Genomic DNA, 226,643 nt, shown 5'->3' with positions numbered 1-226,643 from the left:
ACTGCATCGTGTGGTGTGCGACGGTCAGGAAAAACTGGTGGAAATCATCCGCAGCGGCGAGTCCTTCGCCGAAGCCCTGCTGTTCACCGGTACGCCCAACTACCCGGTCAGCGCCACGGCGCTCAAGGCCAGCCTGGTCGCCAGCCTGCACGGCTCGCACTACCGGCGCATGCTCGAAGAACATCCGAGCATCTGCCTGGACATCCTCGCCACCCTGAGCATTCGCCTGCACCAACGCCTCAACGAAATCGATACCCTGACGCTGGCCAACGCCAGTCACCGAGTGGTGCGCTTTCTATACCAGGCTCAGGAAGGCGAGAGCGGTGTGGTCACCCTCGACGTGCCCAAGCGCCTGATCGCTTCCAAACTCGGTATCCAGCCGGAGACCTTCTCACGCATCCTGCATCGGCTGATCGAATCAGGGATGATCAACGTCCAGCGTCGACGCATCGAGATCCTCGACAGCCAGGGTCTGGCCGCCTATCAGGAGTGAACGCGGCACATTGCCGCAGCGTTCTTGATAGCCGTCAAAGCAGGCAGGCGAGGTCAGCAACATACTGCCCTGGACTCGCACCCGAACAGGAGAACGCCATGACCAAGACTCCCCGCCTGCCTCTGGTGTATTCCTGCTCCGGCTGCTCCAACGTGGCGCAACTGGCCAACACCCTCGCGGTACGTCTCGACCGCGCCGGCATTGCGGAAATGTCCTGCATCGCCGGTGTCGGTGGCCGGGTCGGCTCGCTGGTCAACAAGGCCAACTCGGGACGCCCCATCCTCGCCATCGACGGTTGCCCGATGCATTGCGCACGCGCCTGCCTGGCGCAACATGACGTCATCGCCAACGTCCACATCACCCTCAGCAGCTACGGCCTGCGCAAGCGCTACCGCGAAGATTGCAGCGAGGAGGAAACCAACGCGCTGTTCGAGGACATGAAGAGCATCATCGCCAGCGACCGCATGCAGCCCACACATCGCCTGCATTCGGTCTGAGTGCCTGAATATTGATTCGCGGGCGTGGCCCGCTCCTACATGGGACGTGCACCTGCGTAGGAGCGGCCCATGGCCGCGAAAGGAACCGCGCAGACGGTCGCCTCAAAAAGCAGGTTCGTGCCAACACCTGAGGGGAACATAGCCGCGCTATACGGCTGCGGGCTGCGCTCGGCCTGCCTGCGCCACTTCCTCACCCGCCCCTTGCAGAATCTTCCACAGCCAGGGCGGCAGCATGTCCGGGTCGAGACTGTCGATCAGGTTCTTGATCGCCAGCCCCAGTTCGGTGTCGCCCTCGATCACCAGCCGGCGACGGAAGAACAGGGTGTCGGGGTCCTCCTGGCGGCTGGCGAGCAGCAGGAACTCGCGCCAGTTGCCACGGATGGTCACCTGCACCGGCGCCTGCTCGGCAATGCGCAGCTTCTGCCGGTCGCAGCTCAGGCACCAGCCCAGCCTGAGGTCGGCCACTTCCAGACGCATCCAGTTGCCTTCCAGCACCTCGAAGGCGCCATCGGCCAGCGGTTCGGCAAACACCTGATTCAGGCTGCGTTCGAGCGCGATGCGCTGCAACGTGAAGGGCGTGCGCGCCGCCAGCGGCAGCAGGTGCTCACCCAGCTTCAACAACTGTGCGCGTGGCTTCAGCATAGCCCGGCCTCCTCTGCGCGCAGCATGCCCGGCTGGCCGTGCCAGTAACCGTTGCAGCCTTCGACCGCGAGCGGCGGCAGGCCACCCTTGCGCACCGCATCGAATGCCGCGACCACTTCGCCCATGCCCGATGCGCGCGGGCTCAGGCGCAGCAGGTCGGCACCGCTGGCCACCAGCGCCGGGTAGTCGGCCAGCAGGTTGCTGACCGAAGCCGACATGGTCTGGATACCATTGATGGTGAACAATGCCTCGCCCTCCTGGCTGAGCAGCGGAATGCCTTCCGGGTAGTTCTGGCAGCAGAACTGGCAGTCGTCCTTGGGGCGGTTTTCCGCACGCGCGGTAAAGCAGCGCGCCGAATACGCCAGGGGCAGATGGCCGTAGGCGAATATCTCGATTTCCGGCGGCGTCACCTCGATGCTCGCCAACTGCTCGCGGGCGCTCCTGATCATCGCCCCGGACATCTCCACCGGCGGCACCCAGCGGTACATGCCGCTCTTCACCAGCTCGGCCAGCGCATGGCCGTTGTAGAGATTCAGTGCCGGGCCGCCGACGAAGGGCAGGCGCTTTTCCGACAGGTACTGCACCGCGCCCATGTCGTTGGCTTCGACCAGCAGCTCGCCGTTGTCGCACAGGCGCTTCAAGCCGGACAGCTCCGAGGCGGCTTCGATCAGGGTCAGCCCGGACAGCACGATCTGCGCCGACGATTCCTGGGTCAGCTCCCGGCCCAGCCCGATCCAGTCATCCAGACCCAGGTCGCGACGCTTGGAACAGACAGTCTCCCCCAGATAGATGACATCCAGCGGCAGGTTGGCCATGTCGGCATAGAAGTTCAGCGTCTGCTGACGATCCCAGTAGAACAGCACGGGGCCGAGACTGAGTTTCATGGTTGGCTCCTCGTTCATTGCCAGGCCCGGTGGTAAGCGCCCAGGGTGGTTTGCGAGCCTTCGGAGAGGCCGTCGAGCACCTCGCGCCAGCCCGGCTGCACGGCATAACGCTGCGGCGCCTGCAGGTAGGCATCCAGCGCGGCGCGCCAGACACGGGTGACCTGCTCGACATAGGCCGGGCTGCGCTGGCGCCCTTCGATCTTCATCGCCGTGACACCGATGGAGGCCAGTTCGGGAATCAGGTCCAGGGTATTGAGGCTGGTGGGCTCTTCCAGCGCATGGAAACGCTCGCCATTGACCATGAAACGGCCCTTGCACAGCGTCGGATAGCCAGCCGATTCGCCCTCGGCATAACGGTCGATCAGCACATTGTTCAGGCGCGAGGTCAGGCCTTCCGGCTCCTCGCTCCAGCGCACGGCCTTGGCCGGCGAGCAGACACCGCAGAGGTTCGGCGACTCGCCGGTGAGATAGGACGACAGATGGCAGCGGCCCTCGGCCATGATGCACAGGCTGCCGAAGGCGAACACCTCGATCGGCACCGGACTGCTCGCCGCAACCTGCTTGACCTGCTTGAGCGACAGCACCCTCGGCAACACGGCGCGCTTGATGTTGTAGCGCTGCTGATAGAAGGCCAGCGCCGCGGCATTGGTGGCCGAGCCCTGGACCGAAAGATGCAGGTTGAGCTGCGGGTGACGCTGGCTGGCGTAGCCCAGCACACCGGGGTCGGCGGCGATCAGCGCGTCCATGCCCATGTCCGCGGCCTGATCCACCGCGCGTTGCCAGCGCTTCCAGCCATCGGGCTGGGCGTAGGTATTGACGGCCACGTAGAGCTGCCGACCCTTCTCGCGGATCAGCTGCAGACCCTTGTCGAGCTGCTTGTCATCCATATTGAGCCCGGCGAAATGGCGGGCGTTGGTGTCGTCTCTGAAACCGACATAGATGGCATCGGCGCCCTGCTGGACGGCGGCCTTGAGCGCGGGCAGGCTTCCTGCCGGACAGACCAGGTGCATGGCAACTCCTAGACAATCGGATACATGCGCGTCACGCCACAGGCGACGGCGGCTTTCCGGGGCTGAAAGGAAACAGCCGGCAGTCTAGGTAGATGCCCTTCGGGCAACATTGACAAACATCAAGGAGGAGACCCGTGCAGGAAGCTGAAAGCCCGCCCACAGGCTGTGTGGTGCGCACGGGCCATCGTGGGAGGGGCCTTGGCCGCGAATGGGGCCGCGCGGATGATTCGGGCATCGCTTCGCGGACAAGTCCGCTCCCACAGGTCCGTGCGGTGCGCGCGGCTTTCGCTCATAGGCTGTCTGATCGTGCGTTCGTCGGGTCGGTGAAGCATGTCCCGACCTATGACCTGCTTCTCGTCCAGCCTCCAGCACTCTTATCGGCTCTTGTGCCTATACCCCCTCATCTCCCTGAAACTCTTCCGTCGCGCGGGCGACCATCTGCCGCCAACTGCCGGATTCCTCGGCCAGCAGGCGCATGGCTTTCAGGCTGGCCTCGAAGGCCGCCCGGTAATGCAGCGGCTGGTTCTCGCTGACCGCAAGGTCGGCGTGCGCCTGCGCCTGCGTCAGCAGCGCCTCGAATTCCTGTTGATCCAGAGCCATGAGCTGTCCTCTTCTTGTTATAGAGCTGAAGGATAGACCCTGGCGCAGTACCGACCATTCCCGACAAGCGACACACGGCGCGCAGCCGTCATCACTTCAACTTCAGCCGCCGCGCCAGCTTGTGCAGGTTGCTGGGGTCGACGTCCAGCAACCGTGCGGCCTGCGCCCAGTTTTCGCCGCTGGCCTCCAACGCCCGGATGATGGCCTGGCGCTGGCTGGCATCGACCGCTTCGCGCAGCGGGACAATCGCCATGTCATCGGGCAGCGGCGTCTCGACGGCCCGGGCCAGTGGCGTCAGGTGAGAGCTGTCCAGATCGAGCAGGTCAGGCTCCAGCGTGAGTATCTCGCTGCGCGAGGCACCACGGCTGAGCAGCCGCAGCGCGGCCCGGCTGATCACATGTTCCAGCTCGCGCACATTGCCCGGCCAGGCATAGGCCAGTAGCGCGCGTTCGGCAGCCGGTGACAGGCGCATGCTGCGCAAGCCCAGCCGTGCGCGGTTCAGTTCGAGAAAGTAGCCGGCGAGGATCAGCACGTCGTTGCCGCGCTCGCGCAGCGGCGGAATCGGTGCCGGATAGACCGACAGGCGATGATACAGGTCAGCGCGGAAATTCCCGTCGCGCACGCTTTCGCGCAGGTTGCGGTTGGTCGCGGCGATGATCCGCACATCCACCTGGCGCGGCTTGTCGGCGCCCAGTCGCTGGATTTCGCCATTCTGCAGGGTGCGCAACAGTTTCGCCTGCACCGTCAATGGCAGCTCGCCCACTTCATCAAGCACCAGGGTGCCGCCATTGGCCGCATCGAAACGCCCTGGACGATCCGTGGTGGCGCCGGAAAACGCGCCCTTCATATGGCCGAACAGCTCGCTTTCGGCCAGCGATTCGGGCAACGCCGCACAGTTGACCAGCACCAGCGGCTTGTTGCGTCGCCGTGAGTGACGGTGCAGCCAGCGCGCAAACAGCTCCTTGCCGACGCCGGTTTCACCCAGCAACAGTACCGGCAGCTCGGAGTCGGCCACCACTTCCAGCTCGCGCAGCAGCTCGGCAATCACCCGGCTCTGCCCCAGGATCTCGCCATCGGCAGGCATCCGGGTGGTTTCCAGCACATCGCTGCGCGCCAGCCGCAGGCCACGGTTTTCATGTTCCAGCCGGGTGATGCGGATCGCTGCTTCGATCACCAGCGTATAGCGTTGCAGATCGCGCCGGGCATCATCGTCGAAGGTTCCGGCATGCAAGGCATCGAGCGTCAGCGCGCCCCACAGCTTGCCCTCCACGTAGAGGCTGACGCCCATGCAGTCATGCACCGGCAGCGGCTCACCGACATGCTCGTCGAGCAGGCCGTCATAGGGATCGGGCAGCCGACTGTCGGGCTCGAACCAGGCCGGCTCACGCTGCGCGAGAATGGCGGCGAGGCGCGGATGCTGGGCGACGACGAAGCGCCGCCCCAGCGCCTCCTGCACCAGCCCGACAGCGGCCAGTGGCCGCAAGGTATCGTCATCGAGTCGCAGCAGCACCACAGCACCACAGCGAAAGCGCTCGTGCAGGGTATGCACCAGCCGTTGCAGGCGAACCGCGCTGGGCAACTCGGCGACAAGATCGGCAAGTAGCGCTTCTTCCATCATGGTTATCTATACCCTCAAGGTTTTTATAACCCTATATCGCTTCGGTATTTTCCACCATGCTTATTTTTATTTTCTTGTTTAACAACAAGTTGGCAATGGCATGCCGATTGCGATGATGAGGTAAAACTTCAACCCGGAAACGCCTCATGACCACTGCACTGACCGAGCAAACCCTGGGCAATCTGGCCTGTCTGATCCCTGGCGCTACCCGCGTATTTCGCCAGTACAAGCTGGATTTCTGCTGTGGCGGCAACACCAGCCTGCACGATGCCGCCCTGCAGCGTGATCTCGATGCCCAGGTGATCGCCGCCGAACTTGCCTTATTGAGCCGGACGTCCGACAACGAGCCGGACTGGCGCAACGAATCGGCAGGCACACTGATCGAACACATCCTCGAACGTTTCCATGAGCGTCACCGCGAACAGTTTCCCGAACTGATCCGCCTGGCCAGCCGCGTGGAACAGGTTCATGGCAACAAGCCCGGCTGCCCGCTCGGCCTCGCCGAGCACCTGTGGGACATGCAGCAGGAACTGGAAAGCCACATGCTCAAGGAAGAACAGATTCTCTTCCCGATGCTGCGACGCGGCATCGAAGTTCCGCAGACCCACGGCCCCATCGCGGTCATGCGCTACGAGCATGACCAGCATGGCGCCGCGCTGGCTCAACTGGCGACACTCACCAACGACATCACCCCGCCGGCCAATGCCTGCAATACCTGGCGCGCCCTGTATCGAGGGCTGGAAGAACTGCGCGACGACCTGATGCAGCACATCCATCTGGAGAACAACATCCTGTTTCTGAAGACCCCAGCACACTGAGACCCAGCGGGTCACACCGCTCGTGATTCGAAAAACCGGAGGCGATATGAAAGCAGTCATCCAACCTTTGGCCTGGGGCCTGGCGCTGGCTTCGATCCTGGCGCTGGCCAGCGGCGTCGCGCTGGATGTGGTCATCAGCACTGCGCACGCTACGCAAAGCCATCATGACCATGCCAGCCCAGCTGCCGCACCTGCGGCGACCGGCGAGCAATGGGCGACCGACGCGCCGTTGCGCGAAGGCATGACGCGCCTGCAACGCAGCGTCGAGGCGGCCCTGGCCGGTAATCCCGCGCAGCCCATTGGCGAAGCAGAAGCCATCCAGTTGCAAAAGGATGTCGAGACGCACGTCTCGTACCTGCTTGAGAACTGCCAATTACCCGAGCAGGCCGATGCCGCGCTTCACGTGCTGCTGATCGACCTGCTGAAGGGCGCCGAAGCACTGTCCGAGCCGGCGAAGCGCGAACAGGGTATCCAGCGCATCCTCGCCAGCCTGCATCAATACCCCGAGCTGTTCGCGGCGCCGCACTGGAGCGAGCCGGACAGCCACAGCCATTGAGCAATTTCTCAATCCGGTCCAGGCCAGATCGCTATCCAGCGCAACACTGGCCTGTATCAATAAGAAAGCCCGCATTGTTGGGCTAGTCTTCACTGAGTGCTGCCTTTCGGATTGCCCAAGACGATCCAAAGGCATACCGTTCGGGTACGAGCAATCTGCGCCTCACCGTTAATGAAGGTGTATGCGGGTTGCCAATTATTAGAAACAGGATGCCTTGCATGGTGCTTCATCGCGTACACAACCAGATCCTTCGCAGCCACCACCTCTTCGAGCCGCTCAATGACGAGCAGATGGATGAGTTGATGAGCTCCAGCCAACTGCTCAATCTGGACAAGGGCGACAACCTGTTCCACCAGGGCGAGCCGGCGCACTCCTTCTATTTCGTCATCTCCGGCGCCATCAAGATCTACCGGCTGACGCCTGACGGGCAGGAGAAAGTCTTCGAAGTCATCGGCAACCGCCAGACCTTTGCCGAAGCCATGATGCTGATGGACACACCCAACTATGTCGCCTCGGCGCAAGCCGTCTGCCCATCGCAGGTGTACCGCTTCTCCAACACCGCCTACATGCGCTTGCTGGAAGCCAACCAGCGACTGTCCTTCGCCCTGCTCGGCAAGCTGAGCGTGCGCCTGCACCAGCGCATCAACGAGATCGAAACACTGTCGCTGAAGAACGCCACCCACCGTGTGGTGCGCTACCTGATGACGCAACTGGCACGCACCCGCGATGGCAGCAACAGCTTCGAGTTGCCGATGGCCAAGCAGCTGATCGCCGGCCACCTGTCGATCCAGCCGGAAACCTTTTCGCGCATCATCCGCCGTCTGATCGATGAAGCCGTCATCACCCAGGACGGTCGCCAGATCACCATTCTCGATCCCCAGCGCCTCGAACTGTTCGAGTGACAGCCCGGCAGTCAGCCGGCGTTGCAACTGCGGTTGATTGCCGTCAACCGTGATTGCACGGTCGGCATGGCAAGCTCGCATTGATCGATGAGGACACCGCCATGCCCAAGTGCCTGTACTGCCAGCAAGACAACCCGCCCAGGGATACCGAATGCGGCACCTGCGGCATGCCCCTGCCCGAACATGCCGACAGCGCACCGGAACGCCGCCAGCGACGCTTCCTGTGGTTCTGCATCGGCCTGACGGTATTCTGCGGCGCGATGATCCTCTGGCTGCCGCGCGGCAGCATTGGCTAACAGCCGTCACGCCTTCCTAGCCACCGCTGGCGCACGGCTGCTCAGGCCTGAGACGAGATTATTTCGCTTAAACATTTTTCATGGCTTTATGAATAGTCATTTAAACTACTTTCATATCAATTTAATCAATACGAGCCGCTCATGGATATCGATCTCGCCCGCACCTTTCTCGAGATCATTCGCAGCGGCAGCTTCATCGCCACCGCCGAGCGCTTGCATATCACCCAGACAGCGGTCACCGCGCGCGTGCGCAGCCTGGAGCTGCAGCTCGGCTGCCGCCTGTTCACACGCAACCGTGCCGGCGCACGACTGACCAGCGATGGCGAGCGTTTCGTCGCCTATGCCACGCAACTGGTACAGACCTGGGAAACCGCAAAGCGCGACCTGCCGCTGCCACGCGGTTACGACAAGCTGCTGTCGCTCGGCGCCGAAGTAAGTCTGAGCAACCCCCTGATGCTTGCCTGGGTGCAGCGGCTGCGCCAGGCGCTGCCCGATCATGCCCTGCGCAGCGATGTGGCCAGTGATAACGAACTGCAGAAGAAACTCGAACTCGGCGCCCTGGACGCCGCGCTGGTCCATCAGCCAGCCTACTGGCCAGGCCTGCAGGTCGAGCAGGTGCTGGAAGAAAAGCTGATTCAGGTCGTGCAGTCGGTCAATCCCGAGCCTTACATCTATGTGGACTGGGGACCGGCCTTTCGTGAGCGGCATGACCTCGCCCTGCCGGGCAACATGCGCTCCGCACTGTCCTTCAGCCTGGGTCCGCTGGCGCTGCAATATCTGCTGCAATGCGGAGGGCGCGGCTACTTCCGTACCCGCGTGGTGCAGCGCTATCTGGATGAAGGCATTCTCAAGCGGGTCGAGCAGGCGCCGGAATTCAGCTACCCGATCTATCTGGTGTATGCGCGTGCGGCGCAATCGCCGGCCCTGTTCAGAGCCATCGAACTGCTGCGCGAAGTGGCCGAGGACGATTACGACTGGTCACGCTGGAACTACGAAATCTGAAACCCTCCGACAGATCACTGCAAAGGCTCTGTTGAGGATGGATGCGGCCCTGCAGGAGCGGGCCATGCCCGCGAACAGATCCCACGCCTCGCTGCGGAACCCTTCACGGGCACGGCCCGTTCCTACGGACTTTCAGGGTACATGGCCCTTGTGCCCCTGCAGCCGTCGATCAATCGGGCAGGTGCTTGAGCCAGTTCCGATAGAGCGCCGCGATCAGATCGGTCTGGGTGATCATGCCCACCAGTCGTTGCCGTTCATCCACCACCGGCAGGCAGTGCAGCCCCCGGTCGGAGAGCAGGAACACCAGATCGACCATGTGTGCATTTTCACGCACCGATACCACCGGGCTGCTCATGATCGCGCGCAGATGGACGCCGCGCAGAAACTTCAACTGACCGAACTTCAGCCGCGCCGACGCCGGCCTGAAATGCTTGAGCAGATCGACCAGAGTCACGATCCCGACCAGCGTGTGGCTGTCGCCCTCAAGCACCGGCAGGGCATGCAGGCGGTGCTCGCGCAGCGTCTGCCAGGCACGCTGGATGGTGCAGCCCGGCGTGCCCCAGTACAGGTCGCGGGACATGATGTCGGCGGCGGTGATCTCGCCCATGCTGCGCCGCAGCGCATGTTTCTCGGTCTGCTTGATCAGCTGCGCAAGGTCATCGCGGGTGATATCCACATACTCGCCGAAATCCTCCAGCGCCCGCTCGACATCATCCTCGCTGAAGCTCATGCGCTCGCTGGGCAGCGCATCCCGGGTGTGATGGGAATTGCCCTTCTGTGGCCTGGCCTTGGGATAGGGATGCCCGGTCAGGTTGTTGTAGATCAGCGCCACCGCAACCAGCAGAAACGAGTTGAACGCCACCGGATAGAGCAATGCATAGCCGGACGCCGCGATCTGCGGGCCGCCTACCACCGCCACCAGCGCCAACGCAGCCCCTGGCGGATGCAGGCAGCGCAGACCGAACAGACTGGCGATCACGAGCCCCGCGGCGATGCCGGCTGCGGCAACCACTGGCATGCCGCTGGCACCCAGCGCCACACCGATCAGCGTCGCGATCAGGTTGCCGGCGATAACCGCCCACGGCTGGGCAAAGGGACTCGACGGGGCAACGAACAGCAGTACAGCGGTCGCTGCCGCAGGCGCCGCCAGCGGCAGCATGGTGGCTGCGCCGAAAACCCAGGCGCTGAGCGACATCACCAATGCCAGCGCCACGCCGACACCCGCCGAGGCACGCAGCCATTCGGTTGGCCGGGCGATCTGGGGTTCGGGCACAAAGGATCGACACCAGTCGAAGAGGCGTTCTTGCATGAATTCAACTATGGGATTTGAACGGTAGAGGGCGTAGCTCGCGAAAAAATGTCCTTCCCTGGACCGCGTACTAGCAACGCTTCAAGACCTGACTGGCGCGAGGAGCAGACACGCCAGCCGAGGGATGCGTCGATTATCGGCATGCCTAACAATGAGCGCAAATGAATAGTCTTGCTTATTTATAGCAATATTTTTGTTGCAAACAGGGCAATTCCTGTTTTGCTCAGTGCACAGGGAGCCCGGGGCGAACGTATCGCCAAGCATGGCCGAATGATCCCGGCCCTACGAGTGGGACCGTGGCGGTTCGCCAAGTCACGTTTCAGGTGAATGCAGGCTCCGCCTGGGCGCTCGCCTCATGCTCGCGCACCACGGTGGCCACGATACGCATCACCTCCAGGTTGGCCTCCTCCATCCGACCGAGGCAGGCGAGGGTCTCGTCCAGCGCCTGGCGGCTGCAGGCCTGGATCGCCTGCTGTCCCTGAGCATGCACGGCAATGTGCGGGCGCTCGATCTGCCGGAAATGATCCTGCTTATGCATGCTGCGATTCGCCTCGCCGTAATACCAGCGACCGAAACGGCATTCGTGTTCGTCCGGCAGGGTCGGCGCGCTCTGCCGGGTGGAGTCCAGAACGTAGTTGTACACCACGAACTTGAGCGAAAGCTCGTCCAGGTTCGCCAGTTCGATACCGGCGCGAAACGACGAACTCTCGATGCCCTGACGCATGCTGCCAGCCAGCTGGTAGAGCCTCTCCATGGCATCGACCGCCATTTCCGTCGTGCGGCTGAAGCCCTTCGCCATGCCGCTTTGCGACTGGATATAGTCATGGACGTTGGCGGTTTCCGCCTGGATCTCGCCGATCTTGCGCACGATGTCGCCAGTGGCTAATGCCGTCTTTTCGGCCAGACTGCGGATTTCACCAGCCACCACCGCAAAACCACGCCCGGCCTCCCCAGCCCGCGCCGCCTCGATGGCCGCGTTCAGGGCCAGCAGGTTGGTCTGGCTGGCGATACCGCTGATGAGATCGACGATGCCATTGATCTCTTGCGAACGCCCGGCAAGGGTGTCGACCTTTGCCGAAGCCTGGTTGAGCCCGTCTTCCATCTCGGCGGCCCTGCCCTGCAACTCGCCGAAGTGCTTCTGATTGCTCAAGGCCGCGTCAGCGACCTGCTCCGCTCGCGCATGGTTCTCGCCAAGCTGCCCGGTGAGGTATTCGAACGAGTCCCCCAGGTGAGCGACGGAGGTGCTGAAGCGAATCAGATTGCCGGCAACGCCACGATAATAGTCGAGTTGCTGCTGGCTATCCCGGCTGCTCGTCCTGGCTGTTGCCAGTTGCTCCTGCAACACGGCGATACGGGCAGCCTGTTCGTCACAGGTCGCCTGCAGGGCGTCGCGTTCCTGCTGTAACTGCCTTGCGGTCTTCTTCCACTTGAACAGCATGCTCGCTCCTGGTTGGAGGGGGGATTAGTCAGCGGCTGGTTTCAACGCTGCCTGGTCGAGGGCAGTGATTGCAAACGCCCTTTCAGCTTAGGGTGTAGCCGTTATCCACCACCCAGTCCTGACCATAGACGCCACGCGCGCCCTGGGATAGCTGGAACACAATCACATTGGCCACCGCAGCCGATTCCAGAAAATGCCCCGGCAGCAGGCGCTTGCCCACGCCTTCGGCGACCTGCTCGAACTGCTCATCGCTCAACCCCAGGGTGCCCCAGATCGCCGTCGCGGTCGGGCCCGGCGAGACAATATTGATGCGCACATCCATCGGCGCGAACTCCACCGCCAGCGTGCGCGCCTGTGCAAGCAGCGCAGCCTTGCTGGCGATATAGGCGGCCAGCCCCGGGAAGGTGCTGCGTATCAGAAAGGTGCCGATGAATACCACCGAGGCCGGTTTCGCCAGCTCATTGCGCAACGCACCGAGGGTATTGAGTGCGCCCGCGCCGTTGACGGCCCACTGGCGGTCGAAAGCGCTCATGTCGAGGCTGTCACCCAGCTCGGCGATACCGGCATTCGGTACCAGATAGTCCACCGGACCAAGCTCGGCTGCGCGCCGGGCCAGTGCGTGCAGGTCATCCTTCGAGGTGACATCACCCGCCAGCCAGTGCAGCTGTTCGGCATAGGTTTCCAGCAACGGGCCCAGCCCGCCCAGGCTGCGCGACATCGCCAGCACGCGGGCGCCGCGCTGGAGCAACGCCGCACACAACGCCAGGCCGATGCCGGAACTGGCACCAGTGATCACCGCGAGGCGATCCTTGAATTCGTTTTTCATACTTCGTCTCCGATGCCGGCATTTTGCCGAGCCGCAGGCTGCCCTCCCGCGCTGGAAGGGCAGCAGTTTTTTCCGATAACGGCCATAGGCCAGGAATGATTTGCCTGATGATCAGCCCGGATGGCCATCGACGCGCGCCGACACCAGCATCGGTGCATAGCGCCAGACGTAGAGCGCCAGTGCCACGGCCCAGCATGCCGCTGCCAGCCAGAGCGAAGCCAGCGGCCAGAGGGTCGAGAAGAACACCCGCGACAATGCGCCCAGGTTGAACAGTACGAAGGCCCAGACGATACCGGGTGGCAGCTCCAGGGGCCGCCCGGTATGGCCAAGCGTGACACGTGCGATCATCGCCAGGATCAGCCCGCTCATGGCGCCTACACTCAGGGCATGCAGCGAGGGGCTGGGATTGCTCAGCAAAGCGAAGTTCCACAGCGCCAGCCCCACTGTCGCGACCACCAGCCACAACATCGCCAGATGCAGGGACCACAGCAACGGTACGCCCCAGATCCCCTTGTCATACCAGCGCAGCAGACGCAGCAGATGCCCGGCGCCGATAGCCAGGAACAGCAGGCCGGTCGCCGCGTTCTGTTGCAGGGCGATTCCACTCGCATACAGCACGGCGATCAGCGCGCTGCCCACCAACAAGCCGACATCCAGCCAGACCCTGGGCTTCACACCTTCGACACGACCCAGGCCACGCTGGGTGAAGAACGGAATGACGCGTCCGCCGATCAGCGTCATCAGCGCCGCGACCAGCCAGAGCGCAGCCAATACCCCCTGCCGCTGCAGGCCATCGTTGCCCAGCGCAATGCCGGAAAGCACCAGCACCTCGGCGCCGATCATCAGGCTCAGTACGGCCACGATGGGATAGTTGCGCTTCTGTCTGACCACCCAGAGCATGCGCGCCATCAACACCAGCACACCGAGCAGGAACAGCAGGTTGAGCGGAATCAGCAGAACCAGAGGCAAGCCCAACAGCCAGCTCAGGCGGGCAGCCAGCCAGACACCGGCAAGGACCGCCAGCCGGTTGCCGGAAACCCCTGGCTGGCCGGTCCAGGTCTGCCCGGCCGTGAGCAGAAAGCCTGCGACGATGGCCATGGCAAAACCGAACAGCATCTCGTGCCGGTGCCAGGCCAGCCAGCCGCTCGTAGGCTGAAAGCCCGGCCACAGGCCAGTCCAGGCAGCAATCCAGAGCGGAATGGCGAGCATCGCGAAAATGCTTCCGGCGAGAAAGAACGGGCGAAACGCGAGTCGCCACACAGGCGGAATACTCAAGGCTTTTCGCCGATCGAGAACTTGCACAAGGCCTCCTGAACACTTCTTCTGCATCGGGCAGCGAACACTGCGCCGCACCTGATAATGAAAGCTGCCACGATTACGACAGCCAGGTTTACTTTCTACAGCTTAGGGGGCTTCGACAGACTTGATTGCAATCAGATTTTTCAAGAGAGGGCGCGCCAACGACGAGCGGCCATGAAGCGCTCACCCTGGAGCCCTTGACCTGAACAAGAATACCGGAAGTCCATTCAGCCCCCCTTTTCCTCCCACGCGCCCGTGTGCGCCAAACCTTTTGCCAGGCAGGCAAATACCTTTGCCGCAAGGGAATTTCGCCACCTCTACCGACCCTTGGCATCACCGCTTACAGGCGCTGATGTCAAGATAATGTCAAGTAACCCTGATGGCGCCATGAACCGAACAGCGCCCACCACGCACAGCGGATACTTCCATTCATCGGACAGGTGCAGTACCCATGCGAATCAGAAACCAACTGGTGGGGGGCTTCGGTCTGCTGCTGGCGCTTATGGTCGGCGTTGCGGTAGTGGCCGACCGGGAAGTCAGACTCATCAATGCGACCATGAGCGAAATCACCGACATCAACGCGGTCAAGCAACGTCAGGCGATCAACTTTCGCGGCAGCGTTCACGACCGCGCCATCGCCTTCCGCGATCTGGTGTTGCTCGATGACGAAGACCAACTGCAACGCACCCTGACGCAGATCCAGCAACTGACCGCCATGTATGACGAAGCGGCCCGGGAGCTGGACGGCATTTTCACCGCTTCGAGCGGCCACCCGGAAGAACGGGCCTTGCTGGAAGCGATCAAGGCGGTCGAGCAAAAGACTCTGCCCATGCTGGCCAACATTCAGGCCGGTTACGACGCGGGCAGTCTGTCGACGGCTTCGCTGGTACTGACCCGCGACGCCAGCCCTGCCTTCAGCGAATGGCTGGCGGCCATCAATCGCTTCATCGACTGGCAGGAACGCAAGAGTCAGCTTGAAACCCGCAAGGTCCGCAGCGTCGCTGACAGCTTCACCGTGCTGATGGTGGCCTTCTGTCTCATCGGCCTGTTGATCGGCATCACGGTCGCCTATCTGATCACCCGTTACCTGCTACGCAGCCTCGGCGGCGAACCGGCTGAAGTGGCCGAAGTGGTGCATCTGATCGCCGACGGCAACCTGCACGTGAAGATGCACACCGATTACGACGAAAGCATTTCGGCAGCGGTCATCGACATGCAGACCAAGCTGCGCGAGATGGTCATGCAGATCGCCACGGCCAGCGCGGACATCAACTCTCAGATCGATCATCTGGGCGTTTCCTCCCGCCAGGTACTGGTGTCTGCACAGGATCAGGCCGCGCTCGCCAGCGCCTCTGCGCAAAGCCTTGAGCGGATGAGCCAGAGCATCGAAGAAGTGTCGCTGATCACCCGCCACACCGAAGAGAATTCCGAAAAGGCCACGCAGTTGGCGGCCAGTGGCGTCGAGCTGGTCCAGGCAGTGGCCAGCGAAATGGACCTGGTAGCCCGCACGGTGGCGGACTCTTCCGAACGTGTCGGCGCGCTGCAGCGCCGTTCCGAAGAAATCTCCGGAATTGCCGGCGCCATCCGCTCGATCGCCGACCAGACCAACCTGCTGGCACTCAACGCCGCCATCGAGGCCGCACGCGCCGGCGACAGTGGCCGCGGTTTCGCCGTGGTGGCCGACGAGGTGCGCCAGCTGGCTCAGCGCACCACCAGCGCGACCGAGGAAATCGCCGAGATGATCGTGCAGATCCAGAACGAGACGCGCGATGCCGTAGCCGCCATGCAAACGACCGGCCCGCAGGTATCGCACGGGCTGGAGCTGGCCAACCAGGCCGCCGAGCGCCTGGAAGACATCCGCAACCAGTCAAACGACTCGCTGAGCAACGTGCGCGACATCGTCCGGGTAACCGAGCAGCAGGTGGCGGCCATTACCGAAATCACCAGCCACGTCGAGCGCATTTCCAGAATGTCCCACGAAACCTCGGCAGCTACTCAAGGGAACGCCAGGGCCACTGAAACGCTGGATCGCACGACCAAGGGGCTGGAAGCGGAAATTCATCGCTTCCAGATCGACTGAGACCTGAGCATGCCGGATCACTGCCTGCTCTTTCACCTGCATGGCCTGCAGGCGCTGCGCGAAACCATGGGTGTAGCCGCCACCGAAGCGGCCACCGCGAAGCTGGACAGCGCCCTGCCGGCCATGCTCGACGCCTTGCTGCAGCATCATCGCATCGAGGCGCTGCCGCAAATCCCCGGCCTGGCGCCAGGCCAGTGGGCGCGCCCCTTTCGCTGCGCTGCGGGTGCCGGCTTGCTGAGCGATGATGATTTCGCACGGAGCATTCTGGCGGCGGCCAATGTCCAGGGCGCCGTATTGATGCGGAATATTTTCGGCACGGCCACGGCGCGCCTCGCCGGTCTCGAAGGCAGCCTGCTGCACGGCGCCGACGCCACGGCACTGCGCGCAGGCGAAGCATGCGACGCCCACGGACCGGAGCGTGAAGCCGTCTGCGCCGCCGACGAACGCTGCCTGCACGAACTGCTCGACGGCAGCGGCCCGCGCATCTTCCTGCAGCCCCTGGTGCGTCTGCGTGATCGCCGTCTGCTGGGCTTCGAGGCACTGGCGCGCGGCCCGGCGGGCTCCGGACTGGAACGCGCCGACCGACTGTTCGATACCGCCTACCGTTGCGGCCTCGGTCACGAACTCGAAAAGGCCTGTATCCGGGCCGCACTCGCCTGGCGCAAGCATATCGCCGCGGATCTGCTGCTCAGCATCAATGTCAGCGAACCGGTGCTGGCCGCGTCCGATGTGCAGACCCTGCTGGCACGTCCCGGCGTGCTCGTGGAACTGACTGAACACTTGCCGCTGGGCCAGGCGGCAAAACTGCTCCCGACCAGGGACCGGCTGCATGCCAAAGGCGCACAGGTGGCCCTGGACGATACCGGCTGCGGTTTCGCCGATCTGCAGGCCGCCCGCGAACTGCAGCCCGACTTCGTCAAGCTCTGCATCACCATCGTCAACAGCCTCGGCGAAAGCCCCGCGCTGCTCGCCGAACTGCGGGAGACGCTGGCGACCCTGCACGACCTGGGCTGCCGAATAATTGCCGAGGGCGTGGAACGGGAAGATACGACGAGGCTGCTGGCCGAACTGGGCATCGAGTATGTACAGGGCTGGCACTTCGGGCGCCCCGCCCCAGCCGCCGAGGCGCTTGAACGGTGGTCGGGCCTGGCATAGCCCGGCCCTATCGGAAGACGCTCCGGCTACCTGAGGAGCGGCAAGAACAATTATGAAAGCCAAAGGGTTGTAGTGCTCGAATGAACCTGCTCACACGCTTCACCATCAAGATCCGCCTGATCGTCCTCGTCGTCTTCGCCGCTTTGCTGCTGATCGCCACCGGCCTGCTGGGATTGACCGGCATGGGCAACTCGAACGACTCGCTCCGCCACATGTTCAGCCACAAGCTGGAGCCCACCGGCCAGATTGGCCAGATTCTGGAGATGATCCATGGCAACCGGGCGCAATTGCTGCTGGCCTTGCAGCATGACCCTTCCGGCCACTTCGAGAGTCTGCATGACCACCCGCTCGACATGCACTTCGAGATGATCGAGCGTAATATCGCGGCCATCAACGAACGCTGGCAGCACTTCATCACTAGCGACCTGAGCGCCGAGGAACGCAGGCTGGCCGAGGATTTCGCGGCCAAACGCCAGGTGTTTCTCGACGAAGGCCTCAGACCCGTCATCGCCGACATGAAGGCAGGCCGCTACACCATGGCCAACATCACCCTGCTGAAAGTCGCCAACCCCACCTTCGATGCAGTCTCCGCAGCCGGTGCGCGTCTGCTGCAACAGCAATTGCAGGATGCGCAGACGGAATACGAAGGCAGCCTGGTCGAGTACCAGACCACGCGCAATCTCGTCGTTGCCCTGATTCTGCTTGCCATCGCCCTTGCCGGTCTGTTGGCCTGCGCCACCATTGGCGGTATCGTCCGTGCCGTGGCAAGGATCAATGCCGCCAGCGCCAAGATGGCCGAAGGCGACCTCACCGCCCGTATCGACTACGACGGCAAGGATGAACTTGCTCGTGTCGCGACCGCCTTCAACCACATGGGCGAACGCTTTCAGGGCATGGTGCGCCAACTGGCCGACGCCACCGGCCAGTTGGCAGCCGCCGCCGAGGAAACCTCGACCATCAGTCGCCAGACCAGCGGCAACCTCCATCAGCAGCAACTGGAGACCGATCAGGTCGCGACCGCCATCAACGAGATGAGCGCCACGGTGCACGAGGTAGCGAGCAATACCTCCGGCGCGGCGCACAGGGCACACGAAGCGAGCCAGGAAGCGGACACCGGGCGCAACGTGGTGACCGGCACCATAGAGGTCATCGAGTCGCTGGCCGGGCAGATCGAGGGCGCCGCCAACATCATTCATCAGCTGGAGGAACACAGCGAACGCATCGGCTCGGTGCTGAGCGTGATTCGCGGCTTCGCCGAGCAGACCAACCTGCTGGCGCTCAACGCCGCCATCGAGGCCGCACGCGCCGGCGAACACGGTCGGGGGTTCGCCGTGGTTGCCGATGAGGTGCGCAAACTGGCGTCACACACCCATGACTCGGCGGTGGAGATTCGCGCAGTCATCGAACAATTGCAGAAAGCCGCCGACGAAGCGGTGGCGGCGATGGAGTCGAGCCGCGACATGGCCAGCTCCGGGGTCGAGCAGGTCACCCGAGCCGGCGCCGCGCTGGACAACATCACCCATGCGGTCACGGCCATCAGCGATCTCAACGCGCAGATCGCCACAGCCGTCGAGGAGCAGAGCGCGGTGACAGAAGAAATCAACCGCAACATCACCAACATCAGCCAGATGTCTGAACAGACCACCGAGGGCGCGCAGCAAACGGCTGGCGCCAGCGAAGAACTGGCGCGCCTGGCAGAACGCCTGCAGGGACTGGTAGGGCAGTTTCGTATCTGACTCCTCTGCTGCGCAGTCACATCCGGTCTGCGGCCAACCGAAAACGATACCGATAACGAACAGGCCCCAGCGCTTATCCATGGACGCTGGGGCCGTAACATATTCAACCTCAGGTGAATCATGAAACTATGCTGGAGTCGGGACACAACCTCGGAAAAGGAAATTCTGCGCCTGAAGCAGGCCCTGTCGGAGGCTACCGCCGCGCTTGAAGCCGCCAACCTTCATGTCGAAGAGGCAGAGCGCTCGGCTTCGCTGTGTCGGGCGGACAGGCAGAAAGTCGCCGATCTGGTCACTCATCTCGCAACCTTCTCCCAGACCCTGGAAAAGACCCAGGCTTCGCTTGCCGGCATGGCCTCCAGCATGAGCGAGGAGAAGCAGCGCGCCGTCAATGTCCAGAGCATTTCCCTGGTCAGCCGCCAGGCCATCGACTCGATCGCGGTCGATCTGAAGACGCTCGCCGGGACTTCGCATGAGGCCTCGCTCCAGGTCGGAGAGCTGGATATCCAGGCGCAGAAGGTCGGCGGCATCCTGCAGATCATTCGCGAGATCGCCGACCAGACCAACCTGCTGGCGCTGAATGCGGCCATCGAGGCGGCGCGTGCCGGCGATGCCGGGCGGGGTTTTGCCGTGGTCGCCGATGAGGTACGCAAGCTGGCTCAGCGCACGGCGGAAGCCACTGCGGAAATCACCACGCTGGTGGAAAAGATCCGCGGTGACAGCGCTCAAAGCCGCGACCAGATTTCCATCCTGGCCAAGCATTCGGCCACCTTCAGCCAGGACGGCCAGGCAGCGGCGGAAACCATGCGGCAATTGCTGGAGATGTCATCGGCCACCGAGCTGACGGTCTCCGCCTCGGCGTTGCGCAGCTTCTGCGAACTGGCCAAGATGGACCACCTCATCTACAAGTTTCGCGTCTACAAGGTGCTATTCGGCATCAGCCACGATGAGGAAGGCAGTTTCGCGCCCCACACCCATTGCCGCCTCGGCACCTGGTACTACCAGGGTGAAGGCAAGAACCTGTATGCCCATCTACCGGGCTATCGGGACATCGAGCAGCCCCACCGGATCATGCATGACGCCGCCCTCGCCGCGCTGCGCGCCAACGCCACGGGCGATAGCGCGGCGACGCTCAAGGCGGTCGAGAACATGGAAAGCGCCAGCCTTGAAGTGCTCGACGGGCTTGAACGCATGGCGATGAGTGGCGAAACCAACCCCGGCTTGCTGCACCATACCTGACAAACCCACATGGGAGCGGGCCACGCCCGTGAACCGGTGCCTGAACATCGGCGCGGTTCCGTTCGCGGCCAAGGCCGCTCCTACAAAAGCCGCGTGCATACCGATCCTGTGGGAGCGGGCCATGCCCGCGAAGCGATGCCGACCATCCGCGCGGCTCCATTCGCGGCCAAGGCCCCTCCAACAGCCCGTGCGCACCGCATACCCTGTGGGAGCGGACTTGTCCGCGAAGAGATGCCCGAACCATCCGCGCGGTTCCGTTCGCGGCTGAAGCCGCTCCCACAGGCCGCTTCCCGCAGGCCGCTCACAGATGCGTGGGCTATTTGACCTCGTGCTTGACCGGCTCGGGGGTGCTTTCTCCTTCGCTTACCGATTTGCGAAAGCCGCTTATGGCGCCGCCCAGGTCCGATCCCAGGCCACGCAGGCGCTTGGTGCCGAACAGCATGACCACGATCAGCAGGATGATCAGAAGCTGCCAGATGCTGATACCCATCATTTCATTCACCTCATCGAGTTGTCTGTAATCGCTCAGTGACCGGCATGGTCATGTTCGTGATCGGGCGCCTCGTGTCCCATCTGTTCCATCTGCTGCATGTGCTGCATGTGTTCCTCGTGGCTCATGTGCTCCATGCCCGAGGCTTCCTGCAATACCGTCTGGTCGATTTCCTCGAAGCGCAATACGCGCCCGCCGTGCTCGTCGGCCAGTTTCCGCGCGGCGGCCTCGTCGGCGAACGACACCAGCACCGCGCCCATGGCGCCCTTGAGCTGGGTGCCGGCGACATACCAGGCCGTCTTGGCGTCGATCAGATAATCATCATCGGGATGCTCCCAGCTGCCATGGGCCATGTCATGCACGTAAAGCCTGGCATCCAGCACACGGTTTTCCGGTTGCAGCCACCAGCCGATCATTTCTCCCGTGGAGCAGAAGTTCTTCACGCTGCCCTTCTCCACCGCCTGCCCCTTGGCGCCGGGGAAGTCGAGCACGACCATGCCGCAGACATGGCACTCGTCATCGGCGTGGAAGCCCACCGGCTCCAGCGACTGCGGGGCCTGCTCGTTCTCGCCGCAGCCCGCCAGGCCCAGCATCAACAGGGCGATCAGCACGCCAGCAGCCTTTCCATATATCGCTTTCATCATCGTTCAGTTTCCTTCAGCAGCTCACGGGATCAGGTCAGCCGACGGCGGAACACGCCATAGGCGGCCAGCAGCGAAACACCAACCCATACCAGCAGGCACAGCCAGAGCGCCGCCGCCGGCATCGGCAGGTCACTGCCCAGCGACAGCACGCCCATGGCGTTGCCGCCTTCGAAACCAGCCAGGTTGATCAGCCGGTAGATATCGGCGGGGTTGAGCAGCAGCAGCCAGGGCAGCAGTTCGGGGCTGAACTTGCCCTCGCTGAGCACCAGCAGCGCCAGCAGCACCAGGTCGAAGACCAGCACGAAAAGGAACCAGACGCCCAGTGCCAGGCCCGCGGCGCTGGATTTCTCGCTGACCTTGCTGCTGATCACGTAGGCCAGCGCCAGGAATACCCAGCCCAGCAGCGTCGAGGAGATCATGAAGCGACCGAAGGCCCAGACCAGCATGCCCAGCTCGATATCCTCGACCAGCAGCCCGATCGCCACGGCGGCGCAGCCGAAGCCGATCAGCACCGCCAGCGCCAGAATCAGGCCGTGGCCGACGAACTTGCCCAGCAGAATCTGTCCGCGCCCCAGCGGATAGGTCAGCAGCAGCATCAGGGTGCCGCCCTCATCCTCACCGACGATGGCGTCATAGGCCAGCAGCAGCGCGATCAGCGGCATGAGGAAAGTGGCCAGGCTCGCCAGGCTGGCGATGGTCGCCGGGATCGAGGTGAAGCCCAGTTGCCCCGACGCCGCCGCGCCCAGCCAGGCGATGCCGACTGCGAGCACGGCGAACAGCAGACTGATCGCCAGCAACCAGCGGTTGCGCAGGCCATCGCTGAGTTCCTTGCGGGCAATATTCCAGACCTGATTCATACAGTGCCCTCCGCAACCCGCACGTCACCGGCGCGTTCCATGTAAAAGCGATACAGGTCCTCCAGCGAAGGCTGGTGGATCTCCACATCATCAGGCTCGCTTTCGCCGAGCAGCTCACGCAGCAACGGCAGCTTGTGGCCATTGATGGCGATCACCTCGACGCCATCGGCGCCATGGCGCTGCGCCGCATGGCCGGCGGCGGTCCAGCGCTCCAGCCAGGCCTCGCTGTGGCTGACACCGCTGGCGCGGATGCGCGTCGGCAAACCGGCTTCGCTGCGCAACTGCCTGATGCTGCCAATGGCCTGCATGCGCCCCTTGGCGAGGATCGCCGCACGGTTGATGTGCGCTTCCACGCCGGGCAGTACATGGGAACAGAGAATCACGCTGGTGCCGCTCTGGCGCAGACGGTCGACCAACTGATAGAGGTCCTGAGTGGCTATGGGATCGAGGCCCACCGTGGGCTCGTCGAGCAGCAACAGTCGCGGCTCACCCAGCACGGCCTGGGCCAGCCCCAGGCGCTGGCGCATGCCCTTGGAATAGGTTTTGACCCGACGATCCGCCGCATGAGCAAGGCCGACCTGTTCGAGCAGATCATCGACCTGACCCAGCGGCGTGCTTTTCAGGCGGGCGAAATGACGCAGGGTTTCGCGCCCTGTCAGTTGTGGATAGAAGGTCACGTTCTCCGGCAGATAGCCCATCTGGCGGCGCACGTCGGTGGTGCGCGGATCGCGCCCCAGCACCTGCACCTGCCCCTCGCTGGCCTGCAACAGGCCGAGGATCAGCTTCATGGTGGTGGTCTTGCCGGCGCCGTTATGGCCGAACAGCCCCAGCACCTCGCCTTCACCCAGGCTCAGGTTCAGATCATGCAATACGGTCATGTCGCCATACCGCTGGCTGACGCCCTGAATCTCTACAGCACTCATGAGTTGGGCTCCTGCGTTGTGTTCATCAGTTTCTCGGTAGGCAGTTTCATCAACGGATGGCTGTCCTGCACCCCCGGCGACTTGATCACCGGAAAGGCGCGTTGCACCCAGCGCAGCACTTCGATGCTGGGGCTGTTCATCAGCAGGCGCACCTGCGGGTACATCCACAGCAGGCGGTCGACGTTGTCGTTGGGCTCGTAGGGAATATCGCCCAGCCCGTCTTCGTTACGATCCCAGCCCAGGTAGTCGCTCCAGTAGTTGCCGCGCCCGTCGACCGACCATTCCTGGGTGCGTATGGCGACATACTTGACCTGCTGGACATTGCCGACGAAGGCGTTGCCGGTGATGCGGTTGTCTTCGGAGCCTGCGGTCAGGTGGATACCCAGATCGCTGCGCTGGAAGTGATTGTTCTCGATGATGTTGAACAGCGAGTTGTAGATGAACAGCGCCTTGCCCTCGCCACCGCTGATCATGCTGTCGCCACCGGTGTCGCCACGCTCGACATCGGTGACGAAGTTGTCACGCAGCACCGAGTAGGTGATGTAGTTCATCAGGATGCCGTAGTTCTGATCCTGCTCGGAGCGATTACCGATCACCGTCAGCTTGCGGCTCTGCATCAGCGCGTAGCCGGTGCGGGTGCGGCGCGTGACGTTGCCGATCACCCGGTTGTCGTGGGAGAACATGTAGTGCACGCCGTAGCGCAGGTCCTCGAACAGGTTGCGCTCGATGCTGTTGCCGTTGGAGTTGTCGATGTAGATGCCGTCACGCGTATGCCAGACATGGTTGTCGAGCACGCGGGCGCCCTTCACCGAAAACAGGTGAATGCCGTTGCCGCGGTCCTGGGAGCGCAGGCTCAGCTCACCTTCGATGCGGTTGCCTTCGATCAGCACGTTCTGGTTGAGCTCGGCCCAGATGCCGAAGCCCGCGCCCTGCAGATAGTTGTTGCGAATCACCGCACCAGTGGCGGTGGGTTCCAGAAAAATCGCCGCATTCATGTGGGTCAGGTCGCGGCCCGACTCGCGCAACTCGCAGCCCTCGATGGTCACGTCCGGCGCACGCACGGTGAGGACATTGCCCCGGTCCTGTCCGCGAATCACGGCTCCCGGCGCACAGACGAGCGTCATTGGCTGGTCGAGCAGAAATTGTCCGCTGTATTCGCCGGCGGGCAGCATCCAGCGATTGTCACCCTCTGCCTGCAGCGGCAGAGCGGTAATGGGTTGCGGTTCCGCCAGAGCGGTGCCGCTGGAAAGTATCAGCGCCAAAAGCGCCAGGGGTAGGGTAGCCTGAAATCCGAGCACAGCTAATTACCTTCTTCAGCATCCAGGCGAATAATGCAGCACGGCGACCCTGCAAGAGTCGCCGTGCTGGAAATCGTGGGGCCGATTCGGCGCAAGAGCGTATCGCGCGCCAAACCATTCCCCACGAGTACGGCCCTTGCGTCAGGCCGGTTCGACCATCATGCGACCGACCATTTCCATGTGCAGTGCATGGCAGAACCAGCTGCAGTAGTACCAGTGCAGACCGGGTTTGTCAGCGACAAAGGTGATGGAAGAGGTCTGCTGCGGGCTGATCTCCATGCTCACGCCATGGTTGACCATGACGAAGCCGTGGGACACGTCCTCGATCTGGTCGATGTTGGTGATGACCACGGTGACTTCGTCGCCCTGCTTGACGGTGAACTCCTGCACGCCGAAGGCCGGTGCCATGGAAGTCATGTAAACCCGGACCTTGTTGCCGTCGCGGATGACCTTGTTGTCGGCAGTGAGGTTGATACCGTCTTTCTTGGCCATCTCGACAGTCGGGGCGAAGAACGGGTCGTTGCGGTCCCAGATCTTCTTGGTCTTGATCTGGTCGCGACGGGCCATGATGCAGTCGTGCGGCTCGGCATAGGTCGGGCCGTCATGCACCAGCTTCATTTCATCGCCGGAAATGTCGATCAGCTGGTCGTTTTCCGGGTGCAGCGGGCCGGTCGGCAGGAAACGGTCCTTGGAGAACTTGGACAGTGCTACCAGCCACTTGCCATCGGCTTCGCTGGTTTCACACAGCGAAGCGTGCAGGTGACCCGGCTGATAGTGCACGTCGAGTTTCTGCTTGATGTAGTTGACCTTCTCGCCCTTGTAGGCGCGCACGGCTTCTTCCATGTTCCACTTGACCACCTGGCTGTCGATGAACAGCGTGGTGTAGGCGTTGCCGCGACCGTCGAAGGTGGTGTGCAGCGGGCCGAGGCCCAGCTCCGGCTCACCGACGACCACGTCACGCTCGTCCTTCAGCTTGTCGGCGAACAGGTCGGGCAGCATGCTGATGGCGATCAGCGAGCAGGTTGGCGACAGCTTGCCGTTGGCGATGAAGTACTTGCCATCGGACGAGGTGTTGAGGCCGTGGGGGTTCTTCGGTACCGGCACGTAACGGGTGAACTTGCTGTTCTTGCCGTCTTTCTTGCGGCCATCGAGCACTGGCGTCTTGGAGTCGCCCAGTGTGATGAAGTCACCCGCCTTGACCGCAGCCTCGGCGGCGTGAATATCGAACACCACCACCCAGTCGCGCTCGTTGCGCATCATGCCGCCCAGGTCGAAGGCACGCTCCGAGTTGTAGCAGGTGGCAGCAGTGAAGCGACCGGTGTAGTCCATGTCGGTGTTGTCGAGGTTGCCATCGACGATGATCTGGAACGCCATCTCCATGCTTTCCGCATCGATGGCGTTGTACATGGTGTAGCTGTTCTCGTCCTGCAGATCGAAGACCTTGCCATCGTTCGGGTGCGGAATGATGAACTCGGCGTTGGCGAACACGTACTTGGTGTGCGGAACCTTCTGCAGGCGCAGACCATGGATCGCCTGCACGTTCGGCACGGTGATCATCTTGTCGCACTTCATGATGTCCAGACGGATACGCGCAACGCGGCTGTTGGCCTTGTCGTTGATGAACAGGTACTTGCCGTCGTACTTGCCGTCGGTCATGGAGATATGCGGGTGGTGGCAGTCGCCGTTGAGGAACTTGGCGCTGTCGCCCATGATGTGGCGGCTTTCGTTGGTCAGGCCCCAGCCGGTAGCCGAATCGACGTTGAACACCGGGATACGCATCAGCTCGCGCATCGACGGCACGCCCAGTACGCGCACTTCACCCTGGTGGCCACCGGACCAGAAACCGTAGTAGTCGTCCAGTTCGCCTGGGCCGACATGGATTTTCTGCTTGGACTCCTTGACCGCCTGTGCCCAGGACTCGCGGGTCATTACCGCGCCGCCGAGAGCCGTGGCAGCGACTGCCGCACCGGTTACCGCGCTGGCGCCGAGGAAGCCACGGCGGCTCAGGCCGAGCTTTTCGGGCGCTTGCGGAGTGTTCTTGGAATCTTTTTCGCTCATGGGGTTTCGCTCCTTTGGGACATCTTCAAATACAGGTCTAACAACCAGTTTCGAGCGGCTCGCAGAGGCGCGCTCAGGGTTCCACCACTTGCACGGGGATCAACTGCGGTGCAGCTGGGGCCTTCTTGTCACGCCGGGCGCGCTTGTTCTTCGCAATCAGCGGCGGACACTTGTTCTCGTTGTGATAGGTCATCTGGCAGTCCAGGCAGTAATGGCATTCGTTGTGGTTGATATGCCCATCCGGATGGATCGCCTGCACCTCGCATTCGTTGGCGCAGATCTGACAGGGGTTGCCGCACTCTTTACGCCGCTTGAGCCAGTCGAACAGGCGGAAGCGACCGGTGATCGCCAGCCCCGCGCCCAGCGGGCAGACGTAGCGGCAGTAGACCTTGCGGGTAAAGATATTGATCACCAGCAGGAACACCGCGTAGGCGACGAACCACCACTGGCGGTCGAACTTCAGCGTGATGGCGGTCTTGAACGGCTCCACTTCGGCGGCCTTCTCGGCCAGCATCATCGATTCCAGCGAGATGCCGAACAGCACCAGCAGCACGATGTACTTGATGGCCCAGAGCCGCTCGTGAACGCCGAAAGGCAGGTCGTACTGGGGAATCTTCAGCTTGCGCGCGGCTTCGTTGATCAGCTCCTGCAACGCACCGAAGGGGCACAGCCAGCCGCAGAACACGCCACGCCCCCAGAGCAGGATGCTCGCGGCGGTGAACACCCAGAGGATGAAGATCACCGGGTCGGTCAGGAACAGCTCCCAGCGGAAGTCCTGCACCAGCGCATGGACGAAGGTCAGCACGTTGACCACCGACAGCTGCCCCAGGGCATACCAGCCGATGAACACCACGGTGAAGATCAGGTAGCCATGGCGCAGCATCTTCAGGAAATTGGGGTGCTTGGCGAACTTGTCCTGCATGAAGAGGATGACGGTCAGCAGCGTCAGGGCGACCAGGATCACGCCGATCTGGAAGCTCTTCTGGTACCAGATGTTGACCCACAGCGGACGGTTGGCTTCCTCGATGGCGGCCAGTTCCTCGGCGGTCAGCGGCGGACGCTCGAAGTAGGCCTCGGGCAGCAGGTAGGGCATTTCGAAACTGGTGAAGATGCTCTCGATCGGACCGACCTGGCGGCGCACCAGCAGCTCCAGGTTCCAGGCCGAGCCTGGATCGAAGCGGTACTGCTCGCGGGCGATGAAGATCGCCATCTCGAAGAACCCCGGCATGCCCTCGGCGTAGACGTCGGACAGACGGATGAAGTCCAGGTCGCGGAAGCTGATGGTGTCGCCGAACTGGCGCAACTGCACCCGATCGAAGATGCCGCCACGCACATAGCCCGAGCCCTTGAATGAATATTCACCGTTGGCCAGCACCGCGAAGGCGTGCTCGCCCGGCTTGAGTTCCTTCATCAGTTCGCCGTACTGGCGCTCGCCCAGCAGGTTGCGACCGATAGTGGGCGGGTTCAGATGGGTGGCATAGAGGTCGATGAAGGTCTCGTCACGCTGCTCCGGCGCGGCCACGTCGATGCCTTCGGCCTCGGTGCCGATGAAGGCGTCGTCCACCTGGCCACGGGTCAGATGCATACGGCGAATGGCGCCGTTGCCGGTCAGTTCGGTCCAGCTGCTCGGCTGATAGAGGTCTTCGTTGACCAGGGCGATCTTCGGTCGCGCACTGGCGCCAGCTGCGACAAGGCCCAGGTCCACGGCTACCGTGTGCGCGGCGCGCATGACGATCTCGTTGATCACCATCACCGTCACGGTGGCGCCGGTCACAGCGTCGATGGTCACCGCGCTCTTGTCGCTCGAACGACCGACCACCACCCGCTGATCGACCTTGATGCCGGCGTAGTGGGCGTTGAAGTCGTGCACCTTCTGTTCGGGAATGCCGATCAGCACGATGGGCTCGTGGTGTTCGAGCATGTAGGCATCGACGATGGCGCCCGCCGGATCGAGCAGGATCTGCATGTTGATCGGCTTGCCGGAGTAAGCCGGCATATCGGTGACGCGGATACTCTGGAAGGCATAGCCGTAGACGGTGCCGACACCATCGGCAAGGGTACGCACCTGATATTCGCCCTCAGGCTCGGAGACATGCGTGGCCTGTGGGAAGAACTCTGCGATGCGCTGCTGCTCGGCCTCGTACTCTCTGGCCTGCAGCGTCAGGCTGGTGAATATCAGGAACACTGCGACCAGCAGATGCTTCCCCCAATTGCCAATAAAAGCAGACGCACTACACAGGGGCTTCATAAACTCCACTTCCAGCAGAAATGTTCGGGGCATGGTAGGTGACGCAAGTAGGGTTTACCCTTGATTGCAATCAACCCCAGCAGCGGAAAGATGATTCCATTGAGCCACATCAATGAAAGCGCAGACGCCGCACCAGAGCGTCCCACAGATTCAATGAAGACTAGATGTTATTGACTGATCGTCCAGAGGTTCAGTGGCGTCCAGGTACTGCCTGAGGGTGTCGAAGTCACCCATTTCGGCCAACCCCGTCACCCACAGCGCGAACGATTGGTAGCGCGGCTGCTGTCGCTGCAGGTTCTCGGCCCATTCGATCAGGTCGCTCATGGCCCCCATCGCCACCAACTGCTCCAGCTCGGCCAAAACCTGCGCCGACGGCGCATCCATGTCCTCGACGGGCGCCGCAACCGACACCTGCACGTGGGCCGATTCCGCCTGGACATCGAGCAGCCGTGCCAGGGTGCCGTGCAGCTCGCCCAGGCTGATCGGCTTCAGCAGGCTGGCATCGAAGCCCTGATCGGCCTGCAACTCCAGCGATTGCATGGTCTTTTGCGTAGCCGAAAGCAGCACGACAGGCACGCCTGGCCAGCGTTCGCGCACGGCGGCCAGTACCGCGGCGCCATCGGCGCCAGGCATCAGGTAGTCGGTCAGCACCAGGGCCGGACGCTCGCAGCGGGAGTCGCGCAGGTGGTCGATGAAAGTCTGGCCATCGTCGGCGTCATGCACCACGAATCCGGCCCGGCTGAGTTCGCCGACCAGCAGCTCGCGGATTTCCGGACTGTCTTCCACCACCCAGAGAGGACGACCATTACCCGCCAGCGCTGGCGAGGCATAGGCCGTGTCGAGCAGTTGCGGCGCAGCCAGGTCACGCTCGCTGCCCACCGTCAGCGCCAGGCCGATGGTCACGCGGGTCCCCTCGCCCGGCGTACTGCACAACTGCAGCTCGCCACCCATGCGCCTGGTCCATTCATCGACGATCGACAGCCCCAGCCCGGCGCCTTCGATCGCCACATCCCCAATGCGAAAGAAAGGCTTGAACACCTCCGCCTGATTCTGCGGCGCGATGCCGCAACCGTTGTCGCGGACACAGAATTCCAGGCGTACCTGCTCCGGGTGCGTATCGAGGCGCCGACAGTCGACCTGCAGCTCGACCCGGCCATTGCGGGTGAACTTGGCGGCATTGCCCAGCAGGTTGAGCAGCACCTGACGCACACGCTTGCCGTCCGCCAGCAGCACCGGCGGCAGTTCGTCGCGGATGTTCAGCACGAAGCTGTTGCCGTTGCTGGCCGCCAGCACATTGGCCTCAAGCGCGACCTCATCGAGCAAACCGTGGATATAGAGAGGTGCGATCTCAAGGCGGTCGCTGGATGCGCCACAGGCATACTCGATCAGATCGTTGATCAGGCTGAGCATACGGGTGGCGCTGCGCAGGATGACGCCGACGTTATGCCCCATTTTGGTCGGATCGAGATGCAACAGCTGGGCATAGCCGATGATCGAGGTCAGCGGCGAACGCAGGTCGTGGCTGACCCGAGCGAGAAATTCCGACTTGCCGCGATTGGCCTCGTTGGCTGCAAGCAGGGCCTTGTGCAATTCCAGCGTACGCTGGGCTACCGTCTCCTCCAGCCAGGCATTTCGCTGGCGTTCGCTGGCGAGCGACTCGCGCTGCCATTTGCGCTCATCACGGCGCTTCTGCAGGGCGAACACGGCAATGATGCCAAGGATGGTGCCGATCTTGATAATGATGGCTCCGGTGCCGAAAAGCGCCGTATAGCCCAGGTTCATCAGGTAACTGACGACGAACACCAGACTCTCGGCCCAGTTCAGGGCGAACAGCAGCAACAGTATCTGCCGACAGGGCTCACCCTTGAGGCGCACGGCCAGCAGCGACAGCGGCCAGAACAGCAGGATCGCCGAGATCACGCCAGCCGCCGCGCCCCTGGCCGTATTGGCTTCGAGCAGCGGCAGTATCGGCACCAGCAGCAGGGCCGTGCCGACCAGCGCCAGATGAATCGCCCGCCACGAACGAAGTCGCCAGAGGTCCAGCAACAACAGCGACGCCAGCAGGAAGGCGGCATTCGACAGAACGCCGAAGCTCGCGCGAAGGAAGAGACCATGCTCGGCCCAGGCGCTGAGGTAATGGAAGGTGATGTAGCCCTCCTTCTCCGCCTCGAAGCCATAGGCCAGCACGACCCAGACACCCAGCAAGGCCTTGCGCCCATCCAGCTGCAACAGCAACACCAGCAGCAGGGTCAGCACGCAGGCGAGCAGTGCCGCATGCAGCACACGGCCATCGCTGTTGTTCTGGATGAAAGCCACCGGCTCCCAGACGTCCAGCGCGACATAGGGCCGGCTGTCGCTGTGCAGGCGCAGCAGCACCTGCCGGGTTTCCCCCGGTGCCAGCGTCAGTGGAAAGATCGTCCGCGCCAGGGGCACCTCGCGCTGCGCTATCGGCTGGGCCAGGCCGCCCAGTTGCAGCGACTCCACCGCCATGGCGTCGGGCCGCAACAGCATCAGCTGCACCTCGCTGAGCCGCCAGGGCATGACCTCCAGCCAGCGCGTCAGGGGCAGGTCGCTGCCGTTGTGCAGAGTTCCACGCAACCACAGCGTGGAAAACCGGCGTGGCGCCGCCAGGTTCTGCGGTGTGGCCGGTTGCCAACCTTCGGCCCTCAGCGCCTGTATCGGCTGGAGAGGAGCCGACGCATTTTCTTCGAGAACCTGCAGATGTTCGAGAAAGCTGGCACGGCTTTCGACCCTGGCCAGATCCAGACCCTCCGGCGCGGGACTCGCCCATGTCGAAGCTGCGCAGAGCAACAGTAACGCGATCAGCAGTTTGCTAGACGCACTCACCTAAGCTCCCAGCCAGACGTGTCTGACGAAATTTCCTGGGCGAGACGCCGAAACGCTCCTTGAAGGCCGTGGCGAAGTTGGCACCACTGGTATATCCCACCGTGAGGCCGATGGCCTGCACGGCCAGGCTGGTCTCACGCAGCAATATGCAGGCCTGCTTCATACGTTCCTCGCGCAGATACTCGAAGACGGTGACGCCAACGCACTTTCTGAAGGCCTCGTTGAGCCGCTTGCTGTTGGTACTCACCCGCCCGGCCAGTTGCTGCAGGTCGGGCGTATCGGCCAGCGATCTGAGCAAATGCATGCGCGCGGACTGGAACAGGATGTTGTCCAGATTCGATGCGCCGTCAGCGGGATATTCCGGCGACTCTTCTTCGCTCGCCGCCCCAGCCGTGACGCGCGCGCGAAGGTGTATCGCCAGGCGCAGGCGCACTTCCTCGAAATCGAAGGGTTTGCTGACATAATCCACCGCACCGGCAAGCAAGCCCTGCACCCGCTGCATCGGCATCGCGGCGCCGGTGAGGAAAATCACCGCGATATCACGCATCTCGGGATCGGCCTGCATGATCCTGCAGGCGCTCAGGCCATCGCATACCGGCATCTGCACATCCATCAACACCAGATCGGGTCGAATCAGCCGGACCTTGCGCAGGCAATCCTGGCCATCACTGGCGAGATAGACGCGACAGCCCTGCTCTCGCAGATAGCTTGCCAGCAGCAGGCGCTCGGCCTCCACATCATCGACGACCAGGATGCGAGTGCCTTGCAGGACGTCCAGCCTGAAAGAAATATGCTCGGTGCTCATGGGTCCATTTTTGTCTTTTTTTCACCCGTCCAATAAGACTGCGGACAGTTTTTTCCCGGCAGCAAAAGACCATTCCCCCGACAGCAAAGGCACGGCAATCCCAGCGCGGCAGAATACGTCTATCCCCTCTGGAAAGCTGGCTAGCAAGGTGACTACCAAGGGCAAGGCAGGGATGTTTTGGCGACCGTCGAGTCTGTTAGTGGCTATATAATGGCGCAGGACGAGACGAAATGTCGCAACAGCTTTCGCTTTCAGAAATCCCGGCGGATTACTCGTCATGCTCAAACGTATCGAAGTCTCCGAAGTCGTCATCGGCATGTTCATCCACAAGCTGTGTGGCTCCTGGCTCAAGCATCCCTTCTGGAAAGGTCGCTTCCTGGTCGAGACCGAAGAACAGCTGCAACTGCTGCGCCGTTCGGCAGTGGCCCAGGTCGTGATCGATACCGACAAGGGCCTCGATGTGCCTGCGCCAATGACCAGCGCCGAACAGGTGCCGCAACCACAGATACAGGAGGCGCCAGCGCCGCAGCAGCCTCGCCAGGTCAATCGGGAACAGACATCGTTCATCGAAGAAGCCCGTCGCGCTCAAAAGATCTGTGAAAACACCAAGGCCGCCATCAGCGAAATGTTCGCCGATGCCCGCATGGGAAAGGCCGTCAAGGCGGAGAATGCCTCCGCGCTGGTGGAGGAGATCAGCGACTCCATCCACCGCCACCCACATGCCCTGATCAACCTGGCGCGCCTGAAAACCGCCGACGACTACACCTACATGCATTCGGTAGCGGTATGCGCGCTGATGGTCGCCCTGGCTCGCCAGCTGGGCCTGGACAACGAGCAGGTGCGTATCGCCGGCATTGCCGGGCTGTTGCACGACGTCGGCAAGATGGCGATCCCGGATGCCATCCTCAACAAGCCGGGGCGCCTGAGCGACGAGGAATTCCGTATCGTGCGCGAACACCCGCAAGCCGGTTACCGGATGCTGCTGGAAAGTGATCAGGTCGATCCGCAGGTGCTGGACGTGGTCCTGCACCACCACGAGAAATACGACGGCAGCGGCTACCCGAGCGGCCTGGCGGGGGAAGAGATCAGCCTGCTCGCACGCATGGGCGCGGTGTGCGATGTCTACGACGCGATCACCTCCAACCGCGCCTACAAGGCTGCCTGGGACCCTGCCGAATCGATCCACCGGATGGCTCAGTGGAAAGGTCACTTCGACGAGGAGCTGCTGCAGGCGTTCGTCAAGGCCATCGGTATCTACCCCATCGGCGCACTGGTGAGGCTGGAGAGCGGTCGCATCGGCGTGGTGCTGGAACAGCATCCCACCTCGCTGCTCAAGCCCAGGGTCAAGGTGTTCTATTCGGTACGCCTCAGGCAACCGATTCCCATCGAGGTCATCGACCTGGAAGCGCTGGCGGGCAAGGACCGGATCGTCTGCCGCGAGCCCGCCGAGGACTACGGCGACTTCGAGGCGCTCACCTGTGACGGCAACCATGCAAAAGCCTACGCCTGAGCGAGCCACATGCAGCCTCGACAGCCATGAAGGGAGACCGCTCATGCTCTACGAAGCCCTGTTCGAGCATATGCGCGAAGGCGTCATCATTGCCGACAGCACGGGCGCAATCCTGCGGGTCAACCCGGCCTTCAGCCGCCTCACCGGCTACAGCCAGCACGATGTGCAGGGCCGGCGGCTGCAAATCCCGCATAGCGCATTGCAACCGGCACAATGCCATAACCAGATCTGGCGCGAACTGGAAGAGAAGGATCAATGGTCCGGGGAGTGCAGGGGACGGCACAAGGATGGCTACGAATATGAGTCGCACCTGCTGGCACGGATCGTTCGCACTGCCTGCAACCAGATAGCTCACTACCTGCTTTTTCTCAGCGATTTTTCACAGCTCAAAGACCGGCAGAAACGGCTGGAGCGCATCGCCCATTACGATCCGCTCACCGAACTGCCGAACCGGATACTGCTGACCGAGCGCATGGATCGCGCCCTGCTGCATGGCAAGCGCCAGGGCAGATTCGTGGCGGTTGCCTTTATCGATCTGGATGGTTTCAAGGCTGTCAACGACACCCACGGCCATGAACGAGGCGACCGGCTGCTGCAGATCATCAGCTCTCGCCTGAAGGCTGTTCTGCGTGAAACCGACACCCTGGCGCGCTTCGGCGGCGACGAGTTCGTTGCAGTGCTGGCCGACCTGCAGCAACCTGGTGATTGCCGCACGGTTCTCGAACGCATGATCGAGGCAGCCCATGAGCCGGTGCCCGTGGGCGAGATCACCTTCCGGCTTTCGGCGAGTATCGGTGTCGTGCTCGTCCCGCCACACAGCGAGCTATCCGAACAGTTGATCAAAAAGGCCGACCAGGCCATGTACCAGGCCAAGCGCGCCGGCGGGAATCGCTACTGCATCAGCAGCGAATCCCTGCGGGTACCCGCTCCGCTCAGTGGCGACCCGGCGGTGTGAGGTAGGCCGCCGAGGCACCATGACTGGCTTCGCTGGCCTTGATTTCCATCCTGGCGATGCTGCGCAGATGCACCTGGTCGGGACCGTCGGCAAAACGCAGGGAGCGTCCACCAATCCACATGTCCGCCAGCGGCGTGTCCGGCGTCAGGCCCATGGCGCCGTAGACCTGAATCGCACGATCGACGACCTTGGTGTGCATGCGCGGCACCAGCGCCTTGATCATGGAAATCTCCTTGCGCGCGGCCTTGGCGCCGACCTCGTCGATCATCCAGGCGGTCTTCAGCACCAGCAGCCGCGCCTGCTCGATCTCGATGCGCGACTCGGCGATCCAGTCGGTGATGTTGGCGTATTGCTGCAGGTACTTGCCGAACGCCTTGCGTTCCTGGCAGCGCTCGACCATCAGCTCCAGCGCCAGCTCGGCCATGCCGATGGAACGCATGCAGTGATGGATACGGCCCGGCCCGAGGCGTGCCTGGGCCATCATGAAACCGTCGCCCTCCTTGCCCAACAGGCTGCCAGCCGGTACCCGCACGTTCTTCAGCAGCAGCTCGCAATGGCCTTCCGGGGCGATGTGATTCATCACCGGAATGTTGCGTACCCGCTCCACGCCGGGTGTATCGAAGGGCACCAGGATCATGCTCTGCTGGTGATGCGTGTCGGCGTCGGGATCGGTCTTGCCCATCACGATCAGCACCTTGCAGTTGGGGTGCGCGGCGTTGGTGATGAACCACTTGCGCCCGTTGATGACGTAATCGTCACCGTCGCGGCTGATCAGCGTCTGGATGTTGGTGGCGTCGGATGACGGCACGTCCGGCTCGGTCATGGCGAAGGCCGAGCGAATCTCGCCTTCAAGCAGGGGCTTTAGCCAACGCTCGCGCTGCTCAGGCGTGGCGAACAGGTGCAGCAGCTCCATGTTGCCGGTGTCCGGCGCATTGCAGTTGAACACCTCGGAGGCCCAGTGCACGCGCCCCATGATTTCCGCCAGCGCCGCGTACTCCAGGTTGCTCAGGCCCATGCCCGGCTCGTCCTCGCGCAGCGAGGGCAGGAACAGGTTCCACAGTCCTTCGGAGCGCGCCAGCGCCTTGAGATCGTCCATGAAGGATACGGGATACTGGCCGGCGGCGACCTCGGCCTGCCAGGCACCGATGCGCGGCACGATGTGCTGATCCATGAACGTGCGCAGCTGCTGACGCAGTGCCTCCACACGCGGGCTGTAGGCGAAATTCATGCGATACCTCTGGGGTTCGGGTGGATGCAGCCACCTTAGCCCCCGACCCCGGAAACGCAATGAAAGTACAGCCGCTGAATCAGGGCCAATAAACGACACGATGGCCCACGCACACCGCATACCCTGCAGGAGCGGGCCATGCCCGCGAACCGATGCCCGACCATCCGCGCGACCCCATTCGCGGCCAAGGCCCCTCCCACAAAAGCCGCGTGCACACCGCATACTCTGTAGGAGCGGGCCATGCCCGCGAACCGATGCCCGACCATCCGCGCGGCCCCATTCGCGGCCAAGGCCCTGTCTAGTCCTGAAATAGGTTTACACCGATTCAGCTAGATTTCGGTACTAAAACGCCCGATGCACGGCATCGGGCGTTTTGTATTTCAGAGACAGATGCGGTCGTTCCGTGTTGTAGACCTCGATGGCTTCCCTGACCATTGCTCTTGCCTGCTTCAGGTCACCGGGGCTACGCAGCATCAGTTCATTCTTGAGTGTTCCGTTTACTCGCTCGGCGAGCGCGTTCTGGTAGCAGTCGTATCCGTCGGTCATCGAGCATTGGACGTTGTGGTGCATGTGAAGGGCTTGATACAGCGCTGAGCAATACTGGATCCCGCGATCAGAGTGATGGATCAACACCTGATTGCTGCGGCGCTGCCTCAGGGCATGCCTGAAGGCCATGGCCACGGATTCGGCATGGAGGCTCTCGTGCACGTGATGGCCAACGATCTTGCGTGAGTAGGCATCGGTAACCAAACTCAGATAGAGCGGACCGCTGCGGCTGGGAAGGTAAGTGATATCGGCCACCCAGACATGTTCGGGCGCCGCTGCAGTGATCTGGTCGGGACCAGGTTTGAGCAGATTCGGGTGGCGGTAGAAGCGGTGAAAACTATGGGTTGTCTTGTGGTACGCACGTTTGGGCAGCACCAGTAGACGATGCTCAGTCAGGATCCCGAACAGCCTGTCACGGCCCACTTTCAGGTCATCATTCGATTGGTTGCTCAGCAGATAATGCAGCTTGCGCGTGCCTATGCGCGGCTGACGTAGCCTTACACGCCGGACGTAGCAGGCCACCTGCTCGCTCTGCAGGCGACGCTGATCGGCGCTACGATTACGCTTGTAGTAAGCCTGGCGGCTGATGGACAGAAACTGGCAAGCCCTGACGATGCTCAGTCCTTCAACTTGCTTTTGCGAGAGGACTTGCCGGGTCGCTTTTTTACGATCGAAACACCGTAGTCATTTTTCAGCACATCGACCACGGACTCGAAGAACTGGGCCTTTTGCCTCATGACCTGCAGTTGCTGTTCGAGCTCTTTGATCCGCTGCTCAGGCGTCAGGTTTGCTGGATCGGTCATGACTTCGCTCCTGCCGGGTCGAACCGAAGCCCCCTGACTCCAATCTTGCCGACCATGCTTGCGCAACCATACCAAAACCGTAGACCTGCCCTGGATCCCGTACTGAGCCTGGGCCTGCTTGTAGGTCAGCTCGCCTTTTTCGATCTGGTCGACCACAGCCAATTTAAAAGTCAGTGAGTAATCACGCTGGGTTCGCTTAACACCTTGATCCATCGAGGTCTCCAGGTTCTCGGGGGAAAGGTGTAAACCTTATTCAGGACGGGACACCCCTCCCACAAAAGCCGCGTGCATGCCGATCCTGTGGGAGCGGACTTGTCCGCGAACCGATGCCCGGCGCCCCGCTACCAGCGCAGGTAGAACATCGCCTTGGCCAAAACCACGATGCCGATCATCTGCAGAAAAATCGCCCAGTGAATGGCCCGATAACGCGCCGGCGTCATCCGTCCGCTTCTCAGCAGCATGGCCACCGCGCCGAAGGTGAAGAAGACACCGATGGCGAGCAGGATCTTCAGCGTCAGCAGCGTGCCGAAACTGCTGGCGAAAGGATCGGCAAGCAGATGCCGATGATGCCAGGCCAGGCCGATACCCGCCCCGTAGACGAACAGCACCACCCAGTGCAACACCACCCGCAGCCGCGCACCCACCGCCTTGTCGACGTGCTGCATCAGGTCCGGCTCGATCTGTTGCCGCACCCTGGCCAGCACGGCCACCTCGACGAACAGCGCGCCGATGAAAAAGATCGCAGCCAGCAAATGAATGACATGCAACAGGGAATAACTCATCTCTGCCCCTTGGGTTGTTCAGGCGGTCAGCCTAGCAGAGCCCGGCCTTCTGTCACCGACTGCCTGAGCAAAAGCTCAATGACTCACCCCCGCCAGGCGGCTGCCGTCACGCTCGACCCGCTGGCCGACCTCGAAGCCATCGGCGGAGGTCCGCAGGCGGCTGGTGTTGCCCTGCTCATCCTTGAGTACATAGAGGTTATGCTCGAGCCCCGCCACGTCCTGCACACCCTGCCCGGCGAAATAGCCCACACCAGCCCCCACCAGTGCGCCAATCGGACCGCCCGCCGCCGCGCCCAGCATGAAGCCGCTGAGACCACCGAACCCGCCACCCACCACACGGTCTTTCTGTACGGATACCACTTCGTCGGCACTCGCCAGGGTGCTTGCCAGCAGCAGTACACTCGCCATCATGATCGACTTGTTCATGCGAAACGCTCCTTGAAAGAATGGGAATTGCACTCCAAGTCTTTCACGAAGCGTGCCGTCGTTTCTGTTGACACAGATCAACAGGTTAGCCGCACAAAAGTACTATTGACCCTTCTGAAAGGGTATTTATGACAATCACCAGAGTATTTTTAACCCTGGATTTTCAAGTATTGGAGGCCAGCCATGATCCACTGCAAACGCGCCTATGAAAGCCCAGCTGCGGATGATGGTCGGCGAGTGCTGGTGGACCGCCTCTGGCCGCGCAACTGCCGCAAGGAGGCGCTGCAGCTGGATCAATGGCACAAGGAACTGGCGCCTTCCAGTGAATTGCGCCGCGCCTTCAAGACCGGCGATCTGGGCTTCGAAACCTTCCGCGAACGCTACCGCCAGGAGCTCGCCGCACATCCCGAGCACTGGTGGCCACTACTGGGCATTGCCGGGCAGGAGCGCCTCACGCTGGTCTATGCCGCACGCGACGAACAGCAGAACAACGCCCAGGTGCTGGCCGAATGGCTGGAAGAACAGCTCGACCGCTACGGCGAGCAGAGTTCGCCGACGTGCTACGCCGGCAGGCGGTTATCCTGAAGCGATTCGGCCCATGCGGTTGAACGTCAGATTCATCTTCGACGTTTATCCAAGCATGCGAACTTTATCTCGCTGGTCGCTTCTACTGACGACACTCGCACAGCCGGCACCCCCATGAACGAAGCCGCCCCGTCAGCCACACTGACCGACTGCCTGGTGGTTGGCGCCGGGCCGGGTGGCCTGACTGCCGCGCTTTACCTGGCCCGCTTCCATCGCGATTGCCTGGTGGTGGACGCCGGCGCCAGTCGCGCCTCACTGATCCCCCGCTCGCACAACTATCCGGGCTTCCCGCCCGGCATTTCCGGCGATGCCCTGCTGGCCCGGTTGTGCGAGCAGGCGACCGGCCATGGTGCGCGGATCGAGCGCGGCCACGTGGAGCGGATCGAACCGCATGCCGAAGGATTCACCGCGCACTACGACGGTCGCATCTGTATCGCCCGCCGCATCATTCTCGCCACCGGCGTCGAAGACACATTGCCGCAGATGCCCGACGCGCGGGCGGCCATCGCCATGGGCAGCCTGCGCCTGTGCGCCATCTGCGATGGCTATGAGGTTCATGGCGACAATGTCGCGGTCTACGGCGAGGCCGAAGACACCATCCGCCATGCCGTTTTCCTGCGCACCTTCACCGACCGCGTCACCGTGGTGGTCCACGGCGACCCGCGCGCCTGCGAAGAGGCCATCGCACTGGCGCGCCATTACGATATCCGGCTGATCGACGACTGCGTCGAAGCCCTGCGCCCCTGTCCCACGGGCATCGAACTGGTTACCCGCAACGGCGACGTCCATCATTTCGACATCATCTACCCCAACCTCGGCGCACGTGTTCGCTCCGAACTGGCGACAGGCCTGGGCGCGGCCTGCGACAAACAGGGCGCGCTGATCGTCGATGCCCGCCAGCAGACATCGGTAGCCGGCCTCTATGCCCTGGGCGATGTCGTGACCGGCCTCAAGCAGATGAGCGTCGCCGTCGGGCAGGCCGCACAGGCCGCCACCGCCGTGCACAACAGCCTGGAAAGCAATCCCTGGGGCGGCCCGTGCCGATAACGCGCCGCGGCGCACAAGGCGAATGCCATCAATCCGGCGAGCAGGCATACTGCGAGCCTCGACCAAAGCCCGAACAGCATGCGCATACACGTTACCTTCATCGACCGCATCGGCATCACCCAGGAGGTTCTCGCCCTGCTGGTGGCGCGCAACCTCAACCTCGATGCCGTGGAAATGGTGCCGCCCAACGTTTATATAGACGCCCCTGCGCTCGATGCCCATGTACTTGACGAGCTGCGCCAGGCGCTACGCGACGTGCGTGGAGTGCAGGACATTCAGGTGGTCGGCATGCTGCCCGGACAGCAGCGGCGCCTGCAACTCGATGCGCTGCTGCTGGCCATGTCGGACCCGCTGATGGCGGTCGATGGCGACGGCAAGATCCTGATGGCCAACCCTGCGCTGATCAGCCTGGTGGGGCTCGACCCCGAAGGCCGGTTCGTTGGCGAGCTGTTCGATGCGCCTGAACTGCAGGCCGCGATGCTCAAGCAGGGCTTCCGCCTGCCCATGCGCGAAATCATCTTCAACGGCCAGTCGCTGCTGATCGACGTGATGCCGGTTGCCGAAACACTCGTCACAGACGGAACACAACCGGCAGCCGGCGCACTGCTGACGCTTTATGCGCCCAGCCGCCTGGGTGAACGCCTGGCCGCACTGCACCCGCACCATGCGGAAAGTTTCGAGGCGCTGCTCGGCGACTCGCCGGCGATCCGCACGCTCAAGGCTCGCGGCGTGCGTGTCGCGGCGCTCGATGCGCCCCTGCTGATCCAGGGTGAAACCGGCACCGGCAAGGAGCTGGTCGCCCGCGCCTGTCACGCCGCCAGCCCACGCAGCAACGCACCCTTTCTGACGCTCAGCTGTGCGGCAGTGCCGGAAAACCAGGCTGATGGCGAGCTCTTCGGCTATGCGCCTGGCGCCGCAAACGCCGCCCAGCGCAGCGGCAAGCCCGGCCTGCTGGAACTGGCCAACGGCGGCACGGTGTTTCTCGACGAAATCGCCGAGATGTCACCCTATCTGCAGGCCAAGCTGATGCACTTCCTCAGCGAGGGCAGTTTTCGCCGGGTCGGCGGCGAGCGCGAGATCCGTGTCGATGTGCGCATCCTCAGCGCCACCCACCGCGATCTGGAACAGCTGGTCGGCGAGGGCGCCTTCCGTGAGGACCTGTTCTACCGCCTCAATGTGCTCAACCTCGGCGTCCCGCCGCTGCGTGAGCGAGGCGAGGATATCCTCCTGTTGGCACGGCACTTTCTGCTGCAGGCCTGCTCACAGATTCAGCGCCCGCCCTGCCGACTCGCACCCTCGACCTACCCGGTGCTGCTTGGTAACAGCTGGCCCGGTAACGTGCGGCAGTTGCAGAACATCATCTTTCGCGCCGCGGCGATGTCCGACAGCAGCATGATCGGTCTCGACGATCTGGATATCGCCAGGACCCGCCTGGCATGTCGGGACGATGAAATCACCAGCCTCAACGAGGCAATGGAAGCCTTCGAGCGCTCGATTCTGGAAAGACTTCATGCAAGCCATCCCTCCACCCGATTGCTGGCGACCCGGCTGAAAAGCTCGCACAGCGCCATCGCCATGCGCCTGCGCAAATATGGTATCGGCAGTCACAGTTGAGGTTGCCGTAAACGTCACCGTCGGAAACATTTACTCATTCATTGTCCGTAATCGCCTCACCAGTACGCGAATTTGCCGAATCACCTGTATCGATTCCAATACATCGTACCGAAATGAGTACGGCAGTCTGGAAGCCGAACATCGGTGCTGGATACGGTTGTTGTATCGAATTCGTTACAGGGCGATTACAAAGCGCGACCAGGAGAATTCATAACCCATTGTTAAACGGACTATTTATTTAAAGCTGGCACCGGTATTGCGTTGTTAGAGAGACTGGAGCCGGAAGGCAACCGCGCTGCCTAGCGAGCAGAGCACCATTTGCCAGCCGGAACCTCAAAAATGGGTGCCTTGTCTTTCGCACACCGACATGCCGTAAACCAAAAAATACAAGCGGAGTCGACATGGAATTTCTGAATAATCTGGTCAACCAAATCAACGCGCTGGTATGGGGACCGCCGATTCTGGTGCTGATTCTCGGCACCGGGCTGTTCCTCATGATCATGCTCAAGTTCATGCCCTGGCGGACCATTCCCCGTGGTTTCCGCCTGATGTGGCAGGGGCGCAGGAACGAGCCCGGCGCCGACGGCGAGATCAGCCCCTTCCAGGCGCTGATGACCTGCCTGGCGGCTACCGTTGGTACCGGCAATATCGCCGGTGTCGCCACTGCCATCTTCCTCGGCGGGCCGGGTGCGCTGTTCTGGATGTGGTGCACCGCCTTGGTGGGCATGGCGACCAAGTACTGCGAAGTGGTACTGGCCGTGCATTACCGCGAGAAGGACGACCGCGGCGAGCATGTCGGCGGCCCGATGTACGCCATCAAGAACGGCCTGGGCAAGAAATGGCTCTGGCTCGGCGGTGCTTTCGCCATCTTCGGCGGTCTGGCCGGTTTCGGTATCGGCAACATGGTACAGGTCAACAGCATGGCCCATGCCATGGAAACCACCTTCGGCGTGCCGATGTGGATCACCGGCGTGGTCTCGATGGCCATTGTCGGCCTGGTGATCCTCGGCGGCATCAAGCGCATCGGCAAGGTCGCGGCAGCATTGGTGCCCTTCATGTGCGTGGCCTACATCATCGCCGCCCTGGTGGTGCTGGCAGTCAACTTCGAGGCCATCCCCGGCGCGTTCGCGCTGATCTTCAAGTCCGCCTTCAACCCGGTGGCGGCCACCGGCGGCTTTGCCGGTGCGGCGGTGATCGCGGCGATCCGCTTCGGTGTTGCGCGCGGCATCTTCTCCAACGAAGCGGGCCTGGGCACCGCCGGCATCGCCCAGGCGGCAGGCACCAGCAACAGCCCGGTGCGCTCCGGCCTGATCGGCATGCTGGGTACGTTCATCGACACCATCATCATCTGCTCGATGACCGGCCTGGCGATCATCTGCTCGGGCGTCTGGACCAGCGGCGAGAGCGGCGCAGCCTTGTCGGCGGCGGCCTTCGAGTCGGCGATGCCGGGCTTCGGCGGCGCCATTCTGACCATTGCGCTGGTGGTCTTCGCCTTCACCACCATTCTTGGCTGGAGCTACTTCGGTGAGAAGTGCTGGGAGTTCCTGGTAGGCACCAAGGCGGTCTGGCCGTTCCGGGTGATCTGGGTGCTGGCCGTGCCCTTCGGTGCGATCGCTCAGCTGGACTTCGCCTGGCTGGTGGCCGACACCCTCAACGGCCTGATGGCGATTCCCAACCTGATCTCGTTGCTGATGCTCAGCCCGGTGGTGGTCAAGCTGACCAACGCCTACTTCGCCGAACGCAAGGCGCAGGAAGCGCTCGCCAGCATGCCCCGCTGAACAGCGTCTAAGCTGATGGCAGCCCCCGGTCGCTGGGGGGCTGCCATTCTCATTCAGCGAGCGCCCTTCATGTCTCTGAGCACCTTCGATCTGTTCAAGATCGGTATCGGCCCCTCCAGCTCGCACACAGTCGGCCCCATGAACGCCGCTGCGCGGTTTGCCGAAGGGCTGAAACGCGATGGCCTGCTGGCCGCCACCGAACGTGTGCGCATCGAACTGTATGGCTCGCTCGGCGCCACCGGCAAGGGCCATGGCAGCGACAAGGCAGTGATCCTCGGCCTCGAAGGCGAACAGCCGGAGCAGGTCGATACCACCCGTATCCCGGAACGGCTGGCGGCGATCCGCGACAGCGGCAGCTTGCGTCTGCTGGGCGAAAAACCGATCCACTTCGTGGAGCGGGAGCACCTGATGATGATCCGCAAGCCGTTGGACTTCCATCCCAACGGCATGGTCTTCCGCGCCTTCGACGCCGCCGGGCTGCAACTGCGCAGCCGCGAGTATTACTCGGTGGGCGGCGGCTTCGTCGTCGATGAGCAGGCAGCCGGCAGCGACCGCATCGTCGAGGACCAGACACCACTGCCCTACCCCTTCCACAGCGCCCGCGAGCTGCTGGCGCTGTGCGATGCCCACGGCCTGTCGATCAGCCAGCTGATGCTGGCCAACGAAGCGGCCTGGCGCCCGGAAGCGCAGACCCGCGCGCGGCTGCTGCAGATCTGGCAGGTCATGCAGGACTGCGTGAGCGCCGGCTGCCACACCGAAGGCAGGCTACCCGGCGGACTCAAGGTCGAACGCCGCGCCGCCCGGCTCTACCGCCAGCTCAGCACGAGCCCCGAGGCCAACCTGCGCGACAACCTCAACGTGCTCGACTGGGTCAACCTCTATGCCCTGGCCGTCAACGAGGAAAACGCCGCCGGCGGTCGGGTGGTGACCGCTCCGACCAATGGCGCTGCCGGCATCATCCCGGCGCTGCTGCATTACTACGCGCGCTTCGTACCCGGCGCCAACGACGACGGTGTGGTGCGCTTCCTGCTCACCGCCGCCGCCATCGGCATGCTCTACAAGGAGAACGCCTCGATTTCCGGCGCCGAGGTCGGCTGTCAGGGCGAAGTGGGCGTCGCCTGTTCCATGGCCGCCGGCGCGCTGTGCGAGGTACTCGGCGGCACACCGCAGCAGGTGGAGAACGCCGCCGAGATCGGCATGGAGCACAACCTCGGGCTCACCTGCGACCCGGTCGGCGGCCTGGTGCAGGTGCCCTGCATCGAACGCAACGCCATGGGCTCGGTGAAGGCCATCAACGCTGCACGCATGGCCCTGCGCGGCGACGGCAGCCATTTCATCTCGCTGGACAAGGTCATCCGCACCATGCGTCAGACCGGCGCCGACATGAAAAGCAAGTACAAGGAAACCGCCCGCGGCGGGCTGGCTGTCAACATCATCGAATGCTAGGGTCTGTTGACGTTTCGTCGCGAGCCACGTTGCTGCGCCAAATATCGCCAGGCAAGGCGCGGGACGCAGGCAATGGCATTCCCTTGCCAAGTCCCGCAACGCCGCATGGCGATATTTGCCGCGCAACCTAGGCGGCCCCACCCGAAGGGCCGGGACTGTTTTTGCGCGGCGCGGCGTTATTCGTCGTTCATTTGGAATGACCAAACTTCTCTCCTCATGCCTTGCTCCGCGCAAAAACAGGCTCCGGCGTGTCCGCGAGCGAAACGTCAACAGACCCTAGGCCCCTGTTGCCACGGGGCGGCATGTGGCGGCGCGAGATAAAGGCTCGCCACCGGGCCGCTGTTTTACCTATGCTGTCGAACCTGCATGCCAACATAACAATACCGAATGCCGACGAATAACGGCCCAGAGCCCTCCAGCCCGAAGAACACCCACCTGGCCCGAAGCACGCTGGACTATCCCGTGGTGGGCATCGGCGCCTCGGCGGGCGGCCTGAAGGCGCTGATGACCTTCTTCGAGCACATGCCCAGCGACTGCGGCATGGCGTTCGTGATCATCCTGCACCTGTCGCCCCGGCACGAGAGCAGCGCCGACAAGATCCTCCAGAACGTCACGCGGATGCCCGTGCGGCAGGTCACCGGGCCGGTGCCCATCGAGCGCAATCATGTCTACGTGATTCCGCCGGCGATGGTCCTGTCGATGAACGACGGTTACCTGCGCCTGCAGAAACCCACCCGCGCACGCGGACCGCAGGTGGCAATCGACCTGTTCTTCCGCGCCCTGGCCGACGTGCACCACACCCATGCCATCGGCATCGTGCTGTCCGGCAGTGGGGCGGATGGTTCGGTCGGCCTGTCGCGTATCAAGGAACAGGGCGGCGTGACCCTGGCGCAGAGCCCGGAGGATGCCGAGCACGACTCGATGCCCCTGCACGCCATCGAAACCGGCATGGTCGACATCGTGCTGCCGGCGGCGGAAATGCCCCAGCGCCTGATGGAACTCGGCGGTAACCTTGAATCACTCATCGCCCGCAGCCACCCGATGCCGCAGCCTGGCGAAACCGAGCAGGCCGGCACGGACCAGGGCCGGATCGAAAACGAGCATGCGCGCAGCCAGTCCCGCCCCAACGAACTGGCGTTACGCGAGATTCTCGAACTGCTGCGCAATCGGACCGGTCATGATTTCCAACATTACAAGCAAGCCACGGTGTTGCGGCGCATCGAACGCCGCCTGCAGGTCAACGCGCTGCACGACATGCCCGCCTATGCCAGGTTCCTGCACGCTCGACCCGAAGAAACCGCCGCGCTGCTGGCGGACATGCTGATCGGCGTGACCAACTTCTTCCGCGACCGGGAAGCCTTCGAAGCGCTGGAGCGCGACGTCATCCCGGTGCTGTTCGAGCAGAAGGCCGAGGCCGAGGACAAGTCCCTGCGGATCTGGGCCGTCGCCTGTTCGAGCGGTGAGGAAGCCTACTCGCTGGGCATGCTCTTCGCCGACCAGACGCAGCTGAGCGAGCCCAACAGCGAAGTCCAGCTGCAGCTGTTCGCCACCGACATCGACGATCGCGCCCTGGAAACCGCACGCACCGGCATCTACCCCGAAGCCATCGTGACCGATGTGCCGCCCAGCCGCCTGCGCCAGCATTTCATCAAGGAGCCGGGGCACTACCGCATGCGCAAGGAGCTGCGCGAGCGCATCCTCTTCGCCCGCCACGACATCCTTCGAGACCCGCCCTTCTCCCGGCTCGACCTGGTCTCCTGCCGCAACCTGATGATCTACCTGGACCGGAACATCCAGGTCGAAGTGCTGCGCATGTTCCACTTCGCGCTCAACCCCGGCGGCTACCTGTTCCTCGGCAGCTCGGAGACCGCCGACGCCTGCAGCCAGCTGTTCGAGCCGGTGGACAAGAAGAACCGCATCTACCGCGCCAGGAACCTGGGCTCGGGGGTTCGCAACAGATCCGCCTACCCTTTCCAGGCACTGGTCAACACCCCTTCTCCCAAGGCGCCACTCAGACAGCAGCCTAACGGCGACCGCAAGCGCTCGTTCGCCGAGATGCACCAGCGCGCCCTCGAACAGTACGCCCCGCCCAGCGTGATCATCGATCGCAAGTCGGAAATCGTGCACATGTCCGACCGCGCCGGGAATTTCCTGCGCTACGTCGGCGGCGAGCCCTCGCTGAACCTGATCACCCTGGTCCATCCGCAGCTGCGCTCGGATTTGCGCACCGCACTATGCCAGGCCAGCCACACCGGCAAGAGCGTCGAGGCGCGGCGGGTGAAGCTGGAACGCGACGACCGGCACTGCTACGTGAACATGGTGGTGCGGCCCTTCCAGGACAACGAAGCCGGCGACGAGTACATGCTGGTGATCTTCGATGAAGTCGAAGATTGCATGGACGGCAGCACGCTGGAAAATACCGACCTCAAGGACAGCGTGCTGCTCCAGCTGGAAGCCGAACTGCAGCGGACCAAGGAACAGCTGCAGGTGACCATGGAGCACTCGGAAACCGCCAGCGACGAACTGCGCGCCTCGAACGAGGAACTGCAGGCGATCAACGAAGAGTTGCGTTCGGCCACCGAGGAACAGGAAACCAGCAAGGAAGAGCTGCAATCGATCAACGAAGAGCTCACCACGGTCAACTTCGAACTCAAGACCAAGGTTGACGAAACCAGCAAGATCAACGACGACCTGCAGAACCTGATCTCCTCGACGGACATCGCCACCCTGTTCGTCGACCGCGAGATGCGTATCAAATGGTTCACGCCCCGAGCGCGGGACATCTTCAACGTGATCGGCGCCGACGCCGGTCGCTCCCTGCTGGACATCACCCACCGCCTCGATTATCCGCAGCTCTACCAGGACGCTACGCAAGCCTTCGAAGCGCTGCATCTGGTCGAGCGCGAAATCTGCAATCGCGACGGCGACCACTGGTACCTGGCGCGCTTCCTGCCCTACCGCACGCTGGATGACCGCATCCAGGGCGCCGTGCTGACCTTCATCGACATCACCGACCGCCGCCTGGCCGAAGAACAGCTGCGCGCCGGCGAGGACCACCTGCGGCTGCTGGCACAGAGCACCAAGGGCTATGCGCTGATCACCATGGATTGCGACGGGCTCATCACCAGTTGGAATCGCGGCGCCGCCTATATCTTCGGCTATCGCGAAGAAGAGGTGATCGGCCGCAACATCGGAATCATCTACACCGAAGAGGACCGCCTGGCCGGCATACCGGAAGCCGAGCGCAAACGCGCCCTGGAACAGGGGCAGGCCACCGACGAGCGCTGGCACATGCGCCGGGACGGCACGCGCTGTTTCTTCAGCGGTCTGGTCAATCCACTGGTGAACAACGACGGCGAAATCACCGGCTTTGCCAAGATCGCCCGCGACGTCACCGATGATCGACAGCGCAGCAACAGCCAGCAGAACGAACTGGAAATCATCCAGGCGGCCAACCAGCAGAAGGACGAGTTCTTCGCCGTGCTCTCCCACGAGCTCAAGCACCCGCTCAACCTCATCCAGCTCAATACCGACCTGATCGCGCGCTCCCAGGCCGCCAAGAACACGCCGAACCTGCTCAAAGCGACGCAGGCGATCCAGAGCGCGGTGCGCAGCCAGTCACGGATCATCGACGACCTGATGGACGTCTCGCGCATCCGCACCGGCAAGCTGAAGCTCAACTTCAACACGCTGCAATACCAGAATGTGCTCGGCAGCATCGAGGCGGTGTTCAGCCCGCTGGCCCAGGCCGAGGGCGTCACCTTTGAAAGCTTCAGGCCGGAGCAGCCGGTGTTCGTTCGCGCCGACCTGACGCGGCTGGAGCAGATCATCTGGAACCTGCTGAACAATGCCTGGAAATTCACCAAGGCCGGCGATCGCATCTGCATGGAACTCGAGCGCGATGGCGACCAGGCGCGGCTGAACGTGATCGACACCGGCGAAGGCATAGCCGCCGCCTTCCTGCCCAAGGTATTCGACATGTTCGGCCAGGCCGAGATGCAGCACGCCCAGCGCTCCAAGCACGGCCTGGGCATCGGCCTGGCGCTGGTCAAGCAACTGGTCGAGGCGCACGGCGGCCGTATCGAGGCCTTCTCCGAAGGGCTCGGCCGCGGCGCGCGGTTCAGCGTCTGGCTGCCGATACACCTGCAGACCGAGCTGGCGCTCAACGACCAGGGCAACGCCAACGAATTGGGCGCGTTGGTCGGCATCGACATCCTGCTGGTGGACGACTCGGCGGAAATCCTCGCCACCCTCTGCGAGCTGCTGGAAAGCGAAGGCGCGAACGTGACCACCGCAGACGGCGGCGCCCGAGGCATCGAACTGGCCGAGCAGTCGCGCTTCGACGTGATCCTCTCCGACATCGGCATGCCGGACGTCGACGGCCACAGGATGATGAGCGAGATACGCCGCGGCACCACCAACGCCGATACCCCCAGCATCGCCCTGACCGGCTACGGCACCCTGCGCGACGTGGAAAAGGCCAGGGCGGCAGGCTTCAACCTGCATCTGCGCAAGCCGATCGACCTGCAGGCACTGATCGACGCCGTGACCCAGGCCGTGCATTGAGCTGACCGCAGCCTTCGGGAGGGCCGCCCTCGGCGCTAGGCTTTCAGGTTTTGCAACCCGCCCCACCGATGGTTCCCGCGCTCCCGCGTGGGAGCCCAGCCGGGCGCTCTGCGCCCAGCGACGCAGAGCATCGCAAGGTGCGCTCCCACGCGGAGCATGGGAGCGATCGAAATCTCCCTAGAGGGCGTCAAATTTCCTTGCCAATGCCGTACTCACGCAATTTGTTGGCGATGGTGGTGTGCGACACGCCGAGGCGTTTGCCCAGCAGGCGGCTGCTCGGGTGTTCGGCGTAGAGGCTTTCCAGCACGGCTTTCTCGAAGCGGCCGACGATGACGTCCAGATTGCCGTCCAGGGAGAACTCGCCCAGCGGCTGCGCGGCGCCGTAATCCGGCAGGCGGATGTGCTTAGGCTCGATCACCCCGCCTTCGCACAGCGATACCGCCTGGAACAACGTGTTCTCCAGTTGCCGCACGTTACCCGGCCAGTGGTAGCCGGCTAGCCTTTCCAGCGCCGCAGGGGACAGGCTCGGCAAGGCACAGCCGATCTGTCGGCTGGCCTGGTCGAGAAAGTGCAATGCCAGCGGCTCCAGGCCGTCCAGGCATTCGCGTAGCGGGGGGATGTGCAGCGACAGCACGTTGAGCCGGTGGTAGAGGTCGTCGCGAAAGCGCCCCTGGGCGCAGAGTTCGGACAGGTCGACCTGGGTCGCGCAGATCACCCGCACATCCAGATAGACCTCCTCGTCGCTGCCCACCCGGCGGAAGCCACCATCCTGCAGAAAGCGCACCAGCTTGGCCTGCAGCCGTGGGCTCATTTCACCGACGCTGTCGAGGAACAGCGTGCCGCCGGCGGTCAGCTCCAGCAGGCCGAGCTTGCCCTCCGGCCGCGCGCCCTCGAAGGCACCGGGGCCATAGCCGAACAGCTCGGTCTCGGCCATGGATTCGGGCAAACCGGCGCAGTTGAGCGCCATGAACGGCGACTGCCCGCGCGGGCTGGACAGATGGCAGGCGCGGGCCAGCAGTTCCTTGCCGGTGCCGGTCTCGCCCTCGATCAGCAACGGCGCATCCAACGGCGCCATGCGCCGCGCCTCACGCACCACTGCGGCCATCACCCTTGAACTCTGGAAGATGCTGTCAAAGCCGCGCAGTTCCTGCTTGCGCACGTTGTAGATGCGTTCGCCCACCCGGTCGGCGCGATGCAGCGTCAGCACCGCGCCGGCCAGCGCCTCGCTGTCGTCGTGTTCGGATTGCAGCGGCGCGATGTCGGCGAGGAACACGTCGCCCTTGATCTTCACCCGCAGGCCGTTGATCCGCGCCTTGTTGGCACGCACCAGCTCGGGCAGGTCGAAATCCTCGGCGTAGCGCGACAGGCTCATGCCCGGCACCTCGTCCACCCGCACACCAAGCAACTGTGCCGCCGTACGGTTGGCCGCGACGATGGCGCCGGTCATGTCGATGGACAGCACGGGAAAATCCAGCGCCCCGAGCAGCGCGTTGAGTTCCAGCGAATGCCGCTCGCTGGGCATGAGTCCGACCTTGCGCACCTCGAATACACCAGGCAGCGCCTCGATCTTTGGCCGCAGCGCCTGCAGCTGCAGGTTCATCAGGTTCGGGCAATACAGATAGATGGCGTTGCCCTGCTCGCCACCCACCTCGCCGCGAGCCACGTTGATGCCGTAATCGACGAGCAGGTTGAGCATGTCACGCAGGATGCCGACGCGGTTCTGACACAGGACGCGAATACGCATGGCGTAGACCTTTATTGTTGTCATGGCGACCGATACGAAGCGAAGGCCGCAAATTTTCGTCAAGAATATTTGACGACTTCGAGCACCGCCAGGGCGATTTGTTCAGGGCATGGGCAATACGTAACGCATTTCTTACAGAATCGACTGATGCACAGCGGCAAAATGCCGCAGCCACCTCTCCCAAACGGCCCGGCAACGGGTTCGAATGGGGCATCCCAGAACAACAACGATGCCTCACAGACGCGGCCAGCCGCGTCGGGCCGGGAGAGCTCAGATGAAAACCACGCGATACGCCGCCCGCGAGCCGGACGGCTACGGCAACATCCACTACCCCGAGCACGAGCACGAGGTGTGGAACACCCTCATCGAGCGCCAGCTCAAGCTGCTGCCGGGACGGGCCTGTGCCGAGTACCTGGATGGCCTCGACCAGCTCGCCCTGCCCCACGAGCGCATTCCGCAGCTCGGCGAGATCAACCGCGTGCTCGCCGCGACCACCGGCTGGCAGGTGGCGCGCGTCCCGGCGCTGATTCCCTTCCAGACCTTTTTCGAGCTGCTGGCCAGCAAGCGTTTCCCGGTCGCCACCTTCATCCGCACCCCGGAAGAACTGGACTACCTGCAGGAGCCGGACATCTTCCACGAGATCTTCGGCCACTGCCCCTTACTGACCAATCCCTGGTTCGCCGAATTCACCCATACCTACGGACAGCTGGGCCTGGCGGCGAGCAAGGAGCAGCGCGTCTACCTGGCCCGGCTGTACTGGATGACCGTGGAATTCGGCCTGGTGGACACGCCCGAAGGCCGCCGCATCTATGGCGGCGGCATCCTCTCCTCGCCGAAGGAAACGCTCTATTGCCTCTCGGACCAGCCCGAGCATCAGCCCTTCGATGTGGTCGAAGCCATGCGCACGCCATACCGCATCGACATCCTGCAGCCGGTGTACTTCGTCCTGCCGCAACTGCGCCGGCTGTTCGACGTGGCCCACGAAGACATCATGGCCCACGTGCGCAGTGCCATGCAGCTGGGCCTGCACCAGCCGAAGTTTCCGCCGAAAGCCGCGTAGGGTGGAAAACTGCGAAGCATTTTCCACGCGTAGGTTTGGCCGCCACTAACCCGTAGGGTGGATGACGCCGGAAGGCTCATCCACCGTCCACAACGAGGCCTCTCCACAACGTGGCAGACCGAACCCGGCGCGTGGACAAGCCTGCGGCGTTGTCCACCCTACGCTGCTTGACTCTTATCAACCTCACCACAAGGACCGATCATGACTTCTCTCAACCAAGCCCATTGCGAAGCCTGCCGAGCCGATGCGCCGAAAGTCAGCGATGACGAACTGGCCGAGCTGATCAAGCAGATCCCCGACTGGAACATCGAAACCCGCGACGGCCACATGGAGCTGGAGAAGGTCTTCCTGTTCAAGAACTTCAGGCACGCGCTGGCCTTCACCAATGCCGTCGGCGAGATCGCCGAAGCCGAGGGCCACCACCCCGGCCTGCTCACCGAATGGGGCAAGGTTACCGTCACCTGGTGGAGCCACTCGATCAAGGGCCTGCACCGCAACGACTTCATCATGGCCGCGCGCACCGACGAAGTGGCGAGCAAGGCGGAGGGGCGCAAGTGAGGCATTTCGGCCAGGTCGAACGGGTACCCGGCGACCCCATCCTGGGCCTGCTCGATGCCTATCGCGCCGATCCCAATCCGGCCAAGCTCGACCTGGGCGTGGGTGTCTACAAGGATGCCGAGGGCATCACGCCGATCCCCCAGGCGGTGAAACTGGCCGAACAGCGGTTGATCGCCACCGAGCTGACCAAAAGCTACATCGGCGGTCATGGCGACCCGCTGTTCGGCGAGCAACTGCTGCGCCTGGTGCTGGGCGAGCATTCGCCTGCACTGAGCGAAGCTCGCGCCGGCTGCACCCAGACGCCGGGCGGTACCGGCGCACTGCGGCTGGCGGGGGATTTCATCGCCCGATGCCTGCCGGGCCGCAGCCTCTGGCTCAGCGACCCGACCTGGCCGATCCACGAAACCCTGTTCGCCGCCGCACGCCTGCCGGTGCGGCATTACCCCTACGTCGGAGACGACAATCGCCTGGACGTCGCCGGTCTGCTCGCCACGCTGGCCGAGATTCCGCCCGGCGACGTCGTGCTGCTGCATGCCTGCTGCCACAACCCGACCGGCTTCGACCTGAGCCACGACGACTGGCGCCAGGTCCTGGAAGTGGTGCGCGCACGCGAGCTGCTGCCGCTGTTCGACTTCGCCTACCAGGGCTTCGGCGACGGGCTGGAAGAGGATGCCTGGTCCGTGCGGCTGTTCGTCGAGGTGCTGCCGGAAGTGCTGATCACCAGTTCCTGCTCGAAGAACTTCGGCCTCTATCGCGAACGCACCGGCGCGCTGATCGCCATCACGGCGGATGCCTCATCGCTGCAGGACGTGCGCAGCCAGTTCGCCGCGCTGGCGCGCAACCTCTGGTCCACGCCGCCTTCCCACGGCGCCGCCGTGGTGGCGACCATCCTCGCCGATGAACAGCTGCGCCAGCTCTGGCAGCAGGAAGTCGCGGCCAAGCGCCAGCGCATCGCGGGGCTGCGTAATGGCCTGCTCGAAGCGCTGCAGCCTTACGGACTGGCCGAACGCTTCGCACATATCGGCGCACAGCGGGGGATGTTTTCCTATACCGGACTCACCGCAGCCCAGGTTCGACGCCTGCGCAGCGAGGATGCGGTGTACCTGGTGGAAAGCGGCCGCGCCAACGTCGCCGGGCTGGATGCCGAACGGCTGGACGATCTCGCGCGTGCCATCGCCCGGGTGGTTTCGGACTGAGCAGCCCAGCGCTGCAGCCGCTACCGCCTCAGATGCGCGCCCGCACCTGCTTGGGGCGGATGCCGAACTGCCGCTTGAAGGCCGTGGCGAAGTTGGCCGGGCTGTTGTAACCGGCCAGCCAGGCGGCCTCGTTCACGCTGACGCCATCGCGCTCCAGCGCCTGGCGCGCCTGCAGCAGACGCCGTGTGCGCTGGTACTCGAACAGGGTCATGCCGCGCAGCGCACGGAACTGGCGCTGCAGGGTGGTGGCGTTGACGCCCATCTCCCGGGCGATACGCTCCTGCGTCCAGTCATCAGCCACGCCGCTGTCGAGCAGTTCCACCAGCCGCTGCACGCGCTGGTGCTCGTGGGGGCGCAGGTCGCCGCTCGGCAGCGTGTCGCCAAGGCTGACCAGCGCTTCGCAAGTGATATCCAGCGCCCGGCTTTCCAGATACAGCCGTTCGAGCAAGGGATCGTAGCCCGGCGGATTGAGCATCTGCTCGGCCAGGGTCAGCAGGCGCGCCGAAGGCTGCCACACCCGTGGCGCCAGATGGCTCCGCATGAAGCGCTGCGCCGTGCTGCCCACCTCGGCGCCAGCGGCCTCGAACCGCTCCGGCGCCAGGCTCACCACCAGTTTGCGGATATGCCGGCCACGCCGGGCCTGGCGGCGGAACAGCACCGGCTCGTTCATCGCCAGGGCCACGCCCTCGGGACGGCAACGACGGTCCGGCTGGCCGAGGATGAGCGGCAGCTCGCCGTAGCTCACCTCGCTCTGCCCGTCGAGAAACAGCACGAACGACAGGCGCGGCCCGACGACGCTCTCGGTGACGAAGTCCTGCAGCTCTTCGTAATCCGACCAGTGCAGCGACAGCCCGTCGCGCAGTTGCAGCCAGCCCACCCGACCATAGAACAGGCGATCATCGTCGGGCCGGGCCAGGCGCAGACCTGGCTGGCTGGTGACGGGCAACTCGTCGCGGCGGATGAGGTGATCAGGCTGCTGCATGGCGCATATCCCGGTAATGGAAGATCGCAAAGCAAATATTGGCTCGCGCAAAGGCTCGGCCCACGGCGTGGTGGCAGACTACGCGCCGTTACATCTTGATGCAAATCATTATCATTATTGCGATCACGGGGACAGCCGCCAACCTGCCCCGCCACCCGCGACAGGAGCCGCCGCATGGACAGAACCACCCGCCCCTTCTTTTCCCATCGTTCCCGGCACTGGTTGCTGGTCGGCCTGCTCGCGCCCTTCCCGCTGAGCGCCCTGGCCCAGGGCGTCGTGCCGCAAAACGAGCCGGTCCAGCTGGAAAGCATCACCGTCGAGGGCAACCGCCTGTACGACATGCCATCCTCGGAAGAGAGCGGCGGCTATACGGTGGAAGCGGCGACCGTGGGCACCAAGACGCCCGCCGCGTTGCGCGACATTCCTCAGTCGATCACGGTCTACACCGACGATTACATCAAGGACCGGCAGTTCGTGAACCTGGACGACCTGGCCAAGTACACCGCCGGCCTGCGCACCCTGACCAACGACAGCGGCCGCTCCTCGATCTACGCCCGCGGCTACGAATACGACGAGTTCAATATCAATGGCCTGCCCGCGCCCATGGCCAGTATCAACGGCACCGTGCCCATGCTGGCGCCGTTCGACCGGGTCGAGATCATGCGGGGGCCATCGGGGCTGTTCAACAGCACCAGCGAGATGGGCGGCATCGTCAACATGGTGCTCAAGCGCCCGACCCGTGACTTCCAGGGCAGCGTCACCGGCCGCTACGGCAGCTTCGACACCAGCTACCTGGAAACCGACCTCTCGGGTGCACTGACACCTTCTGGCAACGTACGCGGCCGCACCGTGCTGGCCCAGGCCGACACCAATGGCGAGGTGGACTACAACTCGAACACCGCGCAGAACTTCTATGGCGCCCTGGAGTTCGACCTGACCGACAGCACCATGCTGTCGCTGGCTCTCCTGCACCAGAAAAAGGACATCACGCCGCACAACGGTTACCCAACCGACGCCTCCGGCAATCTGCTGGACCTGGACCGCGATACCTTCCTCGGCGCGGACTGGAACTATTTCGACGGCAGGACCACCGACCTCATCGGCGAACTGACCCATCGTTTCGACAATGGCGGCTTCGGCCGGGTTGCCGTGCGCAGTTCGCAACGCGACACCGAGTTCTACTACGCCTTCACCGGCAGTGCTGCGGATGCCGCTGGCAACGCCTCGCTGACCAGCACCGCCCGCGACCTCGACCAGGATGCCCTGGCCCTGGATGCCAGCTACAGTCAGCCGTTCGAGACCTTCGGCCAGGTCAGTGAATTCGTGGTCGGCACCGACTACAAGCGCTACGACACCGACTACCGCGCCGGCGGTGCCTCCACATCGCTCGGCTCCATCGACATCAACAACCCTGCGTCGTCCTCGATTCCCAAACCGGCCGTCAATTACCGCCAGCGGGTAACGAGCGACGAAAAGGAGTTCGGCCTCTATTCCAAACTGACCTTCCGTCCGGTGGAGCGCCTGGCACTGATCGGCGGCGCTCGGGTCAGCTGGTTCGATGGAGAAACCAGCACCACGACACTGGCCAACGGCGCCCGAACCAACGGCGACGTACGGGAAAACGCCAAGATCACGCCCTATGGTGGCCTGGTCTTCGACCTGGACCAGTGGCACTCGCTGTATGCCAGCTATTCCAAGGTGTTCAAGCCGCAGACCAATGTCGACGTCGCCGGCGATGTCATCGACCCGCGCGAGGGCGAGCAATACGAGGTGGGTGTCAAGGGCAGCTACTTCGGCGGCGCGCTCAACACCCGGCTCTCGCTGTTCCAGCTGACCGACGAGAACCGCGCGGCGCGTGACCAGAACAACCTCACCGGCACCTACTACCTGTCGATCGGCGAAGCCCGTATCCGCGGCGGCGAGATCGAAGTCAGCGGCAACCCGCTGCCGGGCTGGGAACTGATCGGCGGCTACACCTACATGGACACCGACATCATCAAGGGCGACGCCAACGCCGTGTTCGAACTGATGCCGCAGAACCAGTTCTCGCTGTGGAGCAACTACGAGCTGCAAGGCGGCTCGCTGGCCGGGTTGGGGCTTGGCACTGGCATCACCGGCATGAGCCACTTCCAGACCGCAACCGGCATCGAGGCTCCCGGCTACGCAGTGGTGGACGCCAAGCTATCGTATCCGCTCACGCCCAAACTGACCGCCACGTTCGACGTCAACAACGTCTTCGATCGCGAGTACTACTCGCGCGTGGGATCGACCACCACCTTCAACTTCTACGGTCCGTCGCGTACCTTCCTGGTCGGCGCCCGCTACGAGTTCTGATCCACCCGAGTCGCCGACGCTCATGGCGTCGGCGACTTCATCATGGAGATCCCCATGCCCCAGTTCCACGCCGTGGTACCCACGCCACGCGCCTCGCGCAACATGACCCGCCTGTGCAAGCACTTCGCCCACAAGGCAGAAGTACAGGCGGACGCCGCCCATGCTCAGATCGCCTTCGCCTTCGGCGACTGCCGGATGCACGCCGAAGCTGATCGCCTGCTGATCAACTGCCAGGCCGAGGCAGGCGAAGCGCAAAAGCGCCTGTGCTTCGTCATCGCCGATCACCTCGAGCGCTTCTCCGGCGAGGAGGCCCTGCAGGTCGTCTGGCAGGACGGCCCGCTGCCAATCGCTGGCGACGCCCAGCCATGAAGCGGCTCGCCATGGCGACCATCACCGCACTGGCTACGCCCCTGGCGCCAGCAGCCGCTCCCCATGACTGGCAGCCGGTGACCCTGCCGCAGGCCGAACAGCGCATCCTGCATTCGACGCATACCGGCCGCGACTACCGCATCTTCGTCTCGCAGCCCCGGCACGCACCGCCACCCGGCGGCTATCCGGTGCTCTATGTGCTCGACGGCAACGCCCTGTTTCCCTCGCTGGCGATCCAGGCCCAGGCGCTGGAAGCCCGTCCCGACCCCACGCTGCGCAACAGCGTACTGGTGGTCGGCGTGGGCTATCCGGGCGAAGCGCTCTATGACTTCAAGGCTCGCGCCGAGGACTACACGCCCAACGCCGAGGACCGCCAGCGTCTGCCCGACCGCGAACCGCCACCCTATGGCGGTGCCGAGCGCTTCCTGGACTTTCTCGAAAGCGAACTCAAGCCGATGATCGCCGCGCGCCATCCGGTCGATCCGCAGCGCCAGACGCTGTTCGGCCATTCCTATGGCGGGCTGTTCACCCTCTATACGCTACTCAACCGGCCGCAGGCCTTCAGCGGCTATGTCGCGGCGAGCCCGTCGATCTGGTGGTATCAGGGTTATATCGAACGCACGCTGGCAACCTTCGAAACGCGCGCCCGACGGCAACCGCTCGACGCCCGCCTGCTGCTCACCGTCGGCAGTGCGGAAGAACCCGCCGCCGACGACCCGCTGACCGATCCACGCCAACGCCACATGGCCGAGCGACGCATGATCGGCAACGCGCGGGACCTGGCCGAACGACTGGAATCCACACCGGGGCTGGAAGTCGGCCTGCGCATCAACGCCGGCGCCAACCACGGCACCAACGGGCAACTCAGCAGTGTGCAGGCCCTAGAGCTGGCGAGTTCAGGAATGGGGAGCGAGACGAAGGAGGAGAATTGATCGGTTACTGGGCTTAGCGAAGCGCCGGGAGGGTATCGGTTCGCGGCATGCGCTAGCCGAGCCCCATCGCACCATGCGAGGTGCCACTCGCCAATTAATGCGCGAGCGTCCGCTCCCTATATCCGGAAGCTGCCTACCAGGTGCTTCAGCCGCTCGGCCTGCTGTTCCAGGTCGTTGCAGGCGCGCAGGGTGGATTGCAGGTTCTCCACGCCTTCCTGGTTGAGGGTGTTGATCTCGGTGATGTCCATGTTCAGCGACTCGATCACCGAGGTTTGCTCTTCGGTTGCCGTCGCCACGGACTGGTTCATGCCGTCGATCTCACCGATTCGCTGGGTGACTTCGCCCAGGCGTTCGCCGGCCCGGTCGGCAATGCTGACGCTGTCCTCGCTCTGCCGCTGGCTGGCGGCCATGTTTTCCACCGAGGCATGCGCGCCGACCTGCAGTTCTTCGATCATCTGCTGGATTTCCTGCGCCGAACTCTGGGTGCGATGGGCGAGGTTGCGCACCTCGTCCGCCACCACCGCGAAGCCCCGGCCGGTCTCGCCTGCCCGCGCGGCCTCGATGGCGGCGTTGAGGGCCAGCAGGTTGGTCTGCTCGGAAATGCCCTGGATCACTTCGAGGATGTGGCCGATGTCCACGGTCTTGGCATCCAGCGCTTCGATCTCGGCACTGGAGGCTCTGATCTTCTCGGACAGCTCGCGCATGGCGGCGATGTTCTGCTGGACGACCTCGCGCCCGTCCTCGGCATCCTGGCGCGCGCCGCTGGCCTGTAGCGAGGCGTCGGCCGCGTTGCGCGCGATTTCCTGGGCGGCGGCGCCCAGCTCGTTGATGGCCGCTGCCACGCTGTTGGTACGGCTGGCCTGCTCGTCGGAATTGACCATCGAGGCATTCGAGGCGTTGAGCACGCGTTGCGCCACTTCGTGGACCGCCTGCGTCGCCGACGAGACCTCGCGAATCGAGCCGTGGATACGCTCGACGAAGCGGTTGAAGGATGTCGCCAGTTCACCGAATTCGTCGCGCGACTGCACATCGAGCCGACGGGTCAGGTCGCCCTCGCCTTCGGCGATGTTGGCCATGGCGCGGCCCATGTCGGTGAGCGGACGCATCAGCACGCGGATGAGCATGCCCAGCGGCACCAGGATGAAGACCACGGCAACCGCGGTCACGATCAGCGCCGAGGTACGGAAACTCGTCAAGCTGGCATAGGCCTTGTCGCGGTCCAGGGAAATGCCGACGTACCACTCCACCGAGGGCAGGCCGGTGACCGGGCTGAAGCTGAGAACACGGGCATTTCCATCAAGGCTGGCCTCGCTGTAGCGACTGTCCAGACTCGGCGTTTCCTGCGGATAGGCCTCGCGCAGGTTCTTGCCCACCATGCCCTGGTCGGGGTGCACCAGAACGTCACCTCTGGCGCTGATCAGAAATGCATGGCCCATGCCGCCGAAGTCCAGCGCATTGATGATCTCGATCAGCGTGTCGAGGGCGAGATCGCCGCCGACGACACCCAGCGTCTGGCCATGGCTACGCACCGGTGTGGCGAGCGTCATGACCAGGCCACCCAGGCCGGCGTCGGCGTAGGGCTCGGTCAGGGTCGAGCCGCCAGCGGACACCGCGTCCTGATACCAGGGCCGTGTACGCGGGTCGTAATCGGTCGGCAGCTCTTCGTCTTCGGGCCGCATCAGGTACTGGCCTTCGACGCTGCCAAAATAGGTGAACAGGAACGTCTCGGTGAAGGCCTTCTGCTCGAACAGGCGCAGGACGCGCCGGGGATCGCTGTCGTTGCCGACGGTCTGCGCCGCGCCTTCGATCAGCAGGAGGCGACCGCTCAGCCAGTTCTGAATGTTGTCCGCCGTGATATCGCCCATCGCCTTCAGGTCGCTTTCGAGACCTGCACGAATGGTATTGCGCTGCTGGTAGTCGTTGTAGAGCGTGAACAGTGCAAACGCAGCAGTTACCACCAGGCACGCCGCCAAGAGGATCTTCTGGCTGAACTTGAGACGACTGAACATGGGAGCCCCCGCATACAAACCGATCCGTGTGGTGGCTCCTGCCGACAGTTCCTCCCTGATTCCAAACTCTTCGGCCGCTCTGGGGATAGCTTTAAAGATCACGTATTACCAAATATTCACAAATTTGATATTTCACGCCTCGGATACAAAAAAACCAGCCGCATACGCGGCTGGTTTTCTGAACAGATGCGGATCAGCTATCAGTCAGGGCCGGCAGCCCCCGTGGCCGCAAGGCCTCGCCAAGCACCGTCAGCAGACCGATCCCGGCAGCGATCCAGTACCAGCGCTGCAGCGGGTCGAAGCCCAGCCAGCCGAGGGCGTGCAGGAACACCATGAGGATCAGCACCGGGCAGACGTAGCGCACCATGTACAGCCATAGCGCGTAGCCGGTCGGCGACAAGCCCAGTTCATCGCGCATGATCTGCGAGCGCAGGCAGTAACCGGCGAGCACGGCGATGAAGATGCCCCCCAGCGGCATCATCCAGCGCGAGGTCAGGTAGTCGAGCCCGTCGAACACGGTGGTCCCGAACAGTTTCCACTCGGCGCCGACGTTGAACGAGAGCATCGCCAGCAGGCTGATGGTCAGCAGCACCGCGCCGGAACTTGCAGCGGCGCGCCTGCGGCTGAGGCCGTATTTCTCGTTCAGATAGGCGACGGTGGCCTCGATCATGGAAATCGCCGAAGTCAGCGCCGCCACCGAGACCATGGCGAAGAACAGCACACCGAAGGCAGTGCCGAAGGGCATCTGCTGGAAGGCCAGCGGCAGGCTCATGAAGATCAGCCCCGGCCCGGCACTCGGGCTCATGCCGTTGGCGAAGATGATCGGGAAGATCGCCAGGCCCGCCAGCAGCGCGACGCAGGTATCGGCAATGACCACGGTGAAGGTGGTCCGCGCGATAGACTGGTCATCCGGCAGGTAGGAGCCATAGGTGAGGATGGCGCCGGAGGCCAGGCTCAGGGTGAAGAAGGCATGCCCCAGCGCGGCCAGCAGTGCTTCGCCGCTGAGCCTGGAGGTGTCGAAGCTGAACAGGAAGGCGAAGCCCTCATCGAAGCCGCCACTGGTGAAGGCATAGCCGACCAGGATCAGCAGCATCACCGCCAGCCCCGGCATCATCCAGCGGAAGGCCCGTTCGACCCCGGCCTGCACGCCCTTGCCGACGATCCACAGCGTCAGTAGCGCCACCAGCACGCTCCAGCCGCCGAGCGCCCAGGGGTTGGCGTTGTGCGTCTCGAACACCTGTGCCAGCCCCTCGACGCTGCTGGCCGCCAGCGAGCCGTCGAGCATCTTGACCGTGTAGGCGAAGGCCCAGCCGGCCACCACCACGTAGAAGCAGAGGATCATGAAGCCGGCCAGCATGGCCATGGTTCCGACCAGCTTCCAGGCCGGGTTGCCGTTGTTCTCACGCACCACCCTGGCGATGGCGTCGATGGGACTGCCGCGACCGCGCCGACCGATGGCGATCTCGGTCATCATCAACGGGATACCGATGGCGAAGATGCAGGCCAAGTACATCAGAACGAAGGCGCCACCGCCAAATTCGCCGGTGATGTAGGGAAACTTCCAGATATTGCCCAGGCCCACCGCCGAACCGGTCGCGGCCAGGATGAAGCCCCAACGGGACAGCCAGAGGTTTTTCGGTTTTTCACGAGTCATGCGTCACCTGCTTGTTTTTATCTGTGACGGATCGAACCCGCCGCGTTCGTGGCGCGACGGAGTGCACGCAAGGTTGTGGGTAATTCGGTTCGCGGTGTCCTCATGGGTGTTGATGCGCGAAAGCGCAGCCGCTCGCGCACAGGTCCATTCAGTTCGCGTCTGGCTGCACCTCCGGAGCGGCATTAGCGAAGGCCTCCAGCACCTCGCAGCGGGCAACCCGCGCGAGGATGCGCGGATAGGCATCGAGCGGGCAGTCGAAGCGGCGGGCGTTGTAGACCTGAGGCACCAGGCAGGCTTCCAGGTAGCCGGGGCGCTCACCCATGGACAGGCCGTCGCGGAAGTCAGCCAGCTCCTGCTCCACGGCAGCCAGGCCTTGAGCAACCCAATGCCGGTACCAGGCGGCCTTCGCCTCGTCATCCACACCCAGTTCGCCTGTCAGGTACTGCAGCACGCGCAGGTTGTTCAGGGGGTGGATTTCGCAAGCGATATGCAGGGCCAGGGCGCGCACGCGGGCACGCTCCAGTGGATCGGCCGGCAGCAGCGCCGGCACCGGAAATACCTCGTCGAGGTATTCCAGAATCGCCAGCGACTGGCTGATGCGCGCGCCACCGTTGCCCTCGTCCACCAGCAGCGGCACCAGTTGCTGCGGGTTGAGGGCGCGGTACGGCTCGCCGCGCTGCTCGCCGCCGTCCCTGACCAGGTGCACCGGCACCTGCCGATAGGCCAGGCCCTTGAGGTTCAGTGCGATGCGCACCCGATAGGCGGCGCTGGAGCGCCAGTAGGAGTAGAGCGTCAGCTCAGCGCCCATAGCGCTCGACCTGCTGATCGATGGCACCGAAGATGCTCTGCCCGGCTGCGTCGAACATCTCGATGCGCACCCGGTCGCCGAACGTGAGGAACGGCGTCTTCGCCTCGCCGTGCTCGATCATTTCGAGCATGCGCTTCTCGGCCAGACACGAGGAACCGGCGCTGCGGTCGTAGTTCGACACCGTGCCCGAGCCGATGATGGTGCCGGCGCCCAGCGCACGGGTGCGCGCGGCATGGGCGACCAGGGTCGGGAAGTTGAAGGTCATGTCGGTGCCGGCGTCCGGCTGGCCGAACAGCTCGCCATTGATGTGCGAGACCAGTGGCCGGTGCACCTTGCCGTCCTTCCAGGCTTCGCCCAGCTCGTCCGGCGTCACCGCCACCGGCGAGAAGCTCGACGACGGCTTGCTCTGGTAGAAGCCGAAGCCCTTGGCCAGCTCGCCGGGGATCAGGTTGCGCAGCGACACGTCGTTGACCAGCATCAGCAGCTGGATATGCGAGGCCGCTTCGGCCTGCGTCGCGCCCATCGGCACATCGCTGGTGATCACTGCCAGCTCGCCTTCCAGGTCGATGCCCCAGGCCTCGTCGGCCAGACGGATCGGGCTGTGCGGCGGGATGAAGGTATCGGCGCCGCCCTGGTACATCAGCGGATCGTGCCAGAAGGATTCCGGCATCTCGGCGCCGCGCGCCTTGCGTACCAGCTCCACGTGGTTGACGTAGGCGCTGCCGTCGGCCCAGTGATAGGCGCGCGGCAACGGGCTGTGGCAGGCGCCCTGGTCGAAGGCGAAGGCCAGCGCCTCCAGGCCGTCGTTGAGGCGTTGGTAGACCGCCTCCAGCTTCGGCCTGCAGGTGTTCCAGTCATCCAGCGCCAGCTGCAGCGTGGCAGCGACCTGCGGCACCTTGACGGCGCTGGCAAGATCGCGCGAGACCACGACGAGCACGCCGTCGCGGCCCTGGTTGAGGGATGCGAGTTTCATCAGGATTCCTTGCCCGGCGCACGCCAGGAGTTGACGTATTCGGGAACATCGACGGCGGCGGCCGCCTCGCCGATCTCCAGCGCGCGGCGGGTATCGATCATCACCGCGACCTCGTCGGCGAAGGTCGCCGGGTCGGTATTGGCCTTGTTCAGCGCCTTCGGATGCGGCCCGTGGGGGAAGCCGCAGGGATGGAAGGTCACCATGCCCTGCTCGATGTTGTCGCGGCTGAAGAAGTTGCCGCGGTGGTAGAACAGCACTTCGTCGTAGTCGTCGTTGTTGTGGAAGAACGGCACCTTCAACGCACCGGGATCGGTCTCCACCGGGCGCGGAGTGAAGGTGCAGACCACGAAACCGTTGGCGACGAAGGTGGTGTGCGCCGACGGCGGCAGGTGGTAGCGATGGCTCACCAGCGGGCGGATGTCGCGCCAGTTGAGCCGCACCACGGTGTTGTCGCCATGCCAGCCGACCACGTCCAGCGGGTTGTAAGGGTAGGTTACGGTGGTGATCTGGTTGCGCCGCTTGATGCGGATCTGCCAGGGGTTCTCGTCCTGCTGCGCGCGGAAGGCGTCGTCCAGGCGCGGATGGTCGAGCACGGCGGGGTCGAATATCGCGTGCGGGCCGACCAGGCCTTTTTCCGGCAGCTGGTAGGCGCCGTCGGTGTTCTCGATCAGCAGCATGAACACCGGCTCGCTGGCCTCGATGCGCCATGCGGTGCCGCGCGGGACCATCAGGTAGTCGCCGTCGCGGAATTCCAGGTGGCCGAAATCACAGTAGAAATGCCCGGCGCCCTCGTGGATGAACAACAGGTCGTCACCATCGCTGTTGCGCACCAGGTGGCGCATGGCGCCGTTGGTCTTCCACAGGCGCAGCCTGATATCGGAATTGTGCAGCGCCAGCGGCGCCTGCAGCGGGCAGTCGCCCTCGCTGGGAATGTGGTTGAGGTTGAAGGCGTGCGGGCGCAGCGGGCCTTCCCAGTCGATCCAGCCGGTCGGCGGATGCTTGTGATGCAGGTGCGAAGCCGGGCCGAAGAAGCCTTCGCGGCCCATTTCGCGCTCGAAGGTGCCCTGCGGAAAATCGCAGTGCGCCTGACGCGAGCACTGCCCTTCGCGGATGGGAAAACTGATCCATTTGCGGCTCATGTGGCTCTCCTCGTGATGTCTGGCTCCGGGCTTATTCGTCGGCCTTGATCACGCCACGGCGCAGCTGGTCTTCCTCGATGGATTCGAACAGCGCCTTGAAATTGCCCTCGCCGAAGCCCTGGTTGCCCTTGCGCTGGATGATTTCGAAGAAGATCGGGCCGATCACCGTGTTGGTGAAGATCTGCAGGAGGATGCCGTCATCGCCCGACGTACCGACGCCCGGCGCGCCGTCGATCAGCAGATTCAGCTCGCGCAGCACTTCGGTGGGCTCGCCATGGCCGGCGACGCGGCTATCGACCTTCTCGTAATAGGTGTCCGGGGTGCTCATGAAATCCACGCCGTTGGCGCGCAGGCGCCGAACTGTCTCGTAGATATCGTCGGTACTCAGGGCGATGTGCTGGATGCCCTCGCCGTGGTACTCGCGGATGAATTCCTCGATCTGCGACTTGTCGTCTGCCGACTCGTTGATCGGGATGCGGATCTTGCCGCAGGGCGCGGTCATCGCTCTTGAAAACAGCCCGGTGAGCTTGCCCTCGATATCGAAGTAGCGGATCTCGCGGAAGTTGGCGATGCGCTCGTAGAAGCCGGACCAGACGTCCATCTGCCCACGCATGACGTTGTGGGTCAGGTGGTCGATGCATTGCAGGCCGACGGCATTGTCGTTCGGCGTGCGTCCTTCGATGAACTCGAAATCAACGTCGTAGATGCTCTTGTCACCGTAGCGGTCGACCAGATACAGCAGCGAACCGCCGATGCCTTCGACGCAGGGGATGTTCAGCTCGCCGAAGTTAGCATGGCTGCCCACCAGTGTCGCGCCCTGGGATTCGACGTAGGCGGCGGCCTGGGCGGCGTTCTTCACGCGGAAGGCCATGGCGCAGGCGCTCGGCCCGTGCTTTTCGGCAAACTCGCGGACATGCCCGGTGGGGCTGCCGTTGAGCACGATGTTGATGTCGTGCTGCTGAAACAGCCAGACGGCCTTGGAGCGGTGCCTGGCGGTTTCGGTGAAGCCCATCTGGGTGAACAGCGTGCGCAGCTGCTGGATGCCTTCATCGTTCGGCGCGGTGAACTCGACGAACTCGAAGCCGTCGGTGCCGATGGGGTTGTGCTGCTCGATCTTGGTCACGGCGTTCATCTCGCCTCCTGTTGTTGTTTTGGGCTGACCAGGGCGCATAACCCTGCAAGGTGTCGCAGCCATCACAAACCAGCCTGACTACGGTAACAAGCGTCAAAAACGGCCCTATGGCCCGGTCATCAGGCGCAGATGCGTCAGCTTTTCGTTACACGGCCAAAACCACGCCGGGCCGTGGCTGCAGCGCTTTCCAGGCGTAACGAAAAGCTGACAGGGCGATGCGACAAGCTGCCGCACCCTGATCAGAGCAAGGCGCGCAAACCCGCCGCTACCGGCCTATGAGCGTCGGTTTGGCGGGCGCCCCCACAAAACCAGCTCAGTGCAGCGGCAAGCCAAACACACACGACCCGCCAGCTGGCGGGTCGTGAGGTTTGGCTGGGCTGCGAGCCGGAAGGCGCCTGGGGTCAAGCGTGCAGACGCAGCGCCTCCGGCTGGCCGCCCGCTTCGAGCCGTTCGATGGCCAGGCGCTCGGCGATGACCGAGGTCGGCTCGCCACTGGCGGTGGAGCGGGTGAAGATTTCCCTGAGCGTGTCGCCGATGCTGCGTACATGGCTGTCGATCTGCGCCGCGCTGCCGCCGCTGCGCTGGTAGTAGACGTCGATGATGCCGCCGGCATTGATCGCGTAGTCCGGCGCCCAGAGCTGGTTGCGCCGCTGCAATGCTTCGCCGATGGCCGGCGTGGCCAGCTGGTTGTTGGCGGCGCCGGCGATCACCGGCGCGCGCAGCAGCTCCAGGGTCTGTTCGTTGAGGATGCCGCCCATGGCGCAGGGCGCGAACACATCGACGTCCAGGCCGTAGATATCTTGCGGACGCACCACATGCGCGCCCAGCTCGTCCATCGCGCGTTGCAGGTTGGCCTCGAAGACATCGCAGACCCACAGCTCCGCACCCGCGGCCTTGAGCCGGCGCGCCAGGCCCAGGCCGACATGCCCGACGCCCTGGATCGCGACCTTCAGCCCGGCCAGGTCATCACGCCCGAGGCGCTGGCGTACCGCCTCCTGCAGGCCGGTGAACACGCCGAGCGCCGTCGAGGGCGACGGGTCGCCGCTGACGATGCTGCCATCCAGGGTGGTACGCGACGCGGCACCGGCCACGTGCCGGGTGCGCTGGGCGAAGGTCTGCATTTCAGCGTCGCCGGTGCCCGAATCGGCGGCGGTGATGTAGCGTCCGCCAAGGCTTTCGACGAAATCGCCCATGGCATGCAGCAGCGCCTGGCTCTTGCCGGTGTGCGGATCACCGATGATCACCGCCTTGCCGCCGCCGAGTGCCAGGCCGGCCAGCGAGGACTTGAGCGTCATGCCGCGCGACAGCCGCAGCACGTCGCGCAGGGCCTCGTCCTCGCTGGCATAGGGGAACATTCGGCAACCGCCCAGCGCCGGCCCGAGGCGGGTATCGTGGATGGCGATGATGGCCTTGAGACCCGACGCCTGGTCATGGCAGAAGACCACCTGTTCGTGCTGGTCGAAATCGGGATGAGCGAATACGGACATGGTTACCTCGCTGGTCGTTGTCTGGCCCGGCTCCGCGCTCCGGAGCCCTGCATTTGTGACATCCCCATGCTCCGGCGTGGGGACGTCACCGGGGATGCTCCGCGTCCTGAACACTGGAGCGCTCTACAAGCGGTTCCCACGCAGGAGCATGGGACTATCAGCCTTCAGTGGCGCACCCACTCACGCCGCCGGCTGGAACAGCCGCACATTCTGCACCTCATCGCCCCTGTCGAAACGCTCGCGCAGCAATTTTTCCTGCTGCCGCACCTTGGCGATGGCGCGCTCCTTCACCGGGCCATAGCCGCGGATCTGCTCGGGCAGCGCAGCGATAGCGACGGCGGTGCGATAGTTGGTGGGCTTGAGTCGGGCCAGCAACTCATCCACGGTCTTTTCGTAATCGGCGATCAGTTGGCGTTCGACGCACCGATCATGCCCATAGCCGAACGGATCCAGCGGCGTCCCGCGCAGAAAGCGGAATTTCGCCAGCACGCCGAAGGCATCGAGCATCCACGGACCGAACTCGCGCTTGCGTGGCTCGCCGGTCTTGGGGTCGATCCTGGCCAGCCAGGCCGGCGCCAGGTGGAACCGCAGCCGGTAGTCGCCCTCGAACTGCGCCTCCAGTTGCTGACGAAACGCGGGGTCGCTGTACAGCCGCGCCACCTCGTACTCGTCCTTGTAGGCCAGCAGCTTGAAGTAGCAGCGCGCCACCGCCTTGGACAGTGCCAGATCGTCCGCCGTATCGGCCTCGCGCACGCGCTCCACCACCTGACGATAACGTCGTGCCAGGCCGGCGTTCTGGTACTGGGTAAGGAAGTCCACGCGCCAGTCGACGATCTCTTCCAGGGTTCTACGGATCGGTTCGACCGTTTCCAGCGGGCGCGCCAGCTGCTCCACCTCTTCAGGCTCCAGCACCGCACGCCGGCCCCAGCGGAACGCCTGGCGGTTGAGCTCGGTGGAGGTGCCGTTGAGTTCGATGGCCTTCTCGATGGCCTCGGCGGTAACCGGCAGCAACCCCTGCTGATAAGCGAAGCCAAGCAGAAACAGGTTGGTGGCGATGCTGTCGCCCATCAGTCGCGTGGCCAGCCGGGTAGCGTCGACGAAATGGGTCTTGTCGGCGCCGACCGCATCGGCGATGGCCTGGCGCATGGCCTCGCCGGGCACTTGGGCATCGGGGTTGCGGGTGAACTCGGCGGTGGCCGATTCATGGCTGTTCACTACGGCGTTGCTGATCTGCTCGTTCAGCCGTGTCAGCGACTCATCGCCAGCGGCAACGATCAGGTCGCAGCCCAGCAGCAGATCGGCTTCACCGGCGGCGATGCGCACGGCGTAAATATCACTCTGCTTCGCCGCGATGCGCACATGGGTGGTCACCGGACCGAACTTCTGCGCAAGGCCCGCCTGGTCTAGCACCGTGCAGCCCTTGCCTTCCAGATGCGCAGCCATGCCGATCAGTGCGCCGAGGGTGGTCACGCCGCTGCCGCCAACGCCGGGAATCAGCACGTTCCAGGGCCGCTCCAGCGAGGGATGTTGCGGCTCGGGCAGCGCCGCCGCCTCGATGCCGTGGCCCACCGCCTCGGGCTTGCGCAGCTGGCCGCCATGCACGGTGACGAAGCTCGGGCAGAAGCCCTCGACGCAGGAGTAGTCCTTGTTGCAGGCGTTCTGGTCGATCTCGCGCTTGCGCCCCAGTTCGGTCTCCAGCGGCAACACCGACAGGCAGTTGGATTTCTCGCCGCAATCGCCGCAGCCCTCGCACACGGCGGGGTTGATGAACACGCGCTTGGCCGGGTCTTCCAGCTTGCCGCGCTTGCGTCGCCGGCGTTTCTCGGTGGCGCAGGTCTGGTCATAGATGATCACCGAGACACCCTTGAACTCGCGCAGCTCGCGCTGCACGGCGTCCAGCTCGCGGCGATGGTGGAAGGTCATGATGGGCGCGAAGCCGTCGCGGCTGGGGTATTTGTCCGGCTCGTCGCTGATCAGGGCGATACGCTTGACACCTTCGTCGAACACCTGCCGGCTGAGCTGATCGACCCGCAGTTCGCCGTCGATGGGCTGGCCGCCGGTCATGGCCACGGCGTCGTTGTAGAGGATCTTGAAGGTGATGTTGACGCCCGCCGCCACCGCCGCGCGTAGCGCCAGGCTGCCGGAATGGAAGTAGGTGCCGTCGCCAAGGTTCTGGAACATGTGCGGGGTGTCGGTGAACGGCGCCTGGCCGATCCAGTTGACGCCCTCGCCGCCCATCTGGGTGAAGGTCTCGGTGCGCCGGTCCATCCACTGCACCATGTAGTGGCAGCCGATGCCCGCCGAAGCACGGCTGCCCTCGGGCACCTTGGTCGAGGTGTTGTGCGGGCAGCCGGAGCAATAGTGCGGCGTGCGCACGGTGCTGTAGCTGCGCGCGGCGAGGGCCTTTTCCTTGGCATCGAGGAAGGCCAGCCGCGACTGGATCATCTCGCTGGTGAGGATGGGTTCCAGGCGTTTGGCGATGACGCGGGCGATCATCGCCGGGGTCAGCTCGCTGAGGTTGGGCAGCAGCGAACGGCCCTGCTCGTCGAACTCGCCGACCACTCGCGGGCGCTTGTCCACTGGCCAGTTGTAGAGCTGGCCGGTGAGCTGGTCCTCGATGATGCTGCGCTTCTCCTCGACCACCAGGATCTCGTCCAGGCCACGGGCGAATTCGTGCACCGAGACGGGCTCCAGCGGCCAGCTCATGCCGACCTTGAGCAGGCGCAGGCCGATCTGCGCACAGAGTTCTTCGTCCAGGCCGAGGTCATTGAGCGCCTGGCGCACGTCGAGGTAGGACTTGCCGGTGGTGATGATTCCCAGGCGCGGACTGGGCGAATCCAGCATCACCTGGTTGAGGTTGTTGGCGCGGGCGAAGGCGCGCGCAGCGTAGATCTTGAACAGGTTGAGACGCTTTTCCTGGGCCAGCGGCGGGTCCGGCCAGCGGATGTGCACGCCATCCTCGGGGAGCTGGAAATCCAGCGGAATGCGCGTCTGTACCCGCAGCGGATCGACCTCCACCACGGCGGAGGAATCGACGTTCTCGGCGATGGTCTTGAGCGCCACCCAGCAGCCGGAATAACGCGACAGCTCCCAGCCGATGATGCCGTAGTCGAGGATTTCCTGGACGTTGGCCGGGTTCAGCACGGGAATCGAGGCCGCGATAAAGGCATGCTCGCTCTGATGCGGCAGCGTCGAGGACTTGCAACCGTGGTCGTCGCCGGCCAGCAGCAGCACCCCGCCGTGGGGCGAGACGCCGGCGGCGTTGGCGTGCTTGAAGACGTCGCCGGCACGGTCCACCCCCGGCCCCTTGCCATACCACATGGCGAACACGCCGTCGTATTTCGCACCGGGAAACAGGTTGGCCTGCTGACTGCCCCAGACGGCGGTGGCGGCCAGTTCCTCGTTCAAGCCCGGCTGGAAATGGATGGCGTGCTGCTTGAGGTAGTCGCGGGCGTCCCAGAGGCTCTTGTCGAGCCCGCCCAGCGGCGAGCCGCGATAACCGGAAATGAAACCACCGGTGTTCAGGCCTCGGGCCTGGTCACGCTGGTGCTGCAACATCGGCAGGCGGGTCAACGCCTGGGTGCCGGTGAGGTACAGATGACCGGTCGCAAGCCGGTATTTGTCGTCCAGACGGATCTCGGCCAGAGTCATGGGGCGCTCCTGTTGTTGTTATCGGAGTCAGGGCGGCGTTGTACGCACCCGCCTGGCGAAAACCGCAGGGGATCACCCCGCTTTTCGCACCTGTCATGAGTCTGGCCGTGACGGCGGGAGATTTCCTTTCTATTTTTGCGATAGATGCGCGGTTGCGCGCATGATCGATCCACTAAAAACAAGAAAGCAGGAACAACCATGCAGACATCCCTGAGCAGCCTCGACCGCAAGATCCTTCTGCTGCTGCAGCACAACGCCGATTTGTCCGCCGCGGAGATCGCCGAAAAGGTGGAGCTGTCGCAGTCGCCGTGCTGGCGACGCATCCACCGCATGCAGGAGGAAGGACTGATCGAGCGCAAGGTCGCCCTGCTCAACCCGAAGAAGCTCGGGCTGAACATGACGGTGTTCGTCAACATCAAGCTGTCCGCTCACGGGCGCAGCAACCTGGATGAATTCGAGCAGGCCGTGGTCGGCTATCCCGAGGTGATGGAGTGCCACACCATGGCTGGCGAGTCGGACTACCTGCTCAAGGTGGTGGCCAGGGATATCGACAGCTACGAGCGTTTCCTGCGCGACCAGTTGCTGCAACAACCCCACGTGCAGGAAGCGCACTCGCACATCGCCATGAGTGAAGTGAAGCGCACCACCGAGCTGCCGCTGGACTGAATATGGCTAAGAGCCCGGCAAGCCTTTCACACTATCCCCGGCTTCGATCCCGTTTGTCCCGAACCAGCCCCGATTGACCTCCAGCGCATAACGCGCTGGCTTGCGCGAACAGCGGATCGTCTCGCTCAGCGGCTCAAGATCGATCAGATCGACGACGCTCCCCTCTTCATCCAGAAAGGCAGCGGACAGCGGCAGCGGGGTGTTCTTCATCCACAGGCAATGGCGGCGAAAATCATCGAAACGGAACAGCATGCCCCGGTCAGCCGCCAGTTCGGTACGGCCCATCAGACCTCGCTCGCGCTCGGCTGGTGTGTGGGCGTATTCGGCGCGCAGTGGTGCAGTGCCGACCTTCAGTTTGAGCAGGGTTTCGGCATTGGCGAAAATCGGCCAGACCAGGCCGGTGGCGAGCAACAGACGAAAAATACACATCGGGGCTTCACTCGTAGCGGAAAGGCCATGTCCCCATCATGAGTTGCGCGAGGCAGGCGCTTTTGAGGGAGGGGCCTGAGTCTGGCACCACATGAGTGGAACATGACCATCGGAAAAGGCGGAGCATAGACGGCCATGGGCAGCGGCTACCAGTCCAGCTGCAACTGGCTCTCGAAGGTGCGCCGTTCGCCAGTCAACGGATCGCGAAATGCCAGCCCACGCGCCAGCAGTTTCAACGGTTTGTCATAGTCGTCCTGATCACGCCGCGCTCGCTCTATCAGCTCGGGATAGAAAGGATCGTTGCAGATACCAGCGCCCAGCGTAGCCATCTGCAGGCGCAACTGGTGCTTGCGCCCGGTCACCGGGTACAACGCGTAGCGCCAGAACTCACCACGGCGCTCCAGCACCTCGATACGGGTCTCGCTGTTGGGTTCGCCGTCGCCCTTGCACATCAGGAAGAAGGGCTCGCCCTCGACCATGTGCAGCCGCTGCCGGCGCGGGAACTCCAGCGCCGGCAGCGCCGGGCAGATCGCCTCGTAGCACTTGTCGATCCGGCGCTCGCGAAACAGCGCCTGATAGGCGCCACGGCTGGCCGGATGGGTGGAAAACAGCACCAGCCCGGCGGTGAGCCGGTCGATACGATGAATCGGCACCAGATCGGGATTACCCAGCCGCTGGCTCAGGCGCGCCAGCAGGGTTTCGTTGACGTATCCGCCCGCCGGCATCACCGGCAGAAAGTGCGGTTTGTCCGCCACCAGCAGATGTTCGTCGAGGTGCAGGATGCGTTCCTCGAAGGGAATCGGTCGCTCGTTGGGCACCTCACGAAAATAGTGAACCCTCAGCCCGACCTGATAGGCATGCGCCACATCGAGTGCCTGACCATCAGCTCCCAACACGCGGCCACGGGCGAAGCGGTCAAGCCAGATAGCGCGGTCGATGGTCGGGAAGTGAGCGCACAGGCAGTCGAGCACAGTACTCCAGTCACCCTGGGGCAAATGCAGCGTGCTGCGGGCGTTGGAAGCGGACATGGTGACAGGGGCATCGGCGAAAGGGATGCCGATGATAACCGAGTGACCTGAAGCAACGCAGACCTTGCGCCGGCTTCAAGAAAGCTTCGTGGCTGAAGCCACTCCCACAGGTCCGGTATACTCCAACCCATCGTGGGAGCGGCTTCAGCCGCGAATGGGAGCGCCAAAAGCTCGCGAATGAATTCGCTCCCACAAAAGCAGCCGCCTCGTGCAACAGGTCATTGGGCTATGGCCAAGACCTGCCACGCTGGCCATGTACAGACCTACCTGTAGGAGCGGACTTGTCCGCGAATCGATACCCGAACCATCCGCGCGGTTTCGTTCGCGGCCAAGGCCCCTCCAACAGTCCGCGCGCACCGCAAACCCTGTGGGAGCGGACTTGTCCGCGAGCTTTTATGCCCCGGCATCGATCAGTCTTCCTTCTCCTTGGTCATTTCCCCGGTCCGGCCATCCATCTTGAACTCCCACACCTTGCCGTCGGCCTTCATGCCTTCGCCTTCCCAGACATCATCATCGGCGCTGATGGAGTGCAGCTGGGTATAGCCGGCAGACTTGGCCTTCTCTACCGCCTGCTCAAGGGTAATCCAGTCGGCGCCGGGCTTGTCGGCCAGCGCGATCCCGCTGGCGGTTCCGAGAACGACTACGGCAAGGGCAGCGGTCAGTTTCTTGTGATACATGGCTATATCCTTTTTCTGGTTTTCGAGACACGGCTGCGTTGCAGCCCTGCTAGATACGAGCCTTGGCGCCCAACAGGGTTCCTTGCAAGTGTTTCAATTCGTGGCAAACGTCATTCAGCTTCGCGTAAGCCAGGCTTCGTAATCTGTGCCTGTCCAAACCCACAGAGGAACACGAACATGAAGAACCTTACCCTCCTGATCACCGCCGCCACCCTCGCCCTTGGCGCCAACCTGGCCATGGCCCGTGACCTCGGCCCGGACGAAGCGCTGAAGCTGCGCGATGCCGGCACCATCCAGTCCTTCGAAAAGCTCAACGAAGCGGCGCTGGCCAAACACCCCGGCGCCACCATCGAAGAAACCGAACTGGAAGAAGAATACGGTCGTTTCATCTACCAGCTTGAACTGCGTGATGACAAAGGTGTGCAATGGGACCTGGAACTCGACGCCAAGACCGGCGAAATCCTCAAGGACCACCAGGACGACTGATGCGCAACACCCTCCTCACGCTTTCGCTGGCCTTGCTGCTCGCCGCCACCCCGGCGGCGAGTCGCGACCTGGACCAGGACGAGGCCCTGAAATTGCGCCGCGAGGGGCTGATCCTGCCGCTGGAAAGCCTGCTGCAGCAGGCCATGCAGCGTTATCCGGGCGCACGTTTGCTGGAGGCCGAGCTGGAGGAGGATGACGGCATCTACATTTATGAAATCGAACTGCTCACCGCCGACGGCATCGCCCGCGAACTGGAACTGGACGCGCGCGATGGCCGCCTGCTCAAGGACGAGGAAGACTGATGCGCCTGTTGCTGGTCGAAGACAGCGTCCCCCTGGCCGACGAACTGCTGGCCAGCCTTGGCCGCCACGGTTATGCCATCGACTGGCTGGCCGATGGCCGCGATGCCGACTATCAGGCCAGCAGCGAACCCTATGACCTGATCGTTCTCGACCTCGGCCTGCCCGGCAAACCAGGCCTGGACGTCTTGCGCGACTGGCGCGCACGCGGCCTGGCCACGCCGGTGCTGATCCTCACCGCACGCGACTCCTGGGCCGAACGTATCGAAGGGCTCAAGGCCGGTGCGGATGACTACCTGACCAAGCCGTTTCATCCTGAAGAATTGCTGCTGCGTATCCAGGCATTGCTGCGCCGCGCCCATGGCGTGGCCAATCAGCCATTGCTGCAGGTCGGCGGGCTGGCGCTGGACGAAGCGCGCCAGCGTTGCCGCAAGGATGATCAGGACATCGAGTTGACTGCGGGTGAATTCCGCCTGCTGCGCTACTTCATGCTGCATCCTGGCCAGTTGCTGTCCAAAACCCAGCTGGCCGAACACCTCTACGACGGCGAAACCGAGCGTGATTCCAACGTCATCGAAGTGCACGTCAACCGCCTGCGCGGCAAGCTGGGCCGCGCCCTGATCGAAACCCGCCGCGGCCAGGGCTATCGCTTCGGCGGCGGCTCTTGAAGTCGATCCAGCGCAGCCTCAGCCTGGGCCTCGTGGCGGCCCTGCTGATCGTCAGCCTGCTGCTCTTGCAGACCAGCCTCTGGCTGTTCGAAGCCGGTTTGCGGCGCAGCCTGGAAACCGATCTGCGTGAGGAAACCGAAGGCCTGCTGATTGCCGTGGTGCAGGGCACGGACGGCTTCAGACTGGACACCACCCGGCTCAACCCTCGCTACCAGAGGGCCTTTTCCGGCCACTATTTCCGTATCGACCTGCCCGGGCGCAGCTGGCGCTCGCGCTCGCTCTGGGACGCCTCGCCCGAATGGCCGCAGCGCCAGGGCCTGGCCGATGAACTGAGCGAGGGGCCGCAGGGCCAGCGGCTGCTGGCTTACCGCGCCGAATACCAGCGCGACGGCCAGCGCATCGTCATCAGCGTCGCACAGGACTACACGCCAATCCTCGACAGTTTCCTTCAGGTTCGCCTCGGCGGGCTCGGCCTGGTCGGGGTGGCTCTACTGGTGTTCCTGCTGCTGCAGCGCTACGCGGTGACGCTCGCCATGCAACCGCTGGAACGGGCGCGCCAGCAGATTGCGCAACTGCAACAGGGCCAGCGTCGGCAGCTCGATATCCAGCCGCCCCACGAGCTGCAGCCGCTGGTGGCGCAGATCAATCACCTGCTGGCGCATACCGACGACACCCTCAAGCGCTCGCGGCATGCCCTGGGCAACCTCGGCCATGCGCTGAAAACGCCGTTGGCGGTGCTTGGTAGCCTGGTCCAGCGCGAAGAACTGGCAGCGCACCCGGAGTTGCAGGCAGGCCTGTGCGAACAGCTGGCGCAGATCCAGCAACGGGTCACGCGCGAACTGGGCCGCGCGCGCATGGCCGGCGAGGTGCTGCCCGGCGCCCATTTCGACTGTGCGCAGGAACTGCCGGCGCTATTCGAGACGCTGCAGATGATCCATCCGCGTGAACTGAGTCTGCACTGGCATGCACCAGTCGACTGCCGACTGCCCTGGGATCGTGAGGACATGCTCGAACTGCTCGGCAACCTGCTGGACAACGCCTGCAAATGGGCGCGCTCGCAAGTGCGGCTGGAGATCGAACAGGACGCCGGCGGCTATCGGATCACCATCGAGGATGACGGGCCGGGGATTCCCGAAACGCTGCGTGACAATGTGCTGGCGCGTGGCGCACGCCTGGACGAACGCGCCGAGGGGCATGGACTGGGGCTTGGTATCGTGAGGGACATGCTCACCACCTGGAATGGCCAGCTGGCACTGGAGCGGGGTTCGCGAGGGGGACTGCGGGCCAGCATTCGATTGCCGCTGCCCAGGCAGGCCACGCACTGACGGGGTGCTGCCGATAGAAGCCTCGTGGCTTAATCCGCACAGCGCGCAGGTGGCGTGTGATGAGGGTGTGAGGCTACCAACCAGGTGCGTTTGCGCGCTCGCGGGTAATGATGCACCATCGCTGGAATGAATCCTGACCTTCATTTGGAGGCTTTCCGATGCTTCATACCATTCCTGCGGAATTGATGCCGGACGGTTCCATCCGTTTTCTCGAACCACCGCCGGAGCTGACGCAAAAGCCTCTGCGGGTGCTGGTGACGTTCACGGAACCAACGGATGAAGCCTTGTCGGGCCTGGCCTTGAGTACGCCAGCGCTGGCTGAAGACTGGCTGCGGGAAGAAGAGGACGCCGCATGGGCACACCTGCAACCCGCGCGGTAGTCCTGCTGCGATTTCCATACTCGGACTTGTCGTCGAGCAAGTTACGACCGGCTCTGTTGCTTGGCAAAGCAGGGCGTGGCGATTGGGTGCTGTGCCAGATCACCAGTAACCCTTACGCGGATGCCAGCGCCATCAGCCTGGAGGACGAGGACTTCAACGAGGGCGGCTTGCAGCGCACCAGCTACATTCGCCCCAATAAGCTGTTCACGGCCAACGAGGCACTTTTTCAGTCTATTGCCGGCGTGGTTGACGCAGACGTTCACCGGCGCACCGTCGCTGCTCTTATCGAGCTGCTGCAAAGCCCGGCTTCGACTGACGCTTGAATGGCGCGCTCCCACAGATAAATTCCACTGTTTTTGTGGGGCTCAGTGCGTAGCCTGGATTAGCCGCAGGCGTAATCCGGGTATCGTGGCCACATTGTCGGATTACGCTTCGCTAATCCAACCTACTACACGCGCGCCAGCTCGTTGCGCATGTCTTCCAGAATGGTTTCCACCAGCAGGCCGTTGCCGACCTGCCCGTCCGACACCAGGCGGATGGCCTCGGTGCCCTTGAGCGGATAGCCGATACGTACCACCAGATTGCCGTTGGACTGCGGCTCGACACGGGTCTGGTATTCGGCGGGAAAATTATCGGCCAGATGGCGGGACAGGGTTTTCATCAGGCATCTCATGAACTGATCCTGTTACAAAGACCCTGTGATTAACTAGGAGATTCCTACCGTTCATCGGCTGACATCCGGCTGTCATGGAACCGCAACTTGCAAAGCTGCGGCACACAAGCGCCGCATCCGAAGCAGCAGGTTCGCCGAAGCCCCGGGCACAGCTCCTATAATGGCCGCGCCGACACCTTCATATCAGAACAGAATTCCTCGCATGCGCCTGATCCACACCTCCGACTGGCACCTCGGCCAGACCCTGCACGGCCAGGAGCGCGACCATGAACACGCGCAGTTCCTCGCCTGGCTGCTCGACCAGCTCGTGGCCCGGCAGCCCGACGCACTGTTGATCGCCGGGGACATCTTCGACACGGTCAATCCGCCGCTCAAGGCCCAGGAGCGGCTTTACGACTTCATCGTCAGCGCTCATGAAAGGCTGCCACGGCTGGACATCGTCATGATCGCCGGCAACCACGATTCGGGCGGGCGCATCGAGCTGCCAGCGCCGCTGATGAAGCGCCTCAACACCCGTGCCATCGGGCGTATCAGCTGGATCGAGGACGGTCAGCTCGACCACCAGCGGCTGCTGCTGCCGCTGCACGATGCCGAAGGCGAGGTGGCCGCCTGGTGTCTGGCGCTGCCCTTTCTGCGCCCCGCCGAAGTCACCGGCTTCGCTGCCGGCGAGGACTATCTGGCCGGCATAGGCCAGGTCCACCAGCGCCTGGTCAGCGCCGCCGAAACAGTGCGCCAGCCGGGCCAGGCACTGATCGCCATGAGCCACGCGCACATGGCCGGCGGCGCGGTATCGGAAGAGTCCGAGCGCAACATCGTCATCGGCCATGCCGAGGCGCTGCCGGCCAGCCTGTTCCCCGAGAGCATCGCCTACGTCGCCCTCGGCCACCTGCACAAACCGCAGCGCGTGGCCGGCCAGGAACGCATCCGCTACAGCGGCTCGCCGCTGCCGCTGTCGTTCGCCGAAGTCAATTATCCGCATCAGGTGCTGCTGGTCGAACTCGACGGCGAGCATCTGGAAAAGATCGAAAGCCTGCCGGTACCGCGTGCCGTGGAAATGCTCCGCATCGGTCGTGCGCCGCTGAGCGAGGTCATCGCCCAGCTCGAAGCCCTGCCGGCGGCAGGCCTGTTCGCCGAGCATCTACCCTGGCTGGAAGTACGGGTGCAGCTGGACGAGCCCCTGCCGGACCTGCGCCAGCGCATTGAAACGGCCATCAGCGGCAAGGCCTGCCGCCTGGTGCGCATCGCCAGTGAATATGCCGGCAACCGCGGCGATACGGAGACCGAAGAGCTGCTCGGTCTCGATCAGATCACGCCGGAAGAACTCTTCACCCGCGCCTGGACGGAACGCTTCGGCAACCCACCGGACACCCAGGCACTGGAGGATTTCACCAACCTGCTGCAAAGCGTCGAACTCTCGACCGAAGAGACAGCTGAAGGAACAGCGAAATGAAGATCCTCGCCATCCGCCTGAAGAACCTCGCCTCCCTGGCCGGCGAGCAGGTCATCGACTTCACCGCCGAACCCCTGGCCAGCGCCGGCCTGTTCGCCATCACCGGGCCGACCGGCGCCGGCAAGAGCACCATTCTCGACGCCCTGTGCCTGGCGCTGTTCGGCAGTACGCCCCGGCTGGCCAGCGTATCGCCGCTGAACAAGGTGCCGGACGGCAGTGACGAGATCGGCGGCGGCGACGAACGCAACCTGCTGCGCCGTGGCTGCGCCAGCGGCCATGCCGAAGTGGATTTCGTCGGCGTGGATAACCACCGCTACCGCGCCCGCTGGGAGGTCAAACGCGCCCGCGAGAAAATCGACGGTCGCCTGCAGGCCAGCAACCAGAGCCTGCTCGATCTGGACAATAACCAGCTGCTGGCCAGCGGCAAGAAACGCGAGTTCAGGGAGCTGCTCGAAGCCCGTCTGGGCCTCACCCTGCCCCAGTTCACCCGTGCCGTACTGCTGGCGCAGAGCGAGTTCTCCGCTTTCCTCAAGGCCGACGACAACGAGCGCGGCAGCCTGCTGGAAAAACTCACCGATACCGGTCTCTACAGCCGTCTGGGCCAGGCCGCCTTCGAAGCGGCCAAGCACGCTCGCGACACCCTTGCCCAGCTGCAACAGCAGGCCGGTGGTGTGCAGCCACTGGCGCCCGAAGACCGCCAGGCACTGGACGACCGTCACGGCGAGCAACTGAACGAATTGAAAGGCCTCCAGCAGCAACTAAAGACGCTGGAATGGCAGCGCCAGTGGCTGACCGAGCGCGCGCGTCTGCAAGAAGAGCGCGACACCACACAGCTCCAGCTGCAGCAGGCCGAAGGCGAACATGGGCGCCTTGCCGATGCTCGCCGTCTTCTCGCCCTGTCCGAACGACTGGCCCCGCAACGTCACCGTTTTCTGCGCCAGACCGAGCTGCCGCTATTGCTGACGCAGGCCGATGCCACCCGGGCGCGTCAGCAGAGCGCCCACGACACCCTGCAAAAGCGCCTGGACGAACTCGAACAGCTCCAGCAACAGGCCGGCGCGCAGCTCAGGGTTGCCGAACAGACGCGTCTTGATGCTGAACCCGCGCTGGCCCTGGCCCGCCGTGAAGAAGAACGCCTGCACCATCTGAGCGCCGACCTTGCGCAACTGCACGAAGAAAGCCGACAGGCCGAAGACGCCGTCACGGCAGGCGCAAGCGGCCTCGGACAGCTGACCGAACAGCACCAGCACGCCACCGCGCAGCTGGACGAACTGAGCCACCAACTCCAGGCCAGCATCCTGCTGCAACCACTCTGCGCCAGCTGGTCCGCCTATCGGCCACGCCTGCAGCAGTTGGTGCAACTGAGCGCACGCCTGGGCCTGGGCCGCGACGAACTGCCGGCACTGGAGCAGCGTGCCCAGCTTACGAAACAGGAAGAAGGCCAGGCCCGCACAGCGCTGGATGCCCTGCAACGGCAACTGGGCAGCGAAGTGGGGCTTGCCGAGCAACTGCCCCAGCTGCATCGGCAACTGGACGACTGGCGCCTGGCCGAACGCGAACATGAAAGTCTGCAGCAACTCTGGAAGCAGCAACTCGATCTGCTCGCCGAACAACAGGCCCTGCAGGCCGAGGGGACCCGGCAGCAGGCCGAACTGGACGAACTGACCGCCCTTGGCAAGCAACTACGCAGCGAGCGCGACAGCGCCGAACAGGCGCTGAAGGTCACGCTCGAATTGCTCGATCGTCAGCGCCTGGCGCGCAGCGAAAACGTCGAAGCCCTGCGCGCGACGCTGGTGCCAGGCGAACCCTGCCCGGTGTGCGGCAGCGACGAACACCCCTGGCATCAGGCCGACGCGCTGCTGGCCAGCCTCGCCCGGCAGGACGACAACGAAGCGCAGCGCGCACGCCAGGCCTTGCAGGCCCAGGACCAGCGCCTGCAGGAGTTGCGCGACCGCCACACCACCCTGAACACCCTGATCCGTCAGGGGCAACAACGCCAGACGGCACTCGCCGACGACCTGCAGAAACAGACCCAACACCTGCAAACGCTGCCCAGCCATACGCACCTGTTGCAGCAGCCGCAAACCGAGCGCCAGCACTGGCTGGAAGATCAACTGACCCGGCTCAGGAGCGACATCGCCGAAGCCAGTCAACGGCAACAGACCCTGCTCGACCTCCAGCAACGCAGCCACAGCCTGCGACAGACCTGGCAACTGGCTCACGACGCCTGTAAGGAGGCCAGCCAGCAGCTCGCCCGGCAACACGAGGCGCTCGCCCGTGACAGCCAGCGCCTCGACGAGGAGCTGGCCGAATTCGCCAACCTGCTGCCCACCGAACAGCTACGGCGCTGGCATGAAAATCCTGCGCAGCGCTTTATCGAACTGGACGCGCAGATCGCCGTGCGCCTGCAACAGCTGGAACAGCAGGCCGAACAGGCCGAGCAACTGCACCACTACGAACAACGGCTGAACACGGAGCGCCGCGAACAGGCGCATCGCCAGGAAAGACGGCAGGCCTGCGCCGTACGTCTCGCCGAACGTGAAAGCCAGTTGCAGACTTGCCGGCAGGCCCTGCGGCTCAGTCTCGGCGAACAGCCCGGCGCCAGCGTCTGGCAACAGCAGTTGGACAGCACGATCCAGAACGCTCGCCAGCAGCAGGCGGAGATCGAACGCCAGCTCAACGACGTCAGACTCGAACTCGCCCACCTGGCCAGCGAACAGCGCAATTGCCAGCAGCGCCACGACGAACTGCGGCATGAGCGCGATGAGCTGGCTGGCGAGCTGGCGAGCTGGCGCGCCGCACAGCCCGAGCTGGACGATGCGACCCTGACTCAATTGCTGCACATGGACGACGCCCTGCTCGCCGAAGCGCGCCAGCGCCTGCAACACAACGAGCAAACCCTGACCCGCTGCCGCGAGCGCCTGGAAGGCTGCAGCCAGCGCCTTGCCATGCATCTGGCGCAGCAGGCCGAAGTGCCGGATGCCGAAACGCTGCAACGCTGTCATAGCGAACAGTCGCAAGCCTGTGAGGACAGCGAGCGACGCTGCGCCGAAACCCGCGCCCGGCTGCTGGACGACGACAATCGGCGCAACCGGAGCCAGGCGCTGCTGGCGCAGATCGACGCGGCCATGGCGGAAAACCAGCGCTGGGGCAGGATCGCCGCGCTGATCGGCTCGTCCGATGGCGGCGCCTTCCGCAAGATCGCCCAGGCCTACAACCTCGACCTGCTGGTACAGCATGCCAACGTGCAACTGCGCCAGCTCGCCCGCCGCTACCGCCTGCAGCGTGGTGGCAGCCCGCTGGGGCTGCTGGTAATGGATACCGAAATGGGCGATGAACGGCGTTCGGTACATTCGCTATCCGGTGGCGAAACCTTCCTCGTTTCCCTGGCGCTGGCCCTGGGCCTGGCCTCGATGGCGTCGAACAAACTGAAGATCGAATCGCTGTTCATCGATGAAGGCTTCGGCAGCCTCGACCCCGAATCGCTGCAGATCGCCATGGATGCCCTCGACTCATTGCAGGCCCAGGGCCGCAAGGTCGCGGTGATCTCCCATGTCGCGCAGATGCACGAGCGCATTCCGGTACAGATTCAGGTGCAGCGCATGGGCAATGGCCAGAGCGGCCTGCGCATCACGGACGGCGCAGGCTGAACAACGGCGCCAGAGGCGCCTGTTTCAGCTTCAGGCCTGGGCTTCTTGCCAGCCCATTCGCGACTGAAGTCGCTCCCACGAAAGCCCGTATGCAGCACATAGGGCCAACCCACTGTGGGAGTAGCTTCAGTATCGGCGACGGAAGCGCCTGCGGCGATTCCATCCTACGAAGCATGACCACCACCGTAGCCTGGATTAGCCGAAGGCGTAATCCGGGTCTCCGAAGGCGTAATCCGGGTCTGCCCTGTCTACCAGGACGCAGTCCCGAGCAGCTTGGCCATGTTCTGCTTTTCCTCTTGCTCGCTCGGCTTCAACTGGGGCAGGTAGATTGCCAGCGCCTCGATATCTTCGTCGGAAAGCTGGCTGGCGATACCGAGCATCACCGAGCCAGCGCGGGCCGGATCATTGTTGCGAAAGCGCGTCAGAGCCTTGCGGATATAGTCACCGGGTTGGCCAGCCAGACGCGGCATCGTCTCCATGCCCTGTCCCTGCACCCCATGGCAGCCGACGCAGGTACGCTTGAACAGCGTTTCGCCCTGCCTGCTCAAGGCTTCGTCAACGACTGCTGTCGTCGGCAGGACTTTCTGCTGGCTGAAATAGACCGCGATATTGACGCGGTCTTCCATCGTCAGATTCTTCGCCAGACTCGTCATCACGTAATCCTCGCGCTCACCGCGAGCGAACTGCTCGAATGCGTGGAACAGGTAGATCGGGTTCTGCGCCGCCAGGTTGGGAATATGCGGTCGCTTGCTGTTGCCGTTCTCGCCGTGGCAATAGCCACAGAACAATGCACGCTCGCGTCCGGCTTCGAAGGCCTGCTGGCGCCGTTGTTCATCGGCCATCAGGTAATTGAAGCGGGTCATCGCCTCTTCGTTGGCCCCCGCGAAGGGAGCCAAGAAGCTCAGCAGAAAGCAGACGAAAATGCGCATGTTAAGGAGTCCGGAACTGTGAAGGGCGGCGCTGCAAGCAGCTGTTGGGCGGCGGACTATAAATTGCTGAAACGTCGAAAAAGCCGGCACAGGTCAATAAAGCCTTCACAAAGGCGCCTGCAATCACGGTTTTCTGATACCGCCATCACATATGCAAACACCGGACAACTTGCACGTCGGATCGGTAAAGCGTGATCCGACCTACAAAGCTCCCGCCACGATCCAACCGTGCAGCCCAGCGGCTCATAGAACCCGATCAACCCTCACCCACCTGCGACAATAAGCCACACAAGCGGCTCGTATTCGACTAAAGTAGCGGCCTTTTTCACCAGCACGAGCCGCACACCATGCTAGATGCACACGCCGAACTGACCATGACCGTACTGATGACTCCAGACAAGGCCAACTTTTCCGGCAATGTACATGGCGGCACCCTGCTGAAATACCTCGACGAAGTGGCCTACGCCTGCGCCAGCCGTTACGCCGGTGAATACGTGGTCACACTGTCGGTGGATCAGGTCACCTTCCGCCAGCCGATTCATGTCGGCGAGTTGGTGACCTTCCTCGCATCGGTCAACTACACCGGCACCAGCTCGATGGAAATCGGTATCAAGGTCGTCACCGAAGATATCCGGCAGAAGACCGTCCGCCACACCAACAGCTGCTTCTTCACCATGGTTGCAGTGGGTGAAGATGGCCGACCGACCAGCGTGCCTGCGCTGCAACCCCACACCCACGACCAGAAGCGCCGCTTTGCCCAGGCCCAGCAGCGCCGGCAGATTCGTCGTGAACTGGAAGAGCGCTATCAGGCCATCAGGAACACCTGACAGGCCGCTGAAACCAGGTCCGATCCACGGCGAAAACAGGTACTCCTTCTGCCCGCTGCGGCGAAGCCGCGGAAGACCCTATACAATCAACGGCCTTTTGCACCATTGAAACCGAGGATCTGCCGTGAGCTTACCGCCCTGCCCCCAATGCAACTCCGAATACACCTACGAGGACGGCCAGATGCTGGTCTGCCCCGAGTGCGCCCACGAGTGGTCCGCCAGCGCGCCGGACGCTTCTGCCGAAGATGAAAGAGTGATCAAGGATTCGGTGGGCAATACCCTGCAGGACGGCGACACCGTCACCGTGATCAAGGACCTGAAGGTCAAGGGCTCTTCGTCGGTGGTCAAGGTCGGCACCAAGGTGAAGAACATCCGCCTGTGCGACGGCGACCATGACATCGACTGCAAGATCGATGGCATCGGTGCGATGAAGCTCAAGTCCGAGTTCGTGCGCAAGGTCTGAGCACTACCCCCTCGCTCATTAATGCAAGCCGGGTTTCCCGGCTTTCGAGGAAACCCGACAAGCGAATTGGTGTGGCGTCATCCGCGATGTTTGACGGAAGCGCCTGCGGCGATTCCATCCTACAAGACACCCATAGACCGTAGCCTGGATTAGCCGTAGGCGTAATCCGGTGTCCGAAGGCGTAACCCGACGATACGGGGCGACAGACGCAACCCGGTGAACGCAACGAAATGCCGCGCCCAATCAGGGCGTGAGATACGACGAGCGCGTCAGCCCCAGGCGCAGGGCATCGATGTACTGGGCGCGCTCCCTGGCGCTGAGCCGTGCACTGGATACCTTGTCGCGGTAGTGGGTCATCAGCTCCTCGGGTGACAGGTGCACGTAGCGCAGCATGTCCTCAATGGTGTCATGGGTCTCGATGCCGGCGTGGTGGTAGCTGCCATCCTCGCGCTGGTAGACGTTCACCGAATCGGTGTCGCCGAACAGGTTGTGCATGTCGCCGAGAATCTCCTGGTAGGCGCCGACCAGGAACACGCCGAGGAAATACTCTTCCCCTGCCTGGATCTCGTGTACCGGCATACTGCTCTCGATGCTCTGCTCATCGACGTAATGCCTGATCTTGCCGTCCGAGTCGCAGGTCAGGTCCTGCAGCACGGCGCGGCGCACCGGTTCTTCGGTCAACCGCTGCAACGGCACGATGGGCAGGATCTGGTCGATGGCCCAGGTATCGGGCAGGCTCTGGAATACCGAGAAGTTGCAGATGTACTTGTCCGCCAGCTTGTCGTTCAGTTCGTCGAGCACCGCGCGGTGGGAGCGCTGGCGGGCCTTGAGCTGGTTGTACAGGCGACGGCAGATGGCGAAATAGCTCTGCTCGGCCAGTGCCTTCTGCGCCAGCGACAGCTTGCCCGCGGCATATTGCGCCGAAGCCTCGCTTATATAGTGGGTGGCGCGCCAGTAGGTTTCGGTGACCATTTCCGGGTCGCTGGGCCCGAGCAGATCGACCAGCGACTGGACGATATCCGGCAGCTCGTCGTAATTCTCCACCACAGGCGCCTCGTCATTGTGGCGCTCGAAGTCGGTCACCTGCGTCACCAGCACCGCATGGTGCGCCGTCATCGCCCGCCCGCTTTCGGAGAAGATATGCGGGTGCGGCAACTCCTGACGATCACAGAACTCCTTGAGCATGCCCACCACGGTGCCGGCGTATTCGTCGATGTCGTAGTTGATGGAACTGGCATTGCGCGAATGGGTACCGTCGTAATCGACGCCCAAACCGCCGCCTACATCTATATGGTCAATAGGCAGGCCTATGGCGCGCAGCTCGGCATAATAACGGATGGCCTCGCGGAAACCGGAGCGATAGTCGGCCAGGTTGGCGATCTGCGAGCCCATATGGAAGTGCAGCAGACGCACGCCCTGCTCGATCTCCGCCGCGCGGAAGCGCTCGATCACAGTGAGCAGTTGCGCTGCCGACAGGCCGAACTTGGATTTCTCGCCACCGGTATCGGCCCACTTGCTCGACGCCAGGGACGACAGCCGCACGCGCAACCCGACCTGGGGCACGAGCTTCAGCTCGGCAGCCTCTTCGATCACCAGCTCCACTTCGGACATCTTCTCGATGACGATGAAAACGTTGTGGCCCAGCTTCTGGCCCATCAGCGCCAGGCGGATGAATTCCCGATCCTTGTAGCCGTTGCAGACGATGGTGCCGCCCTTGGGCGCCAGCGCCAGCACGGCCATCAGTTCGGGTTTGGAGCCGGCCTCCAGGCCGATGGCAACGTTCTGCGTGGCGATGATGTTCTTGATCACCGCCTCCTGCTGGTTGACCTTGATCGGATACAGGGCCGTGTAGCGCCCCTGGTAGTCGAGCCGCTCGATGTTGGCGTCGAAAGCGCCGGTAAGATGCCGCACGCGGTCCTGCAGTATCCCCGGAAAGCGCACCAGCAAGGGCAGCGTCAGTCCGGCTTCGCGCAACTGCCCGATCAAACGGTTGAATTCGATCGGCTCGCCCATTGGTCCCTGCGGGCGTACCTCGACCTGCCCCTCATCACTGATCGAGAAATAACCCGCACCCCAGTGGCGGATGCCATAGACGCTGCGGCTATCGGCTGCGGTCCACTGGCTGCCATCGTCTTTACGTGTGCGTCGAACGGCCATTCAAGCCTCCTGAAAATGGGTGTGGTGTCTGCGTTTGGACAGCAGATGAGCTAAAAACAGACCAGGCCTTGCGTAGGAACGGCCATGCCCGTGAACGCTCCCGAGCGAAGTGTGGACCTTGCTCGCCAGCATGCCTGCGGGAGTGGCTTCAGCCACGAGACGTTGAGTTTGCCTGCATACAAAGCCCCCGGCGTCGAATTCGGACAAGCTCAACCGCCGGATTTCTTTGCCTTGAATCCGCGCTTTTGCAGTTCATCGAGCAGCAGCTGAACGTGATCGCCCTGAATTTCGATGACGCCCTCCTTGAGCGCACCACCGGTGCCACAGCGGCGTTTGAGGGCGCTGGCCAGTTCCTTGAGCTCCTCTTCTGCAAGCGGCACACCGGCAATGGTCGTCACGGTCTTGCCGCCGCGCCCCTTGCTCTCGCGACGAACGCGGGCGATACCATCACCTTCGGGAATCACCGTTTTCTTGCAGATACAGGCATCCAGTGGCTGGCTGCAATCGGGGCAGTGCCGCCCCGCATCGGTGGAAAACACCAGCCCGCCAAGGCCGGATAAAGAGGTGGTTTTCCTGGCCACACAAGCCTCTTGAGCAAAAAGAAGAAACGCCGAAACTATACCCGTCGAGCCAGGCTTTATCGACACCGGCAACCACCGATTCTGTAGGAGCAGGCCATGCCTGCGAACACCCCCTACGTCCGCCGCAGAACCCTTCGCGGCCATAAGCTAAGCCTGCAGCACGGAATCTTCCTGCTTTCGTGGGAAGGCGGGGACGCCGAGTCCATGCCCATGAAGGGAAGCCGCACCAGGCCATGGAGTTGTGCGAGTACAGGCCCCTACAAAACAGCTTGCTGCATCCGCCCCAGCGGGGCATAAGGCGCCGGATCGAGCGTCGGCTCACGCCCGATCATCAGCTCCGCCAGCAACTGGCAGGACGCCGGCGCCAGTACCAGGCCATTGCGGAAATGCCCACAGTTGAGCCAGAGCCCCTCGAAGCCGGGCACCTCACCGATATAAGGAATGCCCTCCGGCGAGCCCGGACGCAGCCCCGCCCAGTGCCTGACCACCTCGGCACCGCCCAGCGCCGGAAGCAGCTCGGCGGCGGTGGCGCGCAGGCTGTCGAGCGCATCCTCGGTGGGCGTCTTATCGAAGCCGACATCCTCCAGTGTGCTGCCGACCAGTACATGGCCGTCGCGCCGAGGGATCGCATAACGCCGTTTGGCCAGCACCATGCTCGGCAGAAAATCTTCCGCGCACTTGAACAGGATCATCTGCCCCTTCATCGGCTTGACCGGCAACGCCAACCCCAGCGTCGCCAACAGCTCACCGCTCCAGGCGCCAGCGGCGACCACCACCCGCTCGGCACGCATGTCGCCCTGTGCGGTCTGAACACCCAGAACTCGCCCACTTTCACGCACGAATCCCGTCACCGGGCAATGCGCCACGACTCGCACATTGGTCATTCGCGCCAGCGCCTCACGCAAGGCGCGCAACAGGCGCGGGTTGCGCACATTGGCCACACCCGGCATGAACACCGCCTTCGAGAACCCTTCGCCAAGCGCAGGCACGGCAGCCCGCACCCGTTCCATCGCCACTCGCTGCAAAGGCCGCCCCTGCCTCTCGGCCCAGCCCAGCGCCTCATCTTCGTCATGCAGATCCAGCCAGTACAGACCGGTCTCATACACCTCGGGATCGATCCCCGTCTGCTCGTGAAGACTATCGCCAAAACCCGGATAGAAATCCTGCGACCAATGCGCCAACGCCGTAACCGCCGAACTATAGCGCCACGGATACAGCGGCGACACGATACCGCCCCCGGCCCAGGAAGCCTCGGCGCCCGTTTCGCCCGATTCGAGCAGAACCACGCGCAGGCCTGCGCTGGCCAGTTGATAAGCCGAAAGCAGACCGATAACGCCGCCGCCGATGATGATGATTTCCTGCTTCACAGCTGTCTCCCGAGCCTGGTTCACACTTTCGACTGCCACTCCTTGACTTGCAGGGAGCCGCGTTTACAACTGGACCTGCCGGCCTGTCTGCTGGCGTCACACCAATCGGAAACGAACAAGCCACAGCAGCGCCAGGACGGCGCAGCATCATACTGGCAAAGGACCTGCCCATGACGAATCGAGATCAAGGCTTCACGCTGATCGAGTTGCTGATCACCCTATCAATTCTCACCATTGTCACTTCCATCGCTGTCCCGGCGATGGCCGACCTTATCGCCCGCAACCGGCAGCAAGTCCTGCTGAACCAAGTACAGGACGCCATCCAGAAGGCCCGCGCCAAAGCGGTGCTGCATCGTCAGACAATTGTTCTCTGTGGCACCCGCGATACGACCAGTTGCATCAGTGACTGGCGCAACGGCTGGCTGACTCAGGCGGAAACGACAGGACAGGTACTCGCTGTAACCCAGCTACCCGCCGCCGACGAACTGCGCTGGAGTGGCTTCGGCGATCAACGGATACGGTTTTACGACAACGGCACCAGCCCCTGGAGCAATGGCCGTTTCTACCAGTGCTACAAGCAGCGCATCGCCTGGCAACTGATCCTCAGCCGCCAGGGCAGGCTGCGGCAGGGCACAGCCGCCGACAACGCAAGCAAAGCCTCGCTGTGTGCATCCTGATAGACAGCGACAAGACCAAAGCATGGCCCCGATCACGCCGAAGTCCTTCCACAAACCTGATAATCGCGCCGACAGCCGGTCATCCCGACAAACGCACCGGCCATCCCGGCAAAACGGACAATGCGCCCGAGCCGAATCATTATCCGCTCAAGCATTTCAACGGAGCGCACCATGTCACGCCGCAGCGACATGCATGGATTCACCCTGGTCGAGCTGATGATCACCTTGGCCCTGTTGACGATAGTGGTAGGCATTGCAGTGCCCAACTTCACTGCGTTCATCCAGAAAACCCGGTTGCAGGGCCAGACCGACGAGCTGATCGCCATCCTGCAATATGCGCGCGGAGAAGCCGTCACACGCCGGATCACTGCCGAAGTGATCGTCGATGACGACGGCCCTTGGGTGGTGAGCATTGCCGGCCAACCCGCCAGAGAGCTGAGTCACGACACTAGCCAGGCCAAAATGGACGCAGATATCGCAACCATTACTTATCGCGCCAACGGTACTGCCACCCCCGCCCTGATTACCGTCTGCAAGGAAGATTCGCCCGAAACGGCCTATGTCGTGGAAGTACGAGCGACCGGAGCACCCGTTCGCTATGAGCGCGGCAAAGGCGCCGATGGAAACGCCCTGACCAGTTGCACGTTATGAGGATCGCCATGAGCAACAACAGAGGCTTCAGCCTGATCGAAGTGATGGTCACCCTTGTACTGACCACCATCGGCATTCTCGGCATGGTTGCCATGCAGGGGCGCAGCATTCAGTACACACAGGATTCGGTACAGCGAAACACTGCAATCATGCTGGCCAGCGACTTAGTCGAGATCATTCGCAGCAATCCAGGCGAAGTATTCAAGAACACGCCGCCCGCCGAGCCCATATATAGCGGTTTCAAAGATACGTCTCTGTTCTATAAGGGCAAAGGGGACGATTTCGCTACTGCCCCGGTCGCCTGTGTCGCCAATCCTACGAGCGCTATCGAGATGCGTAACTGCTGGGTAGAGGCCGTAGAAGCGTCCTTACCAGACGCTAAAAATCTTCTCAAGTCGGACTTCTACATCTGCCGTAGCTCTGCGCCGGGGATCTGCGATGGTAATGGCTCGATGGTTGAAATCCAGCTGGCGTGGACAGTCAAGGCAGGCGCCTGTCCTGATACCCGAGCTTCCAATACTACAACCTGCATATATAGAACTCGGGTAGAACTATGAGAACCATCTGCACGCCTCCCCAAAGAGGCATCTCCATGATCGAACTGCTCGTAGCGCTAGCAATCAGCAGCTTTCTGCTCCTCGGCATTTCGCAAATATACTTGGATAACCAGCGCAATTATCTTTTTCAACGAAATCAGACAGCAAACTCAGAAGGCAGCCGATTCATAACATTGATGCTCAACAACTATCTAGGTAAAGCCGGTTACCGACGAGCACCAGACCAAGCTTTTGAAGATGCATTCCCGGAAAAGAATGCAAGTAGCGACTGCGCCAAGTTCGACAAAGGCAATGCCATAACAACAACTGCAGACGGAATCGGCATTTGCCTGCGTTATCAGCCGCTCGTCAGTGGCGAGGCTGATTGTCAGGGCAATAACACTACAGCATTCGATGACAGCAAAGCATTTCAACCACCACCAACTAATAGCCTGGTTACACTGGCAATAACCTATACACCTAGCGACGAGCTAAACGAAGGCGCCCTGACATGTAAAAATGTCAACACCAGCACCTCGCCATCTGCACTGCTATCCGGCATTGCAGATTTCCGACTTGAATTCGGCCTTGGCACTAAGGACATGTTCGAGAAGAAGCTTACCGATGACAACAGCCGTTTCATCAATGCTAGTGCCTGGAACGCCGATAAAGGGCCGATTCGCGCGGTGCGCTACTCGATTCTGCTGGCCAGTCCTGAAGAACAACGCGACGGCAACTCTGCCATATATGAGGCATGGCTGGGCAAAGCGGATACCACCAGCAAAGCCCGTCTAGCCGCAGGTGACAAGAACCGCATCTACCAAGTTGCCAGTAGCACCCAGACAATCAGGAATCTTATGCCATGAAAGCACTCAACATCACTCGCCAACAGGGCGCTACGCTGTTGGTAGCGCTGGTCATGCTGCTGATCCTGACCGTCCTAGCCGTATCCAGCATGCGCGGCGTGGTTCTGGAGTCACGGATCACCGGCAACTGGGTAGAAGCACTACGAATGCAGACCGCTGCCGATGCCGCACTACGAGAGGGGGAAGTCAGATTCTACGGTCCCACCAATCTTCGTGACAAGCTAGAACCTAAAAAGGAAAACTGCCAGAAGAGCAATACACTGAAGGACAACGGCGCCAACAAGCCGTGCTTACTGGATGTTAAACGGTGGCCTGAAATTGTCACATCTGCTCCTTCAAGCGATCCGGATGATCCGGCATCTTCAGAATCACCCGACGAGTCACTGCACCGCTTCATGCTGGACCCTACCCACGTATTAGTGGCCAGCGGTGCAGACACCAAAACAGCCAACAACAACACTTTCGTTACATGGATGCCCTATCGCGGCACTATCGCAGATACAAAGGATGAAGAAGACAATACTACATCCAACCAGACAGGCAGCGACATTGACGCCTACTGGAACAGCCATTTAATCATTGCAGACCAAGAAGATTCATCATTGAATCCCGAGTATGGGGCAGTCATGGAAGGTCGCGGCACCTACTTCTATCTCGTCAACGGCCAAGCCGCCGACGAACTGACATTGCAGTCCACCACTGCAAATATCTATCTCGGCCTGAACCATTGAGAGTTGAAGAAATGAAAGGAAGACAGATCAACAGCTCGGTCACATTCATCACGGGCATCATCTCTGGCACTGTACTAATGAGCGCCGCGATCAGCTCACAAGCCGCCGTATCACAAAGTCCTCTCAGCCTGACGGTAGGCGTTCCTCCAAACATTATTTTCACGCTTGATGAATCGGGAAGCATGTCTTGGGGATTTGTCCCTGACTCTATAGAAAGCCAAGTCATAAGCAGCAGCACCATAACTCGCCTGTATGCAGCTCCCGAATATAACTCGATGTATTACAACCCAAAAACCCAGTACATCACACCACCGTCATTCGATACAAACGGCAGCAGGATAGAGCTAACTACATCCTTCACAAATGCACCGATAAATGGCTTCAGGCCGAACGATGGTAAGCTCGACCTTTCCGACCACTATAGACCTACAGGAAAGGAGTACCGCATGCCGAGCGGTGCTCATCAGCGGGCTAACAACCCAAGTGGCGACTTCAGCGTTTCCATATCACTATCGTCAAATGGAACCGCAACCAAATCCAGCAACGCAGGAATCAGCTTTAAGGTAACTCGTTCCGGGTCCAATTACACATGCATCATAGAGAAATCTGGCCCGGTGCTAAACACAGATAATTTCTCTTGCTCCAGAAACGGGAGCACATATACAGCCCTGACACCGGCTTACTACTACATTTTCGATAATACTCTTGAAAACTGCAACGATTCCAAATCCAACACGAACTGTTACAAGCTTGTTTTTGTCAAGGACAATGAAAAAGAAAACTTTGCCATCTGGTATTCATTTTATAGAACTCGAGCACTGGCAACATTGTCTGCCACCAGCTTAGCATTTGCCCAGCTCTCCCCAGCCGTTCGCCTAGGATGGCAAAATCTCGCTCTATGCACCAGCCTTAACGGCGGCGACACAAAGAACTGCAAAGACAATAAATTTCGCCAGTATGATGCACAACATAAAGGACAATTCTATAGCTGGCTCAAAGATGTATATTTCAACAGCAGCACCCCTCTACCGGCCGCAATGAAAAGAGCCGGAGAATTTCTCAAGGAGGACGTTGCCTGGCATAAATTCCCGAACGCTCGCGTCTCATCCGATAAAAACACATCAGACAATACATATGCCTGCCGACCGAGCTATCACATACTTATGACCGATGGAATGTGGAACGCCACAACTGGTAATCCCAGCTCTTTTAGACATGATGGCATCGACATCAACTTACCTGACGGTAAAAAATACACCCAGCAACGTCCATACCAAGACGATACATCCAGCACACTTGCGGACTTGGCAATGCATTACTGGGCCACCGACCTCAACACTAAATTAGACAACAGAATCAGCCCCTATTTTTCCGACAAGGAAGGGACGGATACTGAAAAGTATTGGAATGCCAAAAATGACCCTGCCACTTGGCAGCATATGAGTAACTTCATCATGGGCTTGGGGCTTACCAGTTCAATGAACGCTAGCGGTCTGCCATGGGAAGGAGATACGTTCTCAGGAGGTTATAAAGCCTTGCTAGACGGCACGAAGAGTTGGCCCAAAGCATCATCAGGTTCAAATAATAACGTTTACGATCTATGGCACGCGGCAATCAACTCTCGCGGCGAGTTCTTTAGCGTTGACAGTCCTGATGCCATGGTTTCGGCCTTTGATGAGATTTTGAACCGGATTGCAGAGCGAAAATCGACCGCAGCTAGACCCGCAATCAGCTCAGGGCTAGTGATCGACGACACCGCTACCAGCGTTTCCTACCAAACCACCTATGCCAGTGACGAAAACTGGTCGGGTGACTTGAAGCGCTTTTCCAAAAAGCTGGTGAAGAATGCTGATGACCAATACGTAATTGAAAATACACAAGACTGGAGCGCGCAGAAACAGCTTCCGACTCCCGGAGGCCGCACGATAAAAATATCCAACGAAAATGGTGCAGGCACCAGCAAGCTCAAAGACTTCACAATCGGTAATGCAGGTGATCCGGAAATCAAGGGAAGCCTAGCCTACGCCCTAAACATAAACCCGGAAGTAGCCGGAGAATCAGCAGACGGTAAGTGGCAACAGCGCCTCAGTTACCTTCGCGGAGATCGTAGCAACGAGGGTTCTAATGCAAGTGACTTCCGCCAGCGCACCGCGGTGCTTGGTGATCTGTATGGTTCCAGCCCTGTAGTGGTATCTGGCGCACGTTATCTCGAAGGCTTTGCCAATCGCTTGGAGGGACATATAGGTTCTGATGGCACGGTGGCTCCCGGCGATAGCTCATACTCTGCGTTCCTAGCGAAGATCAACGGAACGGCAGAAGGAGCAACCAAACGCACAGGTCGCGTCTATGTAGGCGGTAACGACGGCATGCTACATGGCTTCAATGCTGAAACTGGCGTCGAAGAATTTGCCTTCATCCCTACCGCAGTTTTCGACAAACTCAACAAGTTAACGGGTAAGAACTACAGCCATCAATTTTATGTCGATGGCTCGCCAGTAGTTGCTGATATTTACGATGGCACCAAATGGCGCACTATTCTGGTTGGCACTTTGCGTGCCGGCGGCAAGGCACTGTTCGCCCTGGACGTCACCACCCCTGGCAGCGAACAACTGCTCTGGGAATTCGATGCCAGCGATATCGAAGATAAAGATGCCGTCAAGCCCGGCTACAGTTTTCCGACCCCGACCATTGCTCGTCTGCATAACGGTCGCTGGGCCGTGGTGACCGGTAACGGCTATGAGAACGGGGCCAACGATGGCAAGGCAGCACTTTACGTCATCGACGCAGTGACCGGCGAGCTAAGCAAGAGCCTGGAAATCTCTGGAACCGACGGCGTGGCCAACGGACTTTCCAGCCCGGTGCTGGCCGACTACAACGCCGACGGCGTAGCCGATTACGCTTATGCCGGCGACTTACAGGGTAACCTCTGGCGCTTCGATCTGCTGGGGCCGAATGCTAGCCCAGATCGCGACCTGACTGAGGGTGGCATCTACGGTGACAAGAACGGTGACGCTGATAGCTTCAAGGTTTCTTACGGTGAAAAGCCGATGTTCACCGCTGCGTCCAGCAAGGATGCTGCTGCCCAGACGATTACCGCTGCACCTACTCTTATCCGCCACCCCAGCCGTATGGGTTATCTGGTAATTTTCGGCACCGGTAAGTTCTTCGAGGCAGAGGACAAAGATGGCGTCAAAACCCATGCCCAAAGCATCTACGGAATATGGGACACCAAAACCCGCGGGGAGCCGACCAGTGCCTTTACCATTCAGCGCACCCACGACGAAGGGGAAGGAAATGGCCATCTAGTGAAGCAGAAGATTATAGAGGAGCTGACTGGCACCTATACCCAGGGCGGGAGCAACCCGGCGCGTACTGTCTCGAATAACCCAGTCAACTGGGTCGATAGCGATGGAAACATCCAAAAGTATGGCTGGTATCTGGATCTGGCAGTAAACGAAAGTGGGTTCGAAGGCGAGATGCTGATCGAGAAGATGTCCACCCTCGGACAGACCGTTTTCTTCCAGACTCTGGTCCCCAACGATGACCCATGCGCCGATGGCGCCAGCAACTGGACCTACGCACTCAATCCCTTTACCGGCGGCAAGACTCTATTCCATGCTTTCGACCTCAGGCACGTCGACGACAAGAATGTTGTGCATGTCGTAAGCGGTATCAAACAGGACGGTGAAGGCGGCATTACCATTTCACAGAACCCCGACAGCGGTTTCGAAGCCTGCACCGGCCTGGTATGCCAGACGATCTACCCCGACCCATCCAGTATTGGCCGCCAATCCTGGCGAGTAATAGGTAATTGAGCATGGAGCAGCACAACAAAGGCTTCACCCTGATCGAGCTGATGATCGTGGTAGGCATCCTGGGGATTCTCGCTGCGATCGCCTACCCCAACTACATGGAGTACATTCAGCGCAGCAACCGAAGCGAGGGGCAGGCGTTGCTTCAGGATGCAGCAGCGAGCCAAGAGCGATTCTTTGCGCAGAACAACAGCTATGTAACCACTGCGGCAAATATTGCAAAATTGGGAATGCGGGGAACCAGCGGCACCACTGTCACGTCGGACACCGGAAAATACACATTGACTGTGGGAGCTAGCGCAAACGATGGCGGCTACACGCTCACCGCGACGCAGCATTTTGGTGACTCCACCTGCGGCAACCTCACCCTGAATGCCATCGGCATCAAGGGCCGCAGCGCCAGCGGTTCGGATGCCAAGTCCGTAGAGCAGTGCTGGAAATAAGACAACATAAGCAGAAACCGGCCAAGTGGCCGGTTTCTGCTGGTTCGCTCACAGCTGCCTGACCCGCAACTCCTTCGGCATCGAAAACGTCACGTTCTCCGGCCTGCCTTCCAGTTCGTCCATCCCTGTTGCTCCCCACTCGCGCAACTGATCGATCACTCCACGCACCAGCACTTCAGGGGCCGAGGCGCCGGCGGTGATGCCGATGCGGGCGTTTTCGGCGAACCATTCGCGCTTGAGGTCTTCGGCGCCGTCGATCAGGTAGGCGGGGGTGTCCATGCGCTCGGCCAGTTCACGCAGGCGGTTGGAGTTGGAGCTGTTGGGGCTGCCGACCACCAGCACCACGTCGCACTCGCCGGCCAGTTGCTTGACCGCGTCCTGGCGGTTCTGGGTGGCGTAGCAGATGTCGTCCTTGCGTGGGCCGCCGATGCTGGGAAAGCGCGTGCGCAGGGCGTCGATCACGCGGCTGGTGTCGTCCATGGACAACGTGGTCTGGGTGACGAAAGCCAGAACCTCGGGGTTGCGCACCTGCAGCTGGGCGACGTCGTCCTCATCCTCGACGAGGTAGATCGAGCCGCCGTTGACGGTGTCGTACTGGCCCATGGTGCCTTCGACTTCCGGATGGCCATGGTGGCCGATGAGGATGCATTCGCGCCCTTCTCGACTGTACTTGGTGACTTCCAGGTGCACCTTGGTGACCAGCGGGCAGGTCGCGTCGAATACCTTCAGGCCACGTTTATCCGCCTCCATTCGCACGGCCTGGGAGACGCCATGGGCGCTGAAGATGACGATGTAGCCATCGGGCACCTGATCCAGTTCGTCGACGAAAATCGCACCACGCTCGCGCAGGTCTTCCACGACGAACTTGTTGTGCACCACTTCGTGACGCACGTAGATCGGCGGGCCGAAGACTTCCAGGGCGCGGTTGACGATCTCGATGGCGCGATCGACACCGGCGCAAAAACCACGGGGATTGGCGAGTTTGATTTGCATGGAGGTGTCTCGGTAGGGAACCTGTGAGGCGAGTGTACTGCGAAGCATCTGTGGGAGCGGACTTGTCCGCGATCGGTGCATGCCGCGCCGAAAGCTCGCGGACAAGTCCGCTCCCACAAGGGTCAGGCGTTCTTGATGTCGATGATCTCGACTTCGAATGTCAGCACCTTGCCCGCCAGCGGATGGTTGAAGTCCACGGTGACCTGACGGTCGTCGAAGGCCTTGACCACGCCGGGCAACTCGGCGTTTGCGGCATCGTTGAAAATCACCAGCAGGCCTTCGGCAAGCTCCATACCCTCGAACTGGCTGCGCGGCATGACCTGCACGTTCTGCGGGTTGTGCTGGCCGAAGCCCTGCTCGGGCGCAACCTGCAGGGTGCGTTTGTCGCCGGCCTTGAGACCGTACAGCTGCTGCTCGAAACCCGGCAGCAGGTTGCCGTCACCAACCTTGAAGGTGGCCGGCTTCTTGTCGAAGGTACTGTCGACCACATCGCCGTTTTCCAGGCCAAGCGCGAAATGCAGGGTGACTTCCTTGTCCGGCCCAATGCGCTGTTCAGTCATGCGGATTCTCCGGTTTTGTCGCTTTTGAACATGTCCAGCGCCAGCATCACGGCGCCGACGGTAATGGCGCTGTCGGCGATGTTGAACGCCGGAAAATACCAGCGGTTCTGCCAATGCACCAGAATGAAATCGACCACATGGCCCAGCACCACACGGTCGTACAGATTGCCGATAGCACCACCCAACACCAGCGCCAGCGCCACGGCCAGCCAGGTTTCGCTCGCCTTCAGGCGTTTCATCCAGACCACCAGCACGACGCTGACGCCCATGGCGATCAGTGCGAACAGCCAGCGCTGCCAGCCGTCATGATCGGCGAGAAAGCTGAAGGCCGCACCGGTGTTGTAGGCCAGGGTCCAGGCGAAGTAGTCGGGAATGACATCGACCTTCTGGTACAGGCTGAAATTCGCCTCGAACCAATGTTTGGTGGCCTGATCGAGGACGATCACCAGCACGCTGAGCCAGAGCCAGGCGAGCTTGCCGAAGCGTGCGCTCAGCGAATGGCCCTGCGCGCTGTCACGCATGGTGACGCACCTCGCCCGCGCCTTCGATGTTCTCCACGCAACGACCGCAGATTTCCGGATGCGCGGCATGGCTGCCGACGTCCGGCAGGTGATGCCAGCAGCGTCCGCACTTGGCGTACCCGGTCTTCTTCACCAGCAGCTTGAGGCCGGCCAGCTCGCTTTCCACCGCCTCGGCGGGCGCCTGCGCCAGTGGCGCGACCTCGACGGCGGAGGTGATCAGCACGAAACGCAGTTCATTGCCCAGTTTGGCCAGTGCGGTCGCCAGCGCCTCCTCGGCGTACAGCGTGACTTCGGCCTGCAGGTTGCCGCCGAGGGTCTTGGCCGCGCGCTGGGCTTCCAGTTCCTTGTTCACCGCGGCCTTGACCGCCATGATCTGCTCCCAGAACGCGCGATCCAGCGCGGCATCCTGCGGCAACTCGGTCAGCCCCTCGTACCAGGTGTTGAGCATCACCGACTCGTTGCGCTCGCCCGGCAGGTACTGCCAGATTTCCTCGGCGGTGAAGGCCAGGATCGGCGCGATCCAGCGCACCAGCGCCTCGGCGATGTGGTACAGCGCGGTCTGGCAGGAGCGACGCGGCAGGCTGTCGGCACCGGTGGTGTACTGGCGGTCCTTGATGATGTCGAGGTAGAAGCCGCCCAGCTCCTGCACGCAGAAGTTGTGCACCTTCTGGTAGACGTTCCAGAACTTGTAGGTGCCGTAGGCGTCCTCGATTTCGCGTTGCAACAGCAGGGCGCGGTCGATGGCCCAGCGATCCAGGGCGATCAGCTGGTCGTTGGGCAGCAGGTGCTGCGCTGGATCGAAGCCATCGAGGTTAGAAAGCAGGAAGCGCGCGGTATTGCGGATACGCCGGTAGGCGTCGGCGCTGCGCTGCAGGATCTGCTTGGAGACCGCCATCTCGCCGGAATAGTCGGTCGCCGAGACCCACAGACGCAGGATGTCGGCGCCCATGCTGTCGGTGATTTCCTGCGGCGCGATGACGTTGCCGAGGGACTTGGACATCTTGCGGCCGTTCTCGTCCACGGTGAAACCGTGGGTCAGCAGGCCCTTATAGGGCGCGTGGCCGTCGATGGCCGCACCGGTCAGCAGCGAGGAGTGGAACCAGCCGCGATGCTGGTCGGAGCCTTCCAGGTAGAGGTCGGCGCGCGGGCCTTGGCCATGGCCCATGGGATGCGAGCCGCGCATCACGTGCCAGTGGGTGGTACCGGAGTCGAACCAGACGTCCAGGGTATCGTTGATCTTCTCGTACTGCGCGGCCTCGGCGCCCAGCAGCTCGGCGGCATCCAGCTTGAACCAGGCTTCGATGCCCTGCTGCTCGACGCGCTGGGCGACCTCTTCCATCAGTTCGACAGTGCGTGGATGCAGCTCGCCGCTTTCCTTGTGCAGGAAGAACGGGATCGGCACGCCCCAGTTGCGCTGACGCGAGATGCACCAGTCCGGGCGACCGGCGATCATGCCGTGCAGGCGCGCCTGGCCCCAGGCCGGGACGAACTGGGTCTGCTCGATGGCGTCCAGCGCGCGACGGCGCAGCGAGCTGCCGTCGTGGGCGACCTTGTCCATGCCGACGAACCACTGCGCGGTGGCGCGGTAGATCAGCGGTGTCTTGTGCCGCCAGCAGTGCATGTAGCTGTGCTGGATGGCTTCGTGCTTGAGCAGCGCGCCGACTTCACGCAGTTTCTCGACGATGGCCGGGTTGGCCTTCCAGATGAACTGGCCGCCGAAGAACGGCAGGTCCGGCACGTAGACGCCGTGACTCTGCACCGGGCTGAGAATGTCGTCGTTCTCCATGCCGTAGTGCTTGCAGGTACGGAAGTCGTCCTCGCCATAGGCCGGCGAGGAGTGGACGATGCCGGTGCCGGCGCCGGTTTCCACGTACTCGGCCAGGTACACCGGCGAGAAGCGCTCGTAGAAGGGATGGCGGAAGCGGATCAGCTCCAGTGCCTTGCCTTCGCAACGGGCGATGATCTGGCCCTCAAGGCCGTAGCGTTGCAGGCTGGACTCGACCAGCTCCTCGGCCAGCACCAGCAGCCGATCGCCGGTGTCGACCAGCGCGTAGATGAAATCGGGATGGACGTTGAGCGCCTGGTTGGCCGGGATGGTCCAGGGCGTGGTGGTCCAGATGACGATGCTGGTCGGCTTGGACAGGTTGGCGACACCGAAGGCGGTCGCGAGCTTGTCGGCATCCTCGACCGCGAAGGCCACGTCGATGGCATCGGATTTCTTGTCCTGGTATTCGACTTCCGCTTCGGCCAGGGCCGAACCGCAATCGAAGCACCAGTTCACCGGCTTCAGGCCCTTGAAGACGAAGCCGCCTTCGACCAGCTTAGCCAGAGCGCGGATCTCGCCGGCTTCGTTGGCGAAGTCCATGGTCTTGTAGGGGTTGTCCCAGTCGCCGAGCACGCCGAGACGGATGAAGTCGGCCTTCTGCCCTTCGATCTGCTCGGCGGCGTAAGCGCGGCAGCGTTCGCGGGTCAGGTCCGCCGGCTGGTTCTTGCCGAAGGTGGTCTCGACCTTGTGCTCGATGGGCAGGCCGTGACAGTCCCAGCCCGGTACATAGGGCGCATCGAAACCGGAAAGCGTGCGTGAACGGACGATCATGTCCTTGATCACCTTGTTCACCGCATGGCCGATGTGGATGTTGCCGTTGGCGTAGGGCGGGCCATCGTGCAGGATGAATTTCGGACGACCCTCGCCGATCTGCCGCAGCTTCCGGTACAGGTCGATGCTGTTCCAGCGCTGCAGAATCTCCGGCTCGCGCTGTGGCAGACCGGCCTTCATCGGAAATGCCGTGGACGGCAGATTGAGGGTCGCTTTGTAATCGGTCATTTCAGTCCTGGCTCGTGGTGAAAGGGGTGGCCCGCCAGTATTCGCGGGTGGCGGCGATATCGGCATCGATCGCTGCCTTGAGTGCCTCCAGCGAGGCGAAACGCTGCTCGTCGCGCAGCTTCTGGTGAAAGGTCACGCACAGCAGACGCCCGTAGAGGTCGCCCTGGTAGTCCGGCAGGTGCACTTCCAGATGGGGCTTGCCATCGCTTTCCACCGTGGGTCGCATGCCGATGTTGGCGACACCCAGGCGAACCTGGCCGTCGACCTCGGTGCTGACGGTGAACACCCCGCTGAGCGGCGTATTGCGGCGCTTGAGCTGGATATTGGCCGTCGGCGCGCCCAGCTGGCGACCGAGTTTCTGCCCGTGCATGACGCGCCCGGTGAGGCTGAACGGCCTGCCGAGCAGCCGTTGCGCCAGCTGCAGATCGCCATCGGCCAGGGTCTGGCGCAGGCGGCTGCTGCTGACCCGCTCGCCATCCACCTCGATGGTCCTGGCGGCTTCTACGGTGAAGCCCTCGATGGCACCGGCCTTGAGCAGGAAGTCGAAATCTCCGGCGCGGTCGCAACCGAAACGGAAGTCGTCACCGACCTCCAGATGTCGCACGCCCAGCCCTTCGACCAGGGTGGCATGCACGAACTCGGCGGCGCTGAGTTCACGCAGACGTCGATTGAACGCCAGGCACAGCACCAGATCCACGCCCTGCTCGTTCAGCAATTGCAGCTTTTCGCGCAACCGGGTCAGGCGCGCGGGTGCCTTGTCCGGGGCAAAGAATTCGCGCGGCTGAGGCTCGAAAATCACCACGCAGCTGGGCAGCCCCAATTCGGCTGCACGCTCGCGCAAGCGCTTCAGGATGGCCTGATGCCCCCGATGCACTCCGTCGAAATTGCCGATGGTAGCCACGCATCCCCGATGCCGGGGCCGCAGGTTGTGAAGACCTCGAACCAGCTGCATACCGCACTTCTTGCTTGAAAAGTGGCCGATTATACGCATGCACCGGCCATCCCGGACAGGTTTGCCGCATGCGATCCACAACCATCAATGGCGCAAATGCCGTGGCCGCAGGCCCAGCAGCGCCAGCCCCGCCACGAACGCTGCTATTCCTGCCATGACCAGCAGCCCCAATTGCAGCGCTCGCTGCTGCCAATCCCAACCGAACCATTCGACAGACGGCACGTTCAGCCACCAGACCACCGCCACCATCGACGCACAACCGCCGAACAGGCGCAGCAGGAACAACCCCCAACCCGGCGCGAACTGGAACACGCCGATCTTGTATAAGCCCCAGAACAGCAGTCCGGCATTGAGCATGGACGACAGCGAAGTCGCCAGCGCCAGCCCGACATGCTTGAGCGGCCAGATCAGGATCAGGTTCATCACCATATTGGCCACCATACAGATGACTGCCACCCGCACCGGCGTCTTCAGATCCTGGCGGGCGAAGAAGCCGGGCGCCAGCACCTTGATCAGCATGAATGCCAGCACGCCCAGTGAGTAAGCCTCCAGCGCGCGGGCCGACTGCACCACCGCTTCCTGGCTCATGGCGCCGTAGAAGAACAGGCTTGCGATCAGCGGCTCGGCCAGAATGCCCAGCGCCAGCGCCGCCGGGACCCCGGCCAGCAGCACCATGCGCAGCGCCCAGTTGAGCGTATTGGAAAAGGCCTTGGGATCATCGCCGGCATGCTGGCGCGACAGGCTGGGCAGAATCACCGTGCCGATGGCGATGCCGAAGGCGCCCAGCGGCAACTCCGAAAGCCGGTCGGCGTAGTACAGCCAGGACACACTGCCGGTCTGCAGAAAGGACGCCAGCACGGTATCGAGCAGCAGGTTGATCTGGCTGACCGACACCCCGAACAGCGCCGGCACCATCAGCAGCATGATGCGCCGCATGCCTTCGTCACCGAACCTGACCCTCGGACGCGGCAGCAGCCCCAGCCTGGCGACGAAAGGCAGCTGGAACGCCAGTTGGGCGAAGCCCGCGATAAAGACCCCCCAGGCCAGCGCCATGATCGGCTGGTCGAAATAAGGCGTCAGGAACACCGCCGACATGATCATGCACACATTGAGCAGAACCGGGGTAAAACCCGGCACCGCGAAGCGCCCATAAGTATTGAGCACGCCCGAGGTGAACGCCGTCAGCGAAATCAGCAACAGATAGGGAAAGGTGATGCGCAGCAGTTCACCGGCCAGCTGCAGCTTGGCCGGCTCACCGTGAAAGCCGGGCGCGAACAGCATCACCAGATAGGGCGAGCCGAGCACGCCCAGCGCGGTGATACCGGTAAGAATCAGACCGAGCATGCCCGCCGTCCGGTCGACCAGCAGTTTGACTTCCAGCTGGGTTCTTTTGGTGCGGTACTCCGACAGCACCGGTACGAATGCCTGGGCGAAGGCGCCTTCGGCAAACAGGCGACGCAGGAAGTTGGGGATCTTGAAGGCGATAAAGAACGCATCCGCCGCCGCCCCGGAACCGAAGTAGCTGGCCACCACCATATCGCGTACCATGCCCAGCACGCGGGACAGCAGCGTCATGACACTGACTACCGCACTTGAACGCAGCAATCCGCCTTTTCCGGTTTTTTCGGACATCTGTCTTTCCTGGAATTGCAGCATTGTTCCGGCCAGTCACTTCGCCATCGAACCGATGGTCAGTTACGACCCTGGGCAAGGCCGCGAGTTTAGCGGCAGCCCATCTGCCCGACCAGCATTCAGACGACACCAACAGGCTTGACAAGCATCTGCCACATCGGCATGATTCGCGGCCTTATTTGCTTTGTAATCCCACGTTTTCGAGGAGTTCGACGGTGGCCAACAGCCCTTCCGCCAAAAAACGCGCAATTCAGGCTGAGAAGCGTCGCAGCCACAACGCCAGCCTGCGCTCCATGGTCCGCACCTACATCAAGAATGTGGTCAAGGCCCTGGATGCAAAAGACCTGGAAAAAGCTCGTACTGCTTACACTGCAGCCGTGCCCGTGATCGACCGCATGGCCGACAAAGGCATCATCCACAAGAACAAGGCCGCTCGTCACAAGAGCCGCCTGAACGGCCACATCAAGGCCCTCGGCGAAGCTGCTGCAGCCTAAGCTGAACGTTCTTGAAAAAAACCGGCCTAGTGCCGGTTTTTTTGTGCCTCGCTCTTATGCCGCTAACCGGCACAGCGGCCCCGCTATGGCGTGACCGGCCACGGCAGAACCGGAATTGCCGTTACCGCATTCTGCGGACTGCCCTCGATGATGCGGTCGCTGTAGACGAGGTAAACCAGCGTATTGCGCGCCTCATCGAAGAAACGCACGACCTGCATGGTCTTGAAGACCAGCGAGGTGCGCTCCTTGAACACCACCTCCCCATCCTTCAGCCCTTCACCGATCCGAATAGGCCCAACCTGCCGACATGCAATGGACGCCTCGGCCCTGTCTTCGGCCAACCCCAGCCCACCCTTGATGCCGCCCGTCCTGGCACGCGAGAGGTAACAGGTCACCCCGTCCACCTTCGGATCATCAAACGCCTCGACCACGATCTTGTGGTTCGGCCCCAACCACTTGAACACCGTATCGACCGCACCGATCTGCTCGGCAGCCGCCATGACCGGCACCAACAAGCCCAACACCAACACCGTGGTCATTACGCGCATAGCAGACACCTCAGACCAGAATCATATTGTCGCGATGGATCAGCTCCGGCTCATCGACATAGCCAAGCAGCTTCTCGATTTCATCCGATGGGCGCCCCAGAATTCGCCGTGTCTCGGCAACACTGTAGTTGGCCAGCCCACGCGCAATTTCCTCGCCGTCCGGCCCCACGCAGACCACCATCTCGCCACGGCGAAAGCCGCCTTGAGCTGCCCTGACACCGACCGGCAACAGACTGCAATTGCCCCGCTTCAGCGCCTGCACCGCACCAGCATCCAGAGTAACGGTACCGCGCGTCTGCAAGTGACCGGCCAGCCACTGCTTGCGCGCCGCATGACGACTGCACTCAGGAGTCAACAGCGTGCCCAGTTGCTCGCCAGCCTTTAGCCGCGCCAGCACCTGCTCGATACGCCCACCAACGATCACGGTATGAGCACCGGAGCGCGCCGCCAGTCGCGCCGCACGCAGCTTGGTCTGCATGCCACCGCGCCCCAGCGCGCCGCCGGTTCCGCCCGCCACGGCATCCAGCGCCGGATCGTCGGCACGGGCCTCACTGATGAGACTGGCTTCGGGATTGTTGCGCGGATCGGCATCGAACATGCCGTCGCGGTCGGTGAGGATCACCAGCAGATCGGCCTCGACCAGGTTGGCCACCAGCGCCGCCAGGGTGTCGTTGTCACCAAAGCGAATCTCGTCGGTGACGACGGTGTCGTTCTCGTTGATCACCGGCACGACATCCAGATCGAGCAGGGTGCGCAGAGTGCTGCGCGCATTGAGGTAGCGCTTGCGATCGGACAGGTCGTCATGGGTGACGAGAATCTGCGCGGTCTGCTGGTCGCAACGAGCGAAACTGGCCTCCCAGGCCCGAATCAAGCCCATCTGCCCCACAGCCGCCGCCGCCTGCAACTCATGCACGGCCCTGGGCCGCGCACCCCAGCCAAGACGACTCATGCCGGCGGCAACGGCGCCGGAGGAAACCAGCACCAGTTCGACGCCCGCCTCGCGCAGCGCAACCATCTGCTCGACCCAGACCGCCATCGCCGCCTGATCGAGACCACGCCCATCTGCCGTCAACAACGCGCTGCCGATCTTCACCACCCAGCGCCGGGCACCGCTCACCTTGTCGCGCATCGATCCCGCCTATTCCACTAACCAGCCAAATCATTGCGGTGAGCAGCGACAACCCAGCCCACCGCCCGCAAGCCCCGCCGTTGCGCGAGGCCGAAACACTCAGCGCACGTAGAAGATTTCCGCGCCGCCCTCGTCATCGTCGTCATCATCGAAGTCGTCGTCATCGGCCTCAGCAGCCGCCTTGACCCCGGCACGACGCAACGCACGCTGGTCATCGAGTTCCTGCAGCCGTGCGCGCGCCTCATCCTCGATCTGCTGATCGAGCTCGGCCAATGCTTCGGCATAGGCCGGCTCTTCGGCGATACGCAGCGCCCGCTCATCGAGATAGCGCATGATCGCCTGGCTCAGCTCTTCGGTGCCCTCGCGCTCCAGCGCCGAAATCACGAACACCGGCCCTTCCCAGTCGAGCCGCTCGATCACCTGCCGCACACGCTCTTCGCGATCCTCTTCAAGCAGCTGGTCAGCCTTGTTCAGCACTAGCCAGCGGTCGCGCTGAGCCAGTGCCGGGCTGAATTTTTCCAGCTCATCGAGGATGATCTCGGCGGCATCCGCCGGGTCGCTCTCGTCCAGCGGCGCCATGTCCACCAGATGCAGCAGCAGCCGGGTACGCGCCAGGTGCTTGAGGAAGCGAATCCCCAGACCCGCGCCTTCCGAAGCCCCTTCGATCAGCCCCGGAATGTCGGCGACGACAAAGCTCTTGTAGCGCCCGACACTGACGACGCCAAGATTGGGGATCAGCGTGGTGAACGGGTAATCGGCCACCTTCGGCTTGGCCGCCGACACAGAACGAATAAAGGTGCTCTTGCCGGCATTGGGCATGCCCAGCAGGCCGACGTCCGCCAGTACTTTCAACTCCAGCTTCAGATCGCGCGCATCGCCCGGCTTGCCCGGCGTGGTCTGCCGCGGCGCCCGGTTGGTGCTGGACTTGAATCGCGTATTGCCCAGTCCGTGCCAGCCACCCTGAGCGACCAGCAACCGCTGCCCCGCCCTGGTCAGATCGCCGATCACATCCTGAGTGGCGGCATCGATCACCGTGGTCCCCACCGGCACCGGCAGGATCAGATCCTCGCCCTTGGCGCCGGTACATTCGGTACTGCCGCCCTTCTCGCCATTGGGCGCATTGAAGCGACGGGTGTAACGGTAATCGACCAGGGTATTGAGGTTCTCGTCAGCCATCAGATAAATGGAGCCGCCGTCACCGCCGTCGCCACCGTTGGGACCGCCTTTTTCGATGAATTTTTCGCGACGAAAACTCATCATGCCGTTACCGCCGTCACCGGCCTTTACAAAAATCGATACTTCATCGACGAATTTCATGGGAACGCCTCCCGCCGCAAGGACGGGCTAGAAAACTGGAATAAGGGTCTTGCAAAAAACCCAGCGAAAACTGAATGAGCACCGAGCAGCTTCTTTGCAAGAGCCTCACAGGATACAGAAACAAAAAAGCCCCGTCGCATGACAGGGCTTTTCCAGCAACGCCGCGATCAGGCCGCGACGACGCTCACGTAGCGACGGCCAAGAGCGCCCTTCACTTCGAACTTGATCACGCCTTCCACTTTCGCGAACAGGGTGTGATCCTTGCCCATGCCAACGCCGTAACCGGCGTGGAACTGGGTACCGCGCTGACGCACGATGATGTTGCCAGGAACGATTTTCTGGCCGCCGTACATCTTCACGCCAAGGCGTTTGGCTTCTGAGTCGCGACCGTTGCGGGTAGAACCGCCAGCTTTTTTGTGTGCCATGAGTTCAATACTCCTATAAGGGGATTCAGGCCCGATTAGCCCTGAATACCGGTGATTTTGACCTCAGTGAACCACTGACGGTGGCCCTGACGCTTCATGTGGTGCTTACGACGGCGGAACTTGATGATGGTGACCTTGTCGTGACGGCCCTGGGCAATCACTTCAGCGGTAACTTTGGCACCATCGACCACCGGAGCGCCGATCTTGACATCATCGCCATTGCCGACCAGCAGAACGCGGTCGAAAGTGACAGCTTCGCCAGTAGCAACTTCGAGTTTTTCAATCTTGAGGTATTCGCCTTCGGCAACCTTGTACTGCTTGCCGCCGGTTACGATAACTGCGTACATCTATGTATCTCCGTTGATCCTGCTCACCCAGCGCTTTGAAATAATGGTTGGTGGCTGGCATGGCTGCATGGGGCCGGAAGTGACGCCCGTGCAATTGCGTAAGGCAGGGAAATGCCCAGGGGGAAGTTCAGGGTCCGCGATTGTACGCATGCGCCCGCACCTGCGCAATAGCCGCAGGTCCTTGCCTTGACAGCCCATGACCCGCCCCCTAGCATGCCGCGCAACCTCCGAGGAGTACCGGCGTCCGATGCAACCCCAGGCCTTTTACCAAGTCGTGGCTGATGATTTTGCCGCCGTCGACGGCATTATCCGCAACCAGCTGACGTCCCGCGTACCGCTGGTGGAAAAAATCGGGGACTACATCACCTCCGCCGGCGGCAAGCGCCTGCGCCCGCTGCTGGTGCTGCTCAGCGGCAACGCGCTCGGCCTCAAGGGCGATCAGTTGCGCCTGCTGGCCGCCATCATCGAATTCCTGCACACCTCGACACTGTTGCATGACGATGTGGTCGACATGTCCGGCATGCGCCGTGGCCGCTCCACCGCCAATGCCCTGTGGGGCAACGCGCCGAGCGTACTGGTGGGCGACTTCCTTTATGCGCGCTCCTTCGAAATGATGGTGACACTGGGTTCGATGCCGGTCATGCGCATCATTTCCCAGGCCACGCGCGTCATCGCCGAAGGCGAAGTGCTGCAACTGTCGAAGGTTCGTGACGCCAGCACCACCGAAGAAATCTACATGGAGGTCATTCGCGGCAAGACCGCCATGCTGTTCGAGGCCTCCACCCATAGCGCCGCCACCCTGGCAGGTGCCAGCGACGAGCAATGCGAAGCCTTGCGTCAGTTTGGCGACCATCTGGGTATCGCCTTCCAACTGGTCGATGACCTGCTCGACTATCAGGGCGATGCCGAAACCCTCGGCAAGAACGTCGGCGACGACCTGGCCGAAGGCAAGCCCACCCTGCCGCTGATCTACACCATGCGCGAAGGCACCGCGGAACAGGCCGCACTGGTGCGCAAGGCGATCCAGAAAGGCGGCATCGAGGACCTGGAAAGCATCCGCAGCGCCGTCCAGGCTTCGGGCGCACTGGACTACACCGCACGCCTGGCCCGCGATTATGCCGACCGCGCCATCGCCTGCCTCGAACTGATTCCTGCCAGCCCCTACCGCGACGCCCTGGTGGAACTCAGCCGCTTCGCAGTCGCCCGCACGCACTGATCCCACTCGAAAAACCGATCCGCTCGTCGGGTCGGTGAAGCGTGACCCGACCTACAAGGCTAATCCGGGTATCCGAAGGCGTAACCCGACGATCAGCAAGCGTAAGCCAAGCAAGCTGCCGCCTCTCGCACCACTTGGACTTCCCCGTCGGATCGGTGAAATGTCACCCGTCCAATCTCCCAGCACCTCAAGCATTTACCTCACCGTCGAGCGGGCAGGTGTTTTTGTACTTGCATATTTGCAAATAGTAATTATTCTCATTAACAGAACCAACTGGAGGTGAGTATGACTTATCTGATCGATGCCTGGCTGGACCGACCACAACCCTACCTGCGGATACTCGACCGCAACACCGGTGCGGTGTGCATTTCACTGGAGGGGGAGGCCTTGGACGAACTTCGTGACCAGGGCGATCTGGACTTGCATGAGCTGGGCACCAGTGAACCCTGCGTGCTCAAGGAACAGGTACGCAACCTGTTCCTGTTCTCCTATGCCAGGGCGTTACGCCCCTGAGGCCTAACCTGTTCGGCCTTCGCACCGGCTGGCCGAATGAGTTCGGCCCTACGGGGCTTACAGAACCGCGAGCAGCTCGACGTCGAATACCAGCACGCTATGCGGCGGAATGCTGCCCACGCCTTGCGCGCCGTAGGCCAGTTCGCTCGGCACATAGAGGCGCCACTTGCTGCCGACGCCCATCAGTTGCAGCGCCTCGGTCCAGCCGGCGATCACGCCACCGACAGGAAACTCGGCAGGCTGGCCGCGCTGATAGGAGCTGTCGAACACGGTGCCGTCGATCAGGGTGCCGTGGTAGTGGGTGCGGACCTGGTCTTCAGGGCTCGGCTTGGCGCCGTCGCCGGCGGTCAGCACTTCGTACTGCAGACCCGAAGCGAGTGTGGTGACGCCTTCGCGCTTGGCATTCTCGGCCAGGAAAGCCCGGCCCTCGCCCGCAGCGGCTTCAGCCTTCTGCTGGGCCTCGGCCTGCATGCGCTCGCGGATCACGGCGAAGCTGGCGTTCAGATCTTCCGGGCTGACCTGGCTGGCCGCGCCGGCAAAGGCATCACGGATACCCGCAATTACCGCATCGAGGCTTACACCGGGCGGTGGGTTGTCGCGCAGCTGATCGCCCAGCTGACGGCCAATGCCGTAGCTTACGCGCGTTTCGTCGGTGGACAGATTAATCTCGGTCATGCCTGGGCTCCGCTGGGAAAAAGGTCGCAAAGCCTAGCACAGCTGAGCCGGCAAACCTGCTCGCCACGCCCGAGCGTCCGCCAACGAAGCGGATATTCAGCCATGGCTCAGCTGTGGATAAGAAAATCGAGGTTCCGTCAGACGCTGCGGCGCCCCGCCTATGACCGTGTTTCCCAGCCGCTGAGAAAGCGTGCCTGATTGGCGTTGACCTTGCGTAGTTCGGCGCGCATATGCAACTGCCAGATCGCCGGTGAGTCCGCCTCGCAGTAACCCTGCTGTTGAAGATTGCTGGCGATGGCGTCGAGCACCGACTCGGCAGCCCGCAGCCCGTGAAACGGGCCTTGCACCCTGATTGCAGTGGGTTGCGAGCCGTCAAGTCCGGCGGCGCAGAGCAGGGTCCACAGACCATTGGCACCTGCCACAGGCCAGATGGCACATTCGATTCGAGTGACCAGACCCAGGCACTGACGGCTCAGACACAGGTTGTTCGGCATGACGGTAACCCTCGCGCTCGGTTGCGCACCGTCATCCTGAACGAAGCAGGCGGGCCAACCGGGTTATCCCCGTACTGTGGATAACCTTGTGGATAGAGAGCGAAGACGCTCTATTTCTCCAGACCCGCCGCGCGCGCTAACGTTCCGTTCAACAACCACTCACTCGTTCAGCCTTTGGCAGGAATGGTGCCCGCCGCCAGTGCCTCGCCCGGTGTCGCCTCGTTCCTGTCGTCTTCTTCCAGGCCGATCTCGGCAATATCGCGCAGGCGCTCGACCACTCGGGCGTTGACGCTGCCCTTGGGGAAGCCGCCCTTTTCATCCGAGGCGCCCACCTCTTCGCCGACCAGCAGGGAAAGCGCCTCATCGACATGACGCACGGCATAGATATGGAAGCGCTCCTGGCGCACGGCCTCCAGTACGCGCTCTTCGAGCATGAGGGTGGTGACGTTGGCGAAGGGAATGATCGCGCCCTGCTCACCCGTCAGCCCGCGCGCCTCGCAGAGCCGGAAGAAACCTTCGATCTTCTCGTTCACGCCACCGACGGCCTGCACCTCACCGAACTGGTTGATCGAGCCGGTGATGGCGAAGCATTGCTTGAGCGGCGTGCGCGAGATGGCCGAGATCAGCGCACAGCATTCGCCGAGCGAGGCACTGTCGCCATCGACATAGCCGTAGGACTGCTCCAGCGCGATGCTCGCCGAGATTTCCAGCGGAAACTCCTGGGCGTAACGGCTGCCCAGATAGCCGGTGAGGATCATCACGCCCTTGGAGTGGATCGGCTGGCCCAGGTTGACCTCGCGCTCGATATCGACGATGCCCGAACCGCCCGGATAGACGGTGGCGGAAATGCGCGCCGGCATGCCGAAGGCCGAGTCACCGACCTCCAGTACGGTCAGCCCGTTGCACTTGCCGATGGCCGCGCCTTCGCTGTCGATCAGGATGACCCCGGCGAGGATGTCATCGAGAATCCGCGCCGAAACACGCCCGGTGCGGGTGGCCTTGGCTTTGAGAGCACGTTCGATGTGACCGACGTCGGTGACCTCGTCGCTGGCCAGCTGGCGAATGAAATCCGCCTCGCTGACCAGCTGGAACAGATCGCCGATACGCGCCGACAGCCGTCCCTGATGCTCGGCCAGACGCGCACTGTGAGTCGCCAGCCGGGCCACTGCCGCGGCACTCAGCGGCGCCATGCCTTCCTCCGAGGTGCGGGTTTTCAACAGCTGGGCGAACTGTTCCAGGCTGTCCTCGGCCAGCGGGATGTCCTCGTCGAAGTCCACCAGCACCCGGAACATCTCCTGAAAGTCCGGGTCCAGGTCCTGCAGGGTGTAGTACAGCTGGCGCGAACCGATGATGACGATCTTGACCTTGAGCGCAATGACTTCCGGCGTCAGGGTGACGGTGGCCAGCCGGCCCAGCTCGGCCAGTGGCGACTCCATTTTCAGCTTGTTCGACTGCAGGGCACGCTTGAGCGCCTCCCAGACGAAGGGCTCGCTGAGCAGTTTTTCCGCTTCGAGCACCAGGAAGCCGCCATTGGCGCGGTGCAGGGCGCCGGGCCGCAGTTGGCGGTAACTGGTATAGAGCGCACCCTGATCGGTGTTGTATTCGATACGGCCAAAGAGGTTGTCGTAGGTCGGATGCGGCTCGAACACCACCGGTGCGCCGCCATCCTCGGCATGACCGACCACCAGGCTCGGACTGTACTGCTCTTCGAGCAGCTGACGGTTATGAGCCTCGGGGCGGTTTTCATCCACCAGCTGTTCGACCACGGTTTTCAGCAGGTTGACCTGCACCGCCTGCAGGTAGGCTTCGATGCCGGCGTTCTCGGAATACTTTTCCGACAGCGGCTCCAGCAGCGGCTGCAACGCCTGGCTGATGGTCTCGTCGTTGAGCTGGCGCAGCTGATTGCTGGATTCGCGCTTCCATTGCGGCAAGCTGGCCAGCTCTTCGTTCAGGCTCACTTCCAGCGCGGAGATGTCCGCGTGATAGCGCTCGCGCTCGGCTTCGGGCAGCTGCGCGAACTCGGCCTCGTCCATGGACTTGCCGTCCTTCATCGGCGTGAAGGCGATGTTGGCGCTGTCGCGATAGAGGGCGATCTCCTTTTCCAGCGCCAGCTTCTCGATCACATCCAGCGCCTTGTCGTAGCGCTGGTTGAAGGCGCGGTCGATGGCGCTCTTCTTCTGCTGGAAGCTGGGATGCTCGAATACCGCCGGGAAGGTCGCCAGCAGGTTGTCGATCAACTGGGCGATATCGGCGATGAAGGCGCAGGCCCCGCCCTGTGGCAGCTCAAGCACCCGTGGCTCGCGCGGCTCGTCGAAATTGTTCACGTAGACCCAGTCCGAGGGCGTATCCAGCCGTTTGCCTTCGGCCCGCAGATAGCGTCGCACGAAGGAGAAACGTCCCGTACCGGACTCGCCCATCACATAGACGTTGTAGCCCGGACGCGGCATCGCCACACCGAACTGCAGGGCCTCGACGGCCCGTTCCTGGCCAAGCACGCCAAGGAAAGGCTCAAGCTCATCGGTGGTCTTGAAGTCGAACTGGCTGGGCTCGAAGGGGCGAGTCAGCGCATCGGGCGCCAGGCGCAGGCCGGCAGCGACAGTCTGGGGCATCGGAGATCCTTGCTGGGTGGCTCACAAGCCACGAAAAGTGCCGCCATTCTGGCGTTGCCTCCGCCGAGCCGCAAGGCTGGCCAAGAGAAGAGACGCTTATACCCTGTTACAAATCGAGACAGTTTTTCACACCTTCTTCTTCGGCTTCGTTTGATGCAAATCAAGCCAGGCTCTATTCAAATGGCGCCTCCTATAACCAGCCAACACCGATGAGGAAAAACATAATGCGATCCACAGCTCCCCTGCTGCTCGGTAGCCTCCTAATGATTGCCGGCAGCGCCCATGCCAACGAACTGCGCGAGCGTGCCAGCGCCATCTTCCAACCGATCCCGGACAAGGTCACCGAGGTCCGTGGCCATAGCGTCAACGAAGATCAGGCGATTCTCGGCCACAAACTCTGGTTCGATCCGCGCCTGTCGCGCAGCCACGTGATCAGCTGCAACACCTGCCACAACCTCAGCATCGGCGGCAGTGACAACGTCACCACTTCCATTGGCCATGGCTGGCAGAAAGGGCCGCGCAACTCGCCGACCGTACTCAACGCCGTGTTCAACGCCGCGCAGTTCTGGGATGGTCGCGCCAAGGACCTGCAGGAGCAGGCCAAGGGCCCGGTCCAGGCCAGCGTCGAAATGAACAACACGCCTGACCGGGTCGAAGCGACTCTCAAGAGCATTCCCGAGTATGTGGCCGAGTTCAAGAAAGCCTTCCCCAATGACAAGGACCCGGTCAGCTTCGACAACATGGCCTATGCCCTGGAAGCCTTCGAAGTCAGCCTGACCACGCCCAACTCGCCATTCGACCGCTTCCTCAAGGGTGACGACAAGGCGCTGGACGCCAAGCAGAAGGAAGGCCTGGCGCTGTTCATGGATGCCGGCTGCATCGCCTGCCACAATGGCGTCAACGTCGGCGGCCAGAGCTACTTCCCCTTCGGCGTGATCAAGAAGCCGGGCGCCGACGTGCTGCCTGAAGGTGACAAGGGCCGCTTCTCCGTCACCAACACCGCTGCCGACGAGTACGTGTTCCGCGCGGCGCCGCTGCGTAACGTCGCACTGACCCCGCCGTACTTCCACAGCGGTGAGGTCTGGGACCTGGAACAGGCCGTGGCGATCATGGGTGACAGCCAGCTGGGCCGTCAGCTCAACGATGGTGAAGTCAAATCCATCGTCGCCTTCCTGCACAGCCTGACTGGCGAGCAGCCGCAGGTTGCCTACCCGGTACTGCCAGCCAGCACGGCAACCACGCCGAAGCCGGAATAAGCCCCTCCGATTCCCGGCGCGCAATGCGCCGGGAATCGTTTCCTGCCACACCCCCCGCCTCAGTGAGCGAACCGCTCATCCCTCAGTCGCTGGACACTTCCCACCCGTTTACTAGTCTCAAGACAAACCAAGCATAACGGCCAGGCACCATGGCACTGAAACATGCACAGTCCGGCGAGGTCATTCGCCCACTCAGCGCGGACCCGTTGCCAGAACTTCGCTCCCAGGCGCTGGTCAGCACTCCAAGCCTCGAAGTCATGCGCCTGGTGCTCAAGGCTGGTCACATCGTTCCCAGCCATGCGGTGGCCGGCCCGATCACCATCCATTGCCTCCAGGGCGTCATCGAGGTGCAGGTAGAGGATCGCTGGCAGGCACTGCATGGCAACGAGCTGATGTACCTGGCCGGGAACGTCGAACATGCGCTGCAGGTGATCGCCGACACCGTCACCCTGGTCACGATCCAGCGCCTGCCTCGCATGACCTGACGGAGCGGCTCGCTCGGAGAAATTGGCACTCATCTCATCATTGGGAGAATGTCGTGGAAAAAACCTTCCGAATACTCAGTTTCGTGGTACTGGCGCTGATGCTCGGCGCCATTGTCTACGCTGTCGGCATCGGCATTTTCTACTGGACAGGCATCGGCGTTTGACCGGTCGAGGCGCTCCCAATGAACAAACGACAAACGCGCTCCTTCGCCATCATCTCCACGGTCGTCGCCTCGCTGGTATTTCTCGGGCTTACGCTGGACAGTCATCGGCAGTTCCCCGAACTGACCAATGCGGCCAGCATCACGCCCGAGGTCACCCGCGGCAAGGACGTCTGGCACGCGAAGAACTGCATCAACTGCCACACGATCTTCGGCGAAGGTGCCTACTACGCGCCTGACCTGACGAAAATTTCCCAGCATCGCGGCGCGCCCTACCTCACCGCCTTCCTCAAGAATCCGGAGAAGTTCTACGACGAGCAGCGCCACCGCCGCCTGATGCCCAACCAGAACCTCAGCGACGAGGAAGTCGCCGCGCTGATCGCCTTCTTCGACTGGGTCGCCAATGTCGACAACCAGGGCTGGCCACCACGCCCGATCCTGGTCACCGGCTCGTCGATTCCCGGCACCGACCTGACCCTGGCGCAGCAGGACGCCTCCGGCCCCGGCCATACGGACGAACAGCTGCCCCCCGGCGCGCGTCCGGTCAGCGGCGCGGAAGACCCCATTGCCCTGGGCGAAGCCGTGTTCCGCACGGCGTCTCCGACCTGCCAGGCCTGTCATTCGATCGCCCCTGGGGTGAACCTCGCCGGACCGACCCTGGCAGGCCTGGCGTCGCGCGCCGAGCAGGCGATGGCCTCGGCGGATTACCAGGGCAGCGCCGACAGCGTCGAAGCCTATATCCGCGAATCCATCGTCGAGCCCAGCGCCTACCTGTATCCCGGTGAGATGTATTCGGCGGGCGGCACCTCCTTCATGCCGACCACCTATGCCGACTCGCTGACGGAAGAGCAGCTCGACCAGCTGGTCGCCTACCTCGCGACATTCAAATAGAAGCGGCTCCGCCACGGGCTGCGGCCCGGCGGAGCGGCACCTTGCAGGGGATTGGCCATGCGTTATAGATCACAGTCAGTCGCTTACTGGTATTTCGCCGTCGCCATGGTGCTGTTCGGCCTGCAACTGGTGTTCGGCCTCCTCTCGGCGGCCAAGTACCTGGGGCCGGACCCGCTGCTGTACATCCTGCCGTTCGACGTCACCAAGGTGATCCACACCAACCTGCTGATCGTCTGGGTGCTCACCGGCTTCATGGGCGCCACCTACTGGATGGTGCCCGACGAATCGCGTACCGAGCTGCACAGCACCAAGCTCGCCTACATCCAGCTGATTCTCTGGACCGGCATGGGCGTCACCGCGATCATCGGTTACCTGTTTCGCTACGGCACCGGCAACAAGCTGCTGGAACAGCCGCTGCCGCACAAGATCGTGATCGTCATCTGCATGCTGATCTTTCTCTACAACATCGGCATGACGATCAGGAAGTCCGGGCGATGATCAGCTATGCCCTGCCCTCGCTCACCCACAAGCGTCCCGACCAAGGCACCACCATCGGCTACTGGGCATTCTGGCTGCAGCTGGCGGGCATGTTCGGCATGACCCTGTCCTTCGCCACCGCCGGGATCGGCCAGGTGTATCTGGAGCGGATCATGGGCATGGGCTATCTGGACGTGCAGCTCAAGATCCAGATCCACTTCGTCATGCTGATCTCCACCGCCAGTATCTTCGCCACCGGCGTGGGGCTGTATATCTTCGACTTCTTCCGCTACCGACCGCGTTTCGAGCCGGTGACCGACGAGCGGGCGCTGCACAGCGGCACTGCAGCCGACCGGGCGCTCTGAGGTGGGCATGGATCAGGCCGTGCGCAGTCTGGCTGCCCATCCGGCGACGGAGGAGCCCTGGTATCAACCATCCGGCAATGAAGTGACGCTGTTCGAGCAGTGCCACGCCCGCGGTCTGGCGGTGATGCTCAAGGGACCGACCGGCTGCGGCAAGACCCGTTTCGTCGAACACATGGCCTGGCGACTGGGCCGCCCGCTGATCACCATTCCCTGCCACGACGACCTGGCGGCCAGCGACCTGATCGGTCGCTACCTGATCCGCCATGACGGCACCGTCTGGCAGGACGGCCCGCTGACCCGCGCCGTGCGCGAAGGCGCCATCTGCTACCTGGACGAAGTCGTCGAGGCGCGTCAGGACACCGTGGTGGTGCTACACGCACTGACCGACTACCGGCGCATGCTGCCCATCGACAAGACCGGCGAGAACATCGAGGCGGCGCCCGGCTTCCAACTGGTGGTGTCCTACAACCCCGGCTACCAGCGCATGCTCAAGGACCTCAAGCCCAGCACCCGCCAGCGCTTCGTCGCCATGGATCTGGACTTTCCCGCGCCCGAACAGGAGGCGCTGATCGTGCAGCGTGAAAGCGCTGTCGAGTCTGCTGTCGCCAGGGGGCTGGTGAGCCTCGCCGGACGCATCCGCCAGTTGCGAGACCGGGGCCTGGCGGAAGTGCCGAGCACACGCCTGCTGATCGCTGCCGGCGCCCTCACCACCTGCGGCATCCCGGTGCGTGAAGCCTGTTACGCCGCCATCGTCTCGCCACTCTCCGACGAGCCGTCCATGGTCAGCGCCCTGCGCGACCTGGTTGACGGCACCTTCGTCTAGCCAACCGCCATGGCCGAAGCCGAAGAGCTGGTCAGCGACGCGGCGCGCCATGCCACCATTTATGCGCAGAAGCTGTGGCGGCGTTATCGTCCACCGCCCAAAGGCCCGCCGACCGCCGTACTGAGCGACGTCGCCGCGCGCCTGGACCTGCTGATCAGCGCGGTAACCGGCACCAGCTACCCGATCAGAGTCGCCCAGCCGCCGGCCCAGCCGACCTTGCTCGCGCGCGCCTTCCGGCGCGCCCAGTCGCCCTGGCAGCATCGGCCCATTCCCGCCACCGATGGCCTGCGTCTGTGGCTACCGGCAGACTCCGGCCTCAGCGACCTTGAGCACGGCGGCGAAGCCTATCGGGTGATGGCACTGCAGCAGGCACTGCGCGCGCAACGCGGTACTGCCGAAGCGCTTCCGTCCACGTCACCCGCGCTGCTGGCGGACGCCTATCTGCTGCTCGAAGCCTGGGCGGCGGATGAGCAACTGGCACAGTCGCTGCCCGGCATGGCGCCCGCCATCGAACGGCTGCGCCAGCTCTGCCTGCAACGCCGCCCGCCACTTGCGGAGTTCTCGCGCTCACGCCAGCCGCTGGAAGTCCTGCTCAGGCAACTGCTGGGCAGTCGCTGCAGCGATGTACCAAAAGGCTTTCCACTGAGCCAGTCGCCAGCGCAGTCACTGCAACTGGCCGAAGGGCTGCTGGCCGCTCTGGGGCTGTCCGCCGAAGACCGCTCCGGCGGCAATGCCCCGCTGCTCAGGGACTGGTGGACCGGAACCCTGCAGGCGCCCGCGCCCGACAGTGCCAAGGCCAGACTGGCCCAGGAATCGCCGACCGCCGACAGCGCCTCGAACACCACCGCGCCACGCAGCGCCAGCCTGCCCCGCCGCCCGCAGGTGCGCCAGGCGAAGGAAGACGAGGATGACGACGGCGAAGGCCTGTTCATGGTCCAGGCCGACGAGCCGCACCAGCACGCCGAGGACCCGCTGGGGATGAACCGCCCGGTGGACCGGGACGAGGACATCAGCGCCGACGAGTACGGCGACATGCTGTCCGAACTGCCCGAGGCACGCCTGGTGGCGACGCCGGGCAGACCGAAGGAAGTGCTGATCTCCGATGACCCACCGGACGCCAATACGCTGATGCAACTCAAGCGCGCCAAGGCCGAGGGCCAGGGGCTGCATTATCCCGAGTGGGATTACCGCGCCCAGCATTACCGCCAGCCCGGCGCCATCGTCAGGGTGCTGCCCAACCTGCCCGGCTCCCAGCAATGGGTGGATGACACCCTGGAGGAACATCGCGCCCTGCTCGGCCAGATCAGGCGGCACTTCGAGATGCTCAGCGCCCGCCGCGTGATCCGTAGGCGGCAATTGGATGGGGACGAGATCGACCTGGGCGCCTATATCGACAGTTACGCCGACTTCCGCGCCGGCGGCTCGCTGTCCGAGGCGCTGTACCAGACCCGTCGCACGGCGGAGCGGGACCTGGCCATCACCCTGCTGATCGATATCAGCGGCTCGACCGACGGCTGGATATCGGCCAACCGGCGCATCATCGACGTGGAGCGCGAAGCCCTGCTGCTGGTCTGCATCGCCCTCGACGGCATGGGCGAACCCTATGCCGTGCAGGCGTTCTCCGGAGAAGGCCCGGACGCGGTGATCGTCCGCGAGGTCAAGGGCTTCGACGAGCACTTCAGCAATGAGGTGGCGCTGCGCATCAGCGCACTGGAACCCGAGCACTACACCCGCGCCGGCACCGCCATCCGCCATGCCAGCAGCGGCCTGCTGCAGCAAGGCGCCAGCCACCGGCTGCTGTTGCTGCTCTCGGACGGCAAGCCGAACGACAAGGACGAATACGAAGGCCGCTACGGCGTGGAGGACATGCGCCAGGCGGTCACCGAAGCCTCGTTGCAAGGCATCTCGACCTTCTGCCTGACCATCGACCGCCAGGCCGCCAACTACCTGCCCGGCATTTTCGGTGCCGGGCAGTACGCCCTGCTGCCCCGCCCCGAACTCTTGCCGTCCGTGCTGCTGGACTGGCTCAGGCGGCTGGTAGTGCGTTAGCAGACCGTTGAAAACTACCTGCTAGGGCCGGTTCTGCGCCCGCAGCGCATCGCGGATTTCGGTCAGCAGCACCTCCTCCTTGGACGGTGCCGGCGGCACCGATGGCGCTTCGGCTTCCTTGCGCTTGAGATGGTTGATGGCCTTGACTGCCAGGAAGATCGCAAAAGCCACGATGGTGAAGTCGAATACCGTCTGGATAAAGCTCCCGTAGCTCAACGTGACCGCAGGGGCATCAGCCGTAGCCTCCTTGAGCACGATGGCCAGGTCAGAGAAGTCCACCCCTCCGATCAGAATCCCGAGCGGCGGTGTGACCACATCCGCAACGAAGGAAGAAACGATCTTGGTGAATGCTGCGCCGACGATGATGCCCACGGCCATATCGATCACATTGCCCCTGACGGCAAACGCCTTGAATTCGCTGATCAGACTCATATCGAAAACCCTTGTGGTAATGGACTTGCATCGGAGTGCCGCTGAAACTTGGCGAAACGACCGTTGTAGAGCTTAGGCGCTCTACGGATAGCATGCCACGGCAGGCGTATCCGACGACTGGAGCGGGAGGATATCGATCACTTGATCGTCGTCAACCAGTTAATACGAATACAGCCTATATCGTGACGGCTTTCCATCTGGAGCAGCTCTCATGCCTATCGAACACTCCCAACTGAACAAAGATTTCCCTGAAAAGAGCGCGCAGCTGCAAAAACTCCGTCAGGAAAACCCGGCGTTCGCCCACAAGGCCGAAGAATACGAAGCCGTGTCCCAGCGCATCACCAGCGAGGGCCTGGCCCCGACAGCGCTCGAAGCGCTCAAGCAGGAACAGGCCGCACTGAAGAGCGACATCGCCAAGCAACTCAAGCACGCCTCCGGCAGCTGCTGCGGCGGTTGCGGCGGCTAAATCGCCCAGGAACCAGGCCCGCCGCCCCGACGGGCCTGCAACCTCCCCCAAAGACCGAATCGTAAGACGTAGGGCCGAATTCATTCGGCCACGGTTCGCAAAAGGCCGAACAAGTTCGGCCCTACGAGGCCGCGTTTACACCGTATCCGCCTACAACAACCCACCATACCTGACCCCTGCCCAGATCGTAGGTCGGGTTAGCCGAAGGCGTAACCCGACGCGCAGCCACGAACGGCACGGAGCTTTACCTCATGACATGTCGAGCGCCCGCTCGTCGGCTCGGTAAAGCGTGACCCCACCTACCAAAGCCCGCCAAACCTGAACCCTGCCCCGACCCAGACGAAGGCCACCGCCGTCAGGGTGATCAGCAGGATATGCAGCCCCAGCTGCGGCAAGCGCTGGGCATCCAGCTTCGGAATCAGCGCCAATCGCGCATGCACGCCCAGCAGCGCGGTAAAACCCAGCAGCACCAGCTTGGCCTGCACCAGATGGGCAATGGGCGAGCCGCCAAACCACTGCGAATGCGGCAACCACAGGCTCGCCATCCACAGGCCGGTGACGATCTGCACCAGCAACGCCGGGATACCGATACGCTCGTAGATCTGCTCGAAATTGCGCACCGGTTGCGGATCACGCTGGCGCATGGCCCTGGGCAGCACGCCGAACAGCAACACCAGATGCCCGCCAACCCAGACGCTGGCGCCCAGCAGATGCAGAAACAACAGATGGCGCATGGCAATTCACTCCTGATCGGTTGCTCACAGTCTGGTCGCTCGCACATCGCTTGTGGCTGATGACAATCAAGTCAACCGCTATCATGCGACTCCCCTTTCCTGACCCGGAGTTCCCATGGCCAAGGCCAAGCGCATGTACGGCTGCACCGAGTGCGGCTCGACCTTTCCCAAGTGGGCCGGCCAGTGCGGCGACTGTGGCGCCTGGAATACCCTGGTGGAAACCGTCATCGAAGGCGCCGCGCCACCCTCGGGCCGCGCTAGCTGGGCCGGTGATCAAGCCAATATCAAGACCTTGGCCGAAGTCAGCGTCGAGGAAGTACCGCGCTTCTCCACCGCCTCCGGCGAGCTGGACCGGGTGCTCGGTGGCGGCCTGGTGGACGGCTCGGTGGTGCTGATCGGCGGCGACCCGGGCATCGGCAAGTCCACCATCCTGCTGCAGACGCTGTGCGCCATCGCCCAGCGCTTCCCGGCGCTCTACGTCACCGGCGAGGAATCGCAGCAGCAGGTGGCCATGCGCGCGCGGCGCCTGGACCTTCCGCAGGACAAGCTCAAGGTGATGACCGAGACCTGCATCGAAGCCATCATCGCCACCGCGCGACTGGAAAAGCCCAAGGTGATGGTGATCGACTCGATTCAGACCATCTTCACCGAGCAATTGCAATCCGCGCCGGGTGGCGTCGCCCAGGTGCGCGAGAGCGCGGCGCTGCTGGTGCGCTACGCCAAGCAGAGCGGCACGGCGATCTTCCTCGTCGGTCACGTGACCAAGGAAGGCGCCCTCGCCGGCCCGCGCGTGCTGGAACACATGGTCGACACCGTGCTGTATTTCGAGGGTGAATCCGATGGTCGCCTGCGCCTGCTTCGGGCGGTGAAGAACCGCTTCGGCGCGGTCAACGAGCTGGGCGTGTTCGGCATGACCGACAAGGGCCTGAAGGAAGTCACCAACCCCTCGGCGATCTTCCTCACCCGCGCCCAGGAGGCGGTGCCCGGCAGCGTGGTAATGGCGACCTGGGAAGGCACCCGACCAATGCTGGTGGAAGTGCAGGCGCTGGTCGACACCAGCCACCTGGCCAACCCGCGCCGCGTCACCCTGGGCCTGGATCAGAACCGCCTGGCCATGCTGCTGGCCGTGTTGCATCGCCACGGCAGTATTCCCACCTACGACCAGGACGTGTTCATCAACGTGGTGGGCGGCGTGAAGGTGCTGGAGACAGCGGCGGACCTTGCATTGATGGCAGCGGTGATTTCCAGCCTGCGCAACCGCCCACTGGATACCGATCTGCTGGTATTCGGGGAAGTGGGCCTGTCCGGCGAGATCCGTCCGGTGCCCAGCGGTCAGGAACGCCTGAAGGAGGCGGCCAAGCACGGCTTCAAACGCGCCATCGTACCCAAGGGCAACGCACCCAAGGAGGCGCCAGCCGGGCTGCAGATCATCGCGGTGACGCGCCTGGAACAGGCGCTGGATGCATTGTTCGAATAAGGCCATGCCCCGCTGGTGTCGGATTACGCCTTCGAAACCCGGATTACGCCTTCGGCCAATCCAGGCTACGGTTTAACTTGTAGCAGTCAGGAGCCGTCCAGCGCCGCCAGTTCGCGTTCGAGCAAGGCTTCATCGCCCAGGTTGAGCTCGATCAGCCGCCGCAGATGGCTGATCGAGTCGACATCGATATGCCGGCAGACCAGCCCGATCAACGCGCCATCGGTGCGCGTCATCTCGACGCTCATGCGTACCTCTGCATCGTCGGACAGCCGTATCCGCGCTTCGAGCGATTGAGCGGGCTCGACATCCCAGTCTGCCGGGCGATGCACCAGCAGGCCCTTGAGCGACAGATCATGCAGCTTGACCGCCCAATGTCGCGCCCCCTGTATCAGTTCGGTTTCGGCGTCAAAAGCGAAACGCTGGAAGCGCCGCCGCTCGCTTGATGTAGTGCTCATCAGACATCACTCCTCAATCGCTTGTGTCGCAACCGTCGTCACAACCAACGGCGAACACGTTGGCAATAGTCACCATACGCCTCGCCGAACAGCCGGGTCAGCAGCCTTTCCTCGTGTACGATCACGCCGCGCTGCATGCTGTAAATCAGCACCGGCAACAGTAACCACGGCCAGAGGCTGCCCCACAGCAACGCGATACCGCAATAGATCAGGCTATCGGCCAGGTAAATGGGGTTGCGCGAAAAGCGGAACGGCCCATCCTCCAGCAGTTTGACAGGCTGACCGTAAGGGTTGACCGTGGTCTTTCGCCACAGCATCAACAGCCCGGCCCAGAGCATCAGCAGCAGGCCGGCGTCGATCAGCACCCAACCTGAATAGTGTGTCCAGAGATTCTGCCCCAGCGCGAACGGCAACAGCGCATCGAGTATCCAGGCGGCTCCGAGAAAAAGCAGGTAAATCAGCGGTGGCGGCAAGAGCGTTCGTGAAGCGCGTTTGAACATCGAAAGTCTCCTGCGTGTAGGTTGCCGACAGTCTAGTCCCAACGCCCTGGTGCAGGCACACCCCAGACAGCAGAAAGCCCGCCAAGGCGGGCTTTCTGTCGAAGCGGCGAACGGCTTAGTTGCCGTACACCGGCAGCCTGGCGCAGACGGCCTGGACCTTGGCGCGCACTGCATCGACCACGGACTCGTCGCCCATGTTCTGCAGGATGTCACAGATCCAGCCGGCCAGTTCGCGGCACTCGGTTTCCTGGAAGCCACGGGTGGTGACCGCCGGTGTACCGATACGCAGACCGGAAGTGACGAAGGGCGAGCGCGGATCGTTCGGCACGCTGTTCTTGTTCACGGTGATGAAGGCGCGGCCCAGGGCGGCGTCCGCATCCTTGCCGGTGATGTCCTGCTTGATCAGGCTGAGCAGGAACAGGTGGTTCTGCGTGCCACCGGACACCACGTCGAAGCCGCGCTCGATGAATACTTCGGCCATGGCCTGGGCATTCTTCACCACTTGCTGCTGGTAGGCCTTGAACTCGGGCTGCAGGGCTTCCTTGAAGCACACCGCCTTGGCCGCGATCACGTGCTCCAGCGGGCCGCCCTGGGCGCCGGGGAAGACCGCGGAGTTGAGCTTCTTCTCGATCTCCTCGTTCTTCTTCGCCAGGATCAGGCCGCCGCGCGGGCCGCGCAGGGTCTTGTGGGTGGTGGTGGTAACCACGTCGGCGAACGGCACCGGGTTCGGGTAGACGCCGGCTGCGACCAGACCGGCCACGTGGGCCATGTCAACGAACAGGTAGGCACCGACCTTGTCGGCGATCTCACGGAAGCGGGCGAAATCCAGCTTCTGCGAGTAGGCGGAGAAGCCGGCAACGATCATCTTCGGCTTGTGCTCGACGGCCAGGCGCTCGACTTCGTCGTAGTCGATCAGACCGGCATCGGTGATGCCGTACTGCACGGCGTTGTACAGCTTGCCCGAGGAGGAAACGCTGGCACCGTGGGTCAGGTGGCCGCCGTGGGCCAGGCTCATGCCGAGAATGGTGTCACCGGCGCTGAGCAGGGCCAGGTAGACGGCGGCGTTGGCCTGGGAGCCGGCGTGCGGCTGGACGTTGGCGTAGTCGGCGCCGAACAGCGCCTTGGCGCGGTCGATGGCCAGTTGCTCGACGATGTCGACGTACTCGCAACCGCCGTAGTAGCGCTTGCCCGGATAGCCTTCGGCGTACTTGTTGGTCAGCACCGAACCCTGGGCTTCCATGACCGCCGGGCTGGTGTAGTTCTCCGAGGCGATCAGCTCGATGTGGTCTTCCTGGCGCTGGGCTTCCTGCTGCATGGCAGCGAAAAGATCGGCGTCGTATTTGGCGAGGGTCAAATCACGGCTGAACATGGCAGTCCTCTGAGAATCAGCTGGCGGTATGAAAAGTGAGGCGCGGATTCTACCTCATCCACCGGGGTGCGGGTATGAGGCGTGGTCATGTGCAACATGAAGGCGGTGCGCCACGGCCACCCATGCAGGTCAGCACCAGCTCCTCGGCCGGCATCGGTCGCCCCAGGAAGAAGCCCTGCATCTCATCGCAGCCATGCTTGCGGAGAAAATCCATTTGCGCCTGGGTTTCCACCCCCTCGGCGATCACCGACAGGTTCAGGCTGTGTGACATGGCGATGATGGCACGGGTGATCTGGCCATCCTGTTCACCTTGCGGCAGGCCATCGACGAAGCTGCGGTCGATCTTCAGCACATCGATGGGCAATTGCTTGAGGTAGTTCAGGGACGAATAGCCCGTACCGAAGTCGTCGATGGCGATCGAGAGCCCAAGACGCTTGAGCGAGTCGAGCATGCCCATCGCCTCGCCGATGTCACGCATCAGAATGCTCTCGGTCAGCTCCAGCTCCAGACAGGCTGGCTCGATACCTCTTGCCTGCAGGATTGCGGCAATGCGCTGGCCCAGCCGGCCATCGATGAATTGTCGCGCAGAGAGATTGACCGACACCCTCGGCACCATCAGTCCGGCGGCGTGCCAGGCGGCAATCTGCCGGCAGGCCTCATCGAGCACCCAATCGCCGACATCCACCACCAGCCCCAGCTCTTCCAGCGCCGGGATGAACTCTCCCGGCGGCACCAGCCCACGCGAGGGGTGCCACCAGCGCAACAGCACCTCGACGCCAGTCAGGGTCACCCCATCGGCCAGATACTGCGGCTGATAGTGCAGCACGAACTGGCGCTGCTCGATGGCATGGCGCAGGTCGCTTTCCAGCTCCAGGCGCTCCAGCGCGCTGGCGTTCATCTCGGCCTGGTAGAACTGGAAATTGTTCTTGCCACGCTCCTTGGCGTGGTACATCGCGGTATCGGCGTTTTTCATCAACTGGCTCGTATCCTCGCCGTCCTGCGGACCGAGGGCGATGCCGATACTGGCCGTGACGAAAAACTCGCGCCCCAGGAGCACGAAAGGCTCGGTCAGGCTGGCAAGTATCCGTTCGGCCACATGCACCGCACGCGACAGCGCCTCGTCGCGCCCGCCCTCGGGTTGCAGCAGAAAGGTGAACTCGTCGCCGCCCATGCGCGCCACCGTATCGCCTTCGTCCACGCAGGACGCCAGGCGCACGGCAACCTCCCTGAGCATGCGGTCGCCGGCGGCATGCCCGAGCGAGTCGTTGATCGGCTTGAAGCGGTCCAGGTCGAGGAACATCAGCACCACCCAACTGGCGTGCCGCGCAGCCAGTTGCAGACTGCTGTGGAGCCGGTCCTGGAACAGCGCGCGATTGGGCAGCTGGGTCAGGCTGTCATAGTAGGCCAGACGATGAATGCGATTTTCGCTGGCCTTGCGCTCGCTCATGTCGCTGAAGAAGCAGACATAGCTGACCAGCTCGTTTTCCGCATCGTGCACCGCCGTGATGCCGAGCCAGCAGGGCTGTGCCGCGCCGCTCTTGCCCTTGATCCAGAATTCGCCCTCCCAGCTGCCACTCTCGGCGATCTGGGCAAGGATGGAACCCATCTGATTGCTCTGCTGGTCATCTGCACCAAGCATTGTTGGCCAGCGCCCCGTCACTTCATCTGCGCTGTAGCCAGTGATGCGATTGAAGGCCGAATTGACCTGAGCGATCCGCCCAGCCGGATCGGTAACCAGAATAGCCGCCGTGGAATGCTCGAATACCGTGGCGGCGCGGCGCAACTCCTTTTCCGCCTGACGCTGTTCACTGATGTCACGGCCGATGCACAGAGCACCATCGAAGCGGTGGTGCTCGTCCCAGATCAGCATGATGCGCAACTCAATGGCAACCATCCGTCCGTCGGCGGCGCGGCAATCGAAATACAGCGTCTCGCCCCGCAGATTCTGGCCCAGCTCGGCCAGCGCCTGGGTATTGAAGGATGCCTTGCGCACCCGCCGCATCAGCTCGTAGAAACGCGCAGCCTGACGTGGCCGGGTGACCAGCTGTTCGAAGCCATGCTCCAGCGCCCATTCCGGACTGTAGCCGAGCACCGCCTGCACCGCCGGGCTGATGTAGTTGATGCGCACCGCGCTATCGGTGGTGAAGATCAAATCGCGCAGGCTGCCGGTGAGCATGCGGTAGCGGCGCTCGCTGTCGCGCAGCGAATGGCTGTGCTCGATATTGCTGGTGACATCGCGGGCCACGCCGATCAGGCGCTGGACCCGACCCTGCTCGTCGCGCGTCAGTACCTGTTCGCAGATGTTGAACCAGCGCCAGCTGCCGTCACGGTGACGCCAGCGCAGCAACGACTCCTGCTCGGCACCATCGGCCAGCGCGCCGCGCAGCGCCAGCAGCCGCCAGATATATTCGGCGTCGTCCGGGTGGCTGATGCGCTGCCAGAAAGCATTGGCATCGGGGCCGCGCTCCTCCTCGCTGTAGCCCAGCCGGACGGCCAGGTTGCTGTTGCTGAACAGCAGCTGGCCGCTCGACAAATCCTGCACATAAAGGGTATCAGGCACGGCCTGCAAGACTTCGGACCAGAAGCGTTCGCGCTCAGCCAGCGCACCCTGCGCCTGCTTCTCGCCGGTCACGTCACGCAACACCCAGACGAATCCCGATGCGAGCCCCTCGTCATCCTGACGCAACGCCCCGCGGCTCACGGAAAGCATGCGCCACTCGCCATCCTGCAGCCGCCGCACGATATCCAGACACAGATCGCTATCGGCATTCGAGGCGTCGAACGCCTGTGGGTCAAGGTCCGGCAAAAGCTCCTGCAGGCGATAGCGCGACGCTTCGGCATTTTGCAGGCCGAACATCGCTTCGGCACTGCTGTTGAGAAAGCGCAGGCGCCCGCTGAAATCGCTGATCAGAATCCGCTCGTCGATGGCCTGCAGGGCAATCGACGAATAGCGCAGCGCCTGGCAATGGCTGGCCAGGCGACGCGGCAGCAACAGACGCGCACAGACCCGCACCAGCATCCTGCCAAATGCGGATAGCGTGGCGGGTCGGGTTGTCTGCGCTCGTCGAGAGTCGATTACGGTCAAGCGAATCAGGCCTTCTGGGCTGGGGAGAACTCAGGCTGTCATTAACATGACGCCGAACAGCGTCAAGAATACGCACATCAAGGCAAAGTGCCAGCATCAATTGCATAGCCGATGGTTTGCCCTGCCTGGAGCATTCCGGTAGCTTTGCCTGACTGTATTTGACCCGTCCGCCGCGACGGGATTCGCTTCATCCATCCCTTATCTTCGTCACGGGCATTCGTCTCCATGGCTCAATACGTCTACACCATGCATCGGCTGAGCAAAGTCGTTCCGCCGAAGCGTGAAATTCTCAAGAACATTTCCCTGTCGTTCTTCCCCGGTGCCAAGATCGGCGTGCTGGGCCTCAATGGCTCGGGCAAGTCCACGCTGCTGAGAATCATGGCCGGGGTCGATACCGAATTCGATGGCGAAGCGCGGGCCATGCCCGGGCTGAACGTCGGCTACCTGCCCCAGGAGCCGGAGCTCGACCCGAGCAAGAGCGTGCGCGAAGTCGTCGAAGAGGCGGTCAGCGTCATCAAGGATGCCCAGGCGCGCCTGGACGAGGTCTATGCCGCCTACGCCGAACCCGATGCCGACTTCGACAAGCTGGCCGCCGAGCAGGCCAAGCTCGAAGCCATCCTGCAGAGCAGCGACGGGCACAACCTGGAACGCCAGCTGGAAGTCGCCGCCGACGCCCTGCGCCTGCCGCCATGGGATGCCCGGGTCGAGCACCTGTCCGGCGGCGAGAAGCGTCGCGTGGCGCTCTGCCGCCTGCTGCTGTCGGCTCCCGACATGCTGTTGCTGGACGAGCCGACCAACCACCTGGATGCCGACTCGGTGGCCTGGCTGGAGCGCTTCCTCCACGACTTCTCCGGCACCGTGGTGGCCATCACCCACGACCGCTACTTCCTCGACAACGTCGCCGGCTGGATTCTCGAACTCGACCGCGGCGCGGGTATTCCCTACGAGGGCAACTACTCCGGCTGGCTGGAGGCCAAGTCCAACCGCCTGGCGCAGGAATCCAAGCAGCAGTCGGCCCATGAAAAGGCCATGAAGGAAGAGCTGGAGTGGGTGCGCAAGGGCGCCAAGGCTCGCCAGGCCAAGTCCAAGGCGCGCCTGCAGCGCTTCGAGGAACTGCAGTCGCAGGAATTCCAGAAACGCAGCGAAACCAACGAGATCTACATCCCCGCCGGCCCGCGCCTGGGTGACAAGGTCATCGACTTCAAGAACGTGAGCAAGGGCTACGGCGACCGTGTACTGATCGAGAACCTCTCGTTCAGCATGCCCAAGGGCGCCATCGTCGGCGTGATCGGTGGCAACGGCGCGGGCAAGTCCACGCTGTTCCGCATGATCATGGGCAAGGAGCAGCCGGATTCGGGCAGCATCGAAATCGGCGATACCGTGCAGGTTGCCTGCGTGGACCAGGGCCGCGAGGATCTGGATGGAAGCAAGACCGTCTGGGAAGCCGTGTCCGACGGCTCCGACATGATCCGCATCGGCAACTACGAAGTCCCTTCGCGCACCTACGTGGGCCGCTTCAACTTCAAGGGCGGCGACCAGCAGAAGTTCGTCAAGGACCTCTCCGGCGGTGAACGCGGTCGCCTGCATCTGGCGCTGACGCTCAAGGAAGGCGCCAACGTGCTGCTGCTCGACGAACCGTCCAACGACCTCGACGTGGAAACCCTGCGCTCGCTGGAAGAGGCGCTGCTGGACTTCCCCGGCGCGGCCATCGTGATCTCCCACGACCGCTGGTTCCTCGACCGCGTAGCCACCCACATCCTGTCCTATGAGGATGACGGCAGCGTCCTGTTCTTCGAAGGCAACTACACCGAGTACGAAGCCGATCGCAAGAAGCGCCTCGGCGATGCCGCCTCGCAACCGCACCGGGTCAGGTACAAGAAACTGGCGCAGTAACCGACACGACGAAGCCGCCAGAACTGGCGGCTTCGTCGTAAAGTCATTGCCGTTTTTCTGCCACGACAAAACAGGAGCGGACTTCTAACCCGTTTGGACTAATGGCAAAGCGCTGGAATATCTGGATAATCGTGCAATTTACCTATCCAGATCATCCGACCGCAACGGACGCATGATTCATTCAGGCGCGAAGGGAAAACCCGCATGGCCGCACTCGGATTGCGTGGCAAGTCTCTGCTGACTCTGCTGTTGACCTGCCTGCTCGCGCTCACGGTCGCCGGCGTCATTGGCCATCAGGTTCTCGACGGTATCCAGAACCGTTTCGGCGAAGCCTATGCGCGTAACCTGGTCCAGCTCAACCGTGAACGCATGTTCGCCCCCGTCTCTCGCGAACTGGCGCTGGCGCAACGGTTGGCAGGCTCTCAGCTCACCCTTGCCTGGCTGAAGGACGAACAAGACCCGCAGTGGCGCGAACTGTTCTTCCGCGAAGCCGCCGGCTTCCAGCAGTCTTTCGGAGATCAGCTTTATTTCGCCGCATCCGCGCAAAGCAATGGCTATTACGCCAACGGCCCCAACCAGGCTCCAAGCCAATCGCCCCGCTATACATTGGAGCCCGCCAGTTCACGTGATGAATGGTTCTATCAGGCGCTCGAATCCGATACGCCCTACCAGATCAACGTCGATCGCTCGGCGGTTACCGGCGAGCTGAAGGTCTGGTTCAATGTCCCGGTGCGCGACGGCGAGCGTACCCTGGGCCTGGTGGGCTCCGGTGTGGACCTGAGTGCCTTCATCGCCCAGCTGGTCGCCTCGGACCGGGCCGGTATCGAATCCATGGTACTCGACGCCCACGGCTCGATCCTGGTGCACCCCAACCAGAACCTGGTGACGCTCAACGCCGATACCTCGCGCGGACGCTCGCTGGCAACCAACCTGCTCGGTCTGCTGGACGACATGAGCGACACCAAAGCACTGCGCCAGGCCATGGCCAGCAGCCGCGAGGCACCCGGCAAGGTCATGACCCTCGAAATCAGCCTCGACGGCAGTCCGCGGCTGCTGGCCCTCAGCTGGATTCCCGAACTCCAGTGGTTCATGGCCAGCTCGGTAGATCTGGGCACCGCCCAGGTGGTGGAAATCCGTCCGCTGCTGCCGGCAATCGGCCTGTTTCTGCTGCTGATGCTGGCCGTGATCGCCGCTGTGGCCTGGCTGGTGGAAAAGCGCGTGCTCAAACCCTTGCGACATCTGCGCATCAGTGCTCAGGCCCTGGCTGCCGGACACTACGGCGCACCCCTGCCCACTGATCGAGATGACGAAATCGGCGAACTCAGCGCCGCCTTCGAGGCCATGGCGCAGCAGGTTCGCCGACATACCACCGAGCTCGAAGACCGGGTCCGTGAGCGCACCCGCGAACTGGAGCAGGCCAACCGTGAAATGGTCGTTGCGCACAAGAAGATCGACGACTCCATCGACTATGCCAGCCTGATCCAGAGCGCCATCCTGCCCAACCGGCAACTGGCAGAGGCCATGAGCGACAACCTTGCGGTGCTCTGGCGACCGCGCGACGTGGTGGGCGGCGATTTCTATTTGTACCGCGCGGATGAACGAGGCTGCCTGTTCGGCGTCGTCGATTGCGCCGGCCACGGCGTACCCGGCGCGCTGATGACCATGCTGGCCCATGCAGCCATCGACCAGGCACTCGACACGGTCGACCTTGACGATCCGGCGGCTGCGCTGACCCGTACCGACGCCATTGTGCGTGGCATGCTGCACGAAGGCGGCCAGGCCCACGGCCTGGCGACCAACGTGGACCTGGGCCTGGCGTTTGTCGATATGCAGCAGCGCAAAGTGATCTATTCGGGCGCGAAGATCGCTCTTCACTATTGTGATGGCGGCGATGTGCGGGAAGTCCGCGCCGCTCGCCGCGCCATCGGCGACAAACGGCCTGGCGAGTATCACAACAGCGATGTCGAACTGCTCCCCGGACGCACCTTTTACATGACCACCGACGGCTTTCTCGACCAGGCCGGCGGTGACCGGGGCTATGGTTTTGGCAACAACCGCTTCACCGCCCTGATCCGTCAGAACACCCACCGACCGCTGGCTGAACAGCGCGAGGCCTTCAGCGTCGCACTGGCCGCTTATCAGGGTGACAATCCACAGCGCGACGACATTACAATGCTGTTTTTCCGGTTCGACTGAGCGAATCCCACACGGAGTGATCCATGGAACCTCTTGACCTGTTTGCCATGCGCGATCGCTACAACCAGCAGCAGATCATGCTGTGTTTCAACGGCCCGATCTCGCGCAGCCTGATCGAGGAAATCGGCAATGCACTGCGCAATTACATGGAAGCCGAACACGCGCATCCCTCTTCGGCGATGGACGTATTCGCCGCCTACATCGAGATGACCCAGAACATTCGCCACTACACCCGCGAAAAGAACTGGTCCGATCAACAGGCCGGCGCCACCGTGGTGGTTTCGCGCAATGAACAGGGCCGCTACGTGGTCTCGGCGGGCAACCTGATCGAATCTGCTGACGGCGCAACACTGCTGACGGCCATCGACAAACTGGCAAAGCTGGACAAGGCCGAACTCAAGGCGATGTACAAGGAGCAGCTGCGCAAGCCACGCGACGAACACGTGATTTCCGGCGCAGGCCTGGGGCTGATTGATATCGCCCGTAAATCCAGCGAACCCTTGCGCGCGTCCCTGCAGCCCGTTAGCGACGGGCTCTGTTTCGTCAGCCTCAGCGCCGTCATCTGAATTCGTAGAGTAACGTCATACATGAACGATTTTTCACTTCCAGGCAGTCAATCCACTCCCGCCATCCAGTCCGACTGGGCCGCGGGCAGCGTCTCGATGCAGGGCGATTCCTACCCCGAAAACTCCTATGAACTCTTTCATCAGGTTTTCGAGTGGATCGAACGCTTCCTCGCCGAAGCAGAACGCCCGCTCAGTCTCGAATTACGCCTGCTGTATCTCAACACCAGCAGCATCAAGGCGATGATGGATATCTTCGATCTGCTTGAGGCCGCGCACCAGCAGGGCAAGGCCGTCGCCGTCAACTGGCACTACGACCAGCAGAACGAACGCGTGGTCGAGCTGGCCGAAGAATTCAAGGAAGACTGCACCTTTCCCTTTTCCATCCTCAGCCACAACTAGCGGAAGTCTATATGCGTGGGCCAACTCCGCTCGAACTACAGGTCAGCAAACTCCTCGCCGACGCGCAGCATGAAGGCCACCCGCTGAAAGAAGCACTGAGCCAGTTATGGAGCGTTCACCACGAGCTGATCGAGCGCCTCGAACGCATCGCGCGGGTTTCCGACGGCTATCAGAGTCTCGCCCGCGAACGCGAACTTTCCCTGTCCGCACGGTTCGAGAAGCAACTGCGCCAGGTAGAGAAAATTGCGCGCATCTCCGACCGCTATCAGCGCATGATGCAGGATCTGAATATCTCGTTGCGCGAGGCGTCCACCCATGACGCGCTGACCGGCATCGCCAATCGCCGGCTGCTGACCGAACGCCTGCGCGATGAGGTCGAGCGCGCCAGACGCTATGATCGTCCCCTGTCCATCGCCATGCTGGATATCGACCGTTTCAAAGTGATCAACGATGGCCATGGCCACGAAGTCGGCGACAGTGTGCTGGTGGAGGTGGTGCGCGTGATGGAGGCGGAAATCCGCGAGCAGGACCTGTGCGGTCGCTGGGGTGGCGAGGAGTTTCTCATCCTGATGCCGGAAAGCACCCTTGATACCGCTGAGCGGGTCATGCAGCGCCTGGGCGCCAGCATCGCCTCGCTGGTAGTGCGGGTGAACGACGATCAACTGAGCGTCACCGCGAGCATGGGCGTTGCACAGCTGCAAGGCGAAGAAACCTATTCCAGCACCATCAACCGAGCCGACGCAGCCCTGATGCGCGCCAAGCGGGCTGGCCGTGATCGTTGCGAGCGGGCCGAGTAACCCGGACGTCGCAGGGCCGAACCTGCTCGACCGTTGGGCAGGCGAGGCACTGACCGAATGAATTCGGCCCTACGGATCATGTCGCTCCGTGCCGTCTTTACTGAGTACCGCCTTTCGCGCCGCCAGCGCCTGGACGATGCGCTCGACAATCTCATCCGGTGTCATGCGGATATCCACTGACAGTGCTTCGTCCGCCTCGGGTGGCTCAAGTACGGCCAACTGGTCGGCCAGCAGCGCGGGGTCGAAAAAATGCCCTCGGCGGCTACCGACCCGCTCAGCCAGGATTTCAGCCGGCCCGTGCAGGAATACCAGCATCACCTCTGCGACATTTCCGCGCAGCACGTCGCGATACCGACGCTTGAGAGCCGAGCAGGCAAATACGTGATCATTACCCTGGCGAGCCCGCTCGACGATGGCCGCGTGCATCGCCTGTAGCCAGGGCTCACGGTCTTCGTCGGTCAGTGCGATTCCCCTGGCCATTTTCGCCTTGTTAGCCGCCCCGTGATACTGGTCGGCGTCCGAGAAGCCGCATCCCAGGCGGGCTGCAAGCCGTTCGCCGATGGTGGTCTTGCCGCTTCCGGAAACACCCATGATGACAACAATCATTCGTACTGCTCCATGCCGCCAAAAGGCAGAAAACCGTTGACGCCTGCCCCTTTTCAGCGACGTCAAAACAACCTGTTTGCGCTCAGCGGGCAGTGGAAAGTGACACCTTCCGCTCAGCTCGCACTTTCGCCGAGCAAAACTTGTTTGCTAAAGTCGCCGGCCAAAAAAATTTAATGACTGCCTAATGGGCTGTATCCGAGGGCCTTTCAGATGATCGAAACAGTTGATGCCTTTCTCGCCCGGTTGAGGCAACGTGACCCCCATCAACCCGAATTCCATCAGGCCGTGGAAGAAGTCGTTCGCAGCCTCTGGCCATTCCTCGAAGCCAACCCGCACTACATGCAGGCCGGCATCATCGAACGCATGGTCGAGCCGGAGCGGGCGATCATGTTCCGCGTGCCATGGGTCGACGACCAAGGTCGGGTCCAGGTCAATCGCGGCTTCCGCATCCAGATGAACAGCGCCATCGGCCCCTACAAGGGTGGCCTGCGCTTTCATCCTTCAGTCAATATCGGCGTGCTCAAGTTCCTGGCCTTCGAGCAGGTTTTCAAGAATTCCCTGACCTCGCTGCCCATGGGCGGCGGCAAGGGCGGTTCGGATTTCAACCCCAAGGGCAAGAGCGACAACGAAGTCATGCGCTTCTGCCAGTCGTTCATGACTGAACTGTACCGCCACATCGGTGCCGACCTCGACGTCCCGGCGGGCGACATCGGTGTTGGTGGCCGCGAAATCGGCTTCCTCTTCGGCCAGTACAAGCGCCTGTCCAACCAGTTCACCTCGGTACTCACCGGCAAGGGCCTGGCCTACGGGGGCAGCCTGATCCGCCCGGAAGCCACCGGCTACGGCTGCGTGTACTTCGCAGAGGAAATGCTCAAGAACACTCGCAACAGCTTCGAAGGCAAGCGCGTCTCCATCTCCGGCTCCGGCAACGTGGCGCAATATGCCGCGCAAAAGGTCATGGAACTGGGCGGCCGGGTCATTTCGCTGTCCGACTCGGGCGGCACCCTGCACTTCCCTGACGGCCTGAGTGAAGAGCAGTGGGAATACCTGATGGACCTGAAGAACGTCCGTCGCGGTCGCCTGGAGGAAATGGGCGCCCATTACGGCATCACCTACATGCCCGATCAGCGTCCCTGGAGCCTGCCCTGCGACATCGCCCTGCCCTGCGCCACCCAGAACGAACTGGACGGCGAGGACGCCCGCACCCTGCTCAGGAACGGCTGCACCTGTGTAGCCGAAGGCGCCAACATGCCATCGACGCTGGAAGCCGTGGACCTGTTCCTCGAAGCCGGCATCCTCTACGCACCGGGCAAGGCATCCAATGCCGGCGGCGTGGCCTGTAGCGGTCTGGAGATGAGCCAGAACGCCATGCGCCTGCACTGGACCGCTGGCGAGGTGGACACCAAGCTGCACAGCATCATGCAATCGATCCATCACGCCTGCGTCGCCTACGGCGAAGAAGACGGACGGATCAACTACGTGAAAGGCGCCAACATCGCCGGCTTCGTCAAGGTCGCTGACGCCATGCTGGCGCAGGGCGTCGTGTAAGGCAGCTGGAAGCCTGAAGCTGGAAGCAAAAAGCCCCTGCCGGATCGCCCGGTGGGGGCTTTTCGTTTCTGGAGGCTGGCCAGTGTATGCCAGCCCCTACCTCCACCTGTCGGGCCGTTGAAGCGTGACCCGACCTACACGTAGCCTGGATTAGCCGAAGGCGTAATCCGGGTTTCCGAAGGCGTAATACAACGTCCCGCTACCAATAATTTTCCACCGCCACCTGTCCCGGCCTGCGGGTCAGTGCGAGGTTGAGATCGCGACTCTTGAGCACCTGACGGGTGTCTTCGATCATCTGCGGGTTACCACAGAGCATGATGCGCGAATGCTCGGGCTCCAGCTTCAGATCGGCGGCGCGCTCCAGTTCGCCGGTTTCGATCAGCTTGGTGATGCGTCCATTCAGGGTGCCAGACACCTGCTCGCGGGTGACGACCGGCAGATAGGTCAGCTTGCTGCCCAGCCCTTCCAGATATTCACGCTCCGGCAATTCGCGGATCAGCTGCTGATAGGCCAGCTCCGACTCCGTGCGCGCGCTGTAGACCAGCACGATGCGCTCGAAGCGCTGCCACACTTCGAAATCCTGCAGGATCGACAGGAACGGCGCCAGCCCCGTGCCGGTAGCCAGCAGCCAGAGATCGCGCCCGTCGGGAAAACGGTCGAGGGTCAGAAAACCGAACGCCTGCTTGTCGATCAACAGCTCGCCGCCGGGTTCGAGACGACTCAGCTCGCTGGTAAACTCGCCATCGGGCACCACGATGGAAAAGAAATCGAGAAACTCGTCGTGCGGCGCGGACACCATCGAATAGGCGCGCCAGACGATGGAGCCACTGGGCTTGCGCACCCCCAGCCGCGCGAACTGCCCGGCAGTGAAGCGAAAACCCGGGTCGCGCGTGGTACGCAAGGTGAACAGGCTGGGCGTCAGCGTCTGCACCTCGAGCAGACGCTGACGGGTGAACTTCTCTTCGCTGACGGTCATACTTCACTCCCTCTGCAAACACAGCCGGGCCGGCCAATCGCAACCTCCCGACGTCTGTACCCATTGATACTCCAATCCGCCACCGACAAACACCGCCAGTTCCTATGCCTATTCTTGAAACGCCCTTCGCCTGTCTCGACCTGATCCGTCAGCCGGAGCAGGTCAGCGAGCCGCTGCAGGCCTTCGATGCCGCCGACGAATACCTGCTCGCGCACCTGCACCAGCAGCGCCTGGCATCGGACGCGCGGATGCTGGTGCTCAATGACGGCTTCGGCGCGCTGGCCGCCTCGCTGGCGCCCCATGTGCGGGTGACCAGCAGCGGCGACTCCCACCTGGCATACCTGGCCTTGCAGAAGAACCTGGCGCGCAACGGCCTGCCGGACGACAGCGTCGCCTTCCTGCCCGCCAGCCAGGTCGCCAGCGGCCCGTTCGATTTCGTCCTGATCCGCGTGCCCAAGACCCTGGCCCTGCTGGAGGAGCAGCTGATTCGCCTGCGGGGCCAGCTGGCGCCTGGCACCCAGGTCGTTGCCGCGGCGATGATCAAGCACCTGCCGCGTGCCGCCGGCGATCTGCTGGAGAAGTACATCGGCCCGGTGCAGGCCTCCCTGGCGATGAAGAAGGCGCGCCTGCTGTTCGCCACGCCCGTGGACAAGCCCGCACCGGTTTCGCCCTACCCGACGCGCTACCACCTGGACGAGCCGCATCTGGAGCTTCTCAACCACGCCAACCTGTTCTGCCGCGAGGGTCTGGACATCGGCACCCGCGCCTTCCTGCCGCACCTGCCCCAGGCGCTGGGCGATCTGCGTGTCGCGGATCTGGGCTGCGGCAACGGCGTACTGGGCATCGTTTACGCCCTGCACAACCCACAGGCGCAGCTGACACTGGTGGACGAGAGCTACATGGCGGTGCAGTCGGCACGGGAAAACTGGCAGATGATCCATGGCGATCGCCCAGCCGATATCCGCGCCGGCGATGGCCTGGCCGAACAGCCGCCGGCCTCGCTGGACCTGGTGCTGTGCAACCCGCCCTTCCACCAGCAGCAGGTGATCGGCGATTTCCTCGCCTGGCGCATGTTCACCCAGGCCAAGGCGGCCCTGGCCAAGGGCGGCGAGCTATGGATCGTCGGCAACCGCCACCTGGGCTACCACCTCAAGCTCAAGCGGCTGTTTGGCAATGCCGAGCAGGTCGGCGCCACGCCGAAGTTCGTGATCCTCAAGGCCACCCGGACATCCTGAAGGTATTGGCGCTTGCTTATGCAGGAGCGGGCCATGCCCGCGAGGCTCTTGCGTTGGCCGGGTTCGCTAGCATGGCTCGCTCTACAGTGGAGCCCCTCAATTACCCTCCGAGTCGGCGCGCAGCAACGCCTGGGTGATGGCCTGCCCGACCTGCTCGAACAGGCGCCCGGCCTCCTTGCTCTCATCGAGCCCTTCGGCGCAGGCCACCACGACGATCGCGCGCGTCTCGTCCCGCGGCTCGATGACGCCGGCATGGCAGGCGCGCTCCAGCTGGGTCCCGGTCTTGTGAATGAAGGGCACGTCTTCGGGCAGACCGGCTTCGAGGCGGTAGTTGTCGTAGGAGTCGATCTTCATGTCGGCATAGAGCACGTCGCGGCTGGCCTCCGAGAGCAGCTCGCCGCGCACGAGTTTCTCCAGCAGCGCGCCATAGGCCACCAGGGTGCTGGAATTCAGCTTGCGCGCGTAGTAGCGCGCATAGGCCTCCTCCATGCTGGCCGCCTTCAGTTCGCTGCGCTCCAGCTGCAGCACCTTGACCAGCGCTTCGTAGCGCGGCTCGCTGAAGCGCGCGCCAGCGAGTTCCACCAACTGGATGTTCTCCAGTTCGCTGGCATCCGGATGCACTTCCCCATAAACGTCGCGGCGTACCTGGGTGAAGGTGGTGATGCGTTCGAAGCCGTCGCCCCCCATGTTCCTGCGCGTACGCTGGTTGAGCTCGTCCTCGCCGAGCAGGCGGATCAGCATGTTGGCCGCCGTGTTGTCGCTTTCGATCAGCATTTCCGTGAGCAGGTCACTCAGCGAATAATCGACGCCATCGTCCTGCCACACCAGGTCGCCGGAGCCGTCCACCTTGTCGCCTGCCTGCAGCGACAGTCGCTCGTCCAGGCTGTGCTCGCCGTCGTCGATGCTCTGCAGCAGCGCGACCGCGATAGGCACCTTTACCGCTGAACTGAGGTACCAGAAGCGCTCGGCGTTGTAGAGCAGCCGAGCGTCGTCGCCCAGGTGCTTGATATACACGCCGAGATCGCCAGGCGCCTCGTCGTCGATACGCCGCAGTTCCTCCTCGAGGCCGCTCTTCCAGGTCGCCGAAGCCTCGTCGGTGCAGGCCGACAGGCCGCAGCTCAGGACCAGCAGCACCGGCAGCGCGATCAGCCTGTTCATCGGCGTATCAACCCGGTCGCTACCACAGCCTCGCCGGTCCCGCGCAGAGCCCGCTCCGCCTTGGGGGTGGAGGCGACTTCCCGGACGCAGGCGATGACCACCAGGCGCGTAGAGGTATCGGCGGGATCTGTCGAGGGCTGGTCGATCAATCCGGCGTCGCAGATGCGTGCCCGCTGGGTGCCGGTCTTGTGCGCAAAACCGACCTTCGGCGGCAATCCCGCCTTGATTCGCAGGGCGCCGGTCTGTGCGCGGCGCATGACACCCAGCAGGTACTGGGTACTCACCGGATTCAGTGCCGTTCCCGCATCCAGGGCTGACAACAGGTCGCCATAGGCTTTCAAGGTGGCCGAGTTGTACGGCGTCGCGTAGTAGCGCTCGTAGGCTTCGCCCAGGCTGATGGGAACCAGCGCACGCCGCTCCACGCCGAGCAGCCGAGCCAGCAGCGTCAGACGTCCCGCCTCGCTCGGCTGCCGCTTGAGGGCCAGGAAATCGTTCCCGGACAACCCCTGGGCAGCCGGGTGCAGTTCGCTGTAGACCCGCCGACGGACGTCAGCCAGGCTGGTGATCGGGCCGAACCCCTCGGGCACCAGCTCGCGGGTGACCGCATTGACCCGTTCCAGACCGACCAGGCGAATCAGCATGTCGCTGGCGGTGTTGTCGCTGTGGATCAGCATCTGCTCCATCAGGAAGTGGACGCTGAGCGCCGTGCCCGCTGCGAAGCCGTTGGTCGCGCCGGCGCCGTCGACATAATCGGTTACCAGCAGCGGCACCGTCGTTTCCAGGCTCAGTGCGCCTTCTTCGATCTGCCGCATCACGGTAATGGCGACCGGCACCTTGACGGTGGATGCCAGGTACCAGGGTTCCTCGCCATGATAGGAGATGGAAATGCCCGTCTCCATGTCCTTGACGTAGACCCCGAGCCGACCGGGCGTCTGCTCGTCCACCTGGGCGATGCGCGCGAGAAAGGGTTCGCTCCATTCGAAACCTTCCTGCGCAACCGCGCTGGAGGAAACCGTGCCGAACAGCAGCGCCGCCAGGACAGTCCTGGCAGGGATCGCCGGTAAACGAAGCGGACGTCGAAAAAACATGGGATTCCGGGCTCATCTGTTGTCGAACACTCGACATCGGACCATCGACACGGGCAACGGTGCGGAAGAACCGACCGACCGGCACACGCGCAACGCTGGCCGCCGGTGCGAGTCGTATGCAGCAATGCCGCACCGACCGACGAGGGAGAGCAGTAGTGCCAAGCAAGGAACATTTCATCGGGCTGGAGTGGCTGCGCTTTCTGCTCGCCATCTATGTGGTGCTGTTCCACACCGTGCACGCCTACGTGGATGACGAACCCTCCTGGCTGGCGGACCTGACCGGTGTGGGCTTCTTTGCCACCAGCAGCTTCTTCGTGCTCTCCGGCTTCCTGCTGGCGCATGTCTATTGCCGCCAGGGCGAGATGCGCGAACCGGCCCGCAGCTTCCTCGGCAAGCGCCTGGCCAATCTCTACCCGCTGCACCTTTTCTCATTGCTGTTGACTGCCCTCGTGCTGGCCATCATCGCCAATCTCGGTATCCCGCCGGACGATGCCAAGGCCAGCCTGCGCTTCGTGGTGTACGACACCAACGAGGACCTCGCCGGCGCGTCGCGGGACGCCCTCGAACACTTCATGAACGACCGCGAGCTGGCGTTCAACTTCGTCCTGCAGCTGTTCATGCTGCAGGCCTGGAATCCGCTCTATCTGACCTTCAACCCGCCGCTGTGGTCCATTTCCACCCTGTTCTTCTTCTATCTGACCTTTCCTCTGCTGGCGCCACGCCTGATGCGGCTGCGGCACAAGGGCTGGTGGCTGGTGGCGACCGGATTGCTCTATCTGGTCCCGCCACTCTGGGTCATCCACCAGCAGGCCTACGGCATCCCCCATACCGGCCTGCTGCACCGCATGCCGTTGCTGCGGCTGCCGGAATTCCTCGCCGGCATTCTGCTCTACGGGCTGTTCCGCGAATGGCGCGCGGCTGGAGGACAGCTCGGCGTCACCACCCGCCTGGCGCTGGGGGCATTCGTGCTGGCCTGCTTTCTGGCAACGGTCTGGCTGCTGAAGGGCGAACGCTTCTGGTATTTCCTGCTGCACAACGGTCTGCTGCTGCCTGCGCAGCTCGCCCTGATCTGGCTCTGCGCCCTGATCGCCACGCCGTACGACCGCGTACTCGTGCGCTGGTCGCAACGGCTGGGCGCGGCGGCGTTGCCGCTGTTCGTGCTGCACGTGCCGATCTTCATTCTGTTCTCGCGTTCGGAAAAGCTTCTGGGAGTACTCTCCGCAAGCTGCCTGGAAGACTGGACGCAGTGCGCGCAGCAAGCAGGCGAGCAGTCGCTGGCGCTGGGGTTCTATCCGTTGTATCTGGGGCTGACCATCGTACTGTGCGTGGTGGCGCAGGAGCGGGCGATAGTGCCGGTGCGGAAGCTTCTGCTCAGACGGCTGGTTTTACGGGGCGGGGCTTGAAGGGCAAACACCCGCGCCCTCTGTCTGCAGAACCGGCACCAACCTGATCAATACGCCCTACCGACCGCCCTCACAACAGTTTGTCCAGCGTGATCGGCAAATCCCTCACCCGCCTGCCGGTCGCATGATAAATAGCATTGGCCACCGCCGCGGCGACGCCGATGATGCCGATTTCGCCCACGCCCTTGGACCCGAGGTCGTTGACCACGCTGTCCTCTTCCTCGACGAAGATCACCTCGATATCGGGAATATCGGTCTGCACCGGAACGTGATACTCGGCGAGGTTGTGGTTCATGTAGCGCCCCAGCCGATGGTCGATCAGCGTCTCCTCCTGCAGCGCCATGCCGATCCCCCAGACCACGCCGCCGACGATCTGGTTGCCGGCGGTCTTGGGATTGACGACGCGCCCCGCCGCGATGGCGCTGACCACCCGCGCGACCCTGATCGTGCCCAGCGCCTCGTCGACGCGCACTTCGACGAACACCGCCGAATGCGTGGCCGTGGCCCATGCCTTGCGCTTCTCGCCGGGTTCGACCCGTGCTTCGGCTTCGAGGGTGCCGTTGCTGCGCATCACCTCGCCGAGGTCGACGTGAACGGTCGGATCGCGCTTGAGCAGCAGCCGGCCCTCGACGAAGGTTACGTCGTCCAGGCTCGCACCGGTGAAGGGCGAACCGGGGAACTGCTGCACCGCATCCAGCACTTTCGCCCGTAGCAGCGCGCAGGCCTGCTGCACGGCGCTGCCCACCGAGGACACCGTGGCCGAACCGCCTTCCAGCGGGGCCTGGGGCAGGCTCGAATCGCCGAGGCGGAACTCCACCTTGTCCAGCGCCACACCCATGGCGGCCGCCGCGATCTGGGTCATCACCGTGTAGGTGCCGGTGCCGATGTCAGCGGTAGCGCTGCTGACCACCAGCCGGCCGTCCGGTTCGAGGCAGGCCTTGGCGCTGGCCGGCATCTGCATGGCTTCCCAGACGCCGGTGGCCATGCCCCAGCCGATCAGCTCATGGCCTTCGCGCATGCTGCGCGGTTCCATCGAGCGGCGCGCCCAGCCGAAGCGTTCGGCGCCCTGCGCGTAGCAGGCGCGCAACTCCTTGCTGGAATAGGGTTTGTCCTGGTTGCCGTTGCGCTCGGCGAAGTTGACCAGGCGCAGCTGCAGCGGATCGATGCCGCTCGCATGGGCCAGCTCGTCCATCGCGCATTCCAGCGCGTAGACGCCAAGGGTTGCACCGGGCGCGCGCATGTCGATCGGGGTGAACACGTCGAGCGGCGCGAGGCGGTAGTCCAGCGAGACGTTGTCGCAGCGGTAGAGCATTCCCGACCACTCCACCTCGTGCTCGGTGAAGTCCTCGAAGCGCGAGGTCTGACCGATGGCACTGTGCCCCACCGCCTGCAATTGCCCGGTCTCGCTGGCCGCCAGAGACAAATGCTGAATGCTGCGCGGGCGGTAGCCGAAGGTGAACATCTGCTGACGGGTCAGCACCACGCGCACCGAGCGCTTGAGCTTGAGTGCGGCCATCACCGCCAGCGGTAACTGGTACTGCGGGCGCAGGCCGGAGCCGAAGGCGCCGCCGACGAAAGGCGACAGCACGCGGATCCGCCCCTTGAGGCCGAACACGTCCTCGACATAACGCTGGCAGTTCTGCACACCCTGGGTCTTCTCGTGAATCAGCAGGTCCCCGCCCGGCTGGTAATGCACGGTGCTGGCGTGCATCTCCATGGGGTTGTGATGCTCCACCGGGGTGACGTATTCCTGCTCGATCTTGTGCGGCGCAGCGGCGAAGGCACCGGCGAAATCGCCGCGCGGCTCCGGGGTTTCAGCGGGCGCTTCCTGGGCCTGGCCGCGCGCGGCGAGCAGGTCGGTCTGGTGCGGCTCGCTGTCATATTCGATGCGCACCAGCGAACCGGCGTGGCGCGCCAGCTCCAGGCTTTCGGCCACCACCAGCGCCAGCGGCTGGCCGCTGTAGAGCACGCGGTCGTTGTACAGCGGGCGGAACGGCGAGCCCTCGGCGGCATCGTCGTCTGCGTAGGGTTCGTCGTAGCTGGCGATGGGCGGGCGGTTCTGGTGAGTCAGCACCAGCACCACGCCCGGCAGCGCCTCGGCTTCGCTGCTATCGATGCTGCGCACGCGACCACGGGCGATGGTGCTCGACACCACGCTGCCATGCAGCAGGTGCGGCGTGCCGAATTCGGCGGCGTAACGGGCCTGGCCGGTGACCTTGAGCGGGCCATCGACGCGATCCAGCGGCTGGCCGACCGGCGAGCTGAAGGTATTCATCGGACGGTTCCTCGGGCGGCCTCGCCAAACGCACGGATGATGGCGCGGCGTGCGAGTTCGGGCTTGAAGGCGTTGTGTTCGAGCGGCTGGGCGCCGTCCAGCAGCAGGTCGGCCGCGACGGCGAAGTTCGCCTCCTCGGCCGGCTTGCCGCACAGCGCCAGTTCGGCGGCCTCGATGCGCCAGGGCTTGTGGGCAACGCCGCCGAGCGCCAGCCGCGCAGCCTTGATAGTGGTGCCATCCAGTTCCAGCGCGGCGGCCACCGAGACCAGGGCGAAGGCATAGGAGGCACGGTCGCGCAGCTTGAGGTAGGCGCAATGCGGCGCGAAGCCCGTCGGCGGCAGCTCCACCGCGGTAATCAATTCGCCTTCGCCCAGGTTGTTGTCGGCTTCGGGCCGCTCACCCGGCAGCCGGTGGAAGTCGGCCATGGCGATGCGCCGTTTGCCGTGCGGCCCCTGCACGTGCACCTGCGCCTCCAGGGCGGCCAGGGCCACGCACATGTCCGACGGATGCACCGCGACGCAGGCCTCGCTGGCGCCGAGAATCGCGTGGATGCGGTTGAGTCCGTCCCGCGCCGGGCAACCGGAGCCCGGCTCGCGTTTGTTGCACGGCGTGCCGGTGTCGTAGAAGTAGTAGCAGCGCGTGCGCTGCAGCAGGTTGCCGCCGGTGCTGGCCATATTGCGCAGCTGCGGCGAGGCGCCGGCCAGAATCGCCTTGGCCAGCAAGGGATAGCGCTGCTCGATCTGCCGGTTCCAGGCCAGATCGGCATTGCTCACCAGCGCACCGATCATCAGCCCGCCTTCCGGCGTTTCCTCGATCGCACGCAGCGGCAGGCGGTTGATGTCGATCAGCTGGCGCGGCTGCAGGACGTTTTCCTTCATCAGGTCGAGCAGGTTGGTGCCACCGGCGATGTAGCGGCTGTCTGGCCCGGCCAGCGCCAGCGCCTCCTCGATCCGCTCCGGTCGGGCATAGCTGAAAGGCGTCATGGCGCTTTCTCCTGCAACCGCTGGCGGCTGGCCGGCAGGGCTTCTTCCACCGCCGCGAGGATGTTCGGGTAGGCGCCGCAGCGGCAGAGGTTGCCGCTCATCAGCTCGCGAATCTCGTCCCGATCATGGGCGCGGTTCTCGCCGGCCAGGCCCACCGCCGAACAGATCTGCCCCGGCGTGCAATAGCCGCACTGGAAGGCATCGTGGCGGACGAAGGCGGCCTGCATCGGGTGCAGCTGGTCGCCCTCGGCCAGGCCTTCGATGGTGGTCAGCCGCGCGCCGTCGTGCATCACCGCCAGGGTCAGGCAGCTGTTGATGCGCTTGCCATCGAGCAGCACCGTGCAGGCGCCGCACTGGCCGTGATCGCAGCCCTTCTTGGTGCCGGTCAGGTCGAGCCGTTCGCGCAGCAGGTCGAGCAGAGTCGTCCAGGGATGGACCTCCAACTGATGCTGCTGGCCGTTCAAATGGAGGGAAAGGGTGCAGGTCGCTTCGCTCATGGCAGCCTCACGGTTTAGGCGTACCTGGTTACGACTGAAGCGCGGGCGAAAACGTTCAGCGGCCTGCGGTGATCCGGAAATTCAACCGAGCGTGCCGCCGGTGTAAGATGCGGGGCTTTTTTTGCCACCGGCCCGGCGATGGGCTTTGCTGTGTAGCAGGCAACCACGTTACGCCAATTGCCGAAGCGCACCAGATGCCAGGCCACGACCGGCACACAAGGGGATTCACATGCTGGAAAAGCTGTTCCAACTCAAGGCGCACAACACCAACGTGCGCACCGAGATCCTGGCCGGTATCACGACCTTCCTGACGATGGCCTACATCCTCTTCGTCAATCCGAGCATCCTCGCCGAAACCGGCATGGATCACGGCGCGGTATTCGTCGCCACCTGCCTGGCCGGCGCCATCGGCTCGGTGATCATGGGGCTGGTCGCCAATTACCCCATCGCACTCGCACCAGGCATGGGCCTGAACGCTTTCTTCACCTACACCGTGGTGCTGACCATGGGCTACACCTGGCAGACCGCGCTGGGTGCGGTGTTTCTTTCGGGTGCGATCTTCTTCCTGCTGTCGATCTTCAAGATCCGTGAGTGGATCATCAACAGCATTCCCCTGGCCCTGCGTGCCGGCATCGCCGCGGGTATCGGCCTGTTCCTGGCGATCATCGCGCTGAAGAATGCCGGCATCGTCGTCGACAACCCCGCCACCCTGGTGGGCCTGGGCGACCTCAGCGCCGGCGGCCCGCTGCTGGCCTGCCTGGGCTTCTTCGTCATCGCCGCGCTGGCCTATCGCCGCGTCACCGGCGCGGTGATGATCGGCATATTGCTGGTCACCGGCCTGTCGATCCTGTTCGGGCTGTCGAAGCTGGATGCCGTGGTCTCGATGCCGCCATCCCTGGCGCCGACCTTCATGCAGCTGGATATCGCCGGCGCGCTGGATATCGGCCTGATCAGCGTGATCTTCGCCTTTCTCTTCGTCGATCTGTTCGACACCTCCGGCACTCTGATCGGCGTCGCACAGAAGGCCAACCTGCTGGACAAGGACGGCAGGATGCCGCGCCTGGGTCGCGCCCTGCTGGCCGACAGCACCGCCACCATGGCCGGTGCCGCGCTGGGCACCTCGACCACCACCAGCTACATCGAGTCCGCCGCGGGCATCAGTACCGGCGGGCGCACCGGCCTGACCGCCTGCGTGGTCGCCGCGCTGTTCCTGCTCAGCCTGTTCTTCGCGCCGCTGGCCGGCGCCGTGCCGGCCTATGCCACCGCACCGGCGCTGCTGTTCGTCGCCGTGCTGATGATGAGCAGCCTGGCCGGCATCGACTGGGACGACATGACCGTCGCCGCGCCGGTGGTGGTCGCCGCGCTGGCCATGCCGCTGACCTTCTCCATCGCCAACGGTATCGCCTTCGGCTTCATCGCCTGGACAGCGGTCAAGCTGCTGGCCGGTCGCTGGCGCGAACTGAGCCCGGCCATGTGGATTCTGTCGATCCTGTTCGTGATCAAGCTGGGCTGGTTCGCTGGCTGACGTTGCCTGCAGATGCCCCTTCATCCATCTGGTCCTGCAGAAGGTGGATGGGAAAGATCAGCCACCCTACGAATATTTTTGCCACCTCGAAGAGTTTTCATGAGCCGTCCGCCATTCGACCCCGCCACCTACGACACTCAACTCACCGCCAAGGCCGAGCGGCTGCGCGAGCTGCTGGCGCCCTTCGACGCACCGGCGCCGGAGGTCTTCGATTCGCCGCGCGAGCACTACCGGCTGCGTACCGAGTTTCGCCTGTGGCGCGAGGACGGCCAGCGCCACTACGCGATGTTCGAGCCGGGCGACAATCGCACGCCGATCCTGATCGACGACTTCCCCATCGCCAGCCGTCGCATCAACCAACTGATGCCGCAGCTCAAGGCCGCCTGGCAGGCCAGCGAAACGCTTTCCTTCAAGCTGTTCCAGGTGGAATTCCTCACCACCCTGGCCGGCGATGCCTTGATCACCCTGGCTTATCACCGCCCGCTGGACGATGCCTGGCAGGCCGAGGCCGAGCGGTTGGCGGCGAACCTGGGCGTCAGCCTCGTCGGGCGCTCGCGTGGCAAGCGCATCGTCATCGGTCGCGACTATGTGGAAGAGGAACTGCGAGTGGCCGGTCGCACCTTCCGCTATCGCCAGCCGGAAGGCGCCTTCACCCAGCCCAACGGCGAGGTCTGCCAGAAGATGCTCGACTGGGCTTTCGCGGCGCTGGGCGAGCGTGACGATGATCTGCTGGAACTGTATTGCGGCAACGGCAATTTCACCCTGCCGCTGGCCACCCGCGTGCGCAAGGTGCTGGCCACCGAGATCAGCAAGTCTTCGGTGAATGCCGCCCTGCACAACCTGGCCGACAATGGCATCGACAACGTCAGTCTGGTGCGCCTCTCCGCCGAAGAGCTGACCCAGGCGCTGAACGAGGTGCGCCCGTTCCGCCGCCTGGCCGGCATCGACCTGAAAAGCTACGCCTTCGGCAGCGTCTTCGTCGACCCGCCGCGCGCCGGCATGGACCCGGACACCTGCGAACTGACGCGGCGCTTCGAGCGCATCCTCTATATCTCCTGCAATCCGGAGACGCTGGCGCAGAACATCGCCCAGCTGGCCGACACCCACCGCATCGAACGCTGCGCGCTGTTCGACCAGTTTCCCTGGACCCATCACATGGAATCCGGGGTGTTGCTCGTCAGGCGCTAGCAGCGCTCACCGCGACAGCTCGCCACGGGTACGCCGGCACGGGATTAAGTTTCGCGTAATCGAAGCGGTCGATAATACGCGCATTTCCTCAACCGGAGTGTGTGAAATGACTACATCGAACCCACTGGCACGCTACGGTCGCCTGAGCATCGCCCTGCACTGGCTGATGCTGCTATTGATCGCAGCGGTCTACGCGACCATCGAACTCAAGGGCAACTTCGCCAAGGGCAGCGAACCGCGCGAACTGCTCAAGCACTGGCACTTCATGCTCGGGCTGACGATCTTCGCGCTGGTCTGGCTGCGCCTGATTGCGCGCTGGATACATCCGGCGCCGAAGGCGGTCGCCGGGGCCGGTTGGGAACGCGCGCTGGCCAAGCTGATGCACCTGGCGCTGTACGGTCTGATGATCGGCCTGCCGCTGCTCGGTTGGCTGACGCTGAGCGCGGCGGAGAAGCCGATCCCCTTCTTCGGCCTCCAGCTGCCGGCGCTGATCGGTGCCAACAAGGACCTGGCCGGCCAGTTCAAGGAACTGCACGAAACGCTGGCGTTAGCCGGTTACTGGCTGATCGGCCTGCACGCCGCAGCGGCGCTGTTCCACCATTACGTGCGCCGTGACGGCACCCTGTTGCGCATGCTGCCGCAGCGCCACCAGGCCTGACGCGCAGACACGAAAACGCCCGGTCGACCCGTCATCGACCGGGCGTTTTCATGTATCAGCCGAGCAGTTCGCTGAACGGCAGATACTCCACCGTCTCACCCTCTTCCAGCGTACGGTTGCATTCGACGATGGCCAGCCCTTCGGCCCAGCTGGCCGAGGTGAGCATCGCCGACCCCTGACGCCCATGCAGGCAGACGCGCGTCTGGCCATCGACATTCTCCAGCCGCGCACGCAGATACTGCCGACGACCGTTGGCCTTGCTCCAGTCGAACCCGGCCACCAGTTGCAATGGCTTGGGCAGGACCTCGCGCAGCCCCTGGGCGCGCAGCAGAAAAGGCCGCGCCACCACCAGCGAGGTGATCAGCGCCGCCGCCGGATTGCCCGGCAGGCCGATCCAGGGCTTGCCCGCCACCTCGCCGAAAGCCAGCGGCTTGCCCGGCTGGATCGCCAGACGCCACAGATGCAGTTCGCCCAGTTCGCGAATGGCCTGCTTGAGATGGTCCTCCTCGCCCACCGAAACGCCGCCGGAGGTGATGAGGATGTCCCACTCCGAGGCGGCCAGCGCCAGCGCGTCGCGGCTGGCCGCCAGTTCGTCGATGAGAATCGGGTAGTCATGCACCTCCAGTCCGAGGCTGCGCAACACGCCGAGCAGGCAATAGCGGTTGGAGTTGTAGATCTGCCCGGCGCCCAGCGGCTCTCCGGGCTCGCGCAGCTCGTTGCCGCTGGACAGCAGGCCGATGCGCAGACGCCGGTAGACCGCGACGCGGGCGACGCCGCAGCTCGCCAACAGGCCAAGTTCTTGCGGTCGCAGGCGCTGCCCCGCGTCCAGCACCCGCGTGCCCGCCTGCCGCTCTTCGCCCTTGCGCCGCACATGCTCACCCGGCCTGACCGCCGGCAGCCATACGCCCTCGCCATCGACCCGGCACAGCTCCTGCGGCACGACCGTATCGGCACCGGGCGGCAGCGGCGCGCCGGTGAAGATGCGCACGGCATGACCGCTCGGCAGGCGCTCATCGGCCAGGTCACCGGCGGCGATACGACCGGCCAGCGACAAACACCCACCCGCTGCCGGCAGGTCGGCGGCACGCAACGCATAGCCATCCATGGCGCTGTTGTCCCAGGCCGGCACGGCAAAGGGCGCCACCAGCGGCTCGGCCAGTACCCGCCCCAGGGCATCCGGGAGGGCGACGTGTTCGACCGGCGGCAACGCCGGCGCCCGCTTCAGCAATTCGTCGATGGCTTCATCCACCGGGCGCAGATTGTCGCCGTCGCAGCCACAGGGGTTCATGAGCGTGGCCCACAGCAGCGGTCGGGCTGGCCAGCGACCGCTGCCTGCAGGTGCGCGACGAAGTTGCACGGCCCGGTACGGCTGTCGAGCTGTTCGCCGAGAATCCTTTCCCAGGCCGTGCGGCAGGCATTCGGCGAGCCCGGCAGGCAGCACACCAGAGTGCCGTTGCTGATCCCGGCCAGGGCACGCGACTGCAGCGCCGAGGTGCCGATCTCGGCCACTGAAACCTGGCGGAACAGCTCGCCGAAACCATCGACCTGCCTGTCCAGCAGCGGCGCCACCGCCTGCGGCGTGTTGTCCCGTGCGGTAAAGCCGGTACCACCGCTGATCAGCACCACCTGCACCTGTGGATCGGCGATCCAGACGGCGAGCCGGGCGCGAATCTGCCAGATGTCGTCAATCACCAGCCCCCGCTCGACGAGATGGTGCCCGGCGCCTCGCAGCGCATCGACCAGGGTATTGCCCGAGGTGTCGGTGTCGGACGTGCGGGTATCGCTGACGGTCAGAACGGCAATGCCCAGTGGCTGGAATTGGTCGGTATTGAGGTGTGCCATAAAAGCTCTCCGGGAAGAATCATCGGCCTACAGACTGCACCCGGCGACGGCCAACGCCCACCCCCTTTCGAGGTAACTGCGGCACCAGGCCGCAGCCACGCATCCGGATTACGCCTGCGGCTGATCCGGGCTACACACTGCACGTCTTGTAGGAACGAGCCATGCTCGCGAAAGGCAGCCGCGCCGCTGCCCGAACCGGGCTTCGCGGGCATGGCCCGAGTCGCTGGCATTTTCCCTTTCAACCCCCGCTGGCATTCATGAAGCGCAGCACCTGAACCTCGCCGCTGCTGGAGAATTCATGGCGCAGCGGCTTGCGCTGCAGCGCGGCGTGGATGGCGTCGATCAGCGGCTGGTCGCGGGTCGGGTGACGACGCAGCAGCGCGCGCAGATCGACGGAGTGCTCGTGCCCCAGGCACAGCAGCAGACGGCCTTCGACGGTCAGCCGCACACGGTTGCAGGTGGCGCAGAAGTTGTGCGAATGCGGCGAGATAAACCCGATGCGCGTCTGCGGATGCTCCGGCAGGCGCACGTAGCGCGCCGGTCCGCCGCTGTGTTCGGCTGAATCGATCAGTGCGTGGCGAGCGGCGATCAGCGCGCGCACCTCGTCGCTGGAGCAGAAGCCCTCGCCACGCAAACGGCCGACCTCACCCAGCGGCATTTCCTCGATAAAACTGATATCCAGTCCGCTGGCGATGGCGAAATCCACCAGGTCGGCGACTTCCCCGGCGTTGCGCCCTTTCATCACCACCGCGTTGAGCTTGATCCGCTCGAAGCCGGCGGCGCGCGCGGCAGCGATGCCGTCGAGCACCTGACGCAGTTCACCGGTGCGGGTGATGGCGTGGAATCTCGCCGCGTCGAGGCTATCCAGGCTGATATTCAGACGTTTCACGCCCGCCCGCGCCAGGGGGGCGGCGAGCTTCACCAGTTGCGAGCCGTTGGTGGTCATCACCAGTTCGCGCAGCCCCGGCAGCGCGGCGATGCGCTCGCACAGGCCGACGATGCCCTGACGCACCAGCGGCTCGCCGCCGGTGAGACGGATCTTCTTCACCCCCAGACCGACGAAGATCCGCGCGATGCGCTCCAGCTCCTCCAGCCCGAGCACCTGCTGGCGCGGCAGAAAGGCCATGTCCTCGGCCATGCAGTAGACGCAGCGGAAATCACAGCGGTCGGTCACCGACAGGCGCAGGTAGTCGATGGGGCGGTCATGGGCGTCGCGTAGTTGAGTCATCGCAAGAATCCCGGATTGAGCGCTCTTAGGGCTGAAGGCTGAAGGCTGAAGGCTGGACGAAAAAGCGGCATCCTCGTCCAGCCTCCAGCCTTCAGCGGCTTCACTGCATCAACGGCGTTTCCGCCCCCTGCATATGGATGCCCTCGATGCTCGCCACACCCACCAGATTCTGCAGGTACTGGGCGACGCCGATCTGCCAGACGCGCTGGTTGAGTTCGGCGCGGATCGAGCCGGCCACCGCCTCGTAGGGCAGTTGCTCGCCGTCGAGGCGTTGGTCGACGAACACCAGATGGTAGCCATAACGGCTTTCCAGCGGCTGCTGACATAAACCGACCGGCAGGCGGAACAATTGGCATTCGAATTCCGGCACGGTCTGGCCCTTGCTGATCTGGCCCAGTGCGCCGCCCTGCGCCTTCGACGGGCAGGCGGAATGCTGCAACGCCAGTTCGGCGAAGCGCTGCGGCGCCTGCCCCAGTTGCCCGAGCAGTTCCAGCGCCTGCTCACGGGCCAGGCTGCGCGCCTCGGCGTCATCCGCCGGGCAGGCCAGCAGAATGTGCCGCACGGCGAGCAAGGGCGCACTGAAAAAGCGCTGCGCATTGCCCGTGTAATACGTGCGGCACGCCTCTTCCTCGGCCAGCGGCAGCGGTACTTCCCGCTCGATCAGCACTCGGATGGCCGCCTCTTCCTCGCTCTCGCCGGTTTCAGTCCTTGCCACCAGGCCCAGCTCGGCGATGCGCTGCTGCAACAGCTCGCGCAGCACCAGTGCCTGGACCGCCAGATAGACGGCCTCATCGCGGCTTGCCGCAGGGTGATACTGCAACTCCTGGGCGATGGCCTGTGTCGCGATCTCCACGCCATTGACCCGTACCCGTGGCCATTCCTGCTCGCTGCTTGCGATCAGCAACGCCTCACCGGTCTCCACGTCCCCTGCAGGCAGCAGTTCCTCGAACAGCGCGGCGTCATCCGGCACCTCGACTTCCGGGCGTGCGCCACCACCGCAGCCGCCTCCTCCCGCGCTTCCACCACATCCACAAGCCATGACGATTACCTCACTGAAGTTTTTGCACGTTGGCGCGGATCAGCCATGACGGCGGGCGCACCAGGCGCCAGCCGCCCAAAGCTCATACCGGGCTCTTGCTGTCTGTCGCGGCGTAGCCGGGCACTGCGCTCGGCGTGGTGATTTCGCGCGCAGGTGCTTCGTAGGTACGCGGACGCTGCGGGCGCGGCGTGGCCGGCTTGACGCCCTTCTGGCGGACGATCTGGTAGCGCCGCCCCAGGTACCACACCGGCGCGCTGACGATATGCACCAGGCGGGTGAAGGGAAACAGCACGAACAGGGTGACGCCGAGGAATACGTGCAGCTTGTACATCAGCGACACCGAGGCGATGGCCTCGGCGGCCGCCACCGGCTGCAGGGTAACGACGCCCTGCGCCCAGTTGCCCAGCAGCACCATCACTGCACCGTCCATGTGGCCGGTGGAGGCGACGATGGTCAGCAGCCCCAGCACCAGTTGCGCCAGCAGCACCAGCAGGATCATCACGTCGCTGCGGCTGGAGCTGGCGCGCACGCGCGCATCGGTCAGCCGCCGATGGAGCAGCATCACCAGGCCGATCAGGCAGAGGATGCCGAAGAAGCCACCCGAGACCATCGCCAGCAACTGCTTGTCGGCACTGCTGATGAAGTGGTGATAAAGGGCTTCGGGCATCAGCAGACCGACGAAGTGGCCACACAGGACGAAGATGATCCCGATATGGAACAGGTTGCTCGCCAGGCGCATGCCCCTGGGTTGCAGCATCTGGCTGGAACCGGCCTTCCAGCTGTACTGCGACAGGTCGAAACGCGCCCAGCTGCCGATCAGGCAGATAGCCAGGGCGATGTAGGGATAGACCCCGAACAGCAGGAAATTGAAGTTGGACATCAGCGCACCTCCTGGGCCAGCGCGGCGGCCTGCCCGTCATGCTTGAAATCGGTCCAGTGCAGCGGCACCGGGCTTTCCTCGCGGGCCTTGCCCGGCCCGCTCGACATCGATGGGCAGCGATCCTGCTGTTCGGCCTGGAGGAAGTTCACCTGTTCTTCTTCCCAGACCCGGTCCAGCGCCTCCAGCGAGTCGTCGCGCTGCTCTGCGGCAACCTGCTCGCGCAGACCGGCCAGCGTCTCCTGCAGCGGCTCGCCGGCGATCTGCAGCAGCGCGTGGAAACAGGCCGCGTGCGGGCTTTCGCGCTCTTCCAGGCGCGCTGCCAGCAACGCCAGCAGATGCGCGACGTCGGCCAGCCCCTCGCGCGCCTCCAGCGCCTCGCGGGTGGCGAGGTATTCGAGGTACAGCGGGATGTAATCGGGCAGCTCGCGCACGCCGATGGCGAAGCCGGCGGCTTCGTACTGGGCCATCAGGTCGACCATGGCCTGGCCGCGGTCGCGCGACTCGCCGTGCACGTGCTCGAACAGCAGCAGCGACAGCGCGCGGCCCTTGTCGAACAGATCGGTGTAGCGCTCCTGCGCGTCCATCAGCTCGCCTTCGCTCAGCTCGTCGAGCAGCACCCGCAGCGCGGTACGCAGCTGCGGGCTGATCTCGCGAGCCGCATCGATGGCCTCGGCCAGTTCGGCGCGTGCCTCGCGCAGACATTCATCGGGATAGTCGAGCAACAGGGAAATCACTTTCAGGATCTGCATGTTCAGTCCTCCCACAACTGCACGGTCTTGATCACGTCGCGGCGGTTGGCCTTCTTCGCACCGAACATATTGGTGTCCGAAGCCCCGCTGCAGCCGCTACCGAAACTGAAACCGCAACCGGAGCGTTCGGCGAAGGCGTCGCTCATGGCCTCCTCGCGATGCGCGCTGGGGATCACGTAGCGGTCTTCGTAGTTGGCGATGGCCAGGTAGCGGTACATGTCCTCGACCTGTTCCAGGCTCAGCCCGACGCTTTCCAGAATCGCCATGTCCTTGATGCCCTCGACCTGCTCGGCACGCTTGTAGGCGCGCATCGCCAGCAGGCGCCTGAGCGCGTGCCTGACCGGCTTTTCATCGCCGGCGGTGAGCAGGTTGGCCAGGTAGCGCAGCGGAATGCGCAGGCTGTCGACGTCCGGCAGCACGCCGTCCATGCCGATCTGCCCGGCCTGGGCGGCGTTCTGGATCGGCGACAGCGGCGGCACGTACCAGACCATCGGCAGGGTGCGGTATTCGGGGTGCAGCGGCAGGGCCAGCTTCCAGTCCACCGCCATCTTGTAGACGGGGGATTTCTGCGCGGCCTCGATCACCGACATCGGCACGCCATCGTTGAGCGCCTGCTCGATGACCTTCGGATCGAAGGGGTCGAGGAACATCTCCAGCTGTTTTTCGTAGAGGTCCTGCTCGTTCGGCGTGCTGGCCACCTCAGCGATGCGGTCGGCGTCGTAGAGCAGCACGCCGAGATAACGGATGCGCCCGACGCAGGTTTCGGCGCAGACGGTGGGCATGCCGGCCTCGATCCGTGGGAAGCAGAAGATGCACTTCTCAGACTTGCCGCTCTTCCAGTTGAAGTAGATCTTCTTGTACGGGCAGCCGCTGATGCACATGCGCCAGCCGCGGCACTTCTCCTGGTCGATGAGGACGATGCCGTCTTCCTCGCGCTTGTAGATCGCCCCGCTCGGGCAGGAGGCCGCGCACGCCGGATTCAGGCAGTGCTCGCACAGGCGCGGCAGGTACATCATGAAGGTGTTTTCGTACTGGCCGTAGATATCGGCCTGGATCTTGTCGAAGTTCTTGTCCTTGCGCCGCTTGGCGAATTCGGTGCCGAGGATTTCCTCCCAGTTCGGCCCCCACTCGATCTTCTCCATGCGCTGGCCGGAGATCAGCGAGCGCGGTCGCGCCACCGGCTGGTGCTTGCCCAGCGGCGCGGTGTGCAACTGCTGGTAGTCGAAGTCGAACGGCTCGTAGTAGTCGTCGATGCTCGGCAGGTCGGGGTTGGCGAAGATATTCGCCAGCACCCGGAACTTGCCGCCGATGCGCGGGTTGATCGAGCCGTCGGCGTTGCGCACCCAGCCGCCCTTCCACTTGTCCTGGTTCTCCCATTCCTTCGGGTAGCCGATGCCGGGTTTGGTCTCGACGTTGTTGAACCAGGCGTATTCCATGCCTTCGCGGCTGGTCCAGACGTTCTTGCAGGTGATCGAGCAGGTGTGGCAACCGATGCACTTGTCCAGGTTCAGGACCATCCCCACTTGTGAACGAATCTTCATGGCATCAAATCCTCAGATATCTTGCGGCAGGGGTTGCGGCAGCTCGTTGCCATGGGGCGCGTCCAGCCAGTCGACCTTGTTCATCTTGCGCACCACGACGAACTCGTCGCGGTTGCAGCCCACCGTGCCGTAGTAGTTGAAGCCGTAGGCCAGCTGCGCGTAGCCGCCGATCATGTGGGTGGGCTTGAGGACCACGCGGGTCACCGAGTTGTGGTGGCCGCCGCGGGTCTGGGTGCTCTCGGCGCCGGGCACGTTCACGATGCGTTCCTGGGCGTGGTACATCATCACCATGCCTTCCATCACGCGCTGGCTGACCACCGCGCGGGCGGTCAGCGCGCCATTGGCGTTGAAGCACTCGATCCAGTCGTTGTCCTCGATGCCGACCTTCTTCGCGTCGATCTCGCTCATCCACACGATCGGCCCGCCACGGCTCAGGGTGAGCATGATCAGGTTGTCGGTGTAGGTGCTGTGGATGCCCCACTTCTGGTGCGGAGTGATCCAGTTCAGGCAGATTTCCGGGTTGCCGTTGCCCATCTTGCCCGCCACGTAGCCGGTGGAACGGGTGTTGATCGGCGGTCGGTAGCTCTGCATGTGTTCGCCGAAGGCCAGCATCCACGGGTGGTCCTGGTAGAACTGCTGGCGCCCGGTGAGGGTGCGCCACGGAATGTATTCGTGGACGTTGGTGTAGCCGGCGTTGTAGCTGACGTGCTCGTCTTCCAGGCCGGACCAGGTCGGGCTGGAGATGATCTTGCGCGGCTGCGCCTGGATGTCGCGGAAGCGGATCGCCTCATGCTCCTTGGGCAACGCCAGGTGGCTGTGGTCGCGCCCGGTGAACTGCGACAGCGCGGCCCAGGCCTTGACCGCGACGTGGCCGTTGGTTTCCGGCGCCAGGGTCAGGATGACCTCGGCGGCGTCGATGGCCGTCTCGATCTTCGGTCGGCCCAGGCTGACGCCTTCCTCGCGCACCACATAGTTGAGTTCGCCGAGGAAATCGACCTCGTCGTCGGTATTCCAGTTGATGCCCTTGCCGCCGTTGCCGAGCTTGTCGAGCAACGGGCCGAGGGAGGTGAACTTCTTGTAGGTGCTGGGATAGTCGCGCTCGACCACGGCCATGTTCGGGCAGTTCTTGCCCGGCAGCGGCGCCTGGCCGGCGGTCTTCCAGTCGCTGCCGCCGAACGGCTGCGCCAGCTCGCCGGGGCTGTCGTGCAGCAGCGGCACGGTGACCAGATCCTTCTCCACACCCAGCTGACCTTCGGCCATCTTCGAGAAGGCCTTGGCGATGCCCTTGTAGATCTCCCAGTCCGAGCGCGCCTCCCAGGCCGGGTCGATGGCTGCCGACAGCGGGTGGATGAAGGGGTGCATGTCCGAGGTGTTCATGTCGTCCTTCTCGTACCAGGTGGCGGTCGGCAGGACGATGTCCGAATACACGCACGTGGAGGACATGCGGAAGTCCAGGGTGGTGACCAGATCGAGCTTGCCGATGGCGCCCTCGTCGACCCACTCGGCCTCGGTCGGCTTGAAGCCGTCGCGCTTGCCGAGGTCCTCGTTCATCACGCCGTTACGGGTCCCCAGCAGGTACTTGAGCATGTACTCGTGGCCCTTGCCGGAGCTGCCCAGCAGGTTGGAGCGCCAGACGAACAGGTTACGCGGGAAGTTGTCGGGATTGTCCGGCTGCTCGCAGGCGAATTTCAGCGAGCCGTCCTGCAATGAGCGAGTCACGTAGTCCACCGGCGACAGCCCGGCGGCCTCGGCGTCGCGGCAGATCTGCAACGGGTTGCGGTTGAGCTGCGGCGCGCTCGGCAGCCAGCCGGCGCGCTCGGCGCGGATGTTGTAGTCGAGCATGTGCTCGGGGAACTGCGACTTGTCCGCCAGCGGCGAGAGCACCTCGTGGATGCTCATTTTTTCATGACGCCATTGGGATGAGTGGTTGTAGAAGAAGCTGGTGCCGTTCATCTGCCGTGGCGGACGGTGCCAGTCCAGACCGAAGGCCAGCGGCAGCCAGCCGCACTGCGGACGCAGCTTCTCCTGGCCGACGTAGTGCGCCCAGCCGCCACCGGTCTGGCCGACGCAGCCGCACAACATCAGCATGTTGATCAGGCCACGGTAGTTCATGTCCATGTGATACCAGTGGTTCATCGCCGCGCCGACGATGATCATGGAACGGCCACGGGTCTTGTCGGCGTTGTCGGCGAATTCGCGGGCGATCTGGATCGCCTTCTCGCGCGCCACGCCGGTGATCTTCTCCTGCCAGGCCGGAGTGCCCGGCACGCTGGCATCGTCGTAGCTGGCGGCGACGTTGGCGCCGCCCAGACCACGGTCGATGCCGAGGTTGGCGGCCATCAGGTCGAACACAGTGGCGACCTTGACGGTGCTGCCATCGGCCAGGGCGATCGAGCGCACCGGCACGCGGCGCAGCTGGATGGCCTCGCCCTCGGCGTGCTGGAAATGCTCGTGCAGCGTGCCGCCGAAATAGGGGAAGGCGACCTCGGCGGTTTCGCCGCTGTCGATCTGGCTCAGGGCCAGGTCGACCTCGCGCCCGTCCTTGCCTTCACGGGCCTCGATGTTCCACTTGCCCTTCTCGCCCCAGCGGTAGCCGATCGACCCCAGCGGGGAGACCAGCTCGCCGCTGGAGGCGTCGAGGGCGATGGTCTTCCACTCGGGGTTGTTGGCCTGGCCGAGGTTGTCGGCCAGGTCCGAGGCGCGCAGGAAGCGGTCGGCGATGTGGCTGCCGTCCTTCTCGTTGAGGCGCACCAGCACCGGCAGGTCGGTGTAGCGCCTGGCGTAGTCGCGGAAATAGGCGCTCGGCTTCTCCAGGTGGAATTCCTTGAAGATGACGTGGGCGAAGGCCTGGGCCAGCGCCGCGTCGGTGCCCTGCTTGGGGTTGAGCCAGAGGTCGGTGAGCTTGGCGACTTCGGCGTAGTCCGGGGTGATCGCCACGGTCTTGGTGCCCTTGTAGCGCACCTCGGTGAAGAAGTGCGCGTCCGGGGTGCGCGTCTGCGGGACGTTGGAGCCCCAGGCGATGATGTAGTTGGAGTTGTACCAGTCCGCCGATTCCGGCACGTCGGTCTGCTCGCCCCACACCTGGGGTGACGCCGGAGGAAGGTCGCAGTACCAGTCGTAGAACGAGAGGCACACGCCACCGATCAGCGACAGGTAACGGCTGCCTGCGGCGTAGGAAACCATCGACATCGCCGGGATCGGCGAGAAGCCGATCACCCGGTCCGGGCCGTACTGCCTGACGGTGTAGACGTTGGCCGCGGCGATGATCTCGTTGACCTCGTCCCAGCTGGAACGGATGAAACCGCCCATGCCGCGCTTGCTCTTGTAGGACTCGGCCTTGCTCTTGTCCTCGACGATGCTGGCCCAGGCCTCGACCGGGCTCATGCTGCGCCGCGCTTCGCGCCAGAGCTGGAGCAGCGGTTTGCGCACCTTGGGGTATTTCAGCCGGTTGGCGCTGTAGATGTACCAGCTGTAGCTGGCGCCGCGCGGGCAGCCGCGCGGCTCGTGGTTGGGCAGGTCGTTGCGGGTACGCGGGTAGTCGGTCTGCTGGGTTTCCCAGGTGATCAGGCCGTTCTTCACATAGATCTTCCAGGAGCACGATCCGGTGCAGTTCACCCCGTGGGTGGAACGCACGATCTTGTCGTACTGCCAGCGGGCGCGGTAGACGTTCTCCCAGTCACGGGACTCGATGCGGGTCTCGCCGTGACCGTCGGCGAACTCTCCTTGCTTGCGATTGAAAAAACGCAGCTGGTCGAGCAGATGGCTCATCTTTCTCTCCTTTGCGGGCGCCAGCGGCTGGCGTCCGCGTTACGAATCAGGCATTGCCGGCGAGCGGGCCGCGCCGGCAATGAATGGCTACTTGCTGACGGCGGTCTGTTCGGCGATTGCCAGGTCGACGGATGACACGAAGTACTCTTCGGCGAAGGCGCCTTCGGGCTCCTTCAACCAGAAGAAGCAGATGACGAAACTGAGCAATGCGCCGGCGGCGATGATCAGGAAGAACTGCGAGGGCGTGACGAAGGTGTAGAGAGTCAGGTAGAACACCGCGCCGACGTTGCCGTAGGCACCGGCCATGCCCGAGATCTGCCCGGTGATACGGCGCTTGATCGAGGGGATGATGCCGAAGGTGGCGCCTTCCGCTCCCTGCACGAAAACCGAGCAGAAAATGGTGATGACCACGGCAATGAACAGCGGCCAGCTGGAGCCCATCAGCCCCATCAGCAGAAAGCCCAGGGCGATGCCGAGCATGTAGGCCAGCATCACGAAACGGCGGTTGCCGAAGCGATCGGAGACCAGGCCGCCGATGGGCCGCGCCAGCAGATTCACGAAAGCGAAGGAGGCGGCAATGATGCCCGCCGCCGTGGCCGACAGCCCCCAGGTCAACTCGAAGAACATGGGCAGCATCGACACCACCGCCAGCTCCGCGCCGAAATTGGCGAAGTAGGTGGAGTTCAGAGCCGCCACCGAGTTGAACGGGTATTTGTCGTCCTCCGGTACGCCCTTGCGCAGAATCGGCACGTTGACCCGCAGGATCTGCACGATCTGGTAGAGCACCACCAGCACGATCACGCCGTGGCAAGCCCAGGCCCAGCCAGCCCCCAGGTAACCCATGTTCTCGATGCGCCAGACCAGCACCGAGAGGATGCCGACCATGGGAATGGTCCAGATGATCAGCTTGAACATGTCGCCCCAGCTGCTGACCTCCATGGCCGCGACCTTGCGTGGCTTGTGCTGCACGGTGCCCGCCGGGCCATCGGTGATGGCGAACCAGTAGAACACTCCGTAGGCCGCCATCATCAGTGCCGTCGTGGCAATCGCGTAGCGCCAGCCGTCATCCCCGCCGAACGCGTGCAGGGCGATGGCCGGCAGCGTCATGGCCGCCGCGGCCGAACCGAAGTTGCCCCAGCCGGCATAGAAACCTTCGGCGAAGCCGATGTCCTTGGGCTTGAACCACATGGCGGTCATATGGATGCCGACCACGAAGCTGGCACCGATCGAACTCAGCACCAGTCGCGAGATCAGCAGTTGCACCCGCGTGTCGCCCATGGCGAAGGTGATCGCCGGCACCGCCATGGTCACCATCAGCACGGAAAACACCCGCCGTGGGCCCCATTTATCCAGCGCCATACCCACCAGAATCCGCGCGGGAATGGTCAGCGCCACGTTGGCGATGGCAAACAGGCGCAAATCGTCGCCGGTCAGCCAGTTCGCACTCTTGAGCATGCTGGTGGCCAGCGGCGCCATATTGAACCAGACGAAGAAACAGATATAGAAGGCGATCCAGGTCAGATGCAGCGCTCTTATTTCCGGTTGCCGGTATTTGAACAGGTCCGAGACTTTCATTTATTCGCCTCCTGCGTCCAATCCGGACAGGCCTGTATAAGTACCGGGCACGGTGCGCGCCTGACCAGAAAGGAACTGACACTGCCAAAGGTCATGTAATTGAATTCATCGACCAGTGCATCTATCGAGTGCGCGATGAAACCTCCGCCCAACTCTTCGCAGTGCCTGGAGACAACCAGCAGATCGGGCTTCAGACTATCAACTGCCTTGAGAATGACTTTCCTTGCATCACCCTGACCAATAACGACTTCAACATTCAACCCACGACCACCCACCTTCTCTGCAGCCTCTCTTATCTTTGCGGAAAACTCTTCCTTGGCTTTCAGGTAGTTGCTTTCACTGGAACTGCTGGTATCCAGACTTTCTTCGGCGACGCCAATCAGGATGATCATCGGCTCAAGTCGGGCGAACATTTCCAGGGTGCGTTCAAGCGCATAACGCGCATTAGGCGAATCGTCATAAGCAATCATGATATTCATGGCGTAAAACCCCGCTTCGCTGAACTGATTGAATGATTCAGGGGTTCTTCACGTAGGCGTTGGGCCGCAGGTAGAACCACCAGTTGAGAACCAGGCACAGCGCGCAGAAGCCGGCGAAGCCGTACATCGCCACCTCCGGCGTTCCGGCCTTGATCTGGCCGCCAATGACCATGGGCGCGACGAAGGAGCCATAGGCCGCCACCGCCGAGGTCCAGCCCAGAACCGGGCCGGCCTGCTCGCGGTCGTAGATCACGCCGATGGTGCGGAAGGTCGAGCCGTTGCCGATTCCCGAAGCGGCGAACAGCACCAGAAAGAGGATGATGAAGGCGAAGAAGAAGGTTTCCGGCTGAGTGGAGCCATAGGCCTGCTGCAGCACGTAGCCCAGCGCCACCGCGGCGGCTAGCATCACCACCGAGATCACCTGGGTGACGATCGAACCACCGAGCTTGTCGGAGATCCAGCCGCCGAAGGGGCGTGTCAGGGCGCCGATGAAAGGGCCGATCCAGGCATAGGTCAGGGCGCTGGGCGCATTGGGATTGACCACCCGCGTGATGCTGCCGTCCGCCGCGATCTCGTTCATGTAGCCGAAGATCACCGTGATCGACAGCGGCAGCGCCATGGAGAAGCCGATGAAGGAGCCGAAGGTCAGGATGTAGAGCACGCTCATCGACCAGGTGTGCTTGTCGCGGAAGATCCCGAACTGGCGCTTGATGCTCGGTTTGATGCTGCCCGGAATCATCCGCAGCAGGCCCAGGGTGCTGAGCATGATCAGCGCGATGGCCAGCCACATGTTCAATACGCCGAGGCCGAAGGGCTGCGGCAGATAGAGGTACAGGCCCACCACGGAAGTCAGGAAGCCGACCCCGTAGAGCCCGATGATCTTGCCGAACGCGCCCAGCGTATGCCCCGGATTGGGCGTGATCGGCAGCAGGTTGTTCATGCCGAACCAGCCGATGAAGGCCAGCGGGACCAGCGCCAGCATCCATACCCAGCCTGAATTCTGAATCCAGGTGTCCGAGCCGGCAGGTATCCGCCCGATCAGTGTGCCGCTGTCCTTGACCAGCACCATCGGATCACCAGCCAGAGCACCGAAGAGACCGGCGGTCATGACCAGCGGAATCACGATCTGCATGGTGGTCACGCCGAAGTTTCCCAGCCCGGCATTCAGCCCCAGCGCCAGCCCCTGCTGGTTCTTCGGAAAGAAGCCACTGATGTTGCTCATCGAACAGGCGAAGTTGCCGCCACCGATCCCTGACAGCAGGGCCAGCAGCTGAAAGACCCAGAGCGGCGTGGTGGTGTCCTGCAAGGCAATGCCGGCGCCCACGGCAGGAATCATCAACAGGGCGGTGGTCAGAACGATGGTGTTGCGTCCGCCGGCGATGCGGATCATGAACGACGCCGGGATGCGCAGCGTCGCACCGGCCAGGCCGGAAATGGCGGTAAGGGTGAACAGCTGCGCCGGTTCGAAAGGAAACCCGAGGTTGAGCATCTGTACCGTGATGATGCCCCACATCAGCCATACGGCGAACCCCAGCAGCAGGCTTGGAATGGATATCCAGAGGTTCCGTGTCGCGATCCGTTTGCCTGTTGATTGCCAGAAACCGGCAACTTCCACATCCCATTTAGCAATATTCGTCATGGCCGCTCCGCTCCATTAATGCAATCTGGAGCGGAGGCTACGAGCAGTAACTAGGCTGAAACTTGACCATGATCATCAATCATTGGCTCGAACTTTTCCGCAATACCCTTTCTACCTCTTTCGATATACCTATTTAGCGCCTGAATAATTTCAATTGTTTCAAGCATATAGCGCTGTAGCAAAAACAACTTTTCAGACATGCAGCGTCAATTTAACGCGTATGGAGTATATCGATGATCATAGGCAAAGCGATAAACAGCGGGTAACGTGGCACAACTTTGCCAAGCGAGACGCCGCCATGAGTCATTTCGATATAACTCAATCGCCCTTGCGCCATTCCATTATTCAGCACACCACCCTCGCCTTTATTCTGGTTATCGGGGTAACACTGGCGAGCATGCTCGGCGGCATGTATCTCGCGGATTCCATACAAGGCGATGCGGAGGCCCTGAACAAGGCCGGCAGTCTGCGCATGCAGTCCTACCGGCTGGCCCTGCTGGCGCTGGAAGATGAAAGCCAGCTGCTGTCCGAACACATGGAAGAGTTCGAACGCACGCTGCAGACCTACTCCCTGCAACGGGCAATCGGCCACAACCCCAACAGTCCGCTGCATCTGCTGTACAGCCGAGCGGTCACGCGCTGGAACGAATCCATGCTGCCGCTGCTGACGACCTATCCGCCTCAGAAACGCGCGTTCCGTGCCGAAGTCCCGAAATTCGTTGCCGAACTCGACGGCTTCGTCAAAGCCTTGCAGACCAAGTCCGAAGACAAACTCGCCGTCATTCGCGGCCTGCAAATAGGCACGCTGCTGTTCACCGTGCTGATGGCTTTTCTGGTGCTGCTGGGCGTCTACAGCAACCTGATCACGCCGCTGCGCGAACTGACGCGACTGGCCCGGCAGATCGGTCGTGGCGACTTTCGCAGCAAGGCCTATTACGACGCCCGCAACGAGCTGGGACTGCTGGCCAACGCCTTCAACCAGATGAGCGATGAGCTGGCCGATCTCTACGACCACCTGGAACGCAAGGTCGATGAGAAAACCGCCCAGCTGCAGCGCAGCAACAACTCACTGGAGCTGCTGTTCAACAGTGCCCGCAGCCTGTATCAGTCTTCAGCCGACCCCGTGCCGGAACTCGCGAGCCTGCTGCTGCCCGTGCAGCGCTCACTGGGTTCGGGGCCGGTCTCGCTGTGCCTGCATCACACCGAGGAGAAAAACTGCTTCCGCGCCCATACCGCCATTACCTCGGAACGCCAGCCCCCCGAATACTGCCGTCTGCCCGATTGCGCGCAATGCCCGGTCCATACCGGTAATGGCAAGCTGGCCGGCGGTACCGAGCTGATCAGCTTCGCTCTGCGTTCGGGCACTCGCGAGCTGGGCGCCCTGCGCATCGAGCAAGCGCAGGGCGTGGCCCTGGAAGCCTGGCAGGAACAATTGCTCGGCGCCGTGGCAGAACTCTTCGCCGCCTCCCTGGGCCTGAGTCAGCTCGCCCAACAGCAGGCACGCCTGGCCCTGATGGAAGAGCGCGCGGTGATCGCCCGCGAACTGCATGACTCGCTGGCGCAGGCGCTTTCCTATCAGAAGCTGCAACTGAGCCGCTACAAGAAACAGATCGCCAATGGACACCCGCAGGAGGAACTGGATGCCACCCTTGGCGCGATCCAGGACGGGCTCAACGCGGCCTACCGGCAATTGCGCGAATTGCTCACGACCTTTCGCATCAAGCTCGACGTACCCGGTCTGGCAGCCGCCGTGCACGCCACGGTACTCGAATTCAGCAGCCATTCCGGGGTGAGCATTGGCCTGCACTACGGCCTCGAGCATTGCCCGCTGACGCCCAACGAGGAGCTCCATTGCCTGCAGATCATCCGCGAGACGCTGAGCAACGTGATCAAGCATGCCCAGGCCCGCCAGTGCGACCTGCGCCTGCATCAGGACGAACAGGGCCTGGTGCATATTCGCGTGGATGACGACGGCATTGGCATCGAGGTGAACGACAGCCCCAGCGGTCATTACGGCCTGAGCATCCTTGCCGAGCGGGCCGGCAGCCTGCACGGGCACCTGCGCATCGGCAAACGTAGCGAAGGCGGCACGCGTGTCCACCTGAGTTTCCTCCCGGCCTATCGCCGCATACCCCTGCAATCGGAGACCGACATACCGTGAACGCCCACGACAAGATTCGTATTCTGCTGGTCGACGACCACCCGATGATGCGCAGCGGCATGCGTGCACTGCTGTCCATGGAGGACGATCTGCCGCCCGCCGCCGAAGCCGGAAACGGTGCGGAGGCGGTGCGCCTGGCCAGCGAACTGGATCTGGACCTGATCCTGCTCGACATGAACATGCCCGGCATGGACGGACTGGAAACCATCCGCCAGATGCGCGCGAACGGAATCGATGCGCGCATCGTCATCTTCAGCGTCTCCGACGACCACACCAATGTGCTCGCCGCCTTGCGCGCAGGCGCGGACGGCTACCTGCTCAAGGATATCGAGCCGGAAGACCTGATCAGCCAGATTCGCTTGGCCGCGCAGGGCCGGCTGGCTCTGAGCCCCGAGTTGACCCAGGTGCTGGCCGAAGCCATTCGCGAACGTCCCAAACCGGGCCACGGCAGCCAGGCATCAACCCTGACCAAGCGCGAGAAGGATGTCCTGCGGCTCATCGCCAAGGGCCAGACCAACAAGATGATCGCGCGCAAGCTGGCCATCAGCGAAGGCACGGTCAAGGTGCACGTGAAAAACCTGCTGCACAAACTCGGCCTGCGCTCGCGCGTCGAAGCCGCCGTCTGGTCACTGGAGCATGACCAGGCCAGGGCCTGAGCAGCCCAGAACCAGGATGGCAAGTGCATTTCAGGCACGGATGCGCGCTCTTCCATACGTTCCGAGTTTGTCTGGGATCAAGGGCGAAATGTCGTAAAAGCCCCATTCCAGACAGCTTTTTAAGCACCTTGACGGCAATCAATGGCAAAGATCGTAAGCAGCCTATCTTTCGCCCCAACGCCAACAAGGAGCATCACGATGAGCAGCATCCAACCCTCACGTCTGGCCCTCGCCCTGCTCGCCGCAGGCCTGGCCGTCAACACTGCCGCAAGCGCGGAAGAAAGCTTCAGCAATCTGTTCACTGAGGCGAAACCGATCTTCGATCTGCGCTATCGCTACGAGCATGTCGATCAGGACAACGCACTCAGGCATGCCAACGCACAGACGCTGCGCACCCGCATCGGCGTGCAGACCGGCTCCTGGTACGGCCTCTCGGCGCTGGTCGAAGCGGACAACCTCAGCCGCCTGGGGAAAGCGGCCTACAACAACACCCGCAACGGCCAGACCGACTACTCGGCGGTGCCCGATCCGGATGGCAGCGAGATCAACCAGGCGCTGCTGCGCTATGACCATGCCCAGGGCAGCGCCGTGGTCGGTCGCCAGCGGATCAACCTGGACAACCAGCGCTTCGTCGGCGGCGTCGGCTGGCGGCAGAACGAGCAGACCTACGACGGCCTGCTCGGCCAGCTCAAGCCCATCGACGGCCTGGCCCTGACCTATGCCTATATCGACAACATCAACAGCATCTTCGGCCCAGAAGACAACCGCTTCGACAACTTCACCAACCCGGCCAATATCGAAGGCCACAGCCACCTGATCAATGCTCAGTACCAGGCCATGCCGGAGCTGACGGTAACGGCCTACAGCTATCTGCTGGGGCTGGACAACATCGCCAGCGTCAACAGTGCCGCCATGCTCGGCAGCCTCTCCAGCAAGACCACGGGTGTACGCCTGAACGGTGCCGTCCAGGGCGTCAGCTACGTGCTCGAATACGCCCGGCAGAAGGACTACGCCGACAACCCGCTGGAACTGAGCAGCGAGTACTACCTGGCCGAACTGGGCTACACGATCAAGGGCGTGGCGCTCAAAGGCGGCATGGAAGTCCTTGGCGGCGACAGCAGCGGCGCCGGCAACCGCGCCTTCCAGACACCGCTGGCCACCAAGCATGCCTTTCAGGGCTGGGCCGACACCTTCCTGCTGACCCCGGCTGACGGCGTGCAGGACGTCTACGTCGGCGGCAGCCTGCCACTGTTCGGCGGCACCCTGCAGCTCTGGTACCACGACTTCCGCGCCGAGCGCGGCAGCCAGCAATACGGCGAGGAACTGGATATTTCCTACAGCCGCGCCATTCCGCTGGTGAAGGGCCTGGTCGCCACCGTCAAATACGCCGGCTATGACGCGGACGATTTCTCGGTCGATACCGAGAAGCTCTGGGCACAGCTCCAATACAGCTACTGAGACGCACCGGCAGCGTCGGGGCCGGAACCACCGGCCCCGACAGCGTCGTTTCAGGACTCGCGCTGTACCGACAGCATGCAACCGAACAAGGATCCCATCATGTTCCAGCACCTTTCGCGGCTCTTGCTGGCTACAGCCCTTCTTCTCGGCAGCCTTCCCGCTCACGCCGCCATCAGCGACGCCGAGGCCGTGAACCGCGCCGGCATGCAGCGCATGCTCAGCCAGCGTATCGCCAAGAGCTACCTGATGATCGGCACCGAGACCCGCGCCGAACTGGCCATCAAGCAACTCGATCTGAGCGTCGCCACGCTTGAGGAAAATACCCAGCTGCTCGCCGAATACGCCCCGACACCTGCAATACGCGCCGCACTGAACGAAGCACAGGAAACCTGGCAGCACTTTCGTGAAGCCGCACTTTCCAGTCCGAGCAAGAGCGGATCGCTGGAGATGCTCAGGCTCAGCGACACCTTTCTAGCCCAGAGCGAGAAGCTGGTGGAATTGATCGAGCAGCACAGCGGCAGTCAGGTCGCCGGGCTGGTCAACCGCAGCGGTCGCCAGCGCATGCTCAGCCAGCGCATCGCCAAGCTGTACCTGGCCCTGAGCTGGCGGCTGCCGGATGACCGGCTGCGCAACGACTTTCAAACGGCGGTGAAGGAATTCGATACGGGGCTGCAGACGCTGCGCCAGGCGTTGCAGAATACACCCGAGATCAATCAGGAACTGGAGCGGATCGCAACACAATGGCGATTCGCCCAAGCCGGTTTCAGCCTCGCCGACGACTCCCGTTACGTGCCCACGGTCATCGTCACCACCACTGAAACCCTGCTGTGGAAGTTCGACGCGCTTACCCAGCGCTACGAACGCCTCGCCCAGAGCAATAAGCCCTGACGTAACGCACCGACTACGGAGACGGCGTGCCCTTGCGGAAGGGGGCAGGCGACTGTTCCGGCACTGCCTGGACAGAGGTCGGCTCATCACCCAGGCGAAACGGCTTCGGTGCCTCGTCAGGCAGCCGCCGGGTCGGCGGTTCGATCCGCTCGGGTTCAGGCTCGGGCCTTTCGCGAATCGCCAGCCAGGCCGCGGCGGCCAGTGCAGCGGCCAGTACCCGATAGATCAGCGAGGCGAGATCGAAGCCGATCAACGCGCCACCATCGAGCCACAGCGAAACCAGCCGCCCCAGCACCAGCGCCAGCAGAGTGATCATCAGCATTACCAGCGCCGGTCGTGCCCGCTCGGGCGCACGCGCGGCCCAAAGCAGGAACAGCGCCAGCCCCAGTTGCAAGCCACCGTAATAGACACGCATATGGCTGACCGAAGCGCTTTCCATGAGCAGCATGCCGTTGAGATTGGCCATTTCGTAGGGCCGCACCCAATAAGCCAGACTGAGGCCCGCCATGAGCACGGCCTGTACGATCAGCACGAAGCGGGCAAAACGCATCGAAAACTCCCTTGATGACTCTCGCACCCCGAGCCCTATCCGACCCGCTCCGCCGGTGTTTGGTTCGCGGCAAACGACGGCATGGCGCGCCGCCAGCTGCGACATTCGCTCACAGTCAACCCCTTGGGCAAGTCATGAGCAGGGCGTATCCTTCCCCTATTCTGTTCGGAGGATTCCCCATGCGTCGTCTGCTGCTCGCCACCGTTCTTTTCGCCGGTCTCGCCCAGGCCGCCGAGCCCATCGCCATCGACGTACACCGCGATGCCAACTGCGGCTGCTGCAAGGACTGGATCAAGCATCTGGAAGACAACGGTTTTGCCGTGACCGATCACGTCGAACCGAACATGTCTGCAGTCAAGGCCAAGCTCGGCGTGCCGCATCGTCTGGGCTCCTGCCACACCGGCGTGATCGACGGCAAGTTCGTCGAAGGCCACGTGCCCGCCGCCGACATCCTCAAGCTGCGTGCCCAGCCCGACCTGATCGGCGCGGCGGTTCCGGGCATGCCGATGGGCTCGCCGGGCATGGAAATGGGCGATCGCAAGGACGCCTACCAGGTCATCGGCCTGAACAAGCAGGGTCGCGAGTCGGTACTTAACAGCTACCCCGGTAACTAAGCTGGAAGACGAAGCATCCCCCACGCGGAATTTGCGTGTGGCGAAGCAGGTCCAAGGGTCTGTTGCGGTTTCTGAAACGGCAACGGACCCTTTTCGTTTGCGCCCTGTCGCGCCAGCGATGCAGAAGCACGTCACGAACCCTGGCCAGCGAGCCATTTGCGAAGGATGCGAACATGCGTTGGAAAAAGGCGCGGCGCAGCGACAACGTAGTGGATGCCAGGGGCGGCAGTCGTGGCGGTCGGCTGAGCCTCGCCGGTATCGCCGTGGTCGTGGTGATCGGCCTGCTGTCCGGCCAGGACCCGCTGCAGATCCTCGGCCAACTGGCCAACCAGAGCGGTTCGCTCCCTACCCAGCAGGACAGCCCGGCAGCCAATGGCGATGATCCTCAGGTGGCCTTTGTCCAGGCCATCCTCGGCGATACCGAAGACACCTGGCGCACGCTGTTCCAGCAATCCGGCGGGCAATATCGCGATCCGACGCTGGTGCTGTTTCGCGGCGGCGTCAACTCGGCCTGCGGTTTCGCCAGTTCCGCCGTGGGTCCTTTCTACTGCCCCGGCGACCAGCAGGTTTACCTGGACCTGCAGTTCTTCGACGAAATGGCCTCGCGCTTCGCAGTGGCCGGCGATTTCGCCCAGGCCTACGTAATCGCCCACGAAGTCGGCCATCACGTGCAGACGCTGCTGGGCATATCCCGGCAGATGCAGGCGGCGCGTCAGCGCGGCGCACGGATGGAAGGCGACAACGGCCTGCTGGTGCGCCAGGAGTTGCAGGCCGACTGCTTCGCCGGCGTCTGGGCCTATCACGCCCAGCAGCGCCATGACTGGCTCGAAGAAGGCGATCTGGAGGATGCACTGAACGCCGCCAGTGCCATCGGTGACGACCGCCTGCAGCAGCAGAGCCAGGGCCGGGTCGTCCCCGATGCCTTCACCCACGGCACCTCGGCGCAGCGGATGAAATGGTTTCGGACCGGTTTTGACAGCGGCGAACCGGCGCGCTGCGATACCTTCCAGGCATCGCGCCTGTAGCTCGCCTCAACCGATCCAGCTGAACACGGGCGCATCCGCGCCACTCTGTACCCGCACCTGCGCGCTGTGACGCAAACGCACCAGCAGGCGCTTGCCGGCCTGGGCGCTACCGGCCATGGCTTCGAGCTGCGCCAGCAACTGCGGACCATCCACCTGCCCCGCTTCGCGCACCATCTGCAACGCGGCAAGCCAGAGGTCGTCCGACTCCGTGGCGCGCGCGGGCTGTCCACCCCGGACAAGATCCGGCAACTGCTGCGCCAGTTGCGCCCAGTCCTGATCATCCATCTCGATGCTGAGATCCACTGATAGCTCGCCGATATGGCCGCGAATTCGAATCACCTGCGTGTCTCCTGGAAAAATCAGCGGAATGCTCCCATGCCACGCAAGGGCTGGCCAGCCGCACCTTCTTGTTATAATGTAACGATAACTTCAAGGAGACCGACATGCGCCACCTGCTGCTTGCCCTTCCCTTCGCCCTGCTGCCAGCCATCACACATGCCGGCGAGCATCATCATCACGACCATCATCACGACGAGCATGCCAGCCTCGGCACCCACGAACACGGCGTCGCCCAGCTTGACGCGGCGCTGGAGGGCACGCGCTTGGAAATCGAACTGCGCAGCCCGGCGGTGAACCTGCTGGGCTTCGAGCATGCTCCCAACAATGCCGCAGACAAGCACAAGGTGGCAGACACGCGCGCGCAACTGGAGCAGCCGGACAGACTGTTCGGTCTGTCGACCGAAGCCGGCTGCAGACTCGATGAAACCAGCCTGGAAAGCCCGCTGTTCGCAGAAGGCGGCCATGATCATGCACAGCATGACGCCGGCATGCACAGCGATATCCATGCTCGATATCGCTATAGCTGCAGCGCGCCGGATGCGTTACCCGGTCTGGACCTTCAGGAATTGTTCGAGGCCTTTCCCGGCACCGAGAAAATCCAGGCGCAGGTCATCGGGCCGAACGGGCAGCAGGGCAAACTACTGCGTGCCGAGAAGGCGCGGATAACGTTCTGATACAGGATGTCCGCCTGGCCTCTGCCCAAGGCAGTACACTCCGGCTCGCCGGCCACATTCAGATTCTGCCCATGACTGCGCTGCTAGAACTTCATCAACTCGGTTTCGCCTGGCCTGGCCAGGCGGAGCTGCTGGACATCCCCACGTTCGCACTGGAACGCAACCAGAGCCTGTTCCTCAGAGGCCCCTCCGGCAGTGGCAAGACCACCCTGCTCGGGTTGATTGGCGGCGTGCAGAAAGCCGGGCGCGGAACAGTCCGCCTGCTGGACGAGGATCTCGGCGCGCTTTCGGCAAGCGCGCGGGATAGCTTTCGGGTCGATCACACCGGCTATATCTTCCAGCAGTTCAACCTGCTGCCCTTTCTTTCCGTGGCTGAGAACGTCGCGCTGCCCTGCCATTTCTCGCACCTGCGCAGCGAGCGGGCACGCGAGCGCTACGGCAGCGTCGAGCAGGCCGCTACCAGCCTGCTCACCCACCTTGGCCTGCCGGTCGAATTGTCCGGACGCCGCGCCGAGTCGCTTTCCATCGGCCAGCAGCAACGCGTCGCTGCGGCGCGCGCACTTATCGGTCAGCCCGAACTGGTGATCGCCGACGAGCCCACCTCGGCGCTGGATGCCGACAACCGCGAAGCCTTCCTGCAACTGCTGTTCGCTGAATGCCAGGCCGCCGGGTCGAGCCTGCTGTTCGTCAGTCATGACCAGAGCCTGGCCCCCCTGTTCGACCGCAACCTGTCGCTGGCCGAGCTCAACCGCGCCGCACACCCTGCGGAGGTATGACGATGTTCCTGTTGCGCCTGGCGCTGGCGAGCCTGAACAACCGCCGCTTCACCGCCCTGCTCACGGTATTCGCCATCGCACTGTCGGTGTGCCTGCTGCTCGCCGTCGAGCGGGTGCGCAATGAAACCCGCGCCAGTTTCGCCAGTACCATCAGCGGCACCGACCTTGTCGTCGGCGCCCGCTCCGGCTCGGTGAACCTGCTGCTCTATTCGGTGTTCCGCATCGGCAACGCCACCAACAATATTCGCTGGGAGAGCTTCGAGCATTTCGCCAATCATCCACGCACGAGCTGGGCGATTCCCATTTCCCTCGGTGACTCCCATCGCGGTTATCGGGTAATGGGCACCAGCGAAGCCTATTTCGAGCACTACCGCTACGGTCGCAAACAGGCCCTGCAACTGGCCGAAGGCCGCCCCTTCGGCGAAGATCCTTTCGAGGTGGTGCTGGGCGCCGAAGTGGCCAAGGCGCTGGATTACAGGCTCGATGATCAGCTGGTGCTGGCTCATGGCGTCGCCGCGGTCAGCCTGGTCCGGCATGACGACAAGCCCTTTCGCGTGACAGGCATCCTGCAACGCACCGGCACTCCGGTCGACCGCACGTTGCATATCAGCCTGGCCGGCATGGAGGCGCTGCATATTGACTGGCAGCACGGCATGCCGGCGCGCGGCGCGGCGCGCATCGATGCCGAGCAGGCCCGTCAGCTGGACCTGCAGCCGCAACAGATCACCGCCTTCCTGCTCGGTCTGGACAGCCGCATCGCCACCTTCACCCTGCAGCGCGAGATCAATCAGCATCCTGGCGAGCCGCTGCTGGCAGTGCTGCCCGGCGTAGCCCTGCAGGAACTCTGGAGCCTGATGGGTACGGCGGAAAAGGCGCTGTTCGTGGTTTCGCTGTTCGTCGTCTTCACCGGGCTGATCGGCATGCTCACGGCAATTCTCACCAGTCTCAACGAACGGCGTCGGGAAATGGCCATTCTGCGTTCGGTCGGCGCCCGCCCCTGGCATATCGCCGGGCTGCTGCTGGCCGAGGCTTTCAGCCTGGCGCTGGCCGGCGTGCTGTTCGGCCTGCTGCTTCTTTATCTGGCCATTGCGGTTGCCCAGTCGCCGTTGCAAAGTCATTACGGGCTCTACCTGCCGCTGGCCTGGCCGAGCGCCTACGAATGGTCGCTGCTGGGCGGCATCCTGCTGGCCGGGCTGCTGGTAGGCAGCGTGCCGGCCTGGCAGGCATACCGGCAATCCCTGGCCGACGGTCTGTCGATCCGCTCATGAGAAAAGCCATGCCACGCCTGCTGCTTGCCGCACTCTTCGCCCTTGTCGCTTCCCTTGCCTCAGCCGAGGTGCGCGAACTGCAATGGGCTGATCTGATCCCCGAGGGCGCCCCGCCGCCGTCCCCGCCCGTGGCGCTGCATGACCTGTCGCAACTGGCCGATGCGCTGGCCGCCGAAAGCGGACCTGCCACGCCGCAGCAGTCCCCGGCGGAGCCGGTGGTCGAAGCGCTGGACGGCATCCGTGCCCGGCTACCGGGTTATATCGTGCCACTGGAAATCAGCGAGGAAGGACGGGTAACGGAGTTTCTTCTGGTGCCCTACTTCGGCGCCTGCATCCATGTACCGCCACCGCCGTCGAACCAGATCGTACACGCGACCAGCGAACTGGGGGTGAAGATGGATGCGCTCTATCAGCCCTTCTGGATCGAGGGGCCGCTCAGGGTCGAACACGCCAGCAGCGAACTGGCCGAAGCCGGCTATCGCATGGACGCTCAGAAAATCAGGATCTACGAGCTGGAATAGGCGTCGGGCAGGAACGGGCCATGCCCGTGAAGCAAATCATGCCAGCAGGCTGGCCATGTTCGTGGGAATGGCCCACTCCTACGGCAGCCTTGCCTGGAGGTACGCAGGGCATTCGTGGCCGCTAAATCGTTCAGTTGACGCTGGCGATCTGCCGCTCGCGCTGGAAGCTCAGTTCGCCCTCGGCCCACTCGCGCCAGACGCGCACCTTGCTTCGCTCGGCGCCCGCCCGTTCGGCCTGTTTCAAGGCATCGAGACCGGCTTGCCAGTGTGCCTGCTCAAGCTCCAGTTGCGCGACGTTCAGCCAGAACTTGGCGCTACCGGACTGCTCGGCCAGCTCACGGTAGATGCGCGCCGCCGGCGAGCGCTCGCGAGCCTGCCACCAGAGCATGCCAAGCCGCTCACGGCGCGCTGCATTGCTCGCCAGCAGGCCCGACTCCAGCATGCCCTGGAGCAGCTTCGCACCCTGCCAGGGCTGTTCCGCCGCGCTGGCCAGCAGCACCAGATTGTCCAGCTCCGACTCACTGAAACGCACACCCTTGGCATGGGCAGCGCGCAAGGTGGCCAGGGCCTTGCCCTCGGCACCGGCCAGCTGTTGCAAGCCAGCCAGTTGCCGCCAGCCTCTGGCTTCATCGGGATGACGTACCAGCAGACGCCGCTGCCAGCGCTCTGCGGCTTCATAGCGTTTCAGCTCGGCATTGACTGCCACCAGAAACTGCAACCAGGTATCGGCAGCTTTGGGATTGGCCTGCACATAACGTTCGGCAAGGGGCAGCGCCTTGGCGTGCTGCCCCAGCCCCTGATAGGCCTGCACCAGCATCTGCAAGACATCCTCACTGGCCTGGGCAGGCGAGCCAAGCAGGCTGACAACCTTGGCGTAACGCCCCTGCAGCAGGTTCAGCCGGGCCAGATTCAGGCGTTCGCCGGCCACTTGCTCCTCATCCAGCTTGCCGCTGGCGACGGCCTTCTCCAACAGCTCCAGTGCCTGCTTGCCGTTACCTTCGGCCCAGGCGAGATAGGCCTGGCTGCGCCACAGCAGGGCCTGTTCAAGGCTATCCGGCTTGGCCTCGGCCTGATCCAGAGCCTTGCGTGCCGTGCTGTAGTCGCCCTTTTCCTGGGCAGTCTGGGCACGCTCCAGCGCTCTGAACACGGCAGGATCGATACTTTGCGCGGCCTGTGTACTGGCCACGAACAACAGTGAAATCAACAGCAGGAAACGTGGCATGTCAGCGTTCTCCTTGCAGGCGGAAATGCAGGGTCTTGACGGCTTCACGGGAGACCGCGACACCATTTTCAGTACGCGGCGCAAAGCGCCAGCGTGCCGCGGCACGGCGTGCTTCACGGTCGAAGATATTGCGTGGCGAGGCTTCGAGTACGCGGATGTTCTCCACCCGGCCCGCCGGATTGATGGTGAAGGCGAGCTTGATATGCCCCTCGATGCCCTGCTGCCGCGCACGGTAGGGATATTCCGGGCGCACATCATTGAGCGGCATCACTTCATTTTCCGGTCCGCCCGGCTGGCTGGTCGCCGCCCCTGCGTTTGCCGGCGGCGCGGCGGCGGGCGGCGCGGCTCCCGCCGTAAGGCCGGCGAGGCTCGGCGAGGGCGCTGCTGCAATGGAGAGTCCGGTGTCGATGCTTGGCAGATCGAGATCGAGCTTGGGCAAACTGGCGTCCGGTGTGCTCATATTCTGGGTCGGCGTCGGCTGCTGCGGCGTTTTCGGCTGCGGTGGCTGTGGCGCCTGCTGTCGGGAACGGGTTGCACTCTCTTCGTTGCGCCCATCCATACGGACGAAATTGGCGATGGGCACCCGCTCATCATCGATCTGACTCCGTGGCGGGCTGACCATGCTCAACATCAGCGCGAACAGCAGCAGCGCCACTACACAGGCGATGACGAAAGACAGTCCCAGGCGAGCCAGCGCTGGACGCATCAGCCCTCTCCTGTGCTGGCCGCCAGCGCCACGTCACGCACACCGGCCTGACGCGCCTGGTCCATGACCTGCACCACCAGCCCGGTACGCGCATCCCGATCGGCCTGCACCACCACCGCACCATCGGGCTGATCGACCCGCATGCGCTCGACGTGGGCGCGCACACTGCGCACATCGATTGCCTGCTTGTCGATCCAGACCTGACCATCGGCGGTGACCGCGATAAAGATATTGCCCTTGTCCTGGGTGCTGGCGGTATCGGCCTGGGGACGCTGCACCTCGACACCCGACTCGCTGATGAAGGAGCTGGTGACGATAAAGAAGATCAACATGATGAAGACCACATCGAGCATCGGCGTCAGATCGATGCCGGTGTCTTCTTCCTGCTGATGATGGCGACGCATACGCATCCGGTATTCCTCAATCGTGACGCAGCTGGTCGGCCAGCCGGTCGAGCGCCAGGCGGGCGATACGCTCAAGGCGCGCCTGACTGAACAGTCCAGTGATGGCCAGCACCATGCCGGCCATGGTCGGCAGGGTCGCCTGCCAGACGCCGGCGGCCATGCCGCGCGGGTTGCCGGTACCACTGAGGGCCAGCACATCGAATACCGCAATCATGCCGCTGACGGTGCCCAGCAGGCCCAGCAGCGGATACAGCGCCACCATGGTCTTGCCCAGGCGCAAGGGGCCTGACAGCTGTTGCTGTGCCTGCGCCAGCCAGGAACCACGCACGGCACGCTGCCAGTTGCCGGGCTCGCCGCTCAGCTGGCTCCAAGCCTCCCGACGTGACTCTACCCAGCGCGGGAAGACGCGGCGGATAAACCACAGTCGCTCGAACACCAGCGTCCAATACAGTACGCAGAGCCCCGCCAGTGCCCACATCACCACGCCGCCGGATGCCATGAAATCAAGCAGCGCATAAGCACTGTCGATCAGACGCAACCAGAGTGCGGGGGTATCAATCACGACGCGGCGCTCCGGACAGATGCAACGCAATCAGCCCGGCGCTCTGCTGTTCCAGCAACTGCACCAGCCCCTTGCTGCGACTGGCCAGCAGGCTGTGCAGGAACAGCAGCGGGATCGCCACCACCAGCCCCAGCACGGTAGTCACCAGCGCCTGGGAAATCCCGTCGGCCATCAGTCGCGAATCGCCGCCACCACCCTGGGTGATGGCCTGGAAAGTGACGATCATGCCGGTCACCGTGCCCAGCAGGCCCAGCAGTGGCGCTACCGCACTGAGCAGCTTGAGCAACGGCAATCCACGCTCCAGCGGTGGCGTTTCCTGCAGGATCGCCTCGTCGAGCTTGAGTTCCAGGGTTTCCAGATCAGACAGCTGCGGTTTTGGCCCGAGCACGCCGATGATCCGGCCCAGCGGATTATCGGCGCGCGGATCGGTCAGGTCGCGCATCTGTTGGCCAACGGCACGGGAGACACCGGCCAGCCAGAGCATGCGCCAGAACGCCAGGCACAGTCCAAGAAACCCAAGCGCCACGATCACCCAGCCAACCACTCCACCCTGCTGCAAACGAGCCCAGAGATCCGGTTGCAGTTGCAATTGCGCCAGCAGCGTTCCACGACTCGGGTCCACCGGCAAACTGGCAAGCGCATCGCGGCTGCTCAGATAATCATCGACCAGCCCCATGCCGGCTGGCTGGCGTGGCAGGGCCAGCAGCTCACCGGCACCGGCGTCGTAACGCAGAAAGGCATCGGGACTGAACGCGGAGAAACTGCCGACCCGCAGCACCGGCAACACATTGCGCTGCCCATCGACACCGACCACCGGCAATTCGAGACGCTCGACCCGGCCACTGGCGGCCAGGTCCTCCAGCAAGGTCATCCAGAAGCCATCGAGGTCTTCCGCCGAAGGCAAGGCCCGGCTCTCCGCCAGTGCCTTCAAGCGCTGCACTCGCTCGGGATACTGCATGTTGAGCAGGCTATCCTGCCACTGGCCGCCAATATCTCCGGCGCTCTGGCGTACCACGCCGAAGAGTTCGCCCAGATGACCGACCCGCTGGGCCAGCAACTTCTCCTGCTCGGCAAGCTCGGCTTCCTGGCGATCGAACTCGGCCTTGAGCCGCTCGGCTTCGGCCTTCTGGGTATTCAGCGCAGCCTGAGCACGCGATAGCAGCTGCGCCTGCTCGCTGCGGTCACGGATAAAGGCCTGCTCGCGCGCCTGCATCGCCTCGACCTCGGCAGCACGCTCGCTGCGAATGCGCTGCAGCAACTGATCGGGCGTCAGCGGTTCGGCTGCCTGGGCCAGCGCCGGCAACAGGCCGGCAAAAATCATTATTAGCAGACGGCTCATTGCGTAGCCTCCCTGGCCAGGGTCTTGACGGGCAACACGAGATAATCGGGTGCCTGCTGCTGACGAGCGATGGCAATGGCCTGAGTGACGGGCCGGCGAGCACTGCCGTCAAGCACCTCCCAGTTGCCGCTTTGCGGATTCCACCAGCCGCTCTCATGCGCATCGAGGGTCTGGTAATAGAGCATCACCCGCCCCAGACGCAGGAACTCGACGCTGCGCGTACCCCCGTCTACCGGCAGCTCGCCGCGCCAGGCTTCCAGGGTGCGGCCATAGTCGCTCTCGACCTGATAAGCCTCAAGAATGCGCCGATATTTCTCCGCCAGGCTGATATCGGCGCGCGGCAGCAGATCCTGCAACTGCGCCAGCCGGTCAGCACGCTCATCCGGCAGGAATGGCAGGTCGGCGGCGATGAATTCGCCCAAGACCTCGACCATCTGCACCATCTGCGGCGTTACCGCCTCCTGGGTACGCTCGATACTGTCGAGCTGGCGCTGAAAGCTTTCGAGTTCCTTGCGCTGCGCCGCGGTGAGTTCGACCAGCTGCTTGTTGTACGCCTTCAGTGCCTCGGCCTGCTGCAACGCATTGCGATAATCGTTGAGCATTTGCCGGGTGGCATCGTCGAGCTGCTCGATGCGTGCCTGGGACGCTTTGGCTTCGGCGGCCAGACGCTGACTCTCCTCCAGCGCTGCATCCAGCGGAGCTGCATGCAGCTGCACGCAGCACGGCAACAGGGCGACCGCCAGAAGGCGGGGTATAAGAGCTTGCATTGATTAAGGGTCCTTGCAGACGAAGGTCAAACTCGAAAGAGAAACATTATCATCTAGATGAAGAAGCGAAGGCAACCCGGACATTAGGTCGCAGCCCCGGTAAAGCCGAACCTTTTATTGAGCTGGATCAAAAACAGCCACACGGCGCGCCCTACCATTGCCCCCACTCGCAACGCACCATGTCTCGATGGAGTTTCAATATGCGCAAGACCCTGTTTACCGCTTCCGTGCTGGCCGTGGCTCTCGCCGCTCCCGTCGCCCAGGCCCATCAGGCCGGTGACATCATCGTTCGCGCTGGTGCGATTACTGTTGATCCGCGTGAGGATAGCGGCAACATCTATGTCGGCGCGCTCGGAACCAGCGTCGCCGGCACCAAAGCCACACTGGATAGCAATACGCAGCTGGGTCTTAACTTCGCCTATATGGTGACCGACAAGATCGGCATCGAACTGCTGGCAGCCAGCCCGTTCAGCCATGACGTCGGCGTAAAAGGAATGCCCGGCCCCTATGCCGGCCTGAATGGGAAACTGGGCGAGCTCAAGCATCTGCCGCCGACCCTGAGCGTGGTCTACTACCCACTCGACAGCAAGGCCGCCTTTCAACCCTATGTTGGTGCCGGCATCAACTACACCTGGTTCTTCGATGACAAACTGTCCAGCGAAGCCGAAGGTAAAGGCTTCAACGGCCTGGATATCAAAGACTCCTGGGGCCTGGCCTTTCAGGTTGGCGCTGATTACATGCTGACCGACAACCTGATGATCAACGCCCAGGTCCGCTATATCGACATCGACACCACCGGAACCACCAGCATTCTCGGAGACAAGGTCAAAGTCGACGTGGACGTGGACCCGATGGTCTACATGGTCGGCCTCGGCTACAAGTTCTGACGAAACGGCAATCGCCGAATCGCAGACCAGACAAAGGCGCCCTCGGGCGCCTTTGTTGTTTTCGACGCCTCACCAACCCAATGGGCAGAACCAAGGTCTGCCTTCGAAGCTTCGGATTGTGCCTGCGAATTGTCGGATTACGCCTTCGGCTAATCCGACCTACAAATGGCTGGGTTTTGTAGGTCGGGTCACGCTTCACCGACCCGACGAGCGGACGCCCAGACACAGCGAAGGCGGTCGCCTTGTTCGTCGAGTCACGCCTTCTGATCGTCGGATTACGCCTTCAGAAACCCGGATTACGCCTTCGGCTAATCCAGGCTACGGCCTCTAACCTGCTAGCGATTCAGGAGTCTCGCCAGTCCACTGCGCATATCGGTCGCCGGCTCGGGCAACCGAAAGCGCTGCAGCAGTCGCGCATTGTTTGCCCGCGAATGGCGAATATCTCCACTGCGCGCCGCCTGGTAGCTGACCGGCGGCAGCCCGCCAAGCACATCGCCAATCGCCGCCAGCAGCTGATTCAACGACGTGGCGTGATTGAGCCCGACATTGATCGCGCCTTCCTGGGTTTCATTGCACTCCAGCGCCTGCACCAGCAACTCGACCAGATCGCCGACATAGAGAAAATCACGGGTCTGCTCGCCATCGCCGAATACGGTGATGGGTAATCCCTGCTGGGCACGTTCGGTAAAGATGCTGATCACACCGGAGTACGGCGAAGAGGGGTCCTGACGCGGACCGTAGATATTGAAGAAGCGGAACACCACCGGCTCCAGCCCGTGCTGACGCCGATAGAAATCGAGATAGTGCTCGCTGGCGAGCTTGTCCGCCGCATAGGGGGTCAGAGGGGACTTTGGCGTGTCTTCATCGATGGCCTGGCCTTCACCATTATTGCCGTAGACCGCCGCGCTCGACGCGAAGACCACACGACGCACACCCGCCTCGCGCATCGCTTCGCACAGGTTGAGAGTGCCAATCAGGTTGCTGCGATGGGTACCGAGCGGATCATCCACCGAAGCCTGCACCGAGGCCACCGCCGCCAGGTGCACCACAGCCGCACAGCCCTGCAAGGCGCTACGCACCACCTGCGCATCAGCCACATCGCCTTCGATCAGCTCGACCCGATCATCAGCTGGCAGGTTGCTGCGCTTGCCGGTGGACAGATTGTCCAGCACCCGCACCGAATAGCCACGGACCAGCAGTGCATCGACCAGATTGGAGCCGATGAAGCCAGCCCCCCCGGTCACCAGGATCGGGGACTCAGCCATGACGGTAGTAATGCTCCAGCAGACTCGGCAACCCCGTGCGCCAGGCACGCGGCTTGATACCGAAGGTATTGAAGATCTTCTTGCAGGCCAGCACGCCATGCTGTGGCTCGTCCGCCGCATCGTCACAGTCGGCGTGAGCGATCGGCGTCAGGCTTTCGACCCTCAAGGGCCGATGCTGGCTGGCCTCGGTGTACAGCGCCTGGGCCACCACCAGCGGCGTCGATGCCTCATGCCCGCCATAGTGGTAGGTACCCCAGAGCGGGGCCTGGCAGTCGAGCTGCTTGATGACGGCCAGCATGACCCGCGCGGCATCATCCACCGGCGTAGGGTTGCCGCGCCGGTCGTCGGCGAGTACCAGCTGCTCGTCCTGTTCGAGACGCTGCAGGAAACGCCCCAGCAAACCATGCGGGCTGTCATCGAGCAACCAGCCGAAACGCAGCAGAACATGCCGGGGACAGAGCGCCCGTACAGTCTGCTCGACACGCCAGAGCGCGCGACTACGGGCATCCAGCGGAGCAACTTCGTCCTTCTCGCTGTAGGCCGTGGTGCGCGCACCATCGAAAACCCTGTAGCTGGACGGCTGTAGCAGCACGAGCTGATGGTGCTGGCAGAGTTCTGCCAGACGCTCCACGGCGCGCTCCTGGCTGGCCAGCACGGTCTCGTCGACCTTCCCGCTCTGGAACCAGTCGAAATAATAGGCAAGGTTGATCACGACGTCCGGGCGGTTGTCGTCGAGCAATTCGGTCAGGCTGGACGCATCCCAGCCCCTGTCGGGCGGGCACGGCGCGAGGAAATTGATATCCTCCTCGGCGCCAAGGCGGATGAGCGCCTGGCCCAGGGCATTGCCGCCGCCCAACAGCATCAGGCGCATTCGCATGGAGTGAACTCTAGAACGGAATATCGTCGTCGAAGCTGTCGTAGTCGGCTGCCGGCTGCTGGGCGACCGGCTTCGGCTGGGACTGCTGAGGGCGTGCCGCCTGCTGCGGTTCACGCTGCGGGCGCGGCTGCGACTGGCGTGGCGCATCGTCGGAGCTGCCACCACGGCCACCGAGCAGCTGCATGGTACCGCCCATGTCGACCACGATTTCCGTGGTGTAGCGCTTGACGCCGTCCTTCTCCCACTCGCGGGTCTGCAGACGCCCTTCGATATAGCACTGCGAGCCCTTGCGCAGGTACTCACCGGCAATCTCTGCAACCTTGCCGAACAGCACCACGCGGTGCCATTCGGTGCGCTCCTGAAGCTGGCCGGTCTGCTTGTCCTTCCAGCTGTCGGTGGTCGCCAGCGTGATGTTGGTCACCGCATTGCCATTGGGCATGTAGCGGGTTTCCGGATCGCCGCCGACATTGCCGATCAAGATGACTTTATTCACCCCTCTGGCCATGGGTAACTCCTTATCTGGAACATGAATTGGGCTGGCTGGGCAAAACTTCCTGCGAACAGGAAAAAGCCAATGACCGCGAATCTTACCTCAGCCATCCGGACCATCCAACAGGACATGAGCGCGAGTTGCAGGCCAGCGGTATTTTTGCCAGCCATGTCGCATCAGTGCCGGTGCGGTGCCACAAAGGCGGTAAAACCGCCGCAGCCATGTGGCTCGGCGAACGGCAACGGAGCTAACAGGCTGTTGAAAATACTACCTATGCTTTTCAAAGACCTGCTATGCGACCAGTCGATCCAGCTCGGCCCTGTCGATCACCTGCGCATCCACCTTGACATAGGCGGCCCCCTCATCGGCCAGCACGACCGCATCCGACACGCCGGGCACGGCCAGCAACTGCGCCGTAAGATCCGGATTGGCCCGCGCCGCTTCCGACAGCGGCAGCCGCAGACCGCTGACATAAGGTGGCTCGCGCATGCTCCGCACGACCAACAGCCACACCCCGGCAAGCGCCGCGCAAATGACGAACACCAGATCGAGCCCACCCAGCTGGTAGAGCCAGCCACCGAGAATCCCGCCCAGCCCCGCACCGAGGAACTGGCTGGTGGAATACACCCCCATCGCCGTGCCCTTGCCGCCCGCTGGCGCGACCTTGCTGATCAGCGACGGCAAGGAGGCTTCCAGCAGATTGAAGGCCGTGAAGAAGATCACCATGCCGAACACCAGAGCCCACAGGCCATGCCCGAACAGCCAGAAGAACAGCTCGCACAGCAGCAGCACCCCAACCGCACCCAGCAGCACCCGCCGCATCTGGCGCTTCTTCTCGCCATAGATGATGAACGGAATCATCCCCAGGAAACCGACCAGCAGCGCCGTCAGGTAAACCCACCAGTGATCTTCCTTGGGCAGCGCGCCCTCATCCACCAGCGCCAGCGGCAACGCGACGAAACTGGCCATGAGAATGGCATGCAGGGCCAGAATGCTGAAATCCAGACGCAGCAGATCCGGATGGCGCAAGGTCTTACCCAGCGCCTGCTTCGCCAGCCCCGATTCACGATGCTGCAGATGCTGCTGAGCGCGTGGCAGGGTCGCGACGATCACGCCACCCAGCAGTGCCAGCGCCGCCGTTATCCAGAACAGACCGGAAAGCCCGAATGCCTGTGTCAGCAACGGCCCGATGACCATGGCTACCGCAAAGGATACGCCGATGCTCATGCCGATCATGGCCATGGCCTTGGTCCGATGTTGCTCGCGGGTCAGGTCGGAAAGCAGCGCCATTACCGCAGCCGAGATCGCCCCGGCGCCCTGCAGTACCCGCCCGGCGATCACTCCCCAGATAGAGTCGGCCATGGCCGCGAGCCCGGCACCCAGCGCGAACAGCAAGAGACCGAAGTAGATCACCGGCAGACGGCCAATGCGATCAGACAACATGCCAAAGGGAATTTGCAGCACCGCCTGGGTCAAACCATAAGCACCGATGGCAAGACCGATCAGCGCCGGTGTGGCGCCCTGCAGGTCCATGCCATAGGTCGCCAGCACCGGCAGCACCATGAACATGCCAAGCATGCGAAACGCGAAGACCATGGCCAGACCGGAAGCTGCGCGGGTTTCGCTGGCATTCATGCGTTCGCTGTAGGGGTCCTGCATTTGTGGGGGTCTCGCTCGAATGAACCGGCGGCGATTCTAGCAGTCATCCTCTACCTGGCACAGGCGCGTAATTTTGCCGCGCCGCCGTCCGGGCCGTATAATTTCCGGTTTTCGCCCGCCACGCGAGGCTGTTTTGGACAAGATTCTGATCCGTGGGGCTCGCACCCACAACCTGAAGAACATCGACCTGACCCTGCCGCGCGACAAGTTGATCGTGATCACCGGCCTGTCCGGCTCAGGCAAGTCCTCATTGGCCTTCGATACCCTTTACGCAGAAGGCCAGCGCCGCTACGTGGAATCGCTGTCGGCCTACGCCCGGCAGTTCCTGTCGATGATGGAAAAGCCCGACGTGGACACCATCGAAGGCCTGTCGCCGGCCATTTCAATCGAGCAGAAGTCCACCTCGCACAACCCGCGCTCCACCGTGGGCACCATCACCGAGATCTACGATTACCTGCGCCTGCTCTATGCGCGAGTCGGCACGCCACGCTGCCCGGATCACGATGAGCCGCTGGAAGCGCAGACCGTCAGCCAGATGGTCGATCAGGTGCTGGCCCTGCCCGAAGGCAGCAAGTTGATGCTGCTGGCCCCGGTGATCCGCGAGCGCAAGGGCGAGCACCTGGCGGTCTTCGACGAGCTGCGCGCCCAAGGCTTCGTCCGCGCGCGGGTCAATGGCAAGCTGTACGAACTCGATGAACTGCCGAAACTGGACAAGCAGAAGAAACATTCCATCGATGTCGTGGTGGACCGCTTCAAGGTACGCGGCGACCTGCAGCAACGCCTGGCCGAGTCCTTCGAGACCGCGCTCAAGCTGGCCGACGGCATTGCCCTGGCCGCCCCCATGGACGAAGACGACGACCGTGAGGAAATGATCTTCTCGGCGCGCTTCGCCTGCCCGATCTGCGGCCACTCGATCAGCGAGCTGGAGCCCAAGCTGTTCTCCTTCAACAACCCCGCCGGCGCCTGCCCGACCTGTGATGGCCTGGGTGCCAAGCAGTTCTTCGACGCCAAACGCCTGGTCAACGGCGAGCTGACGCTGGCCGAGGGTGCGATTCGCGGCTGGGACAGGCGCAACGTCTATTATTTCCAGATGCTCGGCTCGCTGGCCGCACATTATGGTTTCAGCCTCGACGAGCCATTCGGCTCGCTATCCGAAACCCATCAGCAATACATCCTGCGCGGCAGCGGCAAGGAGAACGTTGATTTCCGCTATCTGAACGATCGGGGCGATATCGTCAAACGCTCGCACCCGTTCGAGGGGATCATCCCCAATCTCGAACGCCGCTACCGCGAAACCGAATCCAACAGCGTCCGCGAAGAACTGGCCAAATATCTCAGCACCCAGCCCTGTCCCGAATGCCGCGGCACCCGCCTGCGACGCGAGGCTCGCCATGTCTGGGTTGGCGACAAGACGCTGCCAGCCGTCACCCGTCTGCCGATTGGCGATGCCGCCGAATATTTTGCAGGCTTGACGCTGAGCGGGCGGCGCGGCGAGATCGCCGACAAGATCCTCAAGGAAATCTGCCAGCGCCTGCAGTTTCTGGTCAACGTCGGCCTCGATTACTTGACCCTGGATCGCAGCGCCGACACGCTTTCCGGCGGTGAAGCCCAGCGCATCCGCCTGGCCAGCCAGATTGGCGCAGGTCTGGTCGGCGTCATGTACATCCTGGACGAGCCTTCCATTGGCCTGCACCAGCGCGACAATGAGCGCCTGCTCGGCACCCTGCGTCACCTGCGCGACATCGGCAACACGGTGATCGTCGTCGAGCATGACGAAGATGCGATCCGCATGGCTGATTATGTAGTCGATATCGGCCCCGGCGCTGGCGTGCATGGCGGTCGTATCGTCGCCGAAGGCACTCCCGACGAGGTGATGACGCACCCCGATTCGCTGACCGGCAAATACCTGTCTGGTCGTGTGCAAATCAGCTATCCGCCCGAACGCACCCTGCGCGACCCGAAGAAGCTGCTCAAGCTCAAGGGCGCGCGCGGCAATAACCTGCGCAACGTCGATCTGGAAATCCCGGTAGGCCTGCTGACCTGCATCACCGGCGTATCCGGCTCTGGCAAGTCGACGCTGATCAACAATACTCTTTTTCCCATCACCGCCACGGCGCTCAATGGCGCCACCACACTGGAAGTGGCGCCCCACGACTCCTTCGATGGCCTGCAATACCTGGACAAGGTAGTCGATATCGACCAGAGCCCCATTGGCCGCACGCCACGCTCGAACCCGGCGACCTACACCGGCCTGTTCACCCCGATCCGCGAACTCTTCGCCGGCGTTCCGGAAGCGCGCTCGCGCGGTTACGGCCCAGGACGCTTCTCCTTCAACGTCAAGGGCGGACGCTGCGAAGCCTGCCAGGGCGACGGCGTGATCAAGGTGGAAATGCACTTCCTGCCGGATATCTACGTGCCCTGTGACGTGTGCAAGGGCAAGCGCTACAATCGCGAAACCCTGGAAGTGAAGTACAAGGGCAAGAGCATCACCGAAGTGCTCGACATGACTATCGAGGAAGCGCGAGAGTTCTTCGACCCGGTGCCGGCGGTTGCGCGCAAGTTGCAGACGCTGATGGATGTGGGCCTGTCCTATATCAAGCTGGGGCAGAGCGCGACCACCCTCTCCGGCGGTGAAGCGCAGCGGGTCAAGCTGTCGCGCGAGCTGTCCAAGCGCGACACCGGCAAGACCCTCTATATTCTTGACGAGCCCACTACCGGCCTGCACTTCGCCGACATCCAGCAACTACTCGATGTGCTGCACCGGCTGCGTGACCACGGGAATACCGTGGTGATCATCGAGCACAACCTGGATGTAATCCGCACGGCGGACTGGCTGGTCGACCTGGGCCCCGAAGGCGGCTCCAAGGGCGGGCAGATCATCGCCAATGGAACACCGGAAGAAGTGGCCGAGATGCCGCAGTCGCACACCGGGCACTTCCTCAAGCCCTTGCTGGAGCGAAACCGAGCCTGAATAGTCCGGCAGCCTGAAAACCAAAAGCCCGCAGCACTGCTGCGGGCTTTTCATTCAGCGCAGGGATCAGGCCAGGGCTTCCTCAACCGGAAGATCCAGCGCCTTTGCCACGCCCGCGCCGTAAGCAGGGTCGGCCAGGTAGCAATGCCTGATGTGACGCAGCTTGATATGCCGCGCCGCATCACCCATGGCCCGCGCCGTATTCCCGAACAGGCGTTCCTGCTCATCGGCCTCCATCAAACGGAAGAGATCCCCCGGCTGAGTGAAGTAATCGGCATCGTCCGCACGGAAATCGTAACGGTCAGCCGCCCCACCCAGAGCCAGCGGCGGCTCGCTGAAATCGGGCTGCTCCCGCCACTCGCCGTAGGTGTTCGGCTCATAGTGCAGACGCCCGCCGTGGTTGCCATCCACCCGCATGGCGCCATCGCGGTGGAAACTGTGCACCGGGCAACGCGGCGCATTCACCGGAATCTGGTGGTGATTGACGCCCAGACGATAGCGCTGCGCATCACCGTAGGAGAACAGACGCCCCTGCAGCATGCGGTCCGGCGAGAAGCTGATGCCGGGCACCACGTTGGCCGGGGTGAAGGCTGCCTGTTCGACGTCCTGGAAATAGTTGTCGGCGTTGCGGTTCAGCTCGTAGTAACCCACTTCGATCAGCGGGTAATCCTTCTTCGACCAGACCTTGGTCAGGTCGAACGGATGAAAGCGATAGCTTGCAGCCTCGGCTTCGGGCATCACCTGGACATACATGGTCCAGCGCGGGAATTCTCCCCGCTCAATGGCTTCGAACAGGTCACGCTGCGAACTTTCCCGATCACCCGCGACGATGGCCGCCGCTTCCGCATCGGTCAGGTTCTTGATGCCCTGCTGGGTCTTGAAATGGAACTTGACCCAGTAGCGCTGGTTATCGGCGCTGATGAAGCTGTAAGTATGCGAGCCAAAACCATGCATGTGTCGATACGAGGCGGGAATGCCCCGATCGCCCATCACATAGGTGATCTGGTGCAGCGCTTCGGGCAGGCCGGTCCAGAAGTCCCAGTTATTGTTGGCGCTGCGCATGTTGGTGCGCGGGTCGCGCTTGACCGCATGGTTCAGATCGGGAAATTTCAGCGGATCGCGGAAGAAGAATACCGGCGTGTTGTTGCCGACCATGTCCCAGTTGCCCTGCTCGGTATAGAACTTCAGGGCGTAGCCGCGAATATCGCGCTCGGCATCAGCCGCACCACGCTCACCGGCCACTGTAGAAAAACGGGCAAACATCGGGGTTTTCTTGCCGATCTCGGAAAAGATCGCCGCCTTGCTATAGCGGGTAATATCGTGGGTAACCACGAACTCGCCAAAAGCGCCAGAGCCTTTGGCGTGCATGCGGCGCTCGGGAATGACTTCACGATCGAAATGCGCCAGCTTTTCCAGGAACCAGACGTCCTGCAACAACATCGGCCCACGCGGACCGGCGCTCATAACGTTCTGGTTTTCGGCTACCGGGGCGCCGGCGACGGTTGTGAGTCTTGGCTTGTCAGTCATGGCTGCATCTCCTTGGCGTGCATCAGAAATCTCGTGCGGCGCGCTCAGATGCGCCGGTTGTGTGGCTCTCATCATAGAGAGCAAGCGCAACGCCGACTAATGATGAAGGTCAACGCCCTCGATAGAGGAAATCTTTCAGCCATAAAAAAACCGAGCCAAGGCTCGGTTTTTTTGAACGCAGCGAACTTACTCCGCAGCTTCCACTTCACCGGTAACCGGACGGTCAACCAGCTCGACGTAAGCCATGGGCGCATTGTCACCAGCGCGGAAGCCGCACTTGAGAATACGCAGGTAGCCGCCCTGACGGGTGGCATAACGCGGGCCCAGATCGTTGAACAGCTTGCCAACGATGGCCTTCGAGCGGGTACGGTCGAAAGCCAGACGACGGTTGGCGACGCTGTCTTCCTTGGCCAGGGTGATCAGCGGCTCGGCGACGCGACGCAGTTCCTTGGCCTTGGGCAGGGTGGTCTTGATCAGTTCGTGCTCGAACAACGACACCGCCATGTTCTGGAACATGGCCTTGCGGTGTGCGCTGGTGCGGCTCAGATGACGGCCACTTTTACGATGACGCATGATTGAAATTCCTTACCAAACGATCAGTTCGGTGACTAGGGACGATCAGGCCGTAGCCTTATCGTCCTTCTTGAGACTTGCCGGCGGCCAGTTATCGAGGCGCATGCCGAGGGACAGACCACGAGAAGCCAGAACGTCTTTGATTTCGGTCAGAGACTTCTTGCCCAGGTTCGGCGTTTTCAACAGTTCCACTTCGGTGCGCTGAATCAGATCACCGATGTAGTAGATGTTTTCTGCCTTGAGGCAGTTCGCCGAACGCACGGTCAGTTCCAGGTCATCAACCGGACGCAGCAGAATCGGATCGATCTCGTCTTCCTGCTCCACCACAACCGGCTCGTTATCGCCCTTGAGGTCGACAAACGCAGCCAGTTGCTGTTGCAGGATAGTCGCAGCACGACGGATCGCCTCTTCGGGATCCAGGGTGCCGTTGGTTTCCAGATCGATGATCAGCTTGTCCAGGTTGGTACGCTGTTCAACACGGGCGTTCTCGACCACATAAGCCACGCGACGAACCGGGCTGAAGGTGGCATCGAGCTGAAGACGGCCAATACTGCGGCTTTCATCTTCATCGCTCTGACGCGCATCAGCAGGCTCGTAACCACGGCCGCGAGCGACCTTGAGCTTCATGTTGATCGAACCATTGGCCGCCAGGTTGGCGATCAGGTGATCGCCATTGACGATTTCGACATCGTGATCCAGCTGGATATCGGCAGCGGTAACAGCGCCCGCGCCCTTCTTCACCAGGCTCAAGGTCACTTCATCACGGCCGTGCAGCTTGATGGCGATACCTTTGAGGTTGAGCAGGATTTCGATGACATCTTCCTGCACGCCCTCGATGGCGCTGTACTCGTGGAGCACGCCGTCGATCTCAGCCTCGACCACTGCGCAGCCTGGCATTGAGGACAACAGAATACGACGCAGCGCGTTGCCCAGGGTGTGGCCGAAACCACGCTCGAGAGGCTCGAGCGTGATCTTGGCACGGGTCGGACTGACCACCTGCACATCGATATGGCGGGGGGTCAGGAACTCATTTACCGAACTCTGCATGGATACACCTATTTTCTAGCCCTTACTTGGAGTAGAGCTCGACAATCAGGTTTTCGTTGATGTCGGCGGACAGATCACTGCGAGCCGGAACACTCTTGAAAACACCGGTTTTCTTGTCGGTATCTACTTCGACCCACTCAACACGACCGCGCTGTGCGCACAGTTCCAGGGCCTGGGCGATACGCAACTGGTTACGGCACTTCTCGCGCACTTCCACCACGTCACCCGCTTTGACCTGGTAGGAAGGAACGTTCACGGTCTTGCCGTTGACGCTGATTGCCTTGTGGGAAACCAGCTGGCGCGATTCGGCACGCGTGGAGCCGAAGCCCATGCGGTAAACGACGTTATCCAGACGGCATTCGAGCAGCTGCAGCAGGTTCTCGCCGGTAGCGCCCTTGCGGCTGGCAGCCTCCTTGTAGTAACCGCTGAACTGACGCTCGAGCACACCGTAGATACGGCGAACTTTCTGCTTCTCGCGCAGCTGGGTACCGTAGTCGGAGAGGCGACCACGACGTTGACCATGAACACCCGGTGGGGTTTCGATGTTGCACTTCGATTCGAGCGCGCGCGCACCACTCTTCAGAAAGAGATCGGTGCCTTCACGACGAGACAGTTTGCACTTGGGACCAATATAACGAGCCATTCTTCACTGTCTCCTGATTACACGCGGCGCTTCTTCGGCGGACGGCACCCGTTGTGCGGGATTGGCGTCACGTCGGTGATGCTGGCGATTTTATAACCACAGCCATTCAGAGCACGAACGGCAGATTCACGACCCGGACCTGGACCTTTGACGTTGACGTCGAGGTTCTTCAAGCCATATTCCAGAGCCGCCTGACCAGCACGCTCGGCAGCTACCTGAGCAGCGAACGGAGTGCTTTTACGCGAACCACGGAAACCGGAACCACCGGAAGTAGCCCAGGACAACGCGTTGCCCTGACGATCGGTGATGGTGATGATGGTGTTGTTGAAAGAGGCATGGATGTGGGCGATGCCATCAACCACTGTCTTTTTGATTTTCTTACGAGGACGAGCAGCAGGTTTTGCCATTACTTAAATTCCTACGCGATTACTTGCGGATCGGCTTGCGCGGGCCCTTGCGGGTGCGGGCGTTGGTCTTGGTACGCTGACCGCGCACCGGCAGACCACGACGATGACGCAGGCCGCGGTAGCAACCCAGGTCCATCAAGCGCTTGATCTTCATGTTGACTTCGCGACGCAGATCACCTTCAACGATGAACTTGGCCACTTCGCCGCGCAGCAGTTCGACCTGCTCGTCGGAGAGATCCTTGATTTTCGCTGCCGGATTTACGCCGGTAGCTGCGCAGATGGTCTGCGCACGAGTGCGACCGACACCATAGATGTAGGTCAGCGAGATAACAGTGTGCTTGTTATCCGGAATGTTTACGCCTGCAATACGGGCCATTCAGTGAAACTCCAATTGACAGCTACCCAACGCCCCGGAAGCCAAGAAAAGGGCGCGAGATACTAACGCTGTAATAACAAATAATCAACCCGGCAGCGCACTAGCTACCGGGTTCTAGCTTTAGCTCACAATCAGCCTTGGCGCTGTTTGTGACGCGGTTCTGCACTGCAGATGACTCGTACGACGCCTTCGCGACGGACGATCTTGCAGTTGCGGCACAGCTTCTTGACCGATGCACGAACTTTCATGACCAACTCCTCGAACCTTACGAACCAATCAGCGGAGCATTCCGCTGCCATAGCCCTTCAGGTTGGCTTTTTTCATCAGGGAATCATACTGGTGAGACATGAGGTGTGACTGCACTTGCGACATGAAGTCCATCACCACCACCACCACGATCAGCAACGAAGTCCCGCCAAGGTAGAACGGCACGTTTGCAGCCACCACAAGGAACTGGGGCAGCAGGCATACAGCCGTCATGTACAGGGCACCGAACATGGTCAAGCGGGTCAGTACGCCATCGATATAGCGTGCGGACTGCTCACCAGGCCGGATTCCAGGGATAAACGCACCGGACTTCTTCAGGTTTTCCGCAACGTCTTTCGGATTGAACATCAATGCCGTATAGAAGAAGCAGAAGAAGATGATACCGGCGCTGAACAACAGGATGTTCAACGGCTGACCCGGAGCGATCGACTGGGAGATATCCGCCAGCCAGCTCATGCTCTCGGACTGACCGAACCACTGCCCCAGGGACGCCGGGAACAGCAGGATACTGCTGGCGAAGATCGCAGGGATGACGCCCGCCATATTGACCTTCAGCGGCAGGTGGCTCGTCTGCGCAGCGAAAACCTTGCGGCCCTGCTGACGCTTTGCATAGTGAACGGCGATCCGCCGCTGACCACGCTCGATGAACACCACGAAACCGATGATGGCAACGGCAACCAGGCCTACGGCAAGCAGCGCGATGATATTGATATCACCCTGCCGCGCAGACTCGAAAGACTGCCCCAGCGCGCCCGGCAAACCGGCAACGATGCCCGCGAAGATCAACATGGAGATGCCGTTACCGACACCCCGCTCGGTGATCTGCTCGCCCAGCCACATCATGAACATTGCACCCGCCACGAAGGTGGTGATGGCCACGAAGTAGAAGCCGAAATCGTTGCTGAACGCGACACCCTGCCCCGCCAGACCGACCGACATGCCGATCGCCTGGACGATCGCCAGCACCAGCGTTCCGTAACGCGTGTACTGACTGATCTTGCGACGCCCGGCCTCGCCTTCCTTCTTCAACTGCTCCAGCTGCGGGCTGACAGCGGTCATGAGCTGCATGATGATCGACGCCGAAATGTACGGCATGATCCCCAGCGCAAAAATGCTCATCCGCTCCAGCGCACCGCCGGAGAACATGTTGAACAGGCTAAGGATGGTCCCTTCGTTCTGACGGAACAGCTCGGCCAACCTGTCGGGGTTGATCCCCGGCACCGGGATGTGTGCGCCAATTCGATAGACGATGATCGCCATCAGCAGAAAACGCAGACGCGCCCAGAGCTCGGACAGCCCACCATTACTCAGCGCGGAGAGAGCACCTTGCTTAGCCATTTATTCCTCGAACTTGCCGCCAGCTGCTTCGATAGCCGCACGCGCACCCTTGGTGGCGGCGATGCCCTGGAGAGTCACCGCACGACCGACCTCGCCGGACAGCATGACTTTCACACGCTGAACGTTGTGGTTGATGATGTTGGCGTCTTTGAGGCTCTGCAGAGTCACGACGTCGCCTTCAACCTTGGCCAGCTCGGAGGTACGCACTTCGGCGCGATCCATGGCTTTCAGAGAAACGAAGCCGAACTTCGGCAGACGGCGATGCAGAGGCTGCTGACCACCCTCGAAGCCGGGAGCGATCTTGCCGCCGGAGCGGGAAGTCTGACCCTTGTGACCACGGCCACCGGTCTTGCCGAGACCGCTGCCGATACCACGGCCCGGACGCAGCTTTTCGCGACGGGCGCCTGGCGCAGAACGCAGATCGTTCAGTTGCATGGCTTAGCCCTCCACACGGAGCATGTAGTAAGCCTTGTTGATCATGCCGCGATTCTCAGGAGTGTCCTGAACTTCGACGGTGTGACCAATGCGACGCAGGCCCAGACCCTTGACGCACAGCTTGTGATTGGGAATACGACCGCTGACGCTTTTGATCAGCGTGACCTTGACGGTTGCGTTAGCCATGATCAGGAAATCTCCTCAACGCTCTTGCCGCGCTTGGCAGCGATCGAGTCAGGTGACTGCATGGCCTTCAGACCCTTGAACGTAGCGTGAACCACGTTGACCGGGTTGGTAGAACCGTAGCACTTGGCCAGAACGTTCTGCACGCCAGCGACTTCCAGAATGGCGCGCATCGCACCACCGGCGATCACACCGGTACCTTCCGAGGCAGGCTGCATGTAGACCTTGGAAGCGCCATGCGCAGCCTTGGTTGCGTACTGCAGGGTAGTGCCGTTCAGGTCGACCTGGATCATGTTGCGGCGAGCCGCTTCCATCGCCTTCTGAATGGCGGCAGGCACTTCGCGGGATTTGCCGCGACCGAAACCTACACGACCCTTGCCATCACCCACCACGGTCAACGCGGTGAAGGTGAAGATACGACCACCTTTTACTGTTTTGGCGACGCGGTTAACTTGAACCAGCTTCTCAATGTAGCCTTCGTCGCGCTTTTGCTCGTTATATGCCATAACTTAGAACTCCAGCCCGCCTTCACGAGCAGCATCAGCCAGTGCCTTCACACGACCGTGGTACTTGAAGCCAGAACGGTCGAACGCCACCTGGGTGACACCTGCGGCCTTAGCACGCTCAGCGACCAGCTGACCAACTTTCTTGGCAGCGTCGACGTTGCCCGTGGCACCGCCGCGCAGTTCTTTGTCGAGTGTCGAGGCGCTGGCCAGGACCTTGTCGCCACCGGCCGAGAGGACCTGGGCGTAGATGTGCTGGGAAGAGCGGTACACACACAGGCGTACGACTTCCAGCTCGCGCATCTTCAGGCGTGCCTTGCGAGCGCGACGCAGACGAGTAACTTTCTTTAGGCTCATTTGCTATGCCCTACTTCTTCTTAGCTTCTTTACGACGAACCACTTCGTCCGAGTAACGCACGCCTTTGCCCTTGTAAGGCTCAGGACGACGATAATCACGGATTTCAGCAGCCACCTGACCGACCAGTTGCTTATCGATACCCTTGATCAGGATATCGGTCTGGCTGGGGGTCTCAGCGGTAACGCCTTGCGGCAGCTCATATTCCACCGGGTGCGAGAAGCCGAGAGCCAGGGACAGCACTTGACCTTTGGCTTGCGCCTTGTAACCGACACCAACCAGCTGGAGCTTGCGCTCGAAGCCCTGGCTAACGCCGACGACCATATTGTTCACCAGCGCACGGGTGGTACCAGCCATGGCGCGAGTCTGCTGATCGCCATTGCGACCGGCAAAACGCAGCTCACCCGACTCCTGGATGACCTCAACTGACGAATGAACATTCAGCTCCAGAGCGCCCTTGGCACCCTTCACCGAAAGCTGCTGACCAGTCATCTTGATTTCGACGCCAGCGGGCAGCTTGACGGGGTTTTTAGCAACGCGAGACATGCTTATTCCCCCTTAGAACACAGTGCAGAGCACTTCGCCGCCAACGCCAGCGGCGCGAGCAGCACGATCAGTCATCACACCCTTGTTGGTGGACACGATCGAAACGCCCAGACCGCCACGAACTTTCGGCAACTGGTCGACGGATTTGTACTGGCGAAGGCCAGGACGGCTTACACGCTTGAGCTCCTCGATGACCGGACGGCCCTCGAAGTACTTGAGCTCGATGGACAGCTGCGGCTTTGCATCGCCACTGACGTTGTATCCCGCGATATAGCCTTCACCCTGAAGAACGTTGGCTACTGCCACCTTCAGCGTGGAAGACGGCATGCTTACGACGGACTTTTCGGCCATCTGGGCATTACGGATACGAGTTAGCATGTCCGCTAACGGGTCCTGCATACTCATGGGCTCTTGGCTCCTAATACGAAAAAATAAGCCCGCAAGGGCTCGTGTCGCCTTCTAGATGAGACCGCGATAAATGCGAGGCTCGGGCGAGCCGGACATTCTAGAGACAGACCTGAAACGAATCAAGCCCCAGAGGGGCTTGATTCGACAACATCCAGTCCAGCCATGAGCCGGACCTTCATTTACCAGCTGGCTTTGACCAGACCCGGCACATCACCACGCATGGCAGCCTGGCGCAGCATGTTGCGCGCAAGACCGAACTTGCGATACACACCATGCGGACGACCAGTCAGACGGCAGCGGTTACGCAGGCGCGAAGCGCTGGCGTCACGTGGCTGCTTCTGCAGGGAAACCTGGGCTTCCCAACGAGCTTCCGGCGTGGAGTTCGGGTTGGCGATGACAGCCTTCAGCGCCGCACGCTTTGCAGCGTATTTGGCAACCGTCTGCTGACGCTTCAGCTCGCGGTTCTTCATGCTTTGCTTAGCCATGTACCTACTCCAATCAGTTGCGGAATGGGAAGTTGAAGGCGCGCAGCAGCGCACGACCTTCATCATCCGTCCGGGCGGTAGTGGTCAGGGTGATATCCAGACCACGCAGCGCATCGATCTTGTCGTAATCGATTTCCGGGAAGATGATCTGCTCTTTCACGCCCATGCTGTAGTTGCCACGACCATCGAAGGACTTGGCATTCAGGCCGCGGAAGTCGCGAACCCGAGGCAGGGAGATCGACAGCAGACGATCCAGGAATTCGTACATGCGATCGCCACGCAGCGTCACCTTGACGCCGATCGGCCAGCCTTCGCGGACCTTGAAGCCTGCGATGGAGTTCCGAGCATGGGTCACAACGACCTTCTGACCGGTGATCTTCTCCAGGTCGGCAACCGCATGATCGATGATCTTCTTGTCACCGATGGCTTCGCCGAGACCCATATTGAGGGTGATCTTGGTAATGCGTGGAACTTCCATCACGTTGCCGAGCTGAAGTTCTTCCTTCAGCTTGGGCGCGATTTGCTTCCGATAAACTTCTTTTAGTCGTGCCATGGTTATCTACCTAGCAGTCTCAAGCTTCAACCGGCTTTTGGGTCGACTTGAAGACACGAATTTTCTTGCCGTCTTCAACCGTGAACCCAACGCGATCAGCCTTGTTGGTTTCGCTGTTGAAGATAGCGACGTTAGAGACGTGCAGAGGCGCCTCTTTCTCGACGATACCGCCCTGAACGCCCGACATCGGGTTCGGCTTGGTATGACGCTTGACCAGGTTGATACCACCGACGACCAGACGGTCATCAGCGAGAACCCGAAGCACCTTACCGCGCTTGCCCTTGTCCTTGCCGGCGATGACGATGATCTCGTCGTTGCGACGAATCTTTTGCATGCGGCTACTCCTTAGAGCACTTCAGGCGCGAGGGAGACGATCTTCATGAACTTCTCGTTACGAAGTTCACGCGTCACCGGCCCGAAAATACGAGTACCGATAGGCTCCTGCTTGTTGTTCAGCAGAACAGCAGCGTTGCCATCGAAGCGGATAATGGAGCCGTCCGGACGACGAACACCGTGACGGGTGCGGACCACTACAGCGGTCATCACCTGGCCTTTCTTGACCTTGCCACGCGGAATCGCTTCCTTGACGGTAACCTTGATGATGTCGCCGATGCCGGCGTAACGGCGGTGCGAACCGCCGAGCACCTTGATGCACATAACGCGGCGCGCGCCACTGTTATCCGCCACATCGAGCATTGATTGAGTCTGAATCATATAATTTCTCCGACCCCTAGCCCTTAGACTTCGACGGCACGTTCGACGACATCAACCAGCATCCAGGACTTGGTCTTCGCCAGCGGACGAGTCTCGCGGATGGTGACCTTGTCGCCGATACGGCACTGGTTGGTTTCGTCGTGGGCGTGCAGCTTGGTCGAACGCTTCACGTATTTGCCGTAGATCGGGTGCTTGACGCGACGCTCGATCAATACGGTGATGGTTTTGTCCATTTTGTCGCTGACGACGCGGCCAGTCAGCGTGCGGACAGTCTTTTCAACTTCAGCCATGATCACTTACCTGCCTGCTGGTTGAGCACAGTCTTGACACGAGCGATGTCGCGCTTGACTTGCGAGAGCAGGTGAGACTGCCCCAACTGGCCAGTCGCTTTCTGCATACGCAGATTGAACTGGTCGCGCAGCAGCTCGAGCAGTTGCTCGTTCAGCTGCTGAGCGGATTTTTCACGAAGCTCATTCGCTTTCATCACATCACCGTCCGCTTAACAAAGGAGGTGGCGAGCGGCAGCTTTGCAGCAGCCAGGGCGAAAGCCTCACGCGCCAGCTCTTCGGAAACACCCTCGATCTCGTAGAGCACCTTGCCCGGTTGAATCTGGGCTACCCAGTACTCGACGTTACCCTTACCTTTACCCATCCGGACTTCCAGAGGCTTTTTGGTGACAGGCTTGTCGGGGAATACACGGATCCAGATCTTGCCGCCACGCTTCACGTGACGGGTCAGCGCACGACGCGCGGACTCGATCTGACGGGCCGTCAGACGACCACGGGATACAGACTTCAGAGCGAACTCGCCGAAACTGACCTTGCTACCGCGCTGAGCCAGGCCACGGTTGTGACCGGTCATCTGCTTGCGGAATTTTGTACGCTTGGGTTGCAACATTTGGCGTACTCCTTACTTGGCAGCTTTTTTACGAGGCGCAGGCGCTTGGGGCTTGAGCTCTTCATGGCGACCACCAATCACTTCGCCTTTGAAGATCCAGACCTTGACACCGATCACACCGTAAGTGGTGTGCGCTTCGTAGGTGTTGTAGTCGATATCGGCACGCAGGGTGTGCAGCGGCACACGACCTTCCCGATACCATTCCGTACGGGCGATTTCAGCCCCACCCAGACGACCGCTCACCTGGATCTTGATGCCTTTGGCACCAATGCGGATTGCGTTCTGTACGGCGCGCTTCATGGCGCGACGGAACATCACGCGACGCTCCAGCTGCTGAGCAACGTTCTGTGCTACCAGCATTGCATCGAGTTCCGGCTTGCGGATTTCTTCGATGTTGATGTGCACCGGCACACCCATTTGCTTGGTCAGGTCCTGACGCAGCTTCTCAACATCTTCACCTTTCTTGCCGATCACGATGCCGGGACGAGCGGTGTGGATGGTGATGCGTGCGGTTTGAGCCGGGCGAGCAATGTCGATACGGCTTACGGACGCGCTTTTTAATTTGTCCTGGAGATACTCACGCACGTTCAGATCTGCAAGCAGATAATCGGCGTACGTACGACCGTCTGCGTACCAGACGGAGGTGTGCTCCTTGACGATTCCCAGGCGAATGCCAGTGGGATGTACTTTCTGACCCATCTGATCGACTCCGTTACTTGTCCGCAACCTTGACAGTGATATGGCAAGACCGCTTGACGATGCGATCAGCGCGGCCCTTGGCACGCGGCATGATGCGCTTAAGCGAACGCCCTTCGTTGACGAAGACGGTGGAAACCTTCAGGTCATCCACGTCAGCGCCTTCGTTGTGCTCGGCGTTGGCTACGGCCGACTCCAGCACTTTCTTCATGATCTCGGCGGCTTTCTTGTTACTGAAAGCCAGCAGGTTGAGCGCTTCGCCCACCCCTTTCCCGCGGATCTGGTCGGCGACCAGGCGGGCTTTCTGGGCGGAGATGCGAGCGCCCGACAACTTAGCGGCTACTTCCATCTTCATTACCCCTTAGCGCTTGCCTTTCTTGTCGGCAACGTGACCACGATAGGTACGGGTGCCGGCAAATTCGCCGAGTTTGTGACCGACCATGTCTTCGCTCACGAGAACGGGAACATGTTGACGACCGTTATGCACAGCGATGGTCAGACCGACCATTTGCGGCAGGATCATGGAACGACGCGACCAGGTTTTCACCGGCTTGCGATCATTCTTTTCCATCGCCACTTCGACCTTCTTCAATAGGTGAAGATCGATAAAAGGACCTTTTTTCAGAGAACGCGGCACTGTCGTATCCCTCTAGTTACTTGCGACGACGGACGATCATGTTATCGGTGCGCTTGTTGGAACGAGTCTTCGCGCCCTTGGTCGGGAAGCCCCATGGCGACACCGGATGACGACCACCGGAGGTACGACCCTCACCACCACCATGGGGGTGATCGACCGGGTTCATGGCCACACCGCGAACGGTCGGACGGACACCACGCCAGCGCTTGGCACCTGCTTTACCCAGCGAACGCAGGCTATGCTCGGAGTTCGAGACTTCGCCCAGGGTCGCGCGGCATTCAGCCAGCACCTTGCGTGTTTCGCCGGAGCGAAGACGCAGCGTCACGTACGCACCTTCACGCGCAACCAGCTGAGCCGAAGCACCAGCGGAACGAGCGATCTGGGCACCTTTGCCCGGCTTCAGCTCCACACCATGAATGGTGGAACCCAGCGGGATGTTGCGCAGCGGCAGACTGTTACCAGCCTTGATCGGCGCATTGACGCCCGACAGCAGCTGATCACCAGCACTCACGCCCTTCGGCGCGATGATGTAGCGACGCTCGCCATCTGCATACTTCAGCAGCGCGATGTGCGCAGTACGGTTCGGGTCGTATTCGATGCGCTCGACGATGGCTGGAATGCCATCCTTGTTGCGACGAAAATCGACCAGACGGTAATGCTGCTTGTGACCACCGCCAACGTGACGAGTGGTGATGCGACCGTTGTTGTTACGGCCACCGGATTTCGACTTCTTCTCGAGCAGCGGAGCATAAGGAGCGCCTTTGTGCAGCTCCTGACCCACCACCTTGACCACAAAGCGGCGGCCCGCGGAAGTCGGTTTGCATTTAACGATTGCCATGATGCACCCCTTCCTTACTCAGCACTGCCGGAGAAATCGAGATCCTGGCCCGGCTGAAGCGCGATGTACGCTTTCTTCCAGTCGTTACGCTTGCCCAGACCGCGAGCGGTGCGCTTGGTCTTGCCCTGAACATTCAGGGTGCTGACCTTGGCGACCTTCACGTTGAACAGGCTTTCGACGGCCTTCTTGATTTCCAGCTTGGTTGCGTCGTTCGCAACCTTGAAAACGAACTGGCTCTTGCTGTCGGCCAGCATGGTTGCCTTCTCGGAGACATGCGGACCAAGCAGGACTTTGAATACGCGTTCCTGGTTCATCCCAGCAGCTCCTCGAATTTCTTCACAGCCGACACGGTGATCAACACCTTGTCATAGGCGATCAGGCTGACGGGATCGGAACCCTGAACATCACGTACGTCGACGTGCGGCAGGTTGCGAGCAGCCAGATAAAGATTCTGATCGACCGCATCGGAAACGATCAGCACGTCATTCAGACCCATACCGTTCAGCTTGTTGGCAAGCAGCTTGGTCTTGGGGCTGTCGACGGCGAAGTCTTCGACCACGACCAGGCGCTCGGAACGAACCAGCTCGGCAAGAATGGAACGCATCGCGGCGCGATACATCTTCTTGTTGAGCTTCTGCTCGTGATTCTGCGGACGAGCAGCGAAAGTCACACCACCGCCACGCCAGATCGGACCACGAGTGGTACCGGCACGCGCACGGCCGGTGCCCTTCTGGCGCCAGGGACGCTTGCCGCCACCGGCGACATCGGAGCGAGTCTTCTGCTGCTTGCTGCCCTGACGACCGCCTGCCATGTAGGCGACGACTGCCTGGTGCACCAGCGTCTCGTTGAACTCAGCGCCAAAGGTACGCTCGGAGACTTCTATGGCTTGTGCGCCATTAACATTCAATTGCATGTGAACTCCCCCTTACCCGCGAGCCTTGGCGGCCGGACGCACGATCACGTCACCACCAGTGGCGCCGGGCACTGCACCCTTCACCAACAGCAGGTTACGCTCGGCATCGACACGCACGATTTCCAGAGACTGCACGGTTACGCGCTCGGCGCCCATGTGCCCGGACATCTTCTTGCCCTTGAAAACACGACCCGGAGTCTGGCACTGGCCAATCGAACCCGGTACGCGGTGGGATACGGAGTTACCGTGGGTATTGTCCTGACCACGGAAGTTCCAGCGCTTGATGGTACCGGCAAAGCCTTTACCCTTGGACTGACCGGTGACATCCACCATCTGTCCAGCCTGGAAAATCTCGGCCTTGATCTCGTCACCGGCCTGGAACTCCTCGCCCTCGAGGCGGAACTCCCAGACGCCACGACCGGCAGCTACATTCGCCTTGGCGAAATGACCGGCCTGAGCCTTGGTGACACGGGACGCACGACGCTCGCCAACAGTGACCTGTATGGCGCGATAACCATCGCTTTCTTCATTCTTGAACTGGGTGACACGATTCGGCTCGATCTCGATGACCGTAACCGGAATAGAGACACCATCCTCGGTGAAAACGCGGGTCATGCCGCATTTACGACCGACTACACCAATAGTCATATTGTAACCTCTTGAGTGTACGGGGCTTTCACCCGCTATGGCCGCCCATTTCAGAGCGTTACACGACTAAAACTCCAGGTTTTAGCCGAGGCTGATCTGCACTTCCACGCCAGCCGCAAGATCAAGCTTCATAAGCGCATCGACGGTCTTGTCGGTTGGCTGAACAATGTCCAGCACACGCTTATGAGTGCGGATTTCGTACTGATCGCGCGCGTCCTTGTTGACGTGCGGAGAGACCAGAACGGTAAACCGCTCTTTGCGGGTCGGCAGTGGAATCGGACCACGCACCTGAGCACCAGTACGTTTCGCGGTTTCCACGATTTCCTGGGTTGATTGATCGATCAGGCGATGGTCAAAAGCCTTCAACCGAATACGGATTTGTTGGTTTTGCATTTTGACCTCAGACTCCAATTAGCCATCCCTACCGAACGCAATACGCCCGATAAAAGGAGGCGCAATTGTACGGATGCGTCCAGGGGGTGTCAATAAATGATCAGCAATAGAAAAAGGCCCCCGAAGGAGCCCTTTTCCACATCGAATGATTATTCGATGATCTTGGCAACCACGCCGGCACCAACGGTACGGCCACCTTCGCGAATCGCGAAGCGCAGACCGTCTTCCATGGCGATCGGAGCGATCAGGGTGACAACCATTTTGATGTTGTCGCCCGGCATAACCATCTCAACGCCTTCCGGCAGTTCGCAGTTACCGGTCACGTCAGTGGTACGGAAGTAGAACTGCGGACGGTAGCCCTTGAAGAACGGCGTGTGACGACCGCCTTCTTCCTTGCTCAGGACGTAGACTTCGCCCTCGAACTTGGTGTGCGGCTTGATGGTGCCTGGCTTGGCCAGAACCTGGCCACGCTCGACGTCATCACGCTTGGTGCCGCGCAGCAGTACGCCAACGTTCTCACCGGCACGACCTTCGTCGAGCAGCTTGCGGAACATTTCGACACCGGTGCAGGTGGTCTTGGTGGTATCACGGATACCAACGATCTCGATCTCTTCCTGGATACGGACGATGCCACGCTCGACACGACCGGTTACCACGGTGCCGCGACCGGAGATGGAGAACACGTCTTCGATCGGCATCAGGAACGGCTTGTCGATAGCGCGCACAGGCTCGGGAATGTAGCTGTCGAGAGTTTCGACCAGCGTCTTCACGGCAGTGGTGCCCAGACCGTTTTCGTCTTCACCGTTGAGCGCCATCAGCGCGGAGCCGATGATGATCGGCGTGTCGTCGCCCGGGAAGTCGTAGGTCGACAGCAGGTCACGAACTTCCATCTCGACCAGTTCCAGCAGCTCGGCGTCATCTACCATGTCGGCCTTGTTCAGGAACACGACAATGTAGGGAACACCCACCTGACGGGACAGCAGGATGTGCTCGCGAGTCTGCGGCATGGGGCCGTCAGCAGCCGAGCAGACCAGGATCGCGCCGTCCATCTGGGCAGCACCGGTGATCATGTTCTTCACATAGTCGGCGTGACCTGGGCAGTCGACGTGCGCGTAGTGACGGATCGGGGAATCATATTCAACGTGGGAGGTGTTGATGGTGATACCACGAGCCTTCTCTTCCGGCGCGTTGTCGATCTGGTCGTAACCCTTGGAGACGCCACCCGAACCGAAGACTTCGGCACAGACGCGAGTCAGGGCTGCAGTCAGCGTGGTCTTGCCATGATCGACGTGACCAATGGTGCCGACGTTGACGTGCGGTTTGTTACGTTCGAATTTTTCTTTAGCCACGACAGTAAACCTCTTACTTAAAGGGCTGAATCAACCTTGTTTTTTAACAATAGCTTCGACGATATTCGACGGAGCTTCGGAGTATTTCGAGAATTCCATGGAGTAGCTGGCACGACCCTGAGACATGGAACGTACATCAGTTGCGTAGCCGAACATTTCGCCCAGCGGCACCTCAGCACGGATGACCTTGCCAGTGACAGAGTCTTCCATCCCCTGAATCAGACCACGGCGACGGTTCAGGTCACCCATCACGTCACCCATGTAGTCCTCAGGCGTCACCACCTCGACCTTCATGACCGGCTCAAGCAGTACCGCACCGCCCTTCTGGGAAAGCTGCTTGGTCGCCATGGAAGCCGCGATCTTGAACGCCATCTCGTTGGAGTCGACGTCGTGGTAGGAACCATCGAACACGGTTGCCTTCAGGCCGAGCAACGGATAGCCGGCGAGAACACCGTTCTTCATCTGCTCCTCGATACCCTTCTGAATGGCCGGAATGTATTCCTTCGGAACCACACCACCGACAACCTCGTTCTTGAACTCCAGACCTTCCTGACCTTCGTCGGAGGGCTCGAAGCGAATCCAGCAGTGACCGAACTGGCCACGACCACCGGACTGGCGGACGAACTTGCCTTCGATCTCGCACTTGTTGCGGATCATTTCGCGATAGGCAACCTGCGGCTTGCCGATGTTGGCCTCGACGTTGAACTCGCGACGCATGCGGTCGACGATGATGTCCAGGTGCAACTCACCCATACCACCAATGATGGTCTGGCCGGTTTCTTCATCGGTACGCACACGGAAGGACGGGTCTTCCTGAGCCAGACGACCCAGTGCGATACCCATTTTTTCCTGGTCAGCCTTGGTCTTCGGCTCGACGGCAACGTGAATCACCGGCTCCGGGAAGTCCATGCGCTCGAGGACGATCTGCTGGGTCAGGTCGCACAGGGTATCGCCCGTGGTCACATCCTTCATGCCGATCAGAGCAGCGATGTCGCCTGCACGTACTTCCTTGATCTCTTCACGCTGGTTGGCGTGCATCTGCACCATACGACCAACGCGCTCCTTCTTGCCCTTGACCGAGTTGATGACCGAGTCACCAGAGGCCAGGACGCCGGAGTAGACGCGAACGAAGGTCAGAGTCCCAACGAAGGGATCGGTTGCGATCTTGAAAGCCAGAGCAGAGAAAGGCGCTTCGTCCGAGGATTCACGCTCGTCGACCTTCTCTTCGTCATCCGGATGAACACCCTTGATGGCAGGGACTTCGTCCGGCGCCGGCAAGTATTCGATGACCGCATCGAGAACCAGGGGCACGCCCTTGTTCTTGAAGGAGGAACCCAGTACCGCCGGCACGATTTCACAAGCGATGGTGCGCAGACGCAGACCTTGCTTGATTTCCTCGACGGTAAGCTCGCCCTCTTCCAGATACTTGTTCATCAGCTCTTCATTGGCCTCGGCAGCCGCCTCGACCATGTTCGAGCGCCACTCTTCCGCCTGAGCCTGCAGCTCTGCCGGGATCTCTTCCTCGCGGAAGCTCATACCCTTGTCGTCTTCGTTCCAGTAGATCGCCTTCATCTTGATCAGGTCGACCTGACCAATGAAGTTCTCTTCCGAACCGATCTGCAGCTGCAGCGGAACAGGGGTATGCCCCAGACGCTTCTTGATCTGCTCGACGACACGCAGGAAGTTCGAACCCTGGCGGTCCATCTTGTTCACGTAGACGATACGTGGAACACCGTACTTGTTGGCTTGACGCCATACGGTTTCGGACTGCGGCTCGACACCGGAAGTACCACAGAACACGACGACCGCACCGTCGAGGACGCGCAGGGAGCGCTCCACTTCAATGGTGAAATCCACGTGACCGGGAGTATCGATAACGTTGACGCGATGGTTCTTGAACTGCTTGGCGGAACCCTGCCAGAAGGCGGTGACCGCAGCAGAGGTAATGGTGATACCGCGCTCCTGCTCCTGAACCATCCAGTCGGTGGTCGAGGCGCCGTCATGGGTTTCACCCATCTTGTGGTTAACACCGGTATAGAACAGTACGCGCTCTGTGGTGGTGGTTTTACCCGCATCCACATGGGCACAGATACCGATGTTACGGTAGAGGTTGATCGGTGTAGTACGAGCCATAAAGCCCTCGCGAGTTGTTGACGCTGAAAATTAGAAGCGGTAGTGCGAGAAAGCCTTGTTGGCTTCGGCCATACGGTGCACGTCTTCACGCTTCTTGACCGCAGCGCCTTTACCCTCAAACGCATCCCCCAGCTCACCTGCAAGACGCAGAGCCATGGACTTCTCGCCGCGCTTGCGTGCGGCATCCACCAGCCAGCGCATGGCCAGTGCGTTACGACGGGACGGACGAACTTCGACCGGAACCTGGTAAGTCGCACCACCTACGCGGCGGGACTTCACTTCGACCAGCGGAGCGATGGCGTCGAGTGCTTTTTCGAAGATTTCCAGGGGGTCGCTGTTCTTGCGCTCTTTGACCTTTTCCAGAGCACCATAAACGATACGCTCGGCAACGGCTTTCTTACCGCTTTCCATCACGTGGTTCATGAATTTGGCAAGAATCAGACTTCCGTATTTCGGATCGTCAAGGATCTCGCGCTTGGCTGCTACACGACGTCTTGGCATTGATAAGCCCTCAAACGGTCTTCAGGTTAGCTCGGGACAATAACGATTGGTTACGCCCGACCTTACTCTTATCGACTCAGATAAATAAAAATTGCTGCTTACTTCGGACGCTTGGTGCCGTACTTCGAACGGCCCTGCTTGCGGTCCTTGACGCCGGAGGTATCCAGCGAGCCGCGCACGGTGTGGTAGCGAACACCCGGAAGGTCTTTTACACGACCGCCACGGATCAGCACTACGCTGTGCTCTTGCAGGTTATGACCTTCACCACCGATGTAGGAAGCGACTTCAAAACCGTTGGTCAGACGAACACGGCATACCTTACGCAGTGCAGAGTTCGGTTTCTTTGGCGTGGTGGTGTACACACGGGTGCACACGCCACGGCGTTGCGGGCAGTTCTGCAGCGCAGGGACGTCGCTTTTCTCGACGACCCGCTTGCGCGGCTGACGTACCAGCTGGTTGATCGTTGCCATCTACTAGCTCCACTGTTGTCTTTCGACACAAACGAAAAATGGCAGGGCACAAAGCCCCGCCAAATTAGGGGTACAAGAGTCTAAAGAGCTTCTTGCACACCGTCAAGGCAGACCCCGGCTTGCGCCGGAGCCTTCTTTCAATTGCCGCTGGAGTTCAGCGCCTCGGTCAGAGCCGCTTCGACTTCATCAGCACTGACTCGTACCGGCTTGTCGGCATCACGCTTGCGCTTGCGCTCGCTGTGATACTGCAGACCGGTACCGGCCGGGATCAGACGACCGACCACTACGTTTTCCTTCAGACCGCGCAGGTAGTCGCGCTTGCCGGTAACCGCCGCCTCGGTAAGGACGCGAGTGGTTTCCTGGAAGGATGCCGCCGAGATGAACGACTCGGTGGACAGCGATGCCTTGGTGATACCCAGCAATACGCGCACGTATTTGGAGACGAACTTGTCGCCTTCGCTCAGGCGCTCGTTCTCTTCCAGAACCTGGGTCAGCTCCATCTGGTCGCCCTTGATGAAGGTTGAATCTCCAGACTCGGCGATCTCGACCTTGCGCAGCATCTGACGAAGAATCGTCTCGATGTGCTTGTCGTTGATCTTCACGCCCTGCAGGCGGTACACGTCCTGAATCTCGTTGACGATGTACTTGGCCAGCGCGCTGACACCCAACAGACGCAGGATGTCGTGCGGGTTGCTCGGACCGTCGGAGATCACTTCACCCTTGTTCACCTGTTCGCCTTCGAAGACGTTCAGATGGCGCCACTTCGGAATCAGCTCCTCGTACGGATCGGTACCATCGGTCGGCGTGATCACCAGGCGACGCTTGCCTTTGGTTTCCTTGCCGAAGGAGATGGTGCCGCTAATTTCCGCAAGGATCGACGGTTCTTTCGGACGACGCGCCTCGAACAGGTCGGCAACGCGCGGCAGACCACCGGTGATGTCGCGGGTCTTCGAAGTTTCCTGCGGGATACGCGCGATGACGTCACCCACATTGATCTCCGCGCCATCGGCAACACCCACCAAGGCGTTGGCCGGCAGGAAGTACTGGGCCGGTACATCAGTACCCGGCAGCAGCAGTTCCTTGCCATTGGCATCGACCATCTTGATCGCCGGACGGATGTCCTTGCCGGAAGCCGGACGATCCTTCGGATCCATCACCTCGATGTTGGTCAGGCCGGTCAGCTCGTCGGTCTGGCGCTTGATGGTGATGTTTTCTTCCATGCCAACGAAAGTCACGACACCCTTCATCTCGGTCACGATCGGGTGAGTGTGCGGATCCCATTTGGCAACGACAGTGCCGGCATCGACCTTGTCGCCTTCCTTGATGGAAATCACTGCGCCGTAGGGCAGCTTGTAACGCTCGCGCTCACGACCGAAGTCATCCGCAACCGCCAGCTCACCGGAACGCGACACAGCCACCAACGCACCATCCACGCGCTCGACGTACTTGAGGTTATGCAGGCGGATGGTACCGCCGTTCTTCACCAGCACGTTGTCGACCGCCGAGGTCCGACTCGCCGCACCACCGATGTGGAAGGTACGCATGGTCAGCTGGGTACCCGGCTCACCGATCGACTGGGCCGCGATGACACCGACTGCCTCGCCGATGTTGACCTGATGCCCACGCGCCAGGTCGCGACCGTAGCACTTGGCGCAGATGCCGTAGCGGGTCTCGCAGGAGATCGGCGAGCGTACGATCACTTCGTCGATGCTGTTCAGCTCGATGAAGTCGACCCACTTCTCGTCAACCAGCGTGCCGGCAGGCACCAGCACGTCCTCGCTACCCGGCTTGAGAACGTCACGGGCGATGACACGGCCCAGAACGCGCTCACCCAACGGCTCGACCACGTCACCGCCCTCGATGTGCGGCGTCATGTGCAGGCCTTGCTCGGTACCGCAGTCGATCTCGGTCACCACCAGATCCTGCGCCACGTCGACCAGGCGACGGGTCAGGTAACCGGAGTTCGCAGTTTTCAGTGCGGTATCCGCCAGACCCTTACGCGCCCCGTGAGTGGAGATGAAGTACTGCAGTACGTTCAGACCTTCACGGAAGTTCGCGGTGATCGGCGTCTCGATGATGGAGCCATCCGGCTTGGCCATCAGGCCGCGCATACCGGCCAGCTGACGGATCTGCGCAGCGGAGCCCCGCGCCCCCGAATCGGCCATCATGTACATGGAATTGAATGAATCCTGCTCGGCTTCCTTGCCGTCACGGTCGATGACTTTCTCTTTCGAGAGGTTGGCCATCATTGCCTTGGACACTTCGTCGTTGGCCTTGGACCAGAGGTCGATCACCTTGTTGTACTTCTCGCCCTGGGTTACCAGGCCGGACGCATACTGGCTTTCGATCTCCTTCACTTCCTCGGTGGCGGCATCGATGATGCGCGCCTTCTCATCAGGGATGACGAAGTCGTTCACACCAATGGAAACGCCGGAAATCGTCGAATAGGCGAAACCGGTGTACATCAGCTGGTCAGCGAAGATGACGGTGTCCTTCAGACCCACCGTGCGGTAGCACAGGTTGATCAGCTTGGAGATCGCCTTTTTCTTCATCGGCTGGTTGACCACGTCGAACGACATGCCCGCCGGAACGATCTGGAACAGCAGAGCACGACCGACAGTGGTGTCGACGATGCGGGTATTCTTGGTGATGCTGCCGTCACGATCCTTGATGGTCTCGTTGATACGCACTTTCACCCGGGCGTGCAGAGATGCCTCACCGCCGCGGAACACGCGGTCGACTTCCTGCAGGTCGGCGAACACCCGGCCTTCGCCCTTGGCGTTGATCGCTTCGCGGGTCATGTAGTACAGACCCAGTACCACGTCCTGCGACGGCACGATGATCGGCTCGCCGTTGGCGGGCGAGAGGATGTTGTTGGTCGACATCATCAGCGCGCGGGCTTCAAGCTGGGCTTCCAGCGTCAGCGGCACGTGAACGGCCATCTGGTCACCGTCGAAGTCGGCGTTGTATGCCGCACAGACCAGCGGGTGCAGCTGGATCGCCTTGCCTTCGATCAGAACCGGCTCGAACGCCTGGATACCCAGACGGTGCAGCGTCGGTGCGCGGTTGAGCAGAACGGGATGTTCGCGGATGACTTCGGCGAGAACGTCCCAGACCTCGGGCAGCTCACGCTCGACCATCTTCTTGGCGGCCTTGATGGTGGTCGCCATGCCGCGCATTTCCAGCTTGCCGAAAATGAACGGTTTGAACAGCTCGAGGGCCATCTTCTTCGGCAGACCGCACTGGTGCAGACGCAGGGTCGGACCGACGGTGATCACCGAACGACCGGAGTAATCCACGCGCTTGCCCAGCAGGTTCTGACGGAAACGACCCTGCTTGCCCTTGATCATGTCGGCCAGGGATTTCAGCGGACGCTTGTTCGAACCGGTAATGGCACGACCGCGACGGCCGTTGTCCAGCAGCGCGTCGACCGCTTCCTGCAACATGCGCTTTTCGTTGCGCACGATGATGTCCGGCGCCGACAGATCGAGCAGGCGCTTGAGGCGGTTGTTACGGTTGATGACGCGGCGATACAGATCGTTCAGATCCGAAGTCGCGAAGCGGCCACCATCGAGCGGCACCAGCGGACGCAGATCCGGCGGCAGAACCGGCAGAACGGTCAGCACCATCCACTCAGGCAGGTTGCCCGAGCCATGGAAGGCTTCCATCAGCTTGAGACGCTTGGACAGCTTCTTGATCTTGGTTTCCGAGTTGGTCTGCGGAATCTCTTCACGCAGGCGACCGATCTCGTGTTCCAGATCGATTTCGTGCAGCAGCTCGCGCACGGCCTCGGCACCCATGCGGGCATCGAAGTCGTCACCAAACTCTTCGAGGGCTTCGAAGTACTGCTCGTCGTTGAGCAACTGGCCTTTTTCCAGGGTGGTCATGCCCGGATCGATCACCACGTAGCTCTCGAAATAGAGCACGCGCTCGATATCGCGCAGGGTCATGTCCAGCAGCAGGCCGATACGGCTCGGCAGCGACTTCAGGAACCAGATGTGGGCGACCGGCGAAGCCAGTTCGATGTGCGCCATGCGCTCACGACGAACCTTGGCCAGCGCGACTTCAACGCCGCACTTCTCGCAGATCACGCCGCGATGCTTGAGGCGCTTGTACTTGCCGCACAGGCACTCGTAGTCCTTGACCGGGCCAAAGATCTTGGCGCAGAACAGGCCATCACGCTCGGGCTTGAACGTACGGTAGTTGATGGTCTCCGGCTTTTTCACTTCACCGAAGGACCAGGAACGAATCATCTCGGGCGATGCCAGCGCAATCTTGATGGCATCGAACTCTTCGATTTGACCCTGGTTTTTCAATAGATTCAGCAGGTCTTTCAAGGCCTTTCCTCCCAGCGGAGCAGGGAGCGAACCAACGTCCGCTCCCGATGTGCATCGCGTGTTATTCGGTTTCCAGATCGATGTCGATACCCAACGAACGGATCTCTTTGATCAGTACGTTGAAGGATTCCGGCATACCCGGTTCCATGCGGTGATCGCCGTCCACGATGTTCTTGTACATCTTGGTCCGACCGTTCACATCGTCCGATTTGACAGTCAACATTTCCTGCAGGGTGTAGGCGGCACCATAGGCTTCCAGTGCCCAGACCTCCATCTCCCCGAAACGCTGACCACCGAACTGCGCCTTGCCGCCCAGCGGCTGCTGGGTAACCAGGCTGTAGGAGCCGGTGGAACGCGCATGCATCTTGTCGTCGACCAGGTGGTTCAGCTTGAGCATGTACATGTAGCCGACGGTGGTGGTGCGCTCGAACTTGTTACCTGTACGCCCATCGAACAGCTGCATCTGGCCACTTTCCGGCAGATCGGCCAGCTTCAGCATGGCCTTGATCTCGCTTTCCTTGGCACCGTCGAACACCGGCGTGGCCATCGGCACGCCCTTGCGCAGGTTGTTGGCAAGATCCAGAACTTCACGATCGTTCAGATCATCCAGGCTCTCCTGGCGACCACCGATCTCGTTGTAGATCTGGCGCAGGAACTTGCGCAGGTCGGCGACCTTGCGCTGCTCTTCGAGCATCAGGCTGATCTTCTCGCCCAGGCCCTTGGCCGCCAGGCCCAGGTGGGTTTCGAGGATCTGCCCGACGTTCATCCGCGACGGTACGCCCAGCGGGTTGAGGACGATGTCCACCGGCGTGCCGTTGGCATCGTGCGGCATGTCTTCGACCGGCATGATTACCGAGACCACACCCTTGTTACCGTGACGACCAGCCATCTTGTCGCCCGGCTGGATGCGACGCTTGATGGCCAGGTAAACCTTGACGATCTTCAGCACGCCCGGCGCCAGATCGTCGCCCTGCTGCAGCTTGCGCTTCTTGTCTTCGAACTTGTCGTCGAGCAATACGCGGCGATCGGAAATATAGGCCTGGGCCTTTTCCAGCTGCTCGTTGAGCGCATCTTCGGCCATGCGCAGCTTGAACCACTGACCATGTTCGAGACTGTCGAGGATTTCGTCGGTGATCACCGCGCCCTTCTTCAGGCCGGCACCGCCCTCGGCGGTCGCACCGACCAGTGCCGAGCGCAGACGCTCGAAGGTCGCGCCTTCGACGATGCGGAACTCCTCGTTGAGGTCCTTGCGGATCTCGTCGAGCTGCATCTTCTCGATGGCCAGCGCGCGCGAATCACGCTCGACGCCGTCGCGGATGAACACCTGTACGTCGATGACGGTGCCCTTGGTGCCGGTCGGCACGCGCAGAGAGGTGTCCTTCACATCGGACGCCTTCTCACCGAAGATCGCACGCAGCAGCTTTTCTTCAGGCGTCAGCTGGGTTTCACCCTTGGGCGTGACCTTGCCTACCAGAATGTCGCCCGCGCCTACCTCGGCACCTACATAGACGATGCCCGCTTCGTCCAGCTTGTTCAGCGCAGCTTCGCCCACGTTGGGGATATCCGCGGTGATTTCTTCCGGGCCGAGCTTGGTATCACGCGATACGCAGGTCAGCTCCTGAATATGGATGGTGGTGAAGCGGTCTTCCTGAACTACACGCTCCGAGAGGAGGATGGAGTCCTCGAAGTTGTAGCCGTTCCAGGGCATGAATGCGACGCGCATGTTCTGACCCAGGGCCAGCTCGCCCATGTCGGTGGACGGGCCATCGGCCATGATGTCGCCACGCTGAACCACGTCACCCTTGCTCACCAGCGGACGCTGGTTGATGCAGGTATTCTGGTTGGAGCGGGTGTACTTGGTCAGGTTGTAGATGTCGACACCGGCTTCACCTGTCTCGACCTCGTCATCATGAACACGCACGACCACTCGGCTGGCATCGACCGAATCGATCACGCCGCCACGGCGAGCGACCACGCAGACGCCGGAGTCGCGCGCTACGTTGCGCTCCATCCCGGTACCCACCAGCGGCTTGTCCGAACGCAGAGTCGGCACGGCCTGACGCTGCATGTTCGAGCCCATGAGTGCACGGTTGGCGTCGTCGTGTTCGAGGAAAGGAATCAGCGAGGCCGCAACGGAAACCACCTGCTTCGGCGACACGTCCATCAGCGTCACGTCTTCCGGCGCCTTGACGGTGAACTCGTTCAGGTGACGCACGGCAACCAGCTCGTCGACCAGCTTGCGGCCATCGAGCTTGGCGCTGGCCTGGGCGATCACATGGTCGGCTTCTTCGATGGCCGAGAGGAATACGATCTCGTCGGTGACTTCGCCTTCCTTGACCACGCGGTACGGGCTTTCGAGGAAGCCGTACTGGTTGGTGCGCGCATAGGCGGCCAGCGAGTTGATCAGACCGATGTTCGGACCTTCCGGCGTTTCGATCGGGCACACGCGACCGTAGTGGGTCGGGTGTACGTCACGGACTTCGAAGCCGGCGCGCTCACGGGTCAGACCGCCCGGGCCAAGTGCGGAAACACGACGCTTGTGGGTGATCTCCGAAAGCGGATTGTTCTGGTCCATGAACTGCGAGAGCTGGCTGGAACCGAAGAACTCCTTCACCGCCGCCGCAACCGGCTTGGCGTTGATCAGATCCTGCGGCATCAGACCTTCGCTTTCGGCCATCGACAGGCGTTCCTTGACCGCACGCTCGACGCGCACCAATCCTACGCGGAACTGGTTCTCGGCCATCTCGCCGACGCAACGCACGCGACGGTTGCCCAGGTGGTCGATGTCGTCGACGATACCCTTGCCGTTACGAATATCGACCAGAGTCTTGAGCACCGCAACGATGTCCTCGCGGCTCAGCACACCGGAACCTTCGATCTCGGTACGACCGATACGACGGTTGAACTTCATCCGCCCGACTGCCGACAGGTCGTAACGCTCAGAGGCGAAGAACAGATTGTTGAACAGCGTTTCGGCGGCGTCCTTGGTTGGCGGCTCGCCAGGACGCATCATGCGATAGATTTCCACCAGCGCTTCGAGCTGGTTGGTGGTCGAGTCGATCTTCAGGGTGTCGGAGATGAACGGACCGCAATCGATGTCGTTGGTGTACAGGGTCTCGAAACGGACGACCTGAGCCTTGACGATACTGGCCAGCACTTCGACGGTCAGCTCGGTGTTGCATTCAGCGATGATTTCTCCGGTCGCCGGATGCACGATGGCCTTGGCCACGGTGCGACCCAGCACGTAGTCCATCGGCATTTCGAGTTCTTTGACGCCGGACTTGTCGAGCTGATTGATGTGCCGCGCGGTGATGCGACGGCCTTGCTCGACGATCAGCTTGCCGCTTCCGTCAGTGATATCGAACGAGGCGATCTCGCCGCGCAGACGCTGCGGAACCAGCTCGAGCGCCAGCATCTCGCCCTTCACGTGGAAGACGTTGGTATCGTAGAAGGCATCGAGGATTTCCTCGGTGCTGTAATTCAGCGCACGCAGCAGTACCGAGGCCGGCAGTTTGCGGCGACGGTCGATACGCACGAACACGGCGTCCTTCGGATCGAACTCGAAATCCAGCCAGGAGCCGCGGTAGGGAATGATGCGCGCGGAATACAGCAGCTTGCCCGAGCTGTGGGTCTTGCCACGATCGTGGTCGAAGAACACGCCCGGCGAGCGGTGCAACTGGGAAACGATGACGCGCTCGGTACCGTTGATGATGAAGGTACCGTTCTCGGTCATCAGGGGGATTTCCCCCATATAGACTTCCTGCTCCTTGATGTCCTTGATCGCCTTGCTCGACGATTCCTTGTCGAAAATGATCAGGCGCACTTTAACCCGCAGCGGAACCGCGAAGGTCACACCACGCAGAACACATTCCTTGACATCGAAGGCTGGCTCGCCGAGGCGATAGCCGACGTATTCCAACGCTGCATTGCCGGAATAACTGATAATCGGGAAAACGGATTTGAAGGCTGCGTGCAAGCCAATGTCGCGGAACTGATCCTTTGTCGCTCCCGCCTGCAGGAATTCGCGATACGAATCCAGCTGGATGGCCAAAAGATACGGCACGTCCATCACGTGCGGTAACTTGCTAAAGTCCTTGCGGATTCGTTTTTTCTCAGTGTATGAGTAAGCCATCAGCGTTCCCCAGCTTGGTCACCTGCTTGTTTGGCCCCTCCCGACGGAAGTAGCCAGAAAATCGTGCGAATCCTTGATTCGCGCCACTCATGGAGTGGGTCTTTCCACTAGCCAACCAATAAACAACAGCTAGCTATAACGGAAAAAGGCCGGTGGCAAAAGCCACCAGCCATCAGCCTTGTGCGAGTCGCTCCGGCTGTAGACGCAAGGTCGTCGCTTACTTGAGCTCGACCTTGGCGCCTGCTTCTTCCAGTGCCTTCTTGGCAGCTTCGGCTTCGTCCTTGGAGACGCCTTCCTTGACCACGCCAGGAGCGCCGTCAACGACTGCCTTGGCTTCTTTCAGGCCCAGACCGGTCAGTTCGCGAACAGCCTTGATCACGTTCACTTTCTTGTCGCCAGCTTCGGCCAGAACGACGGTGAACTCGGTCTGCTCTTCAGCAGCGGCAGCAGCCGGGCCAGCAGCAGCAACGGTAGCAGCAGCAGCGGTAACGCCGAACTTCTCTTCCATTGCCTTGATCAGTTCAACAACCTGCATCACGGACATTTCGGAAACGGCGTTGATGATGTCTTCGTTGGTCAGAGCCATGACTCTAGTTCCTGTATTTAGGTGACGGCCTGCGGCCATCTAATTTCATAAGAAGTTTGAAAGCAGCATGCTTGCCTTAGGCAGCAGCGGCTTCCTTCTGGTCGCGAACGGCCGCCAGAGTACGAGCCAGCTTGCTGGTAGCGCCTTGAATCACGCTCATCAGCTGCGAAATGGCTTCGTCATAAGTCGGCAGGGTTGCCAGCACGTCGATCTGATTGGCTGCGAGGAACTGACCCTCGAACGCAGCGGCCTTGATCTCGAACTTGTCCTGACCCTTGGCGAACTCCTTGAAGATACGGGCGGCAGCGCCCGGATGCTCGTTGGAGAATGCGATCAGGGTCGGGCCTTTGAACACGTCGTTGAGCACCTCGAACTGAGTGCCCTCAACGGCGCGCTTGAGCAGGGTGTTACGTACGACACGTACGTACACGCCGGCTTCGCGGGCCTCTTTACGGAGTCCGGTCATGGCCCCCACGGTCACGCCACGGGCATCAGCCACGACAGCGGACAGGGCAGCACTGGCAGCCTCGTTGACTTCAGCGACGATGGCCTTCTTGTCTTCGAGTTTGATTGCCACGGGTTTTACTCCTGGATGTTACCGTTTCATCCGGTCGAAACCGGACGGGTGTTGGTGTCTGATTCGGTACGAATCGGGAGCACCTCTGCGTAGGCTTGGAGAAACGAACTTCAACTGTTTAAGGCTTGCGCCGCCTACGGTCTTGGATAGCCCCCGCCAGGCAGGGACCCCAATATGCACCGCCCCGACCAGCGGAGCGGTTTCGTCTTACGCGTCTAGCGAAGCCTGGTCGATGACCAGGCCCGGACCCATTGTGGTGCTCAGGGTCACACGCTTGACGTAGATACCTTTGGACGTGGACGGCTTCAGACGCTTGAGGTCGGACAGCAGCGCTTCGACGTTCTGCTTGAGCTGACCGGCTTCAAAACCAATCTTGCCCACGGAGCTGTGGATGATGCCGTTCTTGTCGGTACGGAAACGCACCTGACCCGCCTTGGCATTCTTCACCGCAGTCGCGACGTCCGGAGTCACAGTGCCGACCTTGGGGTTCGGCATCAGACCGCGCGGACCGAGGATCTGGCCCAACTGACCCACAACGCGCATGGCGTCCGGGGAGGCGATGACCACGTCATAGTTCAGGTCGCCGCCTTTCATCTCGGCAGCCAGCTCGTCCATGCCAACGCGATCGGCGCCGGCAGCCAGAGCCGCTTCAGCAGCAGGGCCTTGGGTGAACACGGCAACGCGGACGGTCTTGCCGGTGCCGTTCGGCAGAACGGTTGCACCACGAACGACCTGGTCGGATTTACGCGGATCAACACCCAGGTTGATGGCGATATCGAAGGATTCGGTGAACTTGACGGCCGACAGTTCGGACAGCAGGGTTGCAGCCTCTTCAAAACCGTACTGCTTGCCCGCTTCGATCTTCTGGGCAATCGTCTTCTGACGCTTGGTCAACTTAGCCATTACACGCCCTCCACGTTCAGGCCCATGCTGCGAGCGGAACCAGCGATGGTCCGTACGGCAGCCTCCATTTCGGCAGCGGTCAGATCAGCCTGCTTGGTCTTGGCGATCTCTTCCAGCTGGGCACGAGTAACGGTGCCGACCTTCTGGGTGTTGGGACGAGCAGAACCACTGGTGACGCCAGCAGCTTTCTTCAGCAGCACGGCCGCCGGAGTGCTCTTGGTTTCGAACGTGAAGCTGCGGTCACTGTAAACAGTGATGATCACAGGAGTCGGCAGACCAGGCTCCTGGCCTTGGGTGCGAGCGTTGAACGCCTTGCAGAATTCCATGATGTTCACGCCGTGCTGACCCAGTGCAGGGCCGACCGGCGGCGATGGATTGGCCTGACCGGCCTTTACCTGAAGCTTGATATAAGCTTGAATCTTCTTAGCCATAGCTACTCCGTTATGGGTTCAAACGCCTTTCGGCTCCCCTGGTTACTTGTTTATCCCAGTGACGACAAAACCCCGCAGCGGCCAGCTGCGGGGTAAGGGATGCATGCGTCAGCTAGACCTTCTCGACCTGGCTGAACTCCAGCTCTACCGGGGTAGAGCGACCAAAAATCAGAACAGCCACCTGAATGCGACTCTTCTCGTAGTTGACCTCTTCGACCACACCATTGAAGTCGGCAAACGGGCCATCAGCAACGCGGACAACTTCGCCGGGCTCGAACAGGGTCTTGGGCTTAGGCTTGTCGCTACCATCAGCGACACGACGCAGAATGGCTTCAGCTTCCTTGTCGGTAATGGGCGCAGGCTTATCGGCCGTACCACCAATGAAACCCATCACTCGAGGCGTATCCTTGACCAGGTGCCATGCACCCTCAGCCATATCCATCTGAACCAGCACGTAACCGGGAAAGAACTTGCGCTCACTCTTGCGCTTCTGCCCGTTACGCATCTCCACGACTTCTTCCGTGGGGACCAGAATTTCGCCGAAATGATCTTCCATACCGGCAAGCTTGATGCGCTCTATCAACGAACGCATGACATGCTTCTCGTAACCCGAGTAAGCATGAACCACATACCAACGCTTAGCCACGGGACACCCTTAACCTACAATCATGGAAACCAGCCAACCGAGCAGGGAATCCAACCCCCACAACAGCAGCGCCATCACCAGCACAACCGCCAACACAATCAGCGTGGTCTGCGTAGTTTCCTGACGGGTCGGCCAAACGACTTTACGAATCTCGACGCGCGCTTCCTTCAGCAAAACAAAGAAAGAGCGACCTTTTGATGTCTGTAGCGCAACAAACGCAGCCACGACCGCAACGACAAGCAGGGCAATCACTCGATAGAGAATAGGCTCGGCGGCATAATACTGATTGCCAACGACAGCCACAGCAACCAAAGCAGCAACAACAAGCCACTTCACCAAATCGAAGCGCGTGTCTTTAGCTTCTGCTTTGACATTCATCTGCAAGAACCCTGTAAAAAACTGCCAAGTTCGATATTGAAATTGGCAGGCCAGGAGGGAATCGAACCCCCAACCTACGGTTTTGGAGACCGTCGCTCTGCCAATTGAGCTACTGGCCTAACAAGAGTCAGGCCGACTATTATGCCGGCCCGAACCAAACAGATCAATCGATTATTCGATGATCTTGGCAACCACGCCGGCACCAACGGTACGGCCACCTTCGCGAATCGCGAAGCGCAGACCGTCTTCCATGGCGATCGGAGCGATCAGGGTGACAACCATTTTGATGTTGTCGCCCGGCATAACCATCTCAACGCCTTCCGGCAGTTCGCAGTTACCGGTCACGTCAGTGGTACGGAAGTAGAACTGCGGACGGTAGCCCTTGAAGAACGGCGTGTGACGACCGCCTTCCTCCTTGCTCAGAACGTAGACTTCGCCCTCGAACTTGGTGTGCGGCTTGATGGTGCCTGGCTTGGCCAGAACCTGACCACGCTCGACATCATCACGCTTGGTACCGCGCAGCAGTACGCCAACGTTCTCACCGGCACGACCTTCGTCGAGCAGCTTGCGGAACATTTCGACACCGGTGCAGGTGGTCTTGGTGGTATCACGGATACCAACGATCTCGATCTCTTCCTGGATACGGACGATGCCACGCTCGACACGACCGGTTACCACGGTGCCGCGACCGGAGATGGAGAACACGTCTTCGATCGGCATCAGGAACGGCTTGTCGATAGCGCGCACAGGCTCGGGAATGTAGCTGTCGAGAGTTTCGACCAGCGTCTTCACGGCAGTGGTGCCCAGACCGTTTTCGTCTTCACCGTTGAGCGCCATCAGCGCGGAGCCGATGATGATCGGAGTGTCGTCGCCCGGGAAGTCGTAGGTCGACAGCAGGTCACGAACTTCCATCTCGACCAGTTCCAGCAGCTCGGCGTCATCTACCATGTCGGCCTTGTTCAGGAACACGACAATGTAGGGAACACCCACCTGACGGGACAGCAGGATGTGCTCGCGAGTCTGCGGCATGGGGCCGTCAGCAGCCGAGCAGACCAGGATCGCGCCGTCCATCTGGGCAGCACCGGTGATCATGTTCTTCACATAGTCGGCGTGACCCGGGCAGTCGACGTGCGCGTAGTGACGGATCGGGGAATCATATTCAACGTGGGAGGTGTTGATGGTGATACCACGAGCCTTCTCTTCCGGCGCGTTGTCGATCTGGTCGTAACCCTTGGAGACGCCACCCGAACCGAAGACTTCGGCACAGACGCGAGTCAGGGCTGCAGTCAGCGTGGTCTTGCCATGGTCGACGTGACCAATGGTGCCGACGTTGACGTGCGGTTTGTTACGTTCGAATTTTTCTTTAGCCATCGAGACCGTCTCCCATCGTTGAATTGAGCTAGTCACGCCACCATTAAAACAAAGGCAGATATATACATATCTGCCTTTGGGTTTGGAGCTCATGAGCGGATTTGAACCGCTGACCTCACCCTTACCAAGGGTGTGCTCTACCAACTGAGCTACATGAGCGTAACACTTTCCACCTGTCGCACAGACCTGAAACATGGAGCGGGTAGCGGGAATCGAACCCGCATCATCAGCTTGGAAGGCTGAGGTTCTACCACTAAACTATACCCGCGCTAGCCGAGGCCTACGCTTGAATCTGGTGGAGGGAGAAGGATTCGAACCTTCGAAGTCGATGACGTCAGATTTACAGTCTGATCCCTTTGGCCACTCGGGAACCCCTCCAAAACGAGGCGGCATTCTCTATGCCAGCCACCTCACTGTCAAGCATTTTCTCATTTAAAAACCTGAGGTTAGCTTTACTGACAGAAGCTCGCGAACAGCCACTGGAGCTGTACCGCGAAGCGGGCGCCATTCTATGCAAACTATTCGGAAGTTGCAACGCTTGCGCAGGGCATTTGTCGGCGCTGCAGGTCGGAGAAATCACGCACCATAGCCAGAAGCAACTGATCGTCGACATGATGCCGACTCTGGCTTTCTACGCGAACCCAGTATTTCCGATGAGCCCTAGGCAACTCGCGAATCAACGCACTGTAGTCGAGCCCCTGTAGCCGCCCCACTACGCTTTCGGCTGAGTCCTTCCGCGAGAATATTCCCAGGGAAATTCCATTGGAGAGATCGCCAACCGTGATGATATAGCTGTCTATATTCCGCGACTGAAGCTCCCGAAGTTGACGCAATGAAGCCTGACGCGAAACCAGTGGCGGCAGATAGACCCAATAGTCAACCCCAGCGGTCGCATCGATACCCTGCAACGTCGAAGCTATATCCAGGCTCAGCAAACGCTGCCGTAAAGCCACCGCCAATGACTCATCATCGAAACCACCCAGAAACAGGCAAACTGAATCTTCCGCAGCCCGCGCAGGCTGAATACGCCTTCCCGGCTCATTCGACTCACTCAACAGACGGATACCTGGATCAGGTGTAGCAGTGACCGGTACTGGCAGCTCCTGCGTACCCCAAGGCACCCGCTGCTGGTTATGGAGGTAGTAAAATAGATTGAACAGTATCAGGAGCAGCAGAAGCCAGCGCATCTGAACCTCATAATGGACAGGCTATCGCTAGCCCCTTGAACACCAGATCCGGCACAAACCTCACCTGCCGCCCCCCATTAAAAAGGGACGCATCTCCGCCAGTCACGAAAACCTCCGGCTGCTCTCCAAGATAGTGCGCGGCACCGGCAATCTGGCTTTCTATATAGCCGCATAGCATCTTCAAGCAGCCGCGCTCGACCGCTTCACTTGTACTGCGTCCTGGCGTCGTATCACTCAGCGCTGCCCGCGCCTCCTGCGCATCGTACAGAATACGTTTGGTATGAGTGCGTAACTGCTCGGTCAGAAGTGACATTCCTGGCGTGATATAACCACCCAGGTGTTCTCCACTTTCGCCAACCAGGTCGATGGTCACCGCCGTGCCAAGATCGATTACAACGCACGCCCTGCGGCACAACTGATATGCCCCCACAATCGCCAGCCAGCGGTCGAGCCCAAGCCGCTGGAAGTCCTTGTAGCCATTTGTCACCCCTCCGAGCATTCTGGAGGAAGCGGCACACATCACCTCAATACCAAGGGACCTGGCAATCGCCCCCACCAGCAGTCCGGTCTCGTTATCGCTTCTGACACTGACCAGCCGGCACTTGGAAATCCTGATCGAAGATAAAGAGATCAACTCACCCAACAACTGATCAACCTCGGCCGAAACCCCGAATGCCTGGACGCGACCATGCGCAGCCGGATTGATTACCCGCCATTTGATGAAACTGTTACCGCAATCGAGCTCAAGAATCATCTTCAAGCCTCAAACTGAGCTCTCCGCCACTGAAACGTCTTTCATGCCCATCCACTTCCAGCCTTAGCGCTCCCTGATCGTCGACACCCAGCACCCGCCCCCGGACTTCCTGTGACCCGGTACTCAAGCAACAATGTTGTGCATGCCAGATATTGCAAGCCTCCCACTCCGCCCGAAGCCCACCAAAACCTTCCTCGGCATGCCGTGCCAAATAATGATGCAGCGAATGGCTCAAAGCTCGAACGAGTTCATTTCGATCCACCAGAGCCGAGGTTTCATTGCGCATCGAGGTCCAGGCCTGCGCTATCTCAACCGAACTGGCAGCCATGTTGACGTTGATGCCGACACCAATGACCACATGACAAAGATCCGCAGGATCGCCCGTCAGCTCCATCAGTATTCCGGCGATCTTTTTTCCACCTGCATAGATATCGTTGGGCCACTTGACCCCGGCCTGCTCCACCCCCATCTGACGCAAGGTCTGCATGACCGCAAGCCCCACGACCAGACTCAGGCCTGACAGGCGCTGCGGGCCGCCGGACACGGTAAGCGCCAGCGTGTAGTAGAGATTTTGCGCAGGCGGACTCACCCAGACACGCCCCCGACGCCCCCTTCCATTTGTCTGCGACTCCGCCAGCACCACGAAGGGTGTCTGGGCACCTGCAAGCAGCATCCGGAGAGCCTCGGCATTAGTCGAGTCAGTGCTATCCATGACCTTCAATCCCCAGCCGAGCTGCTGGAGGACCGTCGTATTATCGTCAATATCAATCAATGAGATGGCTTCAGCCAAGCGATAACCCCGCCCAGGCACCCTGTAAAGCTGTATGCCCAGAATCACTTCAAGCCGCTGTAGGTGTTTCCATACCGCGCTGCGGCTTATGCCCAGGACAGCTCCAAGCTCCTGCCCCGAATGGAAGCGGCCATCCTGCAATATTTCCAGCAACCTGTTCATATAAGCCCTTTCAGCAAGGCGGGCATCATAGCGACAGATATAAAAAGAGCCCAGTGCTTAATGCCAGTCAGTTAAGCGCTACAGCTTGACCTTCTGCGCGCTGAAACGAAAATCCGATGCTTGTTTTGAGCATCGGATTTTTTATGCGACTTTCCCGCGCTTTGGCACTGACTCACGAAGTGGCATCTGCTACTTACTCCCTTGACGAACTAGGGGCGCTGCTTGATCCAGACCTAGTTAGCACCGCACTGGAAACGGCGGGAGTGGCGACCCTGCGTAAGCGACGTCTCCCTCTTGAAGCCATGATCTGGTGCGTGATCGCCATGGCGTTGTTTCGCCGGATGTCGGCCTGGGATGCCGCGAGCCGTATGGGCATCATGCTGCCTGGGCAGAAGCCATTGGTAGCACCCAGTGCAATCGTGCAAGGTCGCCAGCGTTTGGGCAGCGCTGCGGTGCGAGAGGTCTTTTCCCTGACTCAACAACGCTGGCATGCCAGCGCCAATCACCCCACTTGGGCCGGTTTGCGCCTGCTCAGTGTCGATGGCGTGGTCTGGCGCACACCGGATACGGCCGACAACCGCAAGCACTATGGCAGCGCCAGTAATCAGCATGGCGATACCGGCTATCCCCAAGTTCGCATGGTCTGCCAGATGGAGCTGACCAGCCACATGCTGGTGAATAGTGCTTTTGCCGGCTACCACAGCAACGAGATGAAACTGGCCGAACAACTGATCGACAGCACACCCGATCACTCGCTGACCTTGTTCGACCGTGGCTTCTATTCACTGGGGTTACTTCATCGCTGGCAACAGACAGGC

At 62.3% G+C, this 226,643-nt stretch carries 212 protein-coding genes, 4 tRNA genes and 3 pseudogenes (2 of these 219 running past the window's edge); 79 read left to right on the top strand and 140 right to left on the bottom strand.

Features of this window, described 5'->3' with window-relative positions; translation table 11 throughout:
* Positions 1 to 493 carry the 3' portion of a Crp/Fnr family transcriptional regulator gene (locus ACYCFC_RS20565; RefSeq protein WP_181082072.1) on the top strand. It extends 185 nt beyond the left edge of the window, so 493 of the gene's 678 nt are visible here — the last part of the coding sequence; its start codon lies off the left edge, out of view; the stop codon is at positions 491 to 493.
* Between the two features lie 98 nt (positions 494 to 591).
* Positions 592 to 990: a putative zinc-binding protein gene (locus ACYCFC_RS20560; protein ID WP_181082073.1), complete on the top strand. Its 399-nt coding sequence runs from the start codon at positions 592 to 594 to the stop codon at positions 988 to 990.
* A 147-nt stretch (positions 991 to 1,137) separates the two neighbouring features.
* Here ACYCFC_RS20560 and ubiT read toward each other — a convergent pair whose 3' ends face one another.
* The 5 genes from ubiT to norR all read right to left on the bottom strand — a co-directional run bounded on the left by ubiT (position 1,138) and on the right by norR (position 5,744).
* Entirely contained in the window at positions 1,138 to 1,632 is a 495-nt protein-coding gene (gene ubiT, locus ACYCFC_RS20555) for a ubiquinone anaerobic biosynthesis accessory factor UbiT (RefSeq protein WP_459652746.1), read from the bottom strand.
* Positions 1,626 to 2,516 carry a U32 family peptidase gene (locus ACYCFC_RS20550; protein ID WP_459652745.1) on the bottom strand — a complete coding sequence of 297 codons (891 nt, stop codon included), beginning with the start codon at positions 2,514 to 2,516 and terminating at the stop codon, positions 1,626 to 1,628. Before ACYCFC_RS20550 ends, ubiT begins: the two co-directional genes overlap by 7 nt.
* Positions 2,517 to 2,530: 14 nt before the next feature.
* Positions 2,531 to 3,526 (bottom strand): ubiquinone anaerobic biosynthesis protein UbiU, encoded by a 996-nt coding sequence (ubiU, locus tag ACYCFC_RS20545; RefSeq protein ID WP_181082076.1) that lies wholly within the window; start codon positions 3,524 to 3,526, stop codon positions 2,531 to 2,533.
* Between the two features lie 390 nt (positions 3,527 to 3,916).
* A complete protein-coding gene (locus ACYCFC_RS20540) occupies positions 3,917 to 4,126 on the bottom strand; it encodes a hypothetical protein (RefSeq protein ID WP_459652744.1) in 210 nt (69 codons plus the stop codon).
* A gap of 91 nt (positions 4,127 to 4,217) precedes the next feature.
* Complete coding sequence (gene norR, locus ACYCFC_RS20535) at positions 4,218 to 5,744, bottom strand: nitric oxide reductase transcriptional regulator NorR (RefSeq protein WP_459652743.1); 1,527 nt, start codon at positions 5,742 to 5,744, stop codon at positions 4,218 to 4,220.
* A 146-nt stretch (positions 5,745 to 5,890) separates the two neighbouring features.
* Between norR and ytfE the strand changes: the two genes are divergently transcribed.
* From ytfE to ACYCFC_RS20510, 5 genes are all read left to right on the top strand, one after another.
* A complete protein-coding gene (gene ytfE, locus ACYCFC_RS20530; protein WP_459652742.1) occupies positions 5,891 to 6,562 on the top strand; it encodes an iron-sulfur cluster repair protein YtfE in 672 nt (223 codons plus the stop codon).
* Between the two features lie 46 nt (positions 6,563 to 6,608).
* The gene (locus ACYCFC_RS20525) at positions 6,609 to 7,118 is read left to right on the top strand and encodes a DnrO protein (RefSeq protein WP_459652741.1); all 510 of its coding nucleotides are present in this window, start codon (positions 6,609 to 6,611) and stop codon (positions 7,116 to 7,118) included.
* Positions 7,119 to 7,336: 218 nt separating this feature from the next.
* Complete coding sequence (locus tag ACYCFC_RS20520; RefSeq protein WP_181082080.1) at positions 7,337 to 8,020, top strand: Crp/Fnr family transcriptional regulator; 684 nt, start codon at positions 7,337 to 7,339, stop codon at positions 8,018 to 8,020.
* A 101-nt stretch (positions 8,021 to 8,121) separates the two neighbouring features.
* Positions 8,122 to 8,316 (top strand): DnrP protein, encoded by a 195-nt coding sequence (locus ACYCFC_RS20515; RefSeq protein WP_181082081.1) that lies wholly within the window; start codon positions 8,122 to 8,124, stop codon positions 8,314 to 8,316.
* Positions 8,317 to 8,457: 141 nt separating this feature from the next.
* Positions 8,458 to 9,318 (top strand): LysR family transcriptional regulator, encoded by an 861-nt coding sequence (locus ACYCFC_RS20510; RefSeq protein WP_181082082.1) that lies wholly within the window; start codon positions 8,458 to 8,460, stop codon positions 9,316 to 9,318.
* A gap of 169 nt (positions 9,319 to 9,487) precedes the next feature.
* Here ACYCFC_RS20510 and ACYCFC_RS20505 read toward each other — a convergent pair whose 3' ends face one another.
* The 4 genes from ACYCFC_RS20505 to ACYCFC_RS20490 all read right to left on the bottom strand — a co-directional run bounded on the left by ACYCFC_RS20505 (position 9,488) and on the right by ACYCFC_RS20490 (position 14,193).
* Complete coding sequence (locus ACYCFC_RS20505) at positions 9,488 to 10,627, bottom strand: HPP family protein (RefSeq protein WP_459652740.1); 1,140 nt, start codon at positions 10,625 to 10,627, stop codon at positions 9,488 to 9,490.
* 319 nt (positions 10,628 to 10,946) lie between these two features.
* Complete coding sequence (locus tag ACYCFC_RS20500; protein WP_459652739.1) at positions 10,947 to 12,065, bottom strand: methyl-accepting chemotaxis protein; 1,119 nt, start codon at positions 12,063 to 12,065, stop codon at positions 10,947 to 10,949.
* An 82-nt stretch (positions 12,066 to 12,147) separates the two neighbouring features.
* Positions 12,148 to 12,891, bottom strand: coding sequence for an SDR family NAD(P)-dependent oxidoreductase (locus ACYCFC_RS20495; RefSeq protein ID WP_181082085.1), 744 nt, complete (start codon positions 12,889 to 12,891; stop codon positions 12,148 to 12,150).
* 111 nt (positions 12,892 to 13,002) lie between these two features.
* A complete protein-coding gene (locus tag ACYCFC_RS20490) occupies positions 13,003 to 14,193 on the bottom strand; it encodes an NnrS family protein (protein ID WP_459652738.1) in 1,191 nt (396 codons plus the stop codon).
* A gap of 448 nt (positions 14,194 to 14,641) precedes the next feature.
* Between ACYCFC_RS20490 and ACYCFC_RS20485 the strand changes: the two genes are divergently transcribed.
* The 4 genes from ACYCFC_RS20485 to ACYCFC_RS20470 all read left to right on the top strand — a co-directional run bounded on the left by ACYCFC_RS20485 (position 14,642) and on the right by ACYCFC_RS20470 (position 20,397).
* Positions 14,642 to 16,270, top strand: a complete 1,629-nt coding sequence (locus ACYCFC_RS20485) for a methyl-accepting chemotaxis protein (RefSeq protein ID WP_459652737.1) — start codon at positions 14,642 to 14,644, stop codon at positions 16,268 to 16,270.
* Between the two features lie 9 nt (positions 16,271 to 16,279).
* The gene (locus ACYCFC_RS20480) at positions 16,280 to 17,425 is read left to right on the top strand and encodes an EAL domain-containing protein (protein ID WP_459652736.1); all 1,146 of its coding nucleotides are present in this window, start codon (positions 16,280 to 16,282) and stop codon (positions 17,423 to 17,425) included.
* A gap of 80 nt (positions 17,426 to 17,505) precedes the next feature.
* Positions 17,506 to 19,161, top strand: a complete 1,656-nt coding sequence (locus tag ACYCFC_RS20475) for a HAMP domain-containing methyl-accepting chemotaxis protein (RefSeq protein ID WP_459652735.1) — start codon at positions 17,506 to 17,508, stop codon at positions 19,159 to 19,161.
* Between the two features lie 120 nt (positions 19,162 to 19,281).
* Positions 19,282 to 20,397: a methyl-accepting chemotaxis protein gene (locus tag ACYCFC_RS20470; RefSeq protein ID WP_459652734.1), complete on the top strand. Its 1,116-nt coding sequence runs from the start codon at positions 19,282 to 19,284 to the stop codon at positions 20,395 to 20,397.
* 316 nt (positions 20,398 to 20,713) lie between these two features.
* On the opposite strand, the gene tatA is transcribed toward ACYCFC_RS20470, so the two are convergent.
* The 9 genes from tatA to ACYCFC_RS20425 all read right to left on the bottom strand — a co-directional run bounded on the left by tatA (position 20,714) and on the right by ACYCFC_RS20425 (position 32,567).
* Positions 20,714 to 20,890, bottom strand: a complete 177-nt coding sequence (gene tatA, locus ACYCFC_RS20465; RefSeq protein WP_181082093.1) for a twin-arginine translocase TatA/TatE family subunit — start codon at positions 20,888 to 20,890, stop codon at positions 20,714 to 20,716.
* Between the two features lie 32 nt (positions 20,891 to 20,922).
* The gene (locus tag ACYCFC_RS20460; RefSeq protein WP_459654035.1) at positions 20,923 to 21,528 is read right to left on the bottom strand and encodes a nitrous oxide reductase accessory protein NosL; all 606 of its coding nucleotides are present in this window, start codon (positions 21,526 to 21,528) and stop codon (positions 20,923 to 20,925) included.
* Between the two features lie 32 nt (positions 21,529 to 21,560).
* Positions 21,561 to 22,388 (bottom strand): ABC transporter permease, encoded by an 828-nt coding sequence (locus tag ACYCFC_RS20455; RefSeq protein WP_181082094.1) that lies wholly within the window; start codon positions 22,386 to 22,388, stop codon positions 21,561 to 21,563.
* Entirely contained in the window at positions 22,385 to 23,311 is a 927-nt protein-coding gene (locus ACYCFC_RS20450; protein ID WP_181082095.1) for an ABC transporter ATP-binding protein, read from the bottom strand. The genes ACYCFC_RS20455 and ACYCFC_RS20450 overlap by 4 nt, the downstream gene beginning before the upstream one ends.
* Positions 23,308 to 24,609, bottom strand: coding sequence for a nitrous oxide reductase family maturation protein NosD (locus ACYCFC_RS20445; protein ID WP_459652733.1), 1,302 nt, complete (start codon positions 24,607 to 24,609; stop codon positions 23,308 to 23,310). Before ACYCFC_RS20445 ends, ACYCFC_RS20450 begins: the two co-directional genes overlap by 4 nt.
* 141 nt (positions 24,610 to 24,750) lie before the next feature.
* Positions 24,751 to 26,667, bottom strand: coding sequence for a TAT-dependent nitrous-oxide reductase (gene nosZ / locus ACYCFC_RS20440; RefSeq protein WP_181082097.1), 1,917 nt, complete (start codon positions 26,665 to 26,667; stop codon positions 24,751 to 24,753).
* Between the two features lie 73 nt (positions 26,668 to 26,740).
* On the bottom strand, positions 26,741 to 28,915 hold the full coding sequence (gene nosR, locus ACYCFC_RS20435) for a transcriptional regulator NosR (protein WP_181082098.1): 2,175 nt from the start codon (positions 28,913 to 28,915) through the stop codon (positions 26,741 to 26,743).
* Between the two features lie 150 nt (positions 28,916 to 29,065).
* Positions 29,066 to 31,762 (bottom strand): hybrid sensor histidine kinase/response regulator, encoded by a 2,697-nt coding sequence (locus ACYCFC_RS20430; protein ID WP_459652732.1) that lies wholly within the window; start codon positions 31,760 to 31,762, stop codon positions 29,066 to 29,068.
* The gene (locus ACYCFC_RS20425) at positions 31,749 to 32,567 is read right to left on the bottom strand and encodes a response regulator transcription factor (RefSeq protein WP_459652731.1); all 819 of its coding nucleotides are present in this window, start codon (positions 32,565 to 32,567) and stop codon (positions 31,749 to 31,751) included. Before ACYCFC_RS20425 ends, ACYCFC_RS20430 begins: the two co-directional genes overlap by 14 nt.
* A 277-nt stretch (positions 32,568 to 32,844) precedes the next feature.
* Between ACYCFC_RS20425 and ACYCFC_RS20420 the strand changes: the two genes are divergently transcribed.
* Both ACYCFC_RS20420 and ACYCFC_RS20415 read left to right on the top strand, forming a co-directional pair.
* The gene (locus tag ACYCFC_RS20420; protein ID WP_459652730.1) at positions 32,845 to 34,077 is read left to right on the top strand and encodes an HD-GYP domain-containing protein; all 1,233 of its coding nucleotides are present in this window, start codon (positions 32,845 to 32,847) and stop codon (positions 34,075 to 34,077) included.
* 43 nt (positions 34,078 to 34,120) lie between these two features.
* The gene (locus ACYCFC_RS20415) at positions 34,121 to 35,032 is read left to right on the top strand and encodes a diguanylate cyclase domain-containing protein (protein WP_459652729.1); all 912 of its coding nucleotides are present in this window, start codon (positions 34,121 to 34,123) and stop codon (positions 35,030 to 35,032) included.
* Here ACYCFC_RS20415 and ACYCFC_RS20410 read toward each other — a convergent pair.
* The 4 genes from ACYCFC_RS20410 to ACYCFC_RS20395 form a co-directional block, all read right to left on the bottom strand.
* Positions 35,010 to 36,260, bottom strand: a complete 1,251-nt coding sequence (locus tag ACYCFC_RS20410) for an acyl-CoA dehydrogenase family protein (protein WP_459652728.1) — start codon at positions 36,258 to 36,260, stop codon at positions 35,010 to 35,012. The two genes, ACYCFC_RS20415 and ACYCFC_RS20410, sit on opposite strands and share 23 nt — an antisense overlap.
* Before the next feature lie 342 nt (positions 36,261 to 36,602).
* Positions 36,603 to 37,822 (bottom strand): IS3 family transposase gene (locus tag ACYCFC_RS20405; protein WP_181087218.1). Its coding sequence is split into 2 segments (ribosomal slippage): positions 36,603 to 37,474 and positions 37,474 to 37,822, totalling 1,221 coding nucleotides; the frame shifts between segments, so codons are not numbered across the junction.
* A 128-nt stretch (positions 37,823 to 37,950) separates the two neighbouring features.
* A complete protein-coding gene (locus ACYCFC_RS20400) occupies positions 37,951 to 38,391 on the bottom strand; it encodes a CopD family copper resistance protein (protein ID WP_459652727.1) in 441 nt (146 codons plus the stop codon).
* Positions 38,392 to 38,466: 75 nt separating this feature from the next.
* Positions 38,467 to 38,817, bottom strand: coding sequence for a hypothetical protein (locus tag ACYCFC_RS20395; RefSeq protein WP_459652726.1), 351 nt, complete (start codon positions 38,815 to 38,817; stop codon positions 38,467 to 38,469).
* Between the two features lie 183 nt (positions 38,818 to 39,000).
* Between ACYCFC_RS20395 and ACYCFC_RS20390 the strand changes: the two genes are divergently transcribed.
* The 6 genes from ACYCFC_RS20390 to ACYCFC_RS20365 all read left to right on the top strand — a co-directional run bounded on the left by ACYCFC_RS20390 (position 39,001) and on the right by ACYCFC_RS20365 (position 49,853).
* Positions 39,001 to 39,402 (top strand): DUF488 domain-containing protein, encoded by a 402-nt coding sequence (locus ACYCFC_RS20390; protein WP_181082106.1) that lies wholly within the window; start codon positions 39,001 to 39,003, stop codon positions 39,400 to 39,402.
* Positions 39,403 to 39,516: 114 nt separating this feature from the next.
* The gene (locus ACYCFC_RS20385; protein WP_459652725.1) at positions 39,517 to 40,449 is read left to right on the top strand and encodes an NAD(P)/FAD-dependent oxidoreductase; all 933 of its coding nucleotides are present in this window, start codon (positions 39,517 to 39,519) and stop codon (positions 40,447 to 40,449) included.
* A gap of 78 nt (positions 40,450 to 40,527) precedes the next feature.
* Positions 40,528 to 42,063, top strand: a complete 1,536-nt coding sequence (locus ACYCFC_RS20380) for a sigma 54-interacting transcriptional regulator (RefSeq protein WP_459652724.1) — start codon at positions 40,528 to 40,530, stop codon at positions 42,061 to 42,063.
* Between the two features lie 401 nt (positions 42,064 to 42,464).
* Positions 42,465 to 43,841 (top strand): alanine/glycine:cation symporter family protein, encoded by a 1,377-nt coding sequence (locus tag ACYCFC_RS20375; RefSeq protein ID WP_459652723.1) that lies wholly within the window; start codon positions 42,465 to 42,467, stop codon positions 43,839 to 43,841.
* A gap of 69 nt (positions 43,842 to 43,910) precedes the next feature.
* Positions 43,911 to 45,287, top strand: coding sequence for an L-serine ammonia-lyase (locus ACYCFC_RS20370; RefSeq protein WP_459652722.1), 1,377 nt, complete (start codon positions 43,911 to 43,913; stop codon positions 45,285 to 45,287).
* Between the two features lie 387 nt (positions 45,288 to 45,674).
* The gene (locus tag ACYCFC_RS20365) at positions 45,675 to 49,853 is read left to right on the top strand and encodes a CheR family methyltransferase (RefSeq protein WP_014854092.1); all 4,179 of its coding nucleotides are present in this window, start codon (positions 45,675 to 45,677) and stop codon (positions 49,851 to 49,853) included.
* A gap of 187 nt (positions 49,854 to 50,040) precedes the next feature.
* On the opposite strand, the gene ACYCFC_RS20360 is transcribed toward ACYCFC_RS20365, so the two are convergent.
* Entirely contained in the window at positions 50,041 to 51,597 is a 1,557-nt protein-coding gene (locus tag ACYCFC_RS20360; RefSeq protein ID WP_459652721.1) for a sigma-54-dependent transcriptional regulator, read from the bottom strand.
* Between the two features lie 187 nt (positions 51,598 to 51,784).
* On the opposite strand from ACYCFC_RS20360, the pseudogene phhA reads away from it, so the two are divergent.
* The 3 genes and pseudogenes from phhA to ACYCFC_RS20345 all read left to right on the top strand — a co-directional run.
* Positions 51,785 to 52,657, top strand: a pseudogene (gene phhA, locus ACYCFC_RS20355) (phenylalanine 4-monooxygenase); the annotation flags it as partial.
* Between the two features lie 201 nt (positions 52,658 to 52,858).
* A complete protein-coding gene (locus ACYCFC_RS20350) occupies positions 52,859 to 53,215 on the top strand; it encodes a 4a-hydroxytetrahydrobiopterin dehydratase (RefSeq protein WP_312923627.1) in 357 nt (118 codons plus the stop codon).
* Positions 53,212 to 54,411: an amino acid aminotransferase gene (locus ACYCFC_RS20345; protein WP_459652720.1), complete on the top strand. Its 1,200-nt coding sequence runs from the start codon at positions 53,212 to 53,214 to the stop codon at positions 54,409 to 54,411. The genes ACYCFC_RS20350 and ACYCFC_RS20345 overlap by 4 nt, the downstream gene beginning before the upstream one ends.
* A gap of 28 nt (positions 54,412 to 54,439) precedes the next feature.
* On the opposite strand, the gene ACYCFC_RS20340 is transcribed toward ACYCFC_RS20345, so the two are convergent.
* Complete coding sequence (locus ACYCFC_RS20340) at positions 54,440 to 55,393, bottom strand: helix-turn-helix transcriptional regulator (protein ID WP_459652719.1); 954 nt, start codon at positions 55,391 to 55,393, stop codon at positions 54,440 to 54,442.
* Between the two features lie 174 nt (positions 55,394 to 55,567).
* Between ACYCFC_RS20340 and ACYCFC_RS20335 the strand changes: the two genes are divergently transcribed.
* Genes ACYCFC_RS20335 through ACYCFC_RS20325 form a run of 3 tightly spaced genes read left to right on the top strand, consistent with a single transcriptional unit; the run spans position 55,568 to position 59,028 of the window.
* Positions 55,568 to 57,727 (top strand): TonB-dependent siderophore receptor, encoded by a 2,160-nt coding sequence (locus tag ACYCFC_RS20335; protein WP_459652718.1) that lies wholly within the window; start codon positions 55,568 to 55,570, stop codon positions 57,725 to 57,727.
* Between the two features lie 54 nt (positions 57,728 to 57,781).
* Positions 57,782 to 58,096, top strand: a complete 315-nt coding sequence (locus ACYCFC_RS20330) for a DUF2218 domain-containing protein (protein WP_459652717.1) — start codon at positions 57,782 to 57,784, stop codon at positions 58,094 to 58,096.
* Positions 58,093 to 59,028 carry an alpha/beta hydrolase gene (locus ACYCFC_RS20325; RefSeq protein WP_459652716.1) on the top strand — a complete coding sequence of 312 codons (936 nt, stop codon included), beginning with the start codon at positions 58,093 to 58,095 and terminating at the stop codon, positions 59,026 to 59,028. Before ACYCFC_RS20330 ends, ACYCFC_RS20325 begins: the two co-directional genes overlap by 4 nt.
* 116 nt (positions 59,029 to 59,144) lie before the next feature.
* Here the strand turns inward: ACYCFC_RS20325 and ACYCFC_RS20320 are convergent, their stop codons facing one another.
* The 8 genes from ACYCFC_RS20320 to ACYCFC_RS20285 all read right to left on the bottom strand — a co-directional run bounded on the left by ACYCFC_RS20320 (position 59,145) and on the right by ACYCFC_RS20285 (position 71,881).
* Complete coding sequence (locus tag ACYCFC_RS20320) at positions 59,145 to 61,037, bottom strand: methyl-accepting chemotaxis protein (RefSeq protein WP_459652715.1); 1,893 nt, start codon at positions 61,035 to 61,037, stop codon at positions 59,145 to 59,147.
* Positions 61,038 to 61,230: 193 nt separating this feature from the next.
* On the bottom strand, positions 61,231 to 62,691 hold the full coding sequence (locus tag ACYCFC_RS20315) for a sodium-dependent transporter (RefSeq protein ID WP_181082120.1): 1,461 nt from the start codon (positions 62,689 to 62,691) through the stop codon (positions 61,231 to 61,233).
* A gap of 148 nt (positions 62,692 to 62,839) precedes the next feature.
* A complete protein-coding gene (gene maiA / locus ACYCFC_RS20310; RefSeq protein ID WP_459652714.1) occupies positions 62,840 to 63,499 on the bottom strand; it encodes a maleylacetoacetate isomerase in 660 nt (219 codons plus the stop codon).
* Positions 63,489 to 64,472, bottom strand: a complete 984-nt coding sequence (locus ACYCFC_RS20305) for a fumarylacetoacetate hydrolase family protein (protein WP_181082122.1) — start codon at positions 64,470 to 64,472, stop codon at positions 63,489 to 63,491. Before ACYCFC_RS20305 ends, maiA begins: the two co-directional genes overlap by 11 nt.
* Entirely contained in the window at positions 64,472 to 65,611 is a 1,140-nt protein-coding gene (locus ACYCFC_RS20300; protein WP_181082123.1) for a homogentisate 1,2-dioxygenase, read from the bottom strand. The genes ACYCFC_RS20305 and ACYCFC_RS20300 overlap by 1 nt, the downstream gene beginning before the upstream one ends.
* Before the next feature lie 31 nt (positions 65,612 to 65,642).
* Entirely contained in the window at positions 65,643 to 66,743 is a 1,101-nt protein-coding gene (hppD, locus tag ACYCFC_RS20295) for a 4-hydroxyphenylpyruvate dioxygenase (protein WP_181082124.1), read from the bottom strand.
* 401 nt (positions 66,744 to 67,144) lie between these two features.
* Entirely contained in the window at positions 67,145 to 68,230 is a 1,086-nt protein-coding gene (locus ACYCFC_RS20290; protein WP_181082125.1) for a Glu/Leu/Phe/Val dehydrogenase, read from the bottom strand.
* A gap of 180 nt (positions 68,231 to 68,410) precedes the next feature.
* Positions 68,411 to 71,881 carry an indolepyruvate ferredoxin oxidoreductase family protein gene (locus ACYCFC_RS20285; RefSeq protein WP_459652713.1) on the bottom strand — a complete coding sequence of 1,157 codons (3,471 nt, stop codon included), beginning with the start codon at positions 71,879 to 71,881 and terminating at the stop codon, positions 68,411 to 68,413.
* A 198-nt stretch (positions 71,882 to 72,079) separates the two neighbouring features.
* On the opposite strand from ACYCFC_RS20285, the gene ACYCFC_RS20280 reads away from it, so the two are divergent.
* Positions 72,080 to 72,547 carry an Lrp/AsnC family transcriptional regulator gene (locus ACYCFC_RS20280; protein WP_181082127.1) on the top strand — a complete coding sequence of 156 codons (468 nt, stop codon included), beginning with the start codon at positions 72,080 to 72,082 and terminating at the stop codon, positions 72,545 to 72,547.
* A 6-nt stretch (positions 72,548 to 72,553) separates the two neighbouring features.
* Here ACYCFC_RS20280 and ACYCFC_RS20275 read toward each other — a convergent pair whose 3' ends face one another.
* From ACYCFC_RS20275 to ACYCFC_RS20265, 3 genes are all read right to left on the bottom strand, one after another.
* Entirely contained in the window at positions 72,554 to 72,976 is a 423-nt protein-coding gene (locus tag ACYCFC_RS20275) for a DUF192 domain-containing protein (protein ID WP_181082128.1), read from the bottom strand.
* A 146-nt stretch (positions 72,977 to 73,122) separates the two neighbouring features.
* A complete protein-coding gene (locus ACYCFC_RS20270; protein WP_181082129.1) occupies positions 73,123 to 74,004 on the bottom strand; it encodes an RluA family pseudouridine synthase in 882 nt (293 codons plus the stop codon).
* Between the two features lie 410 nt (positions 74,005 to 74,414).
* Positions 74,415 to 74,681: a PepSY domain-containing protein gene (locus ACYCFC_RS20265; protein WP_181082130.1), complete on the bottom strand. Its 267-nt coding sequence runs from the start codon at positions 74,679 to 74,681 to the stop codon at positions 74,415 to 74,417.
* Between the two features lie 177 nt (positions 74,682 to 74,858).
* On the opposite strand from ACYCFC_RS20265, the gene ACYCFC_RS20260 reads away from it, so the two are divergent.
* The 6 genes from ACYCFC_RS20260 to ACYCFC_RS20235 all read left to right on the top strand — a co-directional run bounded on the left by ACYCFC_RS20260 (position 74,859) and on the right by ACYCFC_RS20235 (position 78,162).
* Positions 74,859 to 75,167 carry a PepSY domain-containing protein gene (locus ACYCFC_RS20260; RefSeq protein WP_181082131.1) on the top strand — a complete coding sequence of 103 codons (309 nt, stop codon included), beginning with the start codon at positions 74,859 to 74,861 and terminating at the stop codon, positions 75,165 to 75,167.
* A complete protein-coding gene (locus ACYCFC_RS20255) occupies positions 75,167 to 75,469 on the top strand; it encodes a PepSY domain-containing protein (RefSeq protein ID WP_181082132.1) in 303 nt (100 codons plus the stop codon). The genes ACYCFC_RS20260 and ACYCFC_RS20255 overlap by 1 nt, the downstream gene beginning before the upstream one ends.
* Positions 75,469 to 76,134 carry a response regulator transcription factor gene (locus tag ACYCFC_RS20250; protein WP_181082133.1) on the top strand — a complete coding sequence of 222 codons (666 nt, stop codon included), beginning with the start codon at positions 75,469 to 75,471 and terminating at the stop codon, positions 76,132 to 76,134. Before ACYCFC_RS20255 ends, ACYCFC_RS20250 begins: the two co-directional genes overlap by 1 nt.
* Positions 76,131 to 77,459, top strand: coding sequence for a sensor histidine kinase (locus ACYCFC_RS20245; protein ID WP_459652712.1), 1,329 nt, complete (start codon positions 76,131 to 76,133; stop codon positions 77,457 to 77,459). Before ACYCFC_RS20250 ends, ACYCFC_RS20245 begins: the two co-directional genes overlap by 4 nt.
* Positions 77,460 to 77,617: 158 nt before the next feature.
* A complete protein-coding gene (locus ACYCFC_RS20240; protein ID WP_181082135.1) occupies positions 77,618 to 77,839 on the top strand; it encodes a hypothetical protein in 222 nt (73 codons plus the stop codon).
* Entirely contained in the window at positions 77,812 to 78,162 is a 351-nt protein-coding gene (locus tag ACYCFC_RS20235) for a hypothetical protein (protein ID WP_459652711.1), read from the top strand. The genes ACYCFC_RS20240 and ACYCFC_RS20235 overlap by 28 nt, the downstream gene beginning before the upstream one ends.
* A 125-nt stretch (positions 78,163 to 78,287) precedes the next feature.
* Here ACYCFC_RS20235 and ACYCFC_RS20230 read toward each other — a convergent pair whose 3' ends face one another.
* Positions 78,288 to 78,500 (bottom strand): hypothetical protein, encoded by a 213-nt coding sequence (locus ACYCFC_RS20230; protein WP_459652710.1) that lies wholly within the window; start codon positions 78,498 to 78,500, stop codon positions 78,288 to 78,290.
* 214 nt (positions 78,501 to 78,714) lie between these two features.
* On the opposite strand from ACYCFC_RS20230, the gene ACYCFC_RS20225 reads away from it, so the two are divergent.
* A complete protein-coding gene (locus ACYCFC_RS20225; protein ID WP_459652709.1) occupies positions 78,715 to 79,962 on the top strand; it encodes an exonuclease SbcCD subunit D C-terminal domain-containing protein in 1,248 nt (415 codons plus the stop codon).
* A complete protein-coding gene (locus tag ACYCFC_RS20220; protein ID WP_459652708.1) occupies positions 79,959 to 83,612 on the top strand; it encodes an AAA family ATPase in 3,654 nt (1,217 codons plus the stop codon). The genes ACYCFC_RS20225 and ACYCFC_RS20220 overlap by 4 nt, the downstream gene beginning before the upstream one ends.
* Before the next feature lie 248 nt (positions 83,613 to 83,860).
* On the opposite strand, the gene ACYCFC_RS20215 is transcribed toward ACYCFC_RS20220, so the two are convergent.
* Positions 83,861 to 84,541 carry a c-type cytochrome gene (locus ACYCFC_RS20215; protein ID WP_459652707.1) on the bottom strand — a complete coding sequence of 227 codons (681 nt, stop codon included), beginning with the start codon at positions 84,539 to 84,541 and terminating at the stop codon, positions 83,861 to 83,863.
* A 347-nt stretch (positions 84,542 to 84,888) separates the two neighbouring features.
* Here ACYCFC_RS20215 and ACYCFC_RS20210 point away from each other — a divergent pair, with 347 nt between their 5' ends.
* Both ACYCFC_RS20210 and ACYCFC_RS20205 read left to right on the top strand, forming a co-directional pair.
* On the top strand, positions 84,889 to 85,368 hold the full coding sequence (locus ACYCFC_RS20210) for an acyl-CoA thioesterase (RefSeq protein WP_181082140.1): 480 nt from the start codon (positions 84,889 to 84,891) through the stop codon (positions 85,366 to 85,368).
* A gap of 124 nt (positions 85,369 to 85,492) precedes the next feature.
* Positions 85,493 to 85,831, top strand: a complete 339-nt coding sequence (locus tag ACYCFC_RS20205) for a zinc ribbon domain-containing protein YjdM (RefSeq protein ID WP_181082141.1) — start codon at positions 85,493 to 85,495, stop codon at positions 85,829 to 85,831.
* A 243-nt stretch (positions 85,832 to 86,074) separates the two neighbouring features.
* On the opposite strand, the gene speA is transcribed toward ACYCFC_RS20205, so the two are convergent.
* The 3 genes from speA to thiO form a co-directional block, all read right to left on the bottom strand.
* The gene (speA, locus tag ACYCFC_RS20200; RefSeq protein WP_181082142.1) at positions 86,075 to 87,988 is read right to left on the bottom strand and encodes an arginine decarboxylase; all 1,914 of its coding nucleotides are present in this window, start codon (positions 87,986 to 87,988) and stop codon (positions 86,075 to 86,077) included.
* A gap of 209 nt (positions 87,989 to 88,197) precedes the next feature.
* Positions 88,198 to 88,569, bottom strand: a complete 372-nt coding sequence (locus tag ACYCFC_RS20195; protein ID WP_181082143.1) for a translation initiation factor Sui1 — start codon at positions 88,567 to 88,569, stop codon at positions 88,198 to 88,200.
* Positions 88,570 to 88,826: 257 nt separating this feature from the next.
* The gene (gene thiO / locus ACYCFC_RS20190; protein WP_459652706.1) at positions 88,827 to 89,936 is read right to left on the bottom strand and encodes a glycine oxidase ThiO; all 1,110 of its coding nucleotides are present in this window, start codon (positions 89,934 to 89,936) and stop codon (positions 88,827 to 88,829) included.
* A 170-nt stretch (positions 89,937 to 90,106) separates the two neighbouring features.
* Here thiO and ACYCFC_RS20185 point away from each other — a divergent pair, with 170 nt between their 5' ends.
* From ACYCFC_RS20185 to ACYCFC_RS20155, 7 genes are all read left to right on the top strand, one after another.
* Entirely contained in the window at positions 90,107 to 90,613 is a 507-nt protein-coding gene (locus ACYCFC_RS20185; RefSeq protein ID WP_459652705.1) for a GspH/FimT family pseudopilin, read from the top strand.
* A 171-nt stretch (positions 90,614 to 90,784) separates the two neighbouring features.
* Complete coding sequence (locus ACYCFC_RS20180; protein ID WP_459652704.1) at positions 90,785 to 91,264, top strand: GspH/FimT family pseudopilin; 480 nt, start codon at positions 90,785 to 90,787, stop codon at positions 91,262 to 91,264.
* A gap of 8 nt (positions 91,265 to 91,272) precedes the next feature.
* Entirely contained in the window at positions 91,273 to 91,821 is a 549-nt protein-coding gene (gene pilV, locus ACYCFC_RS20175) for a type IV pilus modification protein PilV (RefSeq protein ID WP_459652703.1), read from the top strand.
* Positions 91,818 to 92,666 (top strand): PilW family protein, encoded by an 849-nt coding sequence (locus ACYCFC_RS20170; RefSeq protein WP_459652702.1) that lies wholly within the window; start codon positions 91,818 to 91,820, stop codon positions 92,664 to 92,666. Before pilV ends, ACYCFC_RS20170 begins: the two co-directional genes overlap by 4 nt.
* Entirely contained in the window at positions 92,663 to 93,397 is a 735-nt protein-coding gene (locus tag ACYCFC_RS20165; RefSeq protein WP_459652701.1) for a pilus assembly PilX family protein, read from the top strand. The genes ACYCFC_RS20170 and ACYCFC_RS20165 overlap by 4 nt, the downstream gene beginning before the upstream one ends.
* A gap of 11 nt (positions 93,398 to 93,408) precedes the next feature.
* Complete coding sequence (locus ACYCFC_RS20160; protein ID WP_459652700.1) at positions 93,409 to 97,212, top strand: pilus assembly protein; 3,804 nt, start codon at positions 93,409 to 93,411, stop codon at positions 97,210 to 97,212.
* 2 nt (positions 97,213 to 97,214) lie between these two features.
* Positions 97,215 to 97,652 (top strand): type IV pilin protein, encoded by a 438-nt coding sequence (locus tag ACYCFC_RS20155; protein ID WP_459652699.1) that lies wholly within the window; start codon positions 97,215 to 97,217, stop codon positions 97,650 to 97,652.
* Positions 97,653 to 97,700: 48 nt separating this feature from the next.
* On the opposite strand, the gene ispH is transcribed toward ACYCFC_RS20155, so the two are convergent.
* The 6 genes from ispH to murJ form a co-directional block, all read right to left on the bottom strand.
* Positions 97,701 to 98,645: a 4-hydroxy-3-methylbut-2-enyl diphosphate reductase gene (gene ispH / locus ACYCFC_RS20150; protein WP_459652698.1), complete on the bottom strand. Its 945-nt coding sequence runs from the start codon at positions 98,643 to 98,645 to the stop codon at positions 97,701 to 97,703.
* A gap of 122 nt (positions 98,646 to 98,767) precedes the next feature.
* Positions 98,768 to 99,205, bottom strand: a complete 438-nt coding sequence (gene fkpB, locus ACYCFC_RS20145) for an FKBP-type peptidyl-prolyl cis-trans isomerase (RefSeq protein WP_181082152.1) — start codon at positions 99,203 to 99,205, stop codon at positions 98,768 to 98,770.
* Positions 99,202 to 99,726, bottom strand: a complete 525-nt coding sequence (gene lspA, locus ACYCFC_RS20140) for a signal peptidase II (protein ID WP_459652697.1) — start codon at positions 99,724 to 99,726, stop codon at positions 99,202 to 99,204. The genes fkpB and lspA overlap by 4 nt, the downstream gene beginning before the upstream one ends.
* Positions 99,719 to 102,550: an isoleucine--tRNA ligase gene (gene ileS / locus ACYCFC_RS20135; protein ID WP_459652696.1), complete on the bottom strand. Its 2,832-nt coding sequence runs from the start codon at positions 102,548 to 102,550 to the stop codon at positions 99,719 to 99,721. Before ileS ends, lspA begins: the two co-directional genes overlap by 8 nt.
* 1 nt (position 102,551) lies before the next feature.
* Positions 102,552 to 103,502, bottom strand: a complete 951-nt coding sequence (gene ribF / locus ACYCFC_RS20130) for a bifunctional riboflavin kinase/FAD synthetase (RefSeq protein WP_459652695.1) — start codon at positions 103,500 to 103,502, stop codon at positions 102,552 to 102,554.
* Positions 103,503 to 103,586: 84 nt separating this feature from the next.
* Positions 103,587 to 105,134, bottom strand: coding sequence for a murein biosynthesis integral membrane protein MurJ (murJ, locus tag ACYCFC_RS20125; RefSeq protein ID WP_459652694.1), 1,548 nt, complete (start codon positions 105,132 to 105,134; stop codon positions 103,587 to 103,589).
* A 215-nt stretch (positions 105,135 to 105,349) separates the two neighbouring features.
* Here murJ and rpsT point away from each other — a divergent pair, with 215 nt between their 5' ends.
* Positions 105,350 to 105,628 carry a 30S ribosomal protein S20 gene (rpsT, locus tag ACYCFC_RS20120; RefSeq protein ID WP_181082157.1) on the top strand — a complete coding sequence of 93 codons (279 nt, stop codon included), beginning with the start codon at positions 105,350 to 105,352 and terminating at the stop codon, positions 105,626 to 105,628.
* Between the two features lie 83 nt (positions 105,629 to 105,711).
* Here rpsT and ACYCFC_RS20115 read toward each other — a convergent pair whose 3' ends face one another.
* The 5 genes from ACYCFC_RS20115 to rplU all read right to left on the bottom strand — a co-directional run bounded on the left by ACYCFC_RS20115 (position 105,712) and on the right by rplU (position 109,394).
* Positions 105,712 to 106,176, bottom strand: coding sequence for a CreA family protein (locus ACYCFC_RS20115; protein WP_181082158.1), 465 nt, complete (start codon positions 106,174 to 106,176; stop codon positions 105,712 to 105,714).
* Positions 106,177 to 106,186: 10 nt separating this feature from the next.
* A complete protein-coding gene (gene proB / locus ACYCFC_RS20110) occupies positions 106,187 to 107,305 on the bottom strand; it encodes a glutamate 5-kinase (RefSeq protein ID WP_181082159.1) in 1,119 nt (372 codons plus the stop codon).
* A gap of 99 nt (positions 107,306 to 107,404) precedes the next feature.
* On the bottom strand, positions 107,405 to 108,622 hold the full coding sequence (gene cgtA / locus ACYCFC_RS20105; protein ID WP_459652693.1) for an Obg family GTPase CgtA: 1,218 nt from the start codon (positions 108,620 to 108,622) through the stop codon (positions 107,405 to 107,407).
* A gap of 167 nt (positions 108,623 to 108,789) precedes the next feature.
* Entirely contained in the window at positions 108,790 to 109,047 is a 258-nt protein-coding gene (rpmA, locus tag ACYCFC_RS20100) for a 50S ribosomal protein L27 (RefSeq protein ID WP_181082161.1), read from the bottom strand.
* Positions 109,048 to 109,082: 35 nt separating this feature from the next.
* Positions 109,083 to 109,394, bottom strand: coding sequence for a 50S ribosomal protein L21 (rplU, locus tag ACYCFC_RS20095; protein ID WP_019339712.1), 312 nt, complete (start codon positions 109,392 to 109,394; stop codon positions 109,083 to 109,085).
* Between the two features lie 247 nt (positions 109,395 to 109,641).
* Between rplU and ACYCFC_RS20090 the strand changes: the two genes are divergently transcribed.
* Both ACYCFC_RS20090 and ACYCFC_RS20085 read left to right on the top strand, forming a co-directional pair.
* Positions 109,642 to 110,610, top strand: a complete 969-nt coding sequence (locus tag ACYCFC_RS20090; RefSeq protein WP_181082261.1) for a polyprenyl synthetase family protein — start codon at positions 109,642 to 109,644, stop codon at positions 110,608 to 110,610.
* A gap of 285 nt (positions 110,611 to 110,895) precedes the next feature.
* A complete protein-coding gene (locus ACYCFC_RS20085) occupies positions 110,896 to 111,123 on the top strand; it encodes a PA4570 family protein (RefSeq protein WP_459652692.1) in 228 nt (75 codons plus the stop codon).
* A gap of 57 nt (positions 111,124 to 111,180) precedes the next feature.
* On the opposite strand, the gene ACYCFC_RS20080 is transcribed toward ACYCFC_RS20085, so the two are convergent.
* The 3 genes from ACYCFC_RS20080 to ACYCFC_RS20070 form a co-directional block, all read right to left on the bottom strand.
* Positions 111,181 to 111,798, bottom strand: coding sequence for an FKBP-type peptidyl-prolyl cis-trans isomerase (locus ACYCFC_RS20080; protein WP_181082162.1), 618 nt, complete (start codon positions 111,796 to 111,798; stop codon positions 111,181 to 111,183).
* A gap of 158 nt (positions 111,799 to 111,956) precedes the next feature.
* On the bottom strand, positions 111,957 to 112,292 hold the full coding sequence (locus ACYCFC_RS20075; RefSeq protein WP_181082163.1) for a PA4575 family protein: 336 nt from the start codon (positions 112,290 to 112,292) through the stop codon (positions 111,957 to 111,959).
* Between the two features lie 167 nt (positions 112,293 to 112,459).
* Positions 112,460 to 114,901 (bottom strand): Lon protease family protein, encoded by a 2,442-nt coding sequence (locus ACYCFC_RS20070; protein WP_181082164.1) that lies wholly within the window; start codon positions 114,899 to 114,901, stop codon positions 112,460 to 112,462.
* Between the two features lie 224 nt (positions 114,902 to 115,125).
* Between ACYCFC_RS20070 and ACYCFC_RS20065 the strand changes: the two genes are divergently transcribed.
* From ACYCFC_RS20065 to ACYCFC_RS20040, 6 genes and pseudogenes are all read left to right on the top strand, one after another.
* Positions 115,126 to 116,157 carry a cytochrome-c peroxidase gene (locus tag ACYCFC_RS20065; RefSeq protein WP_181082165.1) on the top strand — a complete coding sequence of 344 codons (1,032 nt, stop codon included), beginning with the start codon at positions 115,126 to 115,128 and terminating at the stop codon, positions 116,155 to 116,157.
* Positions 116,158 to 116,306: 149 nt separating this feature from the next.
* Positions 116,307 to 116,642: a cupin domain-containing protein gene (locus ACYCFC_RS20060; RefSeq protein WP_459652691.1), complete on the top strand. Its 336-nt coding sequence runs from the start codon at positions 116,307 to 116,309 to the stop codon at positions 116,640 to 116,642.
* A 182-nt stretch (positions 116,643 to 116,824) separates the two neighbouring features.
* Positions 116,825 to 117,694: a c-type cytochrome gene (locus ACYCFC_RS20055; protein ID WP_181082167.1), complete on the top strand. Its 870-nt coding sequence runs from the start codon at positions 116,825 to 116,827 to the stop codon at positions 117,692 to 117,694.
* Between the two features lie 57 nt (positions 117,695 to 117,751).
* Positions 117,752 to 118,536: pseudogene (locus tag ACYCFC_RS20050) on the top strand (cbb3-type cytochrome c oxidase subunit I).
* A 7-nt stretch (positions 118,537 to 118,543) separates the two neighbouring features.
* Positions 118,544 to 119,359, top strand: coding sequence for an AAA family ATPase (locus tag ACYCFC_RS20045; protein WP_459652690.1), 816 nt, complete (start codon positions 118,544 to 118,546; stop codon positions 119,357 to 119,359).
* A gap of 9 nt (positions 119,360 to 119,368) precedes the next feature.
* Positions 119,369 to 121,408, top strand: coding sequence for a nitric oxide reductase activation protein NorD (locus ACYCFC_RS20040; protein WP_459652689.1), 2,040 nt, complete (start codon positions 119,369 to 119,371; stop codon positions 121,406 to 121,408).
* Positions 121,409 to 121,429: 21 nt separating this feature from the next.
* On the opposite strand, the gene mscL is transcribed toward ACYCFC_RS20040, so the two are convergent.
* Complete coding sequence (gene mscL, locus ACYCFC_RS20035; RefSeq protein WP_181082171.1) at positions 121,430 to 121,840, bottom strand: large-conductance mechanosensitive channel protein MscL; 411 nt, start codon at positions 121,838 to 121,840, stop codon at positions 121,430 to 121,432.
* 211 nt (positions 121,841 to 122,051) lie between these two features.
* On the opposite strand from mscL, the gene ACYCFC_RS20030 reads away from it, so the two are divergent.
* Complete coding sequence (locus ACYCFC_RS20030) at positions 122,052 to 122,306, top strand: YdcH family protein (RefSeq protein WP_459652688.1); 255 nt, start codon at positions 122,052 to 122,054, stop codon at positions 122,304 to 122,306.
* Between the two features lie 299 nt (positions 122,307 to 122,605).
* Here ACYCFC_RS20030 and ACYCFC_RS20025 read toward each other — a convergent pair whose 3' ends face one another.
* The gene (locus tag ACYCFC_RS20025) at positions 122,606 to 123,040 is read right to left on the bottom strand and encodes a CopD family protein (RefSeq protein ID WP_181082173.1); all 435 of its coding nucleotides are present in this window, start codon (positions 123,038 to 123,040) and stop codon (positions 122,606 to 122,608) included.
* A 115-nt stretch (positions 123,041 to 123,155) separates the two neighbouring features.
* On the opposite strand from ACYCFC_RS20025, the gene radA reads away from it, so the two are divergent.
* Positions 123,156 to 124,517, top strand: a complete 1,362-nt coding sequence (radA, locus tag ACYCFC_RS20020; protein WP_181082174.1) for a DNA repair protein RadA — start codon at positions 123,156 to 123,158, stop codon at positions 124,515 to 124,517.
* A gap of 86 nt (positions 124,518 to 124,603) precedes the next feature.
* Here the strand turns inward: radA and ACYCFC_RS20015 are convergent, their stop codons facing one another.
* The 4 genes and pseudogenes from ACYCFC_RS20015 to ACYCFC_RS20000 all read right to left on the bottom strand — a co-directional run.
* Positions 124,604 to 124,972 carry a PilZ domain-containing protein gene (locus tag ACYCFC_RS20015; protein WP_181082175.1) on the bottom strand — a complete coding sequence of 123 codons (369 nt, stop codon included), beginning with the start codon at positions 124,970 to 124,972 and terminating at the stop codon, positions 124,604 to 124,606.
* A gap of 38 nt (positions 124,973 to 125,010) precedes the next feature.
* On the bottom strand, positions 125,011 to 125,472 hold the full coding sequence (locus ACYCFC_RS20010; RefSeq protein WP_459652687.1) for a methyltransferase family protein: 462 nt from the start codon (positions 125,470 to 125,472) through the stop codon (positions 125,011 to 125,013).
* Positions 125,473 to 125,587: 115 nt separating this feature from the next.
* Positions 125,588 to 126,841 (bottom strand): serine hydroxymethyltransferase, encoded by a 1,254-nt coding sequence (glyA, locus tag ACYCFC_RS20005; RefSeq protein ID WP_181082177.1) that lies wholly within the window; start codon positions 126,839 to 126,841, stop codon positions 125,588 to 125,590.
* Between the two features lie 85 nt (positions 126,842 to 126,926).
* Positions 126,927 to 129,728 (bottom strand): annotated as a pseudogene (locus tag ACYCFC_RS20000) (sensor domain-containing protein); the annotation flags it as partial.
* 423 nt (positions 129,729 to 130,151) lie between these two features.
* On the opposite strand from ACYCFC_RS20000, the gene ettA reads away from it, so the two are divergent.
* From ettA to siaD, 5 genes are all read left to right on the top strand, one after another.
* Positions 130,152 to 131,819 carry an energy-dependent translational throttle protein EttA gene (gene ettA / locus ACYCFC_RS19995; RefSeq protein WP_459652686.1) on the top strand — a complete coding sequence of 556 codons (1,668 nt, stop codon included), beginning with the start codon at positions 130,152 to 130,154 and terminating at the stop codon, positions 131,817 to 131,819.
* A 204-nt stretch (positions 131,820 to 132,023) separates the two neighbouring features.
* Entirely contained in the window at positions 132,024 to 134,015 is a 1,992-nt protein-coding gene (siaA, locus tag ACYCFC_RS19990) for a biofilm regulation protein phosphatase SiaA (protein ID WP_459652685.1), read from the top strand.
* 23 nt (positions 134,016 to 134,038) lie between these two features.
* Positions 134,039 to 134,581 (top strand): biofilm regulation protein kinase SiaB, encoded by a 543-nt coding sequence (gene siaB / locus ACYCFC_RS19985; RefSeq protein ID WP_181082180.1) that lies wholly within the window; start codon positions 134,039 to 134,041, stop codon positions 134,579 to 134,581.
* A gap of 21 nt (positions 134,582 to 134,602) precedes the next feature.
* Complete coding sequence (gene siaC / locus ACYCFC_RS19980; protein ID WP_181082181.1) at positions 134,603 to 134,980, top strand: biofilm regulation phosphoprotein SiaC; 378 nt, start codon at positions 134,603 to 134,605, stop codon at positions 134,978 to 134,980.
* An 11-nt stretch (positions 134,981 to 134,991) separates the two neighbouring features.
* Positions 134,992 to 135,777 carry a biofilm regulation diguanylate cyclase SiaD gene (siaD, locus tag ACYCFC_RS19975; protein ID WP_181082182.1) on the top strand — a complete coding sequence of 262 codons (786 nt, stop codon included), beginning with the start codon at positions 134,992 to 134,994 and terminating at the stop codon, positions 135,775 to 135,777.
* Between the two features lie 69 nt (positions 135,778 to 135,846).
* Here the strand turns inward: siaD and ACYCFC_RS19970 are convergent, their stop codons facing one another.
* Positions 135,847 to 136,383: a gluconokinase gene (locus tag ACYCFC_RS19970; RefSeq protein WP_459652684.1), complete on the bottom strand. Its 537-nt coding sequence runs from the start codon at positions 136,381 to 136,383 to the stop codon at positions 135,847 to 135,849.
* A 210-nt stretch (positions 136,384 to 136,593) separates the two neighbouring features.
* On the opposite strand from ACYCFC_RS19970, the gene gdhA reads away from it, so the two are divergent.
* Complete coding sequence (gene gdhA, locus ACYCFC_RS19965; RefSeq protein ID WP_181082184.1) at positions 136,594 to 137,931, top strand: NADP-specific glutamate dehydrogenase; 1,338 nt, start codon at positions 136,594 to 136,596, stop codon at positions 137,929 to 137,931.
* Between the two features lie 199 nt (positions 137,932 to 138,130).
* Here gdhA and ACYCFC_RS19960 read toward each other — a convergent pair whose 3' ends face one another.
* On the bottom strand, positions 138,131 to 138,907 hold the full coding sequence (locus ACYCFC_RS19960) for a ferredoxin--NADP reductase (protein WP_459652683.1): 777 nt from the start codon (positions 138,905 to 138,907) through the stop codon (positions 138,131 to 138,133).
* A gap of 104 nt (positions 138,908 to 139,011) precedes the next feature.
* Between ACYCFC_RS19960 and ACYCFC_RS19955 the strand changes: the two genes are divergently transcribed.
* Positions 139,012 to 140,142, top strand: a complete 1,131-nt coding sequence (locus ACYCFC_RS19955) for a methyltransferase (RefSeq protein WP_459652682.1) — start codon at positions 139,012 to 139,014, stop codon at positions 140,140 to 140,142.
* A 96-nt stretch (positions 140,143 to 140,238) separates the two neighbouring features.
* On the opposite strand, the gene ACYCFC_RS19950 is transcribed toward ACYCFC_RS19955, so the two are convergent.
* Positions 140,239 to 141,300, bottom strand: coding sequence for a serine hydrolase (locus tag ACYCFC_RS19950; protein WP_459652681.1), 1,062 nt, complete (start codon positions 141,298 to 141,300; stop codon positions 140,239 to 140,241).
* The gene (locus tag ACYCFC_RS19945; RefSeq protein WP_181082188.1) at positions 141,297 to 142,388 is read right to left on the bottom strand and encodes a serine hydrolase; all 1,092 of its coding nucleotides are present in this window, start codon (positions 142,386 to 142,388) and stop codon (positions 141,297 to 141,299) included. Before ACYCFC_RS19945 ends, ACYCFC_RS19950 begins: the two co-directional genes overlap by 4 nt.
* Before the next feature lie 155 nt (positions 142,389 to 142,543).
* On the opposite strand from ACYCFC_RS19945, the gene ACYCFC_RS19940 reads away from it, so the two are divergent.
* A complete protein-coding gene (locus ACYCFC_RS19940; protein WP_459652680.1) occupies positions 142,544 to 143,791 on the top strand; it encodes an acyltransferase family protein in 1,248 nt (415 codons plus the stop codon).
* Between the two features lie 70 nt (positions 143,792 to 143,861).
* Here the strand turns inward: ACYCFC_RS19940 and ACYCFC_RS19935 are convergent, their stop codons facing one another.
* Genes ACYCFC_RS19935 through ACYCFC_RS19925 form a run of 3 tightly spaced genes read right to left on the bottom strand, consistent with a single transcriptional unit; the run spans position 143,862 to position 147,546 of the window.
* Positions 143,862 to 146,066, bottom strand: a complete 2,205-nt coding sequence (locus ACYCFC_RS19935) for a xanthine dehydrogenase family protein molybdopterin-binding subunit (RefSeq protein ID WP_459652679.1) — start codon at positions 146,064 to 146,066, stop codon at positions 143,862 to 143,864.
* Positions 146,063 to 147,049, bottom strand: coding sequence for an FAD binding domain-containing protein (locus ACYCFC_RS19930; RefSeq protein WP_459652678.1), 987 nt, complete (start codon positions 147,047 to 147,049; stop codon positions 146,063 to 146,065). Before ACYCFC_RS19930 ends, ACYCFC_RS19935 begins: the two co-directional genes overlap by 4 nt.
* The gene (locus tag ACYCFC_RS19925; RefSeq protein ID WP_459652677.1) at positions 147,046 to 147,546 is read right to left on the bottom strand and encodes a (2Fe-2S)-binding protein; all 501 of its coding nucleotides are present in this window, start codon (positions 147,544 to 147,546) and stop codon (positions 147,046 to 147,048) included. The genes ACYCFC_RS19930 and ACYCFC_RS19925 overlap by 4 nt, the downstream gene beginning before the upstream one ends.
* 229 nt (positions 147,547 to 147,775) lie before the next feature.
* Between ACYCFC_RS19925 and ACYCFC_RS19920 the strand changes: the two genes are divergently transcribed.
* From ACYCFC_RS19920 to ACYCFC_RS19910, 3 genes are all read left to right on the top strand, one after another.
* Positions 147,776 to 149,071 carry an NCS2 family permease gene (locus ACYCFC_RS19920; protein WP_181082193.1) on the top strand — a complete coding sequence of 432 codons (1,296 nt, stop codon included), beginning with the start codon at positions 147,776 to 147,778 and terminating at the stop codon, positions 149,069 to 149,071.
* Between the two features lie 99 nt (positions 149,072 to 149,170).
* Positions 149,171 to 150,259: a tRNA (uridine(54)-C5)-methyltransferase TrmA gene (gene trmA, locus ACYCFC_RS19915; RefSeq protein ID WP_459652676.1), complete on the top strand. Its 1,089-nt coding sequence runs from the start codon at positions 149,171 to 149,173 to the stop codon at positions 150,257 to 150,259.
* 106 nt (positions 150,260 to 150,365) lie between these two features.
* On the top strand, positions 150,366 to 150,917 hold the full coding sequence (locus tag ACYCFC_RS19910) for a cytochrome b (RefSeq protein ID WP_459652675.1): 552 nt from the start codon (positions 150,366 to 150,368) through the stop codon (positions 150,915 to 150,917).
* A 55-nt stretch (positions 150,918 to 150,972) separates the two neighbouring features.
* On the opposite strand, the gene ACYCFC_RS19905 is transcribed toward ACYCFC_RS19910, so the two are convergent.
* The 12 genes from ACYCFC_RS19905 to ACYCFC_RS19850 all read right to left on the bottom strand — a co-directional run bounded on the left by ACYCFC_RS19905 (position 150,973) and on the right by ACYCFC_RS19850 (position 165,857).
* The gene (locus ACYCFC_RS19905) at positions 150,973 to 152,205 is read right to left on the bottom strand and encodes a molybdopterin molybdotransferase MoeA (protein ID WP_459654034.1); all 1,233 of its coding nucleotides are present in this window, start codon (positions 152,203 to 152,205) and stop codon (positions 150,973 to 150,975) included.
* On the bottom strand, positions 152,202 to 152,759 hold the full coding sequence (gene moaB, locus ACYCFC_RS19900; protein WP_459652674.1) for a molybdenum cofactor biosynthesis protein B: 558 nt from the start codon (positions 152,757 to 152,759) through the stop codon (positions 152,202 to 152,204). The genes ACYCFC_RS19905 and moaB overlap by 4 nt, the downstream gene beginning before the upstream one ends.
* Positions 152,760 to 152,997: 238 nt before the next feature.
* Positions 152,998 to 153,987: a GTP 3',8-cyclase MoaA gene (moaA, locus tag ACYCFC_RS19895; protein ID WP_459652673.1), complete on the bottom strand. Its 990-nt coding sequence runs from the start codon at positions 153,985 to 153,987 to the stop codon at positions 152,998 to 153,000.
* Positions 153,988 to 154,087: 100 nt separating this feature from the next.
* Positions 154,088 to 155,026, bottom strand: coding sequence for a peptidylprolyl isomerase (locus ACYCFC_RS19890; RefSeq protein ID WP_459652672.1), 939 nt, complete (start codon positions 155,024 to 155,026; stop codon positions 154,088 to 154,090).
* Between the two features lie 82 nt (positions 155,027 to 155,108).
* A complete protein-coding gene (gene narI / locus ACYCFC_RS19885) occupies positions 155,109 to 155,906 on the bottom strand; it encodes a respiratory nitrate reductase subunit gamma (protein ID WP_459652671.1) in 798 nt (265 codons plus the stop codon).
* Positions 155,906 to 156,655, bottom strand: coding sequence for a nitrate reductase molybdenum cofactor assembly chaperone (narJ, locus tag ACYCFC_RS19880; protein WP_459652670.1), 750 nt, complete (start codon positions 156,653 to 156,655; stop codon positions 155,906 to 155,908). Before narJ ends, narI begins: the two co-directional genes overlap by 1 nt.
* A 2-nt stretch (positions 156,656 to 156,657) precedes the next feature.
* Entirely contained in the window at positions 156,658 to 158,196 is a 1,539-nt protein-coding gene (gene narH / locus ACYCFC_RS19875) for a nitrate reductase subunit beta (protein WP_459652669.1), read from the bottom strand.
* A 12-nt stretch (positions 158,197 to 158,208) separates the two neighbouring features.
* Positions 158,209 to 161,964: a nitrate reductase subunit alpha gene (locus ACYCFC_RS19870; protein ID WP_459652668.1), complete on the bottom strand. Its 3,756-nt coding sequence runs from the start codon at positions 161,962 to 161,964 to the stop codon at positions 158,209 to 158,211.
* An 87-nt stretch (positions 161,965 to 162,051) separates the two neighbouring features.
* Positions 162,052 to 163,539, bottom strand: coding sequence for an MFS transporter (locus ACYCFC_RS19865; protein WP_459652667.1), 1,488 nt, complete (start codon positions 163,537 to 163,539; stop codon positions 162,052 to 162,054).
* Positions 163,536 to 164,018, bottom strand: a complete 483-nt coding sequence (locus ACYCFC_RS19860; protein ID WP_459652666.1) for a universal stress protein — start codon at positions 164,016 to 164,018, stop codon at positions 163,536 to 163,538. Before ACYCFC_RS19860 ends, ACYCFC_RS19865 begins: the two co-directional genes overlap by 4 nt.
* Before the next feature lie 37 nt (positions 164,019 to 164,055).
* Complete coding sequence (locus tag ACYCFC_RS19855) at positions 164,056 to 165,657, bottom strand: MFS transporter (RefSeq protein WP_459652665.1); 1,602 nt, start codon at positions 165,655 to 165,657, stop codon at positions 164,056 to 164,058.
* A gap of 50 nt (positions 165,658 to 165,707) precedes the next feature.
* Positions 165,708 to 165,857, bottom strand: a complete 150-nt coding sequence (locus ACYCFC_RS19850; protein WP_181082207.1) for a hypothetical protein — start codon at positions 165,855 to 165,857, stop codon at positions 165,708 to 165,710.
* A 98-nt stretch (positions 165,858 to 165,955) separates the two neighbouring features.
* On the opposite strand from ACYCFC_RS19850, the gene ACYCFC_RS19845 reads away from it, so the two are divergent.
* The 4 genes from ACYCFC_RS19845 to ACYCFC_RS19830 all read left to right on the top strand — a co-directional run bounded on the left by ACYCFC_RS19845 (position 165,956) and on the right by ACYCFC_RS19830 (position 170,820).
* The gene (locus tag ACYCFC_RS19845) at positions 165,956 to 167,818 is read left to right on the top strand and encodes a histidine kinase (RefSeq protein ID WP_459652664.1); all 1,863 of its coding nucleotides are present in this window, start codon (positions 165,956 to 165,958) and stop codon (positions 167,816 to 167,818) included.
* A 44-nt stretch (positions 167,819 to 167,862) separates the two neighbouring features.
* Positions 167,863 to 168,474 (top strand): two-component system response regulator NarL, encoded by a 612-nt coding sequence (gene narL, locus ACYCFC_RS19840; protein ID WP_459654033.1) that lies wholly within the window; start codon positions 167,863 to 167,865, stop codon positions 168,472 to 168,474.
* A 198-nt stretch (positions 168,475 to 168,672) separates the two neighbouring features.
* Entirely contained in the window at positions 168,673 to 169,932 is a 1,260-nt protein-coding gene (locus ACYCFC_RS19835; RefSeq protein ID WP_459652663.1) for an alginate export family protein, read from the top strand.
* Between the two features lie 99 nt (positions 169,933 to 170,031).
* A complete protein-coding gene (locus ACYCFC_RS19830) occupies positions 170,032 to 170,820 on the top strand; it encodes a type IV pili methyl-accepting chemotaxis transducer N-terminal domain-containing protein (protein ID WP_459652662.1) in 789 nt (262 codons plus the stop codon).
* Between the two features lie 13 nt (positions 170,821 to 170,833).
* Here ACYCFC_RS19830 and ACYCFC_RS19825 read toward each other — a convergent pair whose 3' ends face one another.
* On the bottom strand, positions 170,834 to 171,370 hold the full coding sequence (locus tag ACYCFC_RS19825) for a DUF4345 domain-containing protein (protein WP_459652661.1): 537 nt from the start codon (positions 171,368 to 171,370) through the stop codon (positions 170,834 to 170,836).
* Positions 171,371 to 171,549: 179 nt separating this feature from the next.
* On the opposite strand from ACYCFC_RS19825, the gene ACYCFC_RS19820 reads away from it, so the two are divergent.
* Positions 171,550 to 171,984, top strand: coding sequence for a DUF411 domain-containing protein (locus tag ACYCFC_RS19820; protein WP_181082212.1), 435 nt, complete (start codon positions 171,550 to 171,552; stop codon positions 171,982 to 171,984).
* Positions 171,985 to 172,157: 173 nt separating this feature from the next.
* Positions 172,158 to 173,009 carry a KPN_02809 family neutral zinc metallopeptidase gene (gene ypfJ / locus ACYCFC_RS19815; protein ID WP_459652660.1) on the top strand — a complete coding sequence of 284 codons (852 nt, stop codon included), beginning with the start codon at positions 172,158 to 172,160 and terminating at the stop codon, positions 173,007 to 173,009.
* A 6-nt stretch (positions 173,010 to 173,015) separates the two neighbouring features.
* On the opposite strand, the gene ACYCFC_RS19810 is transcribed toward ypfJ, so the two are convergent.
* On the bottom strand, positions 173,016 to 173,348 hold the full coding sequence (locus ACYCFC_RS19810; protein WP_459652659.1) for a hypothetical protein: 333 nt from the start codon (positions 173,346 to 173,348) through the stop codon (positions 173,016 to 173,018).
* A gap of 104 nt (positions 173,349 to 173,452) precedes the next feature.
* On the opposite strand from ACYCFC_RS19810, the gene ACYCFC_RS19805 reads away from it, so the two are divergent.
* The 4 genes from ACYCFC_RS19805 (at position 173,453) to ACYCFC_RS19790 (ending at position 176,587) form a co-directional block, all read left to right on the top strand.
* Positions 173,453 to 174,022: a DUF2796 domain-containing protein gene (locus tag ACYCFC_RS19805; RefSeq protein WP_181082215.1), complete on the top strand. Its 570-nt coding sequence runs from the start codon at positions 173,453 to 173,455 to the stop codon at positions 174,020 to 174,022.
* 71 nt (positions 174,023 to 174,093) lie between these two features.
* A complete protein-coding gene (locus tag ACYCFC_RS19800) occupies positions 174,094 to 174,798 on the top strand; it encodes an ABC transporter ATP-binding protein (protein WP_459652658.1) in 705 nt (234 codons plus the stop codon).
* A gap of 2 nt (positions 174,799 to 174,800) precedes the next feature.
* Positions 174,801 to 176,066: an ABC transporter permease gene (locus tag ACYCFC_RS19795; protein ID WP_459652657.1), complete on the top strand. Its 1,266-nt coding sequence runs from the start codon at positions 174,801 to 174,803 to the stop codon at positions 176,064 to 176,066.
* Positions 176,067 to 176,074: 8 nt separating this feature from the next.
* Positions 176,075 to 176,587 (top strand): DUF3299 domain-containing protein, encoded by a 513-nt coding sequence (locus ACYCFC_RS19790; RefSeq protein ID WP_459652656.1) that lies wholly within the window; start codon positions 176,075 to 176,077, stop codon positions 176,585 to 176,587.
* Between the two features lie 130 nt (positions 176,588 to 176,717).
* On the opposite strand, the gene ACYCFC_RS19785 is transcribed toward ACYCFC_RS19790, so the two are convergent.
* Genes ACYCFC_RS19785 through ACYCFC_RS19760 form a run of 6 tightly spaced genes read right to left on the bottom strand, consistent with a single transcriptional unit; the run spans position 176,718 to position 181,587 of the window.
* Positions 176,718 to 177,809: a tetratricopeptide repeat protein gene (locus ACYCFC_RS19785; RefSeq protein WP_459652655.1), complete on the bottom strand. Its 1,092-nt coding sequence runs from the start codon at positions 177,807 to 177,809 to the stop codon at positions 176,718 to 176,720.
* A gap of 1 nt (position 177,810) precedes the next feature.
* Positions 177,811 to 178,515: an energy transducer TonB gene (locus tag ACYCFC_RS19780; protein ID WP_181082220.1), complete on the bottom strand. Its 705-nt coding sequence runs from the start codon at positions 178,513 to 178,515 to the stop codon at positions 177,811 to 177,813.
* The gene (locus ACYCFC_RS19775) at positions 178,515 to 178,925 is read right to left on the bottom strand and encodes an ExbD/TolR family protein (RefSeq protein ID WP_181082221.1); all 411 of its coding nucleotides are present in this window, start codon (positions 178,923 to 178,925) and stop codon (positions 178,515 to 178,517) included. The genes ACYCFC_RS19780 and ACYCFC_RS19775 overlap by 1 nt, the downstream gene beginning before the upstream one ends.
* A gap of 10 nt (positions 178,926 to 178,935) precedes the next feature.
* Complete coding sequence (locus ACYCFC_RS19770; RefSeq protein ID WP_181082264.1) at positions 178,936 to 179,418, bottom strand: MotA/TolQ/ExbB proton channel family protein; 483 nt, start codon at positions 179,416 to 179,418, stop codon at positions 178,936 to 178,938.
* Between the two features lie 55 nt (positions 179,419 to 179,473).
* On the bottom strand, positions 179,474 to 180,820 hold the full coding sequence (locus ACYCFC_RS19765) for a MotA/TolQ/ExbB proton channel family protein (protein ID WP_181082222.1): 1,347 nt from the start codon (positions 180,818 to 180,820) through the stop codon (positions 179,474 to 179,476).
* Positions 180,817 to 181,587, bottom strand: a complete 771-nt coding sequence (locus ACYCFC_RS19760; protein WP_459652654.1) for a DUF3450 domain-containing protein — start codon at positions 181,585 to 181,587, stop codon at positions 180,817 to 180,819. The genes ACYCFC_RS19765 and ACYCFC_RS19760 overlap by 4 nt, the downstream gene beginning before the upstream one ends.
* Before the next feature lie 200 nt (positions 181,588 to 181,787).
* On the opposite strand from ACYCFC_RS19760, the gene ACYCFC_RS19755 reads away from it, so the two are divergent.
* The gene (locus tag ACYCFC_RS19755) at positions 181,788 to 182,474 is read left to right on the top strand and encodes an OmpW/AlkL family protein (protein WP_181082224.1); all 687 of its coding nucleotides are present in this window, start codon (positions 181,788 to 181,790) and stop codon (positions 182,472 to 182,474) included.
* A gap of 335 nt (positions 182,475 to 182,809) precedes the next feature.
* Here the strand turns inward: ACYCFC_RS19755 and ACYCFC_RS19750 are convergent, their stop codons facing one another.
* From ACYCFC_RS19750 to ACYCFC_RS19740, 3 genes are read right to left on the bottom strand one after another with little or no spacing between them, the layout of a single operon-like run.
* A complete protein-coding gene (locus ACYCFC_RS19750) occupies positions 182,810 to 183,739 on the bottom strand; it encodes an NAD-dependent epimerase/dehydratase family protein (RefSeq protein WP_459652653.1) in 930 nt (309 codons plus the stop codon).
* Positions 183,732 to 184,616 carry a sugar nucleotide-binding protein gene (locus ACYCFC_RS19745; protein ID WP_181082226.1) on the bottom strand — a complete coding sequence of 295 codons (885 nt, stop codon included), beginning with the start codon at positions 184,614 to 184,616 and terminating at the stop codon, positions 183,732 to 183,734. Before ACYCFC_RS19745 ends, ACYCFC_RS19750 begins: the two co-directional genes overlap by 8 nt.
* Positions 184,617 to 184,626: 10 nt before the next feature.
* Positions 184,627 to 185,121, bottom strand: coding sequence for a single-stranded DNA-binding protein (locus ACYCFC_RS19740; protein ID WP_181082227.1), 495 nt, complete (start codon positions 185,119 to 185,121; stop codon positions 184,627 to 184,629).
* A gap of 26 nt (positions 185,122 to 185,147) precedes the next feature.
* Between ACYCFC_RS19740 and ACYCFC_RS19735 the strand changes: the two genes are divergently transcribed.
* Complete coding sequence (locus ACYCFC_RS19735; RefSeq protein ID WP_181082228.1) at positions 185,148 to 185,357, top strand: hypothetical protein; 210 nt, start codon at positions 185,148 to 185,150, stop codon at positions 185,355 to 185,357.
* 40 nt (positions 185,358 to 185,397) lie between these two features.
* Here the strand turns inward: ACYCFC_RS19735 and ACYCFC_RS19730 are convergent, their stop codons facing one another.
* On the bottom strand, positions 185,398 to 186,765 hold the full coding sequence (locus tag ACYCFC_RS19730; RefSeq protein WP_181082229.1) for an MFS transporter: 1,368 nt from the start codon (positions 186,763 to 186,765) through the stop codon (positions 185,398 to 185,400).
* Between the two features lie 133 nt (positions 186,766 to 186,898).
* Here ACYCFC_RS19730 and uvrA point away from each other — a divergent pair, with 133 nt between their 5' ends.
* Positions 186,899 to 189,736: an excinuclease ABC subunit UvrA gene (gene uvrA, locus ACYCFC_RS19725; RefSeq protein ID WP_459652652.1), complete on the top strand. Its 2,838-nt coding sequence runs from the start codon at positions 186,899 to 186,901 to the stop codon at positions 189,734 to 189,736.
* Positions 189,737 to 189,802: 66 nt separating this feature from the next.
* Here the strand turns inward: uvrA and ACYCFC_RS19720 are convergent, their stop codons facing one another.
* From ACYCFC_RS19720 to birA, 49 genes are all read right to left on the bottom strand, one after another.
* Positions 189,803 to 191,263: a catalase gene (locus ACYCFC_RS19720; RefSeq protein ID WP_459652651.1), complete on the bottom strand. Its 1,461-nt coding sequence runs from the start codon at positions 191,261 to 191,263 to the stop codon at positions 189,803 to 189,805.
* Positions 191,264 to 191,449: 186 nt separating this feature from the next.
* Positions 191,450 to 191,836 (bottom strand): 50S ribosomal protein L17, encoded by a 387-nt coding sequence (rplQ, locus tag ACYCFC_RS19715; RefSeq protein WP_019339959.1) that lies wholly within the window; start codon positions 191,834 to 191,836, stop codon positions 191,450 to 191,452.
* Between the two features lie 45 nt (positions 191,837 to 191,881).
* Complete coding sequence (locus tag ACYCFC_RS19710) at positions 191,882 to 192,883, bottom strand: DNA-directed RNA polymerase subunit alpha (protein ID WP_181082232.1); 1,002 nt, start codon at positions 192,881 to 192,883, stop codon at positions 191,882 to 191,884.
* Positions 192,884 to 192,905: 22 nt separating this feature from the next.
* A complete protein-coding gene (rpsD, locus tag ACYCFC_RS19705) occupies positions 192,906 to 193,526 on the bottom strand; it encodes a 30S ribosomal protein S4 (protein ID WP_181082233.1) in 621 nt (206 codons plus the stop codon).
* A 17-nt stretch (positions 193,527 to 193,543) separates the two neighbouring features.
* Complete coding sequence (gene rpsK, locus ACYCFC_RS19700; protein ID WP_019339962.1) at positions 193,544 to 193,933, bottom strand: 30S ribosomal protein S11; 390 nt, start codon at positions 193,931 to 193,933, stop codon at positions 193,544 to 193,546.
* Between the two features lie 19 nt (positions 193,934 to 193,952).
* Entirely contained in the window at positions 193,953 to 194,309 is a 357-nt protein-coding gene (gene rpsM, locus ACYCFC_RS19695; protein WP_014854208.1) for a 30S ribosomal protein S13, read from the bottom strand.
* Between the two features lie 131 nt (positions 194,310 to 194,440).
* Positions 194,441 to 194,557, bottom strand: coding sequence for a 50S ribosomal protein L36 (rpmJ, locus tag ACYCFC_RS19690; RefSeq protein WP_014854209.1), 117 nt, complete (start codon positions 194,555 to 194,557; stop codon positions 194,441 to 194,443).
* Positions 194,558 to 194,585: 28 nt separating this feature from the next.
* Positions 194,586 to 195,914, bottom strand: a complete 1,329-nt coding sequence (secY, locus tag ACYCFC_RS19685) for a preprotein translocase subunit SecY (protein ID WP_181082234.1) — start codon at positions 195,912 to 195,914, stop codon at positions 194,586 to 194,588.
* Positions 195,915 to 196,349 (bottom strand): 50S ribosomal protein L15, encoded by a 435-nt coding sequence (gene rplO / locus ACYCFC_RS19680; protein ID WP_181082235.1) that lies wholly within the window; start codon positions 196,347 to 196,349, stop codon positions 195,915 to 195,917. It lies immediately after the preceding gene.
* A gap of 3 nt (positions 196,350 to 196,352) precedes the next feature.
* Complete coding sequence (gene rpmD / locus ACYCFC_RS19675; RefSeq protein WP_014854212.1) at positions 196,353 to 196,535, bottom strand: 50S ribosomal protein L30; 183 nt, start codon at positions 196,533 to 196,535, stop codon at positions 196,353 to 196,355.
* 2 nt (positions 196,536 to 196,537) lie between these two features.
* Positions 196,538 to 197,038 carry a 30S ribosomal protein S5 gene (gene rpsE / locus ACYCFC_RS19670; RefSeq protein ID WP_181082236.1) on the bottom strand — a complete coding sequence of 167 codons (501 nt, stop codon included), beginning with the start codon at positions 197,036 to 197,038 and terminating at the stop codon, positions 196,538 to 196,540.
* 3 nt (positions 197,039 to 197,041) lie between these two features.
* Entirely contained in the window at positions 197,042 to 197,392 is a 351-nt protein-coding gene (gene rplR, locus ACYCFC_RS19665) for a 50S ribosomal protein L18 (protein ID WP_181082237.1), read from the bottom strand.
* A gap of 10 nt (positions 197,393 to 197,402) precedes the next feature.
* Positions 197,403 to 197,936, bottom strand: a complete 534-nt coding sequence (gene rplF / locus ACYCFC_RS19660) for a 50S ribosomal protein L6 (RefSeq protein WP_181082238.1) — start codon at positions 197,934 to 197,936, stop codon at positions 197,403 to 197,405.
* Positions 197,937 to 197,948: 12 nt separating this feature from the next.
* Positions 197,949 to 198,341 (bottom strand): 30S ribosomal protein S8, encoded by a 393-nt coding sequence (gene rpsH / locus ACYCFC_RS19655; protein ID WP_014854216.1) that lies wholly within the window; start codon positions 198,339 to 198,341, stop codon positions 197,949 to 197,951.
* A 182-nt stretch (positions 198,342 to 198,523) separates the two neighbouring features.
* The gene (gene rpsN, locus ACYCFC_RS19650; protein ID WP_181082239.1) at positions 198,524 to 198,829 is read right to left on the bottom strand and encodes a 30S ribosomal protein S14; all 306 of its coding nucleotides are present in this window, start codon (positions 198,827 to 198,829) and stop codon (positions 198,524 to 198,526) included.
* A gap of 13 nt (positions 198,830 to 198,842) precedes the next feature.
* Positions 198,843 to 199,382 carry a 50S ribosomal protein L5 gene (rplE, locus tag ACYCFC_RS19645; protein WP_037025754.1) on the bottom strand — a complete coding sequence of 180 codons (540 nt, stop codon included), beginning with the start codon at positions 199,380 to 199,382 and terminating at the stop codon, positions 198,843 to 198,845.
* Positions 199,383 to 199,401: 19 nt separating this feature from the next.
* A complete protein-coding gene (gene rplX, locus ACYCFC_RS19640; RefSeq protein ID WP_181082240.1) occupies positions 199,402 to 199,716 on the bottom strand; it encodes a 50S ribosomal protein L24 in 315 nt (104 codons plus the stop codon).
* An 11-nt stretch (positions 199,717 to 199,727) separates the two neighbouring features.
* Positions 199,728 to 200,096, bottom strand: a complete 369-nt coding sequence (gene rplN / locus ACYCFC_RS19635) for a 50S ribosomal protein L14 (RefSeq protein ID WP_014854220.1) — start codon at positions 200,094 to 200,096, stop codon at positions 199,728 to 199,730.
* A 23-nt stretch (positions 200,097 to 200,119) separates the two neighbouring features.
* Positions 200,120 to 200,386: a 30S ribosomal protein S17 gene (rpsQ, locus tag ACYCFC_RS19630; RefSeq protein WP_037025751.1), complete on the bottom strand. Its 267-nt coding sequence runs from the start codon at positions 200,384 to 200,386 to the stop codon at positions 200,120 to 200,122.
* Between the two features lie 2 nt (positions 200,387 to 200,388).
* A complete protein-coding gene (gene rpmC / locus ACYCFC_RS19625) occupies positions 200,389 to 200,580 on the bottom strand; it encodes a 50S ribosomal protein L29 (protein WP_003289209.1) in 192 nt (63 codons plus the stop codon).
* Positions 200,580 to 200,993, bottom strand: coding sequence for a 50S ribosomal protein L16 (rplP, locus tag ACYCFC_RS19620; RefSeq protein WP_014854222.1), 414 nt, complete (start codon positions 200,991 to 200,993; stop codon positions 200,580 to 200,582). The genes rpmC and rplP overlap by 1 nt, the downstream gene beginning before the upstream one ends.
* A 12-nt stretch (positions 200,994 to 201,005) precedes the next feature.
* A complete protein-coding gene (rpsC, locus tag ACYCFC_RS19615) occupies positions 201,006 to 201,692 on the bottom strand; it encodes a 30S ribosomal protein S3 (RefSeq protein ID WP_181082241.1) in 687 nt (228 codons plus the stop codon).
* A gap of 13 nt (positions 201,693 to 201,705) precedes the next feature.
* Positions 201,706 to 202,038, bottom strand: a complete 333-nt coding sequence (gene rplV / locus ACYCFC_RS19610) for a 50S ribosomal protein L22 (protein ID WP_181082242.1) — start codon at positions 202,036 to 202,038, stop codon at positions 201,706 to 201,708.
* A gap of 12 nt (positions 202,039 to 202,050) precedes the next feature.
* Positions 202,051 to 202,326 (bottom strand): 30S ribosomal protein S19, encoded by a 276-nt coding sequence (gene rpsS, locus ACYCFC_RS19605; protein WP_021209376.1) that lies wholly within the window; start codon positions 202,324 to 202,326, stop codon positions 202,051 to 202,053.
* Positions 202,327 to 202,342: 16 nt separating this feature from the next.
* On the bottom strand, positions 202,343 to 203,164 hold the full coding sequence (gene rplB / locus ACYCFC_RS19600; protein WP_181082243.1) for a 50S ribosomal protein L2: 822 nt from the start codon (positions 203,162 to 203,164) through the stop codon (positions 202,343 to 202,345).
* Positions 203,165 to 203,178: 14 nt separating this feature from the next.
* Positions 203,179 to 203,478, bottom strand: a complete 300-nt coding sequence (rplW, locus tag ACYCFC_RS19595; RefSeq protein ID WP_459652650.1) for a 50S ribosomal protein L23 — start codon at positions 203,476 to 203,478, stop codon at positions 203,179 to 203,181.
* A complete protein-coding gene (rplD, locus tag ACYCFC_RS19590) occupies positions 203,475 to 204,077 on the bottom strand; it encodes a 50S ribosomal protein L4 (RefSeq protein ID WP_181082244.1) in 603 nt (200 codons plus the stop codon). Before rplD ends, rplW begins: the two co-directional genes overlap by 4 nt.
* 12 nt (positions 204,078 to 204,089) lie before the next feature.
* A complete protein-coding gene (rplC, locus tag ACYCFC_RS19585; protein WP_181082245.1) occupies positions 204,090 to 204,725 on the bottom strand; it encodes a 50S ribosomal protein L3 in 636 nt (211 codons plus the stop codon).
* Between the two features lie 81 nt (positions 204,726 to 204,806).
* Positions 204,807 to 205,118 carry a 30S ribosomal protein S10 gene (gene rpsJ, locus ACYCFC_RS19580; protein WP_003186070.1) on the bottom strand — a complete coding sequence of 104 codons (312 nt, stop codon included), beginning with the start codon at positions 205,116 to 205,118 and terminating at the stop codon, positions 204,807 to 204,809.
* Between the two features lie 149 nt (positions 205,119 to 205,267).
* A complete protein-coding gene (tuf, locus tag ACYCFC_RS19575) occupies positions 205,268 to 206,467 on the bottom strand; it encodes an elongation factor Tu (protein ID WP_181082246.1) in 1,200 nt (399 codons plus the stop codon).
* Positions 206,468 to 206,497: 30 nt separating this feature from the next.
* Positions 206,498 to 208,600 carry an elongation factor G gene (fusA, locus tag ACYCFC_RS19570; protein WP_181082247.1) on the bottom strand — a complete coding sequence of 701 codons (2,103 nt, stop codon included), beginning with the start codon at positions 208,598 to 208,600 and terminating at the stop codon, positions 206,498 to 206,500.
* A 30-nt stretch (positions 208,601 to 208,630) separates the two neighbouring features.
* Positions 208,631 to 209,101 (bottom strand): 30S ribosomal protein S7, encoded by a 471-nt coding sequence (gene rpsG, locus ACYCFC_RS19565; RefSeq protein WP_181082248.1) that lies wholly within the window; start codon positions 209,099 to 209,101, stop codon positions 208,631 to 208,633.
* A gap of 98 nt (positions 209,102 to 209,199) precedes the next feature.
* Complete coding sequence (gene rpsL, locus ACYCFC_RS19560; RefSeq protein WP_025240342.1) at positions 209,200 to 209,571, bottom strand: 30S ribosomal protein S12; 372 nt, start codon at positions 209,569 to 209,571, stop codon at positions 209,200 to 209,202.
* Between the two features lie 137 nt (positions 209,572 to 209,708).
* Positions 209,709 to 213,908 (bottom strand): DNA-directed RNA polymerase subunit beta', encoded by a 4,200-nt coding sequence (rpoC, locus tag ACYCFC_RS19555; protein WP_181082249.1) that lies wholly within the window; start codon positions 213,906 to 213,908, stop codon positions 209,709 to 209,711.
* A gap of 61 nt (positions 213,909 to 213,969) precedes the next feature.
* Positions 213,970 to 218,040 (bottom strand): DNA-directed RNA polymerase subunit beta, encoded by a 4,071-nt coding sequence (gene rpoB / locus ACYCFC_RS19550; RefSeq protein ID WP_459652649.1) that lies wholly within the window; start codon positions 218,038 to 218,040, stop codon positions 213,970 to 213,972.
* Positions 218,041 to 218,257: 217 nt separating this feature from the next.
* Entirely contained in the window at positions 218,258 to 218,626 is a 369-nt protein-coding gene (rplL, locus tag ACYCFC_RS19545; RefSeq protein ID WP_181082251.1) for a 50S ribosomal protein L7/L12, read from the bottom strand.
* Between the two features lie 76 nt (positions 218,627 to 218,702).
* Positions 218,703 to 219,203 carry a 50S ribosomal protein L10 gene (gene rplJ, locus ACYCFC_RS19540; protein WP_459652648.1) on the bottom strand — a complete coding sequence of 167 codons (501 nt, stop codon included), beginning with the start codon at positions 219,201 to 219,203 and terminating at the stop codon, positions 218,703 to 218,705.
* Between the two features lie 207 nt (positions 219,204 to 219,410).
* On the bottom strand, positions 219,411 to 220,106 hold the full coding sequence (gene rplA / locus ACYCFC_RS19535; RefSeq protein WP_181082252.1) for a 50S ribosomal protein L1: 696 nt from the start codon (positions 220,104 to 220,106) through the stop codon (positions 219,411 to 219,413).
* On the bottom strand, positions 220,106 to 220,537 hold the full coding sequence (rplK, locus tag ACYCFC_RS19530) for a 50S ribosomal protein L11 (RefSeq protein WP_125840149.1): 432 nt from the start codon (positions 220,535 to 220,537) through the stop codon (positions 220,106 to 220,108). The genes rplA and rplK overlap by 1 nt, the downstream gene beginning before the upstream one ends.
* Before the next feature lie 112 nt (positions 220,538 to 220,649).
* Positions 220,650 to 221,183, bottom strand: coding sequence for a transcription termination/antitermination protein NusG (gene nusG, locus ACYCFC_RS19525; protein ID WP_019342058.1), 534 nt, complete (start codon positions 221,181 to 221,183; stop codon positions 220,650 to 220,652).
* A gap of 9 nt (positions 221,184 to 221,192) precedes the next feature.
* Positions 221,193 to 221,561, bottom strand: coding sequence for a preprotein translocase subunit SecE (gene secE / locus ACYCFC_RS19520; protein WP_181082253.1), 369 nt, complete (start codon positions 221,559 to 221,561; stop codon positions 221,193 to 221,195).
* A 43-nt stretch (positions 221,562 to 221,604) separates the two neighbouring features.
* Positions 221,605 to 221,680: transfer RNA gene (locus ACYCFC_RS19515), tRNA-Trp, on the bottom strand.
* A 52-nt stretch (positions 221,681 to 221,732) separates the two neighbouring features.
* A complete protein-coding gene (gene tuf / locus ACYCFC_RS19510) occupies positions 221,733 to 222,932 on the bottom strand; it encodes an elongation factor Tu (RefSeq protein WP_181082246.1) in 1,200 nt (399 codons plus the stop codon).
* A gap of 83 nt (positions 222,933 to 223,015) precedes the next feature.
* Positions 223,016 to 223,091: transfer RNA gene (locus ACYCFC_RS19505), tRNA-Thr, on the bottom strand.
* 35 nt (positions 223,092 to 223,126) lie between these two features.
* Positions 223,127 to 223,200: transfer RNA gene (locus ACYCFC_RS19500), tRNA-Gly, on the bottom strand.
* A gap of 25 nt (positions 223,201 to 223,225) precedes the next feature.
* A tRNA-Tyr gene (locus tag ACYCFC_RS19495) sits at positions 223,226 to 223,310 on the bottom strand.
* A 140-nt stretch (positions 223,311 to 223,450) separates the two neighbouring features.
* Positions 223,451 to 224,119: an SPOR domain-containing protein gene (locus ACYCFC_RS19490; protein ID WP_459652647.1), complete on the bottom strand. Its 669-nt coding sequence runs from the start codon at positions 224,117 to 224,119 to the stop codon at positions 223,451 to 223,453.
* 7 nt (positions 224,120 to 224,126) lie between these two features.
* A complete protein-coding gene (locus ACYCFC_RS19485; RefSeq protein ID WP_459652646.1) occupies positions 224,127 to 224,873 on the bottom strand; it encodes a type III pantothenate kinase in 747 nt (248 codons plus the stop codon).
* A complete protein-coding gene (birA, locus tag ACYCFC_RS19480; protein WP_459652645.1) occupies positions 224,863 to 225,825 on the bottom strand; it encodes a bifunctional biotin--[acetyl-CoA-carboxylase] ligase/biotin operon repressor BirA in 963 nt (320 codons plus the stop codon). Before birA ends, ACYCFC_RS19485 begins: the two co-directional genes overlap by 11 nt.
* Before the next feature lie 143 nt (positions 225,826 to 225,968).
* Between birA and ACYCFC_RS19475 the strand changes: the two genes are divergently transcribed.
* Positions 225,969 to 226,643 carry the 5' portion of an IS4 family transposase gene (locus ACYCFC_RS19475; RefSeq protein WP_459652377.1) on the top strand. Its footprint extends 657 nt past the window's final position, so only the first 675 of its 1,332 coding nucleotides appear in the window; it begins with the start codon at positions 225,969 to 225,971; its stop codon lies off the right edge, out of view.

It is taken from the genome of Stutzerimonas sp. NM35, from assembly GCF_054604355.1.
The sequence above is the reverse complement of the archived record's forward strand: the minus strand, read 5'-3'. Positions and strand labels throughout refer to the sequence as shown.

Excerpts from the sequence above, each read along its gene's own strand:
- ACYCFC_RS20560 (WP_181082073.1), top strand. The coding sequence starts at position 592 with ATGACCAAGACTCCCCGCCTGCCTCTGGTGTATTCCTGCTCCGGCTGC.
- ubiT (WP_459652746.1), bottom strand. The coding sequence starts at position 1,632 with ATGCTGAAGCCACGCGCACAGTTGTTGAAGCTGGGTGAGCACCTGCTG.
- ACYCFC_RS20550 (WP_459652745.1), bottom strand. The coding sequence starts at position 2,516 with ATGAAACTCAGTCTCGGCCCCGTGCTGTTCTACTGGGATCGTCAGCAG.
- ubiU (WP_181082076.1), bottom strand. The coding sequence starts at position 3,526 with ATGCACCTGGTCTGTCCGGCAGGAAGCCTGCCCGCGCTCAAGGCCGCC.
- ACYCFC_RS20540 (WP_459652744.1), bottom strand. The coding sequence starts at position 4,126 with ATGGCTCTGGATCAACAGGAATTCGAGGCGCTGCTGACGCAGGCGCAG.
- norR (WP_459652743.1), bottom strand. The coding sequence starts at position 5,744 with ATGATGGAAGAAGCGCTACTTGCCGATCTTGTCGCCGAGTTGCCCAGC.
- ytfE (WP_459652742.1), top strand. The coding sequence starts at position 5,891 with ATGACCACTGCACTGACCGAGCAAACCCTGGGCAATCTGGCCTGTCTG.
- ACYCFC_RS20525 (WP_459652741.1), top strand. The coding sequence starts at position 6,609 with ATGAAAGCAGTCATCCAACCTTTGGCCTGGGGCCTGGCGCTGGCTTCG.
- ACYCFC_RS20520 (WP_181082080.1), top strand. The coding sequence starts at position 7,337 with ATGGTGCTTCATCGCGTACACAACCAGATCCTTCGCAGCCACCACCTC.
- ACYCFC_RS20515 (WP_181082081.1), top strand. The coding sequence starts at position 8,122 with ATGCCCAAGTGCCTGTACTGCCAGCAAGACAACCCGCCCAGGGATACC.
- ACYCFC_RS20510 (WP_181082082.1), top strand. The coding sequence starts at position 8,458 with ATGGATATCGATCTCGCCCGCACCTTTCTCGAGATCATTCGCAGCGGC.
- ACYCFC_RS20505 (WP_459652740.1), bottom strand. The coding sequence starts at position 10,627 with ATGCAAGAACGCCTCTTCGACTGGTGTCGATCCTTTGTGCCCGAACCC.
- ACYCFC_RS20500 (WP_459652739.1), bottom strand. The coding sequence starts at position 12,065 with ATGCTGTTCAAGTGGAAGAAGACCGCAAGGCAGTTACAGCAGGAACGC.
- ACYCFC_RS20495 (WP_181082085.1), bottom strand. The coding sequence starts at position 12,891 with ATGAAAAACGAATTCAAGGATCGCCTCGCGGTGATCACTGGTGCCAGT.
- ACYCFC_RS20485 (WP_459652737.1), top strand. The coding sequence starts at position 14,642 with ATGCGAATCAGAAACCAACTGGTGGGGGGCTTCGGTCTGCTGCTGGCG.
- ACYCFC_RS20480 (WP_459652736.1), top strand. The coding sequence starts at position 16,280 with ATGCCGGATCACTGCCTGCTCTTTCACCTGCATGGCCTGCAGGCGCTG.
- ACYCFC_RS20475 (WP_459652735.1), top strand. The coding sequence starts at position 17,506 with ATGAACCTGCTCACACGCTTCACCATCAAGATCCGCCTGATCGTCCTC.
- ACYCFC_RS20470 (WP_459652734.1), top strand. The coding sequence starts at position 19,282 with ATGAAACTATGCTGGAGTCGGGACACAACCTCGGAAAAGGAAATTCTG.
- tatA (WP_181082093.1), bottom strand. The coding sequence starts at position 20,890 with ATGATGGGTATCAGCATCTGGCAGCTTCTGATCATCCTGCTGATCGTG.
- ACYCFC_RS20460 (WP_459654035.1), bottom strand. The coding sequence starts at position 21,528 with ATGAAAGCGATATATGGAAAGGCTGCTGGCGTGCTGATCGCCCTGTTG.
- ACYCFC_RS20455 (WP_181082094.1), bottom strand. The coding sequence starts at position 22,388 with ATGAATCAGGTCTGGAATATTGCCCGCAAGGAACTCAGCGATGGCCTG.
- ACYCFC_RS20450 (WP_181082095.1), bottom strand. The coding sequence starts at position 23,311 with ATGAGTGCTGTAGAGATTCAGGGCGTCAGCCAGCGGTATGGCGACATG.
- nosZ (WP_181082097.1), bottom strand. The coding sequence starts at position 26,667 with ATGAGCGAAAAAGATTCCAAGAACACTCCGCAAGCGCCCGAAAAGCTC.
- nosR (WP_181082098.1), bottom strand. The coding sequence starts at position 28,915 with ATGAAGCCCCTGTGTAGTGCGTCTGCTTTTATTGGCAATTGGGGGAAG.
- ACYCFC_RS20425 (WP_459652731.1), bottom strand. The coding sequence starts at position 32,567 with ATGAGCACCGAGCATATTTCTTTCAGGCTGGACGTCCTGCAAGGCACT.
- ACYCFC_RS20420 (WP_459652730.1), top strand. The coding sequence starts at position 32,845 with ATGCTCAAACGTATCGAAGTCTCCGAAGTCGTCATCGGCATGTTCATC.
- ACYCFC_RS20415 (WP_459652729.1), top strand. The coding sequence starts at position 34,121 with ATGCTCTACGAAGCCCTGTTCGAGCATATGCGCGAAGGCGTCATCATT.
- ACYCFC_RS20410 (WP_459652728.1), bottom strand. The coding sequence starts at position 36,260 with ATGAATTTCGCCTACAGCCCGCGTGTGGAGGCACTGCGTCAGCAGCTG.
- ACYCFC_RS20400 (WP_459652727.1), bottom strand. The coding sequence starts at position 38,391 with ATGAGTTATTCCCTGTTGCATGTCATTCATTTGCTGGCTGCGATCTTT.
- ACYCFC_RS20395 (WP_459652726.1), bottom strand. The coding sequence starts at position 38,817 with ATGAACAAGTCGATCATGATGGCGAGTGTACTGCTGCTGGCAAGCACC.
- ACYCFC_RS20390 (WP_181082106.1), top strand. The coding sequence starts at position 39,001 with ATGATCCACTGCAAACGCGCCTATGAAAGCCCAGCTGCGGATGATGGT.
- ACYCFC_RS20385 (WP_459652725.1), top strand. The coding sequence starts at position 39,517 with ATGAACGAAGCCGCCCCGTCAGCCACACTGACCGACTGCCTGGTGGTT.
- ACYCFC_RS20380 (WP_459652724.1), top strand. The coding sequence starts at position 40,528 with ATGCGCATACACGTTACCTTCATCGACCGCATCGGCATCACCCAGGAG.
- ACYCFC_RS20375 (WP_459652723.1), top strand. The coding sequence starts at position 42,465 with ATGGAATTTCTGAATAATCTGGTCAACCAAATCAACGCGCTGGTATGG.
- ACYCFC_RS20370 (WP_459652722.1), top strand. The coding sequence starts at position 43,911 with ATGTCTCTGAGCACCTTCGATCTGTTCAAGATCGGTATCGGCCCCTCC.
- ACYCFC_RS20365 (WP_014854092.1), top strand. The coding sequence starts at position 45,675 with ATGCCGACGAATAACGGCCCAGAGCCCTCCAGCCCGAAGAACACCCAC.
- ACYCFC_RS20360 (WP_459652721.1), bottom strand. The coding sequence starts at position 51,597 with ATGCGTATTCGCGTCCTGTGTCAGAACCGCGTCGGCATCCTGCGTGAC.
- ACYCFC_RS20350 (WP_312923627.1), top strand. The coding sequence starts at position 52,859 with ATGACTTCTCTCAACCAAGCCCATTGCGAAGCCTGCCGAGCCGATGCG.
- ACYCFC_RS20340 (WP_459652719.1), bottom strand. The coding sequence starts at position 55,393 with ATGCAGCAGCCTGATCACCTCATCCGCCGCGACGAGTTGCCCGTCACC.
- ACYCFC_RS20335 (WP_459652718.1), top strand. The coding sequence starts at position 55,568 with ATGGACAGAACCACCCGCCCCTTCTTTTCCCATCGTTCCCGGCACTGG.
- ACYCFC_RS20330 (WP_459652717.1), top strand. The coding sequence starts at position 57,782 with ATGCCCCAGTTCCACGCCGTGGTACCCACGCCACGCGCCTCGCGCAAC.
- ACYCFC_RS20325 (WP_459652716.1), top strand. The coding sequence starts at position 58,093 with ATGAAGCGGCTCGCCATGGCGACCATCACCGCACTGGCTACGCCCCTG.
- ACYCFC_RS20320 (WP_459652715.1), bottom strand. The coding sequence starts at position 61,037 with ATGTTCAGTCGTCTCAAGTTCAGCCAGAAGATCCTCTTGGCGGCGTGC.
- ACYCFC_RS20315 (WP_181082120.1), bottom strand. The coding sequence starts at position 62,691 with ATGACTCGTGAAAAACCGAAAAACCTCTGGCTGTCCCGTTGGGGCTTC.
- maiA (WP_459652714.1), bottom strand. The coding sequence starts at position 63,499 with ATGGGCGCTGAGCTGACGCTCTACTCCTACTGGCGCTCCAGCGCCGCC.
- ACYCFC_RS20305 (WP_181082122.1), bottom strand. The coding sequence starts at position 64,472 with ATGAAACTCGCATCCCTCAACCAGGGCCGCGACGGCGTGCTCGTCGTG.
- ACYCFC_RS20300 (WP_181082123.1), bottom strand. The coding sequence starts at position 65,611 with ATGAGCCGCAAATGGATCAGTTTTCCCATCCGCGAAGGGCAGTGCTCG.
- hppD (WP_181082124.1), bottom strand. The coding sequence starts at position 66,743 with ATGAACGCCGTGACCAAGATCGAGCAGCACAACCCCATCGGCACCGAC.
- ACYCFC_RS20290 (WP_181082125.1), bottom strand. The coding sequence starts at position 68,230 with ATGTCCGTATTCGCTCATCCCGATTTCGACCAGCACGAACAGGTGGTC.
- ACYCFC_RS20285 (WP_459652713.1), bottom strand. The coding sequence starts at position 71,881 with ATGACTCTGGCCGAGATCCGTCTGGACGACAAATACCGGCTTGCGACC.
- ACYCFC_RS20280 (WP_181082127.1), top strand. The coding sequence starts at position 72,080 with ATGCAGACATCCCTGAGCAGCCTCGACCGCAAGATCCTTCTGCTGCTG.
- ACYCFC_RS20275 (WP_181082128.1), bottom strand. The coding sequence starts at position 72,976 with ATGTGTATTTTTCGTCTGTTGCTCGCCACCGGCCTGGTCTGGCCGATT.
- ACYCFC_RS20270 (WP_181082129.1), bottom strand. The coding sequence starts at position 74,004 with ATGTCCGCTTCCAACGCCCGCAGCACGCTGCATTTGCCCCAGGGTGAC.
- ACYCFC_RS20265 (WP_181082130.1), bottom strand. The coding sequence starts at position 74,681 with ATGTATCACAAGAAACTGACCGCTGCCCTTGCCGTAGTCGTTCTCGGA.
- ACYCFC_RS20260 (WP_181082131.1), top strand. The coding sequence starts at position 74,859 with ATGAAGAACCTTACCCTCCTGATCACCGCCGCCACCCTCGCCCTTGGC.
- ACYCFC_RS20255 (WP_181082132.1), top strand. The coding sequence starts at position 75,167 with ATGCGCAACACCCTCCTCACGCTTTCGCTGGCCTTGCTGCTCGCCGCC.
- ACYCFC_RS20250 (WP_181082133.1), top strand. The coding sequence starts at position 75,469 with ATGCGCCTGTTGCTGGTCGAAGACAGCGTCCCCCTGGCCGACGAACTG.
- ACYCFC_RS20240 (WP_181082135.1), top strand. The coding sequence starts at position 77,618 with ATGCTTCATACCATTCCTGCGGAATTGATGCCGGACGGTTCCATCCGT.
- ACYCFC_RS20235 (WP_459652711.1), top strand. The coding sequence starts at position 77,812 with ATGGGCACACCTGCAACCCGCGCGGTAGTCCTGCTGCGATTTCCATAC.
- ACYCFC_RS20230 (WP_459652710.1), bottom strand. The coding sequence starts at position 78,500 with ATGAAAACCCTGTCCCGCCATCTGGCCGATAATTTTCCCGCCGAATAC.
- ACYCFC_RS20225 (WP_459652709.1), top strand. The coding sequence starts at position 78,715 with ATGCGCCTGATCCACACCTCCGACTGGCACCTCGGCCAGACCCTGCAC.
- ACYCFC_RS20220 (WP_459652708.1), top strand. The coding sequence starts at position 79,959 with ATGAAGATCCTCGCCATCCGCCTGAAGAACCTCGCCTCCCTGGCCGGC.
- ACYCFC_RS20215 (WP_459652707.1), bottom strand. The coding sequence starts at position 84,541 with ATGCGCATTTTCGTCTGCTTTCTGCTGAGCTTCTTGGCTCCCTTCGCG.
- ACYCFC_RS20210 (WP_181082140.1), top strand. The coding sequence starts at position 84,889 with ATGCTAGATGCACACGCCGAACTGACCATGACCGTACTGATGACTCCA.
- speA (WP_181082142.1), bottom strand. The coding sequence starts at position 87,988 with ATGGCCGTTCGACGCACACGTAAAGACGATGGCAGCCAGTGGACCGCA.
- ACYCFC_RS20185 (WP_459652705.1), top strand. The coding sequence starts at position 90,107 with ATGACGAATCGAGATCAAGGCTTCACGCTGATCGAGTTGCTGATCACC.
- ACYCFC_RS20180 (WP_459652704.1), top strand. The coding sequence starts at position 90,785 with ATGTCACGCCGCAGCGACATGCATGGATTCACCCTGGTCGAGCTGATG.
- pilV (WP_459652703.1), top strand. The coding sequence starts at position 91,273 with ATGAGCAACAACAGAGGCTTCAGCCTGATCGAAGTGATGGTCACCCTT.
- ACYCFC_RS20170 (WP_459652702.1), top strand. The coding sequence starts at position 91,818 with ATGAGAACCATCTGCACGCCTCCCCAAAGAGGCATCTCCATGATCGAA.
- ACYCFC_RS20165 (WP_459652701.1), top strand. The coding sequence starts at position 92,663 with ATGAAAGCACTCAACATCACTCGCCAACAGGGCGCTACGCTGTTGGTA.
- ACYCFC_RS20160 (WP_459652700.1), top strand. The coding sequence starts at position 93,409 with ATGAAAGGAAGACAGATCAACAGCTCGGTCACATTCATCACGGGCATC.
- ACYCFC_RS20155 (WP_459652699.1), top strand. The coding sequence starts at position 97,215 with ATGGAGCAGCACAACAAAGGCTTCACCCTGATCGAGCTGATGATCGTG.
- ispH (WP_459652698.1), bottom strand. The coding sequence starts at position 98,645 with ATGCAAATCAAACTCGCCAATCCCCGTGGTTTTTGCGCCGGTGTCGAT.
- fkpB (WP_181082152.1), bottom strand. The coding sequence starts at position 99,205 with ATGACTGAACAGCGCATTGGGCCGGACAAGGAAGTCACCCTGCATTTC.
- lspA (WP_459652697.1), bottom strand. The coding sequence starts at position 99,726 with ATGCGTGACAGCGCGCAGGGCCATTCGCTGAGCGCACGCTTCGGCAAG.
- ileS (WP_459652696.1), bottom strand. The coding sequence starts at position 102,550 with ATGACCGATTACAAAGCGACCCTCAATCTGCCGTCCACGGCATTTCCG.
- ribF (WP_459652695.1), bottom strand. The coding sequence starts at position 103,502 with ATGCAGCTGGTTCGAGGTCTTCACAACCTGCGGCCCCGGCATCGGGGA.
- murJ (WP_459652694.1), bottom strand. The coding sequence starts at position 105,134 with ATGTCCGAAAAAACCGGAAAAGGCGGATTGCTGCGTTCAAGTGCGGTA.
- ACYCFC_RS20115 (WP_181082158.1), bottom strand. The coding sequence starts at position 106,176 with ATGCGCGTAATGACCACGGTGTTGGTGTTGGGCTTGTTGGTGCCGGTC.
- proB (WP_181082159.1), bottom strand. The coding sequence starts at position 107,305 with ATGCGCGACAAGGTGAGCGGTGCCCGGCGCTGGGTGGTGAAGATCGGC.
- cgtA (WP_459652693.1), bottom strand. The coding sequence starts at position 108,622 with ATGAAATTCGTCGATGAAGTATCGATTTTTGTAAAGGCCGGTGACGGC.
- rpmA (WP_181082161.1), bottom strand. The coding sequence starts at position 109,047 with ATGGCACACAAAAAAGCTGGCGGTTCTACCCGCAACGGTCGCGACTCA.
- rplU (WP_019339712.1), bottom strand. The coding sequence starts at position 109,394 with ATGTACGCAGTTATCGTAACCGGCGGCAAGCAGTACAAGGTTGCCGAA.
- ACYCFC_RS20090 (WP_181082261.1), top strand. The coding sequence starts at position 109,642 with ATGCAACCCCAGGCCTTTTACCAAGTCGTGGCTGATGATTTTGCCGCC.
- ACYCFC_RS20085 (WP_459652692.1), top strand. The coding sequence starts at position 110,896 with ATGACTTATCTGATCGATGCCTGGCTGGACCGACCACAACCCTACCTG.
- ACYCFC_RS20080 (WP_181082162.1), bottom strand. The coding sequence starts at position 111,798 with ATGACCGAGATTAATCTGTCCACCGACGAAACGCGCGTAAGCTACGGC.
- ACYCFC_RS20075 (WP_181082163.1), bottom strand. The coding sequence starts at position 112,292 with ATGCCGAACAACCTGTGTCTGAGCCGTCAGTGCCTGGGTCTGGTCACT.
- ACYCFC_RS20070 (WP_181082164.1), bottom strand. The coding sequence starts at position 114,901 with ATGCCCCAGACTGTCGCTGCCGGCCTGCGCCTGGCGCCCGATGCGCTG.
- ACYCFC_RS20065 (WP_181082165.1), top strand. The coding sequence starts at position 115,126 with ATGCGATCCACAGCTCCCCTGCTGCTCGGTAGCCTCCTAATGATTGCC.
- ACYCFC_RS20060 (WP_459652691.1), top strand. The coding sequence starts at position 116,307 with ATGGCACTGAAACATGCACAGTCCGGCGAGGTCATTCGCCCACTCAGC.
- ACYCFC_RS20055 (WP_181082167.1), top strand. The coding sequence starts at position 116,825 with ATGAACAAACGACAAACGCGCTCCTTCGCCATCATCTCCACGGTCGTC.
- ACYCFC_RS20045 (WP_459652690.1), top strand. The coding sequence starts at position 118,544 with ATGGATCAGGCCGTGCGCAGTCTGGCTGCCCATCCGGCGACGGAGGAG.
- ACYCFC_RS20040 (WP_459652689.1), top strand. The coding sequence starts at position 119,369 with ATGGCCGAAGCCGAAGAGCTGGTCAGCGACGCGGCGCGCCATGCCACC.
- mscL (WP_181082171.1), bottom strand. The coding sequence starts at position 121,840 with ATGAGTCTGATCAGCGAATTCAAGGCGTTTGCCGTCAGGGGCAATGTG.
- ACYCFC_RS20030 (WP_459652688.1), top strand. The coding sequence starts at position 122,052 with ATGCCTATCGAACACTCCCAACTGAACAAAGATTTCCCTGAAAAGAGC.
- ACYCFC_RS20025 (WP_181082173.1), bottom strand. The coding sequence starts at position 123,040 with ATGCGCCATCTGTTGTTTCTGCATCTGCTGGGCGCCAGCGTCTGGGTT.
- radA (WP_181082174.1), top strand. The coding sequence starts at position 123,156 with ATGGCCAAGGCCAAGCGCATGTACGGCTGCACCGAGTGCGGCTCGACC.
- ACYCFC_RS20015 (WP_181082175.1), bottom strand. The coding sequence starts at position 124,972 with ATGAGCACTACATCAAGCGAGCGGCGGCGCTTCCAGCGTTTCGCTTTT.
- ACYCFC_RS20010 (WP_459652687.1), bottom strand. The coding sequence starts at position 125,472 with ATGTTCAAACGCGCTTCACGAACGCTCTTGCCGCCACCGCTGATTTAC.
- glyA (WP_181082177.1), bottom strand. The coding sequence starts at position 126,841 with ATGTTCAGCCGTGATTTGACCCTCGCCAAATACGACGCCGATCTTTTC.
- ettA (WP_459652686.1), top strand. The coding sequence starts at position 130,152 with ATGGCTCAATACGTCTACACCATGCATCGGCTGAGCAAAGTCGTTCCG.
- siaA (WP_459652685.1), top strand. The coding sequence starts at position 132,024 with ATGGCCGCACTCGGATTGCGTGGCAAGTCTCTGCTGACTCTGCTGTTG.
- siaB (WP_181082180.1), top strand. The coding sequence starts at position 134,039 with ATGGAACCTCTTGACCTGTTTGCCATGCGCGATCGCTACAACCAGCAG.
- siaC (WP_181082181.1), top strand. The coding sequence starts at position 134,603 with ATGAACGATTTTTCACTTCCAGGCAGTCAATCCACTCCCGCCATCCAG.
- siaD (WP_181082182.1), top strand. The coding sequence starts at position 134,992 with ATGCGTGGGCCAACTCCGCTCGAACTACAGGTCAGCAAACTCCTCGCC.
- ACYCFC_RS19970 (WP_459652684.1), bottom strand. The coding sequence starts at position 136,383 with ATGATTGTTGTCATCATGGGTGTTTCCGGAAGCGGCAAGACCACCATC.
- gdhA (WP_181082184.1), top strand. The coding sequence starts at position 136,594 with ATGATCGAAACAGTTGATGCCTTTCTCGCCCGGTTGAGGCAACGTGAC.
- ACYCFC_RS19960 (WP_459652683.1), bottom strand. The coding sequence starts at position 138,907 with ATGACCGTCAGCGAAGAGAAGTTCACCCGTCAGCGTCTGCTCGAGGTG.
- ACYCFC_RS19955 (WP_459652682.1), top strand. The coding sequence starts at position 139,012 with ATGCCTATTCTTGAAACGCCCTTCGCCTGTCTCGACCTGATCCGTCAG.
- ACYCFC_RS19950 (WP_459652681.1), bottom strand. The coding sequence starts at position 141,300 with ATGAACAGGCTGATCGCGCTGCCGGTGCTGCTGGTCCTGAGCTGCGGC.
- ACYCFC_RS19945 (WP_181082188.1), bottom strand. The coding sequence starts at position 142,388 with ATGTTTTTTCGACGTCCGCTTCGTTTACCGGCGATCCCTGCCAGGACT.
- ACYCFC_RS19935 (WP_459652679.1), bottom strand. The coding sequence starts at position 146,066 with ATGAATACCTTCAGCTCGCCGGTCGGCCAGCCGCTGGATCGCGTCGAT.
- ACYCFC_RS19930 (WP_459652678.1), bottom strand. The coding sequence starts at position 147,049 with ATGACGCCTTTCAGCTATGCCCGACCGGAGCGGATCGAGGAGGCGCTG.
- ACYCFC_RS19925 (WP_459652677.1), bottom strand. The coding sequence starts at position 147,546 with ATGAGCGAAGCGACCTGCACCCTTTCCCTCCATTTGAACGGCCAGCAG.
- ACYCFC_RS19920 (WP_181082193.1), top strand. The coding sequence starts at position 147,776 with ATGCTGGAAAAGCTGTTCCAACTCAAGGCGCACAACACCAACGTGCGC.
- trmA (WP_459652676.1), top strand. The coding sequence starts at position 149,171 with ATGAGCCGTCCGCCATTCGACCCCGCCACCTACGACACTCAACTCACC.
- ACYCFC_RS19910 (WP_459652675.1), top strand. The coding sequence starts at position 150,366 with ATGACTACATCGAACCCACTGGCACGCTACGGTCGCCTGAGCATCGCC.
- ACYCFC_RS19905 (WP_459654034.1), bottom strand. The coding sequence starts at position 152,205 with ATGAACCCCTGTGGCTGCGACGGCGACAATCTGCGCCCGGTGGATGAA.
- moaB (WP_459652674.1), bottom strand. The coding sequence starts at position 152,759 with ATGGCACACCTCAATACCGACCAATTCCAGCCACTGGGCATTGCCGTT.
- moaA (WP_459652673.1), bottom strand. The coding sequence starts at position 153,987 with ATGACTCAACTACGCGACGCCCATGACCGCCCCATCGACTACCTGCGC.
- ACYCFC_RS19890 (WP_459652672.1), bottom strand. The coding sequence starts at position 155,026 with ATGGCTTGTGGATGTGGTGGAAGCGCGGGAGGAGGCGGCTGCGGTGGT.
- narI (WP_459652671.1), bottom strand. The coding sequence starts at position 155,906 with ATGTCCAACTTCAATTTCCTGCTGTTCGGGGTCTATCCCTACATCGCC.
- narJ (WP_459652670.1), bottom strand. The coding sequence starts at position 156,655 with ATGCAGATCCTGAAAGTGATTTCCCTGTTGCTCGACTATCCCGATGAA.
- narH (WP_459652669.1), bottom strand. The coding sequence starts at position 158,196 with ATGAAGATTCGTTCACAAGTGGGGATGGTCCTGAACCTGGACAAGTGC.
- ACYCFC_RS19870 (WP_459652668.1), bottom strand. The coding sequence starts at position 161,964 with ATGAGCCATCTGCTCGACCAGCTGCGTTTTTTCAATCGCAAGCAAGGA.
- ACYCFC_RS19865 (WP_459652667.1), bottom strand. The coding sequence starts at position 163,539 with ATGAAAGTCTCGGACCTGTTCAAATACCGGCAACCGGAAATAAGAGCG.
- ACYCFC_RS19860 (WP_459652666.1), bottom strand. The coding sequence starts at position 164,018 with ATGAATATCATGATTGCTTATGACGATTCGCCTAATGCGCGTTATGCG.
- ACYCFC_RS19855 (WP_459652665.1), bottom strand. The coding sequence starts at position 165,657 with ATGACGAATATTGCTAAATGGGATGTGGAAGTTGCCGGTTTCTGGCAA.
- ACYCFC_RS19850 (WP_181082207.1), bottom strand. The coding sequence starts at position 165,857 with ATGTCTGAAAAGTTGTTTTTGCTACAGCGCTATATGCTTGAAACAATT.
- ACYCFC_RS19845 (WP_459652664.1), top strand. The coding sequence starts at position 165,956 with ATGAGTCATTTCGATATAACTCAATCGCCCTTGCGCCATTCCATTATT.
- narL (WP_459654033.1), top strand. The coding sequence starts at position 167,863 with ATGATGCGCAGCGGCATGCGTGCACTGCTGTCCATGGAGGACGATCTG.
- ACYCFC_RS19835 (WP_459652663.1), top strand. The coding sequence starts at position 168,673 with ATGAGCAGCATCCAACCCTCACGTCTGGCCCTCGCCCTGCTCGCCGCA.
- ACYCFC_RS19830 (WP_459652662.1), top strand. The coding sequence starts at position 170,032 with ATGTTCCAGCACCTTTCGCGGCTCTTGCTGGCTACAGCCCTTCTTCTC.
- ACYCFC_RS19825 (WP_459652661.1), bottom strand. The coding sequence starts at position 171,370 with ATGCGTTTTGCCCGCTTCGTGCTGATCGTACAGGCCGTGCTCATGGCG.
- ACYCFC_RS19820 (WP_181082212.1), top strand. The coding sequence starts at position 171,550 with ATGCGTCGTCTGCTGCTCGCCACCGTTCTTTTCGCCGGTCTCGCCCAG.
- ypfJ (WP_459652660.1), top strand. The coding sequence starts at position 172,158 with ATGCGTTGGAAAAAGGCGCGGCGCAGCGACAACGTAGTGGATGCCAGG.
- ACYCFC_RS19805 (WP_181082215.1), top strand. The coding sequence starts at position 173,453 with ATGCGCCACCTGCTGCTTGCCCTTCCCTTCGCCCTGCTGCCAGCCATC.
- ACYCFC_RS19800 (WP_459652658.1), top strand. The coding sequence starts at position 174,094 with ATGACTGCGCTGCTAGAACTTCATCAACTCGGTTTCGCCTGGCCTGGC.
- ACYCFC_RS19795 (WP_459652657.1), top strand. The coding sequence starts at position 174,801 with ATGTTCCTGTTGCGCCTGGCGCTGGCGAGCCTGAACAACCGCCGCTTC.
- ACYCFC_RS19790 (WP_459652656.1), top strand. The coding sequence starts at position 176,075 with ATGCCACGCCTGCTGCTTGCCGCACTCTTCGCCCTTGTCGCTTCCCTT.
- ACYCFC_RS19785 (WP_459652655.1), bottom strand. The coding sequence starts at position 177,809 with ATGCCACGTTTCCTGCTGTTGATTTCACTGTTGTTCGTGGCCAGTACA.
- ACYCFC_RS19780 (WP_181082220.1), bottom strand. The coding sequence starts at position 178,515 with ATGCGTCCAGCGCTGGCTCGCCTGGGACTGTCTTTCGTCATCGCCTGT.
- ACYCFC_RS19775 (WP_181082221.1), bottom strand. The coding sequence starts at position 178,925 with ATGCGTATGCGTCGCCATCATCAGCAGGAAGAAGACACCGGCATCGAT.
- ACYCFC_RS19770 (WP_181082264.1), bottom strand. The coding sequence starts at position 179,418 with ATGGCATCCGGCGGCGTGGTGATGTGGGCACTGGCGGGGCTCTGCGTA.
- ACYCFC_RS19765 (WP_181082222.1), bottom strand. The coding sequence starts at position 180,820 with ATGAGCCGTCTGCTAATAATGATTTTTGCCGGCCTGTTGCCGGCGCTG.
- ACYCFC_RS19760 (WP_459652654.1), bottom strand. The coding sequence starts at position 181,587 with ATGCAAGCTCTTATACCCCGCCTTCTGGCGGTCGCCCTGTTGCCGTGC.
- ACYCFC_RS19755 (WP_181082224.1), top strand. The coding sequence starts at position 181,788 with ATGCGCAAGACCCTGTTTACCGCTTCCGTGCTGGCCGTGGCTCTCGCC.
- ACYCFC_RS19750 (WP_459652653.1), bottom strand. The coding sequence starts at position 183,739 with ATGGCTGAGTCCCCGATCCTGGTGACCGGGGGGGCTGGCTTCATCGGC.
- ACYCFC_RS19745 (WP_181082226.1), bottom strand. The coding sequence starts at position 184,616 with ATGCGAATGCGCCTGATGCTGTTGGGCGGCGGCAATGCCCTGGGCCAG.
- ACYCFC_RS19740 (WP_181082227.1), bottom strand. The coding sequence starts at position 185,121 with ATGGCCAGAGGGGTGAATAAAGTCATCTTGATCGGCAATGTCGGCGGC.
- ACYCFC_RS19730 (WP_181082229.1), bottom strand. The coding sequence starts at position 186,765 with ATGCAGGACCCCTACAGCGAACGCATGAATGCCAGCGAAACCCGCGCA.
- ACYCFC_RS19720 (WP_459652651.1), bottom strand. The coding sequence starts at position 191,263 with ATGACTGACAAGCCAAGACTCACAACCGTCGCCGGCGCCCCGGTAGCC.
- rplQ (WP_019339959.1), bottom strand. The coding sequence starts at position 191,836 with ATGCGTCATCGTAAAAGTGGCCGTCATCTGAGCCGCACCAGCGCACAC.
- ACYCFC_RS19710 (WP_181082232.1), bottom strand. The coding sequence starts at position 192,883 with ATGCAGAGTTCGGTAAATGAGTTCCTGACCCCCCGCCATATCGATGTG.
- rpsD (WP_181082233.1), bottom strand. The coding sequence starts at position 193,526 with ATGGCTCGTTATATTGGTCCCAAGTGCAAACTGTCTCGTCGTGAAGGC.
- rpsK (WP_019339962.1), bottom strand. The coding sequence starts at position 193,933 with ATGGCAAAACCTGCTGCTCGTCCTCGTAAGAAAATCAAAAAGACAGTG.
- rpsM (WP_014854208.1), bottom strand. The coding sequence starts at position 194,309 with ATGGCCCGTATTGCAGGCGTAAACATTCCGGATAACAAGCACACTGTT.
- rpmJ (WP_014854209.1), bottom strand. The coding sequence starts at position 194,557 with ATGAAAGTTCGTGCATCGGTCAAGAAGCTGTGCCGCAACTGCAAGATC.
- secY (WP_181082234.1), bottom strand. The coding sequence starts at position 195,914 with ATGGCTAAGCAAGGTGCTCTCTCCGCGCTGAGTAATGGTGGGCTGTCC.
- rplO (WP_181082235.1), bottom strand. The coding sequence starts at position 196,349 with ATGCAACTGAACGATCTGCGTTCTGCGCCAGGCGCCCGTCGCGAAAAG.
- rpmD (WP_014854212.1), bottom strand. The coding sequence starts at position 196,535 with ATGGCTAACGCAACCGTCAAGGTCACGCTGATCAAAAGCGTCAGCGGT.
- rpsE (WP_181082236.1), bottom strand. The coding sequence starts at position 197,038 with ATGGCATATAACGAGCAAAAGCGCGACGAAGGCTACATTGAGAAGCTG.
- rplR (WP_181082237.1), bottom strand. The coding sequence starts at position 197,392 with ATGAGCCTAAAGAAAGTTACTCGTCTGCGTCGCGCTCGCAAGGCACGC.
- rplF (WP_181082238.1), bottom strand. The coding sequence starts at position 197,936 with ATGTCTCGCGTTGCTAAAAACCCCGTCAAGCTGCCCGCTGGCGTCGAA.
- rpsH (WP_014854216.1), bottom strand. The coding sequence starts at position 198,341 with ATGAGTATGCAGGACCCGTTAGCGGACATGCTAACTCGTATCCGTAAT.
- rpsN (WP_181082239.1), bottom strand. The coding sequence starts at position 198,829 with ATGGCTAAGCAAAGCATGAAGAACCGCGAGCTGAAGCGTCAGCAGACG.
- rplE (WP_037025754.1), bottom strand. The coding sequence starts at position 199,382 with ATGGCACGACTAAAAGAAGTTTATCGGAAGCAAATCGCGCCCAAGCTG.
- rplX (WP_181082240.1), bottom strand. The coding sequence starts at position 199,716 with ATGCAAAAGATTCGTCGCAACGACGAGATCATCGTCATCGCCGGCAAG.
- rplN (WP_014854220.1), bottom strand. The coding sequence starts at position 200,096 with ATGATTCAGACTCAATCAATGCTCGATGTGGCGGATAACAGTGGCGCG.
- rpsQ (WP_037025751.1), bottom strand. The coding sequence starts at position 200,386 with ATGGCTGAAGTTGAAAAGACTGTCCGCACGCTGACTGGCCGCGTCGTC.
- rpmC (WP_003289209.1), bottom strand. The coding sequence starts at position 200,580 with ATGAAAGCGAATGAGCTTCGTGAAAAATCCGCTCAGCAGCTGAACGAG.
- rplP (WP_014854222.1), bottom strand. The coding sequence starts at position 200,993 with ATGTTGCAACCCAAGCGTACAAAATTCCGCAAGCAGATGACCGGTCAC.
- rpsC (WP_181082241.1), bottom strand. The coding sequence starts at position 201,692 with ATGGGTCAGAAAGTACATCCCACTGGCATTCGCCTGGGAATCGTCAAG.
- rplV (WP_181082242.1), bottom strand. The coding sequence starts at position 202,038 with ATGGAAGTAGCCGCTAAGTTGTCGGGCGCTCGCATCTCCGCCCAGAAA.
- rplB (WP_181082243.1), bottom strand. The coding sequence starts at position 203,164 with ATGGCAATCGTTAAATGCAAACCGACTTCCGCGGGCCGCCGCTTTGTG.
- rplW (WP_459652650.1), bottom strand. The coding sequence starts at position 203,478 with ATGAACCAGGAACGCGTATTCAAAGTCCTGCTTGGTCCGCATGTCTCC.
- rplD (WP_181082244.1), bottom strand. The coding sequence starts at position 204,077 with ATGCAATTGAATGTTAATGGCGCACAAGCCATAGAAGTCTCCGAGCGT.
- rplC (WP_181082245.1), bottom strand. The coding sequence starts at position 204,725 with ATGACTATTGGTGTAGTCGGTCGTAAATGCGGCATGACCCGCGTTTTC.
- rpsJ (WP_003186070.1), bottom strand. The coding sequence starts at position 205,118 with ATGCAAAACCAACAAATCCGTATTCGGTTGAAGGCTTTTGACCATCGC.
- fusA (WP_181082247.1), bottom strand. The coding sequence starts at position 208,600 with ATGGCTCGTACTACACCGATCAACCTCTACCGTAACATCGGTATCTGT.
- rpsG (WP_181082248.1), bottom strand. The coding sequence starts at position 209,101 with ATGCCAAGACGTCGTGTAGCAGCCAAGCGCGAGATCCTTGACGATCCG.
- rpsL (WP_025240342.1), bottom strand. The coding sequence starts at position 209,571 with ATGGCAACGATCAACCAGCTGGTACGTCAGCCGCGCAAGCGGGTCGTC.
- rpoB (WP_459652649.1), bottom strand. The coding sequence starts at position 218,040 with ATGGCTTACTCATACACTGAGAAAAAACGAATCCGCAAGGACTTTAGC.
- rplL (WP_181082251.1), bottom strand. The coding sequence starts at position 218,626 with ATGGCTCTGACCAACGAAGACATCATCAACGCCGTTTCCGAAATGTCC.
- rplA (WP_181082252.1), bottom strand. The coding sequence starts at position 220,106 with ATGGCTAAGTTGACCAAGCGTCAGAAGACGATTGCCCAGAAGATCGAA.
- rplK (WP_125840149.1), bottom strand. The coding sequence starts at position 220,537 with ATGGCTAAGAAGATTCAAGCTTATATCAAGCTTCAGGTAAAGGCCGGT.
- secE (WP_181082253.1), bottom strand. The coding sequence starts at position 221,561 with ATGAATGTCAAAGCAGAAGCTAAAGACACGCGCTTCGATTTGGTGAAG.
- tuf (WP_181082246.1), bottom strand. The coding sequence starts at position 222,932 with ATGGCTAAAGAAAAATTCGAACGTAACAAACCGCACGTCAACGTCGGC.
- ACYCFC_RS19490 (WP_459652647.1), bottom strand. The coding sequence starts at position 224,119 with ATGCGCTGGCTTCTGCTGCTCCTGATACTGTTCAATCTATTTTACTAC.
- ACYCFC_RS19485 (WP_459652646.1), bottom strand. The coding sequence starts at position 224,873 with ATGATTCTTGAGCTCGATTGCGGTAACAGTTTCATCAAATGGCGGGTA.
- birA (WP_459652645.1), bottom strand. The coding sequence starts at position 225,825 with ATGAACAGGTTGCTGGAAATATTGCAGGATGGCCGCTTCCATTCGGGG.